The organism is Pseudomonas sp. LABIM340 (genome assembly GCF_040017195.2).
Classification (GTDB): domain Bacteria; phylum Pseudomonadota; class Gammaproteobacteria; order Pseudomonadales; family Pseudomonadaceae; genus Pseudomonas.
Genome location: NZ_CM200227.1, coordinates 109,909 through 331,149 on the forward strand (window position 1 = coordinate 109,909; position 221,241 = coordinate 331,149).

Annotated in this window: 216 protein-coding genes, 1 tRNA gene and 1 pseudogene (2 of these 218 cut by a window edge); 107 read left to right on the plus strand and 111 right to left on the minus strand. The window is 66.3% G+C overall.

What is annotated here, in order from left to right:
• The 3 genes in view from ABKS89_RS00535 to ABKS89_RS00545 are tightly spaced (at most 52 nt apart) and all read right to left on the minus strand, a layout consistent with a single transcriptional unit that may run on beyond the window.
• On the minus strand, positions 1 to 875 hold the 5' portion of the coding sequence (locus tag ABKS89_RS00535; RefSeq protein ID WP_348588716.1) for a COX15/CtaA family protein. The gene continues 199 nt to the left of window position 1, outside the view; 875 of the gene's 1,074 nt are visible here — the first part of the coding sequence; its start codon is at positions 873 to 875; the stop codon falls past the left edge of the window.
• Between the two features lie 52 nt (positions 876 to 927).
• On the minus strand, positions 928 to 1,491 hold the full coding sequence (locus ABKS89_RS00540) for a PA_0111/PP_0108 family redox-active disulfide protein (RefSeq protein ID WP_138213362.1): 564 nt from the start codon (positions 1,489 to 1,491) through the stop codon (positions 928 to 930).
• Positions 1,469 to 2,248: an SURF1 family protein gene (locus tag ABKS89_RS00545; protein ID WP_348588715.1), complete on the minus strand. Its 780-nt coding sequence runs from the start codon at positions 2,246 to 2,248 to the stop codon at positions 1,469 to 1,471. The genes ABKS89_RS00540 and ABKS89_RS00545 overlap by 23 nt, the downstream gene beginning before the upstream one ends.
• Before the next feature lie 44 nt (positions 2,249 to 2,292).
• Here ABKS89_RS00545 and ABKS89_RS00550 point away from each other — a divergent pair, with 44 nt between their 5' ends.
• Positions 2,293 to 2,502 carry a twin transmembrane helix small protein gene (locus ABKS89_RS00550; RefSeq protein WP_015474903.1) on the plus strand — a complete coding sequence of 70 codons (210 nt, stop codon included), beginning with the start codon at positions 2,293 to 2,295 and terminating at the stop codon, positions 2,500 to 2,502.
• A gap of 39 nt (positions 2,503 to 2,541) precedes the next feature.
• Here the strand turns inward: ABKS89_RS00550 and ABKS89_RS00555 are convergent, their stop codons facing one another.
• Genes ABKS89_RS00555 through coxB form a run of 4 tightly spaced genes read right to left on the minus strand, consistent with a single transcriptional unit; the run spans position 2,542 to position 6,792 of the window.
• Positions 2,542 to 3,429 (minus strand): cytochrome c oxidase subunit 3, encoded by an 888-nt coding sequence (locus tag ABKS89_RS00555; protein ID WP_138213360.1) that lies wholly within the window; start codon positions 3,427 to 3,429, stop codon positions 2,542 to 2,544.
• Between the two features lie 22 nt (positions 3,430 to 3,451).
• Complete coding sequence (locus tag ABKS89_RS00560) at positions 3,452 to 4,009, minus strand: cytochrome c oxidase assembly protein (protein WP_081518891.1); 558 nt, start codon at positions 4,007 to 4,009, stop codon at positions 3,452 to 3,454.
• A 52-nt stretch (positions 4,010 to 4,061) separates the two neighbouring features.
• A complete protein-coding gene (gene ctaD / locus ABKS89_RS00565; protein WP_138213358.1) occupies positions 4,062 to 5,657 on the minus strand; it encodes a cytochrome c oxidase subunit I in 1,596 nt (531 codons plus the stop codon).
• 10 nt (positions 5,658 to 5,667) lie between these two features.
• Positions 5,668 to 6,792, minus strand: a complete 1,125-nt coding sequence (coxB, locus tag ABKS89_RS00570) for a cytochrome c oxidase subunit II (RefSeq protein ID WP_348588714.1) — start codon at positions 6,790 to 6,792, stop codon at positions 5,668 to 5,670.
• Positions 6,793 to 7,209: 417 nt separating this feature from the next.
• On the opposite strand from coxB, the gene ABKS89_RS00575 reads away from it, so the two are divergent.
• Positions 7,210 to 7,854 carry a hypothetical protein gene (locus ABKS89_RS00575; RefSeq protein ID WP_138213356.1) on the plus strand — a complete coding sequence of 215 codons (645 nt, stop codon included), beginning with the start codon at positions 7,210 to 7,212 and terminating at the stop codon, positions 7,852 to 7,854.
• 3 nt (positions 7,855 to 7,857) lie between these two features.
• Here ABKS89_RS00575 and ABKS89_RS00580 read toward each other — a convergent pair whose 3' ends face one another.
• From ABKS89_RS00580 to prlC, 6 genes are all read right to left on the minus strand, one after another.
• The gene (locus ABKS89_RS00580) at positions 7,858 to 9,393 is read right to left on the minus strand and encodes a SulP family inorganic anion transporter (protein ID WP_348588713.1); all 1,536 of its coding nucleotides are present in this window, start codon (positions 9,391 to 9,393) and stop codon (positions 7,858 to 7,860) included.
• Positions 9,394 to 9,590: 197 nt separating this feature from the next.
• Complete coding sequence (locus ABKS89_RS00585; protein WP_081518886.1) at positions 9,591 to 10,307, minus strand: carbonic anhydrase; 717 nt, start codon at positions 10,305 to 10,307, stop codon at positions 9,591 to 9,593.
• A 279-nt stretch (positions 10,308 to 10,586) separates the two neighbouring features.
• Entirely contained in the window at positions 10,587 to 11,645 is a 1,059-nt protein-coding gene (locus tag ABKS89_RS00590) for a PA0069 family radical SAM protein (protein WP_138213354.1), read from the minus strand.
• 215 nt (positions 11,646 to 11,860) lie between these two features.
• On the minus strand, positions 11,861 to 13,465 hold the full coding sequence (locus ABKS89_RS00595; RefSeq protein ID WP_518301068.1) for an inorganic phosphate transporter: 1,605 nt from the start codon (positions 13,463 to 13,465) through the stop codon (positions 11,861 to 11,863).
• A 249-nt stretch (positions 13,466 to 13,714) separates the two neighbouring features.
• On the minus strand, positions 13,715 to 13,984 hold the full coding sequence (locus ABKS89_RS00600) for a YheV family putative zinc ribbon protein (protein WP_024763727.1): 270 nt from the start codon (positions 13,982 to 13,984) through the stop codon (positions 13,715 to 13,717).
• Positions 13,984 to 16,029: an oligopeptidase A gene (gene prlC / locus ABKS89_RS00605; protein ID WP_138213353.1), complete on the minus strand. Its 2,046-nt coding sequence runs from the start codon at positions 16,027 to 16,029 to the stop codon at positions 13,984 to 13,986. The genes ABKS89_RS00600 and prlC overlap by 1 nt, the downstream gene beginning before the upstream one ends.
• A 90-nt stretch (positions 16,030 to 16,119) precedes the next feature.
• Here prlC and ABKS89_RS00610 point away from each other — a divergent pair, with 90 nt between their 5' ends.
• From ABKS89_RS00610 to ABKS89_RS00620, 3 genes are all read left to right on the plus strand, one after another.
• Complete coding sequence (locus ABKS89_RS00610; protein WP_348588711.1) at positions 16,120 to 16,662, plus strand: gamma carbonic anhydrase family protein; 543 nt, start codon at positions 16,120 to 16,122, stop codon at positions 16,660 to 16,662.
• A gap of 233 nt (positions 16,663 to 16,895) precedes the next feature.
• A complete protein-coding gene (locus tag ABKS89_RS00615; protein ID WP_348588710.1) occupies positions 16,896 to 18,035 on the plus strand; it encodes a hypothetical protein in 1,140 nt (379 codons plus the stop codon).
• 85 nt (positions 18,036 to 18,120) lie between these two features.
• Positions 18,121 to 18,765, plus strand: a complete 645-nt coding sequence (locus tag ABKS89_RS00620; protein WP_348588709.1) for an HAD family hydrolase — start codon at positions 18,121 to 18,123, stop codon at positions 18,763 to 18,765.
• A 232-nt stretch (positions 18,766 to 18,997) separates the two neighbouring features.
• Here ABKS89_RS00620 and argE read toward each other — a convergent pair whose 3' ends face one another.
• The 5 genes from argE to ABKS89_RS00645 form a co-directional block, all read right to left on the minus strand.
• Positions 18,998 to 20,149 carry an acetylornithine deacetylase gene (argE, locus tag ABKS89_RS00625; RefSeq protein WP_138213674.1) on the minus strand — a complete coding sequence of 384 codons (1,152 nt, stop codon included), beginning with the start codon at positions 20,147 to 20,149 and terminating at the stop codon, positions 18,998 to 19,000.
• A 63-nt stretch (positions 20,150 to 20,212) separates the two neighbouring features.
• Positions 20,213 to 20,887, minus strand: coding sequence for a DUF1028 domain-containing protein (locus tag ABKS89_RS00630; RefSeq protein WP_138213349.1), 675 nt, complete (start codon positions 20,885 to 20,887; stop codon positions 20,213 to 20,215).
• Between the two features lie 99 nt (positions 20,888 to 20,986).
• A complete protein-coding gene (locus ABKS89_RS00635; RefSeq protein ID WP_015474916.1) occupies positions 20,987 to 21,397 on the minus strand; it encodes a RidA family protein in 411 nt (136 codons plus the stop codon).
• Between the two features lie 3 nt (positions 21,398 to 21,400).
• The gene (locus tag ABKS89_RS00640; protein ID WP_348588708.1) at positions 21,401 to 22,729 is read right to left on the minus strand and encodes a flavin-containing monooxygenase; all 1,329 of its coding nucleotides are present in this window, start codon (positions 22,727 to 22,729) and stop codon (positions 21,401 to 21,403) included.
• A gap of 301 nt (positions 22,730 to 23,030) precedes the next feature.
• Positions 23,031 to 23,951, minus strand: coding sequence for a LysR family transcriptional regulator (locus tag ABKS89_RS00645; RefSeq protein WP_081518872.1), 921 nt, complete (start codon positions 23,949 to 23,951; stop codon positions 23,031 to 23,033).
• A gap of 137 nt (positions 23,952 to 24,088) precedes the next feature.
• Here ABKS89_RS00645 and aptA point away from each other — a divergent pair, with 137 nt between their 5' ends.
• The 5 genes from aptA to ABKS89_RS00670 all read left to right on the plus strand — a co-directional run bounded on the left by aptA (position 24,089) and on the right by ABKS89_RS00670 (position 28,133).
• Positions 24,089 to 25,435 carry an omega-aminotransferase AptA gene (gene aptA, locus ABKS89_RS00650; RefSeq protein WP_138213347.1) on the plus strand — a complete coding sequence of 449 codons (1,347 nt, stop codon included), beginning with the start codon at positions 24,089 to 24,091 and terminating at the stop codon, positions 25,433 to 25,435.
• Complete coding sequence (locus ABKS89_RS00655; RefSeq protein WP_054910633.1) at positions 25,436 to 25,747, plus strand: cupin domain-containing protein; 312 nt, start codon at positions 25,436 to 25,438, stop codon at positions 25,745 to 25,747.
• A 173-nt stretch (positions 25,748 to 25,920) separates the two neighbouring features.
• Positions 25,921 to 27,417, plus strand: coding sequence for a CoA-acylating methylmalonate-semialdehyde dehydrogenase (locus tag ABKS89_RS00660; protein ID WP_081518870.1), 1,497 nt, complete (start codon positions 25,921 to 25,923; stop codon positions 27,415 to 27,417).
• A 160-nt stretch (positions 27,418 to 27,577) separates the two neighbouring features.
• Positions 27,578 to 27,850 (plus strand): type II toxin-antitoxin system Phd/YefM family antitoxin, encoded by a 273-nt coding sequence (locus tag ABKS89_RS00665; protein WP_138213346.1) that lies wholly within the window; start codon positions 27,578 to 27,580, stop codon positions 27,848 to 27,850.
• The gene (locus ABKS89_RS00670) at positions 27,825 to 28,133 is read left to right on the plus strand and encodes a Txe/YoeB family addiction module toxin (RefSeq protein ID WP_171039378.1); all 309 of its coding nucleotides are present in this window, start codon (positions 27,825 to 27,827) and stop codon (positions 28,131 to 28,133) included. Before ABKS89_RS00665 ends, ABKS89_RS00670 begins: the two co-directional genes overlap by 26 nt.
• Positions 28,134 to 28,164: 31 nt before the next feature.
• On the opposite strand, the gene ABKS89_RS00675 is transcribed toward ABKS89_RS00670, so the two are convergent.
• The 8 genes from ABKS89_RS00675 to siaA all read right to left on the minus strand — a co-directional run bounded on the left by ABKS89_RS00675 (position 28,165) and on the right by siaA (position 35,084).
• Positions 28,165 to 28,617 (minus strand): BRO-N domain-containing protein, encoded by a 453-nt coding sequence (locus ABKS89_RS00675; RefSeq protein ID WP_348588707.1) that lies wholly within the window; start codon positions 28,615 to 28,617, stop codon positions 28,165 to 28,167.
• Between the two features lie 910 nt (positions 28,618 to 29,527).
• Positions 29,528 to 29,953 (minus strand): GNAT family N-acetyltransferase, encoded by a 426-nt coding sequence (locus ABKS89_RS00680; RefSeq protein WP_348588706.1) that lies wholly within the window; start codon positions 29,951 to 29,953, stop codon positions 29,528 to 29,530.
• A 105-nt stretch (positions 29,954 to 30,058) separates the two neighbouring features.
• Positions 30,059 to 30,373 carry a DUF2845 domain-containing protein gene (locus tag ABKS89_RS00685; protein WP_138213343.1) on the minus strand — a complete coding sequence of 105 codons (315 nt, stop codon included), beginning with the start codon at positions 30,371 to 30,373 and terminating at the stop codon, positions 30,059 to 30,061.
• 73 nt (positions 30,374 to 30,446) lie between these two features.
• Positions 30,447 to 31,253, minus strand: coding sequence for an NYN domain-containing protein (locus ABKS89_RS00690; protein WP_348588705.1), 807 nt, complete (start codon positions 31,251 to 31,253; stop codon positions 30,447 to 30,449).
• Positions 31,254 to 31,342: 89 nt separating this feature from the next.
• Positions 31,343 to 32,131, minus strand: a complete 789-nt coding sequence (siaD, locus tag ABKS89_RS00695; RefSeq protein WP_348588704.1) for a biofilm regulation diguanylate cyclase SiaD — start codon at positions 32,129 to 32,131, stop codon at positions 31,343 to 31,345.
• Between the two features lie 5 nt (positions 32,132 to 32,136).
• Positions 32,137 to 32,517 carry a biofilm regulation phosphoprotein SiaC gene (gene siaC, locus ABKS89_RS00700; protein WP_348588703.1) on the minus strand — a complete coding sequence of 127 codons (381 nt, stop codon included), beginning with the start codon at positions 32,515 to 32,517 and terminating at the stop codon, positions 32,137 to 32,139.
• A gap of 25 nt (positions 32,518 to 32,542) precedes the next feature.
• The gene (gene siaB / locus ABKS89_RS00705) at positions 32,543 to 33,085 is read right to left on the minus strand and encodes a biofilm regulation protein kinase SiaB (RefSeq protein WP_348588702.1); all 543 of its coding nucleotides are present in this window, start codon (positions 33,083 to 33,085) and stop codon (positions 32,543 to 32,545) included.
• A 10-nt stretch (positions 33,086 to 33,095) separates the two neighbouring features.
• Positions 33,096 to 35,084 carry a biofilm regulation protein phosphatase SiaA gene (siaA, locus tag ABKS89_RS00710; RefSeq protein WP_138213339.1) on the minus strand — a complete coding sequence of 663 codons (1,989 nt, stop codon included), beginning with the start codon at positions 35,082 to 35,084 and terminating at the stop codon, positions 33,096 to 33,098.
• Here siaA and ABKS89_RS00715 point away from each other — a divergent pair.
• Entirely contained in the window at positions 35,035 to 35,238 is a 204-nt protein-coding gene (locus ABKS89_RS00715) for a hypothetical protein (protein WP_171039366.1), read from the plus strand. The genes siaA and ABKS89_RS00715 overlap by 50 nt on opposite strands.
• Before the next feature lie 36 nt (positions 35,239 to 35,274).
• Here the strand turns inward: ABKS89_RS00715 and ABKS89_RS00720 are convergent, their stop codons facing one another.
• The 12 genes from ABKS89_RS00720 to ABKS89_RS00775 all read right to left on the minus strand — a co-directional run bounded on the left by ABKS89_RS00720 (position 35,275) and on the right by ABKS89_RS00775 (position 49,387).
• Entirely contained in the window at positions 35,275 to 36,330 is a 1,056-nt protein-coding gene (locus ABKS89_RS00720; protein WP_348588701.1) for a protein-glutamate methylesterase/protein-glutamine glutaminase, read from the minus strand.
• Positions 36,331 to 36,345: 15 nt separating this feature from the next.
• Positions 36,346 to 36,939, minus strand: coding sequence for a chemoreceptor glutamine deamidase CheD (cheD, locus tag ABKS89_RS00725; RefSeq protein ID WP_348588700.1), 594 nt, complete (start codon positions 36,937 to 36,939; stop codon positions 36,346 to 36,348).
• Positions 36,939 to 37,781, minus strand: a complete 843-nt coding sequence (locus ABKS89_RS00730; RefSeq protein ID WP_348588699.1) for a CheR family methyltransferase — start codon at positions 37,779 to 37,781, stop codon at positions 36,939 to 36,941. The genes cheD and ABKS89_RS00730 overlap by 1 nt, the downstream gene beginning before the upstream one ends.
• Before the next feature lie 285 nt (positions 37,782 to 38,066).
• A complete protein-coding gene (locus ABKS89_RS00735; RefSeq protein ID WP_138213335.1) occupies positions 38,067 to 40,094 on the minus strand; it encodes a methyl-accepting chemotaxis protein in 2,028 nt (675 codons plus the stop codon).
• Positions 40,095 to 40,115: 21 nt separating this feature from the next.
• Positions 40,116 to 40,601, minus strand: a complete 486-nt coding sequence (locus ABKS89_RS00740) for a chemotaxis protein CheW (protein WP_138213334.1) — start codon at positions 40,599 to 40,601, stop codon at positions 40,116 to 40,118.
• Complete coding sequence (locus tag ABKS89_RS00745) at positions 40,588 to 42,486, minus strand: chemotaxis protein CheA (protein ID WP_348588698.1); 1,899 nt, start codon at positions 42,484 to 42,486, stop codon at positions 40,588 to 40,590. The genes ABKS89_RS00740 and ABKS89_RS00745 overlap by 14 nt, the downstream gene beginning before the upstream one ends.
• 11 nt (positions 42,487 to 42,497) lie before the next feature.
• Positions 42,498 to 42,863: a response regulator gene (locus ABKS89_RS00750; protein WP_045213473.1), complete on the minus strand. Its 366-nt coding sequence runs from the start codon at positions 42,861 to 42,863 to the stop codon at positions 42,498 to 42,500.
• Between the two features lie 171 nt (positions 42,864 to 43,034).
• On the minus strand, positions 43,035 to 44,507 hold the full coding sequence (locus ABKS89_RS00755; protein WP_518300980.1) for a methyl-accepting chemotaxis protein: 1,473 nt from the start codon (positions 44,505 to 44,507) through the stop codon (positions 43,035 to 43,037).
• A 106-nt stretch (positions 44,508 to 44,613) separates the two neighbouring features.
• Entirely contained in the window at positions 44,614 to 45,972 is a 1,359-nt protein-coding gene (locus tag ABKS89_RS00760) for an 8-oxoguanine deaminase (RefSeq protein ID WP_348588696.1), read from the minus strand.
• 152 nt (positions 45,973 to 46,124) lie between these two features.
• Positions 46,125 to 46,808 (minus strand): SDR family oxidoreductase, encoded by a 684-nt coding sequence (locus tag ABKS89_RS00765; protein WP_348588695.1) that lies wholly within the window; start codon positions 46,806 to 46,808, stop codon positions 46,125 to 46,127.
• Positions 46,809 to 47,005: 197 nt separating this feature from the next.
• On the minus strand, positions 47,006 to 48,313 hold the full coding sequence (locus ABKS89_RS00770; RefSeq protein WP_348588694.1) for an MFS transporter: 1,308 nt from the start codon (positions 48,311 to 48,313) through the stop codon (positions 47,006 to 47,008).
• Between the two features lie 276 nt (positions 48,314 to 48,589).
• On the minus strand, positions 48,590 to 49,387 hold the full coding sequence (locus ABKS89_RS00775) for an AraC family transcriptional regulator (protein ID WP_138213328.1): 798 nt from the start codon (positions 49,385 to 49,387) through the stop codon (positions 48,590 to 48,592).
• Positions 49,388 to 49,959: 572 nt separating this feature from the next.
• Between ABKS89_RS00775 and ABKS89_RS00780 the strand changes: the two genes are divergently transcribed.
• The 4 genes from ABKS89_RS00780 (at position 49,960) to ABKS89_RS00795 (ending at position 52,895) form a co-directional block, all read left to right on the plus strand.
• Positions 49,960 to 50,796 (plus strand): outer membrane protein OmpK, encoded by an 837-nt coding sequence (locus ABKS89_RS00780; RefSeq protein WP_348588693.1) that lies wholly within the window; start codon positions 49,960 to 49,962, stop codon positions 50,794 to 50,796.
• Positions 50,797 to 50,989: 193 nt separating this feature from the next.
• Positions 50,990 to 51,475 carry a hypothetical protein gene (locus tag ABKS89_RS00785; protein ID WP_348588692.1) on the plus strand — a complete coding sequence of 162 codons (486 nt, stop codon included), beginning with the start codon at positions 50,990 to 50,992 and terminating at the stop codon, positions 51,473 to 51,475.
• Between the two features lie 161 nt (positions 51,476 to 51,636).
• Entirely contained in the window at positions 51,637 to 52,308 is a 672-nt protein-coding gene (locus ABKS89_RS00790; RefSeq protein WP_348588691.1) for a TetR/AcrR family transcriptional regulator, read from the plus strand.
• A complete protein-coding gene (locus tag ABKS89_RS00795) occupies positions 52,305 to 52,895 on the plus strand; it encodes an IMPACT family protein (RefSeq protein ID WP_348588690.1) in 591 nt (196 codons plus the stop codon). Before ABKS89_RS00790 ends, ABKS89_RS00795 begins: the two co-directional genes overlap by 4 nt.
• Before the next feature lie 472 nt (positions 52,896 to 53,367).
• On the opposite strand, the gene ABKS89_RS00800 is transcribed toward ABKS89_RS00795, so the two are convergent.
• The 5 genes and pseudogenes from ABKS89_RS00800 to xdhA form a co-directional block, all read right to left on the minus strand.
• Positions 53,368 to 54,105 (minus strand): methyl-accepting chemotaxis protein, encoded by a 738-nt coding sequence (locus ABKS89_RS00800; protein WP_518301069.1) that lies wholly within the window; start codon positions 54,103 to 54,105, stop codon positions 53,368 to 53,370.
• Between the two features lie 177 nt (positions 54,106 to 54,282).
• Positions 54,283 to 55,437 (minus strand): annotated as a pseudogene (locus ABKS89_RS00805) (cache domain-containing protein); the annotation flags it as partial.
• A complete protein-coding gene (xdhC, locus tag ABKS89_RS00810) occupies positions 55,404 to 56,264 on the minus strand; it encodes a xanthine dehydrogenase accessory protein XdhC (protein WP_348588688.1) in 861 nt (286 codons plus the stop codon). The gene xdhC and the pseudogene ABKS89_RS00805, both read right to left, overlap by 34 nt.
• A complete protein-coding gene (xdhB, locus tag ABKS89_RS00815) occupies positions 56,261 to 58,600 on the minus strand; it encodes a xanthine dehydrogenase molybdopterin binding subunit (RefSeq protein ID WP_348588687.1) in 2,340 nt (779 codons plus the stop codon). Before xdhB ends, xdhC begins: the two co-directional genes overlap by 4 nt.
• Positions 58,593 to 60,017, minus strand: a complete 1,425-nt coding sequence (gene xdhA, locus ABKS89_RS00820) for a xanthine dehydrogenase small subunit (RefSeq protein WP_348588686.1) — start codon at positions 60,015 to 60,017, stop codon at positions 58,593 to 58,595. Before xdhA ends, xdhB begins: the two co-directional genes overlap by 8 nt.
• Before the next feature lie 465 nt (positions 60,018 to 60,482).
• On the opposite strand from xdhA, the gene ahpC reads away from it, so the two are divergent.
• Together ahpC and ahpF are read left to right on the plus strand one after the other, a co-directional pair.
• Positions 60,483 to 61,046 carry an alkyl hydroperoxide reductase subunit C gene (ahpC, locus tag ABKS89_RS00825; protein WP_138213319.1) on the plus strand — a complete coding sequence of 188 codons (564 nt, stop codon included), beginning with the start codon at positions 60,483 to 60,485 and terminating at the stop codon, positions 61,044 to 61,046.
• Positions 61,047 to 61,243: 197 nt separating this feature from the next.
• Positions 61,244 to 62,809, plus strand: coding sequence for an alkyl hydroperoxide reductase subunit F (ahpF, locus tag ABKS89_RS00830; RefSeq protein WP_138213318.1), 1,566 nt, complete (start codon positions 61,244 to 61,246; stop codon positions 62,807 to 62,809).
• A 160-nt stretch (positions 62,810 to 62,969) separates the two neighbouring features.
• Here the strand turns inward: ahpF and cls are convergent, their stop codons facing one another.
• From cls to zur, 14 genes are all read right to left on the minus strand, one after another.
• Positions 62,970 to 64,403: a cardiolipin synthase gene (gene cls, locus ABKS89_RS00835; protein ID WP_348588685.1), complete on the minus strand. Its 1,434-nt coding sequence runs from the start codon at positions 64,401 to 64,403 to the stop codon at positions 62,970 to 62,972.
• A gap of 42 nt (positions 64,404 to 64,445) precedes the next feature.
• Positions 64,446 to 65,843, minus strand: coding sequence for an amidase (locus tag ABKS89_RS00840; protein ID WP_348588684.1), 1,398 nt, complete (start codon positions 65,841 to 65,843; stop codon positions 64,446 to 64,448).
• 96 nt (positions 65,844 to 65,939) lie between these two features.
• Positions 65,940 to 66,521, minus strand: coding sequence for an alpha/beta hydrolase (locus ABKS89_RS00845; protein WP_138213315.1), 582 nt, complete (start codon positions 66,519 to 66,521; stop codon positions 65,940 to 65,942).
• 118 nt (positions 66,522 to 66,639) lie between these two features.
• Complete coding sequence (locus ABKS89_RS00850) at positions 66,640 to 67,293, minus strand: gamma-glutamylcyclotransferase (protein ID WP_348588683.1); 654 nt, start codon at positions 67,291 to 67,293, stop codon at positions 66,640 to 66,642.
• Positions 67,294 to 67,669: 376 nt separating this feature from the next.
• The gene (locus ABKS89_RS00855; RefSeq protein ID WP_081518837.1) at positions 67,670 to 68,071 is read right to left on the minus strand and encodes an ExbD/TolR family protein; all 402 of its coding nucleotides are present in this window, start codon (positions 68,069 to 68,071) and stop codon (positions 67,670 to 67,672) included.
• 1 nt (position 68,072) lies between these two features.
• Positions 68,073 to 68,789 carry a MotA/TolQ/ExbB proton channel family protein gene (locus ABKS89_RS00860; RefSeq protein ID WP_081518836.1) on the minus strand — a complete coding sequence of 239 codons (717 nt, stop codon included), beginning with the start codon at positions 68,787 to 68,789 and terminating at the stop codon, positions 68,073 to 68,075.
• A 49-nt stretch (positions 68,790 to 68,838) separates the two neighbouring features.
• Positions 68,839 to 69,648: an energy transducer TonB gene (locus tag ABKS89_RS00865; RefSeq protein WP_138213313.1), complete on the minus strand. Its 810-nt coding sequence runs from the start codon at positions 69,646 to 69,648 to the stop codon at positions 68,839 to 68,841.
• A 326-nt stretch (positions 69,649 to 69,974) separates the two neighbouring features.
• Positions 69,975 to 70,757: a MetQ/NlpA family ABC transporter substrate-binding protein gene (locus ABKS89_RS00870; protein ID WP_024766992.1), complete on the minus strand. Its 783-nt coding sequence runs from the start codon at positions 70,755 to 70,757 to the stop codon at positions 69,975 to 69,977.
• Between the two features lie 41 nt (positions 70,758 to 70,798).
• The gene (locus tag ABKS89_RS00875; RefSeq protein ID WP_024766991.1) at positions 70,799 to 71,464 is read right to left on the minus strand and encodes a methionine ABC transporter permease; all 666 of its coding nucleotides are present in this window, start codon (positions 71,462 to 71,464) and stop codon (positions 70,799 to 70,801) included.
• Positions 71,461 to 72,471, minus strand: coding sequence for a methionine ABC transporter ATP-binding protein (locus ABKS89_RS00880; RefSeq protein ID WP_138213312.1), 1,011 nt, complete (start codon positions 72,469 to 72,471; stop codon positions 71,461 to 71,463). The genes ABKS89_RS00875 and ABKS89_RS00880 overlap by 4 nt, the downstream gene beginning before the upstream one ends.
• 194 nt (positions 72,472 to 72,665) lie before the next feature.
• Entirely contained in the window at positions 72,666 to 73,052 is a 387-nt protein-coding gene (locus tag ABKS89_RS00885; RefSeq protein WP_138213311.1) for a hypothetical protein, read from the minus strand.
• Positions 73,053 to 73,089: 37 nt separating this feature from the next.
• Positions 73,090 to 73,878: a zinc ABC transporter permease subunit ZnuB gene (gene znuB, locus ABKS89_RS00890; RefSeq protein WP_017521234.1), complete on the minus strand. Its 789-nt coding sequence runs from the start codon at positions 73,876 to 73,878 to the stop codon at positions 73,090 to 73,092.
• Complete coding sequence (gene znuC / locus ABKS89_RS00895) at positions 73,871 to 74,671, minus strand: zinc ABC transporter ATP-binding protein ZnuC (protein WP_348588682.1); 801 nt, start codon at positions 74,669 to 74,671, stop codon at positions 73,871 to 73,873. Before znuC ends, znuB begins: the two co-directional genes overlap by 8 nt.
• A complete protein-coding gene (gene zur / locus ABKS89_RS00900; protein ID WP_138213309.1) occupies positions 74,671 to 75,177 on the minus strand; it encodes a zinc uptake transcriptional repressor Zur in 507 nt (168 codons plus the stop codon). Before zur ends, znuC begins: the two co-directional genes overlap by 1 nt.
• A gap of 70 nt (positions 75,178 to 75,247) precedes the next feature.
• Between zur and ABKS89_RS00905 the strand changes: the two genes are divergently transcribed.
• The 4 genes from ABKS89_RS00905 (at position 75,248) to ABKS89_RS00920 (ending at position 79,462) form a co-directional block, all read left to right on the plus strand.
• Entirely contained in the window at positions 75,248 to 76,177 is a 930-nt protein-coding gene (locus tag ABKS89_RS00905; RefSeq protein WP_348588681.1) for a zinc ABC transporter substrate-binding protein, read from the plus strand.
• A gap of 123 nt (positions 76,178 to 76,300) precedes the next feature.
• A complete protein-coding gene (locus tag ABKS89_RS00910) occupies positions 76,301 to 76,462 on the plus strand; it encodes a hypothetical protein (RefSeq protein WP_348588680.1) in 162 nt (53 codons plus the stop codon).
• Positions 76,463 to 76,610: 148 nt separating this feature from the next.
• On the plus strand, positions 76,611 to 78,758 hold the full coding sequence (locus ABKS89_RS00915) for an adenosylcobalamin-dependent ribonucleoside-diphosphate reductase (protein WP_348588678.1): 2,148 nt from the start codon (positions 76,611 to 76,613) through the stop codon (positions 78,756 to 78,758).
• A 17-nt stretch (positions 78,759 to 78,775) separates the two neighbouring features.
• Positions 78,776 to 79,462: a TSCPD domain-containing protein gene (locus tag ABKS89_RS00920; RefSeq protein WP_017521239.1), complete on the plus strand. Its 687-nt coding sequence runs from the start codon at positions 78,776 to 78,778 to the stop codon at positions 79,460 to 79,462.
• A 289-nt stretch (positions 79,463 to 79,751) separates the two neighbouring features.
• Here ABKS89_RS00920 and ABKS89_RS00925 read toward each other — a convergent pair whose 3' ends face one another.
• Complete coding sequence (locus ABKS89_RS00925) at positions 79,752 to 80,702, minus strand: homoserine kinase (RefSeq protein ID WP_348588677.1); 951 nt, start codon at positions 80,700 to 80,702, stop codon at positions 79,752 to 79,754.
• A gap of 34 nt (positions 80,703 to 80,736) precedes the next feature.
• Complete coding sequence (locus ABKS89_RS00930; RefSeq protein WP_138213305.1) at positions 80,737 to 81,024, minus strand: DUF2782 domain-containing protein; 288 nt, start codon at positions 81,022 to 81,024, stop codon at positions 80,737 to 80,739.
• A 74-nt stretch (positions 81,025 to 81,098) separates the two neighbouring features.
• Between ABKS89_RS00930 and polA the strand changes: the two genes are divergently transcribed.
• Positions 81,099 to 83,849 carry a DNA polymerase I gene (gene polA / locus ABKS89_RS00935; RefSeq protein WP_348588675.1) on the plus strand — a complete coding sequence of 917 codons (2,751 nt, stop codon included), beginning with the start codon at positions 81,099 to 81,101 and terminating at the stop codon, positions 83,847 to 83,849.
• 277 nt (positions 83,850 to 84,126) lie between these two features.
• On the opposite strand, the gene yihA is transcribed toward polA, so the two are convergent.
• Entirely contained in the window at positions 84,127 to 84,789 is a 663-nt protein-coding gene (yihA, locus tag ABKS89_RS00940; protein WP_045213409.1) for a ribosome biogenesis GTP-binding protein YihA/YsxC, read from the minus strand.
• Positions 84,790 to 84,969: 180 nt separating this feature from the next.
• Between yihA and ABKS89_RS00945 the strand changes: the two genes are divergently transcribed.
• From ABKS89_RS00945 to ABKS89_RS00995, 11 genes are all read left to right on the plus strand, one after another.
• The gene (locus ABKS89_RS00945; RefSeq protein ID WP_138213303.1) at positions 84,970 to 85,260 is read left to right on the plus strand and encodes a c-type cytochrome; all 291 of its coding nucleotides are present in this window, start codon (positions 84,970 to 84,972) and stop codon (positions 85,258 to 85,260) included.
• Between the two features lie 46 nt (positions 85,261 to 85,306).
• On the plus strand, positions 85,307 to 85,912 hold the full coding sequence (locus tag ABKS89_RS00950; RefSeq protein ID WP_138213302.1) for a c-type cytochrome: 606 nt from the start codon (positions 85,307 to 85,309) through the stop codon (positions 85,910 to 85,912).
• Positions 85,913 to 86,091: 179 nt separating this feature from the next.
• On the plus strand, positions 86,092 to 86,733 hold the full coding sequence (locus tag ABKS89_RS00955; RefSeq protein WP_348588674.1) for a thiol:disulfide interchange protein DsbA/DsbL: 642 nt from the start codon (positions 86,092 to 86,094) through the stop codon (positions 86,731 to 86,733).
• Positions 86,734 to 86,745: 12 nt separating this feature from the next.
• Entirely contained in the window at positions 86,746 to 87,618 is an 873-nt protein-coding gene (locus ABKS89_RS00960) for an endonuclease/exonuclease/phosphatase family protein (protein WP_348588673.1), read from the plus strand.
• Positions 87,615 to 89,633, plus strand: coding sequence for a GGDEF domain-containing protein (locus ABKS89_RS00965; RefSeq protein WP_348588672.1), 2,019 nt, complete (start codon positions 87,615 to 87,617; stop codon positions 89,631 to 89,633). The genes ABKS89_RS00960 and ABKS89_RS00965 overlap by 4 nt, the downstream gene beginning before the upstream one ends.
• Positions 89,634 to 89,789: 156 nt before the next feature.
• A complete protein-coding gene (locus tag ABKS89_RS00970) occupies positions 89,790 to 90,560 on the plus strand; it encodes a DeoR/GlpR family DNA-binding transcription regulator (RefSeq protein ID WP_081518822.1) in 771 nt (256 codons plus the stop codon).
• 15 nt (positions 90,561 to 90,575) lie between these two features.
• The gene (gene glmS, locus ABKS89_RS00975; RefSeq protein ID WP_348588671.1) at positions 90,576 to 92,411 is read left to right on the plus strand and encodes a glutamine--fructose-6-phosphate transaminase (isomerizing); all 1,836 of its coding nucleotides are present in this window, start codon (positions 90,576 to 90,578) and stop codon (positions 92,409 to 92,411) included.
• 338 nt (positions 92,412 to 92,749) lie between these two features.
• On the plus strand, positions 92,750 to 93,751 hold the full coding sequence (locus ABKS89_RS00980; RefSeq protein ID WP_348588669.1) for an NAD-dependent epimerase: 1,002 nt from the start codon (positions 92,750 to 92,752) through the stop codon (positions 93,749 to 93,751).
• A 24-nt stretch (positions 93,752 to 93,775) separates the two neighbouring features.
• The gene (locus ABKS89_RS00985; protein ID WP_348588668.1) at positions 93,776 to 94,516 is read left to right on the plus strand and encodes a glycosyltransferase family 2 protein; all 741 of its coding nucleotides are present in this window, start codon (positions 93,776 to 93,778) and stop codon (positions 94,514 to 94,516) included.
• A 3-nt stretch (positions 94,517 to 94,519) separates the two neighbouring features.
• Entirely contained in the window at positions 94,520 to 96,088 is a 1,569-nt protein-coding gene (locus ABKS89_RS00990; protein WP_348588667.1) for an ArnT family glycosyltransferase, read from the plus strand.
• 21 nt (positions 96,089 to 96,109) lie between these two features.
• On the plus strand, positions 96,110 to 97,078 hold the full coding sequence (locus ABKS89_RS00995; protein ID WP_348588666.1) for an SdiA-regulated domain-containing protein: 969 nt from the start codon (positions 96,110 to 96,112) through the stop codon (positions 97,076 to 97,078).
• Positions 97,079 to 97,085: 7 nt separating this feature from the next.
• On the opposite strand, the gene ABKS89_RS01000 is transcribed toward ABKS89_RS00995, so the two are convergent.
• The gene (locus ABKS89_RS01000; protein ID WP_518300981.1) at positions 97,086 to 97,733 is read right to left on the minus strand and encodes a lipid-A-disaccharide synthase N-terminal domain-containing protein; all 648 of its coding nucleotides are present in this window, start codon (positions 97,731 to 97,733) and stop codon (positions 97,086 to 97,088) included.
• Between the two features lie 524 nt (positions 97,734 to 98,257).
• Here ABKS89_RS01000 and ABKS89_RS01005 point away from each other — a divergent pair.
• Positions 98,258 to 99,562, plus strand: coding sequence for an MFS family transporter (locus ABKS89_RS01005; RefSeq protein ID WP_138213292.1), 1,305 nt, complete (start codon positions 98,258 to 98,260; stop codon positions 99,560 to 99,562).
• A gap of 15 nt (positions 99,563 to 99,577) precedes the next feature.
• On the opposite strand, the gene ABKS89_RS01010 is transcribed toward ABKS89_RS01005, so the two are convergent.
• Entirely contained in the window at positions 99,578 to 100,996 is a 1,419-nt protein-coding gene (locus ABKS89_RS01010) for an MDR family MFS transporter (RefSeq protein WP_348588879.1), read from the minus strand.
• Positions 100,997 to 101,404: 408 nt separating this feature from the next.
• Between ABKS89_RS01010 and cfaB the strand changes: the two genes are divergently transcribed.
• Together cfaB and ABKS89_RS01020 are read left to right on the plus strand one after the other, a co-directional pair.
• Positions 101,405 to 102,589: a C17 cyclopropane fatty acid synthase CfaB gene (gene cfaB, locus ABKS89_RS01015; RefSeq protein WP_138213290.1), complete on the plus strand. Its 1,185-nt coding sequence runs from the start codon at positions 101,405 to 101,407 to the stop codon at positions 102,587 to 102,589.
• A 131-nt stretch (positions 102,590 to 102,720) separates the two neighbouring features.
• A complete protein-coding gene (locus tag ABKS89_RS01020; RefSeq protein WP_138213289.1) occupies positions 102,721 to 103,197 on the plus strand; it encodes a GNAT family N-acetyltransferase in 477 nt (158 codons plus the stop codon).
• Here the strand turns inward: ABKS89_RS01020 and folE2 are convergent.
• A complete protein-coding gene (gene folE2 / locus ABKS89_RS01025) occupies positions 103,194 to 104,081 on the minus strand; it encodes a GTP cyclohydrolase FolE2 (protein WP_138213288.1) in 888 nt (295 codons plus the stop codon). The two genes, ABKS89_RS01020 and folE2, sit on opposite strands and share 4 nt — an antisense overlap.
• Before the next feature lie 69 nt (positions 104,082 to 104,150).
• Complete coding sequence (locus ABKS89_RS01030) at positions 104,151 to 104,552, minus strand: hypothetical protein (protein ID WP_138213287.1); 402 nt, start codon at positions 104,550 to 104,552, stop codon at positions 104,151 to 104,153.
• A 115-nt stretch (positions 104,553 to 104,667) separates the two neighbouring features.
• Here ABKS89_RS01030 and dksA point away from each other — a divergent pair, with 115 nt between their 5' ends.
• Genes dksA through ABKS89_RS01045 form a run of 3 tightly spaced genes read left to right on the plus strand, consistent with a single transcriptional unit; the run spans position 104,668 to position 106,948 of the window.
• Entirely contained in the window at positions 104,668 to 105,072 is a 405-nt protein-coding gene (dksA, locus tag ABKS89_RS01035; protein WP_138213286.1) for an RNA polymerase-binding protein DksA, read from the plus strand.
• Between the two features lie 29 nt (positions 105,073 to 105,101).
• Entirely contained in the window at positions 105,102 to 106,316 is a 1,215-nt protein-coding gene (gene zigA / locus ABKS89_RS01040; RefSeq protein WP_348588878.1) for a zinc metallochaperone GTPase ZigA, read from the plus strand.
• The gene (locus ABKS89_RS01045; RefSeq protein WP_348588665.1) at positions 106,316 to 106,948 is read left to right on the plus strand and encodes a DUF1826 domain-containing protein; all 633 of its coding nucleotides are present in this window, start codon (positions 106,316 to 106,318) and stop codon (positions 106,946 to 106,948) included. Before zigA ends, ABKS89_RS01045 begins: the two co-directional genes overlap by 1 nt.
• A gap of 137 nt (positions 106,949 to 107,085) precedes the next feature.
• Here ABKS89_RS01045 and ABKS89_RS01050 read toward each other — a convergent pair whose 3' ends face one another.
• A complete protein-coding gene (locus tag ABKS89_RS01050) occupies positions 107,086 to 107,442 on the minus strand; it encodes an NADH:ubiquinone oxidoreductase (RefSeq protein WP_192294118.1) in 357 nt (118 codons plus the stop codon).
• A 76-nt stretch (positions 107,443 to 107,518) separates the two neighbouring features.
• On the opposite strand from ABKS89_RS01050, the gene ABKS89_RS01055 reads away from it, so the two are divergent.
• Together ABKS89_RS01055 and ABKS89_RS01060 are read left to right on the plus strand one after the other, a co-directional pair.
• Positions 107,519 to 108,481 (plus strand): CobW family GTP-binding protein, encoded by a 963-nt coding sequence (locus ABKS89_RS01055; RefSeq protein ID WP_348588664.1) that lies wholly within the window; start codon positions 107,519 to 107,521, stop codon positions 108,479 to 108,481.
• 85 nt (positions 108,482 to 108,566) lie between these two features.
• Entirely contained in the window at positions 108,567 to 109,589 is a 1,023-nt protein-coding gene (locus ABKS89_RS01060) for an energy transducer TonB (RefSeq protein ID WP_348588663.1), read from the plus strand.
• Positions 109,590 to 109,684: 95 nt separating this feature from the next.
• Here the strand turns inward: ABKS89_RS01060 and ABKS89_RS01065 are convergent, their stop codons facing one another.
• Together ABKS89_RS01065 and ABKS89_RS01070 are read right to left on the minus strand one after the other, a co-directional pair.
• Positions 109,685 to 110,191, minus strand: a complete 507-nt coding sequence (locus ABKS89_RS01065; protein WP_348588662.1) for a nucleoside 2-deoxyribosyltransferase — start codon at positions 110,189 to 110,191, stop codon at positions 109,685 to 109,687.
• A gap of 2 nt (positions 110,192 to 110,193) precedes the next feature.
• The gene (locus tag ABKS89_RS01070; RefSeq protein WP_138213280.1) at positions 110,194 to 111,276 is read right to left on the minus strand and encodes a calcium:cation antiporter; all 1,083 of its coding nucleotides are present in this window, start codon (positions 111,274 to 111,276) and stop codon (positions 110,194 to 110,196) included.
• 194 nt (positions 111,277 to 111,470) lie between these two features.
• Here ABKS89_RS01070 and ABKS89_RS01075 point away from each other — a divergent pair, with 194 nt between their 5' ends.
• Together ABKS89_RS01075 and ABKS89_RS01080 are read left to right on the plus strand one after the other, a co-directional pair.
• Positions 111,471 to 112,421 carry an adenosine deaminase gene (locus tag ABKS89_RS01075; RefSeq protein ID WP_348588661.1) on the plus strand — a complete coding sequence of 317 codons (951 nt, stop codon included), beginning with the start codon at positions 111,471 to 111,473 and terminating at the stop codon, positions 112,419 to 112,421.
• Positions 112,422 to 112,584: 163 nt separating this feature from the next.
• Entirely contained in the window at positions 112,585 to 113,265 is a 681-nt protein-coding gene (locus ABKS89_RS01080; RefSeq protein WP_348588660.1) for an SDR family NAD(P)-dependent oxidoreductase, read from the plus strand.
• 163 nt (positions 113,266 to 113,428) lie between these two features.
• Here the strand turns inward: ABKS89_RS01080 and ABKS89_RS01085 are convergent, their stop codons facing one another.
• On the minus strand, positions 113,429 to 114,304 hold the full coding sequence (locus ABKS89_RS01085) for a LysR substrate-binding domain-containing protein (protein WP_138213278.1): 876 nt from the start codon (positions 114,302 to 114,304) through the stop codon (positions 113,429 to 113,431).
• Between the two features lie 101 nt (positions 114,305 to 114,405).
• Between ABKS89_RS01085 and ABKS89_RS01090 the strand changes: the two genes are divergently transcribed.
• Positions 114,406 to 115,335: an AEC family transporter gene (locus ABKS89_RS01090; RefSeq protein WP_138213277.1), complete on the plus strand. Its 930-nt coding sequence runs from the start codon at positions 114,406 to 114,408 to the stop codon at positions 115,333 to 115,335.
• 222 nt (positions 115,336 to 115,557) lie between these two features.
• On the opposite strand, the gene ABKS89_RS01095 is transcribed toward ABKS89_RS01090, so the two are convergent.
• The 6 genes from ABKS89_RS01095 to ABKS89_RS01120 form a co-directional block, all read right to left on the minus strand.
• Entirely contained in the window at positions 115,558 to 117,084 is a 1,527-nt protein-coding gene (locus ABKS89_RS01095) for an APC family permease (protein ID WP_348588659.1), read from the minus strand.
• A gap of 107 nt (positions 117,085 to 117,191) precedes the next feature.
• The gene (locus ABKS89_RS01100; RefSeq protein ID WP_138213275.1) at positions 117,192 to 118,208 is read right to left on the minus strand and encodes a heme-dependent oxidative N-demethylase family protein; all 1,017 of its coding nucleotides are present in this window, start codon (positions 118,206 to 118,208) and stop codon (positions 117,192 to 117,194) included.
• Between the two features lie 14 nt (positions 118,209 to 118,222).
• On the minus strand, positions 118,223 to 119,191 hold the full coding sequence (locus tag ABKS89_RS01105; protein WP_138213274.1) for a PDR/VanB family oxidoreductase: 969 nt from the start codon (positions 119,189 to 119,191) through the stop codon (positions 118,223 to 118,225).
• Positions 119,188 to 119,787 (minus strand): dimethylamine monooxygenase subunit DmmA family protein, encoded by a 600-nt coding sequence (locus ABKS89_RS01110; RefSeq protein ID WP_348588658.1) that lies wholly within the window; start codon positions 119,785 to 119,787, stop codon positions 119,188 to 119,190. The genes ABKS89_RS01105 and ABKS89_RS01110 overlap by 4 nt, the downstream gene beginning before the upstream one ends.
• A 486-nt stretch (positions 119,788 to 120,273) precedes the next feature.
• A complete protein-coding gene (locus ABKS89_RS01115; protein WP_348588657.1) occupies positions 120,274 to 121,710 on the minus strand; it encodes a sigma-54 interaction domain-containing protein in 1,437 nt (478 codons plus the stop codon).
• 10 nt (positions 121,711 to 121,720) lie between these two features.
• A complete protein-coding gene (locus ABKS89_RS01120) occupies positions 121,721 to 122,842 on the minus strand; it encodes a PAS domain-containing protein (protein WP_348588656.1) in 1,122 nt (373 codons plus the stop codon).
• A 372-nt stretch (positions 122,843 to 123,214) separates the two neighbouring features.
• On the opposite strand from ABKS89_RS01120, the gene ABKS89_RS01125 reads away from it, so the two are divergent.
• The gene (locus ABKS89_RS01125; RefSeq protein WP_017521274.1) at positions 123,215 to 123,577 is read left to right on the plus strand and encodes a PilZ domain-containing protein; all 363 of its coding nucleotides are present in this window, start codon (positions 123,215 to 123,217) and stop codon (positions 123,575 to 123,577) included.
• Between the two features lie 202 nt (positions 123,578 to 123,779).
• Here the strand turns inward: ABKS89_RS01125 and ABKS89_RS01130 are convergent, their stop codons facing one another.
• From ABKS89_RS01130 to ABKS89_RS01160, 7 genes are read right to left on the minus strand one after another with little or no spacing between them, the layout of a single operon-like run.
• The gene (locus ABKS89_RS01130; RefSeq protein WP_138213270.1) at positions 123,780 to 125,876 is read right to left on the minus strand and encodes a flagellar biosynthesis protein FlhA; all 2,097 of its coding nucleotides are present in this window, start codon (positions 125,874 to 125,876) and stop codon (positions 123,780 to 123,782) included.
• Positions 125,877 to 125,878: 2 nt separating this feature from the next.
• Positions 125,879 to 127,012, minus strand: a complete 1,134-nt coding sequence (gene flhB, locus ABKS89_RS01135; RefSeq protein WP_348588655.1) for a flagellar biosynthesis protein FlhB — start codon at positions 127,010 to 127,012, stop codon at positions 125,879 to 125,881.
• On the minus strand, positions 127,005 to 127,805 hold the full coding sequence (gene fliR / locus ABKS89_RS01140) for a flagellar biosynthetic protein FliR (protein WP_348588653.1): 801 nt from the start codon (positions 127,803 to 127,805) through the stop codon (positions 127,005 to 127,007). Before fliR ends, flhB begins: the two co-directional genes overlap by 8 nt.
• A gap of 4 nt (positions 127,806 to 127,809) precedes the next feature.
• Positions 127,810 to 128,082 carry a flagellar biosynthetic protein FliQ gene (locus ABKS89_RS01145; protein WP_045213351.1) on the minus strand — a complete coding sequence of 91 codons (273 nt, stop codon included), beginning with the start codon at positions 128,080 to 128,082 and terminating at the stop codon, positions 127,810 to 127,812.
• Positions 128,083 to 128,104: 22 nt separating this feature from the next.
• Entirely contained in the window at positions 128,105 to 128,857 is a 753-nt protein-coding gene (gene fliP, locus ABKS89_RS01150; RefSeq protein WP_348588652.1) for a flagellar type III secretion system pore protein FliP, read from the minus strand.
• Positions 128,857 to 129,228, minus strand: coding sequence for a FliM/FliN family flagellar motor switch protein (locus tag ABKS89_RS01155; protein WP_192294086.1), 372 nt, complete (start codon positions 129,226 to 129,228; stop codon positions 128,857 to 128,859). The genes fliP and ABKS89_RS01155 overlap by 1 nt, the downstream gene beginning before the upstream one ends.
• A complete protein-coding gene (locus ABKS89_RS01160; protein WP_138213265.1) occupies positions 129,225 to 130,064 on the minus strand; it encodes a FliM/FliN family flagellar motor switch protein in 840 nt (279 codons plus the stop codon). The genes ABKS89_RS01155 and ABKS89_RS01160 overlap by 4 nt, the downstream gene beginning before the upstream one ends.
• Before the next feature lie 473 nt (positions 130,065 to 130,537).
• On the opposite strand from ABKS89_RS01160, the gene ABKS89_RS01165 reads away from it, so the two are divergent.
• The 17 genes from ABKS89_RS01165 (at position 130,538) to ABKS89_RS01245 (ending at position 145,171) form a co-directional block, all read left to right on the plus strand.
• A complete protein-coding gene (locus ABKS89_RS01165; protein ID WP_518301070.1) occupies positions 130,538 to 131,917 on the plus strand; it encodes a sigma 54-interacting transcriptional regulator in 1,380 nt (459 codons plus the stop codon).
• Between the two features lie 23 nt (positions 131,918 to 131,940).
• The gene (fliE, locus tag ABKS89_RS01170) at positions 131,941 to 132,288 is read left to right on the plus strand and encodes a flagellar hook-basal body complex protein FliE (protein ID WP_138213263.1); all 348 of its coding nucleotides are present in this window, start codon (positions 131,941 to 131,943) and stop codon (positions 132,286 to 132,288) included.
• Positions 132,289 to 132,297: 9 nt separating this feature from the next.
• Positions 132,298 to 133,998: a flagellar basal-body MS-ring/collar protein FliF gene (gene fliF, locus ABKS89_RS01175; RefSeq protein WP_348588650.1), complete on the plus strand. Its 1,701-nt coding sequence runs from the start codon at positions 132,298 to 132,300 to the stop codon at positions 133,996 to 133,998.
• Positions 133,976 to 135,016 carry a FliG C-terminal domain-containing protein gene (locus tag ABKS89_RS01180; RefSeq protein WP_045213334.1) on the plus strand — a complete coding sequence of 347 codons (1,041 nt, stop codon included), beginning with the start codon at positions 133,976 to 133,978 and terminating at the stop codon, positions 135,014 to 135,016. The genes fliF and ABKS89_RS01180 overlap by 23 nt, the downstream gene beginning before the upstream one ends.
• Positions 135,017 to 135,022: 6 nt before the next feature.
• Positions 135,023 to 135,721: a flagellar assembly protein FliH gene (fliH, locus tag ABKS89_RS01185; RefSeq protein ID WP_138213261.1), complete on the plus strand. Its 699-nt coding sequence runs from the start codon at positions 135,023 to 135,025 to the stop codon at positions 135,719 to 135,721.
• A gap of 1 nt (position 135,722) precedes the next feature.
• A complete protein-coding gene (fliI, locus tag ABKS89_RS01190; protein ID WP_348588649.1) occupies positions 135,723 to 137,054 on the plus strand; it encodes a flagellar protein export ATPase FliI in 1,332 nt (443 codons plus the stop codon).
• Entirely contained in the window at positions 137,054 to 137,476 is a 423-nt protein-coding gene (locus ABKS89_RS01195) for a flagellar FliJ family protein (RefSeq protein WP_045213329.1), read from the plus strand. Before fliI ends, ABKS89_RS01195 begins: the two co-directional genes overlap by 1 nt.
• A gap of 179 nt (positions 137,477 to 137,655) precedes the next feature.
• On the plus strand, positions 137,656 to 137,940 hold the full coding sequence (flgM, locus tag ABKS89_RS01200; protein ID WP_348588648.1) for a flagellar biosynthesis anti-sigma factor FlgM: 285 nt from the start codon (positions 137,656 to 137,658) through the stop codon (positions 137,938 to 137,940).
• Positions 137,937 to 138,377 carry a flagellar protein FlgN gene (gene flgN / locus ABKS89_RS01205; RefSeq protein ID WP_138213258.1) on the plus strand — a complete coding sequence of 147 codons (441 nt, stop codon included), beginning with the start codon at positions 137,937 to 137,939 and terminating at the stop codon, positions 138,375 to 138,377. Before flgM ends, flgN begins: the two co-directional genes overlap by 4 nt.
• Positions 138,378 to 138,707: 330 nt before the next feature.
• Entirely contained in the window at positions 138,708 to 140,057 is a 1,350-nt protein-coding gene (gene fliD / locus ABKS89_RS01210) for a flagellar filament capping protein FliD (protein ID WP_348588647.1), read from the plus strand.
• Positions 140,054 to 140,452, plus strand: coding sequence for a flagellar export chaperone FliS (gene fliS, locus ABKS89_RS01215; protein WP_037017149.1), 399 nt, complete (start codon positions 140,054 to 140,056; stop codon positions 140,450 to 140,452). The genes fliD and fliS overlap by 4 nt, the downstream gene beginning before the upstream one ends.
• The gene (locus tag ABKS89_RS01220; RefSeq protein WP_138213256.1) at positions 140,436 to 140,753 is read left to right on the plus strand and encodes a hypothetical protein; all 318 of its coding nucleotides are present in this window, start codon (positions 140,436 to 140,438) and stop codon (positions 140,751 to 140,753) included. Before fliS ends, ABKS89_RS01220 begins: the two co-directional genes overlap by 17 nt.
• Positions 140,754 to 140,756: 3 nt before the next feature.
• A complete protein-coding gene (locus ABKS89_RS01225) occupies positions 140,757 to 141,917 on the plus strand; it encodes a flagellar hook-length control protein FliK (RefSeq protein WP_348588646.1) in 1,161 nt (386 codons plus the stop codon).
• A gap of 44 nt (positions 141,918 to 141,961) precedes the next feature.
• A complete protein-coding gene (locus ABKS89_RS01230) occupies positions 141,962 to 142,450 on the plus strand; it encodes a flagellar basal body-associated FliL family protein (protein WP_348588645.1) in 489 nt (162 codons plus the stop codon).
• A 6-nt stretch (positions 142,451 to 142,456) separates the two neighbouring features.
• Complete coding sequence (locus ABKS89_RS01235; protein ID WP_348588644.1) at positions 142,457 to 143,218, plus strand: FliA/WhiG family RNA polymerase sigma factor; 762 nt, start codon at positions 142,457 to 142,459, stop codon at positions 143,216 to 143,218.
• A 13-nt stretch (positions 143,219 to 143,231) separates the two neighbouring features.
• Complete coding sequence (gene motA / locus ABKS89_RS01240; RefSeq protein ID WP_138213252.1) at positions 143,232 to 144,104, plus strand: flagellar motor stator protein MotA; 873 nt, start codon at positions 143,232 to 143,234, stop codon at positions 144,102 to 144,104.
• On the plus strand, positions 144,101 to 145,171 hold the full coding sequence (locus ABKS89_RS01245) for an OmpA family protein (protein ID WP_348588643.1): 1,071 nt from the start codon (positions 144,101 to 144,103) through the stop codon (positions 145,169 to 145,171). The genes motA and ABKS89_RS01245 overlap by 4 nt, the downstream gene beginning before the upstream one ends.
• A 6-nt stretch (positions 145,172 to 145,177) precedes the next feature.
• On the opposite strand, the gene ABKS89_RS01250 is transcribed toward ABKS89_RS01245, so the two are convergent.
• From ABKS89_RS01250 to lafA, 3 genes are all read right to left on the minus strand, one after another.
• A complete protein-coding gene (locus ABKS89_RS01250) occupies positions 145,178 to 145,666 on the minus strand; it encodes a hypothetical protein (RefSeq protein ID WP_138213250.1) in 489 nt (162 codons plus the stop codon).
• Positions 145,654 to 146,493 (minus strand): winged helix-turn-helix domain-containing protein, encoded by an 840-nt coding sequence (locus ABKS89_RS01255; RefSeq protein WP_242015324.1) that lies wholly within the window; start codon positions 146,491 to 146,493, stop codon positions 145,654 to 145,656. Before ABKS89_RS01255 ends, ABKS89_RS01250 begins: the two co-directional genes overlap by 13 nt.
• A 292-nt stretch (positions 146,494 to 146,785) precedes the next feature.
• The gene (gene lafA / locus ABKS89_RS01260; RefSeq protein ID WP_138213248.1) at positions 146,786 to 147,667 is read right to left on the minus strand and encodes a lateral flagellin LafA; all 882 of its coding nucleotides are present in this window, start codon (positions 147,665 to 147,667) and stop codon (positions 146,786 to 146,788) included.
• Positions 147,668 to 147,973: 306 nt separating this feature from the next.
• Here lafA and ABKS89_RS01265 point away from each other — a divergent pair, with 306 nt between their 5' ends.
• The 7 genes from ABKS89_RS01265 (at position 147,974) to ABKS89_RS01295 (ending at position 155,021) form a co-directional block, all read left to right on the plus strand.
• Positions 147,974 to 148,591: a CDP-alcohol phosphatidyltransferase family protein gene (locus ABKS89_RS01265; RefSeq protein ID WP_348588642.1), complete on the plus strand. Its 618-nt coding sequence runs from the start codon at positions 147,974 to 147,976 to the stop codon at positions 148,589 to 148,591.
• Between the two features lie 63 nt (positions 148,592 to 148,654).
• Entirely contained in the window at positions 148,655 to 150,412 is a 1,758-nt protein-coding gene (locus tag ABKS89_RS01270; protein WP_348588641.1) for a bifunctional alpha/beta hydrolase/class I SAM-dependent methyltransferase, read from the plus strand.
• Positions 150,413 to 150,420: 8 nt separating this feature from the next.
• A complete protein-coding gene (locus ABKS89_RS01275) occupies positions 150,421 to 151,761 on the plus strand; it encodes a phosphatase PAP2/dual specificity phosphatase family protein (protein ID WP_348588877.1) in 1,341 nt (446 codons plus the stop codon).
• Positions 151,751 to 152,197, plus strand: a complete 447-nt coding sequence (locus ABKS89_RS01280) for a hypothetical protein (protein WP_138213245.1) — start codon at positions 151,751 to 151,753, stop codon at positions 152,195 to 152,197. The genes ABKS89_RS01275 and ABKS89_RS01280 overlap by 11 nt, the downstream gene beginning before the upstream one ends.
• A 14-nt stretch (positions 152,198 to 152,211) precedes the next feature.
• Positions 152,212 to 152,841 carry a lysophospholipid acyltransferase family protein gene (locus tag ABKS89_RS01285; RefSeq protein ID WP_138213244.1) on the plus strand — a complete coding sequence of 210 codons (630 nt, stop codon included), beginning with the start codon at positions 152,212 to 152,214 and terminating at the stop codon, positions 152,839 to 152,841.
• 1 nt (position 152,842) lies between these two features.
• Positions 152,843 to 153,772 carry a phosphatidate cytidylyltransferase gene (locus tag ABKS89_RS01290; RefSeq protein ID WP_138213243.1) on the plus strand — a complete coding sequence of 310 codons (930 nt, stop codon included), beginning with the start codon at positions 152,843 to 152,845 and terminating at the stop codon, positions 153,770 to 153,772.
• Between the two features lie 187 nt (positions 153,773 to 153,959).
• Positions 153,960 to 155,021 carry an ATP-grasp domain-containing protein gene (locus ABKS89_RS01295; protein ID WP_348588640.1) on the plus strand — a complete coding sequence of 354 codons (1,062 nt, stop codon included), beginning with the start codon at positions 153,960 to 153,962 and terminating at the stop codon, positions 155,019 to 155,021.
• 62 nt (positions 155,022 to 155,083) lie between these two features.
• Here ABKS89_RS01295 and flgA read toward each other — a convergent pair whose 3' ends face one another.
• Positions 155,084 to 155,881: a flagellar basal body P-ring formation chaperone FlgA gene (gene flgA, locus ABKS89_RS01300; protein WP_348588639.1), complete on the minus strand. Its 798-nt coding sequence runs from the start codon at positions 155,879 to 155,881 to the stop codon at positions 155,084 to 155,086.
• Between the two features lie 86 nt (positions 155,882 to 155,967).
• On the opposite strand from flgA, the gene flgB reads away from it, so the two are divergent.
• The 12 genes from flgB to ABKS89_RS01360 all read left to right on the plus strand — a co-directional run bounded on the left by flgB (position 155,968) and on the right by ABKS89_RS01360 (position 166,524).
• Complete coding sequence (flgB, locus tag ABKS89_RS01305) at positions 155,968 to 156,333, plus strand: flagellar basal body rod protein FlgB (protein WP_138213240.1); 366 nt, start codon at positions 155,968 to 155,970, stop codon at positions 156,331 to 156,333.
• Between the two features lie 4 nt (positions 156,334 to 156,337).
• Positions 156,338 to 156,766 carry a flagellar basal body rod protein FlgC gene (flgC, locus tag ABKS89_RS01310; RefSeq protein ID WP_045213291.1) on the plus strand — a complete coding sequence of 143 codons (429 nt, stop codon included), beginning with the start codon at positions 156,338 to 156,340 and terminating at the stop codon, positions 156,764 to 156,766.
• Positions 156,766 to 157,434: a flagellar hook capping FlgD N-terminal domain-containing protein gene (locus ABKS89_RS01315; protein WP_348588638.1), complete on the plus strand. Its 669-nt coding sequence runs from the start codon at positions 156,766 to 156,768 to the stop codon at positions 157,432 to 157,434. Before flgC ends, ABKS89_RS01315 begins: the two co-directional genes overlap by 1 nt.
• Positions 157,435 to 157,470: 36 nt before the next feature.
• Complete coding sequence (flgE, locus tag ABKS89_RS01320) at positions 157,471 to 158,658, plus strand: flagellar hook protein FlgE (protein WP_138213238.1); 1,188 nt, start codon at positions 157,471 to 157,473, stop codon at positions 158,656 to 158,658.
• A 9-nt stretch (positions 158,659 to 158,667) separates the two neighbouring features.
• Positions 158,668 to 159,396, plus strand: coding sequence for a flagellar basal-body rod protein FlgF (locus tag ABKS89_RS01325; protein WP_348588637.1), 729 nt, complete (start codon positions 158,668 to 158,670; stop codon positions 159,394 to 159,396).
• A gap of 27 nt (positions 159,397 to 159,423) precedes the next feature.
• Positions 159,424 to 160,209, plus strand: coding sequence for a flagellar basal-body rod protein FlgG (gene flgG / locus ABKS89_RS01330; protein ID WP_081518763.1), 786 nt, complete (start codon positions 159,424 to 159,426; stop codon positions 160,207 to 160,209).
• A 2-nt stretch (positions 160,210 to 160,211) separates the two neighbouring features.
• Positions 160,212 to 160,874: a flagellar basal body L-ring protein FlgH gene (flgH, locus tag ABKS89_RS01335; protein WP_138213236.1), complete on the plus strand. Its 663-nt coding sequence runs from the start codon at positions 160,212 to 160,214 to the stop codon at positions 160,872 to 160,874.
• A gap of 15 nt (positions 160,875 to 160,889) precedes the next feature.
• Entirely contained in the window at positions 160,890 to 161,993 is a 1,104-nt protein-coding gene (locus tag ABKS89_RS01340; RefSeq protein ID WP_171039375.1) for a flagellar basal body P-ring protein FlgI, read from the plus strand.
• Positions 161,993 to 163,033 (plus strand): lytic transglycosylase domain-containing protein, encoded by a 1,041-nt coding sequence (locus tag ABKS89_RS01345; protein ID WP_348588636.1) that lies wholly within the window; start codon positions 161,993 to 161,995, stop codon positions 163,031 to 163,033. Before ABKS89_RS01340 ends, ABKS89_RS01345 begins: the two co-directional genes overlap by 1 nt.
• The gene (flgK, locus tag ABKS89_RS01350) at positions 163,030 to 164,397 is read left to right on the plus strand and encodes a flagellar hook-associated protein FlgK (protein ID WP_138213234.1); all 1,368 of its coding nucleotides are present in this window, start codon (positions 163,030 to 163,032) and stop codon (positions 164,395 to 164,397) included. The genes ABKS89_RS01345 and flgK overlap by 4 nt, the downstream gene beginning before the upstream one ends.
• 23 nt (positions 164,398 to 164,420) lie before the next feature.
• Positions 164,421 to 165,335, plus strand: coding sequence for a flagellar hook-associated protein FlgL (gene flgL / locus ABKS89_RS01355; RefSeq protein WP_138213233.1), 915 nt, complete (start codon positions 164,421 to 164,423; stop codon positions 165,333 to 165,335).
• Between the two features lie 142 nt (positions 165,336 to 165,477).
• Positions 165,478 to 166,524 carry a hypothetical protein gene (locus ABKS89_RS01360; RefSeq protein ID WP_138213232.1) on the plus strand — a complete coding sequence of 349 codons (1,047 nt, stop codon included), beginning with the start codon at positions 165,478 to 165,480 and terminating at the stop codon, positions 166,522 to 166,524.
• A gap of 4 nt (positions 166,525 to 166,528) precedes the next feature.
• Here the strand turns inward: ABKS89_RS01360 and ABKS89_RS01365 are convergent, their stop codons facing one another.
• The 3 genes from ABKS89_RS01365 to ABKS89_RS01375 form a co-directional block, all read right to left on the minus strand.
• Positions 166,529 to 167,212, minus strand: a complete 684-nt coding sequence (locus ABKS89_RS01365) for a sulfotransferase family protein (protein WP_348588635.1) — start codon at positions 167,210 to 167,212, stop codon at positions 166,529 to 166,531.
• 299 nt (positions 167,213 to 167,511) lie between these two features.
• Entirely contained in the window at positions 167,512 to 167,841 is a 330-nt protein-coding gene (gene mdtI, locus ABKS89_RS01370) for a multidrug/spermidine efflux SMR transporter subunit MdtI (protein ID WP_024766311.1), read from the minus strand.
• The gene (locus ABKS89_RS01375) at positions 167,835 to 168,206 is read right to left on the minus strand and encodes an SMR family transporter (RefSeq protein WP_138213230.1); all 372 of its coding nucleotides are present in this window, start codon (positions 168,204 to 168,206) and stop codon (positions 167,835 to 167,837) included. Before ABKS89_RS01375 ends, mdtI begins: the two co-directional genes overlap by 7 nt.
• A gap of 473 nt (positions 168,207 to 168,679) precedes the next feature.
• On the opposite strand from ABKS89_RS01375, the gene ABKS89_RS01380 reads away from it, so the two are divergent.
• Positions 168,680 to 170,338: a SulP family inorganic anion transporter gene (locus ABKS89_RS01380; protein WP_348588634.1), complete on the plus strand. Its 1,659-nt coding sequence runs from the start codon at positions 168,680 to 168,682 to the stop codon at positions 170,336 to 170,338.
• Positions 170,339 to 170,520: 182 nt separating this feature from the next.
• On the opposite strand, the gene ABKS89_RS01385 is transcribed toward ABKS89_RS01380, so the two are convergent.
• The 7 genes from ABKS89_RS01385 to ABKS89_RS01415 form a co-directional block, all read right to left on the minus strand.
• The gene (locus ABKS89_RS01385) at positions 170,521 to 171,315 is read right to left on the minus strand and encodes an ABC transporter ATP-binding protein (protein ID WP_348588876.1); all 795 of its coding nucleotides are present in this window, start codon (positions 171,313 to 171,315) and stop codon (positions 170,521 to 170,523) included.
• Between the two features lie 25 nt (positions 171,316 to 171,340).
• Entirely contained in the window at positions 171,341 to 172,102 is a 762-nt protein-coding gene (locus ABKS89_RS01390) for an ABC transporter permease (RefSeq protein ID WP_348588633.1), read from the minus strand.
• Positions 172,099 to 172,857 carry an ABC transporter permease gene (locus ABKS89_RS01395; RefSeq protein ID WP_348588632.1) on the minus strand — a complete coding sequence of 253 codons (759 nt, stop codon included), beginning with the start codon at positions 172,855 to 172,857 and terminating at the stop codon, positions 172,099 to 172,101. The genes ABKS89_RS01390 and ABKS89_RS01395 overlap by 4 nt, the downstream gene beginning before the upstream one ends.
• 3 nt (positions 172,858 to 172,860) lie before the next feature.
• Complete coding sequence (locus tag ABKS89_RS01400) at positions 172,861 to 174,072, minus strand: MFS transporter (RefSeq protein WP_348588631.1); 1,212 nt, start codon at positions 174,070 to 174,072, stop codon at positions 172,861 to 172,863.
• Entirely contained in the window at positions 174,059 to 175,114 is a 1,056-nt protein-coding gene (locus ABKS89_RS01405; protein ID WP_348588630.1) for an ABC transporter substrate-binding protein, read from the minus strand. The genes ABKS89_RS01400 and ABKS89_RS01405 overlap by 14 nt, the downstream gene beginning before the upstream one ends.
• Before the next feature lie 94 nt (positions 175,115 to 175,208).
• Complete coding sequence (locus ABKS89_RS01410; protein ID WP_138213223.1) at positions 175,209 to 176,261, minus strand: ABC transporter substrate-binding protein; 1,053 nt, start codon at positions 176,259 to 176,261, stop codon at positions 175,209 to 175,211.
• A gap of 17 nt (positions 176,262 to 176,278) precedes the next feature.
• Entirely contained in the window at positions 176,279 to 177,433 is a 1,155-nt protein-coding gene (locus tag ABKS89_RS01415) for an LLM class flavin-dependent oxidoreductase (RefSeq protein WP_348588629.1), read from the minus strand.
• Positions 177,434 to 177,772: 339 nt separating this feature from the next.
• Between ABKS89_RS01415 and ABKS89_RS01420 the strand changes: the two genes are divergently transcribed.
• Positions 177,773 to 178,504, plus strand: a complete 732-nt coding sequence (locus ABKS89_RS01420; protein ID WP_348588628.1) for a class II aldolase/adducin family protein — start codon at positions 177,773 to 177,775, stop codon at positions 178,502 to 178,504.
• 86 nt (positions 178,505 to 178,590) lie between these two features.
• Here ABKS89_RS01420 and ABKS89_RS01425 read toward each other — a convergent pair whose 3' ends face one another.
• The 3 genes from ABKS89_RS01425 to ABKS89_RS01435 all read right to left on the minus strand — a co-directional run bounded on the left by ABKS89_RS01425 (position 178,591) and on the right by ABKS89_RS01435 (position 182,410).
• Positions 178,591 to 178,794, minus strand: coding sequence for a hypothetical protein (locus tag ABKS89_RS01425; RefSeq protein ID WP_138213220.1), 204 nt, complete (start codon positions 178,792 to 178,794; stop codon positions 178,591 to 178,593).
• A 308-nt stretch (positions 178,795 to 179,102) separates the two neighbouring features.
• Positions 179,103 to 180,179: an ABC transporter substrate-binding protein gene (locus ABKS89_RS01430; RefSeq protein WP_348588627.1), complete on the minus strand. Its 1,077-nt coding sequence runs from the start codon at positions 180,177 to 180,179 to the stop codon at positions 179,103 to 179,105.
• Between the two features lie 14 nt (positions 180,180 to 180,193).
• A complete protein-coding gene (locus ABKS89_RS01435) occupies positions 180,194 to 182,410 on the minus strand; it encodes a TonB-dependent receptor (RefSeq protein ID WP_348588626.1) in 2,217 nt (738 codons plus the stop codon).
• Between the two features lie 365 nt (positions 182,411 to 182,775).
• Between ABKS89_RS01435 and ABKS89_RS01440 the strand changes: the two genes are divergently transcribed.
• Entirely contained in the window at positions 182,776 to 183,513 is a 738-nt protein-coding gene (locus ABKS89_RS01440) for a metallophosphoesterase (RefSeq protein ID WP_348588625.1), read from the plus strand.
• A gap of 16 nt (positions 183,514 to 183,529) precedes the next feature.
• Here the strand turns inward: ABKS89_RS01440 and ABKS89_RS01445 are convergent, their stop codons facing one another.
• Positions 183,530 to 183,964: a CBS domain-containing protein gene (locus tag ABKS89_RS01445; RefSeq protein ID WP_081518744.1), complete on the minus strand. Its 435-nt coding sequence runs from the start codon at positions 183,962 to 183,964 to the stop codon at positions 183,530 to 183,532.
• Between the two features lie 175 nt (positions 183,965 to 184,139).
• Between ABKS89_RS01445 and ABKS89_RS01450 the strand changes: the two genes are divergently transcribed.
• Entirely contained in the window at positions 184,140 to 184,322 is a 183-nt protein-coding gene (locus tag ABKS89_RS01450) for a hypothetical protein (RefSeq protein ID WP_348588624.1), read from the plus strand.
• A gap of 77 nt (positions 184,323 to 184,399) precedes the next feature.
• Positions 184,400 to 185,125 (plus strand): hypothetical protein, encoded by a 726-nt coding sequence (locus ABKS89_RS01455; RefSeq protein WP_138213215.1) that lies wholly within the window; start codon positions 184,400 to 184,402, stop codon positions 185,123 to 185,125.
• Positions 185,126 to 185,187: 62 nt separating this feature from the next.
• On the opposite strand, the gene ABKS89_RS01460 is transcribed toward ABKS89_RS01455, so the two are convergent.
• The 5 genes from ABKS89_RS01460 to ABKS89_RS01480 all read right to left on the minus strand — a co-directional run bounded on the left by ABKS89_RS01460 (position 185,188) and on the right by ABKS89_RS01480 (position 188,688).
• Complete coding sequence (locus ABKS89_RS01460; protein WP_348588623.1) at positions 185,188 to 185,622, minus strand: MarR family winged helix-turn-helix transcriptional regulator; 435 nt, start codon at positions 185,620 to 185,622, stop codon at positions 185,188 to 185,190.
• A gap of 34 nt (positions 185,623 to 185,656) precedes the next feature.
• Entirely contained in the window at positions 185,657 to 186,241 is a 585-nt protein-coding gene (locus tag ABKS89_RS01465; RefSeq protein ID WP_348588622.1) for a MarC family protein, read from the minus strand.
• A 37-nt stretch (positions 186,242 to 186,278) separates the two neighbouring features.
• Positions 186,279 to 187,517, minus strand: coding sequence for a metal-dependent hydrolase family protein (locus tag ABKS89_RS01470; protein WP_348588621.1), 1,239 nt, complete (start codon positions 187,515 to 187,517; stop codon positions 186,279 to 186,281).
• A 286-nt stretch (positions 187,518 to 187,803) separates the two neighbouring features.
• On the minus strand, positions 187,804 to 188,397 hold the full coding sequence (locus ABKS89_RS01475; protein WP_138213211.1) for a transglycosylase SLT domain-containing protein: 594 nt from the start codon (positions 188,395 to 188,397) through the stop codon (positions 187,804 to 187,806).
• A 214-nt stretch (positions 188,398 to 188,611) separates the two neighbouring features.
• Positions 188,612 to 188,688: transfer RNA gene (locus ABKS89_RS01480), tRNA-Arg, on the minus strand.
• Positions 188,689 to 189,344: 656 nt separating this feature from the next.
• On the opposite strand from ABKS89_RS01480, the gene gabD reads away from it, so the two are divergent.
• From gabD to ABKS89_RS01495, 3 genes are all read left to right on the plus strand, one after another.
• Entirely contained in the window at positions 189,345 to 190,796 is a 1,452-nt protein-coding gene (gabD, locus tag ABKS89_RS01485; protein WP_081518737.1) for an NADP-dependent succinate-semialdehyde dehydrogenase, read from the plus strand.
• Positions 190,797 to 190,997: 201 nt separating this feature from the next.
• The gene (gabT, locus tag ABKS89_RS01490) at positions 190,998 to 192,278 is read left to right on the plus strand and encodes a 4-aminobutyrate--2-oxoglutarate transaminase (RefSeq protein ID WP_045213232.1); all 1,281 of its coding nucleotides are present in this window, start codon (positions 190,998 to 191,000) and stop codon (positions 192,276 to 192,278) included.
• Positions 192,279 to 192,536: 258 nt separating this feature from the next.
• Positions 192,537 to 193,733 carry an HDOD domain-containing protein gene (locus tag ABKS89_RS01495; RefSeq protein ID WP_348588619.1) on the plus strand — a complete coding sequence of 399 codons (1,197 nt, stop codon included), beginning with the start codon at positions 192,537 to 192,539 and terminating at the stop codon, positions 193,731 to 193,733.
• Between the two features lie 4 nt (positions 193,734 to 193,737).
• On the opposite strand, the gene ABKS89_RS01500 is transcribed toward ABKS89_RS01495, so the two are convergent.
• Both ABKS89_RS01500 and argH read right to left on the minus strand, forming a co-directional pair.
• Positions 193,738 to 194,451, minus strand: coding sequence for a hypothetical protein (locus ABKS89_RS01500; RefSeq protein ID WP_348588618.1), 714 nt, complete (start codon positions 194,449 to 194,451; stop codon positions 193,738 to 193,740).
• Positions 194,452 to 194,463: 12 nt separating this feature from the next.
• A complete protein-coding gene (gene argH, locus ABKS89_RS01505; RefSeq protein ID WP_138213208.1) occupies positions 194,464 to 195,858 on the minus strand; it encodes an argininosuccinate lyase in 1,395 nt (464 codons plus the stop codon).
• 232 nt (positions 195,859 to 196,090) lie between these two features.
• Here argH and ABKS89_RS01510 point away from each other — a divergent pair, with 232 nt between their 5' ends.
• The 6 genes from ABKS89_RS01510 to ABKS89_RS01535 all read left to right on the plus strand — a co-directional run bounded on the left by ABKS89_RS01510 (position 196,091) and on the right by ABKS89_RS01535 (position 202,088).
• The gene (locus ABKS89_RS01510; protein WP_138213207.1) at positions 196,091 to 197,161 is read left to right on the plus strand and encodes a sensor histidine kinase; all 1,071 of its coding nucleotides are present in this window, start codon (positions 196,091 to 196,093) and stop codon (positions 197,159 to 197,161) included.
• 4 nt (positions 197,162 to 197,165) lie between these two features.
• Complete coding sequence (gene algR, locus ABKS89_RS01515; protein ID WP_017521347.1) at positions 197,166 to 197,912, plus strand: alginate biosynthesis regulator AlgR; 747 nt, start codon at positions 197,166 to 197,168, stop codon at positions 197,910 to 197,912.
• Between the two features lie 113 nt (positions 197,913 to 198,025).
• Positions 198,026 to 198,964, plus strand: coding sequence for a hydroxymethylbilane synthase (gene hemC, locus ABKS89_RS01520; protein WP_138213206.1), 939 nt, complete (start codon positions 198,026 to 198,028; stop codon positions 198,962 to 198,964).
• Positions 198,961 to 199,719 carry a uroporphyrinogen-III synthase gene (locus ABKS89_RS01525; protein WP_348588617.1) on the plus strand — a complete coding sequence of 253 codons (759 nt, stop codon included), beginning with the start codon at positions 198,961 to 198,963 and terminating at the stop codon, positions 199,717 to 199,719. Before hemC ends, ABKS89_RS01525 begins: the two co-directional genes overlap by 4 nt.
• A 27-nt stretch (positions 199,720 to 199,746) precedes the next feature.
• The gene (locus tag ABKS89_RS01530; protein ID WP_348588615.1) at positions 199,747 to 200,859 is read left to right on the plus strand and encodes a uroporphyrinogen-III C-methyltransferase; all 1,113 of its coding nucleotides are present in this window, start codon (positions 199,747 to 199,749) and stop codon (positions 200,857 to 200,859) included.
• Positions 200,856 to 202,088 (plus strand): heme biosynthesis HemY N-terminal domain-containing protein, encoded by a 1,233-nt coding sequence (locus tag ABKS89_RS01535; RefSeq protein ID WP_348588613.1) that lies wholly within the window; start codon positions 200,856 to 200,858, stop codon positions 202,086 to 202,088. Before ABKS89_RS01530 ends, ABKS89_RS01535 begins: the two co-directional genes overlap by 4 nt.
• 47 nt (positions 202,089 to 202,135) lie before the next feature.
• Here the strand turns inward: ABKS89_RS01535 and ABKS89_RS01540 are convergent, their stop codons facing one another.
• Positions 202,136 to 203,221: a PQQ-dependent sugar dehydrogenase gene (locus tag ABKS89_RS01540; protein ID WP_348588611.1), complete on the minus strand. Its 1,086-nt coding sequence runs from the start codon at positions 203,219 to 203,221 to the stop codon at positions 202,136 to 202,138.
• Positions 203,222 to 203,337: 116 nt separating this feature from the next.
• Here ABKS89_RS01540 and ABKS89_RS01545 point away from each other — a divergent pair, with 116 nt between their 5' ends.
• The 3 genes from ABKS89_RS01545 to ABKS89_RS01555 all read left to right on the plus strand — a co-directional run bounded on the left by ABKS89_RS01545 (position 203,338) and on the right by ABKS89_RS01555 (position 206,420).
• The gene (locus ABKS89_RS01545; RefSeq protein ID WP_138213202.1) at positions 203,338 to 203,823 is read left to right on the plus strand and encodes a disulfide bond formation protein B; all 486 of its coding nucleotides are present in this window, start codon (positions 203,338 to 203,340) and stop codon (positions 203,821 to 203,823) included.
• Positions 203,824 to 204,079: 256 nt separating this feature from the next.
• Positions 204,080 to 204,547 (plus strand): Rsd/AlgQ family anti-sigma factor, encoded by a 468-nt coding sequence (locus ABKS89_RS01550; RefSeq protein ID WP_045213212.1) that lies wholly within the window; start codon positions 204,080 to 204,082, stop codon positions 204,545 to 204,547.
• Between the two features lie 670 nt (positions 204,548 to 205,217).
• Complete coding sequence (locus ABKS89_RS01555; RefSeq protein ID WP_348588609.1) at positions 205,218 to 206,420, plus strand: AlgP family protein; 1,203 nt, start codon at positions 205,218 to 205,220, stop codon at positions 206,418 to 206,420.
• Positions 206,421 to 206,423: 3 nt separating this feature from the next.
• Here the strand turns inward: ABKS89_RS01555 and ABKS89_RS01560 are convergent, their stop codons facing one another.
• A complete protein-coding gene (locus ABKS89_RS01560; protein ID WP_348588608.1) occupies positions 206,424 to 206,888 on the minus strand; it encodes a TIGR02444 family protein in 465 nt (154 codons plus the stop codon).
• A gap of 47 nt (positions 206,889 to 206,935) precedes the next feature.
• On the opposite strand from ABKS89_RS01560, the gene ABKS89_RS01565 reads away from it, so the two are divergent.
• The 6 genes from ABKS89_RS01565 to ABKS89_RS01590 all read left to right on the plus strand — a co-directional run bounded on the left by ABKS89_RS01565 (position 206,936) and on the right by ABKS89_RS01590 (position 213,613).
• Entirely contained in the window at positions 206,936 to 208,846 is a 1,911-nt protein-coding gene (locus ABKS89_RS01565) for an ATP-binding cassette domain-containing protein (protein WP_348588607.1), read from the plus strand.
• Complete coding sequence (locus tag ABKS89_RS01570; protein ID WP_081518722.1) at positions 208,846 to 209,409, plus strand: mechanosensitive ion channel family protein; 564 nt, start codon at positions 208,846 to 208,848, stop codon at positions 209,407 to 209,409. Before ABKS89_RS01565 ends, ABKS89_RS01570 begins: the two co-directional genes overlap by 1 nt.
• A 22-nt stretch (positions 209,410 to 209,431) precedes the next feature.
• Positions 209,432 to 210,190 carry a TerC family protein gene (locus ABKS89_RS01575; protein WP_081519501.1) on the plus strand — a complete coding sequence of 253 codons (759 nt, stop codon included), beginning with the start codon at positions 209,432 to 209,434 and terminating at the stop codon, positions 210,188 to 210,190.
• Between the two features lie 218 nt (positions 210,191 to 210,408).
• Positions 210,409 to 211,038, plus strand: coding sequence for a LysE family transporter (locus ABKS89_RS01580; protein WP_054910211.1), 630 nt, complete (start codon positions 210,409 to 210,411; stop codon positions 211,036 to 211,038).
• A 128-nt stretch (positions 211,039 to 211,166) separates the two neighbouring features.
• Positions 211,167 to 213,068 carry a cytochrome c/FTR1 family iron permease gene (locus ABKS89_RS01585; protein ID WP_138213198.1) on the plus strand — a complete coding sequence of 634 codons (1,902 nt, stop codon included), beginning with the start codon at positions 211,167 to 211,169 and terminating at the stop codon, positions 213,066 to 213,068.
• A 74-nt stretch (positions 213,069 to 213,142) separates the two neighbouring features.
• The gene (locus ABKS89_RS01590) at positions 213,143 to 213,613 is read left to right on the plus strand and encodes a YaiI/YqxD family protein (protein ID WP_081519504.1); all 471 of its coding nucleotides are present in this window, start codon (positions 213,143 to 213,145) and stop codon (positions 213,611 to 213,613) included.
• Between the two features lie 57 nt (positions 213,614 to 213,670).
• On the opposite strand, the gene elbB is transcribed toward ABKS89_RS01590, so the two are convergent.
• Positions 213,671 to 214,324 (minus strand): isoprenoid biosynthesis glyoxalase ElbB, encoded by a 654-nt coding sequence (gene elbB / locus ABKS89_RS01595; protein ID WP_348588606.1) that lies wholly within the window; start codon positions 214,322 to 214,324, stop codon positions 213,671 to 213,673.
• 139 nt (positions 214,325 to 214,463) lie between these two features.
• Between elbB and ABKS89_RS01600 the strand changes: the two genes are divergently transcribed.
• On the plus strand, positions 214,464 to 215,702 hold the full coding sequence (locus ABKS89_RS01600) for a sterol desaturase family protein (protein ID WP_348588605.1): 1,239 nt from the start codon (positions 214,464 to 214,466) through the stop codon (positions 215,700 to 215,702).
• Positions 215,703 to 215,714: 12 nt separating this feature from the next.
• Here the strand turns inward: ABKS89_RS01600 and ABKS89_RS01605 are convergent, their stop codons facing one another.
• On the minus strand, positions 215,715 to 216,275 hold the full coding sequence (locus ABKS89_RS01605; RefSeq protein WP_026079304.1) for a DedA family protein: 561 nt from the start codon (positions 216,273 to 216,275) through the stop codon (positions 215,715 to 215,717).
• Between the two features lie 233 nt (positions 216,276 to 216,508).
• On the opposite strand from ABKS89_RS01605, the gene hemB reads away from it, so the two are divergent.
• Positions 216,509 to 217,528, plus strand: a complete 1,020-nt coding sequence (hemB, locus tag ABKS89_RS01610) for a porphobilinogen synthase (protein ID WP_138213195.1) — start codon at positions 216,509 to 216,511, stop codon at positions 217,526 to 217,528.
• Between the two features lie 20 nt (positions 217,529 to 217,548).
• Positions 217,549 to 219,753, plus strand: a complete 2,205-nt coding sequence (ppk1, locus tag ABKS89_RS01615; RefSeq protein ID WP_348588604.1) for a polyphosphate kinase 1 — start codon at positions 217,549 to 217,551, stop codon at positions 219,751 to 219,753.
• Positions 219,754 to 220,013: 260 nt separating this feature from the next.
• Here the strand turns inward: ppk1 and ppx are convergent, their stop codons facing one another.
• Positions 220,014 to 221,241, minus strand: the 3' portion of a protein-coding gene (gene ppx / locus ABKS89_RS01620; protein WP_348588603.1) for an exopolyphosphatase. Its footprint extends 275 nt past the window's final position; 1,228 of the gene's 1,503 nt are visible here — the last part of the coding sequence; the start codon falls outside the window, past its right edge; its stop codon occupies positions 220,014 to 220,016.

The window sequence follows — 221,241 nt, forward strand, 5'->3', positions numbered from 1 at the left end:
CCCAGGCCGATCTGCAGGGACAGCCCCAGCAGCATCAGTGCGGTAATGCCGATCAGGCCGTGGCGCTGGAGGTTCCAGGCCAGCAGCAGGATCACCGCGGTCACGCACAGCGCGCCCATGCGGTGGGTCATGTGGATGGCCGTGCGGGCGTCGCTGTCGAGCTGGCCGCCGAGGTAGTTCGGGCCAATGTGCTGGGTGAGGTGGAAGCCGTTGGCGAAGTCCATGTTCGGCCACCACTCGCCGTGGCACATCGGCAGGTCGATGCAGGCCACCGCCGCGTAGTTGCTGCTGACCCAGCCGCCGAGGGCGATCTGCCCGATCACCATCAGCAGGGCCAGGGCTGCCAGCGCGCGTAGCTTCGACGGCAACTGCAGCGGGGCGAAGGCGCCGGACAGGCGCAGGCTGAGCAGAAACAGCAGTGACAGCGTGGTGAAGCCGCCCAGCAGGTGCGCGGTGACCACCTGCGGCCAGAGCTTGAGGGTGACCGTCCACATGCCGAAGGCTGCCTGGGCGATCACCACCGCGAGCAGTACCAGCGGCAGGCGCATCGGTTGGCCGTCGCGGCCGCGGCGCAGCAGTGCATGCACCGCCAACCCGAGAATCAGCAGGCCAAGGCTGCCGGCGAAGTAACGGTGGATCATCTCGTTCCAGCCCTTCTGCGCCTCCACCGGCGAGTCGGGGAAGTGCATTTCGGCGTGGGCCAGTTGTGCCTCGTTCAGCGGCACGTGGACGAAGCCGTAGCAGCCGGGCCAGTCCGGGCAGCCGAGGCCGGCGTGGGTCAGGCGGGTGTAGGCACCCAGCAGGATGACCACGAAGGCCAGCGCCGTGGCCAGCACGGCGAGGTAGAAGGCGGGTTTGCGTCTTGCCTGGATCATGCGTCGCTCCCGATCTTGTTGTTGTCGTGGGGCTGGCGATGTCTCGACCGGCTTAACCGATGTTCGAAAGTTTCAGCAGCAGCTGCAGGTCCTTGAGGATCGACTTGCCGTTGGCCTTGGCGTCGTAGCGCAGCACCAGGTTGCCATGGGGGTCGACGATCCACAGTTGCGGTTGAGCGCCGGTGTGCTGGTTGGGTGTCAGGCCCAGACGCTGCAGGCGCGGGTAGTCCTTGTCGAGCAGGCCGGTGAACTCGGCTGGCAGCGGCTTGGCAAAGGCCAGGGCGTGCTCGGCGCGGCTGGCTTCGCGGCCCAGGCCGATGTTGATCTGGCGCGCCAGGTAGACCAGTTGCTGGCAGTCGCTGGCGCAGGTTTCCGGTGCGGTCACCAGCAGTTGCCACTGGTCGCTGGCCTTGTCGTCCTGCACGCCGAGGTCGGCCGGGGTCTGCCCGGTGGCGATCAGGTCGCCGTGGTAGCTGCGGCCGTCCGGCACCCAGAACTGCAGCTTGTACATGGCGGTGGCGAGCAGCATCGGCCCCAGCACCATGCCGAGGATCAGCAGCAGTTGCACACGCCCGCGGCGGCGGGCAGTGGGGTCAGGCAGAGTCATTGCGGTCATGGTCGAAGGTCTCCCGTGCGCGACGGATGCCGAGGTAGAGGTAAAGGGCGGAAAGCGCGATGGCCAGAGCGAACCACTGCACGGCGTAGCCGACGTGGCGCTCCGGCGGCATGGCGACGATCGGCCAGTCGGTGTCGAAAGCGGCGTCGCCCGGCTCCAGGCGGATTTCCAGCGGGCTGCCTTCGCGGCCGAGCTGGTCCCACAGGAACGGGGCGTCCACCTGGGTGATCAGGCGCGGCCAGCCGGCGAGCGGAGCGCTCGGGCCGGCGGGCAATGGGATGTAGGTCCAGGCGTCCAGCAGCAGGTCGTGGCTGGGCGTATCGATCTTCGGCGGCACGCGGCGGTCGGGCCAGGGCACCCAGCCGCGATTGACCAGCAGCCACTGGTGGCCGACGCGGTCGAAGAAGGGCTGCAGCACCTCGACGCCGGCCTGGCCGTTGCGGGTGCGGTTGTCGAGCAGGGCGGTGTGTTCGGCGTCGAGCTGGCCTTGCAGGCGCACCCGAACGTAGCTGCGCGGCGGCTGGCGCTCGAGCTCGGCGATGCTGATCGGGTCCTGCTGGCGCTGCATTTCGGCGGCGGCGAGGAGGGTGCGTTTTTCGGCGGCGCGGGAGAGTTGCCAGAAGCCCAGGCCGATCAGCACCGGCAGCAGTGCGAGGACCACCAGGGTCGGCGCAATGCCCGGCCGGAAGGCGCGTGTGGCGCGGCCTTGCCGCTCTGGATCAGAGCCGTGCTCAGATGCGTGCTGGCTATACTGCAAGACATCCCCCTCAACCCCAGTCCCCTGCGGACAGGAGGCCGGTAGTGCTCAAAGCTGCGATCGTTCTGTTGTTGCTGGCGACCGTCGTCAGTCTGTTCAGTGGCCTGTTCTTTCTGGTCAAGGACGAGGGCCATGGTTCGCGGGTGGTCAACGCGCTGACCGTGCGTGTCACCCTGACTGCCCTGACCGTCGCTCTCATCGCCTGGGGTTTCTTCAGCGGCCAACTCGGCAGCTCCGCCCCCTGGCACTTCTGATCTCAAAAAGGCGCGGGCCAAGGCCCGCGCCACCGCGCTTCACAGCACGTAAACGAAGATGAACAGCCCGATCCACACCACGTCGACGAAGTGCCAGTACCAGCTGGCCGCCTCGAAGCCGAAGTGTTTGTCGGCGTCGAAGTGCCCCCGAATGATGCGGATCAGCATGATGCTCAGCATGATCGCGCCGATGGTCACGTGGGCGCCGTGGAAGCCGGTGAGCATGAAGAAGGTCGCGCCGTAGATGCCCGAGCCCAGAGTCAGCCCCAGCTCGCTATAGGCCTCGTGGTACTCGTAGGCCTGCAGCACGATGAAGCAGGCCCCTAGCGCCACGGTCGCCGCCAGCCACATTTTCAGCGGGCCGCGATGGTTCTTCTTCAGCGCATGGTGGGCGAAGGTCACGGTGAAGCTGGAGGTGACCAGCAGCAGGGTGTTGATCAGCGGCAGCTTCCACGGATCGATCACTTCCTTGGGCGGCGGGAACAGCTTGTTGTCCGGGTTGTTCAGCTGTGGCCAGCCGGTTTCGAACTGCGGCCAGAGCATGTGCGAGATGCCGTGGTGACCTTCGCCGCCCAGCCATGGGTTGACGAAGTGGCGCACGTAGAACAGCGCGCCGAAGAAGGCAGCGAAGAACATTACCTCCGAGAAGATGAACCAGCTCATGCCCCAGCGGAACGAGCGGTCCATCTGCGGGCTGTAGAGCCCGCCGCGGCTTTCCTTGATGACATTGCCGAACCAGCCGAACAGCATGTACGCCAGGATCAGCCCGCCAGCGAAGAAGATCCACGGGCCGTGGGAGTGCTCCTTGCCGGCGCTCATGTCGTTCATCCAGGTGCCGACGCCAAACATCGTCACCAGCATGCCGATGGTGGCGATGATCGGCCACTTGCTCTGCGCGGGGACGTAATAGGGATCGTGGGTTGCCATCTCTCTTGTTCTCCTTTGCCCTTCAGCGCTCGTTACTGGCCACGGGTGGCTTGCGGGCAGTGATGTCGAACAGCGTGTAAGCAAGCGTCAGGTGACGCACATCCTTGGGCAGGTCGCGGTCGACGATGAAGCGCACCGGCATTTCGATGCGCTCGCCCGGCTGCAGTACCTGCTGGGTGAAGCAGAAGCATTCGGTCTTGTGGAAGTAGGTGGCTGCCACCGACGGCGCGATGCTCGGGATCGCCTGGGCGGTCATCGGCTTGTCGGTGGGGTTGTAGGCGACGAACAGCATCTGGTTCACCGCGCCGGGATGCACCACCAGCTGCTCGGCCTCGGGATGGAATTCCCAGACCATGTCGATGTTGTTGTTGGCGACGAACTGGATCTTCACCTCGCGCGACTGATCGACCACCTGGCCGTCGCCCTGGTAGGCGCTGCCGGAGGTCTTGCCGTTGATGCCCAGTGCCTTGCACATCACGTCGTACAGCGGCACCAGGGCGAAGCCGAAGGCGAACATGGCGACCACGGCTATGACCAGCCGGGTCACCAGCTTGCGCGTTTCGATGTTGCCGTCGCTCATGGCTTGCTCCTCCACCGCGGGAGCGGCCGATGCCGCTCCCGCCGCTGTGGGTTCACTTCACTTCCGGAGGCGTGCTGAAGGTGTGGTACGGCGCCGGCGAGGGAATGGTCCACTCCAGGCCTTCCGCGCCATCCCACGGCTTCGCCGGTGCCGGCTTGCCGCCCTTGATGCACTTGATGACGATGAACAGGAACAGCAGCTGCGTGGTGCCGAACATGAAGGCGCCGATGGACGAGACCATGTTGAAGTCGGCGAACTGCAGGTTGTAGTCCGGAATCCGCCGCGGCATGCCGGCAAGCCCGACGAAGTGCATCGGGAAGAACGCCATGTTCATGCCGATGAAGCTCATCCAGAAGTGCAGCTTGCCCAGGGTCTCGTCGTACATGTGGCCGGTCCACTTCGGCAGCCAGTAGTAGGCCGAGGCGAAGATGCCGAAGATCGCGCCGGGCACCAGCACATAGTGGAAGTGCGCCACCACGAAGTAGGTGTCCTGGTACTGGAAGTCCGCCGGGGCGATGGCCAGCATCAGCCCGGAGAAGCCGCCGATGGTGAACAGGATGACGAAGGCCACGGCGAACAGCATCGGCGTCTCGAAGGTCAGCGAGCCCTGCCACATGGTCGACGCCCAGTTGAACACCTTCACCCCGGTGGGCACGGCGATCAGCATGGTCGCGTACATGAAGAACAGCTCGCCCACCAGCGGGATGCCCACCACGAACATGTGGTGCGCCCACACGACGAAGGACAGGAAGGCGATCGAGGCAGTGGCGTAGACCATCGAGGTGTAGCCGAACAGCGGCTTGCGGCTGAAGGCCGGAATGATCGAGCTGACGGCGCCGAACGCCGGCAGGATCATGATGTACACCTCGGGGTGGCCGAAGAACCAGAACACGTGCTGGAACAGTACCGGGTCGCCGCCGCCGGCCGCGCTGAAGAAGCTGGTGCCGAAGTGGATGTCCATCAGCATCATCGTCACGCAACCCGCCAATACCGGCATCACCGCGATCAGCAGGAAGGCGGTGATCAGCCAGGTCCAGACGAACAGCGGCATCTTCATCAGCGTCATGCCCGGGGCGCGCAGGTTGAGGATGGTGGCGATCACGTTGATCGCGCCCATGATCGAACTCATGCCCATCAGGTGGATGGCGAAGATGAAGAAGGTCACGCTGTGTGGCGCGAAGGTCGTCGACAAGGGCGCGTAGAAGGTCCAGCCGAAGTTCGGGCCGCCGCCGGGCATGAACAGGGTGCTCACCAGCAGGCCGAAGGCCGCCGGCAGCAGCCAGAAGCTGAAGTTGTTCATGCGCGGCAGGGCCATGTCCGGCGCGCCGATCATCAGCGGCACCATCCAGTTGGCCAGGCCGACGAAGGCCGGCATCACCGCACCGAAGACCATCACCAGGCCGTGCATGGTGGTCATCTGGTTGAAGAACGCCGGCTCGACGATCTGCAGGCCCGGCTGGAACAGTTCGGCGCGGATCACCATGGCGAAGGAGCCGCCCAGCAGGAAGGCGCAGAAGCTGAACCACAGGTACAGCGTGCCGATGTCCTTGTGGTTGGTGGTCAATACCCAGCGCATCAGGCCCTTGGCGGGGCCGTGGTGGTGGTCGCCGGCGTGAGAATGGTCGGGGTGATCGATCACTGTACTCATCGCGGCCTCCTTATTGTTGTTTCTGCTTGTAAGCGACCACTTCTTGCGGGGTCACCATGTCGCCATCGTTGTTGCCCCAGGCATTGCGCTCGTAAGTGATCACCGCGGCGATGTCGACTTCCGAGAGCTGCTTGCCGAAGGCCGCCATGGCCGTGCCCTGGACGCCGTTGAACACGGTCTCCAGGTGGTGCTCCTTGGGCCCGGTGACGATCTTCGAACCCTTGAGCGCCGGGAACATCGGCGGCATGCCCTGGCCTTCAGGCTGGTGACAGGCGGCGCAGATGGTGTGGTAGACCTTGTCGCCGCGGGCGACCAGCTCTTCCTTCGTCCATTCCTTGCTGGTCAGCTCCTTGAGCTTGACCGCCTCTTCCTTGCGCTCGGCCAGCCACTTGTCGAAGTCAGGCTTGGACTTCACGTCCACCACGATGGGCATGAAGCCGTGGTCCTTGCCGCACAGCTCGGCGCACTGGCCGCGGTAGACACCGGGCTGGTCGACCTTGGTCCAGGCTTCGTTGACGAAGCCGGGAATGGCGTCGCGCTTGACCGCGAAGGCCGGTACCCACCAGGAGTGGATCACGTCGCTGGAGGTGACCAGGAAACGCACCTTGACCCCGGCCGGCAGCACCAGCGGGTTGTCCACCTCGAGCAGGTAGTGCTCGTCCTTGTTGGCCTTGTTGTGGATCTGGTCCTGGGGCGTGGCGAGGTTGGAGAAGAACTCCACGTCCTGGCCCAGGTACTTGTACTGCCACTTCCACTGGTAGCCGGTGACCTGCACGTCCAGCTCGGGCTCCGAGGTGTCGTACATGTGGATCAGCGTCTTGGTGGCCGGAACGGCCATCACCACCAGGATCAGGAAGGGAATGACGGTCCAGAGGATTTCCACCGTGGTGCTCTCGTGGAAATGCGCGGGCTGCTGCCCGGTGGACCGGCGATGGACGATCATCGACCAGAACATCGCGCCGAAGACGACGATGCCAATGACCACGCAGATCCAGAAGATCGTCATGTGAAGATCGAAAACGTTACGGCTGACTTCTGTCGCACCGGGGGTCATGTTGACCGTCCAGGCGGCGTTTGCCTGACTGAAAGCCAAGAGCAAAAGGAAGCCCATCCAGACTCGTGGATGTCGCAGCATTCGGGTTCCCCTTATCGTTGTTTTTATCCCGCCGGCATAGCGCCCTGGCTGCGATCCCCATTCCAGAGGGATCGAGCCTGAACAAGCCAACGGCCAAGGGAGTGACCGCCAAGACAACTTACTTTGACGTCGTACCTCGGCAGCACGCAGGGCAGGCCGGGTCCATCAGGTTTTCGGTGTGTCGAAGCGGAGTATAGCCACGGGTTGCGACATAACAACGCAGAGTAAAAACTGTGTTTGAAAGACCGAAGTGCGATCTCAAAGCCACGGACGGCGCGGCTTTGGAGTACCATGCTGGCCGTCTGATATGCCGCGTCGGCATAAACAGTTCATGAATATGACAATCGCGTCTTAGCTACGGCCGGGGTGCGGCTAAGGTCTTTCTTCACTTTCCAAACCCGTTGTCTTGGAGCTGTCATGAACACCGCTGCACTGCGTGAGCTGATCCGGAATGCCCACCTGCTCGAATCCCGCCATGGCCATCTCGCCCGCCTGATCCAGAGCCAACTGCAAAGCCTGCACAAGAGCATCGCCCTGACGGGAGAGGACCCCAGCGGCACGCTGACGCGCTTCGTCCACGCCTACATCGAACAGGTGCCGGACTTCCTCGATGCCGCCAACTCGGTGGCCCGCGCGGCCGGCATCGAGGACCGCATCAAGCCGGTGCTCAAGCTCGCCGAACAGTTCTTCCTCACCCCGCCCCTGCTGCTCGACGGCCACGACGGTCTCGATGCGCTGCTGGACGAGGCCTACCTCGCCCACCGCCTGGTGGAAGAAGTGAACGACCGCTACATCGCCCACTTCAACCAGCCGCTGATCCCGCTGGACACCACGGTGGCCAACCTGGTGGCGCACCAGCTGATCGGCGAACCCTTCGCCAACCAGCTGGATGAAGCGGTGCACCACGCGGTCAACGGCATGCTCGACGACAGCACCTTCAGCGCCGAATCCGCCGTCAGCTACCGCGCCAGTCTCAATGACCCGCAGGTGGTCATGGCCTGGCAGCAGTGGCCGTGCCTGTCGCGGCAGTTCGGCGTCGAGCTGGAGTTGGGCCGCGACTGAGGCTCAGCCCGCACTCTGCAGCGCACGCACCCGGCCCTCCACGCGGCGACGCAGGCCGTTGCCTTCGATGGACAGCCGGCAACCACTGGCCTCGGCGCTGCGGCCCCAGTCCTCCAGCAATTCCATGCACGCGTGGTCGATGTAGCTCAGGTGCTGCAGCGGCACGCGCAGGTGCGTGCCGGGCTTCACCGACTGCAGGGCCTGGGACAGCGCCGGCACCTTGAGGAAGGTTGCCGCGCCGACAAGGCGCAGTTCGGCGCCGTTGCCCTCGTCGTCGTAGCGCAGGTTGATCTTCAGCCGCGCGGCCTTGAACACCAGCTTCAGTACCGTCAGCGCAAAGCCCAGCAACACACCGGTCAGCAGGTCGGTGGCGACGATGGCCAGGGCGGTCGCTGCATGCACCAGCACCGGCATGCGCCCATAGCGGCCCAGCGAACGCAGCGCCTTCAAGTCCACCAGTTTGATCCCGGTGTAGACCAGCACGCCGGCCAGACTCGCAATGGGGATCTGCCGCAGCAGCCCGCCCAGCAGCACGACGAACCCCAGCAGCCACAGCCCATGGAAGATCGCCGAGGCGCGGCTGCGTGCGCCGGCCTGCACGTTGGCCGAGCTGCGCACTATCACCCCGGTCATCGGCAGCGCGCCGACCAGCCCGCAGAGCATGTTGCCGACGCCCTGGGCGCTCAGCTCGCGGTCCATGTCCGAGCGCGGGCCAGAGTGCATGCGGTCCACGGCGGCGGCCGAGAGCAGTGTCTCGGCGCTGGCGATGAAGGCCACCACCACGGCGGCCAGCAATAGCGTCGGGTCGAGCAGCGCGACGAGGTCGCTCGGGCGGATCCAGTCGATGGCGTCGCCGAGGTTCTCCGGCACGCTCACCCGCAGCACATCCAGTGGCAGCGCGATGCTCACCAGCGTCGCCAGGCTCACACCGATCAGTGCGCCGGGCAGCATGCGCAGCCGGCAGGGTTTGAAGCGGTCCCAGAGCGCCATGCAAGCCATGGTGCCCAGCCCGAGCAGCGCCGCATCGAAGCCACTGGTCTCGGACAGCAGCGCCGCCGGGAAGGCCAGCAGGTTATCCAGCCCGGACGCCTGCGGCTTGAGGTCGAGCATGACGTGGACCTGCGAGAGCACGATAAGGATGCCGATGCCCGCGAGCATGCCGTAGACCACGGCCGGTGAAGTGACGCGGAACCAGCAGCCCAGGCGCAGCCTGCCCGCCAGCAATTGCAGCGCGCCGGCCAGCAGCAGGATCGGCCCGAGCATGGCAATGCCGTGGGTGCGCACCAGTTCGAAGACCAGCACCGCGAGGCCTGCCGCAGGGCCGCTGACCTGCAGCGGTGAGCCGGCGAGGAAACCGACCACCAGGCCGCCGATGATGCCGGTCACCAGGCCCTTGGCCGGTGGCATGCCCGAAGCGATGGCGATGCCCATGCACAGCGGCAGGGCGACGAGGAAGACCACCACCGACGCGAGCAGGTCGCGCGGCAGTACCTGGCGTAGTTGGGAAAATCCGGATGGAACAGAGTGGGAGGCCGACATGGCGCTGTTCTCCTTCAAGCATTTTTCGGGCGCGCGAAAGCCCACGACGCCGGTCTCGACCGCATCGACACGCGCAATTCAGGGGGATGGCGAACGCAGTGGCAGCGCGCGCCTCAGGCAGGGATCAACAGGAAAGGAGGGCGCGGCGATTGTTCTGGCGGGCCGCCGCGCCCCGGGAGCGTACCGGTATCAGCCGCTTACTGGGGGGAATAGCGCGGGCGCGGGGTCGCACTGGGCGTCGGGCCTTCGCCGTCGAGGGGGCGGAAACGACCTTCCTGGGCGTCGTAGGCCTTGATGGCGCTGGTCTCGATGTCATACACCCAGCCATGGATGAACAGCTGGCCGGAAGCCAGGCGCGCGGCCACGGACGGGTGGGTCTTCAGGTGGTCCAACTGGGCTACCACGTTCTCCTCGGTGAGCACGCCCAGGTGCTCCTGGGTGGCGCAACCGCAGGTCTGCGCGACCACGGTACGAGCGACTTCGGCATGGCGCAGCCACACCTTCACCGTCGGCATGCTTTCCAGGCTCTGCGGATTCAGCACCGCTTTCATCGCCCCGCAGTCGGAGTGGCCGCAGACGATGATGTGCTGCACGCCCAGGGCCATCACCGCGAACTCGATCGCGGTGGACACGCCGCCGTTCATCTGGCCGTACGGTGGCACCACGTTGCCGACGTTGCGGGTGACGAACAGGTCGCCCGGCGAGCTCTGGGTGATCAGCTCGGGGACAATGCGCGAGTCGGCACAGGTGATGAACATGGCGCGCGGGTTCTGCGCGTGGGCCAGCTTCTTGAACAGTTCTTCCTGCTGCGGGAAGACCTCATGACGGAACTGGCGAAAGCCCTCGACGATATGGCGAAGCGCCTCGTCAGCCGTTTCGTGGGCGTGATCCTCACCGTGCGTTTTATCGTTCATGTATCAGCCTCGAAGAATGACGAAGAATTTTCCCACGTCAGCCGACGCTCTCCCTGGGGAGAAAAGGCACAGCCGTGGGAAAAAATCTGGCGTGACCGTTGAGTCACTTTGTGCTCAAACCCTAGACGGCGAAGATTAAACCAAAATTAAAAAACCGCTCTGGAATGAGCTTTTGCATGATGTTTCGCCGACATTTCAAGATGATATCGGCAAGCTATCATGGCGGGGCGATATTGCGGTGATGCTATTCCGCTCGTCGAAATTTCCGAGCGGCGTCCGTTAAAACAGGCTCATCTGGCTGCGCGGCGGCGCGAACGCCGTGCAGTCCAGGCCGAAGCTGCCGCGCCGGTTCAGGCCCAGGCGGCGCATGGCGACCTCGAAGCGCTTGGCCAGCAGGTCGGCGAACGGACCTTCACCACGGAAGCGATGGCCGAAGCGGCTGTCGTAGATTTCCCCGCCGCGCAGCTGGCGAATCAGGCTCATCACATGGCTGGCGCGCTGTGGGTAGTGCGCAGCCAGCCATTCCTCGAATAACGGGCCGACCTCGCGCGGCAGGCGCAGCATCATGTAGCTGGCGCTCTGGGCGCCGGCGTCGTGGGCGGCTTCGAGCAGCGCTTCCAGTTCGCGGTCGTTGATCATCGGGATCATTGGCGAACACAGCACGCCCACCGGTATGCCGTGCTCGCGCAGCACGCGGATCGCCCGCAGGCGCGCGGAGGGCGCGGCGGCGCGGGGTTCGAGGATGCGCTTGAGCTCGTCGTCCAGGGTGGTCAGGCTGATCATCACGCCCACCAGTTTGTGCTGCGCCAGTTCGGCCAGCAGATCGAGGTCACGCAGGATCAGCGAACCCTTGGTGACGATGGTCACCGGATGGCGGAAACGCAGCAGCACTTCGAGGATCTGCCGGGTCAGCCGTTGCTGGCGTTCGATGGGCTGGTACGGGTCGGTATTGGCGCCCAGATTGATCGGCGCGCAGACGTAACCCTTGCGACTCAGCTCTTCTTCCAGCACCTCGGCAGCGTTGGTCTTGGCGATCAACTTGGTCTCGAAATCCAGCCCCGGCGACAGGTCCCAGTAGGCGTGGCTCGGCCGGGCATAGCAGTAGATGCAGCCGTGCTCGCAGCCGCGATAGGGGTTGATCGAGCGGTCGAAGGGCAGGTCCGGCGACTGGTTGCGCGAGATCACCGACTTCGCCCGCTCGGTGCGGATTTCCGTCACCTGGGGCTTGGGCACTTCGTCGTACCAATCGTTATCCACAGGCACCGAGGTGGTCGGCGCGAAGCGGTTGTGCGGATTGCTGGCGGTACCCCGGCCGCGGGGCGGAAGGGAAGTGGTCATGTGGGAAAGCTCTGAAGAAATACTGTATATGAATACAGTAATCCACTGAGTTTTCCACAGCCAGCACTAACTGCTCGGCGGTCTGATTTCCAACTGTCGGGTTGTTCCTACATTCCACAGCTGCAGGGTGTGTAGGGCGCATAAGGCGCCAGCGTTATCCGCCGCCAGGCTGCGGGGGATAACCTATTCCAGGTTATGCGCCCTACTGTTACCCGTCAGAGCAGCCGGGTGAACAGCCAGTACAGCCCCGCCGCCAGTCCGATGGCCGCTGGCAGCGTCAGCACCCAGGCCAGCAGCATGTTGCGGATGGTCGGCCACTGCAGCCCGCTGCCGTTGGCTGCCATGGTCCCGGCCACGCCCGAGGAGAGCACCTGAGTCGTCGACACCGGCAGGCCGAAGCCGTCCGCTGCGCCGATGGTGAGCATGGCCACCAGTTGCGCCGAAGCGCCCTGTGCATAAGTCAGCGGCGTTTTGCCGATACCCTCGCCCACCGTGGTGACGATGCGTCGCCAGCCCACCAGTGTGCCCAGGCCCAGCGCCAGGGCCACCGCAACTTTCACCCACACCGGGATGAAGCGGATCGCCTGCTCGCCGCCCTGGCGCAGCGCCTGCAGGCTGCTCCAGGTTTCCAGTTCGAAGTGCTGGTCGCTGCGGTCCAGCAGGCGGATGGTCTCCAGGCTCAGGTAGAGGTCGTTGCGCAGGTCCTGCACCTCTTCGGCCGGCACCTTGTCCAGCTGCCCGTAGCGCTCCAGGCGCGCACCGACATCGCCGATCACGCTGCCCAGCGAGGGCAGCAGTTCCGGTCTGACCACCTCATCTTCCTGATAGCTCAACAGCGCCTGGCGCGGGTCCGCCGCCGGGCTGCCGCCGGCACGGTGCAGCTGTTCCTGGCTGGACTGGGTGAGGGTGAGCAACTGGTGGGTCTGTTCCGGCGAGTGTGCGCGATCCACGGCGAACGCCAGGGGAACGGTAGCGATCAGGATCAGCATGATCAGGCCGATGCCTTTCTGCCCGTCGTTGGAGCCGTGGGCGAAGGACACGCCGGTGCAGGTCAGGATGAGGATTGCGCGAATCCACCGGGGCGGCGGAGTGCGTCCTTCCGGCGCGTGGAACAGCGCGCGGTTGCGGATGGTCGAGCTGGCCACCCGCAGCAGCACGAAGGCGGCGAAGAAGCCCACCACCGGCGAGAGGAACAGCGCATACCCCACCGTCAGCAGCTGCGACCAGGCGTTGCCGGACAGGCCGATATGCCCGGCCATGGCGCCGTGGGCCAGGCCGATGCCGACGATGGAGCCGATCAGCGTGTGCGACGAGGACACCGGCAACCCCAGCCACCAGGTACCGAGGTTCCACAGGATCGAGGCAATCAGCAGGGCGAAGATCATTGCCAGCCCGGCGCTGCTGTCCACCTTGAGCAGCAGGTCCAGCGGCAGCAGCGAGACGATGGCGAAGGCCACCGCACCGCTGGAGAAGAGCACGCCGAGGAAATTCCACAGACCCGACCAGGCCACCGCGAAGCGCGGCGGCAGGGCGTTGGTGTAGATGACCGTGGCCACCGCGTTGGCGGTGTCATGGAAGCCGTTGATGAACTCGAAGCCCAGGGCGATCAGCAGTGCGACCACCAGCACCAGTACCGACCAGCCGGGTTCCAGGTGCGTGCCGCTGGCGTGGATGTCGTGCCCGAGCGCGGCGAAGGTGAACACCAGCGCCGCGGCCAGCAGCAGGAAGAAGGTCAGGCGACCCTTGAATCCGTGGGTCTCGCGCAGCACCGGGCTGATGGGGAACTGCGTCAGGCGCGAGGCGCGCATCACCTCGAGCATGCCAAAGCGGTCAAGCACGGGGGCGCTTCCTTCGGGTCGGTGGCGGCATCTGGCGGATTCCTTGCGGCGATGCCCTACAGACTAGCCGGCCATGGCGATCATGGGCGGGCCGGGCGAGCGGGGCGGAGGGCCATGCTAGGGCAAGGCTGCTTCGACATTCCTTGATGTTGGTGGTGATGTGCGACATTTCGGTGCCACAAAAAGAAATGCCCCGGCAAGCCGGGGCATTCTCTGAGCGTCACGCGGGTGCTATTCCTGCGGCTTTTTCAGCTTCGGATTGGGGAAGAACTGCACCCCCTGCACCTTCGGGTCCTTGGGCTTTTCCAGCGCGCTGGTGTTGACGCGGGTGGACAGCTCTTTCGGCACCGACTGGCCCTGGGCATTGAGCGTGTCGGCATAGCCGCAGGCCACGCATTCGCGATGCGGTACGCCGTCGACGTCCCACATGACGATCTTGTCCTGCTCGCTGCAGGCCGGGCAGACGGCCCCGGCGATGAAGCGCTTCTTCACCTCGCTCATCACGCCGCCTCCTCGGACAGGCCCGAGTGGCGCAGCAGGGCGTCGATGGACGGCTCGCGGCCACGGAAGGCCACGAACAGCGCCATCGGCTCCTGGGAGCCGCCCTTGGCCAGGATCGCCTCGCGGAAGGCTGCGCCGGTCGCCGGGTTGAGCACGCCTTCTTCCTCGAAGCGGGAGAACGCGTCGGCGGACAGCACTTCGGCCCACTTGTAGCTGTAGTAACCGGCCGCGTAACCGCCGGCGAAGATGTGCGCGAAGCTGTTGGCGAAGCGGTTGTACGCCGGCGGGCGCATCACCGCGACTTCATCGCGGATCGCCTCGATCACGTCGAGCACGCTGCGGCCGTCGCCGTGGGTGGCGTGCAGTTCGAAGTCGAACAGCGAGAACTCCAGCTGGCGGACCATCATCAGGCCGGACTGGAAGTTCTTCGCGGCAAGCATCTTCTCCAGCAGGTCCTGGGGCAGCGGCGCGCCGGTTTCATAGTGGCCGGAGATCAGAGCCAGGCCCTCGGGCTCCCAGCACCAGTTCTCCATGAACTGGCTCGGCAGCTCCACTGCGTCCCAGGCCACGCCGTTGATGCCCGAGGCACCGGCGTGTTCGACGCGGGTCAGCAGGTGGTGCAGGCCGTGGCCGAATTCGTGGAACAGGGTGGTGACTTCATCGTGGGTCAGCAGCGCCGGCTTGCCGCCGACCGCGGGGGTGAAGTTGCACACCAGGTAGGCCACCGGCGCCTGCAGCTCGCCTTCGGCGGTGCGGCGACGGTCGCGGGCGCCGTCCATCCAGGCGCCGCCGCGCTTGTTGGCGCGGGCGTAGAGGTCGAAGTAGAAGCGGCCGACGTGCTGGCCGTTTTCCTCGATCTCGAACAGGCGCACGTCCGGGTGCCAGCGCTCGAAGTCGTTCAGCTCGCGGATCTGGATGCCGTAGAGCTTCTGCACGATGGCGAACAGGCCGGAGAGCACCTTGTCCACCGGGAAGTAGGCGCGCAGGGCTTCCTGGGACACGCTGTAGCGCGCTTCGCGCAGCTTCTCGCCGAAGTAGCTGGCGTCCCAGCTGGAGAGGTTCGGGCAACCCTGTTCGGCGGCGTAGGCCTTGAGCTGCTCCAGGTCCTGGGCGGCGAAGGGCTTGCTGCGCACGGCCAGGTCGCGGAGGAAGTGCAGGACCTGCTCGGGGGTCTCGGCCATCTTGGTGGCCAGGGACAGCTCGGCGAAGTTCGCAAAGCCCAGCAGGCGCGACAGCTCCTGGCGCAGGTCGAGGATTTCCTGCATCACCGGGCCGTTGTCGTTCTGCCCGGCATTCGGGCCTTGATCAGAGGCGCGGGTGCAGTACGCGGCGTAGACCTCTTCGCGCAGGGCGCGGTCTTGCGCGTAGGTCATCACCGCGTAGTAGCTGGGGAATTCCAGGCTGATCAGCCAGCCGTCCAGCTCCTTGGCCTGGGCGGCCTGCTGCATCTGCGCCTTGGCCGAGTCGGTCAGGCCGGCCAGTGCGGCTTCGTCGGTGACGTGCTTGGTCCAGGCCTGGGTGGCGTCCAGCAGCTGGTTGGAGAAGCGACTGCCAAGCTCGGACAGGCGCGTCTGGATTTCCGCGTAGCGTTGCTGCTGTTCGGCCGGCAGGTCGATACCCGACAGACGGAAGTCGCGCAGGGCGTGTTCGAGGATGGTCTTCTGGGCGACGTCGAAGGTCTTCGACTCGGCACCGGCGGCCAGCGACTCGTAGGCCTTGAACAGCTCGCGGTTCTGGCCCAGCTCGGTCCAGTAGGCGGACAGCAGCGGCAGGCAGCCTTCGTAGGCCTCGCGCAGTTCGGCGCTGTTGCACACTGCGTTGAGGTGGCTGACCGGGCTCCAGGCCTTGCCCAGGCGGTCATGCAGTTCGTCCATGCTCAGCACCAGGCCGGCCCAGGTCGGGGTGCCGTTCTGCTGGGCGAGGATGCGCGCGATGGCGGCGCGGTTGTCGGCGAGGATCTGCTCGATGGCCGGCTTCACGTGCTCGGGGCGAATGGAGGAGAAGGGCGGCAGGTCGTAGCTCTGCAGAAGGGGATTCGCGCTCACGGTGGCACCTTGGCTGAAGAAACACCCGGCCATCTTAAATACAATCGGGCCTATCCGCAGCCAGAGGCTTACTTTGGGAGAGCATCTATCGTGACGATTCGAACCTATCAGGGCATAACGCCATCCCTCGGCGAGCGCGTCTTCGTCGATGCCAGCGCCGTGGTCATCGGCGACGTGGAGATCGGCGCGGACAGCTCGGTCTGGCCGCTGGTCACCGTTCGCGGCGACATGCACCGCATCCGCATCGGCGCGCGCACCAGCGTGCAGGACGGCAGCGTGCTGCACATCACCCACGCCGGCCCCTTCAATCCGGACGGCTTCCCGCTGACCATCGGCGACGAAGTGACCATCGGCCACAAGGTGCTGCTGCATGGCTGCACCATCGGCAGCCGCATCCTGGTGGGCATGGGCTCCATCGTCATGGACGGTGCGGTGATCGAGGACGAGGTGATCCTCGGCGCCGGCAGCCTGGTGCCGCCGGGCAAGACGCTGGAGAGCGGCTTCCTCTATGTCGGCAGCCCGGTGAAGAAGGCCCGGCCGTTGACCGACAAGGAGCGCGCGTTCTTCGGCTATACGGCCGGGAACTACGTTAAGCTGAAGGATCAGCATATTGCCGAGGGTTACGCAGGCTGACGGCGGAGCCTCCGTAGGGCGCATAAAGCGGAACGCTTTATCCGCCGATGCTCCGATGGCGGATAACGCCCGAGGCTTTATCCGCCCTACATCAAGGCCGTCCCGCCGGACGGCCTGCTGTGCCGAACCTCGCGCCCTATACTGACCCGAGGTGACCGGACGCCAGCGCGTGCCCGGCCGGGTTCAGCAGCGGGCGGCCAGCCATCACGGCGCCGCCGAGCCGGCGAGCGGCCATGAACAGTCTGTGCTCCCCCAGCGCCACCGTTTCGCCCTGGCGGCGCGGCGGTGTCATCGTCCTGCTCTTGTTGGCGCTGAGTGGTTGCGCCCATCACCCAGCCCAACCCGCCGCCCCGATCAGCGAAGCCACCTGGCACCAGGTCGACGCCGACATCGGCGCCGCTTCGCTGGCCGCCACCTCCCAGGCCCGCGCCTACGCCGAAGAGGCCATGCAGCAGTGGATGGACCTGGTCTACCAGCGCACCGACGAGAAATTCATCCCCTGGTTCTCCAGCTACTGGACCCAGGAATGGCTGAGCATGAAGGTCGCCTGGTACAAGATTGGCTCCCACGGCGACCTCGATCCCACCGTCGACAAACTGGCCGTCTACCTGCAGGAGCAGTACCGCAAGCAGGTGCTGATACCGGTGGCCAAACAGGTCGACCCCGACGCGGTGATGGAAAAGGCCACCCGGCATTACATCGAGCTGCTGACGGTGGCGGTGAAGGAAATTCCCCAGCGACGCGGCATCCCGCAGAAGGCCTTCGACGAGCACCTGATGGGCATCCCGGCGATCTCCCTCGGCCCGCCCTCCAGCCGCGATGCTTCGCTGTACGACGTGGTGTACGCCAAGGACATCGGCAAGGTGCCGGCCTTCGCCGCGCTGATGCAGGACATCCGCACGGCGGCGGGCAAGGCCGGGGCCGGCACCAAGGTCAGCGGCGTCTCGCCGGTGGCCCAGCGCACCAGCGCCAAGCTGGTGCACGAGCTGCGCAACCGCAGCATAGCCGGCGTGGTGGCGAGCGCGGCCGGCAAGGTCGCCGGCTCGGTCATCTCGGTGGCTTTCACCTTGTTCAGCATGGCCGGCAACGACCACGACCGGCCCGAGGTGGAGACCCAGTTGCGCAAGGAGATCAACGCCGCCTTCGACGAACAGTGGCTGGCGCTGATGCGTGATCCGGACGGCGGGGTGATGTCCGGCGTCGATCACCTCGGCGCCCGCGTGCAGCAGAGCCTGACCGGCCGGCTGGCGCAGCCGGAGGATGCGCCGGAAGATCAGTCAGCGGCCCAGACCTACGGCGCCGGCGAGGCCGAGCCGGTCAGCGTCAGCGGTGGTTTCCGGGTGCTCAAACAGGGGCAGGGCGCGGCGCCCTGAGATGTCGCTCGGCGATCGGCGCTTCGCGCGGGCGGCCATGCGCAGTATCCTTCCCGCCCGACTTTCGCGGCCGGACGCTGATCCCATGCATTACCAGAACATCCTTTTCGACCTCGACGGCACCCTCACCGACCCGCGCGAGGGTATCACCCGTTCGATCCAGTACGCCCTCGCCCAGCTGGGCATCGACGAGCCCGACCTGCGTCAGCTCGAACACTTCATCGGCCCGCCGCTGCTGCAGTGCTTCATGAGCAGCTACGACTTCGACGAGGCGCGCGCCTGGGAAGCGGTGAACCACTATCGCGTGCGCTTCAAGGACACCGGGCTTTACGAGAACAAGGTGTTCGATGGCGTCGCCGAGCTGCTGCAACTGCTCGGCGGCCAGGGTCGCACGCTGTTCATCTGCACCAGCAAGCCGACCGTGTTTGCCGCCGAAATCGCCCGCCACTTCGGCTTCGCCAGGCACTTCAAGGTGATCTACGGCAGCGAGCTGGACGGCACGCGCACCAACAAGGTCGAGCTGATCGAGCACCTGCTGGGCATCGAGCAACTGGACCTGAAGCAGACGCTGATGATCGGCGACCGCAAGCACGACCTGATCGGCGCGCACCGCAACGGCCTGTCCGCCGCGGGCGTCGGCTACGGCTTCGGCAGCCGCGAAGAGCTGATGGCGGAAAGCCCAGCGCACTACTTCGCGAGCATGGACGAGCTGCGCGCGGCGTTTGCCTGACCGCGCAGCGCTGAACCTGCAGGAGCGGGCCATGCCCGCGACCGGCTGACTGGATCGTAGGGCGGATAACGCGCCAGCGTTATCCGCCGCGAGGGATTCGGCGGATAACCCGTTCCGGGTTATGCGCCCTACAGCCGATTCTTTCGCGATCGATTTCCGGCCGCTCCTGGCAAGCCGCCGCCCATCTCGGACGGAGTCCGCTCCTACGAAGCCGGGTAAACCGCGTGGTGAATCAACCGCGCAACCACTCCGCCAGCCGCCCCATCATTTCATCGCACCTGGCCAACTGTTCCAGGCTGACGAACTCGTCCGGCTTGTGGCCCTGGTCCATGCTGCCCGGACCGCAGACCACGGTGGGGATGCCGGCCTGGTGGAACAGTCCGCCCTCGGTGCCGTAGGCCACGGTGGTGAAATCGTTCGAGCCAGTGAGCTGCGCGATCAGCTCCGCAGCCTGGGCCTGCTGGTCGGTGACCAGCGCCGGGTAGGCGGAAATCTCGCTGAAGCGGATGTCCGTCTCGGCCTTTACCGCACGCATCTTCGGCAACAATTCGGCCTCGGCGAAGGCGCGCAGGTCATCGGCGACCTGTTGCGGATCGTCGCTGGGCAGCGCGCGTACTTCGAAATCGAACTGGCATTCAGCGGGCACGATGTTCAGCGCGCGACCGCCGCTGATCACGCCGGTCTGCACGGTGGAGTAGGGCGGATCGAAGCGCGGGTCATGGCGCTCGGGTGCGGCCAGGCGGGTGCCGATCTCGCCGAGGCGACCGATCAGTTTCGCCGCGTACTCGATGGCGTTCACGCCCTGCGGCGCGTAGGCCGAGTGGCACGGCGCGCCGTGTACCTGGCAGCGCATGGCGAGCTTGCCCTTGTGGCCGAGCACCGGCTTGAGTTCGGTAGGTTCACCGATGATGCACAGCATCGGTTTGTGTTCGCGGTGCTCCAGCGCGGCGAGCAGCGAGCGCACGCCGAGGCAGCCGACTTCCTCGTCGTAGGAGAAGGCCAGGTGCACCGGCAGGCGCAACGGTTGGGCGAGGAACGCCGGCACCGCCGCCAGTACGCAGGCGATGTAGCCCTTCATGTCCGCGGTGCCGCGCCCGTAGAGGCGGCCATCGCGTTCGGTGAGCTCGAACGGCGGGACCGTCCATGGCTGCCCATCGGTGGGCACCACGTCGGTGTGGCCAGACAGGCACACGCCGCCGCGGTCCTGCGGACCCAGCGTGGCGTAGAGATTGGCCTTGCCGCCTTCAGCATCGTGGAACAGCTCGCAGGCGATGCCGAAGCCTGCGAGGTAGTCGCGGATGTAGTGGATCAGCGCCAGGTTGGAATTTCGGCTGACGGTATCGAAGGCGATCAGGTCGGCGAGGATTTCGCGGCTGGAAGGCATGGTCGGGTCCTGCTTCAGAACTTTTGCAGGAGCAGGCATGGCCCGCTCCCGCGAGAAGGTCACTTACTCGTCGCCCGGCACGCCGTAGCTCGGCGCCTTGGTCGGGTCGAGGGCGCGCACCAGATAGTCCTCCAGCTGCGGCTTGTAGGCCACCCAGAGTTTTTCCAGCTCATCGATGGGCGCTTCGTCCGCCCAGTCTACGCGCAGGTCGACAATCGGCCAGACCAGGTCGCCGACGACTTTCAGGGCGGCCGAATGCACCGGGCCAGCCTCTCCACCGGCGGCCATCGCCGCCTGCATCGCGGCCAGCAGGCGCTCGGCCAGGCAGCCGTTGGCGCTTTCGAAGGCCTGGGTCATGGCTTGGATCACCGCGGGGGACGACAGCAGGTTGCCCGCCGCCACGCAGTTTTCCCCGGCCACGGCGTTGTACACGCCCAGCGCTTCGCTGCCGGTGAACAGCGCGACCTTGCCGTGCTGGTCGATCACCGTCACCTGGCGGTACTGGCTGTAGCCATTGCTGGAGAGCGCCTTGTCCAGCGCCGCGCCCGGCTCCAGGCCGGCTTCGAGCTGGTCGAGGATCTGCGGGCCGAGGGCCGGCAGGGTGATGTTCTGCGTGGCCACCGCGCCGACGCCGGCGCGTACCCAGGGGCAGCGCGCGCCCACGGCGATGCTTGAGGAGCTGATGGCGATACCCAGTTGTCCGGTTTCGGCGCAGCGGCCGACGATGGAGAAGGTCATGGTGGCTCCTTTGCTTGTTCTATCAGCGCAAACCTGCACAAACGACGAAGCGGCGAGGCAGGAAATCCCACGTCGCCGCATCGCATTTCAGTTCATCGATCAGTCCGGAATGACCGCGATGACATCGATCTCCATCAGCCACTGCGGCTGGCCGAGGGCCGACACCACCAGGCCGGTGGAGATCGGGAACACGCCCTTCAGCCACTTGCCGACTTCCTGGTACACCGGCTCGCGGTAGCGCGGGTCGATCAGGTAGGTGGTGGTCTTGACGATGTGCGACAGGTCGCTGCCGGCTTCTTCCAGCAGTTGCTTGACGTTCTTCATCGCCTGTTCGGCCTGGGCACGCGGGTCACCGAGGCCCACCAGGTTGCCCTCGAAGTCAGTACCGACCTGGCCGCGTACGTACACGGTGTTGCCGGCACGCACGGCCTGGCAGAGGTCGTTGTCCAGGGTCTGGTTCGGGTAGGTGTCCTTGGTGTTGAACATGCGGATGCGAGTGTGGGTAGGCATCTCTTACTCCCAGGATGCGGCTTTCGGAACGGAGCCTTCGCGCTGCGAGGCATCCTGATATTCGACATAACGGCGTTGGGTGGCGATGTGGCCGGCCACGTGCTTGGCGTCGTGCCATACGCCCCAGATGAACGAGGAGCCACGGCGCGACAGCCACGGCAGGCCGACGAAGTACACGCCCGGCTCGCGGGAAACGCCGCGCTGGTGCTTGGGCTTGCCCTTGTCGTCGAAGGCGTTCACCTGCAGCCAGTTGAAGTCCACGGCGTAGCCGGTGGCCCAGATGATCGAGGTGATGCCGGCTTCGGCCAGGTCCAGCTGCTGGATCGGGTTGCGGATGCACCCGGCGTCCGGGTAGACCTTGCGGGCTTCCGGTTCGAGCGGCAGGTCGAGGCCGTTCTGCTCGATATAGGCGTCGGCGGCGTCCAGCAGGCCGAGGTAGTTGTCGTCGCCGGCTTTCAGGTTGGCCACCAGGTCGTCCTGGAAGGTCACCTTGCCGTCAGCGAAGGACTTGGTCAGGCCGGTCAGGGTGATGCCCTCGTTGGCCAGACGGCGGAAGTCGATGGTCTCGCCGCCACGGGCACCGCTCACGGCGATGGTCACGTGCTCGCGGCCCGGCTGCACTTCCTCGGCGTCCCACAGACCGAGCACACCCAGCCACCAGACGAAGTCGCGGTTGCGGTAGGAGCGCGGCGGACGGTCATGGGCGCCCACGGAGAGGAAGACTTTCTTGCCGGCGCGGTTCAGCTCGTCGGCGATCTGCACGCCGGAGGAGCCGGCACCGATCACCAGTACGGCGCCTTCGGGCAGCTGCTGCGGGTTGAAGTACTTGGCCGAGTGGATCTGCTGGATGCTCTCGTCCTTCGGCGCGATGGCCGGGATCACCGGGCGCTGGAACGGGCCGGTGGCGGAGACGATGCGCAGAGCCTGGAGAGTGCCCTCGGAGGTTTCCACGGTGAAGCCGGGGCGGCCTTCGTTGCGGGTGACCTTCTTCACTTCCACGCCGGTGCGGATCGGCGCGTTGAACTGCTTGGCGTAGGCGACGAAGTACTCGGCGACCTGCTCCTTGGCCGGGAAGTCATCCGGGCCGACCGGGAATTCCATGTTCGGGAAGCGGTCATGCCAGGCCGGGCCGTTGGCGACCAGCGAGTCCCAGCGGCCGGTACGCCAGGCTTCGGCGATGCGGCTCTTTTCCAGCACGATGTGCGGCACGCCCTGTTGGGTCAGGTGCTCGCTCATGGCCACGCCGGCTTGTCCGGCGCCAACGACCAGCGTGTCGATTTCCAGGTTATCAAGCGACTTCTTGCCGAAGGCGCCTGGATTCAGGTCGGTCATGGCTTGCTTCCTCAGACTCTGATCACGTTTGTTCTTGTTGCGGCTGCGGTGAGCTGTTGGCCGCATTCTGTTCAGAGGCTGTGAATAGCGAAATTATGTTTTTTGTAGTCGCAGGCTAGGGAAAAGCTGCACCCACGCAAACCCCGCGGCTCGCGGGCTGCAGGGGAGGGGGTATAGGATTTTTGGTGGCTGGGGCGACAAATTGGATAGGCAGAATGTGGCTTGTTCGGGCTTGATCCCCCGCCAGCGTCACCTGCGTGTCGCCATCCTGCGGAGGCATTCATCCTGAACGTCTGGCGGATCAGCGGCTTTCCGCCACCGCCTCGATGAACCGCTCCAGCACCAGGTTCGGCCGGCGGCCCTTGCGGGTCACCACGGTCAGCGGGATGTCGTAGTGGAAGCGCTCCGGCCGCAGCGGGCGCAGGCGGCCCTGGGCGACCCAGTCGGCGGCGTAGTGGTCGGGCAGGTAGCCGATGTAGCTGCCGGTGAGAATAAGGAAGGCCATGCCCTCTCGGTCGGAGGCGTTGGCGCTGCCGCGCAGTTCCTGGTGGCGCTCCTGGGCTTCGGCGGGGATGCGGTAGCTGGGCTCCACCGCGTCGCAGGCGTGAATCTCCTCCACCGTGATGCTCGCGTCGTCGCGCTCGAACAGCGGATGCTCCTGGCTGCAGAACAGCAGCGAGCGCTCCTCATAAAGGGCGGAATACTCCAGCCCCGACAGCGGGCTGATGAGCGGCACCACCCCCACATGCAACCGTCCGTCGAGAACTCCCAGCTCGATCTCGTTGGGCGTGGTCATCCCGATGTTGATCCGCACGCCCGGCCCGCTGGCCTTCAGCGCGCGCAGGGCGTGGGTGATGCGCATCTGCGGTAGGGTCACCAGGTTATTGATGATGCCGATGTTCAGCTCGCCGCGCAGGTGCTGGTGCAACTCGTTGACCTCGGCGCGGAAACCCTCCAGCGCCGCCAGCAGCGACTGGGTCGCGCGGTACACCTCGCGGCCCTCGTCGGTCAGCGCGAAGCCCGCCCGGCCGCGCTGGCACAGGCGCATGCCCAGGCGCTTTTCGAGGTCGCCCATGTGCAGGCTGATGGCCGAGCGGCTGATGCCCAGCGTGCTTTCCGCGGCCGAGAAGCTGCCGCACTCGACTATGGTTTTGAAGATGCGCAGCAGGCGGATCTCGAAGTCGCTGACCTGGCCCAGGGAAGGCGCCCGTTGTTTCGCCATTTTAGTTTTACCAATCCGAAACTGAACGTAAGAAGAATAAGCTTTAACTCACGTTAAGTCAGGCCCAATCTACGAGCATCGCACCAGGCCCGACGCGGCCTGCGCGCCCAACAAGACTGTCGTCGAGGACATGCTCCATGAACCAGCAAGTGAACGTCACCCCGTCGGTGGCCAGCGAACTGAACCTGAAGGCCCACTGGATGCCCTTCAGCGCCAACCGCAACTTCCATAAGGACCCGCGCATCATCGTCGCTGCCGAAGGCAGCTGGCTGGTGGACGACCAGGGCCGCAAGATCTACGACAGCCTGTCGGGCCTGTGGACCTGCGGTGCCGGTCACTCGCGCAAGGAAATCGCCGACGCGGTCGCCAAGCAGCTGACCACCCTCGACTACTCCCCGGCCTTCCAGTACGGCCACCCGCTGTCCTTCAAGCTGGCTGAAAAAATCACCCAGCTGACCCCGGCCGGCCTCGACCACGTGTTCTTCACCGGCTCGGGCTCCGAGTGCGCCGACACCTCGATCAAGATGGCCCGCGCCTACTGGCGCCTGAAAGGCCAGGCGCAGAAGACCAAGCTGATCGGCCGCGCCCGTGGCTACCACGGCGTGAACGTCGCCGGCACCGCCCTGGGCGGCATCGGTGGCAACCGCAAGATGTTCGGCCAGCTGATGGACGTCGACCACCTGCCGCACACCCTGCAGCCGGGCATGGCCTTCACCAAGGGCATGGCCGAAACCGGCGGCGTCGAGCTGGCCAACGAACTGCTGAAGCTGATCGAACTGCATGACGCCTCGAACATCGCCGCCGTCATCGTCGAGCCGATGTCCGGTTCCGCTGGTGTACTGGTACCGCCGAAGGGCTACCTGCAGCGCCTGCGCGAAATCTGCGACCAGCACAACATCCTGCTGATCTTCGACGAAGTGATCACCGCCTTCGGCCGTATGGGCAAGGCCACCGGCGCCGAGTACTTCGGCGTGAAGCCGGACATCATGAACGTCGCCAAGCAGGTCACCAACGGTGCCATCCCCATGGGCGCGGTGATCGCCAGCAGCGAAATCTACGACACCTTCATGGGCCAGAACCTGCCGGAATACGCCGTCGAGTTCGGCCATGGCTACACCTACTCCGCGCACCCGGTCGCCTGCGCCGCCGGTATCGCCGCGCTGGACCTGCTGGAGAAAGAGAACCTGATCCAGCAGTCGCTGGAACTGGCTCCTTACTTCGAGAAGGCCCTGCACGGCCTGAAGGGCGCGAAGAACGTCATCGACATCCGCAACTGCGGCCTGGCCGGCGCGATCCAGATCGGCGCCCGTGACGGCGACGCCATCGTGCGTCCGTTCGAAGCCAGCATGAAGCTGTGGAAAGAAGGCTTCTACGTGCGCTTCGGCGGCGACACCCTGCAGTTCGGCCCGACCTTCAACGCCAAGCCCGAGGACCTGGACCGCCTGTTCAGCGCCGTGGGCGACGCCCTCAACGGGGTCGCGTAAGTGAGCGAGCGTCCGAAGGCCGTCCCGACGGTACAGATCGACAACGACAAGGTCCTGGTCACCGAGTGGCGCTTCGCCCCCGGTGCCGAGACCGGCTGGCATCGCCACGGCATGGAATACGTCGTGGTCCCGGTGACCAACGGCGAACTGCTGCTGGAAACCCCCGAGGGCGAGCGCCGCGCGCCGCTGGTCCTGGGTGCGAGCTACACCCGTCAGATCGGAACCGAGCACAACGTGATCAATCCTTGCGATCACGAAGTGGCGTTCATCGAGATCGAGCTCAAGAGCGACGACCACCCGCACAGCCACTGAGTGCGCGGGCACGCGAGAAGGCATGCCGTGCCGAGTCACCTTAGAGTGACTGCCGGCATGCCTTGCAGCCCACGCTTCACCCCGAACAATTCCCTCTCCCTTCAGGGAGAGGGCTGGGGAGAGGGGCTCTTGAAGCCCTTCACCCGAACCACTCAAGCGAGAAGAGACTTCCCATGACCACCGTCAAGCACCTGATCGGCGGCGAGATGATCGCCGACACCGGCCGCACCGCCGACGTCTTCAACCCGTCCACCGGCGAAGCCATCCGCAAGGTCCCGCTGGCCAGCCGTGAAACCGTCCAGCAGGCCATCGACGCCGCCAAGGCCGCCTTCCCGGCCTGGCGCAACACCCCGCCGGCCAAGCGCGCCCAGGTGCTGTTCCGCTTCAAGCAACTGCTCGAAGCCAACGAGCAGCGCATCGTCCAGCTGATCAGCGAAGAACACGGCAAGACCATCGAAGACGCCGCCGGTGAACTCAAGCGCGGCATCGAGAACGTCGAGTACGCCAGCGCCGCCCCGGAAATCCTCAAAGGCGAATACAGCCGCAACGTCGGCCCGAACATCGATGCCTGGAGCGACTTCCAGCCGATCGGCGTAGTCGCCGGCATCACTCCGTTCAACTTCCCGGCCATGGTGCCCCTATGGATGTACCCGCTGGCCATCGCCTGCGGCAACACCTTCATCCTCAAGCCGTCCGAGCGTGACCCGAGCTCCACCCTGCTGATCGCCGAACTCTTCGAAGAAGCCGGCCTGCCCAAGGGCGTGCTGAACGTGGTGCACGGCGACAAGACCGCCGTGGACGCGCTGATCGAAGCCCCGGAAGTGAAGGCCCTGAGCTTCGTGGGCTCGACCCCGATCGCCGAGTACATCTATTCCGAAGGCACCAAGCGCGGCAAGCGCGTACAGGCCCTGGGCGGCGCCAAGAACCACGCCGTGCTGATGCCCGACTGCGACCTGGACAACGCCGTCAGCGCCCTGATGGGTGCGGCCTACGGCTCCTGCGGCGAGCGCTGCATGGCCATCTCCGTGGCCGTTTGCGTGGGCGACCAGATCGGCGACGCGCTGGTCGAGAAGATCGTTCCGCAGATCAAGGCCCTGAAAATCGGCGCCGGCACCAACTGCGGCCTGGACATGGGCCCGCTGGTCACTGGCGCTGCCCAGGCCAAGGTCACCGGCTACATCGATACCGGTGTCGAGCAAGGCGCCCAGCTGCTGGTCGACGGCCGCAACTTCAAGGTGGCCGGTCACGAGAACGGCTTCTTCATCGGCGGCACCCTGTTCGACAAGGTGACCCCGGACATGACCATCTACCAGGAAGAAATCTTCGGCCCGGTGCTCTGCATCGTGCGCGTGAACAGCCTGGAAGAAGCCATGCAGCTGATCAACGACCACGAATACGGCAACGGCACCTGCATCTTCACCCGCGACGGTGAAGCGGCCCGCCTGTTCTGCGACGAGATCGAAGTCGGCATGGTCGGCGTCAACGTACCGCTGCCGGTACCGGTGGCCTACCACAGCTTCGGCGGCTGGAAGCGTTCGCTGTTCGGCGACCTCCACGCCTACGGCCCGGATGGCGTGCGCTTCTACACCAAGCGCAAGGCCATCACCCAGCGCTGGCCGCAGCGCAAGTCGCACGAAGCGGCGCAGTTCGCCTTCCCCAGCAATGGCTGATTGTGAATAAGCGGTAAGAAAAAGGCCGGTCTGATGACCGGCCTTTTTTGTTTCCAGCGGCAGAACTTGTGGATCAGTGGCGCTGAAAAGATGGTACGTAGTTAGGTACAATGTTTCCTCGCACGCCACTGTTCGCCATCGGCGGCAAGGATGACCTTTCATGCAAGTACTCACCTTCACCCAGGCCCGCGCCGATCTGAAGCAGACCATGGACGATGTGTGCCGCGATCACGAACCGGCGGTCATCACCCGCCAGCGCGGCGAGCCGGTGGTGATGATTTCCCTGGAGGACTACAACGGCATGCAGGAGACCCTCTACCTGCTGAGTTCCACTGCCAACGCCAAGCGGCTGCGCGAATCCCTCGACGAGGTGCGCGCAGGCAAGGCTCAGGTCAAGGAGCTGACCGTTGAACGTGAAGTCGAAAAGCCGTAACAAGTCGACCGCCCGAGGCTCCATCAGTGTTGCCTTCACCAGCCATGGCTGGGAGGACTATCAGTTCTGGGAGCAGGGTGATGCGGATGTCTTCCGCGTCATCAACGAGCTGATCGAGGAGTGCCGGCGTACGCCGCACAAAGGTACGGGCCGGCCTGAGCCGTTGAAGGGCGATCTGTCCGGGTTCTGGTCGCGCCGCATCACCCGTGAGCACCGCCTGATCTACTTCTTCGAGGGCGAGGTGCTGACGATCCTGCAGTGCCGATACCACTACGACAAATAGGGCCGCTGATGCGGCCCTTCTTCTTTTCCGGCTAGTCACGCCAGGCCAACTGAGGAACTTCTTCCCAGCGTATCCACAGGTCGCCTTGCCAGTTCAGCAGCATCAGGCGGCGGGCGTCCCAGGTGAGAAGGACGCGGCGGGGTGTTTCGGATGCCGCGGTGTGCTGGTCACGCAGGGTGGGGAGGACGTCCTGGGTGAGCCAGCGGTCGAGGGCTTCGAGTTCGGGGTGGCCGAAGCGCAGCAGGGCCTTGTAGAGGGCGGCTTCGCTGAGCATCACGGTTTCTTCGTCGCTGCCGGTGCTGTAGGCGAGGCGGACGGTGCGGATTTCGTGGGGGTAGAAGCGGTGGTGGATGCTGTGGGGGAAGCGGTAGGCGACGAGGCGGGCGATGTCGCGGGCGGCGAACCAGGGTTGGTTGTCGATCAGGACGCCGCGCAGTGGGCGGTTGTAGCGGGTGAAGAAGGTTGGGGTGTAGGTGTTGTGCATAAGTGGAACTCCCATTGATTGAAGTAGCCGCCACCTGTGTCGCCAAACAAAGGGAGGCAGATCACGCGGGGTTGGCGAACCGGTCAACAGGAAACCCGGCAGACACAGAGGTCTCCCCGCGCGATCCGCCATAAGCGTTGCAGAAATTTCTGCAGGGTGCGCGGGGGCCTACAAAAACATTCGCTGTTTTCGTAAGCACCTGTGGGCGCTATCGCGCCTGTTGCACTTGGGTCGCCAAACCCAGGTCACGGATGTGACTGGGCGAGAATAGGAATGCCAGGGATACCCAACAAGCAGCCGTTTCCGGCTTGCCTGTAGGAGCGAGCTTGCTCGCGAACCGCCCTGCGCAGGCATCCCCTTGTAGGAGCGGGCCATGCCCGCGATCGCGCGCATGGCGCGCTCCTACAGGTCAGCTCCGGTGTTTCGGTATACGTCGGAGCGGAGTTTGTCCGCGATGCTTTCAGGTTGGGTGTTACGCGCCGCTTCGGCGTGCGCGCGGAATCCTTGTTTCGCCCCCTCGGGCGACCTTCTTTGGCAAACGCCCCAAAGAAGGCAAAGGTCTTGCCCCGGACATCCGGTTTTTCGCTTGGGGCGAAAAATTCCCTCGTTGAATCGGAGTTTCAGGGGCACGCGCTGACGGGCCATCCCTGGCCCGACAGCGCTCTCGCGACATCCATGTCGCTCAACCCCTGAAACTCCAATTCAACGAGGCCTCCTGAACGGGGCGATTCGGAGTGCGCTGGTGTTTCTCTGGAAGTCTTTCAGAGCCGAAGCCGGTTGTCCGTGGTGGGGGCGGTGCGAGGCTGTCGCGGGGGGGGCCCGTTCTTACAGGAGAATGACGCGGCTCGTGTAGGAGCGGGCCATGCCCGCGATCCGCCGGCAGGGCCGGCGGTGGGAGCAGGCGCGAGGATCAGCCCAGCTGCTTCTTCAGGTAGATCCGCTGATGCCCCGGCGGGCAGTCTTCGAGGACGCCCATGCGCTCGAAGCCCTGCTTCTCGTAGAAGCCGGGGGCCTGGAAGCTGTAGGTGTAGAGGAACAGGCCGACGCAGCCGCGGCGGCGGGCTTCGTCTTCGGCCAGGGCGATGAGCTGGCTGCCCAGGCCGCTGCCGCGCTGGTCGTCCTGCAGCCAGAGGTAGTCGATGTAGAGCCAGCCCATGCCGGACTGGCCGAACATGCCGCCGACCACTTCGCCGTCTTCGCTGCGGGCGTAGAGTTCGAAGTCGTCGTAGGTGTTGCTGCGGCCCATCTGCCCCAGGTTGTAGGCAAGCAGGCCCTTGACCACGACGTCGCGGGCTTGCGGGTCGATGCCGAGGGTGAAATCGAATGGGGTTTGCATGGTGCCCTCCGGATTGGCGAAGGCGACCAGTCTAGGGAGATGCTGCCACGATGGGTAGGCACCTTTGGTAGCGGCGGGCGTGCAGGGACGGATAGTGCTGCACGCTCAGAGCAGTTCCTTGCGCGTGGTGTTGATCAATTGCAGCTGCGTGTCGCGGAAGAAAAGGTAGCGATAGGCACCGTTGTTCGGGCCGTACATCCAGGTTTCCAGCTGCGGCTGTCCGGGGATGAATTTGCCGTCCGGTCCGCGCCTTGGCTTTGTGGGCGGTGTGACGACACGCTTGTCCGGCTGCCCGCACTTGGCGAGCACTTCGTCCATCGGGTCGCCTTCGTTGATCAGGCTGGTGCCGCAGCGCAGGGTGCCGGCGTGGGCGGTACCGGCGGCCAGGGTGAGGAGCAGGGCTATCAGCCAGGGGCGCATGGGGCGACTCCGTTGCAGGTTCAAGGCCCACCCTAACGACCGGAAAGTGACGCTGCATTGAGCTGACGCAGGCTCAACGCACCGGGCCGGCATTGCGCACGTACAAGTCCTTCCCGCCAGTATTGCCGATGCCCCGCGCCTGCAATTCGAAGCGCTTGGGGTGGCCCTTGATCAGGTCGCTCAGCTTCTTGAAGCCGTACAGGCGCGGATCGAAAGCCGGCTGCAGCTTGCTGATGTTCTGTCCCAGGGCTCCCAGTTGCACCCAGTCATCGTCGTCGCCGTCGATGTCGTCGAGCACCTTGGCGATGAAGTCCAGCGGCACCTTCTGCGACTTGGGTTTGCTGGCGGGCCTGGGCGCTTCGGCGGTGCTCGGGGCGGCAGCCTTGTCAGCGGTCGGCGTGGGCTCCGCTGCGGGTTCGGGCGCTGCGCGGAGGATCTCGGTGTAGATGAACTTGTCGCAGGCGGAGACGAAGGGCCTGGGCGTCTTTTCCTCGCCGAAGCCGTAGACGGTCAGGCCCTCTTCGCGCAGGCGTGCGGCCAGCCGGGTGAAGTCGCTGTCGCTGGAAACCAGGCAGAAGCCGTCGAAGCGACGGGTGTAGAGCAGGTCCATGGCGTCGATGATCAGCGCGCTGTCGGTGGCGTTCTTGCCGCTGGTGTAGGCGAACTGCTGCATGGGCTGGATGGAGTGGTCCAGCAGCACCTGCTTCCACTTGCCCAGGTTGGGCTTGGTCCAGTCGCCATAGATGCGCTTCACGCTGGCGACGCCGTACTTGGCGATCTCCTCGAACAGCCCTTCGACGATGGCGGCGGGGGCATTGTCGGCGTCGATCAGGACGGCGAGATGGGTCTGCTGGCGAGGGGAGGGAGACTTGTTGGCCATGCTGCATCCTTTCCATGCGGTCCATGGACCTTAATCGGCTTCATCGCGGGATGCCAGCCGTGGGGATGTCGCGGTGGCCCCGCGACGGCTCAGGCCTGAGCGAACTCGCACTTGTCCCGCCCGCTGCGCTTGGCGTCCAGCAGGGCGGCGTCGGCGCGGCTGAGGGTCTGGGAGTAGCTTTCGCCCGGATGGTGCTCGGCGACGCCGAAGCTGGCGGTGACGGACAGGGCGTTGGTGCCCACGCGCACGGCCAGACAGCGGATGTCGTTGCGCACGCGCTCGATGATGGCGGCGGCGTCAGCCAGGCGGGTGTCAGGGAGGATCAGCAGGAATTCCTCGCCACCCCAGCGGCCGCAGAGGTCGTACTGGCGCAGGGCGGATTCCATGGCGCGGCCGATTTCCACCAGCACGCGGTCGCCCACTTCGTGGCCCCAGGTGTCGTTGACCTGCTTGAAGCGGTCGACGTCGAGCATGGCCAGCACGTAGGACTCGCCGTGGCGCTGGGCGCGTTCGCTTTCCTCGCGCAGGCGCTCCATCAGCAGGCGGCGGTTGGCGATGCCGGTGAGGGTGTCGTGGGTCGAGGCTTCCTTCAGCGCGATGTTCAGGTCGCGCATCATGTCCTGGTAGCGGTCGGAGATGCGCGCGACCTTTTCCAGCTGGCGCAGCTGCTTGTGGTAGCGCTCGGACAGCGTGCTGTTCTGCTGCCGGGCCATGGACTGGAAACCGTCGGAAATCCGCGCGATGCGCTCCAGGCGCGCGAGCTGGTCGAGGGATTGCTGGTGCTTCTGGTACAGGGCCTCGCGCAGGGGGTGCCCTTCGTACTGGGGGGCGGCCAGCAGCTCTTCGATCAGCAGGTCCAGCTCGCGCTCGCTAGTCATGGCTCTTACTCGTCGTAGGCTTGGATGACGAACGGGAAGGTACAGTCCTCGCGGAACTCCTCGGCCAGTTCGGCGACGCGCTCGTTGCGTCGGTCGTAGTGCCACGCCACTCGGGTGGTGCGGCCCTGGCCGTGGGCTTCCTCGAGCAGGTCGAAGATGTCCATCATGGCCTTGATCGAGCTGGTGTTGAGGTACAGCAGGCGCAGGTCGAGCTCCAGCGGGCGCTGTTCCTGGGTGAGGAAGCGTTCGACCCACTCGATGACCTGGCCGAACAGTTCAAAGGAATTCTCCGGGTAGGAGTCGCCCTGCATCGCGAGGATGCCGGCCTGCCAGTCGCCGTGGATCTGCGGGGTGGATTGGGTTCCGGTGACGTTGAGATCGCTCATGTCGGGTCTTCCTGAATTTCGCGGTTCAGATCACGGCGCGCAGGCTGAAGAAGGCGCGGCCGTCGGGTTGTTCGGTGAGGGAGGTCTTGAGCGGCGCGCTGGACTTGCGGGCGATGTCCAGCAGGCCAAGTCCTGCTCCGGTGGGGGCTTCGGCGTCGCGCGGGCGGCGCAGCTGTTCCTTGTAGGCCGCCTTGAGCTGGACCTTGTCGAGCCCGGCGATGCCTTCGATGCTGCGCACCAGGCCCTGGCCGTCGGCCAGTTCCACCAGGTTGCCGGCAGAGACCACGTAGTGGCCTTCGTCATCGCGGGCAATCGCCACGGTGGCCGAGGCTTCCTGCTCGTTGTAGCCGCGCTGGGTGGCGTAGTGGCGGATGTTCTGGGTCATCTCGATGTAGACGGCGAACACGTCCATCGCTTCGCTGGGGTGCGCCTGCTCGGCCTGCAGGTAGTTGCGCAGCGCGTGGCCGATTTCCTCGATCAGGCTGCGCGAGATGGGCCCGTTGAAGCAGAGCAATATGCGTTGCCGGGTGAAGCTCTCGCGCATGGCCAACAGATCTAGCGATTCCATGGATTAACCCCTAGTCGAAGCGGAAAGAGAGAATGGTGATGTCGTCGCGCTGCGGCTGCTCGCCCTGGTAGTGGGCGAGGGTAGCGGCGAACACGTCGGCCTGCTCGGCCAACGGTCGGCGCGCATGGTTGCGCAGCAGGTCGGCGAAGCGGCTGTTGCCGAAGCCGAAGCCGTGCTCGCCGCCGGCCTGGTCGAGGAAGCCGTCGGTGCACAGGTAGTAGGTCCAGCCGGTTTCCATCGGGATTTCCACGTCCTGATAGTCGCCCTGGCGCTTGTCGCCGATGGCGCGGCGCGCGCCCTTGTATTCGCGCACTTCGCTGCCGTCGCTGGCGAACAGGGAAATCTTCGCGCCGGAGAAGTGCAGCAGCTTGCGCTGATGGTCGACGCGCACCAGGCCGGCGTCCATGTTGGTGGCCAGCGAGTGGGTGAACTCTTCCTGGCCGAGCATGCCGCGCATCACGTGGTCGGTCTCGTGCAGGATGGCCGCCGGGTCGTGGCTCTTCACGCTGTCGATGGCGTGGTCGATGGCCGCCAGGGCGAGCATGGTCATCAGTGCGCCGGGCACGCCGTGGCCGGCGCAGTCGACCACGCCGATCAGGCTGTCCTGCGGGCCTTCGCGGTAGATGTAGAAGTCGCCGCCGACCACGTCGCGGGGTTTCCACAGGACGAAATGGTGCTCGCCCAGGGACGCCTGCAGCTGGCGGTCGGGGAGGATGGCGCGCTGGATCAGGCTGGCGTAGTCGATGGAGTCGCCGATCTTCTTCTGCGCGGCGGCCATCTCGCGGTTGGCCGCTTCGAGGGCCTGGGTGCGCTGCTGGACCTTGTCCTCCAGCTCCTCGGTGTGCCGGCGGACCTGGTCGGCCATGCTGGCGAAGGCGCTGGACAGCTCACCGATCTCGTCCGGACGGGTACGCGGCAGCGGGCTGTCATATTGCCCGGCGGCGATCGCCTTGGCCGATTGCTTGAGGCCGCGCAAGGGGCGCAGCACCAGCAGGTCGACGGTGTAGGCGAAGCCGATCAGGAGGATCGCCAGCAGCCCGGCGAGGGTGCCCACCAGCGGCCAGATCCAGCGGCTGTCGAGTACCTGCGCGGCGTGCAGGTCGATGGCGCTGAGCACGTGCCAGCGCAACTGCGGGATGTAGGCGGTGGCGATCAGCTGTTCCTTGCCGTCGATGGTGCCCCACATGGTTTCCACTTCACCGGGGTTGGTCTCCGCCTGGCGCAGGGTCTGGCGCAGCGCGGTGCGTTCCTGGTCATTGGCCAGCAGGTCGTAGACGTGGTGCTTGGCCTGGCCGCTGGAGCCGGAGTTGTAGGCGATCAGGCGGGTGTCCGGGTGCGCCTGGATGGCGCCCTCGGGGTCGACGATCATCGGCGTCACCCCGGCCTCGCGGCGCGAGATGAACTGGTCGAGGAACTCGGTGAGGTCGAGGCCGCCGCCGGCCAGGCCGACTTTCTCGTTGCCGGCGCGCACCACCATGTTGAACCAGACCTTGGTGACCTTGAGCTTCTCGTTGTAGTCGACGTTGATGTTGTACAGCTCGTCGCGCGCGAGGGTGTCGAAGTACCAGGAATCCTTGGGGTCGTCCCGGCTCAGGGTGTAGCGCGGGGAGTTGGACAGCGGTGAGCTGGAGTCGTTGAAGTAGTAGTGGCGCGAGGAGTCCACCACGACGAAGTAGGAGTAGTTGTGCTGGTCCGCGCGGAAGCCCTCGGCTTCGCGGAAGAACAGTGCCCGGCGCGCCGGGTCGTTCTCTGACAGCAGCCAGTCCTGCGTCACCACGGACTCGGCCAGGCGCCGCGAGAGCGCCAGCTCGCGGATCACCGGCGCGATGATCTTCTGCTGGTTGAGCAGCGTGAAGTTTCTCGCGAAGGCGAGGCCGAAATGCGTGCGGATGTCCTCCATGGCTTTCCAGCCCAGCATGACTGCCGGTACCAGCGCCAGGAGACAGGCGATGAGCAATGCCATCACCGATTTGCCGCGCAACCCCCATCTTGCCGCCATGGCTATCTTGTTTCCCCGTGTCGCCCGCCGTGTGCCGGTCTTTTGGCGAAAGCTCAATTGTGCATTTTGTATACGGGCACAATCAAACCAAATTGATATCGAATCGCCATATTATTGGCGCCGGTCAATTGGCCTGAGTCTAGACCCTGTGTGAAAAGCCGCTCGGCGGTGCGGGATGATTCCCGCAGAACTAGACGCGGTTCCCACTTCCGCTCTGGCGCGCCTGCTGTAGGAGCGAGCCTGCTATGCGCTCCAGCGGCAGGACTTCCTTTGCCGCGCCCAGCTCTACTGCCTCGCGCGGCATGCCGTAGACCACGCAGGTGGCCTCGTCCTGGGCGACGGTGTGGCCGCCGGCCTGACGGATCGCCTGCAAGCCGCGGGCCCCATCCTTGCCCATGCCGGTGAGCAGGGCGGCGATGAGGTTGCGCCCGGCGCAGCGGGCGAGGGAGTTGAACATCACGTCCACGGCCGGCCTGTGGCCATTCACCGCAGCCTCGCGGTGCAGGCGCACGACGTAGTTGGCGCCGCTGCGCTGCACCTCCATATGGAAGTCGCCGGGGGCGAGCAGCACGTGGCCGGGGAGGATGCGGTCGCCGTCGCGGGCTTCTCGTACTGACAGGCGCGTCTGACGGTCCAGTCTGTCAGCGTAGGACTTGGTGAAACCCGGCGGCATGTGCAGCGTGACCACGGTGCCGGGGCAGTCCGGCGGCAGGCCCAGCAGGACTTCCTTGATCGCCTCGGTACCGCCGGTGGAGGCGCCGATGGCGAAGATCTTCTCGGTACTCAGCAGCGGCGCGCTGCTCATTGCCGGTGCGTCGGACGATGCGACGGGACGAGCGCGGGGCAGGCGCGCGCGGGCGGCGGCCTTGAGCTTGGCGCAGATTTCCTCGGCGTAGGCCTGCATGCCCTCGGCGATGCCCAGGCGCGGCTTGGCGATGAAGTCGATGGCGCCCAGTTCCAGCGCGCGCAGGGTCGCTTCGGAGCCCTTCTCGGTGAGCGAAGAGATCATCAGCACCGGGGTCGGCCGGCCCTTCATCAGCTTGTCGAGGAAGGTCAGGCCGTCCATGCGCGGCATTTCCACGTCGAGGGTGATGACGTCCGGCGAGTGCTGCTTGATCAGGTCGCGGGCGACGAAGGCGTCGGGCGCCGCGCCCACCAGCTGCAGCTCCGGGTCGTTGTGGATGATGTCCTTGAGCAGGCTGCGAATCAGCGCCGAGTCGTCGACGATCAGGACTTTGACGGCCATCGGGCGTCCCTCCTTTCAGAACAGGTCGATGCTCCCGCCGCGCTCCCGACGGGACAGTTGCTGGCAGTACTGCCGCTCGCGCTGCAGCACCGTGTCGTTGGCCAGGGTGCGCAGCTTGCGCACCAGCACCCGGCCGCTGCCGGGGAAGAAATAGACCTTGCGCGGGTGCACGTCGAGCAGGTCCTGGGCGGCCAGCGGGATGCCCTCGTCCTCCAGGTACTGCAGGACGAACTCGACGTTGCGCTGGCCGACGTCGGCGCTGAGGTTCTTCAGCACGGAGCCGCCGCCGAACACCTTGGCCTCGAAGTACCGGCGCTGGCCCCCGCGGCGCATCAGGCCGTTGATCAGCAGGTCCATGGCGTGTACGCCGTAGCGCCCGGAATTGGACATCAGGCCGTGTACGCCGGTGTCGCCGGGCAGCATGAAGTGGTTCATGCCGCCCAGCCCGCTGCTGCGGTCGCGCAGGCAGACGGAAACGCAGGAGCCGAGCACCGTGACCAGCATCACCGGTTCGGCGGTGACGTAGCACTCGCCGGGCAGCAGCTTCACCGCCTCCATGCCGAAGCGCGGATCGTAGTAGCGATTGGGCTGGTCCAGGGCTGCGCCCATCACTGGCTCCCTACCGCCTGGTAGGTGGTGCGTCCCACCGAGCGCACCAGGTGGCTGGCGTGGACGAAGTTTTCCGAGTGCCCGGCGAAGAACAGCCCGCCGGGCCGCAGCAGGCGCACCATGCGTTCGAGCAGGCGGGTCTGGGTCGGCTTGTCGAAATAGATCATCACGTTGCGGCAGAAGATTGCGTCCAGGCCGCCGGCAATGCCCCAGTCGCGGTCGAGCAGGTTGATCTGCCGGTAGTCGATCATCTGCCGCAGCTCGCGCACCACCCGCGCCTTGCCGGCGTTGCCGCCGGTGCCGCGGAGGAAGAAGCGCTTCTTCTGCGCGGGGCTCAGCGCCTCGAGGCGCTCCAGCGGGTAGATGCCCTGGCGCGCCTGGCCGAGCACGCCGGTGTCGATGTCCGAGGCGATCAGCTCGATGGGCGGGGCGAAGCTGCCCAGTGCGTCCACCAGGGTCATGGCCATGGAATAGGGCTCCTCGCCGGTGCTCGAGGCCGTGGACCAGAAACGCAGCGGCTGGTGCTCCTGCAATTGCTCAGCGGCGAAGCGGCCGAGGTGGTCGAAGTGATGCTTCTCGCGGAAGAAGGCGGTGAGGTTGGTGGTCAGCGCGTTGACGAACTGCTGCCACTCCTCCTCGTGGTTCTCCAGGTAGGCGAAGTACTCGGCGAAGCTGCCCAGCCGCAGGCTGCGCAGGCGCCGCGAAAGGCGGCTGTAGACCAGCTGCTGCTTGTTCTCCGAGAGGCTGATGCCGGCGTGCCGGTAGAGGCGCTCGCGCACCTGCTGGAAGTCCCGGCGGGTGTAGTGGAATTCGTGCTCGGGGGCGGGCAGGTTGATCGACATCGGGTTGTCTCGGTGGTGAGCAGGTTGCGTAGGGCGCATCACCCGGCACGGGTTATCCGCCGCGTTGGCGGATAACGCCTGTGGCGTTATGCGCCCTACATCATTGGGTGGTTCGGGAACCTTCTGCGCGGGGTTTTACCCTCTCCCTAACCCTCTCCCTGAAGGGAGAGGGTTAGGGAGAGGGGCTTTGCATGGCTCAGAGCCCATCCCAGACCATCCCTGGTCCGCGCGCGGCGGCCGACCCTCCCATTGCTCCGGCCGCCGCCATCCCTCAGCCCCGCCCGATCAGAACTCTTCCCAGTCTTCCTCTTTGCCCTTGGCGCGTACCGCTGCCTTGGCCACGCCGCGGGCGGCGCGCGAGGTGTGCGCGGCCGGCTCGGCGCGGGCCGGGCGGGCGGAAGCCAGCGGCACCACGGTGGCGGCGATGGACTCGAGCTTGAACACCCCGACCTGCTGGTTGAGCATGCCGGCCTGCTCCTGCAGGGCCTCGGCCGAGGCGGCGGCTTCTTCCACCAGCGCGGCGTTCTGCTGGGTCATCTCGTCCATCTGCGACACGGCGCCGTTCACTTCCTCGATGCCGCTGCTCTGCTCGGCGGAAGCGGCGGCGATCTCGGCCATGATGTCGGTGACGCGCTTGATCGCCACCACGATGTCACTCATGGTCTGGCCGGCCTGGGCGACCAGGCTGTTGCCGCTCTCGACCTTGTCCACCGAGTCGTTGATCAGCGTCTTGATCTCCTTGGCGGCGGCGGCGGAGCGCTGCGCCAGGGTGCGCACCTCACCGGCCACCACGGCGAAGCCGCGGCCCTGCTCGCCGGCGCGCGCCGCTTCAACCGCGGCGTTGAGTGCGAGGATGTTGGTCTGGAAGGCAATGCCGTCGATCACCCCGATGATGTCGGCGATCTTGCGAGCCGAGTCGTTGATGGCCGACATGGTGCCCACCACCTTCTGCACCACGCTGCCGCCTTCGGTGGCGACTTCGGAGGCGTTCACCGCCAGCGAGTTGGCCTGGCGGGCGTTCTCGGCGTTGAGCTTCACGGTGCTGGTCAGCTCTTCCATGCTCGACGCGGTTTCTTCCAGGCTGGAGGCCTGCTGCTCGGTGCGGGTGGAGAGCTCGGCGTTGCCGCTGGCGATTTCGCTGGCGGCAGTGTGGATGGTGTCGGCCGCTTCGCGAATCTGCCCGAGCATGCGCGACAGGCTCTGTGCGGTCTCGTTGGCGTAGTCCTTGAGCTCGCCGAAGGTGCCCTGGTAGTCGGCGTCGATGCGCTGGGTCAGGTCGCCTTGGGCCAGTGCGCCGAGTACGCGGGTGACGTCGCGCAGGCCCTTGTCGGCGGTGTCCACCAGGTTGTTCAGGCCGGTGGCGATCTTCAGGAAGAAGCCTTCCTTGTTCGAGGCCTCGATGCGTTTGGTGAAGTCGCCGGCGACGGCGGCGTCCACCAGTTGCGAGACTTCCTGCTCGGCGCGGAATTCTTCGGTGCGGTCGGTCCACTGCACGGCCGAGCCCAGGCGCTCGCCGGCATCGTTGAATACCGGCACCACGTCCAGGGCGAAGCGCCGACCTCCGAGGTTCAGTTCGGCCTTATGCCGCGCGGTGAGGTGCGCGAGCATGCCGCGCTGGTGCGCCGGGTTCTTGTGGAACATGTCGATGTTGGCACCCATCAGGCGGCTGGCGTTGAAGTTCGGCAGCTGCTTGCGGATGTCGGCCTCGGCGTTGCCGAGCATCTCGGTCACCGTGCGGTTCATGTAGATGATCTCGAGGTCGTTGTTGGCGATCATCACGTTGGCCGAGACGTTATCCAGCGCGCTCTTGATCCGCGCGTTGTACTCGGCGGCATCGGCGTTGGCCTTGAGGCTGTCGCGCACGCCGTCGATGGCCTCGGTGATGATGGCCTTCTTGCCCGGCAGGCGGTCCATGTCCACCGAGTAGTCGCCCTTGCCGTAGGCGGTGACGGTGGCGACGACGCGCATTTTCACCGCGATGTGCGCGGCGACCAGGTCATTGATGCCCTTGGCGATGCGCGCCGGGCGGCCGGCGAACTTGTCCACCGGGATCACCTCGTCGATCCAGCCCAGCTCGTGCTGGCGGGTCATCTCCACCAGGCCGGCCTCCAGGGCTTCCACCTGGGCCTGCTCGGCGCGCTGTTCGCGCAGGTTGCGCTGGATGCTGCGCAGCCCGTCGTAGAGGCGCTCGTAGCCGGCGGCCGGGGCTTCGCCGATGGCGACGTCGAGGTTGCCGTCCACCAGGCTGTGGAGGAGGGCGGTGATGCGGTCGGCGCGTTGCTGCGCCACGGCGTGTGCGTTGAACAGACCCATGTTGATTATCCTCGGTCGCGATCAGGCGGCGGTTTCGTCGACCAGCGCCATTTCACGGCTGGTCATGAGTTTTTCGATGTCCACCAGGATGAGCATCCGCTCACCGGCGGTGGCCAGGCCCAGCAGGTACTCGGTGTCGAAGCTGGCGGCGAATTCGGGGCGCGGCTTGATCTCCTCGCCGGCCAGGGCGATCACGTCGGAGACCGAATCCACCACCGCACCGACGATGCGTCGGCCGACGTTGAGGATGATCACCACGGTGAACTGGTCGTAGCTGATGTCGGCCAGGTTGAACTTGATGCGCAGGTCGACGATGGGAACGATCGCCCCGCGCAGGTTGATCACGCCCTTGATGAAGGCGGGGGCGTTGGCTATCGCTGTGACCTGGTCGTAACCACGGATTTCCTGCACGCGCAGGATGTCGATGGCGTATTCCTCGCGGCCCAGGGTGAAGGTCAGGTACTCCTGCACCGGGCTGCTCGCCGCGTGGGCTTCAGCTGCGCTCATGGGTGGATTCTCCTTGTGCTGCCAGACGCGGCAGGGCATCGACATCGAGGATCAGGGCGACGCTGCCGTCGCCCATGATGGTGGCGCCGGCGATCCCGTCGATCCGGCGGAAGTTCTGTTCCAGGCTCTTGATCACCACCTGCTGCTGGCCGACCAGCTCGTCCACCTGCAGGGCGAAGCTCTTGCCTTCGGATTCGAGGATCACCACGATCCCCTGCTCCGGCGGCACCGGCGCCGCGCCGATGCGCAGCAGCTGGTTGAGGGAGAACAGCGGCAGGTATTCGCCGCGCACGCGGATCACCGTCGATTCCTCGCCGGCCAGGCCGCGCACGTCGTCGGCGCGGGCCTGCAGGGACTCGACGATGTAGGTCAGCGGCACCACATAGTTGACCTTCTCCACCGCGACGATCAGGCCGTCGAGGATGGCCAGGGTCAGCGGCAGGCGGATGCACATGCGGGTGCCCATGCCCGGCGCGGAATCGATGTCGATCCGCCCGCCCATGGCCTGGATGTTGCGCCGCACCACGTCCATGCCCACGCCCCGGCCGGACAGCTCGGTGACCGCTTCGGCGGTGGAGAAGCCGGGCATGAAGATCAGTTGCCAGACGTCCGCGTCGGTCATCCCGTCGTGTACGGCCAAGCCCTTTTCGCGCGCCTTGGCGAGGATGCGCTCGCGGGACAGGCCACGGCCGTCATCGGAGATTTCCACCACCACGCTGCCGCCCTGGTGGCTGGCGGCGAGCTTCACCGAACCCTGTGCCGGCTTGCCGGCGGCCAGGCGTTCGGCGGGCGTCTCGATGCCGTGGTCGATGCTGTTGCGGACGATGTGGGTGAGCGGGTCGCTGAGCTTCTCGATGACGCTCTTGTCCAGCTCGGTGTGCTCGCCCTGGAGGATCAGTTCGACCTGCTTGCCCAGGCGCGCGGAGGTGTCGTGCACCAGGCGCGGGAAGCGGCTGAAGATGAAGCTGATCGGCAGCATGCGGATCGACATCACCGATTCCTGCAGGTCGCGGGTGTTGTGCTCCAGTTGCGCCAGGGCCTGCTGCAGGCGTTCGAAGTGGGTGGGGTCGAGATCCTCGCTGAGCTGGCTGAGCATGGCCTGGGTGATCACCAGCTCGCCCACCAGGTTGATCAGGCTGTCGATCTTCTCGACGCTGACGCGGATGGAGCTGGACTCGCTGTCGGTGCGGGCAGCTGGCTTGGCAGCAACGGCGGGCGCGGCCTTGGGCTGCTCGCTTGGTGTTGCAACCACTGCGGCGGCCGTGGGGGCGCCGGGTGCCTTGTCGAAGATGCCGTAGGGCTCGACGGGTTTGGCGTCCGGCACGCCGGGTGCGTCGTCGAAGAAACCGAAGTCGTCGTCGCTGCTGGCAGCGGTTTCAGGCGTGCCGGGCGCATCGTCGAAGAAACCGAATGCATCGTCTTCGCTGGCGCCGTCTTCAGCCGCCGCGGGGGCGTTGCCGAACAGGCCGAAGCCGTCATCGGCGGCCGTTGCGACAGACTCCGCCAGCCAGGCGCGCAGGCGTGCCACGGTGGCGGCCACCGGGACGTCCGGGTCGGGCACCTGGCTGCGGTGCGCGTCGAGCAGGCGCTGCAGGACGTCGCGGGCTTCGAGGAACACGCCGATCATGTCCACGTGCAGGGCGGTCTGCCCGCAGCGGATGCGGTCGAGCAGGGTTTCCAGCTCGTGGGTCACGGCAGTCAGGTCGTCGAAACCGAACATGCCGCTGGAGCCCTTGATCGAGTGGGCTGCGCGGAAAATGCCATTGAGCGTCTCGGCGTCCGGCTGATCGAGGTCGAGCCCGATCAGCAGGAGTTCGAGGGTCGCCAGGTGCTCGTCGGTTTCCTCGAAGAACACCTGGAGGAACTGCTCCATTCCAGTGGCCATCGGCGATACCCCTAGGGCAGGACCTTGCGGGTGACTTCGAGCAGTTTCGGCGGGTCGAACGGCTTGACCAGCCAACCGGTGGCGCCCGCGCTCTTGCCCTGCTGCTTCATGGCGTCGCTGGATTCGGTGGTCAGCATCAGGATCGGCGTGCCGCGGTAGCCGGCCATGTCGCGCAGGCTGCGGATCAGCGTCAGGCCGTCCATGTTTGGCATGTTCTGGTCGGTGAAGACCAGGTTGTAGGTTTTGCGCTGGGCCTTGCCCAGGCCGTCCTTGCCGTCCACGGCCTCGTCCACCTCATAGCCGGCGGACTTGAGCGTGAAGCTCAGCATCTGCCGGATGGAGGCCGAGTCATCGACGATCAGAATCTGCTTTCCCATTGCGTTGGTTCTCCTCGGATTGCAATGCGTTTGCTGGTTGCCAGGCGCGCAAGTGCTCGCGCCATCCCGGCGCGCGGAAAATGGTGTGGGGGGCTCAGCCGATCAGGGCGAGGTTGGCCAGGTATTCGAAGACGGACTGCAGCATGTCGGGGCTCCTGCGTTGCCTTCAGGTCAGAACAGTTCCACCTCGCCAGCGCTGAGGCTGGTCTGGGCGACCGGGTTGCTCAGGGGGCGGCCGAGCTCGGCGACTTCGCCGCGCAGGCGTTCGCTCCACTCGCCGGGTTCACGACCATCCAGCGTTCCCAGGCCGACGGCGAGCGCGCCAATGCGGGCGCTGTGCTTGCCGACCTGGCCGAGCAGCTGGCTGCTCATGTCCTGGAACTGCAGGGCAGTGACCGCGGCGTTGACGCCGTCGCCCACTTCCAGGGAGATGCGGTCCAGCTCCTGCACCACCTTCACGGTGTGCTGGTTCATCGCGTCGAGTTCGTCGAGCATGTGCTGGATCTTCTGGCGCGAATCCAGGGCGAAGGTCATGTCCTTGTCGGCCAGCTGGCTGATGGCGCCTTCGGCGTCCTTGATCTCGCGGTAGACCACGTCGACGTGCTCACGAATGGCCTGGGAGAAATGCGTGGAGCGGGTCGACAGCGCGCGCACTTCGTCGGCCACCACGGCGAATCCACGGCCGCTCTCGCCGGCGCGGGCGGCCTCGATGGCGGCATTGAGGGCCAGCAGGTTGGTCTGCTTGGCGATGGCGTCCATGTCCTGGGTGGACTGCAGGATCTCGGCGATCTTGTGCGTCACGCGGTCCATGCGTTCCACCAGTTGCTGCGAGGTACGGCTGGTCTCCAGGGTGGCTTCGACGAACAGCCCGAGGGTTTCCTGGGTGGCGTGGATGAAGCGCTGGAAGTCGATGTCACCGTCCATGTGGCCGCGCCCGTCGTAGCGTTCGATCAGCGAGTGGGACAGGCCGCGCTGGGTGTCGATTCGCTCGGCGAGGGCGTGGAAGCTGTCGGTGAGCTGGCGGATGGCCTGGTGCAGGAGGTTGTCGATCTGGTGGGTGTGGCCGTTGAGCGAGGCGAGGTGGCCTTCCAGGGCTTCCTGCAGCGGGCGCCAGTGCGGCAGCTCGTCGTTCTGCAGGGTGACGGCCTGCGCATCGATGGCGGCCTTGCTGGCGCCGCCCAGCAGGCTGCACAGCACCAGGCTGGAGAGCCAGCCCACCGGCAGCATCCACCAGAACGGCACGCCGACCGCGCAGAGCACGGCCACGACCGCCCACGGCAGGGTCTGGATGATGAGGCGCCGCGGCCAATCCTGGCCGGCTTCTTGAACCGCCTGGGGGTTCAACTGTGAATCGCGCATTGAAGTGCACTCCATTGCCGGGCGCCGGTAACCGGGCCAAACGGCTGCTGACAACGTCTTGAGCAGGAATTCGGCCCAGCGATTTAAAACTAGAGGGCGGCTCGGTGATGTCAAATTGACGGCATTTTCCTGCCAACCAACAGCGAGCCTTGATTTAGACGGGTTTTTGCTGGAATGACTGTTCGTCATGACTGTCTGGCGGGCGACGGGCGGTAGGGCGCAGGCCTTGTGTGACGCGGGTTGTAGCGATTTTTCGATGGCAAAACGTGCCCGCCGGAATGGCATCCGGAGCCAGTCTGCTGGGGGAGAGCGGAAGGTGGAAAGGCAGGAGCGGGTGACGATGTCGAAGGATGCGCTGGAGCGGACTCCGTCCGCTCCAGCGCATCAAGCCTTACAGCGTGCCGAGCAGCTTGCGCGCGGCCTGGGTGTGGTCGGCGATCAGGCGCTTGAGGTCGAGGCCTTCGACTTCGCCGTCGATGACCCGCCAGCTGCCGCCGATCATGATCCGGTCGGCCTTGTCGGCACCGCACAGCAGCAGGGCCGACAGCGGGTCGTGGCTGCCGGAGAAGCGCAGTTCGTCGAGCTTGAACAGCGCCAGGTCTGCCTGCTTGCCCACGGCCAGCTCGCCGATGTCGCTGCGGCCGATGAGCTTCGCCGAACCACGGGTCGCCCAGCCCAGTGCGCGTTCCGGGGTGATCTGCTCGGCGCCGTAGCGCAGGCGCTGGATGTACAGGGCCTGACGGGCTTCGAGGATCATGTTGGAGGCGTCGTTGGAGGCCGAGCCGTCTACGCCAATGCCCACCGGCGCGCCAGCCGCTTCCAGCGCCACGGTCGGGCAGATGCCCGAGGCCAGGCGCATGTTCGAGCTGGGGCAGTGGCAGACGCCGGTGCCGGCTTCGCCCAGGCGGCGGATTTCCTCGTCGTTGAAGTGGATGCCATGGGCCAGCCAGGTGCGCGGGCCGAGCCAGCCGACGCTGTCCAGGTAGTCCACGGTACGCAGGCCGAAGCGCTGCAGGCAGAAGTCTTCTTCGTCGAGGGTTTCGGCGAGGTGGGTGTGCAGGCGCACGTCCTCGCGCTCGGCAAGTTCGGCGCTGGCGCGCATGATTTCCGGGGTGACCGAGAACGGTGAGCAGGGCGCCAGGGCGATCTGCACCTGGGCGCCTTCGCCGCGCTGGTGGTATTCGCGGATCAGGCGCTGGCTGTCTTCGAGGATGTCCTCGGCGCTCTGCACGGTCTGTTGCGGCGGCAGGCCGCCGTCGGCTTCGCCCAGGCTCATGGAGCCACGGGTGAGCATGGCGCGCATGCCCAGTTCCTGGACCACGCCAGCCTGCACGTCGATGGCCTGCTCGAGGCCGTCGGGGAACAGGTAGTGGTGGTCGGCGGCGGTGGTGCAGCCCGACAGCAGCAGTTCGGCCAGCGCCACCTTGGTGGCCACGCCGAGCTGCTCGGGGGTCAGGCGCGCCCACACCGGGTAGAGGGTCTTCAGCCAGGGGAACAGCGGCTGGTTCACTACCGGCGCCCAGGCGCGGGTGAGGGTCTGGTAGAAGTGGTGGTGGGTGTTGATCAGGCCGGGCGTCAGCACGTGCTGGCTGGCGTCGAAGGTCTGTTCACAGGGAATCGAGGGCTGCTGGCCGAGGGCGATGAGTTCGACGATGCGACCGTCCTGGACGACGATGCCGCCACGGGCGTCGAGGTCATTGGCGGTGAAGATGGCCAGCGGGTTGCGCAGCCAGAGACGCGGGGAAGACATGGGTGAGTTCTCCAAACGGACGGAGCCGTTCGTATCGAGCCGGCTCCATGGGGTCATGGGAAGCCAGCTCAGTGTTCACCCTGTCTGCTGATCCAGGTCCGTTGACCCGAGAGTCAGACGTGGGCGCATGGTAACGCCCACGGGGCTGGCCGTCACCAGTCGATCGTCGTTCCCTGGTAGTCCAGGTAGAACTGCCCGCCCCGGCCGGCGTGGCCTTCGACCTGATCGGCGAGGCCCTTCACGCTGGTCTGCACGTCCAGCGGCGCGGACTCGCCGCCCATGTCGGTGCGCACCCAGCCCGGATGCAGGTTGAGCACGGTGATGCCGGTTTCGCCCAGTTCGGCGACGAAGCTGCGGGTCAGTGAGTTGAGTGCCGCCTTGCTCGCGCGGTATAGCGCCATGCCGCCGGATTGGTTGCCGGCGACGCTGCCCAGCTCCGAGGTCATGAAGGCCAGTACGCCGTTGTCGGCATTCAGGCGCGGCAGCAGGCGCTCGGCCAGGCGCAGCGGGGCGATGGCGTTGACCATGAACAATTGGCCGACGTCGGCGAGGCTGGCGTCGATGCTCGACTGGTGCGGCGGCCCGTAGATGCCGGCGTTGATGTAAACGAGGTCGAAGTGCGCGCCGGCCAGGGCCTCGGCGAGGCGGTCCTGGGAGTGGATGTCGTCCAGCAGCAGGGCTTCGACGCGCACCGGCAGATTGGCCAGCTCGCCCGGGTGGACGACGTCGCGCACGGTGGCGGTGACGTCCCAGCCACGCTCCAGCAACTCGCGCACCAGGCCCAGGCCGAGGCCGCGCGAGGCGCCGATGATCAGGGCGGATTTCGGGGTGGTCATGGCAGGCTCCAGCAAGTGAAGGGGATGCTGAAGGATAACCCAGCGGGGTTTCTCCTGTAGGAGCGTGCCATGCCCGCGCTCGCGCGCATGGCGCGCTCCTGCAGTGAGACGCTGAAACGACAAGGCCCGGCATGAGCCGGGCCTTGTGGATAAAAAGCCCCGGAGAGTGTGCGCCGGGGCCTGGGCAAGGAGCCCAATCAGTCGGTGGTGATCTTCGAGTGCTTCTGGGTGTCCTTCATGGTCACGTAGACCAGCAGCGAGCAGGCGATGCACGCGGTGACGTACCAGTAGAAGCCGCTCTCCATGCCGATGCTCTTGAACCACAGCGCCACGTACTCGGCGGTGCCGCCGAAGATGGATACGGTCAGTGCGTACGGCAGGCCCACGCCCAGGGCGCGGATCTCGGTGGGGAACAGCTCGGCCTTCACCACGGCGTTGATCGAGGTGTAGCCGCTGACGATGATCAGCGCCGCCATGATCAGGAAGAACGCGCCCCACCAGGTGTCGATGGTGTGCAGGGTGCTGAGGATCGGGTAGGTGAAGATCGTGCCCAGCACGCCGAAGGCGATCAGGATCGGGCGACGGCCGATCTTGTCCGACAGCGCGCCGACCAGGGGCTGCAGCAGCATGAACAGGAACAGGGTGGCTGCCGAGATCATGGTGGAGTCGTTCTTGCTCATCCCCACCGTGTTCACCAGGTACTTCTGCATGTAGGTGGTGTAGGTGTAGAAGGCCAGGGTACCGCCCATGGTCAGGCCGACCACGGTCAGGACTTCCTTGGGATGGCGCATCAGCGAGCGCATCAGGCTTTCCTTGGGCTCTTCCTTCTTCTTGGTGAAGGACTCGGTCTCTTCCATGTTGCGACGCAGGTACATGGCGACGACCGCGCACAGCGCGCCGATGAGGAACGGCACACGCCAGCCCCAGCTTTCCAGCTGCTCGACGGTCAGGGTCTGCTGCAGCACGATCAGCACCGCCAGGGCGATGAGCTGGCCGGAGATCAGGGTGACGTACTGGAAGCTGGAGAAGAAGCCGCGCTGCTCCTTGTTGGCCATCTCGCTCAAGTAGGTCGCGGAGGTGCCGTATTCGCCGCCGACCGACAGGCCCTGCAGCAGGCGCGCGAGCACCAGCAGGATGGGCGCGCCGACGCCGATGGTTTCATAGCTGGGGGTCAGGGCGATGATCAGCGAGCCGAAGCACATCAGCAGGACCGAGGCCAGCAGCGCCGCCTTGCGGCCCTTGCGGTCGGCATAGATACCCATCAGCCAGCCGCCCACCGGGCGCATCAGGAAGCCCACGGCGAAGATCGCGGCGGTGTTCAGCAACTGGGCGGTCATGTCGCCCTGGGGGAAGAACGCCTTGGCGAAGTACAGCGAGAAGGCGGCGTAGACGTACCAGTCGTACCACTCGACCAGGTTGCCGACCGAGCCACTGAAGATCGACTTGATACGCTGGGAAGTCGTGCGGGGTGCGGCAGAAGCTGAGACGGCGCTTGCGCTATCCATGGGTATTCCTCTTGTCGTTGTTGTCGTCAGGTGCGCGGACTGCGGAACGGCACACCGGCGCGCCGCGAGGGCGGCGCAGTGTCGAGGCGATAGCAGGCAGCGTGCCAAGGCGCGAAAGCCGCGTGGCACAAGGGTTTCGGCTGTTTTTAGGGAGATGCCGGCAGGCGAAGCGGCGCTTATCGGAGCGGGTGCTGAGCGGAAATCCGCCGATCTGAGGAGTCGCAGGATGGCGTGGAGCGAAGCGATACCCATCCTGCGAAAGCGTCGCTGGATGCCCTACCGCTGGCGGAACAGGTCCCCCGGCGTAAACCCGAACAACCCCTTGAACGACGCGATATACGCCGAGGTCGAGTCGTACCCGCAATCCAGCGCCGCCGCCGTCACGCTATCACCGGCCTCGAGCGAGCCGAGGGAGGCGAGCAGTCGCTGGCGCTGGCGCCACAGGCGGAAGGTCATCCCGGTCTCGCGCTGGAACAGCCGCGACAGGGTCTTCTCCGAGGTGCCGATGCGCCGCGCCCAGTCGCCCAGGGTGTGGCTGTCGGTGGGGTGGTCGATCAGCGTCTGGCACAGCTGCAGCAGCCGGCCCTCCTGCGGCATCGGCAGGGAGAAGGCGACTTCCGGCAGGTCGCGCAGCTGGTCCAGCAGCACTTCCACCAGCCGCGATTCGGCGCTGTCGCCCTGTGGATAATCCACCGGCAGCTCGCAGAAGCTCTTGATCAGCTCGCGCGCCAGCGGCGTCACCTCCAGCACCCGGCAGCGGTCCGGCGCCCACCGGCAGGCGTCGTCGCGGATGTACAGGCTGCGCATTTCCGCCTGGGTCGAGGTCACTACTTCATGGTCGAGGAAGGCCGGAATCCAAATCGCCCGCTGCGGTGGCGCAAAGAAGCTGCCTTCGGCCGTGTGCACACCCAGCACCCCGGTGATGGCGTAGGACAGCTGCACCCAGGCGTGATGGTGCTTGCTGGTCCAGGAACCCGCGCGTAGACGCTCAGCGCGCGCATAGACCGGCCGCGGCAGGCGGTCGAGCACCGGGATCAGGCGTTGCAGTTCGGGAGCTTGTCCTTTCATCGGTATAAATTTGGGAAATGTCGCTGGAGAATCGAAGTCTGGCAGGCCGCCCCGTTCACCTCAAGCCGGATCAGAGCCGTTGCCGACCCGAACGGCGGAGTTCGAGCCCTGAAGGAAGCATCCGACGGCTCGACCGCCGGGCGGTCCGAGACACTCTGACAGGTGTGGTGAAGGCCCTTGTCTGGCATTATCCGCGCCCGGAAAAACGCGTGGTGTGGTCCGACGGTTGTTGTGTAGATTTCCCACAGGATAGTTGTATACACAATTTGTGTTGATTCGTTTCAACACAGGTTTGTCATGTATCCAATCTTCTGGTCGGCAATCGCCATGGCAGTGCCTCCTGTTGGGGCCGATGCCCTCCAAACAAGCGAAGTTGTCCTGTGAGTCAGGAAATGGCCCGTCCCGTGCACCTGCGTCTTCCCAGCCAAAGGAGCGGACCTGAAGGGGTTCGTCATAAAAGTGGAAAATCTGGACAGGATTGGCGCCAATCTTGCTTTTCCTCGCCAGGCCTGACCGATCGGACAGGTTCCACCGACAATTAAAAAACGCAACACGACTGCACTGATTAGGAGCAACGCATGACTCGCACTCTCGCATCCCTGCTGCTCGCCGGCGGGCTGCTCGCGGCCGGGCAGGCCATGGCTGGCGGTGAAGACCTGGCCCCGGCGCCGGCTTCCAATGACGGCCCGCTGATCTGGCACAACGAAAGCCTGACCTACCTGTGGGGCAAGAACTTCAAGGTAGATCCGCCGATCCAGCAGACCTTCACCTTCGAGAGCGCGAGCGCCTGGACCTGGGGCGACATCTGGTTCTTCGTCGACCAGATCAACTACAACGGCAAGGAAAGCGCCACCAACGGCAAGAACACCTACTACGGTGAATTCAGCCCGCGCCTGTCGTTCGGCAAGATCACCGGCGCCGACCTGTCCTTCGGCCCGGTCAAGGACGTGCTGCTGGCGACCACCTACGAGTTCGGCGAAGGCGACGTCGAGTCCTACCTGGTTGGTCCGGGCTTCGACCTGGCGCTGCCGGGCTTCGACTACTTCCAGCTGAACTTCTACTACCGCAAGCCCGATGGCAATCGCGTGCCGTCCGGCGCCTGGCAGATCACCCCGGCCTGGGCCATGACCTTCCCGGTGGGCAATTCCGACATCCTGTTCGACGGCTTCATGGACTGGGTCGTGAACAACAAGGACGCCAGCTCCAGCCACCGCAACCAGTCGGACTACCACGCCAACCTGCACTTCAACCCGCAGTTGAAGTATGACCTGGGCAAGTCCCTGGGTTACGAGGCGAAGCACCTGTACGTGGGTATCGAGTACGACTACTGGTCCGACAAGTACGGCATCAAGGATTCGCAGTACTTCACCACCGACCAGAACACCGTCAGCGCACTGGTCAAGTACCACTTCTGATGTTCCTCACCGACCCCGCCGCCTGGCGGGGTCGGTCTTTTCAGGCTTCGTACAGAAGTTTCTTGAGCCTGCAGCAATATCTGCAAATCTTTCGGAAATTGCCGACAGGCCATCCGGCTCATAGCCAATTGGTCGGGCTCCCGCCAACCTCTAGCTTTGCATCTCTTTTGCTTCACCTTAGGAGATGTGAGCCATGAAGAAACTGTTGATCGCGGTGATCGCCGCGAGCCTGGGCACCCCCCTGCTGGCAGCGCCCCTCGGGCACCCCAGCATTCCGCCGACCGAAGTCCATGATGAAACCCACGCGGGTGGCTTCTACCAGGACGTCATCACCCGCTCCAAGCCGGCGCCCGTGAAAGAGGAGCCGAAAGAGGAACAGAAGGCCGTGGTCGCCGCCAACGATTGCGCGCCACTGTGGGGCGGCGCCACGGAGAACGAGAAGGATCAGGCGCAAACCGCCCATGCAGCCGACAAGGACGACAAGGACCGCGCCGGCGCGATCGTTCCGCTGCCGTCGGCCTGCTCCGGCATGGGTCTGGCCACTCCCCTGTACGGCCAGCTGACCGTCGGTGAAGCCGTCGGCATCGGCGCCGCGGTCGTTGCGATTGGCGCTGCCATCGGCAACCACGGCGGTGGCGGTGGCCACCACAGCTCCGGTACCACCGGCACCACCAAGTGATGCCATGCCCCCGGCCCACTCCCGGGGGCTGTCGCGGCTGGGGCGGGAGCCGGATCGTCCGGAGACTCCGGATCCTGCCCTTTTTCACGTCTCGCGCTTGAATCCCGCCACCCGCCTGGGTTATCCATGCAGCGCCCCCGCTCAATGCACGGACATCCCGCATGACCCTCCAGGTACCCGCCCATACCGCGCCCAACGGCGAAAAGCCCGCCGGCCGCATTCGCCAGAAGAACGAGGAAGCCATCCTCGCCGCCGCCGAGGAGGAGTTCGCCCGCCACGGCTTCAAGGGCACCAGCATGAACACCATCGCCCAGCGCGTCGGCCTGCCCAAGGCCAACCTGCATTACTACTTCAGTAACAAGCTGGGGCTGTACGTGGCGGTGCTGAGCAACATCCTCGAACTGTGGGACAGCACCTTCAACCACCTGACCGTGGACGATGACCCAGCCATTGCGCTGGCCACCTACATCCGCGCCAAGATGGAATTCTCCCGCCGTTACCCGCAGGCCTCGCGGGTATTCGCCATGGAGATCATCAGCGGTGGTGAGTGCCTCTCCGAGCACTTCAGCCAGGACTACCGCACCTGGTTCGCCGGCCGCGCCGCCGTGTTTCAGGCCTGGATCGACGCCGGCAGGATGGACGCCGTGGACCCGGTGAACCTGATCTTCCTGATCTGGAGCAGCACCCAGCACTACGCCGACTTCGCCACCCAGATCGGCTTCGTCACCGGCCGCAAGCGCCTGTCCAGGCAGGACTTCGGTGATGCCAGCGACAACCTCATCCGCATCATCCTCAAGGGTTGCGGGCTGACGCCGCCGCCGGCCTCGGCATGAGTTTCACCCTCACCGGCCCCGCGGTTTACCAGGAAGACATCCGCAAGAGCCGCTTCCACTGCGTCGCCGCCCCCATCGCCAGCGAAGCCGAGGCCCAGGCCTTCCTCGCCGCCCACCGCGACCCCAGCGCCGGGCACAACTGCTGGGCCTGGAAGCTGGGCAACCAGTACCGCTTCAGCGACGACGGCGAGCCCGGCGGCACTGCCGGCCGGCCCATGCTGGTCGCCATCGAGGGGCAAGACATGGACCGCGTGGTGGTCGTGGTCAGCCGCTGGTTTGGTGGCATCAAGCTCGGCACCGGCGGCCTGGCCCGCGCCTATGGCGGCTGCGCGGCGAAATGCCTGCAGGACGCCGAACGCATCGAGCTGGTGCCCAGCAGCCGGCTGGCATTCGACTGCAGCTTCGCCGAGCACGCGCTGTTCAAGGCGCGGGTGCTGGCGCTCGGCGCCAGCGTCGAAGACGAAGCCTTTGGCGCGCAAGGCGTGCGCATGACGCTGAACCTGCCGACCACCCAGGTCGAGCCGCTGCAGAAGTTGCTGGGCGACCTCAGCCGTGGTCGCGTGCAGGCGCAGTTGCTGGACGCCTGATTCTTCTCCCCAAACACCGTGGAACCGCCTGTGGATAACCTGTGGCAGGACCTCTCCTGCCCCCGTACCCCGCGGTCTTCAGCGCTTCGATCTTTTTTTGATCAATTGCTCTCGGGCCTGTTGAGCAAAATATGAACAAGCTGTGGAAAAGGTGTGGGTGAAACTCCCCCGGAACCTCGTCGGACGCCACTTCTGACCATTCGGTGAATTATTCACTGGATTGATGCAGGGCTTGCAGGGCCTGGGCTCGGGCTTTTCGACGGATGCGCGGGCGGCGTCCGGAGGGCTGGGGGCAAGTCTCTGGACAATCTGTGGGCAACTTGTGGGCAAGGTGTCTCGCTGGCGAGACACTTCGTGCGCTGATCGGTCGTCATCACCCGCCGGCCATAGCGAAAAGCCTGCCGCTTCGCTTGGAAAATCTGTGGATAACGCTGGGGAAAAGGCGCCGGCGCGAGGCCGGCGCCAGGACCTCTCAAAGGCGGAATTGCGCCATCTGCCGCGCCAGGTCATCGGCCAGGTTGCGTAGCTCGCGGCACTGCTCGCGACCGTGCTGCACTTCGCGGGTAGTGGCGTGGGCGAGGTCGGCGATGCCCTGCACGTTGCGGTTGATCTCCTCGGTCACCGCCGACTGTTCCTCGGTGGCGGTGGCGACCTGGTGGTTGATGTCGCTGATGCGCTCCACCTGATCGGCGATGGCGCCCAGCGAGGCGCCGGCCTGTTCGCTGGCCGCCAGGCTCTGCCCGGTGGTCTGCTGGCTGGACTGCATCGAGCGAACCGCGGCCTCCGCACCGCCCTTCAGGCGCTGGATGATCGTGAGAATCTCGTCGGTCGAGCCCTGGGTGCGGCTGGCCAGCGTGCGTACCTCATCGGCCACCACGGCGAAACCACGGCCCAGTTCGCCTGCGCGTGCCGCCTCGATGGCGGCGTTGAGGGCGAGCAGGTTGGTCTGCTCGGACACGCCACGGATCACCGCCAGCACCTGGTCGATGCTCGCTACCTGGCCGGCCAGTTCGCCCACGGCACCGGCCGCTTCGCCGATCTCCTCGGACATGCGCTGACCGACCTGCAGTGAGCCGCCGACTACGCGCCGTGCTTCGCCGGCTTCCTCTCGCGCCTGCTGCGAGGCACTGGCGGCCTGCTCGGCGTTGCGGGCGATTTCCTGCACCGTGCTGCCCATTTCGTTCACCGCCGTGGCGACCATGTCGGTCATCTCCTGCTGGCGGCCGGCGCGGTCGGCGGTGTTGTCCACCACCTGCGCCACTTCGCCAACGGTGCGCAGCAGTTGCTGGCTGGTACCGAGCACGGCGCCTATCAGCGCGCGCTGGCCTTCGAGGAAGCGGTTGAAGCCGCGCGCCAGGTCGCCCAGTTCGTCCGCGCGGCTGTCGTCCAGTCGGCGCGTGAGGTCGCCGCCGCCACCGCCGATTTCCAGCAGCGCGCTGGTCACCTGGCGGATCGGTCGGGCCAGGCTGCGCGCCATCAGCACCACCAACGCCAGGCAGAGCAGGGCGACCAGGGCCCCGGCAAGGCCGGAGAAGGCCAGCGCCTCGCGGGCATCGGCGTAGATTTCCGCTTCCGGCACTTCACTCACCAGGGTCCAGCCCAGGTCATGCAGCGGCAGGCTGGCGGCCAGGTAGTCCTCGCCGTCGCGCTCGAAGCGGGCGCTGTGGAAGCCCTGCTGGCCGAGCAGCGCGCTTGCGGCGCTGGCGCCGATCAGGTCGGCGAGGCTGCGGCCCTTGGGCAGCGAGGCGTCGGGGTGGATCTGCACCTGGCCGTCGTTCTTCACCAGGTACACACGGCCGGACTGGCCGAAGCGGAAGTCGCGGATCAGCGTCGACAGCTCGCGCATCTCCAGGCCCAGCCCGGCGATGCCCAGCAGCTTGCCGTCGCGTTCCACGCGCTGGTCGATGAACAGCGCCAGTTCGCCGGTGCTGCCATCGGTGTCGATGTTCCACATGCGCGGCTTGCCGCTGTCGATGAACTGGAAGTACCAGCTGTCCTTCGGCTCGCTGCGGCTCAGCGTGCGTTCCTTGCCCTTGTCGCTGTAGTAGGCGCCGCTGGCGTTGGAGGTGATCAGCGCCGAGAAGGCCTTCTGGGAGGCGCGGATGCCGCCCAGGTAGCGGGTGAACTCGGCCAGCTTCTCCGGGCTTTCGCCGGCGGCCAGCCAGTCCTGCACCAGGGTGTTGTCGGCAATGCCGGCCGCCGCAGTGATGGGGCCGGTGAGGCGCTTCTCGAAGTCGTTGGCAATCGCCTGGATGCTCGCCGGCAGCGCTTGTTCGAGCAGGTAGCGCTCGCTCAGGCGATTGACCAGCACGGCATACAGGCCGAGGACGATGAGCAGGCTGATCAGCAGGGCAGCGCCCATGCTGAGGATGAGTTGGGTCTGGATACTTCGCAGGCGCATGTTCTTGTTTTCCTCCGAACGCACAACGAAACGCCCGCCAGTGGCGGGCGAAGAGACGGGGTCGTTGAGTGTATCGGCGGCAGCGGGGAAAACTGTTGTCCCATTGGTCAGGTTTTCGCGTCCGCTGGCGCGTCGCCGCATGCGCCTTCACTACAAAGCGCGGCCCACTCCACACCTTCGCGGGTCTGCCGGGCGGGGGCGTCCTGGTGATAGCGGGCGATGACCTGGGCGGCCACCGAGATGGCCACTTCCAGTGGGCGCTTGCCGGGGACTTCGGGGAGACCGATGGGGCAATGCATCTGCGCAATCACCTCCTGTGGATAACCATGCTGTTCCAGCCTCATCTGGAAGCGCCGGGCCTTGGTGCGCGAGCCGATCATGCCGAGGAAGCCGGCATCGCCGCGCTTGAGTACGGCCTCGGCGATGGCGTAGTCCAGCGGGTGGTTGTGGGTCATGACCAGGAAGTAGCTGCCCGGCGGTGCCTCGTGCACGGCGTCTTCCGGCTCCTCCAGCAGGCGCATGTGCGCGCCCTCGGGAACCGACTGGGGAAACTCCGCCGCGCGACTGTCCACCCATTCCAGGCGCAGCGGCAGCCCCGCCAGCAGCGGCGCGAGGGCGCGGCCCACGTGGCCGGCACCGAACAGCACGACCTGCGGCCCGCGCGCGGCGAAGCATTCGAACAGCAGGCTGGCGCGCCCGCCGCAGCATTGGCCCAGCCGCGCGCCGAGGGGGAAGTGTTCCAGCGCCTGGCTGTCCTTGCCGGCCAGCAGCAGCTGGCGCGCGTGCTCGATGGCGGCGAATTCCAGATGGCCGCCGCCGATGGTGTCGAAGGCTTCCCCGGCAGTGACCAGCATCTTGCTGCCCGATTCGCGGGGCGTGGAGCCCTGCACGCCGATCACGGTGATCAGCACGTAGGGCTCGGCGCTGTCGCGCAGGCGGGCGATGGCGTCCATCCAGTGGCGGGTCATGCTGGGGTCTCCTGGCGCATCGCCTCACAGGCCCAGAGTACCCGCTCCGGCGTCGCTGGCGTATCCAGGTCGGGGCTCAGGCGGTAATCGGCGAGGCTGGCGATGGCGTCGCGCAGGGCCGACCACACCGAGATCGCCAGCATGAACGGCGGCTCGCCCACGGCCTTGGACAGGTACACGCTGTCTTCCTCGTTGGGACGCTCGAACAGTGCCACGCGGAAGTCTTCCGGTACGTCGCTCACCGCCGGGATCTTGTAGGTCGCCGGCCCCACGGTGAGCAGTTTGCCGGTGTCGTCCCAGCGCAGCTCCTCGGTGGTCAGCCAGCCCATGCCCTGGACGAAGCCGCCCTCGATCTGGCCGATGTCGATGGCCGGGTTCACGCTGCGGCCGACGTCGTGGAGGATGTCCACGCGCAGCACGCGGTATTCTCCGGTCAGCGTGTCCACTTCCACCTCGGATACCGCCGCGCCATTGGCGAAGTAGAAGAACGGATGACCTTCGCCCTTCTCGCGGTCGTAGAAGATTTTCGGCGTGCGGTAGAAGCCGGTGGCGGAGAGCTGGATGCGCGCGAAGTAGGCGGCCTGGATGACCTCGGTGAGGCCCAGGTGCTGCGCCCCGACGGTCACGCCGCCGCGCTCGAAACGTATCTCCTGCGGCTTCACGCCATCGCGTTCGGCGAGGAAGTCGATCAGGCGCTTCTTCAGCGTGCGCGCGGCGTCGCGGGCGGCCATGCCGTTCAGGTCGGTGCCGCTGGAGGCGGCTGTGGGCGAGGTATTGGGCACCTTGTCGGTGCGCGTGGCGGTGATCACCACGCGCTCCAGCGGCACCTGGAACTCTTCGGCGACGATCTGCGCGACCTTGGTGTTCAGGCCCTGGCCCATCTCGGTGCCGCCATGGTTCAGCTGGATGCTGCCGTCGGTGTAGAGGTGGATCAGCGCGCCGGCCTGGTTGAGGTGCTGCGCGGTGAAGGAGATGCCGAACTTCACGGGCGTCAGCGCCAGGCCCTTTTTCAGTACCGGGCTGCGCGCATTGAACTCGTGGATCGCCGAGCGGCGCGCGGCGTAGTCGCTGCTCTGTTCCAGCCGCGCGATCAGCTCGCCCAGCAGGTTGTGCTCGACCTTCTGGTGGTAGGGCGTCAGCTCCCGGCCCATTCCGCCGTAAAGGTTGAGCTTGCGCACCTCCAGCGGGTCCTTGCCCACCGCGCGGGCGATGTCGTCCATGGCGCGCTCGATGATCATCATCCCCTGCGGTCCGCCGAAGCCGCGGAAGGCGGTGTGCGAGACGATGTTGGTGAAACTGCGGTAGCCGGAGATGGCGACGTCGGGGATGAAGTAGGCGTTGTCGGCATGGAACATCGCGCGGTCGACGATGGCGTCGGAGAGGTCCGGCGAATGCCCGCAGTCGCCCACCAGGTCGAGTTGCGCGGCGAGCAGCCGGCCGCCGTCGTCGAAGCCGATGCGGTAGCGGTTGTGGAACGGGTGGCGCTTGCCGGTCAGGCGCATGTCCTCGGCACGCGGCAGGCGCAGCTTGACCGCGCGGCCGGTCTTGTTCGCCAGCAGCGCGGCGAGGCAGGCGAAGGGCGCGGCCTGGGTTTCCTTGCCGCCGAAGCCACCGCCCATGCGCCGCACTTCCACCGTGACCTTGGCCAGCGGGATGGCCAGCACTTCGGCCACCAGCTTCTGCACTTCGCTCGGGTGCTGGCTGGAGGTGTGCACCAGCATGCCGCCGTCGTCGCCGGGCAGGGCGAGCGAGGCCTGGCCCTCGAGGTAGAAATGCTCCTGGCCGCCGATGAACTGGCGGGCTTCCAGCACCTGCGGAGTGTTCTCCAGCGCTGCCTGCGCATCGCCCCGGCGCATGTGGTGCGGCGGGCGCACGAAGCGTTCCTCGGCCTTGGCTCGCAGCGGGTCGATCAGCGGATCCTCCTTCGCGTATTCGACTTTCGCCAGACGCACTGCCCGACGCGCCTGGATCAGGCTTTGCGCGGCAACCGCGAACAGCGCCTGGCCGTGGTACTTCACTCGCTCGCCAGCCAACAGCGGGTCGCCGGGGAACACCGGGCCGATGTCGGTGTGGCCGGGTACGTCGTCCAGGGTCAGTACGGCCACCACGCCGGGCGCGTTGCGCACGGCGTCGAGGTCAAGGGAGAGCACGGCACCGCAGGCGATTTCACTCAGGCCGACGGCGGCGTGCAGCAGGTCGCGCGGCTCCTTCAGGTCGTCCACATAGCGCGCGGCACCGCTCACGTGCAGCGTGGCGCTGTCGTGCTCGCGGGGCTTGCCCGCGCTGTGGATGGCGACCGCGACGCCGTTGCTGGCCAGCAGTGGCAGGCTACGCATGGCGCACCTCCGCAGGGCTTTGGGTCCATTCCAGTAGTGCGCGCTGCAACAGGTTCTGCGCCACCTTCAGGCGATAGGCGGCGCTGGCGCGCAGGTCGTCGATGGGCTGGAAATCCTGTGGGATCGCCGCTTGTGCGGCGGCCACGGCGGCAGCGTCGAAGGGCCTGCCGCGCAGGGCTGCTTCGGTCTTTGCGCCGCGCAAGGGGGTAGCCGCCATGCCGCCGCAGGCGAGGCGCACGTCAGTGACGGTGCCGGTGTTATCGAGGTCCAGGCGCAGGGCCTGGCAGACGGCTGAAATATCGTCGTCGCGGCGTTTGGAAATCTTGTCGACGCGGAACCGCTGGTTACCGCGCAGGCGCGGAATCAGCAGCGCTTCGATGTACTCGCCGGGTTGCAGGAGAGTCTGCCGGTAGCCGGTGAAGAAGCCGTCGATGGCAACCTCGCGTACGGCTCCCGCCTTTCGCAGGCGCAGGCGGGCATCCAGCGCGAGCAACACGGGCGGCATATCGCCGATGGGCGAGGCGTTGGCGATGTTGCCGCCCAGGCTGCCGCGCTGGCGAATCTGCAGCGAGCCCAGGCGTTCCAGCAGGGCAGTGACGCCGGGGAATTCCTGTAGTGCTTCGAGGCAGTCGGCGTAGGTCCGCGCCGCGCCGATCAGCAGGTGCTCGGGGTGGACTTCCAGGCGCTGCAGTTCGCTTACCCGGTCGAGGTGGATCAGCGCCGGGAAGGCTTTCAGGTTCTGCGTGGCTTCCAGCGCCAGGTCGGTGCCGCCGGCGATCAGGCGCGCCTGCGGGTGACGCTGCAGCAGCGCATCCAGATCATCCAGCGAGGCGGGCAACCAGGCCCGCGCCTCGCCGTCGTGCAGCGCGCCGGCTGTGGATATCTCCCGAAGACGGGCGACGGTGAGGGCGGTGTTCTGGGCGAAGCGGTCGTGGCAGGGTTGCCCGGCGATCTGCGTGGCGGCGTCGAGGATCGGCCGGTAGCCGGTGCAGCGGCAGAGGTTGCCGGAGAGCGCGGTCAGCGCCGTCTCGCGGTCGTGCGGCGGTGGCGAGTGGTGCCAGGCGAACAGCGACATGACGATGCCCGGCGTGCAGAAGCCGCACTGTGAGCCGTGGCAGTCCACCATCGCCTGCTGCACCGGGTGCAGCGCGCCGGGTTCGCCAAGGTGCTCCACGGTCAGTACCTGGCGCCCGTGGACCGCACCCAGCAGCGTGATGCAGGCGTTCACCGCACGGTAGCGCAGCGCTTCGCCCTCGGGCTCGGCGAGCACCACGGTGCAGGCGCCGCAGTCACCCGAGGCGCAGCCCTCCTTGGTGCCGGTGCGAGCGCGGTGGATGCGCAGGTAGTCGAGCAGGCTGGTCTCGGGCGCGAAGCCATCGGCCTGGACCGTTTCGTCGCCGAGCAGGAACTGGATCATCGGGAGTCCTCGTCGTCATGCGTGCGGCCGCGCCGCTTCGCGAAGGCTGTCCGTAAGCATCGGGAGCCGCGTACGAAGGGCTCTCAGGCACAAGCATAGGCTCGTGGGCAGGCATGACCAGTGGGGCAGGAAAACCGCTTCGCTCGAAAAGCTTCGAAGCGCCATACGTCGCGACTGGCGTTGTCCTCGCGGCGCTTTCGGGCGAAGGTGGGTAGATCGGTGCGTCGGAGGAAGGCTGAAAGTCCTCGGGCCAGACACCTCGCGTCACGAATCCGGGCGTAGGAGGTTGCGATTCGTCTGATAGGAAACTTCTTCCTTATATAGTTCTCTCCATAGAGAGACTCAATTTTCGTGATGCCCTAAATCAATGGGCATTCATTGTCATCAGGCGATAATCTTGCCCCTGTCGAATTTCAACCGATCGACCACTCGATTAAACGACAACTCTCTACGAGGAATTGCCTAATGAATCTGATCAACACCGCCGTTCAACCGTTCAAGGTCAACGCTTTCCACAATGGCAAGTTCATCGAAGTCACCGAGCAGTCCCTGAAGGGCAAGTGGTCGGTACTGATCTTCATGCCGGCAGCCTTCACCTTCAACTGCCCGACCGAGATCGAAGACGCCGCCAACAACTACGCTGCGTTCCGTGACGCTGGTACCGAGGTTTACATCGTGACCACCGACACCCACTTCTCCCACAAGGTGTGGCACGAAACCTCCCCGGCTGTTGGCAAGGCTCAGTTCCCGCTGATCGGCGACCCGACCCACCAGCTGACCAACGCCTTCGGCGTGCACATCCCGGAAGAAGGCCTGGCCCTGCGCGGCACCTTCGTGATCAACCCGGAAGGCATCATCAAGACCGTCGAAATCCACTCCAACGAGATCGCTCGTGACGTCGGCGAAACCCTGCGCAAGCTGAAAGCTGCCCAGTACACCGCCGCTCACCCGGGTGAAGTCTGCCCGGCCAAGTGGAAAGAAGGCGAGAAGACCCTGGCTCCGTCCCTGGACCTGGTCGGCAAGATCTAAGAACGATCGGGAAGCGGTTGCGCGGCGGCTCCCGCCGCGCAACCACCGGGCGTCCGCCCACGAAAGCTTCCCGAGCCGTTTGGCAACACCCCGAGGATGCCTACCGGCATCCTCCCTACCCAAGCCAAAAGCGTGCGTAGGGTGGGCTGAAAAGCCTGCCGGGGAACCCCTTTGCTCAGATTCCGAGGATTTGAATCATGTTGGACGCCACGCTTAAAACCCAGTTGAAGGCCTACCTGGAAAAGGTCCAGCAGCCGTTCGAGATCGTCGCGTCCCTCGATGACAGCGACAAATCCCGCGAAATGAGCGAGCTGCTGCACGAAATCGTCGGCCTGACCGACAAGATCACCCTGCGTGAAGATGGTCGCGACGAACGCGTGCCGTCCTTCTCGCTGAACCGCCCGGGGGCGAACATCGGCCTGGCTTTCGCCGGCATCCCCATGGGCCACGAATTCACCTCCCTGGTGCTGGCGCTGCTGCAGGTCGGCGGCCACCCGTCCAAGCTCGAAGCCGAAGTGATCGAGCAGATCAAGGGCATCCAGGGTTCGTTCGTATTCGAAACCTACTTCTCGCTGTCCTGCCAGAACTGCCCGGACGTGGTCCAGGCGCTGAACCTGATGGCCGTGCTCAACCCGAACATCCGCCACGTCGCCATCGACGGCGCGCTGTTCCAGGAAGAAGTCGAGCGCCGCCAGGTGATGGCTGTCCCGAGCATCTACCTCAACGGTGAAGTGTTCGGCCAGGGCCGCATGGGCGTGGAAGAAATCCTCGCCAAGATCGACACCGGCGCCGCTGCCCGCGAAGCCGAGAAGCTGTCGGCCAAGGAAGCGTTCGACGTCCTGGTCGTCGGCGGTGGCCCGGCTGGCGCTGCGGCGGCCATCTACGCCGCTCGTAAAGGCATCCGTACCGGCGTCGCGGCTGAGCGCTTCGGCGGCCAGGTGCTGGACACCATGGCGATCGAGAACTTCATCTCGGTGACCGAGACCGAAGGCCCGAAACTGGCTCGCCAGCTGGAAGAGCACGTCAAGCACTACGACGTCGACATCATGAACCTGCAGCGCGCCAGCGCCCTGATCCCGGCGAAGACCGTCGGCGGCCTGCACGAAGTGCAGTTCGAGGGCGGCGGCAGCCTGAAGGCCAAGTCGCTGATCCTGGCCACCGGCGCCCGCTGGCGCGAAATGGGCGTGCCGGGCGAGAAGGAATACAAGGCCAAGGGTGTTTGCTTCTGCCCGCACTGCGACGGCCCGCTGTTCAAGGGCAAGCGCGTGGCGGTGATCGGCGGCGGTAACTCGGGCGTCGAGGCGGCCATCGACCTGGCCGGCATCGTGTCCCACGTGACCCTGCTGGAGTTCGACAGCAAGCTGCGCGCCGACGCCGTGCTGCAACGCAAGCTGTTCAGCCTGCCGAACGTGGACGTGATCACCAGCGCGCTGACCAGCGAAGTGAAGGGCGATGGCCAGAAGGTCACCGGCCTGGTCTACAAGGACCGCAACTCGGAAGAGTTCAAGTCCGTCGACCTGGAAGGCATCTTCGTGCAGATCGGCCTGCTGCCCAACAGCGAATGGCTCAAGGGCACCATCGAGCTGACCCCGCGTGGTGAGATCATCGTCGACGCTCGCGGTGAAACCTCGCTGCCGGGCATCTTCGCCGCCGGTGACGTGACCACCGTACCGTACAAGCAGATCGTGATCGCGGTCGGCGAAGGCGCCAAGGCGTCGCTCTCCGCCTTCGACCACCTGATCCGCTCCTCCGCGCCAGCCTGATGACCTCGCGCTAGAGAAAGAAACGCCCGGTTCACACGAGTGAACCGGGCGTTTTCTTTTTGCCGGTCGCAATCACGGCGGTAGTTTTCCCTGTAGGAGCGGGCCATGCCCGCGATCGCGCACATGGCGCGCTCCTACAGGTTGAGTCCGGTATTGCGGGTCAGAGAATCGGCGACACCAGCCGCGCCACGCGCATGCCCAGCTGCTGCAGGCGATGCACGCGCTTGCGGTCGTCCAGGGTCATCTCCACCGACTGCGCAAAGTCCTCTTCCAGCATGCTCTCCACGTCGCGGGCAAAGCCTTCGTCGACGGTGATCACCATGATCTCGAAGTTCAGGCGGAAGGAGCGGTTGTCCAGGTTGGCGCTGCCGACAGCGGCGCTGTCGTGGTCGATCAGCACCACTTTCTGGTGCAGGAACCCCGGCTGGTAGCGGAACACCCGCACGCCGGCGCGCACGGCGTCCAGCGCGTAGAGGCTGGAGGCGGCGTAGACCGTCTTGTGGTCCGGCCGGGCGGGCAGCAGGATGCGCACGTCCACGCCGCGTAGCACCGCCAGGCGCAGCGCGGCGGCGACGGCTTCGTCCGGGACGAAATACGGCGTGGTGATCCACACCCGCTCCACCGCCGCGTTGATCGATTCGACGAAGAACAGCGAGCAGGTTTCCTGGGTGTCGGCCGGGCCGCTGGGCACCACCTGGCAGAGCATCCCGGCGTCGTCGTAGCCGTCGGGCAGGATCAGTGTCGGCAGAGTATGGGTGGCCCAGAACCAGTCCTCGGCGAAGCACTCCTGCAGACAGGCCACCGCCGGGCCGTGCAGTTCGATGTGGGTGTCGCGCCAGGGCGCCAGCGGCGGCTTCTCGCCCAGGTATTCGACGCCAACGTTGTGCCCGCCGACGAAGCCGCGCACGCCGTCGACCACCACGATCTTGCGGTGGTTGCGGAAGTTCACCTGGAAGCGGTTGATCATCCCGCTGCCGGTGCTGAACGCGTGCACCTGCACGCCGCCCTGGCGCAGGCGCTCGATGTAGCGACGCGACAGCGCATGGCTGCCGATGCCGTCATACAGCAGGAACACGTCCACACCGTTGGCCGCGCGCTCCAGCAGCAGTTGCGCGAGGCGCTGGCCGAGGGCGTCGTCGCGGATGATGAAGAACTGCACCAGGATGACTTTCTGCGCGCTGGAAATGGCCTCGAACATCGCGTCGAAAGAGGCCTTGCCGTTCACCAGCAGGCGCACCTTGTTGTTCGCCAGCGTCGGCATGCGCGCCAGCCCGACCATCGCCTTGAGCGACTTGTAGGCGTGGTACTGGCGGGCGGCGAGGGCTTCTTCCACCCAGGGCCGCCAGTCCAGTTCGGCGGCGGCGACGTGCATTTCCTCGTTGGCCTGCCGGCGTGCGCCGATGTAGGCGTCGAAGCGGCTGCGGCCGAAGACGAGGTAGGGCAACAGGGTCAGTAGCGGCATGAACACCAGCGACGTCGCCCAGGCGATGGCGCCCTGCGCGGTGCGCACGCTGAGCACGGCGTGGACCGCGGCGATGATCCCCAGCAGCTGGATGACGACCAGGAAGTGGGCGATGTAGGTGGTGTACTGCATGGGCGCGCGATCGGTTCCTTGTGGTCGGCGGTATGGCTGAGCCTAGTTGACTCCCGGCGGCTGCGGCCAGCGGCTGACGGGGCCGCGCCAGTGTTCGTAGGTCTTGCCCAGGCGCAGCACAGCTATATCGGCGAAGCGCGGGCCGACGATCTGCAGGCCGATGGGCATGCCGGCGCTGGTGAAGCCGCAGTTGATTGAGAGTGCCGGTTGCTCGGACATGTTCCACGGCACGGTGAAGCCGATGTGCTCGAAGGGCAGCGCCGGGTCGTTGGTGGGTGACGCCCACTCGGCCGGGAAGGCTGAGACCTGGTTGGTCGGCGAGAGCAGGAAGTCTACTTCGTGGAATTGCTCGGCGGCCCGTCGACGCATGTCGAAAGTGCGGTTGTAGCCGCGCACCGCGTCGGCCCCGCTGACCGAGGCGCCGCCCTCGGCCCACTGGTAGATGTAGGGCAGCACCTTGGCCTGGCGTTCGCGCGGCAGGTTTTCCAGCTCGGCCCACAGGCGCGCGCGCCAGAACTTGTCGAGGCCATCGAGCAGCTCGCGGTCGAGGATCGGCTGCACTTCGACGATCTCCGCGCCAGCGTTGGCGAAGCGCTGCGCGACCGCCTCGACGGCAGCGCGGACTTCCGCGTCCGGCTGCAGGCCGCAGCCGGGGTCGAGTTGCAGGCCGATGCGCAGGCCCTGCACGTCCAGCGGCTCGATGTGCCAGTCCAGGTCCGCCGGCGGAAGCGACGTGGCGTCGCGCCAGTCCGGGCGGGTGAGGTGCTTCATCATCAGCGCCGCATCGTCCAGCGTGCGGGTCATCGGCCCGGCGCAGCGCCCGGTGTAGTACGGGTCGATGGGAATGCGCCCGAAGCTCGGCTTGAAGCCGACCAGGCCGCACCAGCCCGCCGGCAGGCGCACCGAACCGCCGATATCGGTGCCGATGTGCAGCGGCCCGTAGCCGGCGGCGGCGGCCGAGGCGGCGCCGGCGCTGGAGCCGCCGGGGTTCATGCGCAGGTCCCAGGGGTTGCGCGCCAGTTCGTGGAAGCTGGAGAGCCCGGAGGAGAGCATGCCGAAGTCCGGCACCGTGGTCTTGCCCAGCAGGATCGCACCGGCTTCGAACATCCGCGCGGCGGGCGGTGCGTCACCGGTGGAGGGTTGCAGCAGGGTGGCGGCGCTGCCCTGGGGAATCGGGTCGCCACGGGTGGCGATCAGCTCCTTGATGGTCACCGGCACGCCATCCAGTTCGCCGCAGGGCGCGCAGCGGATCCAGCGCGCTTCGGAGCGCCGCGCCTGTTCCATCGCCCGCTGCGGATCGAAGGCGAAGAGCGCGCAGAGCTGCGGCTCCCAGCGGTCGATATGAGCGATCAGATGCTCCAGGTACTCGACGGGGGATAGCTGGTGCGAGCGGTACAGGGCCAGCAGTTCGACGGCGGACAGGTCGTGCAACGGTGGCATGGCGGTCTCCGGCGTGGGGCTATGCCTCACCCTAGCCGAATCCGCGCCGTGATGGGATAGGCGCGGTCGTCACACCGCGCTCGAAGACTTCGAGAGTCAGGCGCGCTGGCGCGATTGCTGGTCGATCAGGTACTGCAGGCGATACAGATGACGGTAGCCCGATTCCCAGGCGCCGTGGCCGGATTTCACGTTGATGTGCCCGGCGGAGGGCAGGATCACCGTCTCGCTACCCCAGGCGCGGCCGAGGATCAGTGCGCGTTGCGGGCTACAGGCAGCGTCGTTGTCCGAACCCACCAGCACGGCAGGGAAGGGCAGGCTCTGCGCGGCGATGGGGGCGAAGTTGCGCAGGGCCTCGTGGCAGGTTTCCCGCTCCACGTCGGCCGGGGCGACCAGCAGTGCGCCGGCGACCTGGGCGAGGGCGCGGCGGTCGGCGCGAGCCGCCCAGGAGGCAACGGTGATGCAGCCCAGGCTGTGGGCGATCAGCACCACGCGGCCGGGTTCGCGGCGGATTTCGCGGTCCAGTTCGGCGACCCAGTCGTTGTGCTGCGGGGTGATCCAGTCCTGTTGCTGCACCCGCGCGGCATTCGGCAGGGCGCGCTGCCAGTGGCTCTGCCAGTGGGCGTCGTCGGAACCGTGCCAGCCCGGCACGATCAGGTAGCGGATGCGTTCATTGCGCATGGGGCGGCCCTCTCGAATCGTCATGAGAAGGCATTCTAGGGAGGGTTTTAATATTCGTTAAGGAATAAGAAATTCTTTGCTTATGCAGTATTTCTATCTAACGAATGGCGATAAGGCCTCAGTCCTGCGCCCGGTGCAGCGGGCAGCAGCGTGCCAGGATGCCTTCCAGGTTGAGGTCGGGCATGGCGTATTCGCGCAGCGCCCTGGCGGTCTGCTCGACATAGTCGCGGGTGGTGCCGAAGTGGCCCTGGGCGCTGTCGAGCACGTGCTGGACGATGTTGTCGGGCAAAGAGCCGGCGTAGCTGGGCAGGTGGCGTTCGAGGACGAAGCCCAGGGCGCGCACGCGGCTGCCGTCGTCGAGGCGGCAGTTCAGCCATTCCGGGCGGTAGGAAGCGTAGGGCATCTCCCGTTCCCAGAGCGCGTAGAGGTTGGCGTCGAGGTTGTCGTCGGGCAGGCGGAAGGCGAAGCCGGCGCAGGAGCCGCCCCGGTCCAGGCCGAGCACCAGGCCCGGTGCTTCCGGGGTGCCACGGTGGGTGAGGGACCACAGGTAGAGTCCGCGATGGTAGCCGTGCACCCGCGCGCGGCGCGCCTCGGCCACCGGGAATTCCGGGCGCCAGATCAGCGAGCCGTAGGCGAACAGCCACACGGGACCGGCGCCGTGTTCGCTCATGGTGATGTCGAGCGAGGCGCGCAGCTGCGCGGGTGTGAAGCGTTCCGGCACCCCCAGTGTCGGCGGATAGAACGGGCCTTCCGAGGCGGGAGACGATGTCATGCGGTACCCCTCAGGTCTCCTAACTGTCATCAACTTAGTGGAAGTCCGGCAGTCGCGGAAGGGCCTGAAAGGCATAGGTTTATTGCCGGGGCGGGGATGACGACGAACGGCGGGTGGTTTGGCAGGCGCAGCAGCCGCTGGCGCTCTGGTAGGGCGGATAGCGCGCCAGCGTTATCCGCCCTACGGTTTCGCCGGTTCAGGTCGGGCCTGCTTTTCATGGCAGCAAGCTTGCCCGCGAACCTGCCATCCGCTGGACGCGGAGAATAAAAAAAGGCCGCTCACCCCTGCCTGAGTATTGGGAGAGCGGCCTTGAAGCTCGGTACGTTGTGGAGGTCCCTTTCTACACCCGCTCTGTTTCAGGTGTCTTACAGGTACCTCAGCGCGCAGTGATCACCGCCAGTTTGGTAATGCCCGCCTTCTCGATGGAGGCCATGGCCTTGGCCACCTGGCCGTAGTTCACGGTCTCGTCGGCCTGCAGCTGCACACGGACTTCGGCGTCCTTGGCCTTGGCCGCCGCCAGGTTGCTCTGCAGCAGCTCCGGCTGGATTTCATCCTTGTTGATGAACCACTTGCCGGCGCCGTCGATGCTCACCACCAGTGGGTCCTTCTGCTCCGGCGGGGCGACCGCCTCGGTTTTGGGCAGGTTGATCGGAATGGCGTTGGTCAGCAGCGGCGCGGTGACGATGAACACCACCAGCAGCACCAGCATCACGTCCACCAGCGGGGTCACGTTGATCTCGGAGAGAACCTCGTCGCTGTCCTGGGTCGAGAAGGCCATGTCAGCTCGCCTCCTTCACGCTGGCGCCGGCAGCCGGTTTGCGTGCGGCGGTGGGCAGAGTGACGACGCGGAAGGCGCTCTTCTGCGCGAGGCTGTAGAAATCGTGGGCGAAGTCGTCGAGGTCGGCGGCGGTGAGCTTCAGGCGACGGAGGAAGTAGTTGTAGACCAGCACCGCCGGCACGGCGACGGCGATCCCCACGCCGGTAGCGATCAGCGCGCTGCCGATGGGGCCGGCGACGGTTTCCAGGCTCGCCGAGCCGGCCGCGCTGATGCCCTTGAGCGCTTCCATGATGCCCCACACGGTGCCGAACAGGCCGATGAAGGGCGAGGTGGAACCGATCGAGGCGAGCACTGCCAGGCCCGATTCCAGGGAGCGGCGCTCGCGCTGGATCTGCTGGCGGAGGGCGCGTTCGAGGCGGTCCTGGTGGTTGATCGACTGGGCGAGGTCAGGCTGGCCGTTGTCCTGGACCTGGATGGCGGCGAAGCCGGCCTGGGCCACTCGGGCGCCGGCGCCGGGCTTGCCGGCGGCCTGGTCACCGGCCGATTCGAGGCTGGTGGCGCTCCAGAACTGCTTCTGGAAGCGTTTGTCCTGGGACTTCTGGCGGGTGAACTGGACGCCTTTCACCAGGGCCAGCGCCCAGGTGACGACGGAGAAGCCGACCAGCAGCCAGATGACTGCGCCTTCGACGGATTCCAGGGGGTTCAGGGGCAGACTCATGGGTTTTCTCCTTCCGCGATTCTCGTGCGGCTGATCTGGGCAAGTTGAATCAATGCAATTTGAAGTCGATGGGTACGCTGACCCAGCCGTCCTGGGCCACGTCGCCGCGCTTGGCGGGGACGAAGCTCCAGCGTTTCACCGCGCGCACCGCGGCATCGTCCAGGGCGTCGCGGCCGCTGCTCTTCTGCACCTGGATCTCGCTCGGGCTGCCGCTGGCGAGCACATGCACGCGCAGCAGCACGGTGCCTTCCCAGCCTCGGCGCTGGGCCAGGGGCGGGTACTCCGGCGCCGGGTTCTTCAGGTAACCGGCGTTGGCCGAGGGCGGCGTCAGCGGGGCTGGCGCCGGTGCTGCCGGGGCGGGCGGAGCCGGTTGTGGCGGCGGGGTTTCGGCCTTTGGCGGCGCGGGTTGCTCCACCGGCTTGGGCACGGGCTTGGGAACTGGCTTCGGCTTGGGCTTGGGAATCGGCTTGGGCGGCGGTGGTTTCACCGCGTTCTCGTCCACCACCGGGGGCGGCGGCTCCTGTACCACCGGCTCGGGAATCGGCTCGGGCGGCGGCGGCTCGACCACCGGCGGCGTCGGTGCTGTGAATTCGATGGTCATCGGCGGCACCTGCGGCGGCACCTCCGGCAGCTGCGGGGTGGGCTGCTGGCTCAGCCAGTAGACCACCGCGCCATGCAGTGTCAGGGCGAACAGACCGAGCAGAACGGCTTCGCGGCGGCTCAGCGCGCGGGCTTTCGCCGGCACGTGGCGGCCCAGCTCCAGCGCGTGGCGCAGCGGGCGGCCGAGATCGACCAGGTCGCCGCCGGGCACGTGGCGCAGGAACGCATCCGGCGCGAGGGCATGCTGGGGTTGAGCCATGAACGATCTCCTTGCAGGTCTGCGCGGCTCTAAGTCGCGCTTGGAACGGACCTGCATGATTGGCGGAGCGTCTTAGCTCTTGAAGTGATTGTTTCTCTTATTTAAATAACTTTCGGTGCTATAGGTTTTCGGCGGATCGCTGCAGGCCGCACCATTCGTGGGTTTCAGCGGATCGGCAAAAATCCGATGCCTTTGCGGCATGGAAAATATGCAGGAAAGGTTGGTGTTTTTTTGAGCAAAGGCCCTGGCGCGCGGCTTTGCGGGGTGCTGAAACGAAAAAGCCCGGTCATTCGACCGGGCTTTTTTGAGCGTCAGCTACGCGGCGATCAGAACGCCGGCACCACGGCGCCCTTGTACTTCTCGAGGATGAACTGCTTCACCTCGGGGCTGTGCAGGGCGGCGGCCAGCTTCTGCATGGCGGCGCTGTCCTTGTTGTCCGGGCGGGCAACCAGGATGTTCACGTAGGGCGAGTCGGCGCCTTCGATGGCCAGCGCGTCCTTGGTGGGGTTCAGCTTGGCTTCCAGGGCGTAGTTGGTGTTGATCAGGGCGAGGTCGACCTGGGTCAGCACGCGCGGCAGGGTGGCCGCTTCCAGCTCACGCACCTTGATGTTCTTCGGGTTCTCGACGATGTCCTTCGGGGTGGCGGTGATGGACTTGTTGTCCTTGAGCTTGATCACGCCGGCCTTGTCCAGCAGCAGCAGCGCGCGGCCGCCGTTGGTGGCGTCGTTGGGGATCACCACGGTGGCGCCCGAGGGCAGCTCTTCGAGCTTCTTGAACTTGGTGGAATAGGCGCCCAGCGGCTCGATGTGCACACCGGTGACGGCGATCAGGCTGGTGCCCTTGGTCTTGTTGAACTCATCCAGGTACGGCTGGTGCTGGAAGAAGTTGGCGTCCAGGCGCTTCTCGGCGACCTGGGTGTTGGGCTGCACGTAGTCGGTGAATTCCTTCACCTTCAGCTCAACCCCTTCCTTGGCCAGGATGGGTTTGACGAAGTTGAGGATCTCGGCGTGCGGCACCGGGGTGGCGGCGACGGTCAGGCTGTCGGCGGCCTGGGCCAGCGGGGCGGCGATGACTGCGGCGGCAGCGAACGCGGCGAACAGTTTCTTCATGGTTGGCTCCTTGGTCGGCCCGCATCCGGCGGGCCTTGTGGTTATTTGCGCGAGTAGTGGACCACCAGCTTGTCGCCGACGGTCTGCAGGATCTGGACGAGGACCACCAGCATCACCACGGTGAGCAGCATCACGTCGTCCTGGAAGCGTTGGTAGCCGTAGCGGATCGCCAGGTCGCCGAGGCCGCCGGCGCCGACCACGCCGGCCATCGCGGTGTAGGACACCAGAGTGATGGCGGTGACGGTGATGGCGGCGATGATGCCCGGACGGGCTTCGGGCAGCAGGGCGTTCCAGATGATCTGGCGGGTGCTGGCGCCCATGGCCTGGGTGGCTTCGATGATGCCCTTGTCCACCTCGCGCAGCGCGGTTTCCACCAGGCGCGCGAAGAACGGCGTGGCCCCCACCACCAGCGGCGGGATGGCACCGGCGACGCCCAGCGAGGTGCCAACCAGGATCACCGTGAGCGGGATCAGCACGATCAGCAGGATGATGAACGGCAGCGAGCGCAGCACGTTGACGATGAACGCCAGCACGCCGTAGATGCCGCGGTTGGCGAACATCTGCTTGGGCCCGGTAAGAAACAACAGCACGCCCAGCGGCAGGCCGAGGATGACGGTGAACAGCAGCGAGCCGCCGAGCATCCAGAAGGTGTCGAGGCTGGCCTGGAGGATCTCGGACCAATCAATGTTTACGAAAAAGTCGCTCATGCGCGCAGCACCTCCACATGGACTTCGGCAGCGTTGAGCTGCGCCAGGGCGGCCTCGATGTCACCGCCCACCAGGGACAGGGTGAGCTGGCCGTAGGGCTGGTCCTTGATGCGGTCGATGCGCCCGGCAAGGATGCTGTAGTCGACGCCGGTCTGGCGCGCGACGGTGCCCAGCAGCGGCGCGTAGGTCGCCTCGCCGCGGAAGGTCAGGCGCAGGATGCGCCCCGGCACGTGGGCGAAGTCATCGTGCTGCTCGTCCTCGTCGACGCGCTCGGCCTCGAAGACGAAGCGGCGGGTGGTTTCGTGCTGCGGGTGGAGGAACACGTCGGCGACCTCGCCCTGTTCGACGATGCGCCCGGCATCCATCACCGCCACCTGGTCGCAGACGCGACGGATCACGTCCATCTCGTGGGTGATCAGGACGATGGTCAGCTTCAGCTCGCGGTTGATCTCCGCCAGCAGCTGCAGGACCTGGCCGGTGGTCTGCGGGTCGAGGGCGCTGGTGGCTTCGTCGCAGAGCAGGATGGTCGGCCGGCAGGCCAGAGCGCGGGCGATGCCGACACGCTGCTTCTGGCCGCCGGAGAGCTGCGCCGGGTACTTGCGCGCGTGCTCCTTGAGGCCGACGCGGTCGAGCAGCTCGTCCACCCGTGCGGTGATTTCGGCGGCGCTGAAGGTGCCGGCGAGTTTCATCGGCATGGCGATGTTGTCGGCGACGGTCTTGGAGGCCAGCAGGTTGAAGTGCTGGAAGATCATCCCGACGCGCTGGCGGAAGCGGCGCAGGCCGTCGGCGTCCAGGGCGGTGATGTCCTCGCCGTCGATAACGATGCGCCCGCCGCTGGGTTCTTCCAGGCGGTTGATCAGGCGCAGCAGGGTGCTTTTACCGGCGCCGGAATGGCCGATCAGGCCAAAGACCTGGCCGCCCTCGATGGACAGGCGGGTCGGCTGCAGGGCCGGGATATCGCGTCCGGCGACGCGATAGGTCTTGTGGACGTCGTGGAATTCGATCACTTAGCGAACCTTGTGGGTACGGGAAGGCGCCGCTCGCTGCCGGGGCCGTCGGATCAACAGGCGTAGGCAACGAGCGTAGGCGGTCAGCCAAAACCGCGCATTTTAACCTGCTTTTTTATGGCTGATTAATCTTTGTTCAGCTAAGCACGGAACAAAAGGAAATAACGGGCGCCGCGGACGGGCGCCCGTGGGGTTCAGGGTGTGCAGTTCGGCTGGGCGGCCGGGGCGACCGGAGCGGCGGGCTTCTGCAGGCCGCTGACGTCGGCGGCGACGCCAGGGGCGCGGGGCATCAGCGAGCGGGCGCGGGTCAGGGCGGTGGTGGCGCCATTGACGTCGCCCTTGGCCAGCGCTTCGCGGCTGCGCTCAAGGTACGCGTCGGCCAGGCGCTTGCGGCGCTCGGCGAGCTGGGTGGCGTCTTCCTGTTCGGAACCCAGCGCGAGCTGCGCGGATTCCAGACGGCCGGCGGCCAGTTCGGTCTCGAAGCCACTGCTGCTGGGCGGATTGCTCGCGGTGCTCTGGCAGGCCGCGAGGGCCAGCGCCATGGCCATCAGCGCGAACAGGCGGATGACGAACGACTTCATGCGTCAGGGTCTCTTTTGATCAAAAAATCGCCAAATTCTACACCGTCCGGCGCGGCAGGACAAAACTCAGCAGGAACAGGGCCGCCGCGCTGACCACGATGGAGGGGCCGGCGGGGGTGTCCTTGAACCAGGACAGCGAAAGCCCGGCACACACCGCCACCAGGCCGATCAGACTCGCGCCGAAGGCCATCTGTTCCGGGCTGCGCGCATGTCGCTGGGCGGCTGCCGCGGGGATGATCAGCAGGGAGGTGATCAGCAGCACGCCGACGATCTTCATGGCCACGGCGATGACGATGGCGATCAGCAGCATCAGCGCCAGGCGGATGGCGGTGACCGGCAGGCCTTCGACCCGCGCCAGTTCCTCGTGCACGGTGATCGCCAGCAGCGGTCGCCACAGCCAGCAGATCAGCCCCAGCACCAGAGCGCTGCCGGCGACTATCCACAGGAGGTCGGTCTGGCTGACGGCGAGCAGGTCGCCGAACAGGTAGGCCATCAGGTCGACGCGCACTTCCTTCATGAAGCTCAGGGTCACCAGGCCCAGCGACAGCGTGCTGTGGGCGAGGATGCCGAGCAGGGTGTCGGCGGCCAGCGGCTGGCGCTGCTGCAGGGTGACCAGCAGGACGGCGAGCAATACGCAGCCGACGGTCACCGCCAGCGTCGGGCTGACGTCCAGCAGGAAGCCCAAGGCCACACCGAGCAGGGCGGCGTGGGACAGGGTGTCGCCGAAATAGGCCATGCGTCGCCAGACGACGAACGAACCCAGGGGCCCGGCGACCACCGCCAGGGCGAGCCCGGCGAGGAGGGCGTTGAGCAGGAAATCAGCCATGGTTGCAGTCGGGGCCGTGCTGGTGGACCGGAGTGAAGCGGGTGCCGGCCGGGAAGGCGGGTTTCACCACCTCGCCGTGCAGGTCGTGGGAATGGTCGTGGTGGTGGTGGTAGACCGCCAGGCTGCGGGCGTCCTGGCCGAACAGCTCGACGAAGGCCGGGTCGCCGCTGACCTGTTCCGGGTGCCCGGAGCAGCAGACGTGGCGGTTCAGGCACACCACCTTGTCGGTGGCGCTCATCACCAGGTGCAGGTCGTGGGAGACCATCAGCACGCCACAACCGAGGCGGTCGCGCAGGCGGCCGATCAAGCGGTAAAGCTCGGCCTGGCCGGCGACGTCGACGCCCTGCACGGGCTCGTCGAGCACCAGCAGTTCCGGCTTGCGCAGCAGGGCGCGGGCCAGCAGCACGCGCTGCAGCTCGCCGCCGGAAACGCTCTGCAGCGGCTTGTCGATGACGTGGGCGGCGCCGACTTCCTTCAGCGCATCGAGGGCGTGGTAGCGCTGCACACCAGGGACCAGGCGCAGGAAGCGGAAAACCGTCAGCGGCAGGGTCGGATCGACGTGGAGCTTCTGCGGCATGTAGCCGATGGACAGCTTCGGCTGGCGCCAGACGCTGCCGGTATCGGGCTTGAGCAGGCCGAGCACGCTGCGCACCAGGGTCGTCTTGCCGGCGCCGTTGGGGCCGATCAGGGTGACGATCTCGCCGGGAGCGATGGTCAGGTCGACGTTCTGCAGCACCGCCTGGCCGCCATAACTGACGCCAACGCCTTGCAGGCGGATCAGGGCGTCGCTCATCACGCCTCCTGCTGGCCGGGGGCGCAGGCGCCGCAGAGGCCGACGATCTCGACGGTCTGGCTTTCCACAGCGAAGCCGACACCCTTGGCGCCGGCGACGATGGCCTCGCTGATGGCCGGCTGTTCCAGCTCGATGGCGGTGTGGCAGGCGCGGCAGATCAGGAACTGGCCTTCATGGGCGTGTTCCGGGTGGGCGCAGCCGATGAAGGCGTTGAGCGAGGCGATGCGGTGCACCAGGCCGTTTTCCAGGAGGAAGTCGAGGGCGCGGTAGACCGTCGGCGGCGCCGCCTTACGGCCGTCCTCTTCGCTCAGCACGGCGAGGATGTCGTAGGCGCCCAGCGGCTTGTGGCTCGCCCAGACCAGCTCCAGCACGCGCCGGCGCAGCTCGGTCAGGCGCACGCCCTGACGCGCGCACAGCGCATCGGCGTCGGCCAGGGCGCTGGCCACGCAGTTGGCATGGTCGTGCGGGCGGCAGGCGAGGGGGGTCTTGGGGGCAATCTTGTACATGCGCGGCGACGCTCGGGTTCAGAGACGTTATTATATTACTCTTTCATGTCTCCCCTGTGTGAGTGCCGCCGTGTCCTTCCGTCCCGTCGCCCTGCTGACCGCCGCCTGCGCGCTGCTGCTCAGCCTCCCCGTACGTGCCGAGGTCAGCGTGCTGACCAGCATCAAGCCGCTGCAACTGATCGCCGCCGCCATCCAGGACGGCGAAGGCACGCCGGACGTGCTGCTGCCGCCGGGCGCCTCGCCGCACAGCTACTCGCTGCGCCCGTCCGACATCCGCCGCGTGCGCGACGCGCAGCTGTTCTACTGGGTCGGCCAGGACCTGGAGAACTTCCTGCCCAAGGTGCTGGAAAGCCGCAAGGGCCCGAGCGTGGCCGTGCAGGATCAGGCCGGCATGCACCTGCGCAAGTTCGCCGATTTCAGCGAGTCGAATCACCCGGACCATGACGACGACACGGGCCACGACCATGATCACCGGCCTGGCATGATCGACGCGCATTTGTGGCTGTTGCCGGCCAATGCCCAGGTGATCGCCGCACGCATGGCCGAGGACCTGGCCATCGCCGACCCGGCCAACGCCAGCCGCTACCAGGCCAACCTGAAGGCCTTCGACGAGCGCATGGAGACCCTCGACGCCCGCCTGAAACAGCGCATCGACCCGCTCAAGGGCAAGCCCTTCTTCGTCTTCCACGAGGCCTTCGACTACTTCGAGGAGGCCTATGGCCTGCGCCATGCTGGCGTCTTCGCGGTGTCCGCCGACGTGCAACCGGGCGCCCGCCATGTCGCCATGATGCGTGCGCAGCTGCAGAAGGCCGGCCCGTCCTGCATCTTCAGCGAACCGCCGATCCGCCCGCGCCTGGCCGACACCCTGAGCCAGGGCCTGCCGGTGCGCCTGGCCGAGCTGGATGACCTGGGCGTGGGCGTCAAAGTGGATGCCCAGGGCTACGAAAACCTGCTGGGCAACCTGGCGGACGAGTTCGCGGGGTGCCTGGAGAAGCTCTGACTCGGCCTGCTGCCCAAGCTTCCTCGCTCGTAGGGCCTCGGATGGCGGATAAAGCGTTCCGCTTTATGCGCCCTACGTTGCTGACTAATCCTCGGCTCCGGATTTCCCCTGTAGGAGCGGGCCATGCCCGCGATCGCACGCATGGCGCGCTCCTACAATTCATCCCCGGAATCGGCCGAGGCGCAACGCCATATCCGCGCCCGTTCGTCGCGCCACCCCTGCCTGAAATTTCCCGCAATTTCCTCCCCTGATTCCCCGCCAATCGTCGGCTTTCGGCATCTTTGACGGCGTTCGTCGTTCAATTGTCTATGGTGTCTAGTTGGGGTTGCCTGACACAAGATGTTGATGGTGATCAGGAATCTATGCCTACATATGGGGTCTACTCGCGCTCCATTTGCGCCTGCCACCCAACCGACAGGAGGTTATTTCCCGGATGGCCAAGACCGATGCGCGCCAACGCGGCGCCAACCCAGGAGTTCTCGCCCTGCAGCCTGCCTCGCAGGACATCTGGGACAGCAAGTACCGCCTCAAGCACAAGAGCGGTGACCCCATCGACGGCAGCGTCGACGAAACCTGGCAGCGCGTCGCCCGCGCCCTGGCCGACGTCGAGGCCAACAAGGCCCTGCGCGAGCACTGGTACGAGCGCTTCCTCTGGGCCCTGCGCAACGGCGCCATCCCGGCCGGGCGGATCATTTCCAACGCCGGCGCCCAGGGGCACAAGCCGGCCACCTCGACCATCAACTGCACCGTCTCGGGGATCATCCGCGACTCCATGGACGATATCCTGGAGAAGGTCCACGAGGCCGGGCTGACGCTCAAGGCCGGCTGCGGCATCGGCTACGAATTCAGCACCCTGCGCCCGCGTGGCGCCTACGTCTCCGGCGCCGGCGCGCACACCAGCGGGCCGCTGTCGTTCATGGATATCTACGACAAGATGTGCTTCACCGTCAGCTCCGCCGGGGGGCGGCGTGGCGCGCAGATGGGCACCTTCGACGTCAGCCATCCGGACGTGCGCGAGTTCATCCGCGCCAAGCGCGAAGACGGCCGCCTGCGCCAGTTCAACCTCAGCCTGCTGATCACCGACGGCTTCATGAACGCCGTGGAGGACGACGAGGACTGGCCGCTGGTGTTCCCGATCCACCAGAAGGAACGCGACGAAGTCGATCTGAAGAGCGCCGACGAGGTGGTCTGGCGCGACTGGCCTCTGCATGACGACTACCTGGTAGGCGATGACGGCCGCGTCGCCTGCAAGGTCTACGGGCGGGTCAAGGCGCGGCACCTGTGGGACATGATCATGGTGTCCACCTACGACTACGCCGAGCCTGGATTCATCCTCATCGACCGTGTCAACGAGATGAACAACAACTGGTGGTGCGAGGCGATCCGCGCCACCAACCCCTGCGGCGAGCAACCGCTGCCGCCCTACGGCTCGTGCCTGCTGGGCTCGGTGAACCTGACCACTTTTGTGGTCGACGCCTTCGGCGACAACGCGCGCTTCGACTGGGAGCGCTACCGCGAAGTGGTCCGCGTGTTCACCCGCATGCTCGACAACGTGGTGGAGATCAACGGCCTGCCGCTGGAACAGCAGCGCGCGGAAATTCTCGGCAAGCGTCGCCACGGCATGGGTTTCCTCGGCCTGGGCTCGGCGCTGACCCTGCTCAAGCTGCGCTATGGCAGCCCGGAAGCCTGCGTCTTCACCGAGGAAGTGGCGCGCGAGATGGCCCTGGTCGGCTGGGAAGTGGCCCTGGAACTGTCCCGCGAGAAAGGTCCGGCGCCGGCCCTGGTGAAGGAATACGACGTCACCGCCGAGATGCTGCGCAAGCGTCCGGAAATGAAGGCCGATGGCCTCAAGGTCGGTGACAAGATCGCCGGCCGCGTTCTGCACGCCAAGTATTCGCGCTACATGCAGCGCGTTGCCGAGCATGCGCCGCAGCTGATCGAGGAGCTGGCCGAGCACGGCGCGCGCTTCACCCATCACAGCTCCATCGCGCCCACCGGCACCATCAGCCTGAGCCTGGCCAACAACGCCTCCAACGGCATCGAGCCGAGCTTCGCCCACCACTATTCACGCAACCTGATCCGCGCCGGGCGCAAGACCAAGGAGAAGATCTCGGTCTTCAGCTACGAACTGCTGGCCTACCGCGACCAGGTGGACAACCACGCCGTGCCGGGCGCCGAGGAAGAGAAGCACCGCCTGCCGGACTACTTCATCACCGCCGACGACATCACGCCGCAGCAGCATGTGGACATCCAGGCCGCCGCGCAGAAGTGGATCGACTCGTCGATCTCCAAGACCGCCAACGTCCCCACCGACTACCCGTTCGAGGACTTCAAGGACATCTACCTCTACGCATGGCGCCAGGGCCTGAAGGGCTGCACCACCTTCCGTTTCAACCCGGCGGCCTTCCAGGGCGTGCTGGTGAAGGAGTCGGACCTGGAGAAGACCCTGTACCGCTTCGAACTGGAAGATGGCAGCGTGGTGGAACTCAAGGGCAACGAGGAAGTGGAGTACGACGGCGAGATCCATAGTGCCGCTAACCTCTTCGACGCCCTGAAAGAAGGCTATTACGGCAAGTACTGATACCCCTGGAGAATGCTATGAGCGTCAAGATCAACCAGAAGATCAAAGGCTTCCAGGTGGTGGACGTGGCCGAGGAAAAGGCCCGCGTGGAAGCCGCCGCGGCGGCCGCCGTGGTGAAGATGGATGAAACCCTGCAGCGACCGGAGCTGCTGGTCGGCGCGACCTACAAGATCAAGTCGCCGCTGTTCGAGCATGCGCTGTACGTGACCATCAACGACGTGGTGCTCAACCCGGACACCCCGTACGAGCAGCGCCGGCCCTTCGAGATTTTCATCAACTCGAAGAACATGGACCACTTCCAGTGGATCGTCGCGCTCACCCGGATCATGTCCGCAGTATTCCGCAAGGGCGGTGACTGCACCTTCCTGGTGGAAGAAATGAAGGCGGTGTTCGACCCGCGCGGCGGGTACCTGAAGCGCGGCGGCATCTATATGCCGTCGATCGTCGCCGAGATCGGCGCGGTGGTGGAGCGCCACCTGGTCGCCATCGGCCTGATGGAAGGCCCGCAGCTGGACGAGGAGCAGCGTCTGTATCTCGCTGAAAAGCGCGCCGCCTACGAAGCCGCCCAGGGCACCAACAAGGCCGAGCCCGGCGAAGGCTTCCCCGCCGGCGCCCAGCTTTGCGGCAAGTGCAACACGATGGCGGTGGTGCAGATGGATGGCTGCGCGACATGCCTGAACTGTGGGCATTCCAAGTGCGGGTGAGCCCGCTCAAAACGCATGCGTTTTGAAGGGCGAACGACCGGCCATGGATGGCCGGGCCGGGGTTCATCTTGAGCAGAGGAGTTGCGGCAGGGATGCCAGCTCCGATTTGGATCTTCACTCCTCCGCTTCATGCCGGAGCTCTGTGTAGGAGCGGGCCATGCCCGCGATCGCGCGCATGGCGCGCTCCTACAAGGGGTTCATCAGCCACCTGCAGCTCCTTCAGACGTGCATCCGTCTGCTTTCGTAGGAGCGGATTTATCCGCGATCCGGCCGGAAAGCCTGCGCTGAATTACAACGCAAACGGCAAATGAATCCCCACCGTCTGCCGCTGCGCCAGCCGACGCTCAAACTCGCTCGGGTCGTGGATCAGCACGTCCTGCCCGGCGAATGCCTCGGCGGCGATCAGCCGCGACAGCCAGAAGCGCACGCAAGCCACCCGCAGCATCTCCGGCCACAGCTCGGCTTCGAGCGCGGTGAACGGCCGCTTGGCCGCATAGGCCGCCAGCAGGGCGCGGGTGCGGGGGCCGTCGAGGGCGCCGTCGTCTGTCGAGCACCAGTCGTTCACGGTGATCGCCAGGTCGTAGAGCATCCAGCCGGAGCTGGCGTTGTAGAAGTCGATCACCCCCGCCAGGTGCGGGCCGTCGAACAGCACGTTGTCGCGGAACAGGTCGGCGTGCAGGTTGGCGCGCGGCAGCGCCGGCTGTTCGGCGAGCAGGCGGGCGATCTCCTCAAGGGCATCGCCCAGCAGGGTCGCGGCGTGGCCGGACAGGTGCGACTGCATCGTCTCGCCTTCATGCAGCATCCAGCTCAAGCCGCGGTCGCTGGGGCGCTCGATGATCCGCTCGCGGGTCGCCAGGTGCAGGCGTGCCAGCAGGTCGCCGACTTCCTTGCAGTGATGGTTGTTTGGCGAGCGTTCGTGACGGCCGGCCAGGCGCGGTTGCAGCAGCGCCGGCTTGCCTTCGAGCTGACGCAGCGCCTCGCCATCCTTCGTGCGCAGGGCGTAGGGCACCGGCAGGTCGGCTTCGTGCAGGACGTCGAGCAGTTCGATGAAGAACGGCATCTCCTGCACCGGGCCGCGCTCCACCAGGGTCAGGACGAATTCGCCGCGTTCCAGGCTGACGAAGAAATTGCTGTTCTCCGAGCCTTCCGCGATACCGCGGAAGTCCCGCAGGCGGCCGAGGCCGTAGGGGGCGAGGAAGTCTTCCAGGACCGGACGTTCCAGAGGCGTGAATACCGACATGCTCAATCCTCTGGAGCGTCGTGGTGGGGAGGGTTTACCAGCTGAAGATCTGCCACTGCGGAATCAGCTTGTCGGGCTGGTCCGAGCGGATGAAGTTGCCGTCGCTGCCGTCCTGGCGCACCAGGAAGTAGGGCTTGCCGTGCTTGGGCACGACCTTGATGGCGTAGAGGAATCCGTTCACGCGGTATTCCTGGATGGTCTTGTCGCCCTCCTGGCGGATGGTCACATCCGGTTCCGGCGTCGGGGCATCGTCCGCCGCCAGCACGGAGGTTGCGCCAAGACCCAGCAGAGCGGCGAGCAACAGGCGGTTCAACGTACGCATGATAACCTTGTCCCTTTGTCGAATTGGCTACGGACATTTTAGCCCGAGCCCTTCTGAAAAGGTTGATTCCCCTCATGAGCCAAGCACCCCTCGTCCTCGTGGACGGCTCGTCCTACCTGTATCGCGCCTTCCATGCCCTGCCGCCGCTGATGACCTCCAGCGGCATGCCCACGGGAGCGGTGAAGGGCGTGCTGAACATGCTCAAGAGCCTGCGCAAGCAGTATCCGGACAGCCCCTTCGCGGTGGTCTTCGATGCCAAGGGCGGGACCTTCCGCGACGAGATGTTTGCCGAGTACAAGGCCAATCGCCCCTCGATGCCGGACGACCTGCGCGTGCAGGTGGAGCCGCTGCACGCCACCGTGCGCGCCCTCGGCCTGCCCCTGCTGTGCGTGGAAGGCGTGGAAGCGGACGACGTGATCGGCACCCTGGCCCGGCAGAGCGCGGCCGGTGGCCGGGCGGTGGTGATCTCCACCGGCGACAAGGACATGGCGCAGCTGGTCGACGGGCACATTACGCTGGTCAACACGATGACCGGTAGCGTGCTCGATGTGGATGGCGTTAAGGAGAAATTCGGTGTCGGTCCTGAGCTGATCATCGATTACCTGGCGCTGATGGGCGACAAGGTCGACAACATTCCCGGCGTGCCCGGTGTCGGCGAAAAGACCGCCCTCGGCCTGCTCACCGGCGTCGGTGGCGGCCTGGATGTGCTCTACGCCAGCCTGAACAAGGTGCCCGAACTGCCCATCCGCGGCGCCAAGGGCCTGCCGGCCAAGCTCGAAGAGCACAAGGACATGGCCTACCTGTCCTACCAGCTCGCCACCATCAAGTGCGATGTCGAACTGAACGTCGAGATCGACGCCCTGCACCCCGGCGAGCCGGACCGCGAGGCCCTGACCGAGCTGTATCGCACCCTGGAATTCAAGACCGGCCTGGATGATCTGCAACGCCAGGCGGCCAAGACCGCCAGCCCGCAGCTGGCGCTGGAAGAGGCCCCGGCTGCCGCAGCGGAGAAGCTCTACGAGATCGTCCTGGAACAAGCGCAGTTCGACGCCTGGCTGAAGAAGCTGGAAGCCGCCGACCTGATCGCCTTCGACACCGAGACCACCAGCCTCGATCCGCAGCAGGCGCAGGTGGTGGGTGTGTCCTTCGCGGTGAAGGAAGGCGAAGCCGCCTACGTGCCGCTGGCCCACAGTTATATGGGCGTGCCGGCGCAGCTGGATCGTGACGCCGTGCTCAAGGCCCTCAAGCCGCTGCTGGAAGACCCGAAGAAGCGCAAGATCGGCCAGCACGCCAAGTACGACATGAACGTCCTGGCCAACGCCTCGACGCCCATCGCCGTGCAGGGTATCGCCTACGACACCATGCTCGAATCCTACGTGCTGGACTCCACCGCGACCCGCCACGACATGGACAGCCTGGCGCTCAAGTACCTGGGCCACAGCACCATCCGCTTCGAGGATATCGCCGGCAAGGGCGCCAAGCAGCTGACCTTCGACCAGATCGCCCTGGAACAGGCCGGCCCCTATGCAGCCGAAGACGCCGACGTGACCCTGCGCCTGCACCAGACCCTGTGGCAGAAGCTGGAAGCCATCCCGTCCCTGGCCAAGGTGCTCACCGAAATCGAGATGCCGCTGGTGCCGGTACTGGCGCGCATCGAGCGCAACGGCGCGCTGGTCGACGCCAACCTGCTGGGCAAGCAGAGCGTCGAGCTGGGCGAGAAGATGGTCGAGCTGCAGCGCCAGGCCTATGACCTGGCGGGCGAGGAGTTCAACCTCGGCTCGCCCAAGCAGCTGGGCGCCATCCTTTATGAAAAGCTGGGCCTGCCGGTGTTGTCCAAGACCGCCACCGGCCAGCCGTCCACCGCCGAGGCCGTCCTCGCCGAGCTGGCCGAGCAGGATTACGAGCTGCCCAAGGTGATCATGCAGTACCGCTCCCTGAGCAAGCTCAAGAGCACCTACACCGACAAGTTGCCGGAGCAGATCAACCCGCGCACCGGGCGCATCCACACCAGCTACCACCAGGCGGTGGCGGCGACCGGCCGGCTGTCCTCCAGCGACCCGAACTTGCAAAATATCCCGATCCGCACCGCCGAGGGCCGGCGCATCCGCCAGGCCTTCGTCGCGCCCAAGGGCTACCAGCTGCTGGCGGCGGACTACTCTCAGATCGAACTGCGCATCATGGCCCACCTGGCCAAGGACGAAGGCCTGCTGGACGCCTTCCGTCATGATCGCGACGTGCACCGCGCCACTGCCGCCGAAGTCTTCGGCGTGCCGCTGGATGACGTGACGTCCGACCAGCGCCGCAGCGCCAAGGCGATCAACTTCGGCCTGATCTATGGCATGAGCGCCTTCGGCCTGGCCAAGCAAATCGGCGTCGAGCGCAAGGAGGCCCAGGCCTACATCGACCGCTATTTCGCCCGCTATCCGGGCGTGCTGGCCTACATGGAGCGCACCCGCGCCCAGGCCGCCGAGCAGGGCTTCGTCGAAACCCTGTTTGGCCGTCGCCTGTACCTGCCGGAAATCGCCTCGAAGAACGGCGCCATGCGCAAGGCCGCCGAGCGCACCGCGATCAACGCACCGATGCAGGGCACGGCTGCGGACATCATGAAGCGCGCCATGGTGGCTGTGGATAACTGGCTGCAGGAAAGCGGCATCGATGCCCGCGTCATCCTCCAGGTACACGACGAACTGGTCCTGGAAGTGCGCGAGGACCTGGTGGATCAGGTCCGTGATGGCATTCGGCCGCTGATGAGCGGCGCGGCGGAGCTGGACGTACCGCTGGTCGTCGAAGCCGGTGTCGGGGCGAACTGGGACGAGGCGCACTGACGACTGGACGAACGGTCACAAGGCCCGCCAGCCGGGCCTTGCGGCGCGATTGTTCAGGCGCTTTCTGGCCGGCCTGAAAAAATCTTTTGTGACCCGCTGAACTTTCCCGCGCGGAGCCGAGTCAGAACTCGTGAATGGCTGGTGAAGCCCTTCGATGCTCCTTTGCAGTGTTTAGTGTTGGCAGATTACTGGACCCCGCCCTAGCGGTCCGGACTTAAACCCCGAACTTCCCCCTCCCCATACGAAGCTCGGGGTTTTTTTTGCCTGCGATTTGGCCTCAGGCCTCCTCGCCGGCCTCCTCTTCTTCCTCGTCCAGCAGCCCCAGCCAGCCGGCCAGGACCAGCTGCGCCTCTTCCACGCCCTGGCGCTTGGGCGCCGAGAACAGCTGCAGGGTGGCGACATCGCCCCAGCCGTCGAGGATTTCCTTGCGGGTCTTGAGCAGCGCGTTCTTCGCCGCGCCGTAGGCCAGCTTGTCGGCCTTGGTCAGCAGCACGTGGATCGGCAACTGGCTGGCCTGTGCCCAGTCGAGCATCAGGCGGTCGAAATCGGTCAGCGGGTGACGGATATCCATCATCAGCACCACCCCGGCTAGCGCATTGCGGCTGGAGAGATAAGCTTCCAGGTGCTGCTGCCAGTGCAGCTTCAGCGGGATCGGCACCTTGGCGTAGCCGTAGCCGGGCAGGTCGACCAGGCGGCGTTCGTCATCCAGGCGGAAGAAGTTCAGCAACTGGGTGCGGCCAGGGGTCTTGGAGGTCCGCGCCAGGTTCGCGTGAGTCAGCGCGTTCAGCGCGCTGGACTTGCCCGCGTTGGAGCGGCCGGCGAAGGCGACTTCCAGGCCGGAATCCTCCGGGCACTGGTTCACCTTGGCGGCGGAAATGAGGAAAGTGGCCTGTTGGCAGAGGCCGAGAATCGGGTTTTTCGTAGCGTTATTCGAGGACATGGGTAACTTCGCGGCGGGTGCGACGCGGTGTCGCGGGGGGCGGTTTCGTTTCCGTTTGGGCATCTGAAGTATATAATGCCGCGGATTTTGTGTGCGCTTTATCCCCCAGGGTCGAGCCACACGGGAACGTTGAAGTCCGCGCAATCAAGAACGCGGATGTTCCCTGCGATGAGGATAATCATGAAGAAACTGCTGTTCGCAGCCATCGTTGCCGCGCTGGCATCCAGCGCCCTGGCGGCCCAGGATCCGGAAGCCGTTTTCAACAGAGCCTGTGGCGCCTGCCACAATGGTCAGTTGCCAATGGCGCCGAAAAAGGGCGACGCCGCCGCTTGGAAGCCACGCCTGGACAAGGGCATGGACACGCTGGTGCAACATGTGACCACCGGTTTCAACGCGATGCCGCCTCGCGGCCTGTGCACCGACTGCAGCGCCGAGGATTACCAGACAATTATCCAGTGGATGTCGAAGTAACTCCCAGGCCTTACTCTTTCACCCTTAGCCGTTATTGGATTAGCTGATGAACAAATTGATCGTGAGTCTGCTGTTGACCCTGGGTCTTGTCGGTGTGGCGAACGCCGCTGGCGATGCCAAGGCCGGTCAGGCGAAAGCTGCTGTCTGTGGTGCCTGCCACGGCGCCGATGGCAACAGCATGGCGCCCAACTTCCCGAAACTGGCCGGGCAGGGTGAGCGTTACCTGCTCAAGCAGATGCACGACATCAAGGACGGCAAGCGCACCGTGCTGGAAATGACCGGCCTGCTGACCAACCTCAGCGATGAGGACCTGGCAGACATCGCCGCCTACTTCTCCAGCCAGAACCCCAGTGTCGGCGCTGCCGATCCCAAGCTGGTCGCCCAGGGTGAAGCCCTGTTCCGCGGCGGCAAGCTCACTGAAGGCATGCCGGCCTGCACCGGTTGCCACAACCCGGCTGGCCAGGGCAACGCCGAAGCCGGCTTCCCGCACCTGGGTGGCCAGCACGCGGCCTACACCGCCAAGCAGCTGACCGCCTTCCGCGAAGGCGAGCGCACCAACGACGGCGACGCCATGATCATGCGCAGCATCGCCGCCAAGCTGTCCAACAAGGACATCGCTGCGATCTCCAGCTACATCGAAGGCCTGCACTAAGCAGCCTTTGTGGCGGAAACGCCAGATCGAAAAACTGCTTCGAAAAAAAGGGTGGCTTAGGCCGCCCTTTTTTGCATCCGCCCCCACTACAATGCTGGAACCGTGTCTGGCCCCTCCGGTCAAACCGCTTCATCCCGCCGCGCGCAGCGTGGCGGTTCCGCTCAGCCAAGGAGTGAACCATGCGTAACCTGATTTTCACCGCCGCTCTTGCCTTCGCCGGCCTGTTCGCCGTCAACGCGAACGCCGCCGACTTCGAAGCTGGCAAGAACTACACCGAGCTGAACCAGGCCGTCCCGGTCTCCCAGCCCGGCAAGATCGAGGTGGTGGAGCTGTTCTGGTACGGCTGCCCGCACTGCTACGCGTTCGAACCGACCATCAACCCGTGGGTCGAGAAGCTGCCGGCCGACGTTCACTTCGTGCGCATTCCGGCCATGTTCGGCGGCCTGTGGAACATCCACGGCCAGCTGTTCCTGACCCTGGAATCCATGGGCGTGGAGAAGAAGGTGCACCACTCGGTCTTCGAGAAGCTGCACAACAACCCGAAAGCCCTGACCACCCCGGAAGAAATGGCTGACTTCGTCGCCGAACAGGGCGTGGACAAGGACAAGTTTCTGAGCACCTACAACTCCTTCGCCATCAAGGGCCAGATCGAGAAGGCCAAGAAACTGGCGATGGCCTACCAGATCAGCGGCGTGCCGACCCTGGTGGTCAACGGCAAGTACCGCTTCGACATCGGCTCGGCCGGTGGCCCGGACGAGGCGCTGCAGCTGGCTGACCAGCTGATCGCCAAGGAACGCGCCAGCGCCAAGGCCGCTCAGTAAGGTCCGACGACGATGCTGCGCCGGCGGACTCGTGATCGTGTCGCGGGGGCCTGCATCCCGCGGGTGAATGACGCCCATGGGACTTCCGCCGGCCTGCCCGATGACGGCCGGCTCCGCCTGCTCAGCTTCAACATCCAGGTGGGTATCAGTACCGAAAGGTACCGCCACTACCTGACCCGCGGCTGGCAGCACCTGCTGCCGGCCGCCGGGCGCGCCAGCAACCTGCAGCGTATCGGCGAACTGCTCCACGACTACGACGTGGTCGCCCTGCAGGAAGCCGACGGCGGCAGTATCCGCTCCGGCAACATCAACCAGGTCGAACACCTGGCCCAGCTCGGTGCCTTCCCCTACTGGTACCAGCAGCTCAACCGCAATCTCGGGCGTATCGCCCAGCACAGCAACGGCCTGCTCAGCCGCCTGCAGCCCACCGCACTGGAAGACCACCCGCTGCCCGGCCCGCCCGGACGCGGTGCGATCCTCATGCGCTTCGGCGAAGGCCGTGACGCGCTGGCCGTGGTGATGATGCACCTGGCCCTCGGCGCGCGGACCCGCACCCGCCAGCTCGCCTACATCCGCGAACTGTTGCAGGACTACCGCCACCACGTGCTGATGGGCGACATGAACACCCATGCCACCGACCTGCTGGAAAGCTCGCCGCTGCGCGACCTCCAGCTCATCGCCCCGCAGGTCGAGGCCACTTTCCCCAGCTGGCGCCCACAGCGCTGCCTGGACCACATCCTGCTCAGTTCCGAGCTGGCGCTGGAACGCGTCAGTGTCCTCCCGCACCCGATTTCCGACCACCTGCCCGTGGCCGTGGAAATCCGCTTGCCGGATGCCCTGCGTTCGTCCTCGTCGCTCGTCTTGCGCGGCGAGGCCCCTGAATGAGTCGCGACGACGACCAACGCTGGAAACAGAAATACCTGGACAACCTCGAGCAGCAGGAGAAGCTCGAGCGCCGCTGGGATGCCCGCCTCGACCTGCTGCGTCGCGGCCTGGTGCGCAGCAGCCTCGCCGCCGAAGGCAGCGACAAGGCGGTGGATGCGTGCATGAAGGAGCTGCGCGAGGTGCTGCGCCGTGATGAGATGGACGCCGGCCTGTCGCGCCTGATTCCGCAGCTCGAAAAAGCCGTGCTCGACTCCGAGCAGCGACGCCAGCAGCGCGTCGAGCAGAACATCGCCGCCCTGGGCCAGCTGTCGCAGCAATTGCTGTCCCTGGACATGCCGGGGGACTTGCGCAAGCCGCTCAAGCGCCTGGCCAAGGACATTCCCAGCCGTGGCAGCTCCTCCCGTGAACTGCCGGGCCTGCTGGCCGAACTGAGCCGCCTGCAACGCCAGGTGCTGGACCATTTCGGCAATGGCGGCGGCGAGCAGCGCCCCGGCTTCCTGCAGCGGCTGTTCGGCAGCCGGGACAACGACGAGGCAGATTCGCCGGAATCGATGCCCACTGCGCTCGCCGCAACGGCACAGGCAACACCCATCGACGAAGCAGCGATAGATGAGCCGCTTCCCGCTGCAGCACAACCTGCTGCACCTGCACCTGCACCTGCACCTGCACCTGCACCTGCACCTGCCGCGACGGTGGTCGCTGAAGCGGTTGCCGAGTCTGTCATGGAGCGGGCCGACGCCGTTGCCCCGCCCCCGGCGCCAGAACCCGTCGCCGCACCGTCCCCGGCCGCGCTGCCCGAACCTGTCACCGTGGCCGAAGTGCCGGTCCCTGCGGCCGTGTTGGAGCCTGTTGCCCACGACGATTCCAAGCTGCTCGACAGCCTGCCGGTGCCGCCCGGCCTGTTCGGCACGCCGGAAGACGCACGTCAGGCCAGCGATCCTTACGCCCTGCCGCCGCGCCCGGAGCCCGGCTACAGCGCCGTGGCGCCGCACATCGAGGCGAGCCTGCTGCGCCTGCTGGACGAGATGCACCTGCCGGCTGCCCAGCAGATCCAGGCCGAGGAGCTGCGCTCGCGCATCCATGGCAGCCTCAACTGGTACGAACTGGTGCCGGTGCTGGACGACCTGGGCGTCCTCGTGCTGTCGCTCAACGACAGCGGCCAGCGCGAGTTCGAAGGCTACCTGCACCAGCTCAACGAACGCCTGGGCACCTTCCTCGACGGCCTGCAGGCGGTCCAGGAGAATCACAGCGGCTCCAGCTCCAGCGCCCGCGACCTTGACGATACCCTGCGTGAACAGGTCAGTGGCCTGAAGGAAAGTGTGCTGGAGGCCACCGACCTGGAAGGCCTCAAGCGCAATGTCGAGTCGCGCCTGCAGGGCCTGGTCGGCACCATGGACCGCTTCCGCGAGGAGCGCGAAGTCCGTGAGCGCGAGGTGGGTGAGCGCATCCAGTCGCTGGTGACCCGCGTCACCAGCATGGAAGAGGAAGCCCGCACCTTCCAGGCGAACATCGAGGACCAGCGTCAGAAGGCCATGACCGATGCCCTGACCGGCCTGCCCAACCGCGCCGCGCTGAGCGAGCGGCTGGAGCTGGAGGTCTCGCGCTGGGAGCGCTACGGCGGCGACCTGCTGCTGGCGGTGCTCGACGTCGACCACTTCAAGCGCATCAACGACGACTTCGGCCATCTTGCCGGCGACAAGGTGCTGAAGATCATCGCCAACGAACTGGCCAAGCGCGTGCGCAAGACCGACTTCATCGCCCGCTACGGCGGCGAGGAGTTCGTCGTGCTGCTGCCCGCCACGCCGCTGGACGGCGGACAGCAACTGCTCGACGTGCTGCGCGGCGCCATCGAAGCCTGCCCGTTCCACTTCAAGGGCGAACGCCTGAGCATCACCTGCTCGGCGGGCCTGACGGCGTTCCGCAAGGGCGAGCGCGCCGAGGCCGTGTTCGAGCGCGCCGACCAGGCGCTCTACCGTGCCAAGCGCGGCGGGCGCAATCGCCTCGAAGTCGACTGACGACCGGTCCTGACTGTAGGAGCGCGCTTCGCGCGAATCGCGGGCATGGCCCGCTCCTACAGGGAAACATTTCATTTCGGCCGAAAATTCTTGACGAATGAAAGCTGCTAGGTTTTGATTCGCACCATTATCTTTCGAATCGAAACTTAATAGTTCATGTCGAAACGCAACACACCTCAACGCCGCCACGACATCCTGGCGCTGCTCGCCGAACAGGGCGAGGTCAGCGTGGACGATCTCGCGCGCCGCTTCGCCACCTCCGAGGTGACCATCCGCAAGGACCTGGCCGCCCTGGAAGGCAACGGACTGCTGCTGCGCCGCTACGGCGGCGCGGTGCCGATGCCCCACGAATTGATCGCCGAGCCGAGCCAGCCGCTGTCGCGCTACAAGCAGGCCATCGGTCGCGCCGCGGCTGCCTGTATTCGCGAGCACGCGCGGATCATCATCGACAGCGGCAGCACCACCGCCGCGCTGATCCCGGAGCTGGGCCGCAAGCCCGGCCTGGTGGTGATGACCAATTCCCTGAGCGTGGCCAATGCCCTGCGCGAGCTGGAGCGCGAACCGGTGCTGCTGATGACCGGCGGCACCTGGGACCCGCACTCGGAGTCATTCCAGGGGCAAGTGGCCGAACAGGTGCTGCGCTCCTACGATTTCGATCAGCTGTTCATCGGCGCCACCGGGCTCGATCTCGAGCGCGGCACGACGACCTTCAACGAACTGCTGGGGCTGAGCCGGGTCATGGCCGAGGTCGCCCGCGAGGTGATCGTCATGGCCGAGGCCGACAAGCTGGGCCGGCGCATACCCAACCTGGAGTTGCCGTGGAGCAGCGTCCAGACCCTGATTACCGACGAACGCCTGAGTGATGAAGCGTTCGAACTGATCCAGGCGCGCGGCGTGAAAGTGATCCGCGCGCGCTGCGAAGACTGACAGGAGACCCAAGCCATGTGTGGAATCGTAGGCGCCATCGCCGAGCGCAATATCACCCCGATCCTCGTCGAAGGCCTCAAGCGCCTGGAATACCGTGGCTACGACAGCGCCGGTGTGGCGGTGATCGACAATAGCGGTGCGCTGGATCGCCGCCGCCGCGCCGGCAAGGTTTCCAGCCTCGAGCAAGCCATCGCCGAGCAGCCGCTGCTCGGTCGCCTGGGCATCGCCCACACCCGCTGGGCCACCCACGGCGCGCCCACCGAGGCCAACGCCCACCCGCACTTCTCCCGTGGCGAAGTGGCGGTGGTGCACAACGGCATCATCGAGAACTTCGAGCCCCTGCGTGAAATGCTCAAGGCGCGCGGCTACGAGTTCACCTCGCAGACCGACACCGAGGTCATCGCCCACCTGCTGCACCTGCGCCTGAGTGAGCTGGGCGACCTGACCGTCGCACTCAAGGCCGTGGTCAAGGAACTGCACGGCGCCTATGGCCTGGCGGTGATCAGCAGCAAGCAGCCCGACCGCATCCTCGCCGCCCGCAGCGGCAGCCCGCTGGTGGTGGGCCTGGGGCATGGCGAGAACTTCCTCGCCTCCGACCAGTTGGCGCTGCGCCAGGTCACCGACCGCTTCATCTACCTGGAAGAAGGCGACATCGCCGAAATCCGCCGCGACGGCCTGCAGCTGTGGGACGTGAAGGGCAACCCGGTGCAGCGCGAGGAAGTGCGCTACCACGAGGGCGCCGAGGCCGCCGACAAGGGTGGCTACCGCCACTTCATGCTCAAGGAGATTCACGAGCAGCCCGCCGTGGTGCAGCGCACCCTGGAAGGCCGCCTGGGCGCCGAGCAGGTGCTGGTGGACAACTTCGGCCCGCAGGCCCGCGAGCTGCTGGCCAAGGTGCGCACCGTGCAGATCGTCGCCTGCGGCACCAGCTACCACGCCGGCATGGTTGCCCGTTACTGGCTGGAGAGCCTGACCGGCATTCCCTGCCAGGTCGAAGTCGCCAGCGAGTTCCGCTACCGCAAGGTCGCGGTGCACCCGGACTCCCTGTTCGTCACCATCTCCCAGTCCGGCGAAACCGCCGACACCCTGGCCGCGTTGCGCTACGCCAAGGAGCTGGGCTTCCTGTCCAGCCTGGCGATCTGCAACGTCGCCAAAAGTTCGCTGGTGCGCGAGTCGGACATGACCCTGCTGACCAACGCTGGCCCTGAAATCGGCGTGGCCTCCACCAAGGCCTTCACCACCCAGCTGGTCGCCCTGCTGCTGCTGACCCTGGGCATCGGTCAGGTGCAGAAGCGCCTGGGCGATGGCGTCGAGGCCGAGCTGGTGAGCGAGCTGCGCCGCCTGCCGACCCACCTGGAAGAAGCCCTGTCCATGGACAAGGTGGTGGAGAAGATCAGCGAACTGTTCGCCGAGAAGCACCACACGCTGTTCCTCGGCCGTGGCGCCCAGTACCCGGTAGCGATGGAAGGCGCGCTGAAGCTCAAGGAAATCTCCTATATCCACGCCGAGGCCTACCCGGCGGGTGAGCTCAAGCACGGCCCGTTGGCGCTGGTCGACGCCGACATGCCGGTTGTCACCGTGGCGCCGAACAACGAACTGCTGGAGAAGCTCAAGTCCAACCTGCAGGAAGTCCGCGCCCGCGGTGGCGAGCTGGTGGTCTTCGCCGAAGGCGGCAGCGGCATCAGCGATGGCGAAGGCACCCACGTGGTGGGCATGCCGGCGATCCACGATTGCCTGGCGCCGATCCTCTACACCGTGCCGCTGCAACTGCTGTCCTACTACGTCGCTGTGCTCAAGGGCACCGACGTCGACCAGCCGCGCAACCTGGCCAAGTCGGTAACCGTCGAGTAAGCCGGTCTGCTTAGCTCCACCCCAGGGGGCCCGCGCATCGCGCCGGCCCCCTGTTCGTTTCTGCCCGTCGCCGCCCGCGCAACAAATCCGTCGCACGACTCCCGCCAAAGCTTCACGAAACCGTCCCCAGCCTGCCAACTCGGTACGCCACCCTCAGCGCTGCAACCTGAACGGGTGCGCGCATCGCCGTAGCTGCTGCGCGCTCTCGAGTCCCCGCAACAGCGGGAACCGGCGTGGCGCCGGTCACTACAACAACGCAACGGGTGCTGGCGACTGATGACGATCGAAGGATTCGTGCTGATTGGCCGCGTCTCGGGCCTCGCTCCGGAGCTTGCGCGGTGAAGCTGCTGGTCACCGGCGCCGCCGGGTTCATCGGCTTCCACACCGCCCAGCGCCTGTGCCGTGAAGGGCACGAGGTGGTCGGCATCGACAACCTCAACGACTACTACAGCGTCGAGCTCAAGCTGGCTCGCCTGGAGCTCCTGCGGGGGCAGCGACAATTCCGCTTCGAGCGCCTGGATATCGCCGACGCGCCGGCCCTGGCGGCACTGATGCGTCGCGAAGGTTTCGAGCGGGTGATCCACCTGGCCGCCCAGGCCGGCGTGCGCTATTCGCTGGAGAATCCGCAGGCCTACGCCGACGCCAACCTAAGCGGCTTCGTCAACCTGCTCGAAGGCTGCCGGCACACCGGCGTCGGCCATGTGGTGTACGCCTCCAGCAGCTCGGTCTACGGCATGAACAGCACGATGCCCTTCAGCACCGACGCAGCGGTGGACCAACCGGTGTCGCTCTATGCCGCGACCAAGCGCGCCAACGAGCTGATGGCGCACACCTACGCGCACCTCTACCGCCTGCCGCTCACCGGACTGCGCTTCTTCACCGTGTATGGCCCCTGGGGCCGTCCGGACATGGCGCTGTTCAAGTTCACCCGCTCGATCCTCGAAGGGCAGCCCATCGACATCTACAACCACGGCGAGATGTCCCGCGACTTCACCTACATCGACGACGTGGTGGAAGGCCTGCTGCGCATCCAGGATTGCCCTCCCGTTGCCGGCGAGCTCGGCGCGGCGCCTGCGGCGCTCTACAACATCGGCTGCGGCGCCCCGGTGCGTCTGCTCGACATGGTCGCCTGCGTCGAGCGCGCGCTGGGTCGTCGCGCCATCCGCAACTACTTGCCGCTGCAGCCGGGCGATGTGCTGCGCACCTGGGCCGATGTCGAGGCACTGGCGCAACGCACCGGCTTCCGTCCGGGCACCTCGCTGCAGAGCGGCGTCGAACGATTCGTCCACTGGTACCGCGAGTTCTACGCGGTCGCACATCCCTGCGCCCCGGCGGCGTAACGGGCACGGAGCAAGCGTCTGAGCATGTCCAGCAGTCCTTTCGTGTCGGTGCTGATTCCGGCGAAGAACGAGGCCGAAAACCTTCCCGTCCTGCTCGAGGAAGTCCGCGTCGCTCTGGCCGGTGAAACCTTCGAAGTCATAGTGGTGGACGACGGCAGCAACGATGCCACGCGCAGCGTGCTGCAGGGCTTGCAACAGGGCGGCTACAGCCAGCTGCGGGTGCTCGCCCACGAGCGCTCGCTGGGCCAGAGCACCTCGATCTATCACGCCGCCGAGGCCGCGCGCGGCCACTGGCTGGCGACCCTGGACGGCGACGGGCAGAACGACCCGGCGGACATTCCCGGCATGCTCGCGCTGGTGCGCGCGCCAGATTGCCCGGCTGACCTCAAGCTGATCGCCGGCCACCGCGTGAAGCGCCAGGACAGTGCGAGCAAGCGTTGGGCCTCGCGCTTTGCCAACCGCCTGCGCGGGCGCCTGCTGCGCGACCAGACCCCGGACACCGGTTGCGGCCTCAAGCTGATCGAGCGTGAGGCCTTCCTGCGCCTGCCGTACTTCGACCACATGCACCGCTTCATCCCCGCGCTGATCCAGCGTCACCAGGGCAGCATGCGCGTGTACCCGGTCAACCACCGGGCGCGCAACGCCGGAGTATCCAAGTACGGCAACCTCGATCGGGCGCTGGTGGGCATCCTCGACCTGTTCGGCGTCTGGTGGCTGATCCGCCGCACGCGCCTGGACGCCCTGCCGCACGAGCTGGGCCGCTGAACCATGAGCGTCCCAAGCTCCTCCCTGAGTCTGCTTAACCGCGCACAGTTCACCGGGTGGCGCCGCTGCGCCGAGCGTCCCTGGCTGCTGCTGGTGCTGGCGGCGTTACTGCTGGGCGCCGGGCTGGGCCTGCGCCAGCCAAGCAACGTGGATGAAGAGCGCTTCCTCGGCGTTGCGCTGGAAATGCTGCAGAGCGGCGACTGGCTGATTCCCCACCGCGCCGCGGAAATCTACCCGGACAAACCGCCACTGTTCATGTGGCTGCTGGCGACCCTGGTGCGCCTGGGCATCGCGCCGAATCTGGCGCTGTTCCTGCCGGCGTTCCTCTCCGGCATGGTCGCCACCGCCTGCCTCTACGACCTCGGCCGGCGCTTGTGGAACCCGCGCATCGGCTTCGCTGCTGGGCTGCTGTTCCTGGCGACCTACCAGACCTGGTCGGTGCTGCGCGACGGCAGCATCGACGGCTTCCTTTGCCTGTGGACAAGCCTGGGCGTCTATGGCCTGTGCCGGCACCTGCTGCTGGGGCCGGCGTGGCGCTGGTTCTATGTCGCCTGCGCGGCGATGGGGCTGGGGGTCATCAGCAAGGGCGTGGGCTTCCTGCCGGCGCTGATGCTCATTCCCTATGCCTACGCGGTGCGCCGGCGGTGGCACGGCGTGGTGGCCATGCCCAGCCAGGCGCGGCGCTGGTGGCTGGGCCTGCTGGTGGCCCTGGCTGCGATCCTGCTGTGGCTGCTGCCGGTGGTGCTGCATGTGCTGAGCAGCGGCAGCGCCGACGGCCGCGCCTACCTCGACGACATCCTCCTGCACCAGACCGCCAGGCGCTACGCCAGCGCCTGGCAGCACCAGGAACCGTTCTGGTACTTCTTCGCCAAGGTCATCCCGCAGTATTGGTTGCCGCTGGTACTGGCGCTGCCCTGGATGGTGCCGGCCTGGCGCCGCCAACTGGCGCGCCGGGATGGCCGCGTGCTGGTGCTGCTGGGCTGGGTCGCGCTGGTGCTGCTGTTCTTCAGCCTCAGCAGCGGCAAGCGCAAGCTCTACATCTTCCCCGCGCTGCCCGGCCTGGTGCTGGTCATGGCGACGCTGCTGCCCTGGCTGCTGCGCCGCTGGTTCGCCGAGCGGCCGTGGGCGCGCAGAGTCTTTGTCGGCCTGGCGCTGGCCTGGTTCGCCGCCTGGTTCGCCCGTGGCTTCATCGAACCGCTGAAGGACCCCGGCGATGACCGCCGACCGCTGATGGCCGAGGTACAGCGCCTCAGCGAAGGCCGCGAACTGGTGCTGACCCACTGGCGCGAGGGCCATTGGCTCTACGCCCGCCAGCCGCTGGTGCACTTCGGCATCGACACCCCGAACCAGACCGGGAAGGCCCTGACCTGGCTGCGTGCTCATCCGCAGGCGCTGGCGATGGTCCGCGCCGAGGACCTGGAGCGCTGCTTCCGACCTGAAGTCGCCCGCGAGGTGAAGGGCGATTACGAGGAGCGCTGGTTCCTGGTCGACGCCGAGGCCGACAACGGCCTGTGCGCCGAGGATGCCAGCGCTCCGGCCTACCGCTTTGCCTGGCAGCGCCCGCTGTCCTGAACCCCCGCGAGGAGTCCGCACGTGAGCCAGATCGTCGAGAGCATCGAAGCCCTACCGCGGAGCCCGTCGTGGCGCCGGTTCGACCGCCGCACCTGGTTGCGCCTGGCCCTCGGGCTGGCGCTGCTGGTGCCGGCGGTGACGCTGGTGCTGACCGAGCACTGGCAGCAGCGCGCCTGGTTCTACCTGCGCAGCCAGCTGCATGCCGCGGACTGGGCGGGGCGCAGCGTCTGGCTGCCCGACTACAAGGTGACCCTCGACGCGCTGCCGGTGAAAGGCATCGAGTCGGATCTGTCGGCCATCAGCTACGACTTCGACCAGGATCGCCTGCTCGCCGTGACCAATGCCGGCAACATGAAGCTGGCGGTGCTGAACAAGGCCGGCGAGATGCTCGCGGAGTACCCCATGAGCGGCTTCGAGGACGTCGAGGCCATAGCCTACCTGGGCGGCGGGCTGGTGGCGGTGGCCGACGAGAACCTCCAGCAGATCGACTTCTTCAGCCTGCCCGAGCACCCCGGCCAGACCATCCAGGCGAGCGAGGTGCAGTCCTTCGCCCTGGCGATCAACCCGAGCATCCACAACAAGGGCTTCGAAGGGCTCACCTACGATCCCGACCATGACCGCCTGTTCATCGGCAAGGAACGCGGCCCGCGGCAGATCTATGAGGTCACCGGGGTGCGCGCGAGCCTGGCCGGGAAGATGCAGCTGAAGATCATCGACCGCACCACCTGGGTGAAGCGCAGCGTGTTCGGCACCGACATCTCCGACCTGCATTACGACCGCCGCAGCGGCCACCTGCTGGTGCTCAGCGAAGAGTCGCGGCTGATCATGGAGCTGGACGATCAGGGCGGCCTGGTGAGCTTCCGCTCCCTCGGCGGCTTCGGCGACCTCAAGCACCGCGCGCCACAGGCGGAAGGGCTGACCATGGACGCCAGCGGCAATCTCTTCGTGGTCAGCGAGCCGAACCTGTTCTACCGCTTCGAGAAGCGCTGAGCGCTCCTCAGTGGCTCTGCGCGCCGGCGCCTGTGTCCTGGCGCCGCAGCAGCGCGAGGTTGCGCAGGTAGACCAGGATGCCGAAGGACTGGCCGAGGATGATGATCGGGTCCCGCTGCGCCACCGCGTAGCTGAACAGCAGCACGCTGCCGGCCATCGACAGGTACCAGAAGTGGATCGGATTGACCGGCCGCCCGGCGCGCTCGGAGAACCACAGCTGCAGCACGAAGCGCCCGGTGAAGAGCACCTGTCCCACCAGCCCGACGACGGTCCACCAGGGATCGGCGGCTCCGAGCGCCTGGATGATCGGTTCAGGCTTGGACAACCAGCCGGGAATCACCGCCACCGCCGCCCAGGCCAGCCAGGGCCAGGCGAAGAACAGCGGCCGGCCGCCGCCGTGCCGACGCTCCAGCTCCAGGTTGCGCAGGTAGATCGCCAGGCCGGCGAGTTGCCCCAGGCAGATCACCAGGTCGCGCTGGTGCGTCGCGTAGGCCAGCAGCGGCACGGCTCCGGCGCAGCTGAAATACCAGAAGTGCACCGGCATCAGGCTGCGACGGGCGCGCTCGGAGAGCACCCACTGGACCAGGAAGCGAGCGGAGAAGGCAGCCTGCGCGAGCAGCCCGATGGCGAACCACAGTGGATTGACGGCGTTCAAGCCTGGCCCCTTGCCGGATGGACGAAAGCCGCGCACGACGCGACCTGCAGCACTTTTCGGCAGTCTACGGAGGGGATATTTCGCTTTGGTGGCGCAGTGCGGGGGAATCAACATTCCCCCGGTGCCTGCACGTCCGGGGGTGTGGACGGGGCACCGAGGCCAGGCGGCAGAGGCCGCTACACGAGGGGAATGGAAATCGACCTTGTCTTGTGGACAAGGTCGGGCTCCGGCCCTGCGAGGGGTACCTGACAAGTCTCCCGCAGGGCGGGGAGCGGGCCAACGATAGAAGCTGGCTAGTGGCCGGTCAATCGGAAACGACAAACGCGCGTTCGCAAGTGTCCGATATTCGAACCAAAAGGGCCGGTCGGGACCGCGGATTTCGTTAGCCGGCTATCGGAGATGTCTATACTGTTTCTGATTGTGTCCGAGGAAACTCCGCTCCTGAAGCGACGCTCGGGCACGGACGGCAGAAGGATTTCCGTCCATCAAGACGGGACGCTGTTCCACCTGACAAGAGAATCCCCATGAACACACCTGCCGTACCGCAATACTCCGCCCACGAGCGCCGCTCGCGCATCCTCGCCATTGTCGGCGCCTCGTCGGGCAACCTGGTGGAGTGGTTCGACTTCTACGTCTACGCCTTCACCGCGCTGTACTTCGCCCATGCCTTCTTCCCCTCGGACGATCCGACGGTCCAGCTGCTCAACACCGCCGGGGTATTCGCCGCGGGCTTCCTGATGCGCCCGATCGGCGGCTGGCTGTTCGGCCGCATCGCCGACAAGAAGGGTCGCAAGACCGCGATGATGATCTCGGTGCTGATGATGTGCGGCGGCTCGCTGGCGATCGCGGTGATGCCGACCTACGCCACCATCGGCGTCGCGGCGCCGGCGCTGCTGCTGCTGGCGCGGCTGTTCCAGGGCCTCTCCGTGGGCGGCGAGTACGGCACCAGTGCGACCTACATGAGTGAAGTGGCGCTCAAGGGCCAGCGCGGCTTCTTCGCCTCATTCCAGTACGTGACCCTGATCGGCGGCCAGCTGCTGGCCGTGCTGGTGGTGGTGGTCCTGCAGCAACTGCTGACCACCGACGAGCTGAAGGAGTGGGGCTGGCGGATTCCCTTCGTGGTCGGCGCCATCACCGCGGTGATCGCCTTCTACCTGCGTCGTTCGCTGCACGAGACGGCCAAGGAGTCGAACCTCAACCGCAAGGAGTCGGGCACCCTCTCCGAACTGTTCACCCACCACAAGCGCGCCTTCTTCACCGTGCTCGGCTTCACCGCCGGTGGCTCGCTGATCTTCTACACCTTCACCACCTACATGCAGAAATACCTGGTGAACACCGCCGGCATGGACCCGAAGGTGGCCAGCGGCGTGATGACCTTCGCGCTGTTCTGCTACATGTGCATGCAGCCGCTGTTCGGCGCGCTGTCCGACCGCATCGGCCGCAAGACCTCGATGCTCTGGTTCGGCGCCCTGGGGCTGATCTTCACCTGGCCGATCCTCTCCGCGCTGAAGGCGGTGAGCAGCCCGTACCTGGCCTTCGTGCTGATCATCGCGGCCATGGCCATCGTCAGCCTGTACACCTCGATCAGCGGCCTGATCAAGGCGGAGATGTTCCCGCCGCAGATTCGCGCCCTGGGTGTTGGCCTGTCCTACGCGGTGGGCAACGCGATCTTCGGCGGCTCCGCCGAATACGCCGCGCTGGGCCTGAAGACCATGGGCATGGAAGAGGTGTTCTACATCTACGTTTCGGTCATGTGCGGCGTGGCGCTGGTGGTCTGCCTGCTGCTGCCGGACCTGCGCAAGGTCAGCTACCTCAACGACGAGGACTGACCTTCGCCGGCAGCGCTAGTCGTTGCCCCGGCCGCGCAGGGCGTGGTCGGGCAGCGACAGGGCGATCAGCAGGGCCAGGGCGCCGAAGCCTGCGTTGATCAGGAACAGGTGCCCGAATACCCCGTCCAGCGTGAGCCGCTGCGCCTCGTGACCAGCTCCGCTGAGGCTGGCCAGCAGCGCGCTGGCCGACAGCCCGTGACCCGCCTCGCCCGCCAGCGGCTGCAGCATCGCCAGCAGTAGCGCCGACATCAGCGCGATCCCCACCGCCCCGCCCAGTGAGCGGAACAGGGTGATGTTGCTGGTCGCCACGCCCAGGTGTTTCGTCTCCACCGCGCTCTGCGCCGCCACCAGGCTGGTGGGGAACTGCGTGCCGGCGGCAATGCCGGTGAGCAGCATGCAGACGCCCGAGAGGAAGTACGCACTCGGCGGCGTCAGCGCCAGGCCGGCAATCGCCAGCGGCATCAGCAGTGCGCCACCGACGATCTGCGGCTTGTAGCGGCCGATGATCGCGGTGAGACGACCACAGCAGTACGCGCCGATCGGCACGCCCATGGCCAGCGGCAGCAGGTGCAGTGCGGCGCTGTCCGCGCCCGCGCCGGTCACCGACTGGAAGCGCAGCGGCACCAGCACCGACAGCGAGATCACCTGGAAGCTGGCGAAGAAGCTGATCAGCCAGCTCAGGGTGGCTGCGCGAATACCGAACAGGTGCATCGGCACCAGTGGTTCCGGCGCGCGGCGCTCCTGCAGCACGAACAGCGCGATCAGCACCACGGCGGCGAGGAACAGCGCGAGCATCTGCGGATCATTCCAGCGCGCGCCCTGGCCGACCTCGGTGATCGCCAGCAGCAGGCTGCCGAGGCCGGCGATCATCAGTATCGTGCCGAGGTAGTCGATCACCGGCTTGCGCCCCGGCACCGGCAGGCCGCGCAGGGTCTGGCGCGACACCGCGAGGGCGACCAGGCCCACCGGCAGGTTGATCAGGAACACCCAGCGCCACGACAGGTACTCGGTGAGCACACCGCCCAGAACCGGGCCGGCGATACTCGCCACCGCGTACATGCTGCTGAAGTAGCCCTGGTAGCGGCCACGTTCGCGCGGCGGAACGATGTCGCCGATGATCGCCTGACTCACCGACATCATGCCGCCGGCGCCGATGCCCTGCAGGACGCGGGCGAGCACCAGCTGCTCCATGCTCTGGGCGGCGCCGCAGAGCAGCGAGGCGACGGTGAACAGGCCGATGGCGAAGATCATCAGCACGCGGCGACCGTAGAGGTCGCCGAGCTTGCCGTAGATCGGCATGGAGATGGTCATCGCCACCATGTAGCCGGAGATGACCCACGCCAGCAGGTCGAAATCGCCGAAGCCGGCGGAGATCGCCGGCAGGGACACGGCGACGATGGTCTGGTCGAGCGCACCGAGGAAGATCGCCAGCATCAGCCCCACCAGCACGGTGCGGACCGCCGGACGCGGCTCGGACAAGGTATTCAAGGAAGGCCCCCTTCACTGCAGAGGTGCTCCGGCCGGGATGGGCGCGGGCGCGCCCAGTGTAGTGCAAGGCAGCGGCGAACTGTCACGCCTGCGCGATAGTTACCGGGCAGGAAAGGCTCTATCTCAGGGCTGACAAAGATGGTGAACGAAGCGCCTGCTAACCTTTACAGGCGAGCTATCTTGCCGAGCTGTCCTTTTTTGGAACGCAACCCGCCGGGGCGTACTCCACTGCAGAGGAATCGTCAGGTTCATTGCAGGGATCGGCGCCCGATAGTTTTTCGCGGGCCAGGCCATAGGCGAAGACTATGGAAGTGCTGGTCTATAGTTCTTCAGCCCTGTGACCAGGAGGTTTGCATGAAAGCCAATCTGCCCTCTGAGTTGCTGTCCCTGCAGTTGCCGCTGCGTATCCGCATCGGCGAGGCCCAGGCCTTCGACCTCGGCCCCGACCCGCAGGTAACTCTGGTTGTCCGCGATCCCACGCTGCTGACCGAGATCACCCATCCCAGCCTCGATATCCTCGGTCGCGCCTACGTGGAGGGCCGCATGGACATCGAGGGGCCGATGCAGGAAGTGATCGCCACGGCCGACGCCCTGAGCGCCGCGCTGGGCGATGACGACGACGATGCCGACTACGTGCGCAAAAGCCACGACAAGGCCACCGACGCCGAAGCCATCCATTACCACTACGACCTGTCCAACGAGTTCTACCAGCTCTGGCTCGATCCGGAGATGGTGTACTCCTGCGCCTACTACGAGACCGGCAACGAAAACCTGGCCAGCGCCCAGTTGGCCAAGCTGCGCCACCTGTGCCGCAAGCTGCGCCTGAAGCCGGGCGAGCAGCTGCTCGACGTCGGCTGCGGCTGGGGCGGGCTGGCGCGTCTGGCGGCGCGGGAGTTCGGCGTACAGGTGCACGGCATCACCCTCAGCGAGGAGCAGCTCAAGCTCGGCCGCGAGCGGGTCAAGGCGGACGGGCTGGAAGGCAAGGTGACCCTGGAGTTGCGCGACTACCGCGACCTGCCGCGTGACGGCCGCTACGACAAGGTGGTCAGCGTCGGCATGTTCGAACACGTCGGCCACGCCAACCTGGGCCTCTACTTCCAGCACCTGTACGACGCGGTGCGGCCGGGCGGGCTGGTGATGAACCATGGGATCACCTCCAGCAATACCGACGGCCGCCCGGTCGGGCGCGGCGCGGGTGACTTCATCGACCGCTACGTGTTCCCCCACGGCGAGCTGCCACACCTGTCCCTGGCTGTTTCGCGGATGAGCGAGGCGGGACTGGAAGTGGTCGACGTCGAAGGGCTGCGCATGCACTACGCGCGCACCCTGGACTTCTGGAGCGCCAACCTCGAGGCCAGACTGGCCGATGCAGCGAAACTGGTGCCCGACCAGGCCTTGCGCATCTGGCGCCTGTACCTCGCCGGCTGCGCCTATGGCTTCAAGAAAGGCTGGATCAACCTGCATCAGATTCTCGCCAGCAAGCCGCATACCGACGGCGGCCACGAAGTGCCCTGGAGCCGCCGCGACCTCTACGCCTGAGCCTGTTCAGGGATTGCCATCGGGCCCGGCTTGCCGGGCCCGATGCCGTTCCGGCGCTGAGCAAAAGGCTTGCATCGAGCGGCACGGGAGGCTAAACCCCCTTTCCCCACTGACTCTTTGGTAGATGAATCATGGTGAATTTTTTCCCGGACCTGTCCCTCGTCGAACTCTCGCCCGCGCAGGCGCCCTGGCCGCTGTTGCTCAAGGCCGACCCCAGCCGCGAACAGATCGAGAGCTACCTGCCCGATTCCCGCCTGCTGGCGCTGAACGAGGCGGATTGCGTGCGCGGCGTGCTGACGCTGACTCCCCGCGAGCCCGGCGTCGCCGAGATCACCAGCCTTGCGGTCGAGGACGAATGGCAGGAGCGCGGCCTGGGCCGACGCCTGCTGCTGGCGGCCATCGAGCAGGCGCGCGAGGCCGGCCTGCAGCGCCTGACCATCGCCACCGGCAACTCCAGCCTGGCCCAGCTCGGCCTGTACCAGCGCCTGGGCTTCCGCATCGTCGGCATCGAGACGGACCACTTCGTGCGGCATTACCCCGAGCCGATCTACGAGAACGGCATCCAGTGCCGCGACCAGATTCGTCTGGCGCTCGACCTCGGCGTCTAACCGCGCACCCAGCGACTCACCGCCACCGCATCGTGGGCGTGCAGGCTTTCCGCATGCACCACGCGCACCTCGAAGCCTGACACCTCTTCGCGCTGCACCAGCGCCCGGTGCAGCCGGCGTGCGGCGTCTTCGCAGAACATCAGGTTCTGCCCATTGGCCAGGGCGAAGGCCTGTTCGTCGGCGCGCTTCACTGCCGTCTGCACGGCAGTGCCGAGGGCGTCTTCGGCGTGGTCGATCAGCGCGCTGAAAGCGAATGCCTGCGCGGCCGGGTCGAGCCGCAGGTTCAGCTGTGCCTCGCTGCGCTGGCTGTGCGGCGTGGCGACTATGCCCTGCGGGCTGCCGAGCCAGGCGCGAACCTCGCTGGCCTTCAGCGGGCGGCCGGCGAAGTCGGCGTCGAAGCGCTCCTGGATCAGCTGGCGCGCCAGTGCCGCCGAGCACGGGCAGGTCGAGGAGTAGGGCAGGCTCAGGTGCAACTCCAGGTGCAGCGTATCGTCCTCCAGTTGCGCGTGGATCTCGCAGGCATAGCGCTTCCAGCCGCTCAGCGGGCTGACCAGCGCCGGGCGCCGCAGCAGCAGTTCGAAACGCAGCGCAAGGCTGGCGCGTCGGGACAGCTGCGCGTGGCTCCTGAGGAACTGCCTGAGCAGGTCATGCAGCAGCGCCGGTGAAAGCTCCGCATCCGCCAGCGCTTCCAGCGCCAGGTACAGCCGCGACATGTGGATGCCGCGCGCTTCGGCTTCGTCGAGGCTGACGCCGGCGTCGGCATAGGCGGCAACGCGCTCGCCAGCGATACGCAGCGGCACGGCGATGCCTTGCATGCCGACCCAGTCGAGCGGGATGGGCAGGCGGGTGGATTGGCAGGCGATATCGGGGAGCAGGGCGGTCATGGGCGGGTCACGGCTGGCAATTGTTATAATATAACGTATTTGCTTCCCGCCGATCCCGCAATGGCCGCGTCAGCGATCATGCTGCTTGCAACCGCTGACCCGGCCGCAGGTCAGTCGCCCACTGTCACCCGTGGAGCTGCTGAAGCGGCTGATGTTGGTCCAGCCAATACCGCGGCTGGTGCCGACCCACACCTGGCCATCGCTGGTCACTCCGCTGAAGAAGGTCAGGCTGCCATAGCGCGTGCCGGTCTGCGCCCAACGTCGTCCGCTGCTTGCCTCGAAACCGCGCAGGTAGGTGTCGTGGCCCTGGGTGGCGACGCTGTAGAGATTCCCCGAATCGTCCATGCAGGCGAGCACCGAAGCCGACCAGGCGCAGCGCGCCGGTTCCTCGCCGGGGAAGGGCAATGGCGCGGAACCGCTGGCGTGGGCGAAGGGGGCGAACAGGCAGAGCAGCAGGGCGCGGCGCAGCATTGGGGGTCTCGGGTGGCGGGTAAAGCAGGGCATCGGTATCGCACGTCGGGTGGGTATTGTCGAGCGTGAAAGGTTATAATATAACATAAAAGATCACTCCCACCCGGAGACGGTCATGACTGAACAGGAATTGCTCGCCCAGCCCGGCGAGGCCTACATGAGCGAGGCGCAACAGGGCTATTTCCGCGCACTGTTGCTGGACCAGCGCGACGAGCTGCAGGGGCGCATCGAGGAGGAGTTCCAGGCGCTGCAGGACACCGAGCGGGCCAGCGACGAGGCCGATGTCGCCAGCCGCGAGGAAGCGCGCCAATGGCAGCTGCGCCTGCTGGAGCGCGAGAAGAAGCTGCTCGACAAGATTGACCAGGCGCTGGAACGCCTGGCCCGGGGCGGCTACGGCTGGTGCGAGGAAACCGGCGAACCGATCGGTCTGCGCCGCCTGCTGCTGCGCCCCACCGCCTCGTTGTGCATCGAGGCCAAGGAGCGCCAGGAACGGCGCGAACTGCACGTCCGCGTAGCCTGATTTTCTGGAGCCCACCCGTGAACAGCCCCCTGAATGCATCCACCAGAGCGCCACTCCCCGTCACCGTCCTGTCCGGCTTCCTTGGCGCCGGCAAGAGCACGCTGCTCAACCATGTGCTGAAGAACCGCGAGGACCTCAAGGTCGCGGTCATCGTCAACGACATGAGCGAAATCAACATCGACGGCCGCGAAGTGCAGCGCGATGTCAGCCTCAACCGCGGCCAGGAACGCCTGGTGGAGATGAGCAACGGCTGCATCTGCTGCACCCTGCGCGAGGACCTGCTGGAGGAGGTCAGCCGACTCGCCAGCGAAGGCCGCTTCGACTACCTGCTGATCGAGTCCACCGGCATCTCCGAACCGCTGCCGGTGGCCGAGACCTTCACCTTCCGCGACGAACAGGGCCGCAGCCTGTCCGACCTGGCGCGGCTGGACACGCTGGTCACGGTGGTCGACGGGCTGAACTTCCTCGCTGACTACCAGGGCGCCGACAGCCTCGCCGAGCGTGGCGAAACCCTCGGCGAGGACGACGAGCGCTCGCTCTGCGACCTGCTGGTGGAGCAGGTGGAGTTCGCCGACGTGATCCTGGTGAGCAAGATCGACCTGATCGGCAGCGCCGAGCGTGACGAACTGCTGGCGATCCTGCGCCGGCTCAACCCCGACGCCGACATCCAGCCCATGGTCATGGGCCAGGTGCCGCTGGCGCGCATCCTTGATACCGGTCGCTTCGACTTCCAGCGCGCCGAGCGGGCGCCGGGCTGGCTCAAGGAACTGCGCGGCGAGCACCTGCCGGAGACCGAGGCCTATGGCATCTCCTCGGATGTCTACCGGGCGCGCCGGCCCTTCCACCCGCAGCGCTTCTACGACTTCCTCGGCCAGCCCTGGAGCAACGGCCGGCTGCTGCGCTCCAAGGGCTTCTTCTGGCTCGCCAGTCGCTACCGCGAGGCCGGCAGCTGGTCCCAGGCCGGCGGCCTGATGCGTCACGGCCTGGCCGGGCGCTGGTGGCGCTTCGTCCCGCGTGAACACTGGCCGCAGGACACCACCGAGCTGCAGGGCGTGCTACGTCACTGGCGCGAAGACAGCGGCGACTGCCGTCAGGAGCTGGTGTTCATCGGCCAGAACCTCGACTTCCCGCAGCTGTTCGCCGAGTTGGACCACTGCCTGCTGGACGACGACGAGATGGCCGCTGGCACCACCGCCTGGAAGCGCCTGCCCGATCCCTTCGAGCCCTGGGAGGCCGACGCCTGATGCTCGCCCTGGAAACTCCTACCTGGCCGCGCCAGGTGCTTGGCGACGATCCACAGGTGCTCGCCGAAGTGCTCAAGGAAGACGTCAACCTGGCCGTCTGGCAACGCACGCTGTACCCCGAAATCAGCAGCTTCGCCGGCTGGCTGGGGACCCAGGCGCTGGACCTGACGCAGAGCCTCGAGGTGGTCGATGAACGCGTCGAGCTGGGCGACCTGCTGCGCCAGTACGCCATGCTCGATGGCTGCACGCTGTTTCGCAGCGACCTGCAGTGGCTGGCCGAAGCCTTCGCCTGCCTGACCGGCGCCCAGCGCATCGGCCTGCGCCTGCGCAGCCTGGACAAGGCCATGTGTCCGCGCTTCCACGTCGATCACGTGCCGTTGCGCCTGGTCACTACCTACTCGGGCCCCGCCAGCCAGTGGCTGGAGGAGTGGGCCATTGCCCGGGCGCGGCTGGGCGATGCGGCGGCCGAACCGGTCAGCCGGGCGGAGATCCGCGAAATGGCCGCCGGCGACGTGGGGCTGTTCAAGGGTGAGAAATGGTCCGGCAATCTCGGTGCCGGCATCGTCCACCGCTCGCCGCTACCGGCGCCGGGTGAGCGACGCCTGTTGCTCACGCTCGACTGGCTCGGCTGAGGTTTCGCGCGGGCAAAAAAATGGGCCACCCGGGGAGAGCGGCCCAATTCACCAAGATCATGTCCGGCGTGGGGTGCCGGGAGGGTGTGAGGTACCCGACGCCAGTAAGCCCGAGCCGTGTGACAGGGCGATGACCGCTATTGCGGTTTGCGCCAGTGGCCGTTGCTCTGCTGTTCGCAGAAGGGCTGGAGGATGCGCGCGTCGCTGGCCACGCCGTAGTAGTGGATGTCCTGGCGGTAGGGCACGCCCTGGGTCTGGGCGTTCTCGCAGACACCGAAGGCGCCGCTGGGGCAGTTCTCGGCGTAGGTCACCTCGACCTTCTGGTCCTTGAGCTGCGGCTGGCAGAAGCCCTCGCGGAAGAGTTTTTCCGGGATGGTGCGGTTCTGCTGGCAGACCTTCACGTCAACGTCCTTGCCCTGGGTGTGCACCACGCAGGCCTCGCCGTGGGCGAGCAGGGGCAGGCAGGCGAGGGCGAGAGGCAGCAGCAGGCGCATGATCGATCCGGGTTGGCGAGAGAAAGCCGCGACTCTAGCGCTTTTCCCGGCGAGCGTCAGGCGGCACCATGGACGAATGTTGAAGCAGATCCCGACTCATCTCATCGCCGGCCCCCTCGGGGCGGGCAAGACCAGCCTGCTGCAGGACTTGCTGGCGCAACGCCTGGCGGGTGAGCGCTGGGCCGTGCTGGTCAACGAATTCGGCCAGGTCGGCCTGGACGCCGCGCTGCTGTCCCGCGACGAGGACGGCATCGCCCTGGGCGAAGTCGCCGGCGGCTGCCTGTGCTGCGTGAACGGCGCGCCGTTCCAGGTCGGCCTCGGCCGGCTGCTGCGCAAGGCCAGGCCGCAGCGAGTGTTCATCGAGCCCTCCGGCCTCGGCCATCCCGCGCAACTGCTGGCGCAACTGCGCGCCGAGCCCTGGCAGGGCGTGCTGGCGGTGCAGCCGCTGGTGATGGTGCTCGATGCCGCCGCACTGGCCGCCGGGCAGCCCTTGCCCGAGGCGCAGCAGCTGGCGCTGGGCGAGGCGGCGCTGCTGTTGATGAACAAGTCCGAAGCGCTGGATGACGCAGCGCGTAAGGCCCTGGCGGCATGCTTGCCGGAGCTGCCATTGCGCTGGACGACCCATGGCCGGCTGCCGCTGGGCGAGCTGCCGAGCGCGCCGATTGCAGCGGCGGGCGCTGATTTGCCGCAGGGCGCTTCGCCCATCGAACCGGCGATGCTGTTGCGTCGTGAAGCGCCGCTGCGCCAAGTGCGCGTCGAAGAGGGCCGACAGGCGGTCGGCTGGCGCTTCCACCGTGACTGGCGCTTCCGCACGGCCGAGCTGGACGCCTGGCTGGCCGGGCTTCCCGGCCTGTTGCGGGCCAAGGCGGTGGTGCACGGCGAGGCTGCCTGGGTGGCCTGCAACCGTACCGTTGGTCCGGCGCCGTGGACGCCCAGCGCCTGGCGCAAGGACAGCCGGATAGAGCTGATTCTCGCCGCCGAACTTGATCCACAGGCCTTGCAGGACGAACTTTTGCGCTGCGCCATCGCACCGATCTGACAGAGAAGGTTGCCCTCGCGTAACGAGTGAATGATAATAATTATCAGCAGATACTGCTTCGTGAACTCTTCCCGCAGGCTTTCTCATGTCGTTACCCCAACCGCGCAAAGCGGCGGACGCAAGTCCAGCCGTGGACGCTGAGGAACAGCTGTTCACTTCCGCCACGGCGGATGACGGCGCCCATTTGCCCAGCGTGAACGCCCAGCGCGTCAATGAGGCCACCCTGCGACTCGTCAGTTGTGCCGGTCCCCGCCGCGACGAGGAAGTGGTTCCCGAAGAGGTCCTGATTCCCTACGCCGCGCCGGTCGAAGGCGTGGAAGACGGCGAGCCGCCGCCGCCCCCCGGTGGCTGGTGGAAGTCCTCGGGCCTGGCGATCGCCATGCACCTGGCCATCGTCGCCGCGCTGGTCTGGGTGATGCCCACCCCGGCCGAACTGAATCTGGGTGCCGGCGAGATGCCCAAGGCCATGCAGGTGAGCGTCGTCACCCTGCCGCCCAAGCCCGAAGTGCAGCAGCCGCCCGCCGCCGCGCCGACTCCGCCGCCGCCGGAGCCCGAGCCACCGAAACCGATCGAGCCGCCCAAGCCGGTGGAAAAGCCCAAGCCCAAACCCAAGCCGCCCGAGAAGGCCGTGCCCAAGGTGTCGCCCAAGCCCAAGCCGAAACCCAAGCCCGAGCCGGACCCGGAGCCCGCCGAGGAAGCCGTCGCGCCGCCGACCCCGGCCGCACCGCCGCCGCCCGCCGCGCCCACCGTCGGTCAGTTCACCCAGGGCGCCCAGGCTGCGCCGACCGGTTCGCAAGGCCCCGCCGGCCTGCCCACCGGCAGCCTCAACGACAGTGATATCAAGCCGCTGCGCATGGACCCGCCGGTCTACCCGCGCATGGCGCTGAACCGGGGCATCGAAGGCCGGGTGAAGGTGCTGTTCACCATCACCAGCGATGGCCGCATCGCCGACATCCAGGTGCTGGAGTCCTCGCCGCCGCGCATGTTCGACAACGCCGTGCGCGATGCCATGGACAAGTGGCGCTTCGAACCACGCGTCAGCGGTGGCCGGATCGTCGCCCGCCAGGCGACCAAGGTGTTCTTCTTCAAGCTCGAGGGGCGTCGCTGACGGCCTGCCGAGCCAAACAAAAAACGCGCCCGAGGGCGCGTTTTTTGTTGCCGGGTGATCGGCCGGCAGGTGTAGATCGCGGGCATGGCCCGCTCCTACAGGGGCATCAGCGCCTTGCGCAGCAGCTCCAGCGCCTCCCGTGCGCCGCCTACGGCAATCTTCGCCGGCACGCCGAGCATCAGGTTGAGCGGCAGGCCGAAGCCCTCGATCTGGTTGCCGTCGCGGTCGCGGCCCGGCTCTTCGCCGTGCCACTCGCAGGGCAGGCGTTCCGCGCAGCTGCCGCCTTCGTCGATGTAGCCGAACAGCGGCTTGCCCAGCGCGGCGGCGTAGCCCAGTTCGAAGGCCGTGCCGCTGTCCGGCTCGGCGCCGCGGAAGGGGTTGAGATTGGCCAGCACCGCGTCGGCCTGGCGGATCAGGTCGAGGTTCGCCTGGTAGATCCAGCGCGCCTGCGCCACCGGCTCGACGATGCCCTCCGGCACCGAATGATCCAGCGGGTACAGTCCCTGCACGCCGAATTCGGCGCACAGGGCCTTGAGCCGCTCGCCCTGCTCGAAGGCATCGGGGAGGAACACGTCGGGGCCGGCGAGGTACAGCTTGAGCATGGTCAGAGTCCCATGAACGACAGCATCAGGAAGGTGGCGAACAGCACGAAGTGGGTCATGCCTTCGATGGCGTTGGTCTTGCCGTCATGCAGGTTGTAGCCGGCGACCATCAGGGTGATGAACATCATGCCGGTCTGCAGCGGGGTCATCGCCATCTGGATTGGCTGGCCCTTGAACAGCGCCAGCGCCTCGATCACCGGCACGGTGAGGATCACGGTGGACAGCGAGGCGCCCAGGGCGATGTTGACCACCGGCTGCATGCGGTTGGCCATGGCCGCGCGCAGGGCGGTGAGGATTTCCGGGCTGGCGGAGATCGCCGCCACCAGCAGCGCCGGCACGATCGGTGGCACGCCGCTGCCTTCCAGTCCGACGTCCAGGGCCTTGGACATCACCTCCGCCAGCGCGCCGATCAGCACCACGCCGAACACCAGCAGGGCCATGGACTGCTTGCTGTTGCCCGGTGCCTCGTGGCCTTCGGCGTGCTCGCCGTGGGTCGCGTAGTTGTAGCTGAAGAAGTAGCTGTGCTGGCCGGTCTGCATGCGCAGGAACAGCGCATAGAGCATGACCATGCAGCCGATGGTGAAGAACGAGTAGAGCTTCCACTGCTCGGCCGGGATCAGCTCCGGCACCACCATGGAAATGCCCACGGCGGTGAGGATCATGGTCACGTAGGTCTTGCCCGAGTCGTCGTTGTACGACTGCTCGCCGTGCTTGAGGCCGCCCAGCAGCGCGGCCAGGCCGAGGATGCCGTTCATGTCGAGCATCACCGCCGCGTAGATGGTGTCGCGGGCCAGGGTTGGCGAGTGGTTGTGGTTCATCATGATCGCCAGGATCACCACCTCCACCAGCACCGCCGCCAGGGTCAGGATCATGGTGCCGTAAGGCTCGCCGACCTTCTCCGCGAGGATCTCGGCGTGGTGCGCCACGCGCAGCGAGACGCCGATGATCACCGCCAGCAGCGCGGTGGCGGCGATCCCCGCGAGCATCTTGCCACCGCCCAGCAGGCTGTGCTCAAGCGGGTACACCGCAATCGCCACCAGCAGGGCGAGGAGGAGGAATTTTTCGTCTTTGAGCGCGCGCAGCATCGAGGGGATGTCCATTCCGTAAGAGGCGAGTGCGCCATCTTAGGCAATGCCCGAGGGCCGCACCAGCCGACGCCGGGCGACAGCGGGACGCGCCTCGCAGCTTTCGACGACCTGCCCGTCATCGGCAACTTCGCCTGCACCCTTGCCGGGCCGTGCGATAATTGGCCCGATTGCCTGAATAACGAGATCTCACCATGTACGACTGGCTCAATGCCCTGCCCAAGGCCGAACTGCACCTGCACCTGGAAGGTTCGCTGGAGCCCGAGCTGCTCTTCGCCCTGGCCGAGCGCAACAAGATCGCCCTGCCCTGGGGCGACGTCGAGAGCCTGCGCAAGGCCTATGCCTTCAACAACCTGCAGGAATTCCTCGACCTCTACTACGCCGGCGCCGATGTGCTGCGCACCGAGCAGGACTTCTACGACCTGACCTGGGCGTACCTCGAGAAGTGCAAGGCGCAGAACGTCATTCACGTCGAGCCGTTCTTCGACCCGCAGACCCACACCGACCGTGGCGTGCCCTTCGAGGTGGTGCTGCGTGGCATCCAGGGCGCGCTCAAGGATGGCGAGAAGCAGCTTGGCATCAGCCATGGCCTGATCCTCAGCTTCCTGCGCCACCTGTCCGAGGAAGAGGCGTTCAAGACCCTCGACCAGGCCATGCCGTTCCGCGACGCCTTCATCGCCGTCGGCCTGGACAGCTCCGAAGTCGGCCACCCGCCCAGCAAGTTCCAGCGCGTGTTCGACCGCGCCCGCAGCGAAGGCTTCCTCACCGTCGCCCACGCTGGCGAGGAAGGCCCGCCGGAGTACATCTGGGAAGCCCTGGACCTGCTCAAGATCGAACGCATCGACCACGGCGTGCGCGCCATCGAGGACGAGCGGCTGATGCAGCGCATCATCGACGAGCAGATCCCGCTGACCGTCTGCCCGCTGTCCAACACCAAGCTCTGCGTGTTCGACCACATGCGCGAGCACAACATCCTCGACATGCTCGAACGCGGCGTGAAGGTGACGGTGAACTCGGACGACCCGGCGTATTTCGGCGGCTATGTCACCGAGAACTTCCAGGCCCTGCATGAGCACCTGGGGATGACCCGGGAGCAGGCGCAGCGGCTGGCGCAGAACAGCCTGGACGCGCGGTTGGTGAAGTAAGGGTTCAAGGGGCGGCTCCGCTGCGGGCCTGCCCCTCACCCAGCATCGAATCTCCCCCAGAACACCCCGTCCCGATCTGTCCCCTCATCTGGCGCCCGCGACCTTTCGCACAACCCCTGCTACCCCTATAAGAACGCCTCTCCCACCGTCACGAGGTAGCAGCATGAACAGGATCGTCGCCATCACCGGCGGCTTCGGCCATCTGGGTAGCGTGGTCGGCCAGGCGTTCGCCGACGCCGGCTGGCAGGTCGCGTTGCTCGACCGCGCCGTCGGCCCGCGATATCCACAGGCCGGCGCGTTGTCCATCGGCGGCATCGACCTCACCGACCCTGGCGCCGCCCGCACCGCGCTGGAGCAGGTCAACGAGCATTTCGGCGGCCTGGACGCGCTGATCAACGTGGCGGGCGGCTTCCACTGGGAAACCCTGGGCGATGGCGACATCGACACCTGGGACCTGATGTACCGCATCAACCTGCGCACCGCTGTGGTTTCCAGCCAGGCTGCGCTGGCGCACCTGAAGGCGCGCGGGCACGGGCGCATCCTCAACATCGCCGCCGCAGCCGCCACCCGCGCGGCGCTGGGCATGGGCGCCTATGCGGCGTCCAAGGCCGGCGTGATGCGCCTGACCGAAGCGCTGGCGGAGGAGCTGAAGGACGCGCGGATCACCGTCAATGCGCTGATGCCGAGCATCATCGACACCCCGCAGAACCGCGCCGACATGCCCACTGCGGAATTCGACCGCTGGGTGAAGCCGGAGCAGCTGGCGGCGACGCTGCTGTTCCTCGCCTCGGATTCGGCGGCGGCCATTACCGGTGCGTGCATCCCGGTGACCGGCCGCGTCTGATTGCGCGGCTTCTGTAGGGCGCATAACCCGGCACGGGTTATCCGCCGGGCTGGCGGATAACGCTTCAGGCGTTATGCGCCCTACGTGTTCATCGGCGCCGGCGTAAACCTGTAGGAGCGGGCCATGCGCGCGATCGCGGGCATGGCCCGCTCCTACAGGGTGTCTAGGCTGCTCCGACGCTGCGCAGGAAAGCCGCCAGGCACGGGTTATCGTTGTGCGGGCTCCAGGCCGCGCCGTACTCCACCTGCGGCGACCGGCCGATGGCGCGGAAGGCCACGCCGGGCAGTTGCATGCGCCGCATCGAGTCCGGCACCAGCGACACGCCCAGCCCCTCGGCCACCAGGTTGACGATGGTTTGCTGCAGGTGCGTCTCCATACGTACCGCCGGGGCGAAGCCGTGCTGGCGGCAGCACTCCATCACCGATTCGTGCAGCGCCGGCGCGGTGGCCGGCGGGAAGGTGATGAAGGGCTCGCCGGCCAGCTTGGCCACGTCCAACTCGGGTTCCTGCGCCAAACCGTGCTCGGCCGGCAGCACCGCGCACAGTGGCTCGCGCTGCAGCGTGCGATAGAGCCGCTGGCCCGGTTCGCGTTCGGGGAAGGTCAGGGCGACGTCCACCTCGCCGCTGTCCAGTGCCGGGCCCAGGTCGCGCGGGAGCATCTCGTTGAGCACCAGCTTCACCTCCGGGTGGCCGTCGGCGAAGGTTTTCAGCAGGCGCGGCAGCAGCGTCCAGGCAGCCAGCATGGTGAAGCCGATGCGCAGCTCGCCGCGCTCGCCGCGTGCCGTAGCGCGTGCCGAGCGCACGGCGAGGTCGAGGCCGGCGAGCAGCGCCCGGGCCTGCTGCTGGAAGTCGCGGCCTGCGGCGGTCAGCTCCACCGAGCGTGAATGCCGGGCGAACAGCGGCGTGCCCAGTTCCTCCTCCAGCGCGGCGATCTGCCGGCTCAGCGGCGGCTGGGTGATGTGCAGTGCCTCGGCGGCCCGGCCGAAGTGCAGGTGCTCGGCGAGGGCGAGGAAATAGCGCAGCTGGCGGAAGTCGATCATCGATACGGTTTGGGTATGGATTGGCGCTTTAGTAAGCATTGGACGGTATCGATTGGCAACCCTATGCTCGCCTGCCGCTCCCGCTCTCCAGGTTCCCTGCCATGCACACCGTGTTCGCCGTCGTCCTGCCGATCTTCGCGCTGATCCTGGTCGGCTGGCTGTGCCGGCGCACCAACCGTCTCGGCCCGCAGGCGGCTTCGGAGATCAACAAGCTGGTGGTCTGGCTGTGCCTGCCGGCGCTGCTGTTCAAGGTCACCGCCACCGCGACCTGGGCGGAAATCTGGCAGCCGGGCTTCCTCGCCGCCTTCACCGGCGGCTGCCTGCTGGTGTTCTTCGCCACCCTCGTCTGGCGCCTGATGCAGGGCCGCGCGCTGCCGGCGGCGAGCATCGACGGCCTCAGCGCGTCCTACGCCAATACCGGGTACATGGGCATTCCGCTGTGCCTGCTGGTGTTCGGCCAGGACGGCCTGGAGCCGGCGCTGATCGCCTCGCTGCTGGTGGTCTGCGTGCTGTTCGCCATCGCCGTGGTGTGCATCGAGGTCGGCCTGCAGGAGGAGAAGCACATCGGCCGCGCCGTCTGGGTGGTGAGCAAGGCGCTGGGCAAGAACCCGCTGGTGGTCTCGCCGATCATCGGTGGCCTCTGGGCCGTAACCGGCATCGGCCTGCCGGCGCCGCTGCTGCACTTCCTCGATATGCTCGCCGCCGCCACCACGCCCTGCGCGCTGGTCTCGCTGGGCCTGTTCCTGGCGCAGAAGCAGGAGGGCGAGCAGGTCGGCGCCTGGCCGCTGGTGGCGATCAAGCTGGTCGGCCAGCCGTTGCTTACCGGCTTCCTCGCCTACAAGGTCTTCGACCTGCCACCGCTGTGGGCGGATTCGGCGCTGCTGCTCAGTGCGCTGCCCACCGGCACCGGGCCGTTCATGCTCGCCGAGTACTACCAGCGCGAGGCGGCGGTGGTGTCGCGGAGCATCCTGGTGTCGACGCTGGGGTCGCTGGTCACGCTCTCGCTTTGTCTGCTGTGGATCGCCCGATAGCGGACTTAGTATCCATCGGCATCGGCGTAACCCTTTAGGAGCGGGCCATGCCCGCGATCGCGCGCATGGCGCGCTCCTACAGGTGCCAGGCATAAAAAAACGGACCGGCCATCGCGGGGACGGCGGGTCCGTTGCGCAAACGCAGGGAAGCGTCACCGGGGAAAGGTGACGCTCCAGACGCAGCCCCTCAGGCGTATGGCCCGAATTGCGTCAACGTTGCGATCAAGCCGGTTCGGTCAGCGCGCCCGCAGCGCGCGCGGGTAGTTGGCGGCCGGAGATCCGGTGGGCGTCGCCCGCCGGTGCCGTGCCCTTGTCGTAGGGTTTGGCCAGCATGTAGACCAGGCCCGCGCCGATCACCACGACGGTGGTGAGGATCATCGAGTAGTTCATGTACCACGGAGCATCCGGGGTGCGCGGCCAGACCATGTTGGTGATCGCCGCCACGCCGTAGATCAGCGCGGCGACGTTCACCGGCACACCCCACTTGCCCAGGCTGAAGTGGCCGCCGGGCACCCAGCCCCTGGCGCGGGCGATCAGCGAGGCGATGACGATCAGCTGGAAGGACACGTAGATGCCGATCGCGGCGAAGCCGACGATGGTGGCCACGGCGTCGCCCATGAACAGGCCCAGGCAGACGATGGCCGCCGGCATCACGCCCGCCACCACCAGCGCAACGGCCGGCACGTGATTGGTGTTGAGCTTGGACAGGGCCTTGCTGCCGACGATCATCTCGTCGCGGGCATAGGCGAACAGAAGGCGGCTGGCGGCAGCCTGCAGGCTCAGCACGCAGGACACGAACGACACCATCACCACCGCCATCACCAGCTTGGAACCCACCGGACCGAAGGCGTTGGCGAGGATGGTGGTCACCGGGTCGGTGTCTTCGCCGTTGATCACGCGCTGGATGTCCGGCACCGAGAGGATCAGCGCCAGGCACGCGAACATTGCGGCGGCGCCGCCGATGTAGATGGTCATGCGCATGGTCTTGGGGATCATCTTGCCGGGGTTCGGGGTTTCCTCGGCGACGTCACCGCAGGCCTCGAAGCCGTAGTACTGGAACAGCCCCGCCAGGGATGCGGCGAGGAAGGCCGGCCAGTAGCTGCCGTCGATCCTGATGTCGAAGGTGTTGAACAGCACGCTGAACGGCTGGTGGCGCTCGAAGATCAGCAGGTAGCCGCCCACCAGCAGCGCCCCGCCCAGCTCGCAGATGAAGCCGAACATGGCAACGCGGGCCAGCAGCTTGGTGCCGGACAGGTTGAGCACGGTGGACAGCGCGATCAGCGCCAGGGCGATGCCGATGGCGGCGTTGCCGTGCATCTCGAAGCCGAGCATGGCGGCCATGTACGGGCTGGCGCCGACGGCGATGCCGGCGATGGAAGTGCACAGCGCCCAGGCATACACCCAGCCGACCATCCACGCCCAGCGTTTGCCCACCAGGCGACGCGCCCAGGGGTAGACGCCGCCGGAGATCGGGAATTGCGAGACCACTTCGCAGAACACCAGGCACACCAGCATCTGGCCCAGGCCGATCAGCAGGTAGGTCCAGAACATCGGCGGACCACCGGCGGCCAGGCACAGGCCGAACAGGGTGTAGACGCCGACCACCGGCGACAGATAGGTGAAGCCCAGGGAGAAGTTCTCCCACAGGCTCATGCTGCGTTCGAAGTTGGAGCTGTAGCCGAGGGCAGCGAGCTGCTCGGCATCGGAATCGGTTACGCCAGCGGCACGCTTGGCAGGGGACCCACTCATCGTTGTTTCCTCTCGGGGGTTGATGGGCAGAAGGCAATCGTCCGGCGGGCCTCACGACGCCCGCCGGTTCCCTTTTCGGGTTTTTAGTTGTGTGTACTGCTGTGGAATTACTGGCCGTCGTCGAACTGCGAGAGCCACTGCACCGCCTGCTGGTGGTAGCGGGTGAAGCCCTTGTAGTCGACGAGTTGCTGGTCGAGGCTCTTGAGCACGCGGTGCATGCGCTTGGCCCACGCCGGGTTGGTGGCGATGTCTTCCAGGCTCAGCAGGTAGGTGCGGATCGGGAACACGATGGCGTTGCTGCGCGGCAGACGGTGCAGCGGCTGCAGCTCGATGCGCAAGTAGACCTTCTGACCGGCATTCTCGGCGGTCACCGTGGTGCGGTCCGGCGCCCACTCGGGCAGGGACTCGGCGGACACGTCCAGGCGCGGGTTGACGGTCAGCGACCAGTTCAGGCGACGCACCGGGTGGCCGTTGCGCAGGCGCAGGAGGAACTTCAGCGCGCGGTCGAGCATGCCGGTTTCCTTCACCAGCGGCACCGGGCCGTGGAACTCGTGCCAGGCCATGCCCAGGTTGAAGCGCAGCGAGTAGTCGGCGCGCTGGGTGGCGATACCCGCGCCCCAGTACAGGGTGCCGTCGCGCTCTTCCTGCAGGACCCAGTCGCCCTGGGCCTGGCGGGTGACGTACTCCATCGGCTCATAGGGCAGGGTCGACGGATCACCGAAGGTGAAGGTGTCGTCGATGTTCAGCAGCTTGTTGGTCCAGTGCCAGCGGGTGCCGTCCTTCTCCAGGGAGAAGTACTCCGGGTAATCCTTGGCGTAGGACTCCATGATCAGTTCGAGCAGGTCCCACTGCGCCTCCATCATGTGCGGCGCGGAGACGTAGTGCATGCCTGGGTCCTTCTCCAGGGTGATCGCACGGTCGCGGCACTCGCTGATGTAGTGCTCGTCGATGTCGAACACCGCGCGGAAGGCGTCGGTGCCTACCGAGACGTGCGGCTCCAGGTTCATCGAGTACATGTACTCGTCGTCCGGGAAGGGCCAGGGCGCGCGGTCGATGCAGGCCTGGCTGTTCGCGTAGGTGTAATCGTCGCGGTAGGTTTCGTCGGGGCGGAATTGGATGGTCATGGTCGTTCTCCGGCTCAGCAGTCGATGACCAGCCGCGAGCACTTGGCACGCGACACGCAGGGCATGATCTTGGTGTTGGCGGCCTTGTCCTCGTCGGACAGCCAGTCGTCGGTGTGGAGGATTTCTCCGTCCAGTTCGAGGACGTTGGTCTCGCACATGCCGCAGGCGCCGCCGCGGCACAGGTACGGGATCTCGTGGCCGGCGGCCTCGGCGGCTTCCAGCAGGCTCTGGTCGGGCGACACGTCGATGGTCGCGCCGCTGCGCGCCAGGGTGACCTGGAACGCCTCGCCGACGCTGCCCTGTTCGAGGAAGCGCTCGTAGTGGATGTGGCTGTCGGTCCAGCCGTGGGCGTGGGCGGCGTCGATGGTCGCCTGGATCATGCCCTCGGGGCCGCAGACGTAGACGTCGCTGCCCAGCGGCCGGTCGGCCAGCACGGCGGAAATGTTCAGGCGCTCGCCGCGGTCGTCGCGGTACAGCCGCACGGCATCGCCGTATTCCTGCAGCAGCTCTTCACCCAGGCGCGCGTGGGCGTCGCCGCGTACCGCCAGATGCACTTCGAAGGGCGTGCCGCGCAGGCGCAGTTCCGCCAGCTGCGAACACACCGGGGTGATGCCCACGCCGCCGGCGATGAACAGGTGCAGGCGCGCGTGCTTGCTCAGCGGGAACAGGTTCACCGGGCGGAGGATATCCAGCTCGTCGCCTTCCTTCACCACGTCATGCATGTGCTTCGAACCGCCACGGCCTTCTTCCACGCGGCGCACGGCGATCTGGTAGGCGCTGGCGTCGTAGGGCGAACTCATCAGCGAGTAGGCGTTGCGGTAGGTACCGCTGGCGTGGGGCATCAGCACCACGACGTTGCTGCCGCCGGAGAACGGCGTCAGGTGCGCGCCGTCGGTGGAGGCCAGGGTGAAGCGCTTGATCTCCGGGGTCACCTGCTCGATGCGGGTGACGCGGACGTTCAGGGTTCCGTTGGACTGGCTCATGTGTCGAGCTCCTCGGCATCTGGCAGTTCGCCGGGGACTTCGGCGTCGGCCTTCACCGCCTGGAAGGCGGCGAGGCGGCGGGAGTAGTGGTCGCGGACCACCAGGGTGCGGGCGCAGTGCGGGCAGTCGAAGACGCGCTGGGTGACGTTCTCGGTGTAGCCGTCGCAGTGCACGCACCAGACGCGGCGGACAAAGGAGCCGGCGTGCTCGCGCAGCACTTCGTCCTTGTTCAGGTTGATCGCGTCGGCGGCCTGCATGGCGGTGCCGATGAAGCTCTCGGAACCGGCCAGGTACAGGCGGGTGCCCATGCGCGACTGGCCCAGCAGCGCGTGCAGGTCATCGACCAGTGCGCGGTTGCTCGGGTAGATCGACAGCTCGACGTCGGTGATGTCGCGCAGCGCGGCGAGGTGATCCTGGCCGGAGAAGGACTCGGTGGCGTACAGCACGCGGATGGGCGCGCTGCGCGGCATCTCGGCGAGCAGGCGGAGCATGGCGGCGCCGCCGCTGCCCTGGCCGGCGATGATGTGGTGGTGACCACCTGCGAGCGGGCGCAACTGGTCGTAGACCGGCCGGCTCTTGATACCTGTGATGAGCATTATTCTTGTGCCTCCAGAACTGCCGGCACTCCAGGTCAGGGGCGTCGGCGCGATTCGAGGACCCGTGCACGGCCACGGGTCGGAGATACACAGAGCACAGGCTGTGCCAAATAGCTAAGTAATTGAAATTAAAAGGAAAAGTAAAAATATGGAAACGCAGGTGTAAGCAGAAATGACAACGCCTGTAGGCAGGCTTGCAGCGGTGGATTGTCGCAGGGGGCGTTTTCGAAGCGGCGGGAAGGCGGCGTGATCGGGTGCTGAGGAAATGCTGTCTGTAGGAGCGAGCTTGCTCGCGAACCTTGCCGTAACTCGGGGCCTGCGGCCGCCCTCACCCCAGCCCTCTCCCAGAGGGAGAGGGCTGGGGTGAGGGGCTTTTCGGAAAACAGCGCGGTAGGGCGCATAACCCGGAACGGGTTATCCGCCACCACGGCGGATAACGCCGTGGGGCGTTATGCGCCCTACGTCAGGTGATTTTTGCGGAAGCGCTCAATCGTCCCGCTGCAACTTGCGGATCAGCGTGCCGACATCGATGCCCAGGTGGATCGCCGCCTTGCGCTTGCTGCCGCACAGGCGCACCGCGCGCAGGATCACCTGGCGTTCGTAGCGCTGCACCTGGGCCTTGAGTGGCTGGTCGTCGATGGCCGCCGCCGGTTCGTCGAGGGCGACGGGGCTACCGGCCGGCGGCGCGCCGAGCAGTTCCGGCGGCAGGTGCAGCTCTTCCGCCACGTCGTCGGCCAGCACCGCGAGGCGCTCGAAGATGTTCACCAGCTCGCGGATGTTGCCGGGGTAGTCGTAGCCCAGCAGGCGTTCGCGGCAACTCGAGGCCAGCCGAAGCGGCGGCTGGCGGTCGCGGTTGATGCGCGCCAGGAGGATGTCGATCAGTACCGGCAGATCGTCGCGGTGGGCGCGCAGCGGCGGGATTTCCACCGGCAGCACGGCCAGACGGTAGTAGAGGTCGGCGCGAAATTCGCCGGCCGCCACCTGGGCGCGCAAATCCTTGTTGGTGGCGGCGATCACCTGCACCTGGACCTGTTTCGACAGCGGCGAACCCACCGGCTGGATGGTGCCGTCCTCGAGGAACTTGAGCAGCTTGGCCTGCACCTGCAGCGGTATCTCTCCGATCTCGTCGAGGAACAGCGTGCCGCCCGACGCACTCTCGATATAGCCGCGCTTGCCCGACTGCAACGCGCCGGTGAAGGCGCCGCGCTCGTAGCCGAACATCTCCGACTCGAACAGGGTTTCCGGGATGCTCGCGCAGTTCACGTCGATGAAGGGCCGGTCGCCCCAGCCGGCGGCGCGGTGGATATGCCGGGCGATGGCGGTCTTGCCCACGCCGGGCTCGCCGAGCAGCAGCAGGCGCGCGCGGCGGCGGAAGGCGCGCACGCCCATGTCGGCGATGGAGGAGAGCAGCGGCGACATGTGCAGCGCGTTGTCCTGCGGGTCGCCCAGCCCCTGCAGGTCGGTGGTCGAGGCGCGCCCGGAAGGGCTGCGCAGGCTGCCCGCCGTGCCCGGCTCGTACTCGCGCTGGATCAGCAGGCTGTAGGGCTTCTCGTAGGCCGTGGTGGGCACCGCCTGGGCGCGGGTGAGGAACACCCGGCCATCGCGCGAGCGGGTCAGTGCGCTCTTGCCGCCACGGCGCAGGGCCTGCTGGAAATCGTCGAACTGCAGCGCTGAACGCTGGAAGAAGTCCACATCCGGCAGGCCCAGCACGTCCACGCGGGTCACGCGGTTGACCCGCTCCGCCGCGAGGTTGATGAAGCGCACTCGCGAGTCGCCGTCGCAGACGATCAGCGCCTCGCTGAAGCTGTCCAGCAGGGCGTGCAGCGCCGGGGTTTCCAGCAGGGCGGAGAGCATCTCCGCCGACGCGCTGACCGACGAGCGCATGCCCATGCGCAGCGGCGCGAAGAAGCCTTCTTCGCTCATGCTTCTTTGCTCATGGATGGAGCTCCGTCGCCTTGTTCGCCAAGCGCAGCACGAAGACGCGCCAGGCCACACCCTCGCGGATGAGGATGCGCGAGCAGTGGCTGTTGAAGGACTGGTAGTTGCCGAACTGGTCCGGCAGGTCGAGTACCTGCCAGGTGCGTTCGGGCAGCGGCATGCGGTTCAGCGTCGAGGCCAGCCCGGCGGCGCGGGTGATGCCGAAGGTCTGCTCGAAGGCCGCGTTGCGCCATTGCGGCTGGGCCTGCTCGTCGATCACCAGGACGGCGTCGGGCACCGCGTCGAACACCCGGCGCAGCGCTTCGATGCGTTGCTCGGCATCGTGCTGCATGCGCAGCTCCTGACTGACGTCGCGCAGGCTGCCCCACATGCGCAGCATGCGGCCGTTGTGGATGCTGGCGCGCACGTCGTTCTCCACGTAGGCCGGCGAGCCGTCATGGCGGCGATCCACCGACAGCGCGCCGTCGACATGGAATTCCGCCTCGATCAGGCGCCGGACGAACTCTTCGTTGGCCGGGCTGCGTGGCCAGTACAGGCGCACCGGCTGCTCGCTGAAATCGACGTCGGCGGGCATCTCGTAGATGTTGGCCATGGCGCGGTTGCACATGCGCCAGTAGGAGCGATTTTCGAACACCTGGCGGACGATCTCATCGGGCGTCTCGCGCACGTCCACCGACTCGGCGAACTCGATGCACCAGTAGGCGACCCGCGCGCTGAAGAGCATCTGGCTCATCACCTCGTTGGCGCTCTGCAGCTCGCCCAGGCGGCGGCTGATCGGCCCCAGTGGCATCTTCACCAGGTGCAGGCGCGCCGGCTCGCCGTCGCGCCATTGCAGCACGCCGCTGGCGAGCACCGGCAGCAAGCCGCCATTGTGGCGGATCAGCGTCAGCTCCAGGTCCTGCACGCGTTCATCGGCCGGCGGGCTGGCGAACAACTGCATCAACGCGTTCAGCGAGTCCGCGGTGTAGATCAGCTCGGCGCCCTGGCCATCCAGCGAGCCGGGTGCATAGCCGAGCTGATCGGTCTGCTCGGCGGAGACTTCGATGAAGCGTCCCTGGGACGTCAGGCTGTCGGACAGCAGCAGGCCCCTGTCCAGCAGCAGTTTCAGTGGGTCCATTTCTCCCTCCAAGGCAGATCTCCAAGGCAAATTCCCAACACGGCGATGCGGCCGCACGGCCGCAAACGAGCGGCACCCGAGGAGACCAAGGCATGTTGCATGCCAGCCTGAAATACCCGTGCGCCGTGGGGTAGCGCGCACGGGTGTATGCAAAAACGCAGCACTGCGGGCAACCCTGCAGCGCAGATTGCAGAGTATCCGCTGCAGGGTTGCAGCGCCGCGCCGGGCGATGGAAGGCGCGGTGATTTCGCGGCAAATACTGGCCAGTTGATAGCTTTTGAGTTCGTTTGAGGTGCTGGCGCTGCTAGGATGCGCGCGCGTTTCGCTCCCTGAAGCGCCCGTCCCAGAGCCCGTTCCCTACAAGAGGCCGCCATGCGCAAGCACCGCCGTTTGACCTTCCGCCACATCGGCCAGATCAACGTGACCAACCGCCTGAGTGGCGACCCCATGGGGGTGGTCCTGGATGTCTCGATGGGTGGCCTGCGGCTGGTGACGGAGGAGCCGCTGGCGCCGGGCAGCTGCTACGACATGCGCCTGGAGATTCCGGTGCGCGAGGATCACACCCGCTCGGTGGACATCACCGCGATCTGCCAGTGGTCGAAGAAGGACGCGAAGAATGCGCGCTTCGAGCAGGGCTTCAAGCTGGACCGGCCGAGCGCGGCGTTCACCGAGCTGGTGACGTCGATGTCGGTGAGTTTCAACCGCAGTCTGTTGGGGAGGGCGCGGTTGTCGTGATGGGGTTGGCTTGGGTGCAGTCTGATGCACCCTCTCCCCAGCCCTCTCCCTGAAGGGAGAGGGAGTCGTTCGGTGTGCGCTGCAACCACAGTGTTAGCCGGCGAGCGCTGAACCTCCAGCCCACTCGGGACAGTCCCCTCTCCCTTCAGGGAGAGGGTTAGGGAGAGGGCACGCCCAGCGCCGGACTCTCCCAAAATACTCCCTACCCCAACGTCCCCATAATCTGCACCCCCACCCGCTCCGGAATCTCGTTCTGCGACAGCACGTGCAGCCCCGGGCTGAACACCCGCGCGTAACGCGCCAGCAGCGGTCGCAGCTGCGGCATCACGGTGAGGATCGGCGGGTGGCCTTCCTTGCGCAGCTTTTCCTTCACCACTGGCATGCTGTGCTGCAGCTGGTTGAGCAGGCTGGGCTCCACCGGGATGTTGTCCAGGCTCACCGGGCCGGCCTGCTGGGCGATGCTCAGGGCGCCGAGCAAGGTGTTCTCCAGGGCGTTCTCCAGCACGAACACGCTCAGCTCTGGGCGGTCACCGGCAATCGAGGAAACGATGCTGCGGCGCAGCGCATAGCGCACGTCGGAGGCCAGCAGCACCGGGTCCTTGGTGGTCTCGCTGCCTTCGAGCAGGGCGCTGGCGATGGTGACGATATCCTTGAGCGCCACTTCTTCCTGCAGCAACTGGCGGAACACCCGATGCTGCTGCGAGTAGGTCAGCTGCGCCTTCAGCGATTCGGCCAGCTTGGGCGCCTGCAGGGTCAGGCGCTGCATCAGGTGCTCGACGTCGTCGTGCTTGAAGATGTCCGGCAGGTGCTCGCGCACCACCTTGTTCAGGTGCGTGGCGACCACGCTGGCGCAGTCGATCACCTGGTAGCCCAGGTTCAGCGCGCGGGACTTGTCCGCCGGGAGAATCCACACCACCTGCATGCGGTACGCCGGATCGATGCCGAGGATGCCGTCGATCTCGCCGTAGAGTTCCGGCGAGGGAATCGCCATCAGCCGGTCGGCGTGGATTTCCGCGCCGTCGATGCGCTCGCCGTTGATGTGAATGGCGTACTGTGAGGCCTTCAGGCGCAGGCTGTCGCGGATCTGCACTTCCGGCAGGAGGAAGCCCAGGCTTTCCGAGAGCGTCTGGCGCACCCCGCGAATCCGTTGCGGCAGCGGCGCACCGCTGGCTTCGTTGACCAGGCTGACCAGCTTGTAGCCCAGGGAGATCGACAGGCGCTCCACCAGCGGGATGTCTTCCCAGCCCAGTTGCTGCGCGCGCTCCTGGTCCATCGCTTGCGTCAGCGCCTGGGTCTGCTCCAGCGTATTCGCCTCGATGGGCGGGCCGGCCAGCGACAGGCGCCAGGCGATGAAGGCCACCAGTGCGGCGAAGGCAAAGAACGCCACGTGCGGCATGCCGGGCACCAGGCCGAGCACCACGAGGATGCCGGTGACGGTGTAGAGCAGCGACGGCGAGGCCAGCATCTGCTTGCGCACCAGACTGGTGATTTCCGCCGACTCGTTGACCCGCGTGACGATGATTGCCGCCGCGGTGGACAGCAGCAGCGCCGGGATCTGCGCCACCAGGCCGTCGCCGATGGTCAGCAAGGCGTAGCGCTGGAAGGCCGCACCGGCCGGCAGGTCGTAGACGAACACGCCGATGGCCAGGCCGCCGAACAGGTTGATCAGCAGGATCAGGATGCCGGCGATGGCGTCGCCGCGGACGAACTTCGAGGCGCCGTCCATCGCGCCGTAGAAGTCGGCTTCCTTGGCCACTTCCGAGCGACGGCGCTTGGCTTCGTTCTGGTCGATAAGGCCGGCGTTGAGGTCGGCGTCGATGGCCATCTGCTTGCCGGGCAGGGCGTCCAGGGTGAAGCGCGCGGTCACCTCGGAGATGCGCTCGCCGCCCTTGGTGATGACCATGAAGTTGATGATCATCAGGATCACGAAGACGATCAGGCCGACGATGAAGTTGCCGCCGATCACCACGTGGCCGAAGGCTTCGATCACCTTGCCCGCCGCGCCCGTGCCGGTGTGGCCGTCGAGCAGCACCACGCGGGTGGAAGCGACGTTCAGGGTCAGGCGCAGCAGCGTGGTGACCAGGATCACCGTGGGCAGCAGGGAAAAGTCCAGCGGACTCTTCGACGACACGCTGACCAGCAGCACCAGGATCGCCACCACGATGTTGAAGGTGAACAGGGCGTCCAGCACCAGCGGCGGCAGCGGCAGGATGATCATCGAGAGGATCGACAGGATGATCAGCGGGATGCCGATGCGGCCGCTCTGGAAGGTCGGCAATAGTGACTGCAGTAGGCGCATGGTCAGACTCTGTTCAGCAGTTCTTCGGGAATGGGGACGTTCTTGATCAGCTCCGGCCGCTCACGGCGCCCGGAGCGCCAGGCCTTGAGCTGGAGGATGTAGGTGAGGACGTGGGCCACGGCCTTGTACAGCTGCGCGGGGATCTGCTGGTTCACCTGGGTGGTGGCGTAGATGGCGCGGGCCAGCGGCGGTAGCTCGATCACTTCCAGGTCATGGGCCTTGGCCATCTTGCGGATGTACAGCGCGGTCTCGTCCAGGCCCTTGGCGACCACGTAGGGCGCCTGGGCCTTCTTCGGGTCGTAGCGCAGCGCCACGGCAAAATGCACCGGGTTCACGATCACCACGTCGGCGGTCCTGATCGTCTTGCTGATCTGCCGGTGCACCAGCTGGCGCTGCATCTGGCGAATGCGCGCCTTCACTTCCGGGCGGCCTTCCTGGTTCTTGTGCTCTTCCTTGCGCTCCTGCTTGGTCATGCGCAGCTTCTTCTTGAAGAAGAAGTACTGGATCGGGATGTCGATGACCGAGAACAGGATGAACACCACCAGCAGCGACAGGGTGATGTCGTAGAAGGTGCCGAAGGCGGCGGCGATGGCGCTGTGCACGTTGCTGCGCTGCAGCGCCAGCAGGCCGGGCAGGGCGCCGTGCAACTGGTAGAGGGCGACGAGGATCAGCACGACGATCTTCAGCATCGACTTGGCCAGCTCCGTCCAGTTCTGCATCGAGAAGATGCGCCCAAGCCCGGTGATGGGGTTGAGCTTGGACAGCTTGGGCATGAAGTTCTTGCTGGAGAAGATCCAGCCGCCGGGGATCATCGAGAACAGCACCACCAGCAGCGGCGTGACCAGCAGCGGTAGCAGCGTGGTGATGAACAGCACCAGGTGGTGGCCGAGCACCAGCGGCAGGTCGTCCAGGCCGATCTCGCTGTGCCGCAGATCGATGAAGGACAGCGCAAAGCCTTGCCTGATGCCGTCGTAGAAGTGCTCCACGCAGAACTTCAGCGCCACCAGCGTGGCCAGTAGCGAGAGGGTGGTGGAGAGGTCCTTGGAGCGGCTGACCTGGCCATCCTCGCGGCTCTTTTTCAGCTTCTGCTGGGAGGCCTCTTCCGTTTTCTCCTGGGCGCTGTGCTGGTCAGCCATGGCGCCCCTCGCGGAAGATCACACCGATGGCATCGAGCAGCTGGCGGGTGAGCTTGAGGTAGTTCTCGGGGATGTCCGGCAGGGTCAGCCAGATACACGCCAGGCCCGCGATGATCGCCATGGGAAACCCTAAGGAGAACAGGTTGAGTGCCGGCGAGATGCGGTTGAGCAGGCCGAAGCAGAACTGCACCAGGGTCATGCAGAACACCACCGGCAGGGTGATCAGCACGGCGGCGGAGAACACCCAGGCGAGGCTGCCGGCCACTGACTCCAGCCCCAGGTAATGCAGGCCGCTGCCCACCGGCCAGTAGACGAAGCTCTGGTAGAGGATGCTCACCACCAGCAGGTGGCCGTCGATGGAGAGGAACAGGAACACCAGCAGGATGAAATACAGTTGGTAGAAGATCGAGGACGACGACACGCCGTTCATGGGGTCGTTGTACACCGCCATGCTCAGGCCCAGCTGGGTTGAAATCACGTCGCCCACCAGGGTGAACACGGTGAACACCAGCATCAGCGAAAGGCCCAGCATCAGGCCGAAGACGATCTGCTCCAGCGCCACCAGCAGGCCCTGTGCGGACAGCGGATCGATGGCCGGCGGGCGCGGCAGCGCGGCGCCCAGGGCGACGGTCAGGGCCAGGCCGAGGAGAATGCGCAGGCGCATGGGGATCGCCTTGTGGCTGAAGATCGGCGCCAGGGCGAACACCGCCATGATCCGGCAGAAGGGCCACCACCAGGCCTGCAGCGTTTGCAGGTAGTCGAAGGCCTGCAGGATGGATGCGCCTTGCTGCATGGCATCAGCCGACCAAGCGGCCCGCCTGGTGGAACGACTCGATGAACAGCTCCGAGAGCGTGCGCAGGATCCAGTGGCCGGCGAACACCAGCATCCCCAGGGTGATCAGCAGACGTGGGAGGAAGCTGAGCATCTGCTCGTTGATCTGCGTGGCCGCCTGGAAAATGCTCACCAGCAGGCCGCCGATCAGGCTCGGCACGATCAGCACGCAGACGATCAGCGCGGTGATGTGCACGGCGTTGGAGACGATATCGACGGCGCTTTCCGGAGTGAGCATCTTTGGTTTTCCGTCAGGGTCGCTAAAACGGCTGCACGCTGCTGGTCAGCGTGCCCATCATCAGGGCCCAGCCGTCCACCAGCACGAAGATCATCAGCTTGAACGGCAGCGAGATCATCATCGGCGAAAGCATCATCATGCCCATCGCCATCAGCACGCTGGCCACTACCAGGTCGATCACCAGGAACGGGATGAAGATCATGAAGCCCAGCTGGAACGCGGTCTTCAGCTCGCTGAGCACGAACGACGGCAGCAGCAGGGAGAAGTCCAGGTCATTCAGGTTCTCCGGCACCGTCTCACCGGCCAGGCTGACCATGGTTTCCAGCGAGGTGCGGTTGGTCTGCGCGAGCATGAAACGGCTCAGGGTCTGCTTGGCGCGGCCCAGGCCGTCTTCCAGGCTGATCTGGTCGGCCTCGAAGGGCTGGTAGGCGTTGCTGTACACGTCCTGCCAGACCGGGCGCATGACCAGCAGGGTCATCACCAGGGCGATGCCCACCAGCACGTTGTTCGGCGGGCTCTGCTGCAGGCCGATGGCCTGGCGCAGGATCGCCAGCACGATGACGAAGCGGGTGAAGCAGGTCATCAGCATGAGCATCGCCGGGAGGAAGCCCAGCAGGGTCATGACGATGAGGATCTGCAGCTTGACGCTGAAGGCCTGGCCGTCCGCCGTGTCGTGCAGGTTGAACAGCGTGATCTCGCCGCCGGCCGCCTGCGCGTAGAGCGGACAGAGCGCGGCGATGAGCAGGCCAAGTGTGGCCAGGCAGCGGGACAGCATCACGCCGTCAGGGCGTCGAGGCTGGCGCCGCACAGTTCGAGCACGCGCAGGCCGTAGTTGCCGTTCATCACGACCACCTCGGCCTTGGCGAACAGCGCGCCGTTGACCTTCACGTCCAGCGGCTCGCCGGCGAGTTTGTCGAGGATGATCACGCTGTTCGCGTCCACGTCCATCAGCTCCTTCAGCGAGATTTCCACCGAGGCGACTTCCAGGGTGACGTTCACCGGGATCTTGCCGAAGAAGGCCAGGTCCTGCTGCGGCAGCGGCGCGCGCACGGGGTCGGCGGGGATGTCGGTGACGTCCTGGGTGAGGCCCAGGTCGCCGTCGTTGATCAGCGACTCGAACTCGGAGTCGGAGAGAGAACCGGTCATGGGTTTTTCACGCTTTCCAGGGAGGAGAGGAAGAGGGTGCCGTCGTCTTCGAAGATGGCGCCGCGGAACAGCTTCTGCTGGTTGACCCGCACGTCGACGCGCTCCAGCGGGCGGATCGTCAGTACATCGCCCGGCTCCAGGGCCAGCACCTGAGACAGCGGCAGGCGCGCGGCGGCGACCACGCAGTCCAGGCGCAGCGGCAGGTGCTTGATGTGCTCCACCGGGTTGCCGGTCATGCGTGGCGGTGGCGGGCCGGCGAGGCGGCGGGTCAGTTCGTCCGCCAGCGGGTTGTCCAGGTAGAGGTAGAGCGAGGAGCGCTCGCCGGTCAGGTGGCTGACGTAGCTGAACTCGGCGACGTACTCCCACTGCACTTCTTCATAGGTAGGGTCGATCTGCTGCAGGCGGCCGACCGATTCGCCCATCAGCAGGGCGCGGCCGAACAGGTCCACCACGTCCAGGCCGAGGCGGTCGAGCATGCGCTGCTCGGAGCTGCTGATCGGCGGCGTGTCGCGGCTGGCGACCACGGTGCCACCGTAATAGCACTCGATGACTTCGGTGAGCAGGGCACGGTCCATGGCGAAACCGAACTTGCCCAGGGGCGAATCGAATAAACACTCCAGTTCACGGGGAAGTTCCTCGTGAAGGGTCAGGTTATCCAGTTCGAGATTGATTCGATAATGCCGCAGGAAGTAGTCGCTGATAATCCGCGGATATTTTCCGGAGATCTCTTTGATGTACTGCGGGATCTTGTGATAATGCCGGCCGAGTTTCTGCGGTTTCAGTCGAATCAGACTATCGGCGGGCACGCCATGGTGGACTTTTGATTTACCAGTCATGCTCAGCGTCGTACTTCCAGGTTCGATCTGCCATCTGCCCAAGGACACGGGAGGTGTCATGACCGCCGGGATCGGCTGATCGTTGCTCGCGGCATGCTCTGTCTTTCAGGAAGCCCGTGACTGCTGCGTCACAGGCTGCTGACGTGGCGCAATGATAGCGATCTGAGGTCGTTCGATTAAATCAATAGATATCAAATGCTGTTTTTGACGGAACTTTTTGTCTATTGATTTAAATTAATCGGCGGGAAGCTATGGCGTAGTGCTGGCACTTGTTAGTGTGGGTGAGTTAGTTACAGGTTGCAGCGACTTCTGTTGTGACGAAGTTGTTGCAATGCCACCCGTGAGATAACCGATCCATGAAGAAGTTCCGCCGTCGCCGATAACATTTTTCGGCCGATGCTGGCGTTGAACGAAGGAGGGTTGTCGAACGCACTAGCGAATGGAAAGTTGCGGTGAACAGTTTAAGCCAGTCGATCGACCAATTATGTGAAACGCTGCTCGAAGAGCGGCCGGCGCAGAAAAAAGTTGCGATCATCGGGCCGTCCTCGGACGCCGCTCACGCCCTCCTTTTGCAGACGCTGCTGGCCGAAGGCTGCCGCGTCGAGCGCTTCTCCGGCTTCGCCGAACTGGCCCGTGCGCGCAGCGCTGCCTCCCTGCTGTTCATCCTCGCCGGCGCCTTCCCCGCCCCTGACCTTTATGCACAGGTCGGCGCGCTGCTCAGCGATGGCCGCGAACGCGACGTGGTGCCCATCGTCGGCTATGAAGAGCAGGACAAGGCCGCCACCCTGCTCGACCTGGGGTGCGTCGATTACCTGTTGTCGCCGTTCGGCGCCGGCCAGCTGGCCGCGCTGCTGCGCCGCCAGGAAGCCTCCAGCGCCGCCCAGGAACTGTTCGTCTCGCGCTCCCAGGCCGGCCGCCGCCTGCTGGCCATGGCGCAACGGGTCGCGCAGACCCGCGCACCGATCCTGATCACCGGCGAAACCGGCACCGGAAAGGAACTGCTGGCCCGCTACATCCACGGTATCGCCAGCCCGGACGCGCCCTTTATCGCGGTGAACTGCGCGGCGATCCCCGAGGCGATGCTCGAATCCATCCTCTTCGGCCACGAACGCGGCGCCTTCACCGGCGCGGTGACTGCCCAGCCGGGCAAGTTCGAACTGGCCAACGGCGGCACCCTGCTGCTGGACGAAATCGGTGAACTGCCGCTGGCCTTGCAGGCCAAGTTGCTGCGAGTGCTGCAGGAGCAGCGCGTGGAGCGCCTGGGCGGGCGCCGCGAGATCGAGCTGGACGTGCGCATCATCGCCGCCACCAACCGCGACCTGCAGGCCGAAGTCAGCGAGGGGCGCTTCCGCGCCGACCTGATGTTCCGCCTCGACGTGCTGCCGTTGCACATCTCGCCCCTGCGCGAGCGCAAGGAAGACGTGTTGCCCCTGGCGCGCCGCTTCATTCGCCAGTACGCCCCGCAGGATGCCGAGCACGACCTGCTCACCGAAGCCGCTGGCCGCGCGCTGTTGCAACACGACTGGCCGGGCAACGTGCGCGAGCTGGAGAACACCCTGCAACGCGCCCTGGTGCTGCGCAACGGCCTGTTCATCCAGCCCCGCGACCTCGGCCTGGCCGCGCCGGATGCACCTGTCGGTACCGTCGCCGCGGTGATCCCGCTGGCGGCCGAAGGCGGTCGCGCCGCGCTGCGCGCCAGCGGCAAGCTCGCCGAGTACCAGCACGTCATCGACACCATCCGCCGCTTCGGCGGGCACAAGACCAAGGCCGCCGAGAGCCTGGGTATGACTACCCGTGCGCTGCGCTACCGGCTCAACGCGATGCGTGAGCAGGGCGTGCAGGTGCAGTTCTGATTTCGTTTCCGGGGGAAACTTCCATGAGTTCGATCATGCAGGTGCAGCAGGACATGCTGGACCGGATGAACCGTTACGCCGACCTCGCGAGCGGCCCGGCCGTGCGGCCCGCCGCGCAGCTCGCCACGCAGTTCGACGAGCGTGCGCAGGCTCCAGGCATCGGCGCCAGCTTCGAGCAGGCGCTGCGCTCGGTGGACGCCGAACAGCACAAGTCCAGCGCCGCCATGGCTGCGGTGGACAGCGGCCAGAGCGAAGACCTGGTCGGCGCCATGATCCAGAGCCAGAAGGCCAGCGTGTCGTTCTCCGCGCTGCTGCAGGTGCGCAACAAGCTCACCGGCGCCTTCGACGAAATCATCCGCATGCCGCTGTAAGGACTGACAGTGCTGCAGAATCTCAAAGGGCGCCTGCCGCTCGACAAACTCAAGCTCGACCCGCGCCTGGGGCTGCTCGGCATCGCCCTGGGTGCCGCCCTGCTGGCCGCTGCCGTGGTCTTCTACCTGTGGCGCGACCAGGGTGCCTACCGCCCGCTGTATGGCGCCGGCGAAGCCTACCCGGCCGCCGACGTGATGCAGGTGCTGGACGCCGAGGCCTTCGACTATCGCCTGCACCCGCAGAGCGGCCAGGTGCTGGTGCGCGAGGAAGACCTGGCGCGCGCCCGCATGTTGCTCGCAGCCAAGGGCGTGAAGGTGTCCATGCCGGCCGGCTACGAGCTGTTCGACAAGGACGAGCCGCTGGGCACCAGTCACTTCCTCCAGGACGTGCGCCTGAAGCGCAGCCTGGAAGGCGAGCTGGCCCGCACCATCATGGGCCTGAAAGGCATCGAGCAGGCGCGCGTGCACGTCGCCCGCGAGGACAGCAATTCCTTCGTGGTCGGCCGGCGTGACCCGGCCAAGGCCTCGGTGCTGCTGCAACTGGCGCCCGGCCAGCGGCTGAGCCCGGAGCAGGTCGGCGCTATCGTCAACCTGGTGGCCGGCAGCGTGCCGCAGCTGAAGCCCGAAGACGTCAGTGTGGTGGACCAGAACGGCGTGCTGCTGTCGCGCGGCATCAGTGGCGTCGGCGGTCCCTCGCAGAACTGGCAGGCGGTGGACGAGTACCAGCGCAAGGCTGTGGGCAATGTCGAGGAAGTGCTGGCGCCGGTGCTCGGCCTGGGCAACTACCGCATCAGCGTGTCCGCCGACATCGACTTCAGCCAGAAGGAAGAAACCCTGCAGGCCTACGGCGAAGCGCCGCGCCTGCGCAGCGAAGTGCTGCGCAACGAGAGCACACTGGACCAGCTCGCCCTCGGCGTGCCGGGCTCGCTGAGCAACCGTCCGCCGGAGCCGCCGCCGCAACAGCAGCAGGGGCAGAACAACGCCCAGGGCAATAACCAGGCTGCTTCGGGCAACGGCAAGGTCGCCAATACCGACAACAAGGCCGCGACCTCGACCCGCGAGGAAGCCACCCGGCAGAACGACTTCGACCAGAGTGTCACCCACATCAAGTACCCGGCCTTCGCCCTGCGCCAGCAGAGCGTCGCGGTGGTGATCAACGCCTCCACCGCGCCCGAGGGCGGCTGGACCGACAAGGCCCGCGCCGACCTCGAAACCATGGTGAAGAGCGCCGTGGGCTTCAATGCCCAGCGCGGCGACCTGATCACCGTCAGCGTGTTCCCCTTCGCCGCCACGGCGGTGGAAGAGTCCTCCGCCAGCTGGTGGGAGAGCAGCGCCCTGCAATCACTGGTGCGCTACACCGTGCTCGGCCTGATTGCGCTGCTGTTCCTGCTGTTCGGCGTGCGCCCGGCGGTACGCAGCCTGACCCAGCGTGCGCAGCCGTCGGCCACCGCCGAGTTGCCCGAAGGCAGCGCGGAGTACCCGCTGGCGCTCGACGCCGAGCGGCGCCTGTCGCTGGGCAGTGAAAGCGTCGGCGGGCTCAACGTGCTCGGCGAGCTGAACCCGCTCTCGGAAATCCGCCTGCCGGCGCCGGGCTCGGGCCTGGAGCACCAGATCGAGCATCTGCAGATGCTGGCGAAGAACGACCCGGAACGGGTCTCGGAAGTGATCAAGCACTGGATTGGCCGCAATGACCGACACGAGCCTGCCTGAAGAAACGAAAAAGCGCGGCCCGCAGATGCGCGCCGTGAGCTCCCTGGAACAGGCGGCGATCCTCATGCTGAGCATGGGTGACGAAGCCTCTTCCGGCATCCTGCGCAATTTCAGCCGCGAGGAGATCGTCAGCATCAGCCAGGCGATGGCGCGGCTGTCCAACGTCAAGCAGAACACCGTCTCCGACGTGATCGGCCGGTTCTTCGACGACTACAAGCTGCAGTCCAGCATCAAGGGCGCGTCGCGCTCCTACCTTGCTGGCATGCTCGGCAAGGCGCTGGGCAGTGACATTACGCGCAACCTGCTGGACAGCATCTACGGCGAGGAAATCCGCGCCAAGATGGCGCGCATGGAGTGGATCGATCCCAAGCAGTTCGCCGCGCTGATCGCCAAGGAGCACGCGCAGATGCAGGCGGTGTTCCTCGCCTTCCTGCCGCCGGGCATGGCCACCGACGTACTCGAAGCCATGCCGCCGGAGCGCCAGGACGAGCTGCTGTTCCGTATCGCCAACCTCAGCGAAGTGAACAGCGACGTGATCGCCGAGCTGGAACAACTGATCGACCGCAGCCTGCGCGTGCTCTCCACCCAGGGCTCGCAGGTGCGCGGGGTCAAGCAGGCGGCGGACATCATGAACCGCTTCAAGGGCGACCGTAACCAGATGTTCGAGCTGCTGCGCGCCCACAACGACGACCTGGTCGGCAAGATCGAAGACGAGATGTACGACTTCTTCATCCTCTCCCGGCAGAACCAGGAAGTGCTGCAGACCCTGCTGGAAGTTATCCCGCTGGACGAGTGGGTGGTTGCCCTCAAGGGCGCCGAGCCCGAGCTGGTGCGCGCCATCCAGGGCGCCATGCCCAAGCGCCAGGCGCAGCAGATGGAGTCTATCAACCGCCGCCAGGGCCCGGTGCCGCTGAGCCGCGTGGAGCAGGTGCGCAAGGACATCATGGGCGTGGTGCGCGAGCTGGCCGCCGAGGGCGACCTGCAGGTGCAGCTGTTCCGCGAGCAGACGGTGGAGTAATCGCGCATGGCGATCAAAGTCATCAAGGCCGACAGCCGCGCCTGGCGCCCGTACCGCTTCCCGCCGCGCTGCGCCACCGCCAGCGCCGACAACCATGGCTGGGACAGCGACCCGGCGGCGCGCCAGCGCGCCATTTCCGAAGGCTTCCAGGAAGGCCTCGAGCGCGGCTACCAGGACGGCGTCGGCGAAGGCCGTGAAGCCGGCCTGCGCGAAGGTTTCGAGGCCGGTCGCCAGGACGGCCTGCGCAAGGGCCGCGAGGAAGGCCGCGCCACCGGCCGCCAGGTGTTCGACGAGGCCAGCGCACCGCTGCAGGCCGCCGTCGAGGCCTTCGGCGAGTATCACCAGGCCTTCCAGCGCAGCCGCCAGAAGGAGCTGCTGGAGCTGGTGCAGAAGGTCGCGAAACAGGTCATTCGCGTCGAGCTCACGCTCAACCCGACGCAGTTGCTGACCCTCGCCGAAGAAGCCCTGGCTGCCATGCCGGGCGAGCAGGGCGACGTGCAGATCCTGCTCAACCCGGAAGAATGCGCGCGCATCCGCGAGCTGAACCCCGAGCGCGCTGCCAAGTGGCGGCTGGTGCCGGACGAGCGCCTGGCGCTGGGCGAATGCCGCGTGGTCACCGCCCAGGCGGAAGCCGACATCGGCTGCCAGCAGCGCCTGGACAGTTGCATGGAAGCCCTGAGCGCGCACCTGCAGGACGAAGACTGAGATGGCCCTGGGCGACGGCTTCAAGCTCGAAGAAGCGCTGCGCTCGCTGGACTCGGTCCAGCTGGCGCGGGTCAGCGGTCGCCTGGTGCGCGTCTCCGGCCTGCTGCTGGAAAGCCTCGGCTGCCGGCGCATGACCGGCCAGCGCTGCTACGTGGAAGTCGCCGACGGCGAGCGCCTGGAGGCGCAGGTCGTTGGCTTCAACCGTGACATCACCTACCTCATGCCCTTCAAGAAGCCCGTCGGCCTGACCTCCGGCTCGCGGGTCTTCCCGGCGCCGGACGAAGCCGTGCTGCACATCGATCATTCCTGGCTGGGGCGCGTGGTCAACGGCCTCGGCGAACCCCTGGACGGCCTCGGCAAGCTCGCCGGCCGCCACCCGCTGCCCACTGAATTGCCGAACGTAAACCCGCTGCGCCGGCGCCCGGTGTCCGAGCCGCTGGATGTCGGCGTGCGCGCCATCAACGGCCTGCTGACCCTGGGCAAGGGCCAGCGCGTAGGCCTGTTCGCCGGCAGCGGCGTGGGCAAGAGCGTGCTGCTGGGGATGATCACCCGGCAGACCAAGGCCGATGTGGTGGTGGTCGGGCTGATCGGCGAGCGCGGCCGCGAAGTGCAGGAGTTCATCCTGCATTCCCTCGGCCCGGAAGGGCTGCAGAAGGCAGTCGTGGTGGTAGCGCCAGCCAATGAGTCGCCGCTGATGCGCCTGAAGGCCACCGAGCTGTGTCACAGCATCGCCGCCTACTTCCGCGATCAGGGCAAGGACGTGCTGCTGCTGGTGGACTCCCTGACCCGCTACGCCATGGCCCAGCGCGAGATCGCCCTGGCCCTGGGCGAGCCGCCGGCCACCAAGGGCTACCCGCCGTCGGTGTTCGGCATGCTCCCGGAACTGGTGGAAAGCGCCGGCAACGGCGAGGGCGAGACCGGCAGCCTGAGCGCCATCTACACGGTGCTGGCCGAGGGCGACGATCACCAGGACCCGATCGTCGACTGCGCCCGCGCCATCCTCGACGGGCACATCGTGCTGTCGCGCCGGCTGGCGGACGTCGGGCACTACCCGGCCATCGACATCGGTGCCTCGGTCAGCCGTTGCATGAGCCAGGTGGCGGACCCGCTGCACCTCTCCGCGGCGCGGCAGTTCAAGGAATTCAGCGGCACCTATGAGCGCATCAGGGAGCTGATCCCGCTGGGCGGCTATACGCCGGGTATGGACGTGAAGACCGACCGCGCTGTGCAGCTGGCGCCCATGCTGGAGCGCTACCTGCGCCAGGAGACCGCCGACGGCGCCGAACTGGGCAACAGCGTCGCGACCCTGCAAAGCATCGTCGGGGGGCGCTGATGAAGACGCAGATCGACATGCTCGGGCGCCTGGCCGATGTGCGTGGCGGCAAGGTCCGCGAGCTGTTGGGGCGGGTGAATTACCAGCAGAACCTCTGCCAGCGCTACCGCAACAACATCACCGGGCTGGACCGCTTGTGCGGCTTCAGCGTGGCCACCAGCACCCCGCTGCAGCGACACAACCAACAGCAGTACAAGGCGACCCTGCACAAGATGCTGCAGTTGCAGCGCCGCGAGCTGGAAGTCGCCGAACAGACCCTGGCGCGCATCCAGGGCGAGCTGATGGCGGCCATGCGCAGCGAGAAGGTGCTGACCCAGGTGATCGAGGCCAAGGTCGGCCAGTGGCAGCTGCAGCTTGCGCAGCAGGAACAGAAAATCCAGGATGGCCTCGCCGCGCAGTCCTGGTGGCGGGCGCGGGCGTGAAGGCAATGGCGGATAACTCGTTCCGAGTTATGCGCCCTACGATGGGTTTGCCCCGTAGGGCGAATAACCGCTAGCGGTTATCCGCCGGCTCTTGAGTCTCTGTGAAACACGGCATTTAAGTTTTGCTTCGAGGCGGTCGCCCTCTGAGGGAAAGGCCCAAAAATATTCGGATACCGACCATGGAAATCACCCGGCAACTGACCAGCGTCGCGCTGGCCACCAGCGAGTCCGCCAAGAGCGCGCGCAGCGAGCGCGTCGCCCCGGTGGCGGAGACCAGTGCGAGCGCGCCGGTCAACGATTCGCTGCGCCTGGACGAAATGCAGGAGACCCTGCGCGCCATGCCCGACGTGGACCAGAGCCGCGTCGCGGAAATCCGCCGCGCACTGATGAATGGCGAGCTGCAGAACGACACCAGCGTGCTCGCCACCAGCATCCTCTCCTACCATCGCGGCAGCGACGCATGACCCAGCGCGCGCGGCTGCTGCAGGTCATCGAGCAGGACATCCAGCAGGATGGCCGCGATTGCCTGGCGCTGCGCGAGCGCCTGCAGGAGCTGTACCGCCACCTGCTGGCGCGGGACAGCGCGCAGATCGAAGCGCTGAACCCGGACATCCAGGCACTGCTCGAAGGCGTCGCCGGCCGCGCCCAGCGCCGCAGTCGCGTGCTGCGTGCCTTCCACCTGCCGATGGACGCCGAGGGCATGCGCACGCTGCTGTCCAACTACCAGCCGCCGCGCCGCGAGGAGCTGCAGCAGGAGTGGCTGCAGCTGGGCCAGCTCACCGCCCAGTGCAAGCGCCTCAACGAGCGCAACGGCAAGCTGCTGGCGATGCACCACGACATCCTCAGCCAGCTCATGGGCGATCCGCGCGAACAGCCGGTGTATTCGCGCCAGCTGTACTGATCTGTCCCAGGGCGAGCTGCGATCAGGCTCAGTACTGGACTCCCCCTGTAGGAGCGGGCCATGCCCGCGACCGCGCGCATGGCGCGCTCCTACAAAAAAGCGCGGCTGCCAAACACCCCGCCGAAATCTCTTAACGAATCCCTCCCCACGGTCGCCTTTTCCCTGCATCAGGGTGCGTGGTCGGCAGGCGGAAATGCCGCTTCCCGCTGCGCGCCAAAGCACGCCGGGCGGAAGTGAAACTTCTCCCCGGTTATCCCGAAAAGCCCCGTATGGCGGGCCTTCCGGCATTGGCACCGTAATTGCTCTTCCGACCCAAAGAGGTGGATTCACATGGCGACCATAGATTCCGATTACGTCAAAAGCATGGCCCAGCAGTTGGCCACGTACGAGGTGCAGAACGGCCTGAACAAGGCTGACCGCAACAAGTCCTCGTACCAGTCGCAACTGACTGCCGTGACCTCCCTGGAGTCGGCGCTCAAGACCTTCTCCTCGGCGGTAAAGAGCCTGCAGGGCGTGACCGGCAGCAACACCAGCATGCTGGTGAACAGCGCCACCACCAGCAAGGACGGCTACCTGACCGCCAAGGTCGACAAGAACGCCGTGCCCGGCAGCTACGACTTCTTCGTCGAGCAACTCGCCACCAGCCACCAGCTGTCCTTCTCCGGCCTGCAGTCCGGTGATGTCGACACCCAGGGCACCCTGACCCTGACCCAGAACGGCAAGTCCTTCGACATCGATCTGAGCAAGATCGACACCGACGGCGACGGCAGCAACTCGCTGGACGAGCTGGCCGCAGCGATCAACAAGGCCACCGACAACACTGGCGTGAAGGCCACCCTGGTGCGCAGCAACGGCCAGGTATCGCTGGTGCTGGGGGCCGAGAAGTCCGGCGCGGACAACGCCATCAGCCTGTCGCTGAGCGGCACCGACAGCGCGAACAGCGCTTTCGAGAACGCCATCGGCAACCCGCAGGAACTGTCCAAGGCGCAGGACGCCCGCGTTCGCCTGGGTGGCGAGAGCGGCATGCTGCTGACCAACTCCAGCAACACCTTCGACAACATCATCGACGGCGTCAGCGCCAGCTTCACCCAGGCGCAGAAGTCCGGTGAACAGGCCATTCGCCTGACCGTCGCGCAGGACCAGAGCGAAACCAAGAAGAAGGTGCAGACCTTCATCGACGCCTTCAACGCGCTGGCCAGCACCATCGACAGCCTGACGGCGGCCGGCGACCAGAACGGCAACGCCCGTGGCGCCCTGGCTGGCGACTCCAGCGTGCGCTCCATCGAGAACGCGCTGAACCAGATGGTTCGCACCAGCTTCGGCGGCGCCAACCTGATCACCCTGGGCATCAGCGCCGACCGCAACGGCAAGCTGACCCTCGACGCCACCCGCTTCGAGAAAGCCATCGCCAGCGACCCCGAGGCCCTGGACAAGCTGTTCATGGGCAAGGGCAACCTGCTCGACAGCCTGGACAAGGGCGTCGCCGTCTACACCAACAGCGTCAACGGCGTCATGAAGAACCGCAAGGACGCCCTGAACAACAGCCTGCGCCGCGTCGACGATGACTACGACAACCTGCAGAAGCAGTACGACACCTACTACGCGCGCTACCTCAAGCAATACACCTCGATGATGCAGACCATGCAGTCGATGGACCAGACCAGCGGGATGTTCGGATGACCGCCTACGGCATGAACGAAAGCTACGACAGTTACCGGATGATCGACCTGGAATCCAAGGCCGCCTCGTCCTCGCCCTATGAACTGGTGCTGGTGCTGTTCGACGGCCTGCTCGACGAACTGGCCCGCGCCCGCGGGCACATCGAGCACAAGCGCTACCAGCAGAAGGGCCGCTCCCTGGAGAAGTGCCTGAACATCCTCAACGGCCTCAATGGTGCGCTCGACTACGAGAACGGCGGCGAGACCGTACAGGGCCTGGCGCGCCTCTACGACTACTGCATCTATCGGCTCTCCGATGTCAGCGTGTCGCTGGAGGTCGCCGGCATCGACGAAGTGGTGCGCCTGCTGGGCATCCTGCGCGAAGGCTGGGAGGGCGTGAGTGCCGCACGTGGATGACCGCCAGCGCCTGCTGCAGCTGTACGAACGGCTGGGTGCGGCGCTGCAGCGCAAGGACTGGAAAGCCATGGGGCAGGTCGACCTGGCGATCCGCGCGCAATTGGTGGCGATGTCGTCGCAGACCGGTCTGGCAGCCGATGTGCTGCTGGCAAAGAAGCACCTGAAGCGCCTGCATGAACAAGCGTCGCAGGCCTGCGCCGAGGAGTGCGAGCGCCTGCGCCGCCTCCTGCTCTCGCACCTGGAATACGCCGAGGGACGCTCGGCGTACATGCAGGTGGATACGTACCAGGAGGGTCGATAGACCGTGATCCAGCTACCGACCCAGTCCCTGCCGACCACCGACCGCGATAGCGCGCCGGTGGCCGAAGCGCGCCCGCTGGATTCGCGCGGTGATGACGCCGGCGTCGCCAGCGTCGCCGGTTTCCGCGCGCAACAACCGGCGCAGCTGAATGCCGGCGAACGGACCATCACCGTGCAGTCCTTCCTCGCGCAGTTCGACACGACGCAGGTCGAGGAGTCGCTGCAACAGCCCAGCGCTGCAGTGCCGGCCACGCCTGAAGCGCTGCCCGCTGAAACCGGCGACAGCGATGCGCCGGGCCCGCAGGCCGAAGAGGCTTCACCTTCCGGTGCCGAGAGCTGGCTCGCCGGCATGCTCAGTCAGGCCGGCCTGGTGGTGCAGGCGCGAGACAATCCGCCCGAGCAGACCCGCGCCCAGGTAGCCGGTTTCGCTACCCAGGCGGTGGACACCTCCGCGCAGCCGGCGCCCGCCGCCGTGAAGCCGGAGGACATGCTGCTGCCGCCCGCCGAGCTTTCGGAAGAGCCCGCCAAAGCGACAGCGCCAGCGCCCCGTGAGGCCACCCAGAGTCAGGCGCAGACCCTGCTCCAGCAACACCTGGCCGCCACTGCGCAGGCGCCGGATTCCAGCGTGCCGACGCTGCCGACCGTTGCGCTCGATGCGCGCCTGCCGGCCACCGACGGCATCGCCCAGCCCTCCGCCTCGACGCCGGCCGCGCCGTTGTTCGACAAGCCGCTGCACCTCAAGGGCAACAACGAGGCGCACTGGGGCGAGCAGATGCTCGGCGCGCTGCGCGACAACGTCGAGCTGCAACTCGGCCAGCGCGTGCAGAACGCCACGATCCGCCTCGATCCGCCGGAGCTGGGCGCCCTGGAGATCCTCGTGCGCCACGAGGCCGGCCAGCTCAACGTGCAGATCTCCGCGTCCAACGGCGACGTGGTGCGCCTGCTGCAGAACACCAGCGAGCGCCTGCGCCAGGAGCTGGTCGGGCAGAACTTCCTGCAGGTCAACGTGCAGGTCTCGTCCGATTCGCAGTCCGGCCAGCAGGGCCAGCAGAACCGCCAGCGCTTTGCCGAGGAACAGCTTGCGGTTGCCGCCAACCCGCGCGATGCGCAGGCGGGCGAACGCTCCTCGCCGCGTGGCGACAGCGACGTACTGATTACCGTGTAGGCCGCCAGCGGCCCGTACTCCCACAGGATTTTTCGAGAAACCCCATGTCCACGCCGCGTCTCGTTCTACTGATGCTCATCGTGAATATCGCCGTCGTGCTGGGTGGCGTGTTCGTCAACTACAAGATGATCAAGTCCGCCAGCCTCGCCCCGGCCGCCGTTGCCTCCGACAAGGAGGGCGGCAAGGAAGACGCCAGGGAGGAGGAAGAGCAGGAGAGCGCCGAATACCTCTTCGTGCCGGTGGAGAAGATCATCGTCAGCTCCCGTGGCGAGGATCGCGAGCACTACTTCGTGATCGATCTGGTGCTGCAGGCCAAGGCCGAGCAGGAGCGCAAGAAGCTCGAGGGCGTCGCGCCGATGGTGCGCAGCTCGGTGGTCGCCAACCTGACCCCTGAGAAGTTCGAAGTGCTGCGCGCGATGCCCATCGGCGACGTGCAGACGCGCCTGGAAAAGGCGGTGATCGACGACTTCGCCGCGCGCAAGGTGGTGGTGCCCTTCGAGCACGTGATGCTCAGCAAGATGATCGTCCAGTAAGCCGTCATGCACGCCCTTCGCGACCCCGCACTCAGCTATGCCAGTGGAGCCGGTGGCTACGACAGCCCCGAAGGCGGCCACGCGCGCCTGTCGCCGGCGGCCGAGCAGCGCTGGATGATGCAGTACCTGCCACTGGTGCGGCGCATCGTCAGCCAGCTGTCGCTGCAGGCCAACCAGGTGCTGGATCGCGAGGACATGGAACAGATCGGCCTGATGGGCCTGCTCGAAGGGCTGCGCCGCTACGGCGAGCCGGATGAGCAGTTCGGCCGCTTCGCCGCGCTGCGCATTCGCGGTGCCATCCTCGACGAATTGCGCCGCCAGGACTGGCGTCCGCGCCAGGTGCGGCAGCAGGCGCACAAGGTGCGCGATGCGATCCGTTCCCTGGCACGCCAACTTGGCCGCGTGCCCAGCGACGAGGAAGTACTCGCCGCCACTGGCCTCGACGAGGCGGGCTACCAGGACTACCTGCGCGCCGAATCCTCCGAGGCCATCGAGAGCTTCGATGCGCTGCTGCAGAACGGCCACGACGGCGTGCAGGGCAGCGGCGATGCGCTGGAGGAGCGCGTGCTCAAGGAGCGCCTGCTGGCCCAGGCGCTGGAGCGCCTCAACGATCGCGAGCGGTTGATCCTCAACCTGTATTACCAGCACGAGCTGAACCTCAAGGAAATCGCCCTGGTGCTGGAGCTGACCGATGCGCGCATCTGCCAGCTGATGAAGCAGGCGATCGGCAAGTGCAGCCGATTCCTCAACGATCCCGACCCTCTCTGAAGAACCCATAACCATGCAGAAAATCATCGGCGCCCTGATCATCATCGCCGCCGTACTCGGCGGCTACGCCATGGCCCATGGCGACATGCGCGCACTCTGGCAACCGGCGGAGATGCTCATCATCCTTGGCGCCGGCCTGGGCACCCTGGTCGTCGCCAACCCGCGCGAAGTGCTGCTGGAGATGTGCTCGCAGATCAAGGGCGTGTTCGTCTTCAAGCGCCGTGGCGAAGAGTTCCAGCGGCAGTTGCTGATGCTGCTTTACGAGCTGCTGGAAATGGTCGACGTCGGCGGCCTGAAGGTGCTCGACGCGCACATCGAGGAGCCGGAGCAGAGCGACCTGTTCGCCCGCTACCCGCTGATCCTCCAGGAAAAGAACCTGATGGCGTTCATCGCCGACAACTTCCGCCTGATGGCCATGGGCAAGATCAGCGCCCACGAACTGGAAGGCTTCCTCGAACAGGAACTGGACGCCATGGAGCACGCCCTGCTGCAGCCGTCCAAGTCGCTGCACAAGGTCGGCGAGGCGATGCCCGGCTTCGGCATTCTCGCGGCGATCCTCGGCATCATCATCACCATGGGCAACATCGGTGGCTCGGTGGCCGAAATCGGCGCCCACGTGGCCGCCGCGCTGGTGGGTACCTTCTTCGGCATCTTCGTCTGCTATTGCCTGATGGACCCGCTGTCCAACGCCATGTCGCAGCGCGTGAAGACCGAGCTGTCGGCGCTGGAATGCGTGCGTACCACGCTGGTCGCCCACGTTGCCGGCAAACCTACGCTGCTGGCGGTGGACGCCGGGCGCAAGCTGATCGAGCAGGACGTGAAGCCGGCCTTCAAGCAGCTGGAGACCTGGGTCACCCGCTATGAGGAAGAGCGGGACGCAGCATGAAGAAACGTGCCGACAAGCACAGCGAAGTCATCATCAAGCGCCGCAGCAAGAAGGGTCACGATGATGAACACGGCGGTGCCTGGAAAGTAGCCTTTGCCGACTTCACCCTGGCGATGATGGCGCTGTTCATGGTGCTGTGGATCGTCCACCCGCAGACCGAACCGCAGCCGGTGGCGGTGGGCGACCAGGATGCCAATCCTGTGGTCGATGGCGGCGCCGGCGTATTCGATGGCGCGAGCCGTACGCCCATCGAGCTGGATGGCATGCCGCAGCCGATCAAGACGCCGGAGAAGCCCGCGCCGCAGCTCGCGCTGGACGCCGGCAAGCAGGGCAGGGCCGGCGAGCAGGCGAAGGATTCCAGCGTGCAGCAGGACGGAGATGGCCGCCAGTACGACAGCAACGAAGACCTGCGCGAACTGGCCGAGTTGATCCGTGAGGTGTCCGGCAAGGTCGACGCGCTGGCCAACATCGAGGTGACCGTGGTGCCGCAGGGGCTGCGCATCCTGATCAAGGACGACCAGCAGCGCTTCATGTTCGCCCGCGGCCAGGCCACCCTCGACCCGCATTTCCAGACCCTGCTCGGCGCGCTGTCCGGGGTGCTGGCCAAGGTGCAGAACAAGCTGATCCTCAGTGGCCACACCGACGCCGTGCAGTACCGCCGGCCGGATGGCTACAACAACTGGAACCTCTCCGGCGACCGCGCCCTGCGCGCGCGCAACGTGATGGTCGACAGTGGCCTGCCGGCCGCGCATGTGTTGCAGGTGGCGGCCCAGGCCGACGTCATGCCGCTGCGCCCGGAGGACCCGGAGAACGGCGCCAACCGGCGCATCGAGATCCTCCTGCTGACCCAGCGCGCGGAGAGCCTGTACCGGGAAATCTTCGGCGAGAGCTATGCCCAGGTGCACTACTCGGAGTCGGGCGCGAAGCTCATCGAGCCACAGCCACAGCCACAGCCACAGCCACAGCCACTGCCGCAGCCGCCTGAGACGGAGGTGAAGGTGCCGGCTTCAGCGGCGCTCGAAGCAACGGCTCCCGCCAACGCGACGGAGCCGACGTTGAAGCTCTGAGAAGGCTCAGCGATTGCGCAGATGGCGCGGGCAGAACACCTGGCGCGTCTCCACGCCGTAGAGGCAGCCGCCCAGGGGTTCGAGGGTGATGCGGGCGCCGCGCTGGCGGCCGTAGAGCAGGTTGAAGATCAGCTCGCTGTCCAGGCCGCTGTCGGCCTGCAGGTTGCTGATGCTGTTTTCCTCCACCTGCAGCTGGAAGCGCCCGCCCAGGTCGTTGCCGACCAGGCCGGAGACTTCGAGGATGTTGGCGTCCTGCTGGATCATCGAGTAGAAGCGCCCCTCGTGGAACATGGTGGTCTGGGCGATCTCCAGCACCTTGCCGTTGCCCAGCACCACTTGCCCGGAAGAGGCGTAGCGGCCGTCGATGGCCGAGGTGTTGTGGGCGTGCTTCCACAGCATGCCCAGCGCCAGGGTCAGGCAGATCACGCCGAACAGCGAAATCACCAGGCAGCGGCGGGCCGCGCCGACCTGGCGGCGTAGGTTCAGTTCAGGCACTTGCGCAGCTGCTCCTGGGGAATCCGGGCGACCTGGCTTTCATGGATCAGCAGCCAGTTGGAGTTGCCTTCGGGTTGCACGCAGACCAGTTCGTAGAAGCCCGAGGTCATGTGCAGCATGAGGCCGATGGGGCGGCTGGCCAGGTCGGCCAGTTGATGGGCCAGGGGGCGGGTATTGCTGATCAGCCGTTGCAGGTCCTGTTCGTTGTCTTCGACGTAGGTGATCTGCAGGGAGCCGAGGTTCTGTTCGGCAGTGAGGACCGGGCTGCGAACCTGGGTGTAGTAGAAGGCGCCGGAGAGGACCAGCAGGCCGAGGATGCAGAGGCTGGCGGCGGCGAGTTTCAGGCGTCTTAGATTCGGCGGCCGCAGCGCGGGGACAGGAACGATTTCCTCCAGCGGGATGACTTCCGGGGTGGCGTCGGTGACTTCCGCGTCCGGCTCGCTGGCCTGGCCGATCAGGTACTGCGGGTTGAACATGTAGCCGCGGCGCGGCAGCGTCTGGATGATCTGCCGCTGCTTCTCGTCCGCCAGCACCTGGCGCAGGGTGTAGATCTGCTGGTTCAGGCTGCCCTGGCCGACCACCCGGTCAGACCACGCGTGGGTCAGCAGCTCATCGCGTGCCACCACGTCGCCCGGGCTCTGCAGCAGGCGTTCGAGCACGCGGCTGCCGGAAAAGCCCAGGTCGATACGCTCCACCTGGCCGTCACGGTCGAGGTCGAGTTGATAGAGCGCGGGATAGAACTGCGCGACGCAATCGGAACGCCCGGTGCGGAGGGTCAGGCAGGCGATCGGCCGACTGTCCGCTGGCGTGGAAGTGAGTGTGTTCATCTTGCCCTTGCGAGCCGCTCCCTTGACGGTCGCGGGGAAACTCCATTTGTCCATGGAGGCAGAGGCATTATTTTGACGTCAGAAAAATGTGGGTGCAAGTTCTGAATTTTGCACACTCGTGCTTGCAATTTTCACGCAAGCCTTGAAACCACTGACGCAGAGGGGCTGCGCCGCGACCGGAAGTCGCAACACCGTTTGTCAGCGTACCCGCAGACAGCACAACGCCCCGCCGGGGCGGGGCGATGGCGGATCAGGGCGCGCGAGGCGGGGGGCGCCTCGCGCTGGCCGGGGCTTAGCCCAGCAGGCCCATGATCATGCTGGGCATCTGGCCAGCTTGCTTGAGCATGGAGATGCCGGACTGCATCAGCATGGAGTTCTTGCTCATGTTGGCGCTTTCGACGGCGAAGTCGGCGTCCATGATGCGGCCTTTGGACAGGTCGGTGTTGTCCTTCATGTTGGCCAGGTTGTTGGAGGTGTGCTGCAGGCGGTTGATGTTCGCACCGAACTGGGCACGCAGGGCGCCGATGGCGTCCAGGGCATCGTTGGCCTTGTCGATGGAGCCGTTGGCGTTGGTGATGGTTTCCAGCTCGGTGCCGTCGGCGCTGGTGGCCTGGAACTGGGTGGTCAGGGCGCCGAAGGCGTCGGTCACGGCTTTCAGTTCAGTGGTGACGTCGACGTTCAGGGTCTCGGCCTTGTCCGAACCGATCTGGAAGGTCACACCGCCGGTGGCGCCGAACTTGCCGCTGGCGCCATCGACGCCGAACAGTGCATCGCCGCCGAACTTGGTGTTGGCGATGATGTTCTTCAGTTCCTTGCCCAGTTCGTTGAACTCGGCGGACAGGGCCTTGCCGTCGTCGGTGGTGTTGGTGCCGTTGGCGGCCTGGGTAGCCAGGTCCTTCATGCGCTGGGTGATGTCGGTCAGCTCGCTGAAGGAGCCGTCAGCGGTCTGCATCAGGGAGATGGCGTCGCTGGTGTTGCGCATGGCCACGTCCATGCCGCGGGACTGGGCGTTCAGGCGGGTGGCGATCTGCAGGCCGGCGGCGTCGTCGGAAGCGGAGTTGATACGCAGACCGGTGCCCAGGCGCTGCTGGTTGGTGGCCAGCAGGTTGTTGGTCTTGCCCAGGTTGGTCTGGGTGATCAGGGAGGAGTAGTTGGTTTGAATCGACAAGGCCATGGTGGACTTCCTGTATGAGCTGAATGAAGCCGGCGTTGTGCCTGCTGAAGGGGTAAGGCGACAGCTCGCGGGGAAGGATTAAGGGGGGATGAAAAAAATTTGGCGCGGGGATTCCGGCGATACCGGTCGGCGCCGCGCGGGCATCGCCGGCCTACGGCATGTGTCCTTTTACTCAGGATCGGTCATCTATCTTGTTGAGACATATCTGACAGCCCTGACGCCGGGGTGCGGCTAAGCTCCTCGGGTCCACAAGGCTGTGGATCGTTCGACCGAATCCCTCGTCCCGAACTGTGAGAAAGGAACCTCATGATCTCCGTCTACCAGCTCAAGTCCCGTTTCCAGAACCTGCTCCGCCCTCTGGTCACCCGCCTGCACGAGCGCGGCGTCACCGCCAACCAGGTGACGCTGGCCGCCTGCGGCCTTTCGCTGCTGGTGGCGCTCACGGTCGCGCTGCTGGCCGGCCACGCCTGGATATTCCTGCTGATCCCCCTGTGGATGTTCCTGCGCATGGCGCTCAACGCCATGGACGGCATGCTCGCCCGCGAGTTCGGTCAGCAGTCGAAGCTGGGCGCCTATCTCAACGAACTCACCGACGTGATCGCCGACAGCGCGCTGTACCTGCCATTCGCCCTGCTGCCGGGCGTGAGTCCGGCGTTGGTGGTGCTGGTGGTCCTGCTGGCGGTGATCAGCGAATACGCCGGCGTGCTCGGGGTGATGGTGGGTGCTTCGCGGCGCTACGACGGGCCCATGGGCAAGAGCGACCGCGCGCTGTGCTTCGGCGTTTTCGGCGCGGCCGTGGCGGCCGGGCAACTGCCGCTGGTCTGGCTGAACCCGCTGCTGGTGCTGCTGGCACTGCTGCTGGTGCTGACTATCGTCAACCGGGTGCGCCAGGGGCTGGCCGAGCAGAAGGAACAACAGGCCTGAGCCACGGCCGCCATCTCAGGACGGGGACCGGACAGTCCCGCAAGCCATCGAACAGAGGAAGTTATGCGCGAGTCTTCGAATCACCATTTCGTTACCCATGACGGCGTCGAACTGTTCTACCGCCACTGGCCGACCGCTGCCGGCAGCGACGAGCCCCGCCGTGCGGTATTGCTGTTCCATCGCGGCCATGAGCATTCCGGGCGCATCGGCCACCTGGCCGACGAACTCGACCTGCCCGGCTTTGATGTTTTTGCCTGGGATGCCCGTGGCCACGGCCAGTCGCCCGGCGCACGTGGCGATAGTCCGAGTTTCGGCACCAGCGTGCGCGACGTGCAGACCTTCGTCGAACACATCGCCTCGACCTACGGCATCGCCATCAGCGACATGGCCGTGGTGGCGCAGAGTGTCGGCGCGGTGGTCGCCTCCACCTGGGTGCATGACTACGCGCCGCCGATCCGCAGCCTGGTGCTCGCCTCGCCGGCGTTCAAGGTCAAGCTCTACGTGCCCTTCGCCCGGCCGGGCCTGAAGCTGGCGCGCTGGTGGCGCGGCAACTTCTTCGTCAACAGCTACGTGAAGGCGAAATTCCTCACCCACGACCCCGAGCGCATCGCCTCCTATGACAGCGACCCGCTGATCGCCAAGGCCATCTCGGTGAACGTGCTGCTGGGCCTGTACGAAGCGGCTGACCGCGTGGTGGCCGACGCCCAGGCGATCCAGGTGCCGACGCAACTGCTGATCTCCGGATCCGACTTCGTGGTGCACCGCAAACCGCAGCAGCGCTTCTTCGACAACCTCGGCACGGCGCGCAAGGAGCTGCACGTCCTGCCCGGCTTCTTCCACGACACCCTCGGCGAGCTGAACCGCGAGCAGGCGACCACGCGCGCACGGCGCTTCATCCTCGAATGCTTCGCCCGCCAGCCCGAGCTCGCCGACCTGCGCGGCGCCGACCGCTTCGGCTACACCTGCGCCGAGGCGGAAGCACTGGCGACGCCGCTGCCCGCCTGGTCGGTCCGCGATCTCTACTGGCGTGCGACCCGCGCCAACATGCGCCTCGGCCGGCTGCTGTCCGACGGCATCAACCTCGGCTTCCAGACCGGCTTCGACTCCGGCAGCACGCTGGACTACGTCTACCGCAACCAGCCCGCCGGCGCGGGGCCGGTGGGCCGGATGATCGACCGCGCCTACCTGGAATCCGCCGGCTGGCGCGGCATCCGCCAGCGCAAGGTGAACATCGAGGAGCTGCTGCGCCTGGCCATGGCCAGCCTGCGCGAGCAGGGCCGCGAGGTGCGCATCCTCGACATTGCCGCCGGCCACGGGCGTTACATCCTCGAAGCGCTGCAAGGTCTCGAGACGCTGCCCGAGAGCGTGCTGCTGCGCGACTACAGCGAGCTGAACGTGCGCGAGGGCTCGGCGCTGATCGAGCGCCTGGGCCTGAAGGAGCGCGCGCGCTTCGTGCAGGGCGACGCCTTCGATGGCGCCGACCTCGCCGCCGTCGAGCCGAAGCCGACACTGGCGGTGGTCTCCGGTCTCTATGAGCTGTTCGCCGACAACGCCATGGTCGGTGGCTCGCTGGCTGGCCTGGGCGAGGCGGTGGAAGAGGGCGGCTACCTGATCTACACCGGCCAGCCCTGGCACCCGCAGCTGGAGCTGATCGCCCGTGCGCTTACCAGCCACCGCGCCGGGCAGGCCTGGGTCATGCGTCGCCGCACGCAAGGGGAGATGGACCAGCTGGTGGCCGCCGCCGGCTTCCGCAAGCTGGCCCAGCGCATCGACGAGGACGGCATCTTCACCGTCTCCCTGGCCCGCCGGGAGCACAGCTGATGGCGTCGATGCCGGCGCGCGATCCCGGCGTCCTGCGGCGCGCGGTGATCTGGCTGCTGTTCCTCGGGCCGTTCTTCTTCCTCAGCTACGGCTTCGCCAACTGGGTGGCGGGGCAGCGTGATTCGGTCGGCGTGCTGGTGTTCGACTGGGAGCGAGGCACGCCGCTGTGGCCCTGGACGATCATCCCGTACTGGTCCATCGACCTGCTGTACGGGCTGTCCTTCCTGCTGCCGCGTACCCGGCGCGGGCTGGACTGCCACGCCCTGCGCCTGCTCACCGCGCAGGTTGTCGCGGTGACCTGTTTCCTGCTGTTCCCGCTGCGCTTCAGCTTCGAACGACCGATGCTGGAGGGCGTCTTCGGCGTGCTGTTCGACCTGCTGATGGGCTTCGACAAGCCCTTCAACCAGGCGCCCTCGCTGCATATCGCCCTGCTGGTGATCCTCTGGGTCGCCTACGGTCGTTACGCCAGCGGCGCATGGCGCTGGCTGCTGCACGGCTGGTTCGCGCTGATCGGCCTGTCGGTGCTGACCACCTGGCAACATCATTTCATCGACGTGCCGACCGGTGCGCTGCTGGGCTTCTTCTGCGTCTGGCTGTGGCCGCGGGAGGTCCGCTCGCCGCTGCAGGCGTGGAGCCTCAGCAGCGACCCGCAGCGGCGTCGACTGGCGGCGCTCTACGCCGGCGGGGCGCTGCTCTGCCTGGTGCTGGCGCTGGCCGGCGGCGGCCTGTGGCTCTGGTTGTGCTGGCCGGCGGTATCCCTGGCGCTGGTCGCGCTCTGCTACCTGGGGATCGGCACCGTGGGCTTCCAGAAGCGCCTGGACGGTCGCCATTCGGTGGCGGTCTCCTGGCTGCTGGCGCCCTACTGGCTGGGCGCGTGGCTCAACGCGCGCTGGTGGACGCGCCGCCATCCGCAGCCGGACGAAGTGCTGCCGGGCCTCTGGCTCGGCCGCCTGCCGGACTGGTACCAGCCCCACCATCTGCCAAGCCTGGCGATCCTCGACCTGTGCGCCGAGTTGCCCTGCACCGCGCTGACCCGTCGCTACGAGTGCCTGCCGCTGCTCGACCTGGTAGCGCCCAGCGTCGAGCAGTGCCGGCAAGGCGCGGAGCTGATCCAGCGAATGCACGCCGAAGGTCCGGTGCTGGTCTGCTGTGCACTGGGCTACTCGCGCAGCGCCACGCTGGTGGCAGCGTGGCTGCTGATATCCGGCCGTGCGGCCACACTCGAGGATGCGCTCGCGCAGGTTCGCCACGTGCGTCCGCAGGTGGTGCTCAAGGCCGAACAACTGGCAGTGCTGGCGCAGATCGCCGGCCAGCCGAACCTGTCACAGGAGGTGAGTCATGTCGGTTGATCCGGCCCTGATCCTGGTGGCCAGCCTGCTGCGCCGCGGCAGCAGTCTCAATGGCCTGTCCTCGGCACTCACCGTGCTGGCGCTGGCGCTCGGCTTCTACGGCGTGCTGATGGCCAGCGCCACCCTGGCGTTCAGCCTGAGCATGGCCTTGCTGGTGCTGCTCGGGCTGGTGCAGAAGTTCTATGCCATGCGCGTGGCGCTGGACGCCGACCTGTTCGAAGCCATGGCCAACGCCGGCGAAGCGCTGCCGGAGAAAACCCGGCAACTGGACGACGCCCTGGCCACCTACGCCGGCGTGCCGGCGGACAAGGCCGGCCGCCCCTGGAGCGAGCGCAGCCGTGGCGCGCTTGCCCTGTTGCGCCGGCAGGTGCAGCTCTGTGCCGCGCAGTGGCTCATTGCGCTGCTGTGCCTGATCACCCTGACTTTCCAATCCTGAGGAACGTACCCGCTATGCTGGAACGACTCTGCGCCTTCGCCATCATCGCCGGCGCCCGTGCGGTGACCGGCCTGCGCAGCCTGTGGATCGGCACCACGCCGATCCCGGCGCAGCGCATCTACTACGCCAACCACAGCAGCCATGGCGATTTCGTCCTGCTCTGGGCCTCGTTGCCGCCGGATCTGCGCTCACGCACGCGGCCGGTGGCGGGCATGGACTACTGGGGCAAGGGCGGCCTGCGTGGCTTCATCATCAACCGCGTGTTCCATGGCGTGCTGATCGACCGCACGCGCGGCGCCGAGGGCGGCAACCCGCTGGAGCCGGTGGAGCGCGCCCTGGCCGACGGCGACTCGCTGATCCTCTTCCCCGAAGGCACCCGCAACCTCGACGAGGAAGTACGCCTGCTGCCCTTCAAGAGTGGCATCTACCACCTGTCCAGGGCCCATCCGCAGGTGGAGCTGGTGCCGGTGTGGCTGGACAACCTCAACCGCGTGATGCCCAAGGGCCGCGCGCTGCCGTTGCCGCTGCTATGCACCCTGAGCTTCGGCGCACCGCTGGCGGTGGAGGAGGGCGAGGCCAAGGAAGCCTTCCTCGAACGCGCCCGCGAGGCGCTGCTCAAGCTCGCCGCGCCGGAGGGTCGCTGAGATGAACCAGACCTGGCTGCTCTTCGGTGGCATCGGCGCCATCCTCGTCCTCGCCTCGCTGGTCGGCGCGGTGCTGCGCTGGAAAGCGCCGCCCGGACCGCACGCGGTGATCGACAACCTCAACGCGCGGATCAACGCCTGGTGGGTGATGGTCGCGGTGATCGGCTGCGCCTTCGCCCTCGGCCACTGGGCGGTGATCCTGCTGTTCTACGGGGTGTCGTTCTACGCCCTGCGCGAATTCCTCACCCTGATGCCGACCCGGCGCAGCGACTATCCGGCGCTGGTGGCGGCGTTCTACTTCGTGTTGCCGATGCAGTACCTGCTGATCGGCATCGGCTGGTACGGGCTGTTCTCCATCTTCATCCCGGTCTACGTGTTCCTGCTGCTGCCGATCCTTGCCTCGCTGGGCGGCGACTCCAAGCACTTCCTCGAGCGCGCCTCGAAGGTGCAGTGGGCGCTGATGCTGGCGGTGTTCTGCATCTCCTACGTGCCGGCGCTGCTGACCCTGGAGATCGCCGGCTACGAAGGGCGCAACCTGCTGCTGATCGCCTTCCTGGTGATCGTCGTGCAGCTGTCCGATGTGTTGCAGTACGTCTGCGGCAAGCTCATGGGCAAGCGCAAGATCGCGCCGAACCTGTCGCCGTCCAAGACCCTGGAAGGCTTCGTCGGCGGCGTGACGCTGGCCACGCTGATCGGCGGCGCACTGTGGTGGATCACGCCCTTCAGCTTCTGGCAGGCGCTGCTGATCGCCCTGATGATCAACATCCTCGGCTTCTTCGGCGGGCTGGTGATGTCGGCGATCAAGCGTGACCGCGGAGTGAAGGATTGGGGCCACATGATCGAAGGCCACGGCGGCATGCTCGACCGCCTGGATTCGGTGTGTTTCGCCGCACCGGTGTTCTTCCATTTCGTCCGCTACTGGTGGACCTGACCCCCGTCGGAAATCCCCCAGGCGCTCCGGGGCAGCCCCGCCGGAGCGCCGGTTCGCGGCTACGCTTGCTCTATCCCCTCGGAAATGTCGTACGGCAACGGAGTGTTTGGGTGTAAGCAGTCGAATCTTCACGGGGCCATGAAGCAATGAACGTGCTCTTTCCGCAAGTCACCGGCGGGGCTGCGTCTTGAACGGCTCGGCGGGTGGTTTCCCGCTTACCTGCCTGGTCACCGCCATCGGCTCGTACTCGGCCGAATCGGTGATCTCATCGTTGCGCGAGCACTGGGGCGCGCGGGTGGTGGGGACCAATACCCAGCCCCGCGACTGGTGCACCACCTCGGCCTTGCTGGATACCTTCCATCGGGTTCCGGCGGCGAGAAATGTAACCGAGTATGTGGAGCGCATCCTCAGGATCTGCGAAGCCGAGCAGGTGACCCACGTGGTGCCGCTGATCGACCCGGAGGTCGATGCCTTTGCGCTGCACCACGATGCGTTCGCCGAACGCGGCATCACGCTGTGCATGCAGCCGCTGGAGACCATCCGCGTCGCCCGCGACAAGTGGCTGGTACACCAGGCCTTCCGCAACGATCCGCTGATCCGCCCCATTCCCACCTGGCGCCTGGAAGACCTGCCCGTACCGGGGCTGGACCTGCCGCTGATCGCCAAGCCGCGCGACGGGCGCAATTGCGAAGGGCTGATGCAGGTGCGCGATGCGGACTTCCTGCACTACGTGCGCAAGCGCTTCTCGGACCGCGACTACATCGTGCAGCCGCTGCTGCCGGGTGAGGTCTGCGTGGTGGACGTGGTGCGCCAGCGGAGCAGCGGCGACTGGGCGGCCATGGCGCGCCAGGAGCTGGTGCGCACGCCCACTGGCGCGGGCCTGACCGTGCGCATGCTGGCCGATCCGCAGCTGCTCGAGATGGCCGGGCAGGTCGCCCGCGTGCTGGACGTGAACGGCTGCATCAACATGGAGTTCCTCGTGCAGGACGGCGAGGCGCTGCTGATGGACGTCAACCCGCGCTTCTCCGGCGGGATCGCCTTCAGCCACCTGTCGGGCTACGACATGGTCGCCAACCACCTGCGCTGCTTCCGCGAGGCGCCGCTGGATGCGCCGGTGCTGCCGGCGCCGAGCATTCACGCGCGCCGGCTGGTGGAGGTGACCACGTTCGCCGCGCCGGCCGCTACGCCCGAATCCATCGTTGCGCTGCCGGGCTCGCTGGGCAGCGGTGACCGCAGCGCATCACTGTAGGAGCGGGCCATGCCCGCGATCGCGCTCCTGCAGGGGAGTTCGGTAGTGAGCGGGGGGCAGCATCAGAAGATGCTGCTCACCTCGCCTGATGCCGTCACCTTCGCCTCGATGATCTTCTGGCTGCGCAGATTCTTCACGCGGATCACTTCGTCCTGCTTGCCGTTGGCCAGCGCCTCGCCGACGGCGCTGGCCTGGATGCCGTCCTGGCTGGCGACGATCTTCACTTGCTGGCCGCGACGCACCAGCATTGCTCCATCGAGCAGTGCCGGCGTCAGCGGCTGGTCGGCGCGGATGCGGCGGCGCGCCGTCTTGCCGGCCACCTCGGCGATCTCGGTGAAGTAGCCCCGCGAACTCTTGCCCAGTTCCACCGGCGCGAGCTTGAGCTGCGCCGCGTCCAGTGTCTGGCCGCGCTCGATCTCGCCGCTGGCGACCACGGTCGGCAGGTACACCGTGGGTTGGCTGATGAAGGTCACCGGCCAGCCGGATTGCCCCGCGCAGGAGGCTTCGTAACGCCGTCGCGCGGTGACCGCAGCTGGCGCTTCGAGTGCGCGCAGTTGCGGGCCGCCGGGGCAGGCGGCGAGCTTGCTCAGGCTGTTGGGCAGGTTGTTGTTCACCGTGAAAGTCATGCCTTTCCAGCCAGCCTTGCGCGCGGCTTCCTTCAGCTCGGTGGCGACCTGCTGCTGCGCGGCGGCGTCGAGTTGCGCGCGCGCATCCTGGGCTTGTGCCAGGGCGGGAAGCAGCAGGAGGAAACAGGCGGAAAGGGCCTTTCCGCATCCCGTCGCGCGGCGCGTCGAAAGCGGAAAAGCCGCGTTGCACGCGCTGTTATGTATCGCGCGTAAAGCCTTGTAAATCAACGACATGAAGCGATATTCCGGGATGGGCATGCTTTGTGCTCTGTCGCTGCGCACACCGAAAGATGGCCGAACGACGAGGGCGGGTTGCGCGAATGAGTATACGGTTTGACGAGACCCTGGGTATCCACGAGAGAGCCCTCTCGCTGCACATGCAGCGCAGCGAAATCCTGGCCTCCAACCTGGCCAACGAAGACACCCCCGGCTTCAAGGCGCGGGACATCGACTTCGCCGCCGAGATGCAGCGCCAGGACAGCCCCAGCGTCCTGCTGGCGAGCACCAGCGCCGCGCGCCCGGACCTGAAGTACCGCATCCCCAACCAGCCTTCCCAGGACGGCAACAGCGTGGAGCTGTCCACCGAGCAGGCGGAGTTCTCGCGCAACGCGATGGATTTCCAGACCAGCCTGACCTTCCTGACCATGAAATTCCGAGGCCTCAAGCAGGCCATCGAAGGACGCTGACGCCATGGCATTCGATTCCATCTACCGCATCGCCGGCTCGTCGATGAACGCGCAGACCGTGCGCCTGAACACCGTGGCGAGCAACCTGGCCAACGCCGACTCCGCCGCCAACAGCCCGGACACCGTGTACCAGGCGCGCAAGCCGATGTTCGCCGCCGTCTACGAGAACGACCAGCTGACCCGTGGCGCCGGCATGGGCGGCGCCCACGTGCAGGTGCTCGATGTGGTGACTTCCGGCCGCTCGCCGCAGCGCCGCTACGAGCCCGGCAGCCCGTTGGCCGATGCCACCGGCTACGTCTACTACCCCGACGTCAACGAGATCGAAGAGATGACCGACATGATGTCCGCCACCCGCAGCTTCGAGACCGGCGTGGAAGTGCTCAACCGCGTGAAGAGCATGCAGTCCAGCCTGCTGAAACTGGGAGACGCCTGATGAGCACGGTCAACAACGACACCAGCACCGCTACCAGCGGCACCTCGTCGGACACCCCCAAGCAGGCGGTCAACCTTGGCGAGATGGCCGACATGGAGAACAGCTTCATCACCCTGCTGGTCGCTCAGGTGCAGTACCAGGACCCGACCAAGCCGGTGGACAGCACCGAGTTCATCAACCAGTACTCGGCCATGGCGCAGGTCAAGAGCATGCAGAACATGACCACCCTGCAGCAGAACAACCTGGTGCTGATGGACAACCTGCAGACCCTCACCGCCGCCGGCCTGGTCGGCCAGGAAGTGAAGGTCAGCGCCGACAGCCTGCAGCTGGACGGCGACAAGGTCAGCGGGCAGATCACCCTGGAGCACGCCTCGGCCACCACCGTGCTGCAGCTCACCGACGCCAACGGCGTGCGTACCGACATCACCCTCGGCCCGCAGGAAGCCGGTGCCGTGCCCTTCACCGTGGACCCGCAGGCGCTTGGCCTGAAGCCCGGCAAGTACAGCCTGGCGGTCAAGACCGAGAGCGGCGAGACGCCGGGCATCGAGGTGTCCGGCCTGGTGCACAACGTCCGCGTCAGCGCCGATGGCCCGGTGCTGGAAGTCGAAGGCGCAGGCTCGGTGCCCTTCTACAAGATCGTCGAATTCAGTCAGGGCCAGGCCGCCTGAGCGCCTGCTTCCCCCCTCTTAGGATGAGATAACGCCATGAGCTTCAACATCGCCCTGACCGGCCTGAACGCCGTCACCCAGCAGCTGGACACCATCAGCAACAACATCGCCAACTCCGGCACCGTGGGCTTCAAGTCCTCGCGCACCGAGTTCGGCAGCGTCTACGCCGACGGCAAGGGCATGGGCGTGGAAGTCGCCGGTACCACCCAGAGCATCAGCCAGGGCGGTTCGCTGGTGTCGACCAACCGCGCACTGGACCTCGCCATCTCCGGCGGCGGCTTCTTCGTGGTCAAGAGCGGCAACGGCGACACCCAGTACACCCGCGCCGGCGTGTTCAGCCAGGACAACGCCAACTACCTGATCAACGCCACCGGCCAGCGCCTGCAGGGCTACCCGACCGACGCCGCCGGCAACCTGCTGGTGGGCACCGTCTCCGACCTGCAGGTGAAGACCGCCAACCTGCCGGCCAAGGCCACCGACAAGCTGGAGTTCGTCGCCAACCTCGACTCCAACGAGACGGTGCCGACCGTCTCGCCGTTCGACCCGCAGAAGGTGGAGACCTACAACTCCACCTACACCAGCAAGATCTACGACTCCCAGGGCAAGGAACACACCCTGACCCAGTACTTCGTGCTGACCGGCACCAACACCTGGGACGCGCACTACGCGGTGGACGGCAACGCCGTCGGCGCCACCCAGTCGCTGACCTTTGCCCCGGACGGCTCGCTGTCCTCGCCGATCGCTTCGGTGCCGGTGGGCTTCACCCTGCCGGGCGTCGACCCGATGAACATCTCGCTGGACTACACCGGCACCAGCCAGTACGGCTCGGACTTCGTCGTCACCACCAACCGCACCACCGGCTACGCCGCCGGCGAGCAGACCGGCATCGCGGTGGAGAACGACGGCAAGGTCTACGTCAACTACAGCAATGGCCAGCGCATGCTGCAGGGCCAGGTCGCCCTGGCCAACTTCATCAACAGCGGCGGCCTGCAGAACCAGAGCGGCACTGCCTGGACCGAGACCTCCGCCTCCGGCGCCCCGCTGATCGGCGTGCCCGGCATCGGCCAGTTCGGCTCGCTGTCGGCCGGCAACCTGGAAGGCTCCAACGTCGACATCACCCAGCAACTGGTGGGCCTCATGGAAGGCCAGCGCAACTACCAGGCGAACACCAAGGTGATGACCACCGACAAGGAACTCACCCAGGTCCTGTTCTCGGCCATCTAAGGACTCGTCATGGATCGCCTCGGCTACACCGCAATGACCGCCGCCAGCCGCAGCATGGCGGCGCTGGACGTGCGCGCGAACAACCTCGCCAACGTCAACACCCCCGGCTTTCGCGCTGACCTGGAACACGCCACCGCCGTCGACGTGAGCGGCGCCGGCTATGACAGCCGCCACCTCGCACGCATCGAGAGCAGCGGCGTGGACATGAGCGCCGGCACCCTGATGGCCACTGGGCGCGACCTCGACGTCGCGATCCAGGGCGCCGGGCTGCTCGCCGTGCAGAGCGGCAACGGCGAGGCGTACACGCGCCAGGGCAACCTCGAGATCGACGCCGACCGCCAGCTCATGATCAACGGCCGCGCCGTGCTCGGCGAGGGCGGTCCGATCACCTTGCCCGAGTACGACGCCATCGCCATCGGCAGCGACGGCACCATTTCGGTGATGCCGCGCGGCGATTTCATGATGACCGACGTCGACCGCCTGAAGCTGGTGGACGCGCCGGCTGCCTCCCTGGTGAAGAACGCCCAGGGCCTGCTGGTGAGCAAGGACAGCCAGAACGTCGCCGCCAGCGAGGACGTGCGCCTGGTCTCCGGGCACCTGGAGCAGAGCAACGTCTCGGCCATCGACCAGCTGGTGGGGACCATGAGCCTGAACCGCCGGTTCGAGACCCAGGTGAAGATGATGAAGGCCGCCTCGGATCTTGCCGAGGCCGGCGACCGCATGATCCGTGGCGGCTAACGCGCGGCGCGCAGACAGGAGCACAACATGAGTTCGGCACTTTGGGTCAGCAAGACCGGCCTGGCAGCCCAGGACACCGCGATGTCCACCGTGGCCAACAACCTGGCCAACGTCAACACCGTCGGCTTCAAGAGCGACCGCGCGGTCTTCGAGGACCTGTTCTACCAGGTGCAGCTGCAACCCGGCGCCCAGGCTGACCAGGTCAACACCGTGCCCTCGGGCATCCAGCTGGGCAGCGGCGTGCGCGTCGTCGGCACGCAGAAGGTGTTCACCGAAGGCAGCATGCAGACCACCGGCCAGCCCATGGACCTGGCCATCGTCGGCAGCGGCTTCTTCCAGGTCGAGGCGCCCAACGGCGACACCTACTACACCGAGAACGGCCAGCTGCAGCTGAACAACGAAGGCATCGTGGTCAACGCCCAGGGCCTGCCGCTGACGCCGAACATCGAGGTGCCGGCCGGCGCCAGCCGCTTCACCGTAGGCAGCGACGGCATCGTCACCGCTGTGCTGCCGGGCGAGACCCTGCCCACCGAGCTGGGCCAGATCACCCTGGTCAGCTTCACCAATCCGGCGGGCCTGGAAGCCCTCGGCGGCAACCTCTACAAGGAAACCGCCGCCAGCGGCGAGCCGCAGGAAGGCACGCCGGGCGAAGAAGGTCTGGGCAATCTCAAGCAGGGCGTGCTGGAAGGCTCCAACGTGCAGGTGGTGGAAGCGATGGTGAACATGATCGCCATCCAGCGCGCCTACGAGGCCAACGCCAAGGTGCTCGACGCTGCGTCGGGCATGCAGCAGTTCCTCAACCAGACGGTCTGACCATGACGCGCCTTGCCCTGCTGCTCGCCCTGGCACTGCTCGCCGGATGCCAGAGCTTCGACGAGATGCTGCCGGACGAGGATTCCTCGACCTACCAGCCCCCGGAGCTGGACTACAGCCAGCCGCCGACCACCAGCGGCGGCCTGTTCCGTTCCGGCTACGGTGGCTCGCTGCTGCGCGACAAGCGCGCCATCGGCGTCGGCGACATCGTCACCGTGGTGCTCAGCGAGTCCACCCAGTCGAGCAAGAGCGCGGGCACCAGCTTCGGCAAGCAGTCCAGCCTGGACGTGCCGGTGCCGACCATCCTGACCAAGGACTACGGCGGCCTCGAAACGTCCGCCACGGCCAACCGCGACTTCACCGGCTCGGCGAAAAGCTCGCAGCAGAACACCCTCTCCGGTTCCATCGCGGTGACCGTGCACAAGGTGCTGCCCGGCGGCGTGTTGCTGGTGAAGGGTGAGAAATCCCTGCGCCTGAACCAGGGCGACGAGTTCATCCGCCTCACCGGGCTGGTGCGCATCGACGACATCAACCGCTCCAACCAGGTGTCCTCGCAGAACGTCGCCAACGCCAAGATTTCCTACGCCGGGCGCGGCGTGCTCAACGACAGCAACTCGGCCGGCTGGCTGACGCGCTTCTTCACCCATCCGCTGTTCCCGATGTAAGCAGGCGAGCACTCCATGCGTAGACATCTTTCCCGCCTGCTGGCGCTGCTGTGTCTGTCCTGGCAGGCCGAGGCGCTGGCCATTCCGCTGCTCGACCTGGTGGACATCGAAGGCGTGCGCGAGAACCAGCTGATCGGCTACGGCCTCGTCGTCGGCCTCGACGGCACCGGCGACAAGAACCAGGTGAAGTTCACCAACCAGTCGGTGGCCAACATGCTCAAGCAGTTCGGCGTGAACCTGCCGCCGAACGTCGACCCGAAACTGAAGAACGTCGCCGCGGTGAGCGTCACTGCCAGCGTGCCGCCGTCCTACAGCGCCGGGCAGACCATCGACGTCACCGTGTCCTCGCTGGGCGACGCCAAGAGCCTGCGCGGCGGCCTGCTGCTGATGACGCCGCTGCAGGGCGTGGACGGCGAAGTCTATGCGCTGGCCCAGGGCAACCTGGTGGTCGGCGGCCTGCACGCGCAGGGGCAGAGCGGCTCCAGCGTGTCGATCAACAGCGCCAACAGCGGCCTGATCGCAAACGGCGCGACCATCGAACGGATGATTCCCAGCGACTTCGCCCAGCGCCCGGACGTGATGCTCAACGTGCGCAAGCCGAGCTTCCAGACCGCCAACCAGGTGATGAACGCGGTCAACGAACGCTTCGGCTCCGGCACCGCCACCGCGCTGGACGGCACCAAGGTGTCCGTCCGCGCGCCGGTCAGCCTGGCCCAGCGCACCAGCTTCATGGCCATGCTCGAAGGCATGGAAGTGCAGGAAGGCCGCACCCGGCCCAAGGTGGTGTTCAACAGCCGCACCGGCACCGTGGTGGTCGGCCAGGGCGTGCGTGTGAAAGCCGCCGCGGTCGCCCACGGCTCGCTCACCGTGACCATCAGCGAGAACCCCCAGGTCAGCCAGCCGGGGCCCTTCTCCAACGGCACCACGGCGGTCACCCCGCAGTCGGACGTTTCGGTCAGCCAGGACAAGAAGCCGATGTTCAAATGGCCCGAGGGCACCAGCCTGGAAAGCATCATCAACACGGTGAACAGCCTGGGCGCCACGCCGGATGACGTGATGAGCATTCTCCAGGCGCTGGAACAGGCCGGCGCGCTGAACGCCGAGCTGGTGGTGATCTGATGAGCATCACCTCGCTCAATCGACCCATCGTGCCCGCTGGCCAGCCCGGCGAGTCGCCCGAGCAGGTCCGCCGCGAGCAGTTGCAGGCGGCCTCCGAACAGTTCGAGGCGATGTTCCTGCAGCAGATCCTCAAGCAGATGCGCAAGGCCGGCGACGTGCTTTCCGCCGGCAGCCCGCTGCGCAGCCGCGACCTCGACACCATGCGCGACTTCTACGATGAAGCGCTGGCCGAGCACCTGGCCTCGCGCAAGCAGACCGGCATTGCCGACCTGCTGGTGCGCCAGCTCTCCGCCGAGCCTGCCGCCACCGCCGAACCTGTGGCGCTGGCCGACGGCGGCGAGGCGCTGCGCCGGCCGTCGGTGTCCAGCCGCAACCCGCTGGTAGACACCTGGCAGCGTGGCGTGGACCGTCTCGCCCACGCCTGGCAGCAGGGCACGGCGGGCTTCCGCACCCTGGTGGACAGCGTGATCGGCCAGGAGTCCGGCGGCAACGCCGCCGCCGTCTCGCCCAAGGGCGCGCGCGGCCTGATGCAACTGATGCCCGACACCGCCCGCGAAGTCGCCGGCGAACTCGGCCTGCCCTACGACGAGCAGCGCCTGACCAGCGACCCGGCCTACAACAAGGCTCTGGGCAGCGCCTACCTGGGCAAGATGCTCGATCGCTACGACGGCCAGCACGTGCTCGCCCTGGCCGCGTACAACGCCGGCCCCGGCAAGGTGGATGAGTGGCTGAAGAGCAACGGCGACCCGCGCAGCGGACAGATCGGCATGGCCGACTGGGTGCGCAGCATCCCCTTTGATGAAACCCGCGATTACACGCTCGGCGTGCTCCGTCGCGTGCGCGAGGCCCAGGCGCCGGCGCAGCTTCCCGGCAGCGGCCTGTCGCCGGAGAGCGGACTGAAGCACGCGCCGCAGGAAGGATTTAAGCGCCACGCGGATTCCGTCGCCTATCAGGGACAACAGCCCGAATTTGTTTCCCGACCGGCCTCGGCGGCGTTTGCCCAGCCGATCCGCCTCGAGTCGAAGGAGAATGCCTCTTGAGTATGTTGAGCCAGATCGGCTACAGCGGCCTGCGCGCGGCGCAGATCGCCCTGGCCACCTCCGGCCAGAACGTCGCCAACGCCAACACCCCCGGTTTCAGCCGGCTGAGCCCGGTGCTCGCCTCGCTGGCCGGCGAGGGTGGCCTGAACGTCGGCGGCGGCGTGACGGTGACCAGCATCCGGCGCATGGCCAACGACTTCCAGAACCAGCAGCTGTGGCGCGCCACCACCGAGCAGAGCTACTACGACAGCGGCCAGCAGTACCTGTCCGCGCTGGAAGGCCTGATGGGCGGCGAAGGCTCGAGCATCAGCGTCGGCCTGGACAACTTCTTCGCCGCGCTCAGCGAAGCCACCGCCACTCCCGGCTCGGTCGCCCTGCGCCAGCAGATCGTCAACGAGACCAAGAACCTCGCCCAGCGCTTCAATGGCCTGTCCGGCAACATCGACAGCCAGCTGCGCGCCCTGCAGGAGCAGCGTGGCTCCATGGTCGGCGAGATCAACGGCCTGACCGCCAACCTCGCCGCGCTGAACAAGCAGATCGTCGAAGTCGGCTCTTCCGGCGGCGACACCACCGCGCTGCGCGACCACCGCGAGAGCCTGGTGCAGGACCTCTCCAAATACGCCTCGATCCGCGTCAACGAAGTGGCCGACGGCTCGCTCACCGTCTCCCTCGCCAACGGTCAGCCACTGGTGGCCGGCAACTCCGCCGGCCAGCTGGCGATCAGCCGTACCTCCACGGGCGAGCAGGAAATCGCCCTGACCTTCGCCGGCACCAGCTTCCCGCTGGCCCAGGACGGCATGGGTGGCTCCCTCGGTGCGCTGTACGACACCGAGTACGACACCCTGCGGCCGAACCAGATCGCCCTGCACGAGATGGCCGGGCAATTCGCGCAGATGGTCAACGACACCCTGGCCAATGGCTTCGACCTCAACGGCAACGCCGGCCAGGCGCTGCTCACCTACAACGCCGGCAGCACCACGGCGATGCTCAGCGTGAACGACCTCAAGCCTGAGGAGCTGGCGCTGTCGGATACCGCGGGCGAGTCCGGCAACAACGTGAACCTGCTGGCGCTGCTCGATCTCAAGGGCCAGTCGATCACCATCGACGGCAGCCAGGTGACCCTCAACGACGCCTTCGCCGGCCTGCTCGGCAAGGTCGCCAGCGCCAGCCGGCAGAACCAGGCCGACCAGAAGACCGCCACCACCGTGGCCACCCAGGCGCAGGCCCAGCGCGACAGCGTCAGCGCGGTGAGCCTGGATGAAGAGGCGGTCAACCTGATCACCTACCAGCAGGCCTACCAGGCCAACATGAAAGTCATCAGCACCGCCAAGGAGCTGTTCGACTCGATGCTCGCGGCCTTCTAAGGGCCATTGCGAAGGAAAGCACCATGCGCATTACCAACGCACAGATCACCGCGCTGATGGGCGGCTCGATGAACAGCAACTCGGCGGCCCTGGGCAAGCTGATGCAGCAGATGTCCAGCGGGCAGCGCATCCTCCAGCCCTCCGACGACCCCATAGCCAGCGTGCGCATGTTGCGCATCCAGCGCGAGGAAGCCAGCCTGGCGCAGTACCGCACCAACATCGGCAACGTCTCGGGCAACCTGTCGACCCAGGAAACCAATCTTCAGGCGACCTCCGACGCGATGCTCAACGTGCGCGACCTGCTGCTCTGGGCGGCCAACGGCTCCAACACCGGCGGCGACCTCAATGCCATGGCCGGGGAGCTGGAGAACATCGAGAAGACCATCGTCAGCTTCGTCAACGTGCGCGACGAGGAAGGCCGCTACCTGTTCTCCGGGACCCTGAGCGACACCGCCGCGGCGACCTACGAACCGCTGACCGATACCTACGTCGCCACCGGCAACGACAAGTCACGCCAGGCCGCCGTGGCCAACGGTGTGCAGGTGGAAGAGAACGTCACTGCGCTGGGCGTGTTCGGCAGCAACATGGACTTCCTCAACCAGCTGCATGCCACGGTGAAGCTGCTCAAGGACCCGGCGCTGGATGTCGCCGATCCTGCGGTGCACGCGCAGATTGCAGCAACAATCGACAGCCTCGACAGCGCCCACGACGGCGTGCTCGGTGCCATCACCGAACTGGGCGGCCGGCAGAACACCCTGACCATGCTCAACTCGAGCAACGAGGAGGTGTCGCTGGTGAACCAGAAGATCAACGGCGAGCTGTCGCAGCTGGACTACGCCGGCGCGAGCATCGACCTGAACACCTACCAGCTGGCGCTGCAGGCGACGCAGAAGACCTACCTGAAGCTCAACGACCTGTCGCTGTTCAGTCGCCTGTAAGTTTCTTCGTAGGGGAGCCGGGCCGTGCCGCAAGGAGGTCTGGACGCCAATCGGCGGCGCAGCGCCCGGTTCCCCTACTTTTTATCCCGCCTCCGCCCGGCCCCCAGTGCCGGGCGGAAGCACATCCGGTGCAGAGGTCACCATGAAGGTCATCAAGCAACTGCCGGCCGCCGCCGTCTTTGATCCCAGCGCCCGCCGCGACGTCATCCTGCCCTCCACCGGCGAGCGGCAGAACGCCCTGCGCAAGAACGAAGAGAAAGGTGAGAATGCCGCGCAGATGGCGCGGGGCGCGCAGAAGAGCGGCAGCTTCAACCTGCAGCTCAACCAGCAGTTGTCCTCCATGCAGTCGGCCGACAGCTACCTGGGCGACCTGCAGGACAGTCTCGGCGGCCTCAAGCTCAACCTCAGCCGCGAGCTCAGTGCGCCGCAGTCCCAGGACCGCGAAGGCGTGCGTCAGGCTACCCGGCAGGTCAACGAACTGCTGGAGCAGCGCGCCCAGCGCTCGGACGGCAGCCTCGACGCCAACTTCCGCCTGCGCCTCAACGAACCGGTGCGCAGCCGCTTCAGCCTCGAGGGCCTGGAGTCGGTGCAGGATATCCAGCGCTCGGGCAAGGAAACCCTGCTGTTCAGCGCCGGGCGCCAGCTCGGCGAGCCGGCGGCGGTGGTGCTGGACGACGGCATGAGCACCGAGCAGGTGCTGCGCCGCTTCAACGCCACGCTCGGGCAGGCCGGCATCCGCGCCGAACTCGATAGCGATGGCGCGCTGAAGTTCTCCGCCCCGGAGGCCGACTGGCAGCAGCTCAAGGGCCAGCTGGCGGTGCAGGGCGAGGGCAAGCTGTTCGCCAAGGGCAAGAACACCCGGCTGAAAAGCCAGGAAGAAGGGCTGCTGGCGTTCCCTACCGAGATCAGGACCGACGCTTTCCGCGAACAGCGCCAGTTGCTCGATTCGGTGGTGTCGGCGCTGGATCGCATTGGCGGGCTGCGCGACCAGCTGCGCCATCGCCAGGATGACATCCGCGACTTCCTCGATCGCCACGCCAGCGAGGATGAGCGCGAGTGGGCGCACACCTTCGCCGCTTCCATGCTTGACCGCATGGGGCGCAGCGCCACGCATTACAGTGCGGCGGCGCAGACGGTGGTGGCCCAGGCCAATCTGAGTCGCTTCGCGGTGGTGAGCCTGCTGGCCTGATGCCTCAGTTCCCCGGGTAGCCGAATAGCTGCAGGTCGCGCGCGTAGCGCTGGCAGACCAGTTCCAGGGTGCGGTCCGAGTAGAGACGGCGGAAATCGGCCTGGCCTGCCGTCTTGTTGCGGTGGCCGACCGGGCCCAGGCAGGGGAACTGCTCGCGCAGGCGATTCCAGTCATCCGCGAAGGTCTCTATGCGCCCGATGATATCGGGGATCAGTCCCTGATCATCGGTGAGGAACCATGCCTGGGAGCGCAGGTGCCGATCGATGTGACGATCATCCAGCTCGCTGACGCGTTGCACGAAGGCTTCGAAAGACATGCCGTAGCCCATGCCGTGGCAACGGAAGATGTTGCGGCCGCCGATGCGCTCGGCATCCACGATCTTGTTGACATAGGCTGAGTAAAGCCGCACCAGTGGATCACGCACGAAGGCGAATACCTTGAGTCCGTCGACGCGGCGTCGCAGCTCCTTGTGAGCGGTGTGGCTGCTGAAGCGCTGCTCGAAGGCGGCGAAGCTTTCGTCGGCGCTCCTGATGTTCTCCATTTCCACCAGGGCGGCGCGAATAGAGCGAGTCGCCACCTTGGGGATCTGAATGTAGCTGAACCCCTGCTCGCGAAAGGTCCAGAGTTGCGGCTTCTCGCGGGTGATCTTGTAGCGCTTGCGGGCATCTTCCAGGTAACGCCTGATCATCGGGAGACGCCCCGGCCGGAAGGAAGACCATGGGCGGATGCGCCGCACAGGATGGGACGGAAGACTGCCATGCAAGCACCTCGTTCATATCGCACGGGCGGGCGGCGCCGCCGAAGCCGGCTACGAGCAAAGTCGTTACGCCGGAGAAGGCGGCGATGGTAGCCATGAGCTTTCGGCGCGGAGCCGGCCAACTGGCCCTGTGGCGAGCGCCCGGCGGCTTTCGTGAGGTGGGTCATGTTCCGCCGGCTGCCCGTCGGTCAACCGTCCGCCCGATGGCGCTCAGGCGCTGACGCCGGGGCTCAAGCCAGCTTCAGCAGGCCCATGCCCAGCACCAGCATCGCCAGGCCGACCCAGCCGCGCCAGACCAGGCGCTGGCCGAACAGGGCCCAGCCCATGGCGACGGTGGCGAGGATGCCGAAGCCGCCCCAGATGGCGTAGGCCACCGACAGTTCGATGCCGCGTACCGCCTGCGCCAGCGCGGTGAACGCGCCCAGTACGCAGAGGATCGAGGCCGCGCCGATCAGGCGCTTGCGGAAACCGTCGGAGTACTTCAGCAGCAGGTTGGCGATCACTTCCAGGACGATGGCCAGGCCCAGCCAGGCCATCGGAATCAGGTCATGGTTCAGCATGTCACGGCCTCCCCATTCAGTTCACGGTGCTCTTCACGCTGGCCGGTACGGGTGCCGGATTTCACCAGCAGGATGCCGGCAATCATCACGGCCAGGCCCAGGGCCTTGTCCAGGCTCAGGTGCTCGCCGAGGAAGAAGGCGCTGACCAGGGTGATCAGCACGATGCCGATGCCTTCCCACAGGGCGTAGGCCACGCCGACCGGCACGCGCTTGATGGCCAGCGACAGGAAGTAGTACGACAGGCCGATCATCACGTACATCAGCAGCAGCCCGGCAATCGGGAACAGCGTGTGGGTGAATTTCATCGAGGTGGTGCCAACGACTTCGAAGCCGATGGCAGCTAGCAGATAGATCCAGGAACGCATGGTAAAGCCCTCCCACGGGCAGCCGCGCGCAGTCTCGCTAAGAGCATCCTTGCGGCGGTTTTCGGTTCGGGTTCGGCGGCGCCGACTCGGGCGGCAATCACAGTGGAGTGTTCGCCGCGCTTGGCGCCACCAGAAGGTGGTTGCCGAAGGGAGGAGCTAGAGGTCGCCGGTCCAGTGACGCTCGCGCGAAACCAGGCGGGAAGTGGGGAGAGGTAGAGCCTTGATGTTCAACATAATGAACACATTGTGCCAATTTTCCGCTTCGCTGGCAAATCGACTCCGTTGATTTGCGTCATGAATGCCCATGAACAGGCGCATGCGTACGCTGCCGGACCCTGCGCGCCATCAGGGTTGTGCAATATTCTGTTCACTGTGTTCAGCCTGCGACAGCGCGCCACAGGCATGACCTGCGCCGGGTTGCCGAACGGCCGCTCCTGCTAGCATCCTTGCTCGAAATCCTGTCGGAGACTGCGATGATCGCCCTGCGAGAAGCCTGGAAGGCCGGACTCTTCGGCCGTGAGCACTGGACGCGCAACCTGGTGGCCGGGGTCATAGTCGGGGTGGTCGCGCTGCCGCTGGCCATGGCCTTCGCCATCGCCAGCGGGGTGAAGCCGGAGCAGGGCATCTACACGGCGATCTTCGCCGGCGTGCTGGTCTCGCTGCTGGGCGGCAGCCGTGTGCAGATCGCCGGCCCAACCGGCGCCTTCATCGTCATCCTCGCTGGCGTCACCGCCAAGTACGGCGTCGACGGCCTGCAGATCGCCACGCTGATGGCCGGCGCGATCCTCGTCCTGCTGGGCGTCAGCCGGTTGGGCAGCATCATCCGCTTCATTCCCGCGCCGGTGATCGTAGGCTTCACCGCCGGGATCGGGGTGATCATCTGGGTCGGCCAGTGGAAGGACTTCTTCGGCCTGCCGGCGGTGGCCGGCGAGCACTTCCACCAGAAGCTCTGGCAGCTGATCCAGGCGCTGCCGCAACTGCACCTGGCGACAACTGTGCTGGCGTTGCTGAGCCTGGCGCTGGTGCTCTTCACTCCGCGCATCGCCGCGCTGCGCCGGGTGCCCGGTCCGCTGGTGGCGATGGTGGTGGTGACGGCCATCCAGTCGCTGTTCCACTTCAACGGCGTCGCCACTATCGGCAGCGCCTTCGGTGGTATTCCCCAGGGCCTGCCCAGCTTCAGCCTGCCGGAGGTGACCCTGCCGCGCGTGCTCGAACTGATCGGCCCGGCCTTCGCCATCGCCATGCTCGGCGCCATCGAATCGCTGCTCTCGGCGGTGGTTGCCGACGGCATGGCCGGCACTCGCCACGACTCCAACCAGGAGCTGATCGGCCAGGGCATCGCCAACCTGGTCACCCCGCTGTTCGGCGGCATCGCCGCCACCGGCGCCATCGCGCGCACCGCGACCAACATCCGCAACGGCGGCAACAGCCCGTTGGCCGGCGTCACCCACGCGGCGACTCTGGTGCTGATCCTGCTGTTCCTCGCGCCGCTGGCCTCGAACATTCCGCTCTGCGCGCTGGCGGCGATTCTCTTCGTGGTGGCCTGGAACATGAGCGAGGCGCGGCACTTCCTGTTCATGCTCAAGCGCGCGCCGCGCGCCGACGTGGCCATCCTGCTGGTGACCTTCCTGCTCACCGTGTTCAGCGACCTGGTGATCGCGGTGAATATCGGCGTGATCCTCGCCATGCTGCACTTCCTGCGGCGCATGGCGTCCTCGGTGGAAGTGCATGCCGATGACGGCCCGGAACTGGACGTGGAACTGCGTGGCCGCGGCCTCGGCGAGCTGCCGCCCGGCGTGCTGGTCTACAGCATCGAGGGGCCGCTGTTCTTCGGTGCGGCGGAAACCTTCGAGCGCGCCCTGGCCAAGACCCACACCGACCCGAAGGTGCTGATCATCCGCCTGCGCCATGTGCCGTTCATGGACATCACCGGCCTGCAGACGCTGCAGGAAGTGATCGAGCAGTTGCAGCGGCGCGGCATCGAAGTGCGCCTGTGCGAGGCCAACGCGCGGGTGCTCGGCAAGCTGCGCAAGGCGGGGGTGCTGGAGGAGATTGGGGCGGGGTATCACCCGGACTTCCCGGCGGCGCTTTCCGCTGCCACTCCAGAGGTTGCCGGCGAAACACGGACGTAGGATGGGTGGAGCTTGCGATACCCATGCTGTTGCTGCGCAGGAGTGATGGGTGTCGCTGCGCTCCACGCCATCCTACGCTGACGCTCCCCTGGCGCCTGGTGGCTGTGTAGGGCGCATAACGCCCCTGGCGTTATCCGCCGATGGCGGATAACCCGTTCCGGGTTATGCGCCCTACATGAGGATCAACCCTGCATCAGCTCTGCCAGCAGTTCATCCTTGAGCCGAGCGAGCAGTGCATGCCCACGCTCACGCGGATGCGGCAGATCGACTCGCACCTCATGGCGAATCCGCCCCGGCCGCGCGTCCATGACGATCACCCGGTCGCCCAGGTACAGCGCTTCTTCCACGTCGTGGGTGACCATGATCATGGTGCTGCGCTGCTGCACCCAGATGCGCTGCAACTCGTGCTGCAGGCGCACGCGGGTGAGGGCGTCGAGGGCGCCGAAGGGTTCGTCGAGCAGCAGCACCTTGGGCCGGGTGATCAGCGCGCGGGCGATGGCCGCGCGCTGCGCCATGCCGCCGGAAAGCTGGTGCGGGTAGGCCTGTTCGAAGCCGGTCAGGCCGACCAGCTCCAGGTGCTCGGCAACCCGCTCGCGTTTCTCGGCGCGGCTGAGCTTCTGCTGCTTCAGCGCCAGGGCGACGTTCTGCTCCACGGTCTTCCAGGGGAACAGCCGGTGGTCCTGGAACACGATGCCGCGCTCCAGGCCGGTGCCGGTCACGGCCTGGCCGTCGAGCAGGATGCGCCCGCTGTAGTCGTTCTCCAGGCCGACGATCAGCCGCAGCAGCGAGGATTTGCCGCAGCCGCTGGCGCCGACGATGCTGACGAACTCGCCGGGGCGCACCGCCAGGTTGATGTTCTCCAGCACCGGCAGGCTGCGGCCGTCGATGGAGTAGGCCTTGCTCAGGCCCTGGATGGCCAGCGCGCCGTGTTGCGCCTGCTGGGCCGGAAGGAGGGCGGGGTCGAGGATCGCGTTCATGATCGAAGCACTCATGGCAGAGGGTTCAGCGCAGGTTGCGCCAGCGCAGCAGGTGGCGCGCGGCGCGGGCGAACAGCTGGTTCATGGCGTAGCCGAGCAGGCCGATGCTGAGCACGCCGATCACCACGATCTCCATGCGCGAGCCAGTCTCGGCGTTCATCATCAGGTTGCCCAGGCCCATGCCGGTGGAGAGGAACAGCTCGCAGCCCACCGAGCTGACCCAGGCGAAGGCCAGCGCGTGCAGCACGCCGTTGCTCAGGCTGGGCAGCGCGCCGGGCAGCAGCACTTCGCGGAACTGCTGCCAGGGGCCGAAGGCATACAGGCGGCCGACTTCGCGGTAGCGCTTCTCTACGTCGCGGAAGCCTTCGAAGGCGTTCAGCGTCATCGGGTAGAAGGCGGCAAGGCTGACGATCAGCACCTTGGACGGCTCGCCGCTGCCGAACCACAGGGCGATCAGCGGGATCAGGCCGAGGATCGGCACCTGGCGAATGGTGTGGTAGAGCGGCGCGAACAGCCGCTCGATCGGCGGCGACAGCGCCATGCCGGCGCCCAGCACGAAGCCGCCGACCACGCCCAGCAGCAGACCGAGGCAGGTGCGTTGCAGGCTGGCGGAAACGCTCAGCCACAGCTCGCCGGTCTTGATCAGCTCGACGAAGCCGGCGCCGATGCGCTCCAGCGGCACGAAGGCGTAGGCCGCGCTGGCGCCCTGCTGCGACTGCCAGTGCCAGGCGGCGATCAGCAGCGTCGGCAGGACCAGCCCGCGAAGACTCTTGAGAATACGGATCATGGCGTCGGTCTCCAGCGCAGCAGGCGCTTCTCCAGCAGGCGGAAGGCGAAGTCGAGGACGAAGCCGATGGCCCCGGTGACGATCACGCCGACCATCACGATGTCGATGCGCAGCATCTGCCGGCTCAGCTCGATCATCTGCCCCAGGCCGCTGTCGGCGGCGAGTAGCTCGGCGGCCACCAGCACCATCCAGGCGCGGCTCAGGCTGATGCGCAGGCCGGTGACGATGGGCGGCGCGGCGGCAGGGAAGGCGACGTCGCGCAGCAGGCTCCAGAGCGGCAGGCGGTACACGCTGGCGACCTCGAAGTAGCCGCGCGGAATACCCTTCACGCCTTCGCTGGCGGCCAGCGCCACGGGGAAGAAGGCGGCCTTGGTGACGATCAGCACCTTGAAGGTCTCTTCGACGCCGAAGAACAGGATGAACATCGGGATCAGCGCGATCGACGGCACCTGGCGCAGGGTGTGGAACAGCGGCGCGCAGTAGGCTTCCACGGTCTTCGACAGGGCCATGGCGGTGCCCAGCAGCAGCCCGCCGACGGCGCCGATGGAGAAACCGATGGCCAGCCGCGACAGGCTGTTGACCACGTGCTCGCGCAGCTCGCCGCTGGCGAGCAGGTCCTGAAAACTGGCCCAGACTTCCACCGGCGGCACCAGCAGTTGCGGCGGGAACCAGCCGGCGCGGGCAGCGACGAACCAGGCCAGCAGCAGGAGCAGCGGCGAGGCGAACCAGCTCAGGCGATCGAATGTTCGGCGCATGTTTCAGCCCTCCTGCCCGAGCAATGGCCCGGCGCTCTGGCGGCGCTGCTTGCGTTGCCAGCAGAACAGCGCGGCCAGCAGCACCAGGGGAATCCAGCAGAGGAACAGGTTGCCCAGCCCGACGAAGTGGCTGATCGCCCCGCCCAGCAGCGCGCCGGAAAAGCTGCCGGACATGGAAGCGAGGTTGAACAGCCCGGAAATCTTGCTCTTGTCCATGGCGTGCTCGCCCAGCTGGGCCATGTTCACCAGGTGGATGAGCGCCGCCGCCGCGCTGAGCAGCACGCCGCCCAGCGCGAGCAGCCAGTAATCGCGGGCGACGCCGAGCAGCAACAGCGCGGCCAGTGCCGCGCTGAGGCTGCCGACGTAGGCCAGGCGCCGGCCGCTGCGTTCGATCAGGTAGCCGAAGCCGAACAGCCCGAGCACCGAGGCCAGGCCCTGGATCATCACCAGGCTCACCGCCTGGCCTTGGGAGAGGCCGGCGACTTCCATCGCCAGCAGCAGGATGAAGGTGCCGAACAGCGCGCTGGTGGCGGCGCTGAGCAGCTCAATCAGGCAGCTCTCGGCGATCTCGACATTGGCCAGCATGGCGCTGACCTGTTGCAGCAGCCCGCCGGTGGCGGCGGCCACGGGCACCTCCTCGGCGGGTGCCTCGCCTTCCCAGAAACCGAGGCTGTAGAAAGCCATCAGGCCGAAGCACAGGCCGATGGCGGCAAAGCCCCAGGTGAAGTTCGCCGCGCCGCTCAGCCAGTTGCCCAGCAGCGGGCCGAGCAGGCCCATCCCCAAGGTCAGCGAACCGCGGTACCAGCCGGCCTTGTCGTTGCCGATGCGCTTGAGCTGACGGAGGAAGGCGCTGTTCATGGCGACGATGCGGAAGGGGATGCACAGGCCGATCAGCAGCCGCGCGAAGGCCAGCCACAGCCAGCCGCCCAGCAGCGGAATGGCCAGGTTCAGCAGCATCGGCCCGAGGCTGGCGAGGAAGTACACGCGGCGCGCGCCGAAGCGGGCGATGACGAAGCCGGCGGGCAGGGTGAGGATCACCATGCCCAGGGCTTCCATGGCCGAGATGATGCCGATCTGCATGGCGTTGGCGCCGATGCTGATGGCGTACAGCGTGGTGACGATCTTCGCCATGCCGATGGTGGCGCCGCTGAACGCCGCCAGCAGCATGAAGTTGAGCAGGAAGGCGGCGGGCCGCGCCGGGCTAGATGGCGACATCGATCTTCCCCAGCAGGGCTTCCAGCGGACGTGGGTCGATCCAGTCGTCGACGCTGAAATCGGCGCCGATGAACTCCCAGCGCTGCAGGAAGGCGGCGAGGTCGCGCAGGGCGTTGAGCGAGCGCTCCGCCAGGTTGGTCTGCAAGCGCAGGTGGGCGTCCTCGCCATAGGCGCTGGCAACCCAGAACTCGCTGGTGTTCAGCTCGCGGGCGAGGAAACGACGGGTTTCTTCGGGGTGTGCCCAGGCCCACTGCTCGGCGCGCAGCACGGTGTCGAGCACCAGCACGGCGGCATCGAAGTGTTCGTCCAGCAGCTGCTGGTCGACGGTCAGGGTGCGCGGCGTGCCGATGTTCGAGCGCACCAGTGGCTCGGGGTGCGAGCCGACGTCCATGACCACGTGCAGGCCGAACTCGTGGGCCAGCTGCAGGCCGTGTGCGCCCTTGACGAAGATGGCGTCGATATCGCCGCGCAGCAGGCCGATCAGCTCGTTGTTGCGCTGCACCACGCGGTTGCCCTTGAGCGCGACCTGGGCGCCGAACACGTGGCGTACCGGGTCGTCGCTGAAGGTGCCGCCGTAGGGGTAGTCCACCAGTTCGACGTCGCGCACTTCCAGGCCTTCCAGCCGCAGGGCGTTTTCCAGGCCGCGCAGGGACTGGGCGCGAGTGAAGTCGATCTGCACGTTGGCCCACTTCGGCAGGCCGAAGCGCCGGTGGCGCAGGTCGCGGATGCTGCGCACGTCGCTGTCCGGGGCGCTGACGATGAGCTGCACCTCGTCGCTCCACGACAGCCCGACCACCCGCGTGCGCGCGCCGCTGGCGCGGGCCCAGATGGCCGGGATGTTGCCGCCGTGGCGCACGGAGTAGGGCAGGTGATGGTCGAAGTGCGCCTCGCGCACCTCGCGTTCGGACGACTCGCGCAACGACTGGATGCGCGTGCCGAACGGGCGGAAGGCCTGGGCCAGGCGCCCGGATTCGACGGCGATGCCGAGGCCCGTGGGAACGGGGCTGTGGGTGTACCAGAGGGTTTCCAGCGGTGTGCTCATGGGGACTCGGAATTCGATAGCTCCCCTCTCCCCCCCTTGTTGATATAGAGGGCGGAGAGGGGCTGGGGGAGAGGGCTCGCCCTCGCGACGTTGTTCAGCTCGCTTTCTGGGTCAAGCTGCGCAGGGCTTCCAGCGGGCGCGGGTCGATCCACTCGCGCACGTCGAAGCGCGCCGGGATGAAGTTCCAGCGCTGCAGGAAGTCGGTGAAGTCCTGCAGGGCGAGGATCGAGCCTTCGTCGAGGTTGGTGCGCAGGCGCAGGTGGGCGTCCTCGCCATAGGCGGTGGCGACCCAGAACTCGCTGCTGTTGGTTTCCCGCGCCAGGTAGCGGCGGGTGTCGTCCGGGTGCTGGTGCGCCCAGTCCTCCGCGCGCAGCACCGAGGCGAGGATCGCAGTGGCGGCGTCGGGGTGCTGTTCCAGCAGGTTGAGGTCGACACTCAGGGTGCGCGGCGTGCCGTTGTTGGCGCGGATCAGCGGTTCCGGGTGGGCGCCGGTGTCGATCACCGTGTGCAGGCCGAACTGCTGCGCCAGCTGTACGGCGTGGGCGCCCTTGAGGAAGATCGCGTCCACTTCGCCACGCAGCAGGCCCACCAGTTCCGGGTTCTGGCTGCGCCGACGGCTACCGCCGTGGCCGGTGATGCCGACGATGTTGCCCGGCGCCTCGTCGCTGAAGGTGCCCTTCAGGCCGAAGTCCACCAGCTCAAGGTCGCGCACTTCCAGGCCTTCCAGGCGCAGGGCGTTCTCCAGGCCTCGAATCGCCTGGGCACGGGTGAAGTCGATCTGCGCGCCGCTCCAGTCCGGCAGGCCGAAGCGCCGGCCTTTCAGGTCGCGCACGCTGCGGATGCCGCTTTCGGCGGTGGTCAGGATCAGCTGCGCCTCGTCGGCCCAGGACAGGCCGATCACGCGGGTTTCGCGGCCGCTGGCGCGGGCCCAGATGGCCGGGATATTGCCGCCGTGGCGCACCGAGTTCTGCAGCGTGTGGTCGAAGTGCGACTCGCGCACCGCCTGGTCGGCGGACTCGCGCAGCGACTTGATCTGCGTGCCCTGCTCGGCGAGGGATTCTTCCAGCCAGCCTTTCTGCACGGCGATGCCGAGGCCGGTGGGCACCGGGCAGCGGGTGTACCAGAGGGTATCGAGGGGACGGGACATGTTCAGCTCCTTGTGGCTCAGGCACGGGCCTTGAGTTCGTGGACGTCGGCGCGTTTGCCCTGCACCAGCGGCAGGACTTCCTGGCCGATGCGCAGGGCTTCTTCCAGGTGCGGGTTGCCGGCGAGGATGAAGGTGGAGAAGCCGGCGTCGCGGTATTCGGCGAGGCGTTCGGCGACGTTCTCGTGGCTGCCCACCAGGCCGATGGTCGGTCCCGGCTTGGCCTTGCCGAAGCCGGCCCAGAGGTTGGGGCCGAGGATCAGGTCGTCGAAGCGCTCGACGTTCTGGTGGTAGGCGGTCTGCCGCGCGGCACCGACGGAATCCGAGCCGGTGGCGAAGTTCTTGATGAAGGCGCTGGTGCGCGCGTCGATGCGCTCGTACTGGCGGCGCAGTTCGCTCCAGGCGGCCTCTTCGGTCTCGCGGGCGAACAGGTCGATGCGGATACCGAAGCGGATCTCGCGGCCCTGCTTGTCGGCCAGCTCGCGCACCCGCTCCAGATGCGGCTTGAGCTTGTCGATGGGTTCGGCCCAGTTGAGGTAGACGTCGGCGTGCTTCGCCGCGACGTCCAGCGCCGGATCGGAGAAGCCGGAGAAATACACGCCGGGCTTGCGCACGTTGCGTAGCGCGATCGGCAGCGAGCCGTTCTCCAGCTGGTAGATGTCGCCCTGGTAGGAGAACTGCTCGTTCTTCCACAGGCCGTCGATGATGTCGAGGAACTCGCCGGTGCGCTGGTAGCGCTTGTCGTGGTCGAGGAAGTCGCCGTTGGCGCGCTGGCTGGCGGGGTTGCCACCGGTGATGATGTTCCACTCCAGGCGGTCGCGGGACAGGTGCTGGAGGATCGCCGCCTGCTGCGCGGCGTAGGCGGGCAATGTCCAGGCGGCCTGGAAGGCGATCAGGAACTTGATCCGGCGGGTCTCGCGGGCCAGCGCGGCGGCGGCGATCCACGGCTCCGGCCCGGTGGGCAGCAGCGCGCCCTCGAAACCGGCGATCTCGGCGGCCTTGGCCACCTGGGCGATGTAGTCGATGTAGGTGAAACCGTCCGGCTCGCCGTTGGTCAGGCGGCCCGGGGCGATGTTGCCGGGGCGCTCGATATGGCTGCCACGGTTGTTCTTGTCCGAGGCGAGATAGGGACCGTCGCTGCCCAGCGGCAGTCGCCAGAAGAATTCGGTGCTCATGGCCATGCTCCTTTGCTTTGCGGGGGCAGCGTCGTGCTGCTCGTGCAGGGTCTTGAGCAAGGGCTGTGCCCAAAGCCTGCAGGCCAGGCGGGGCGGGGCTTTCAGGCGGGCGTGCTGCTGTGGCAGCAGGGCGTTTGTCTGTACAGCAGCAGTAGGTCAGCAGGGGATGCTGGGCGGGCAGCAATTTCGCCCGCTTCGCCAGGGCTGGTGCCCGTTTGTTGGTTTTTTGTTCATCTAACTAATTGATCTGTATTGATATTTTTTAGTGGCACAAGTCCTGCTCAGTCACTGGAACACCGCCACGCGGTTCATCCATCCCCGACTGCCAGGAGGCATTCCATGTCCACCCTCAACCCGCAACTCGCCAGCCAGCTCGAACAGGTCCGCCGCGACTTCGCCAAGGCCTTCCGCGTGCTCAAGGAGAGTCGCACCCTCACCGCCACCAACACCTACCAGGCCTACGTGCGGGTGCCGGACAGCGACCAGGTGATCGCCGTCCACGCCCCGAACCCCTGGGCCGACGACCAGGAAATCCGCGCGGTCATCGCCACCCATGAAGGCGACGTGATCCTCGACGAAAGCATCCCCGGCGCGACCCCGCTCAGCGGCCGTGGCGCAGGCGGCAACGGCAAGCGCTACGCGGCGATCTTCCAGGCGCGCCCGGAGGTGAACGTGGTGATCCACGTGCATACCGCCTATCTCGGTGGCTGGGCCAGCGCCCACCGCGTGCTGCCGATCCGCTACGCCGCCTCCCAGCGCGTGACCCTGGCCCGCGAGCTGCCGATCTACATCGACCGCCGCCAGCCCGAGCCGCTGTTCATCCTCGACAAGCTCGCGGAGAACCCGCACACCCCGGCCATCCTCGAAGCCAACGGCGGCGCGACCTTCTGGGGCGAAGACCTGATCAAGGCGTCCAAGCTGATCCTGCTGCTGGAGGAAGGCGCCTACTTCCAGGGCCTCGCCGAAAGCCTCGGCGGCTCCCAGGAGTTCGGCCCCGGCGTGCTGGAGCAGCAATGGAAGATGACCGGCCTCTGGGAGCAGGGCCAGAAGCTGCTGGGCGCGGCGGCCTGAGTTTCTCCCCGGCATGAAAAAGCCCTCTTGCGAGGGCTTTTTTGGGGGCGCGGACCTTGTCCGCGTATCGCGGGCGTGGCCCGCTCCTACGGGATTGGTAACCCTCTGCAGGCTTCGAAGTCGCTCAGATAATCATCGATTGCGGACTGGAAAGCGGGCATCAGTTCCTCAAGGCGTTTTGCCTCGAAACTGACAATCTGCTGTAGCCCGAGAATGCGTCCAACGAAGAGATCATCTCGCTCATCGACTGCGATGCGCGCAGTGAAGCCCTTGTAGGTCATGCCTTCCATGTTCTGACTCCGGTGTGCTCGGGTGCGGTGGACAGGATGGATTGTGGGCGGTGTCTTGTAACGTCTGGGGGGGGGGGCATTGTGAGATTTCTTATCGCAATGTCGGACCTCGACACAGTTGTGGGAGTAACTGTCTTCCTCTGGACATCCGTGCCTTGGCTCCCCTCTCCCTTCAGGGATAGGGCGGGGGAGAGGGTATGCTCCGGCGGGATATTTCAGGTGGGAGCGGACTCCGTCCGCGATGTGCAACAGGCCGGCTCCGAGTAGCCGGCAATCTATCGCGGACAGAGACCGCTCCTACGCTCAGATCAAGGCTTGGCGGCGACAGAAGGCCCGGCGCTGCGCTGCCAGAAGCTTTCCAGCTGCAGGTTCTTCAAGCCCTGCTCGACGAATTTCGGCTCCAGCAGATCGTCCACTCTCACCGCGTTGCGGATCAGCTTCGCCTTCAGGCTGTAGGCGATGCCGTCGCTGTAGTGCTGGCGCAGGGCGTCGTCGTAGAGCGGGGAGAAGTGCGCGGGCCAGGGCTCGCCGGAGACCTCGCGCTGCAGCACGCTCAGCGGTACGCCGGAGCGGGTCTGGGCCTGCTGGTACTGCGCCTGGTTGGCGTCCTGGGAGACCCACCACGCGGCTTTCAGGTAGGCGTCCACCACCAGCTGGGTGAGGTCGGGATGGTCCTTGACGAAGTCCTTCGCGCCCCAGACTTCGGCACGCATCTTCCAGTCCGCCGGGGCCTCCTTGCTCGACCAGATGATGCGGCCGACCTGCTTGTCCTCCAGCAGGAAGGCATCGCTCAGGGTGAAGAAGGCATCCACTCGCCCGGCGCTCAATGCAGCGGCGCCGGCCTGGGGGTTGAGGTTGAAGATGCGGAAGTCCTCGAAGCCCAGGTGGTTGGCTTCCAGCAGCTTGGCGAACGACAACTCCCACGGCCGACCGCGGTGCAGGGCGATGCGCTTGCCCTTGAGGTCGGCGATGGATTTCGCCGTGGAGCCCGGCGGCACCACCAGGTAGACGTTGTTGCCGATGCCGCCGGGGACGATCAGCTGGGTCTGCACGCCCGAGGCGTTGGCGATGATCGACGGCAGGTCGCCATAGAAGGCGAAGTCGATGCGCTTGTTGGCGAATTCCTCGTTGACGAAGGTGCCCACCGAACCGGTGGCGGCGGGCACCCACTCCAGCTTGATGCCGCGCTGGGCCAGTTGCTGCTCCAGCCATTTGTCGCGGTCGATCACGTAGGACGGGCCGTTGAAGGTGATTTGCCCGGCGTTGGCGTAGGCCACCGTGGCGATGCGCAGGGTGGTCGGCTGCTCGGCGGCCAGGGCGTGGCCTGCGAGCAGCACGGCGGCGGCCGGCAGCAGCCGGCGCAGCGCGCGATGCAGAAGGTTCATGGGGATTACCTCGCTCAGAAGTCGGTGGTGACCGAGACGCCGAAGGTGCGCGGGTCGCCGTACATGACGGCGGCGGTCTGGTAGCCGGTGGGCAGGGTGTGGTTGCGGTATTCCTTGTCGGTGAGGTTGTTCACGTAGGCGGTGATGCGCGTGGTCTCGCCCGGCAGCTCGTAGGTCACCCGCGCGTTGCCCAGGGTGTAGCCGCCGGTGCGCATGTTGGCGCTCTGGTCGTTGGTGAAGAAGTACTGGCGGCTGCGGGTGTTCCAGTCGGTGCCCAGCACCACCGCGCCGTCGACGTTCAGCGGGATGCGGTAATCGGCGCCGATCACCGCCGAGACGCTGGGCGCGCGGACGAAGTGGTTGCCGGAGTAGTCGTCGTTGCCCGAGGTGTAGTCGGTGAACTCGGTGTGCAGCAGGCCCAGGCCGAGGTTCAGGTGCAGGTTCTGCACGGGGATGGCTTCGAGTTCGAACTCGGCGCCGTAGGCTTCGCCCTGGGCGCCGTTGGCCAGGCGCGAGACGGTCTGGTTGTTCACCGCGGTGACGATGTTGAGCTGGATGTCCTCGTAGTCGTAGTAGAAGACGCTGGCGTTGGCGTTCAGGCGGCCGTCGAACCATTCCGACTTCAGGCCCAGTTCGTAGGAGGTGAGGTATTCCGGATCGACCTTGGCCACCGTGGCCTGGCTGGTAACGCCGGCGTTGTAGCCGCCGGAGCGGAAGCCGCGGGCGTAGCGGAAGTAGGCGCGGGCGTTATCGGAAATCCGGTACTCGGGCGTCAGGTCCCAGCTGTAGTCGCTCCAGGTGTTGCTCTCGTCCTGGGTGGCGTTGACGATCAGCGGCGAGTCGACATTGCCCGGCTGCCACCAGTGGCCGTCGCCGAAGCTGGCGGCGCCTCGGTTGACCAGGCGCTCGAGGTCGATGTCCTTGGTCTCGCGGGTCCAGCGCAGGCCGGCGGTGACGCTGAAGTCGTCGGTGAAGTTGTAGGTAGTGCTGCCGAAGATGGCGTAGCTCTCGGTCTTCTGGTCGTAGCTGACGTTGTTGTAGTAGCTGGGGATATAGACGTTGGGCAGCGCCGCGTTGGCGTTCTTCGATTCCAGGTCTTCGTTGAAGTAGTGGAAGCCCAGGACCCAGTTCAGCCGGTCGCTGCGCGGCGAGGCCAGGCGCAGTTCCTGCGACCACTGCTGGCTGTCGGCGTAGCTGTAGCTGCGCTGCAGTTCCAGCGGGGTGTTGTCGCTGTCGGTCCAGCCGTCGCGGGTGAAGTGCTCGAAGGCGGTGATGGAGGTCAGCTCCAGGTCACCCAGCTGCCAGACCAGGTTGAGGTTGCTGCCGGCCTGGTCGATCTCGGCCTGGTACTTGGCGTTGAAGTTGGCCTTGCCCAGCTTCGGGTCGACGGAATAGCCGAACTGGTTGGTGCCGTCCGGGCGGGTGCCGTAGCTCACGGTGTTGTAGCTGGCAGTGTCGTGATAGTGACGGGCGTGGACGTTGAGGTTGGCGTCGAGGTTGTCGTTCACCCGCGCGGCCAGTTGCAGGCGCACGGCGTCGTCTTCCAGCGCGCCCTGGTCGTTGCCGTCGTTCTCGTTCTCGGTGTAGCCGTCGCGGCCCTGGTGGTGGAAGGACAGACGCCCGGCCAGCTTGTCGTCCACCAGCGCGTCGCTCACCGCGCCTTCGACGATGCGGTTGGCATAGTTACCCAGGTCGACCTTGAAGTAGCCCTCGGGGCTGAAGGTCGGCTTGCGCGAGATGAAGTTGATCGCGCCGCCCGTGGTGTTCTTGCCCCACAGGGTGCCCTGCGGGCCGCGCAGCACTTCCACGCGCTCCTGGTCGAACAGCGGGAAGCCGGTGGCACTGATGTTGGCGATGTACACGTCGTCGACGTAGATGCCGATCGGGCTGACCGTGTTGGCGCCCTGGTCGCCGGTGCCCAGACCGCGAATCCACCAGCGCGGGCGACCGTGCCCGTCGGTGGTGCCGGCGGAGGCGTTGGGGGTGTAGCGGGTGACTTCGCTGGCCGATTGCAGGGAGGCGTCGCGGATCTTCTCGCCGCTCAGCACGGTGATCGGTGCCGGCACTTCCTGTACCGATTCCTCGCGCTTCTGCGCGGTGACCACCACCTTGCCGAGGGTCGGTGCGGCGCTGGCTTCTTCGGTTTTCGGCGACTCGCCGTCGGCCGCGTGGACGAAGACGCTGGCCAGGCTTGCCAGGATGGCAAGGGAAAGGGTGCTGCGTTTGAACATGGTGTCCCCAGGGGGCGGCGGAAGGACGGCTGGCTCTGTGGTGCTCGGTCGTCGCCGCAAGGCATGAAGCTGTTATTGCGTTGCTCTTGTGCTGGCTCACGCGTGATGAAGGCCGGAAGGCTTGCCGGGGATATCGCAACATCCGTACCGCTTTCTGGATTTGTTTTAACTTTCTGATAAATAAGGGTTTTTGTTTGTTGTTGTGGATGCTGTGCTGCTGGGGAAGCAGCCCGTGCTGGGACGTCGCTGCCTGGGCAGCAGTGGGTCAGCAGCCAGTCGGCTGAGCGGCGCGGCTTTCGTCGCAGTGCCGCTGGAACGCAATGTGCAGCTGATAAGCTTGTCGCTTGAAAGCCCTGGAGTTGGTAATGAATACGCTCTTGCCGGAGCAACCCCTGCAACGCTTCCCGCGCAACCTGCGTGGCCGCGATTTCGTGGTGGGGGATGTCCACGGCCATTTCGAATTGCTGCAGCGCCTGCTCGACCAGGTCGGATTCGATCCGGCCGCCGACCGCCTGTTCGCTGCCGGTGACCTGGTGGATCGCGGGCCCTATTCGCCGCAGGTGCTCGACTGGCTGGCCAAGCCCTGGTTCGCCTCGGTGCGCGGCAATCACGAACAACTGGTGATCGATGTGGTACTGGCCGGCGATGACCGCGACCTGCACTTCCGCAATGGCGGCACCTGGCTCTACAAGCTCACCCCGGTGACCCGCGAGCGTATCGCCCGGCGCCTGCAGCAGTTGCCGCTGGTGATCGAAGTCGAACTGGGGGAAGGTCGTCGCGTCGGCATCGTGCATGCCGAGGCACCGGTCTCACCGGCTTTCCCCGATTGGGACAGCGGCGTCGCCGCACTGGCCGGCGAGCTGGGCGAAACCGCCCGGCGCAATGCCGTCGGCCTGGCCATGTGGGCGCGCACGCGAATCGAGAAGGAAGACGCCACGGTCATTGCCGGGCTGGAGCGCCTGTACGTCGGCCATACCGCGCAGAACGCCGTGCGCCCGCTGGGCAATACCCACTATATCGACACGGGCAGCGGCTACGCCGACGGTTGCCTGAGCCTCGTCGACATGCACTGCGGCAAGGTGGAAACGGCGGCCGCGCGCTAAGCGACCGCCGGGGCGATCACTCGCCGCGGATGTACTGTTCCAGTTGCTGGATCAGCTCGGCCTGTTCGGCGATGGCGGCCTTCACCAGGTCGCCGATGGACAGCAGCCCGAGCAGCTCGCCGTTCTCCACCACCGGCAGGTGGCGCAGGTGGCGTTCGGTCATGATGCCCATGCACTTGTCGACGTTCAGGTGAGTGTCTACGGTGATCACCGGTGCGGTCATCACCGCGCTGATCGGCGTGTCTTCCGAGTTGCGCCCCTTGAGCGCCAGGCGCCGGGCGTAGTCGCGCTCACTGAAGAAGCCGACCAGCTGATTGGCCTCCACCACCGGCAGGCCGCCGAGGTTCTTCTCCGCCATCAGGCGCAGTGCATCGATCACCAGCGCATCCGGGGCGATGGTGTAAACCTGCTGGTCCGCCTTGGCGTTCAACAGCTGAGCCACAGTCTTCATTCCTACCCCCTGTTCGTCGTTCACGGCGCGATGCCCGTGGTTCATAGAGAATCGTGGACGAATTGCGATCCGGCAAGGCCGGAAAGCGCCGTCCGCCGTCACGGGAGCGTCATCCTCCCGCGGCGCGACTTATACTGTGAATCCCTTCCCCGTTTCCCCCCACGAAAGACCGGCCATGACTGACGAAGACCTCGACCTCCACGAGCCCGAACACGAACACCTGCTGGACCTCGATGACGACCTCGACGGCCTGCTGGAGGAGGATGCGGCGTTCTTCGAGGACCCGCCGGGCGATCACGAGGAGGACGACGAGGACGCGGAGGAGTACCAGCCTGGCCTGGACGACGAGGATTGGTAGAGGACTGACCTTCGGACGATATCCGGGCGTCATGATTGGCTGGCAGAATGCTGGCCAGACAATAAAGAGAAAGCACCATGCGCAACGTCACGCTCGCCCTGGCCGTTTCCCTGCTCTGTGGATGTTCCTCGGACGTCCGCCGGGATGACCGCACCGCGCCCATTTCCCTCTACCGCGACACCCGCCACGTGATGGTGGTGAACTTCCAGCCCGACGCCACGGTGGCGGCCAACCCGCGCTGGGGCGCGCTGAAGGCCAGCTGGCGCGAGGCGCTACGCGACGAGGCGGGTTCGGCCGACTACCAGCTCACCGAGCAGGACGGCGAACCACGCGCCACCGACACCCTGTCCACCCTGGTGGTGATCGAGGTCGGCGCCGGCCACAACGCCAACAACCGTCCCGGCAGTGGCGACGAGGAGTGGGTCACCTCCACCGTGCGCTACCACGACGGCCTGACCGGCCAACTGCTCGCCTCGCGCCGCTACGAAAGCGAAGCCGACGGCGACCTGTTCACCTCGATGGGGTCCTCGGAGGTCAGTGCGGTGTCCGAGCAGATAGTCGACGAGATCACCAGCGCCTTGCTGGTTGCGCGCCCGTCCCGCAGCCTGCCGGCGCCTCTGCCCGCCACCACGCCGGCGCAGCCGCCTGAAGCGGTCCCGCAGCCGGTCTCGCCTACCGCGGCGGAAACCGTCGCCCACGTCTCCCGCCCGCTGAGTCAGGAACAGCAGCTGATGGAGCTGCAGCGACGCAACCTGCCGTACGAGGAATACCGCGACGAGTACCGGCGGATCATGGGGCGCTGAGGGTCGCCTGGAACGCAGAAGCCCGCACAGCGGCGGGCTTTCCGGGTCGGAGTCTCCAGGCTTCAGAGATCGAGCAGGTTGCTGTTCATCCGGTAGAGGATCGACATGAAACTCAGCAGCTCCTGCTCGGGAATGTTGCGGCACACCTGCTGCCAGGCGAGGTTGATGTCTGCGTTGATCTTGTCGTTGATCAGCTTGCCCTGCCGCGTCAGTGACAGGTAGATCTGCCGCAGGTCCGGGCCGGTCCTCTTCTGGATGGCTATGAGGCCGCTCTGCTCCAGGCGCGCCAGTGATCGCGTCAGGTTCTGGTGGGGCATGCCCAGCTGGTTCGCCAGGTCGTTCTTGGTGGCAAACCCATCTTCGCGCAGGTTATCGAGGATGATGCGATCGACGAAGGTGATGCCGACACTGTTGATGATCGGCTCAAGATACTTCTGCCAGAGTGCATGGTTGGTTCTCAGTAACTCGGTGAGTTGAGTGAGCTCTCTTTCCTTCATGCAGGCTCTCTTGATGCAGACTCTCTTGGCGCCGCTATTTGCCGATCATGGTTTCCACGCCGGTGATGAAGAGCGTTGCGCCGATGCAGGCCAGGACCAGGTAGGAAATCTGCTTGATTGCGCTCATGGCCTGCTCGCCCAGCCACTTCGATACCGGGACGCTGAAGTGGAACAAGCTACCCAGCACCGCTGTGACGGTCAAGGCAGCCAGGCTGACCGAGACCGGGCTGGCGGTCTCGCTGGTCAACCGGATGACCACCGAGATGGCGGCTGGCCCGGCGATGACGGGAATGCACAGCGGCACGACGGCGATATTGCTGCTTGGGCGCCGTGCGCTGTCCGACGGATCGTTGAGCCCCTGCAGGCAGGAGATCAACAGCGATAACCCGCCGGCGACCTGCAGCGAGGCGAGGGTGATCCCGAGCAGACGAAACAGCTCCATACCGAACCAGATGCAGATCAGCAGGGTAATGGCGACTGCCAGCGTGGTTTGCTTTCCGGTACGGCTTATATCGTCAGCGGGCATGCCCTGCGTGTAGGACGTGAAGATGGAAAACATCGTCAACGGATTGATGATGATGGCAATGCCACTCAGGCTCACCAGGTAGTTACGAAACATGGCGGGGGCTCGCTATCGAGGCGGATTGAGCTGCCGGTCAGTGCAACTGGTTCTTCAGGATTTCGCCGTTCTTGATGACCATCTGCACGTGCGTGCCTGCGGCATCGAAGAGGGAGAGATCCTGCAGCGGGTCCTGGTCCAGCACGATCAGGTCCGCCAGTGCGCCCGGTGCGACCACGCCGAGCTGGTCCTGCATGTTGAGCAGTTCGGCATTCACCCGCGTCGCCGATTGCAGGACGTCGTAGGGCGTATCGACCTGCGCCCGGAGTTTGAATTCATCGGTCTGGCAGCTATGGAACTCGCCCAGCAGGTCGGTGCCCAGGCCGATCTTCACCCCATGGCGACGGGCGATCCGCACCGCCTCCAGCGCCTGGCTTTGCACGTCTTTCAGCTTGATTAGCACCGAGTCGGGGATGCCCGCAGCCGGATTGCCAGCGTTCAGGATGAACGCGTTGTAGATCGATAGCGTCGGCACCAGAAATGCGTCGTGCTCGTGCATGATCTGGGCAGCCTCGGCATTGAGCAGGTTGCCGTGTTCGATGGAGCGGACCCCGCAGCGCACGCAGCGGATGATGGCGGCCGGCGAGTAGGCGTGGGCCATGACGTAGCTGTTGTAGCGCTCGGCCTCGTCGACGATCACCGACAGTTCGGCTTCGGAATACTGCAGGTTCTCGATCCGATCATTTGGCGAGGCGATGCCGCCGCCGGCCATGACCTTGATCTGCGAGGCGCCCATGCGGAACTGCTCGCGCACGGCCTTGCGCACGGCACTGAGGCCGTCGGCGATGACCGAGATAGTGGAACCGGTATGCAGGCTGCAGGCGCAGGTAAGCATCGGGCTGGACGGGTGACGGAAGTCGCCGTGCCCGCCGGTCTGGCTCAGGGCACGGCCACTCATGAACAGCCGCGGCCCGCGAATCACCTGGTTTTCGATAGCGCGCTTGATACCCGCATCGGCGCCCCCGGCATCGCGCACGGAGGTGAAGCCGCGAGCGAGCATGCTGTCGAGAAAGCTGAAGCTGCGCGCGTAGACGTAGCCGGGCAACTCGGTCTCCTGGTTCAGGTCCACCTGGCTGGCGGTGATATGGACATGGGCGTCGATCAGCCCAGGCATCAGGTACTTGCCGTTCAGGTCGATGCTGAGAGTGTCCTGAGGGGCGGGTTGGTGGGTTTCATGGAGGGAAAGGATTTTCGCCCCGCAGACGAGAACATCGCCTTTGTGCAGGCTGGGGTGCTTGCCGTCGAATATCTGGGCGTTCTTCAGAAGAATGTTCATGACTACCTCTTCGTGAGTTCTCCAGTACAACGGCTCAAAAACCTACGCCCGAGGAAAATTGAAAGCAATGCGTTCTAAATGGCCATGAGAATGATCTCAAGGTGCCGCGCTGGCTGGCTAAATCGTTGATTCGAGGGAAGGGATGGAGGCTGCTGAAGGCTGCCGGAACCGGGAGGCGCCGTGGTTTGTGTGAAGTCGCGCAACTTTTGCGGCAGACATGAAAAAGCCCGCCTGAGCGGGCCGTCATCGCCGACGTCGCGATGGGGATGCCGGGGGTTCCGAGTGGCTAGAACCAGCCGCCGCTCGACAGCTCCTGTTCGCAACTCTTGTACTGCGCGCCGTACACCGAGGCGCGCGTCTGGACCTTCTGCGACACGGTCTTCAGCCACGGCTTGGCGTCGTAGCTGCGCTGGCGGTAGCCGCCCCAGCCCTCGTGGTAGTTCAGGTACTGGCCATAGGCGTCCCACTTGGAGACGCGGTTCACGCTGTAGGTCTTGTTCATGTACCAGCCCATGAAGTCCAGCGCGTCGGCGAAGTCGTCGCGGTCGGCGCCCCAGCCGCCGGCTTCCTTCTTGTAGTCCGCCCATGTCTCGTCCTTGGCCTGGGCGTAGCCGTAGGCGGAACTGACCCGGCCCCAGGGAATGAAGCCGAGGAAGTAGTAACGCGGCGGCAGGGCGTCGTGCTTGAAGGAGGACTCCTGGTACATCATCGCCATGGGCACCTGGATCGTCCCGCCCCAGCGCTTTTGCACCTGCAGCGCCGCTTCATGCCATTTCGGCTTTTCGCGGAATATCTCGCAGAGGTTCTCGGGGTGCGCCGGAGGCTTGGTGGCGCAGCCGGCAAGGGTCAGCAGCAGGGCTGGCAGCAGGAGCCGGAGCATGGGCGGTTTGTCCTTTTCGCGCGCGATGGCGCAAGGCTTATACAGCCTCTGGTGGCGAAGAGGAATCGTCAGGTGTCGAGGGTCTTCCTGGAGGTGAACGCCGTCGGAAGGCCTGGCCTGCGTGGTGCTTGCCGGTAGAAACAGGAAAGCCCGCTCAGGGCGGGCTTTTCAGGTGGTTTCGCAGGCTGCCTGAAGCAACTCGAAACAAGGTAGATGGCGCACCAGGCGGGATTCGAACCCACGACCCCTGCCTTCGGAGGGCAGTACTCTATCCAGCTGAGCTACTGGTGCGTATGCCGCGGCTGGCGCGGCAGGCGGCAATCATACGCATCTCCCGTGCAGGCGTCCAATGCGGGTACGCTCGTTCATGATATCGAACGAAAACAGCCGCTTGTCGGTAGAAAACCTCCGAAAATCCGCTGCAAGCGGATACCTTCGTTGGTTTTGTCGAACGAGCTATTGCCCTTTGCAGTCGAGGGCCCTAGGATTCGTTTGAGATTTCAAACGCCTCCCCATCACAACAACAGGAGACCGGAGCATTGGCATCACACCAGCCGGCCATCAGCCTGCGGGATGACAGTCTTCCGTTGCACCCACCGCATGTCCCTTGTGACAGGTCTCCGTGCGGCTTCCGTCGATCAGCGTACCGGAAGGTTGTAGGGCAGTCGTACTCCTGGGCCGAGCCCGGGAATCTGTGCGTGAACGAGTTCAACCAGACCGGGCAATGACCCCGGCCTGCGTTTTTTCGTGTCCGCATGCCGAGCGAACTAAGAGCCGTTCGCCGGGCGTCGCCCCTTTTGCAGGGCGACATTCGCCTCCAGCGTCGATACTGATCGGCCGGAGCGAATGAACGGCAGAGACCGCGGTCTCTCCCATCCAGACAACAAGGCAGGCGGGGCTCGTGTCAGACCCGCCGTCCACAGGCTTTCCTCGAAAGGAGACAGGTCATGCAACTCAATGATGCCAAGCTGTTCCGCCAACAGGCTTACATTGACGGTTCCTGGGTCGACGCCGACAACGGCAAGACCATCAACGTGAACAACCCGGCCACCAACGAGATCATCGGCACCGTGCCGAAGATGGGCGCTGACGAAACCCGTCGTGCCATCGAAGCGGCCGACAAGGCCCTGCCGGCCTGGCGTGCGCTGACCGCGAAAGAGCGCGCCAACAAGCTGCGCAAGTGGTTCGACCTGATGATCGCGAACCAGGACGACCTGGCCCGCCTGATGACCATCGAGCAGGGCAAGCCGCTGGCCGAAGCCAAGGGCGAGATCGCCTACGCCGCCTCCTTCCTCGAGTGGTTCGGCGAAGAAGCCAAGCGCATCTACGGCGACACCATTCCGGGCCACCAGCCCGACAAGCGCATCATCGTGATCAAGCAGCCGATCGGCGTGACCGCGGCTATCACTCCGTGGAACTTCCCGTCCGCGATGATCACCCGCAAAGCCGGCCCGGCCCTGGCCGCCGGTTGCACCATGGTGCTCAAGCCCGCTTCGCAGACCCCGTACTCCGCCCTGGCCCTGGCCGAGTTGGCCGAGCGCGCCGGTATTCCGAAGGGCGTGTTCAGCGTCGTCACCGGCAGTGCCGGCGAGGTCGGCGGTGAGCTGACCAGCAACCCGATCGTGCGCAAGCTGACCTTCACCGGCTCCACCGAGATCGGTCGCCAGCTGATGGCCGAATGCGCCAAGGACATCAAGAAAGTGTCCCTGGAACTGGGCGGCAACGCTCCGTTCATCGTGTTCGACGATGCCGACCTGGACGCCGCCGTCGAAGGCGCGCTGATCTCCAAGTACCGCAACAACGGCCAGACCTGCGTCTGCGCCAACCGCCTGTACGTACAGGACGGTGTGTACGATGCCTTCGTCGAGAAGTTGAAGGTCGCCGTGGCCAAGCTGAACATCGGCAACGGCCTGGAGCAGGGCATCACCACCGGCCCGCTGATCGATTCCAAGGCAGTCGCCAAGGTCGAAGAGCACATCGCCGACGCCGTTTCCAAGGGCGCCAAGGTCCTCACCGGCGGCAAGCCGCACGCCCTGGGTGGCACCTTCTTCGAGCCGACCATCCTGGTCGACGTGCCGAAGTCCGCCCTGGTGTCCAAGGACGAAACCTTCGGCCCGCTGGCGCCGGTGTTCCGCTTCAAGGACGAGGCCGAAGTCATCGCCATGTCCAACGACACCGAGTTCGGCCTGGCTTCCTACTTCTACGCCCGCGACCTGGCCCGCGTGTTCCGCGTCGCCGAGCAGCTGGAATACGGCATGGTGGGTATCAACACCGGCCTGATCTCCAACGAAGTAGCGCCGTTCGGCGGCATCAAGGCCTCGGGCCTGGGCCGCGAAGGTTCGAAGTACGGCATCGAGGACTACCTCGAAGTCAAATACCTCTGCCTCGGCGGTATCTGATCCGTTTTTTCCGTGGGCGCGAGGTGGCAGGCAAGAGCTGACAGCCACCTTCGCGTCGGCGTTTTCCGGTGGTAGCACCGGACAACCCGTCCGGCGGGCCGCAAGTGCCACGACAGTCGATCATCGTATGCTGTCGTGTGTGGCTTCTCCCCGCTTTCATCCTTTGATCCGGTCGCCCGATGAGCGGCCACTGAGGAAGCTATGAGCAAAACCAACGAATCCCTGCTGCAACGTCGTCAGGCCGCCGTACCGCGCGGTGTAGGCCAGATCCACCCGGTCGTCGCCGAGCGCGCCGAGAACTCCACCGTGTGGGACGTCGAAGGTCGTGAGTACATCGACTTCGCCGGCGGCATTGCCGTTCTGAACACCGGTCACCTGCACCCGAAAGTGGTTGCCGCCGTTCAGGAACAGCTGACCAAGCTGACCCACACCTGCTTCCAGGTGCTGGCGTACGAGCCCTACATCGAGCTGGCCGAAGAGATCGCCAAGCGCGTTCCGGGCAACTTCCCGAAGAAGACCCTGCTGGTCACCTCCGGCTCCGAAGCCGTTGAAAACGCCGTCAAGATCGCCCGTGCCGCCACCGGCCGCGCTGGCGTGATCGCCTTCACCGGCGCCTACCACGGCCGTACCATGATGACCCTGGGCCTGACCGGCAAGGTCGTTCCGTACTCCGCTGGCATGGGCCTGATGCCGGGCGGCATCTTCCGCGCCCTGGCGCCGTGCGAACTGCACGGCGTGAGCGAAGACGAGTCGATCGCCAGCATCGAGCGCATCTTCAAGAACGACGCTCAGCCGCGCGACATCGCTGCCATCATCATCGAGCCGGTTCAGGGCGAAGGTGGCTTCTACGTCAACTCCAAGGCCTTCATGCAGCGCCTGCGCGCCCTGTGCGACGAGCACGGCATCCTGCTGATCGCTGACGAAGTACAGACTGGCGCTGGCCGTACCGGCACCTTCTTCGCCACCGAGCAACTGGGCATCGTTCCGGACCTGACCACCTTCGCCAAGTCCGTTGGCGGTGGTTTCCCGATCTCCGGTGTTTCCGGCAAAGCCGAAATCATGGACGCCATTGCTCCCGGCGGCCTGGGCGGCACCTACGCTGGTAGCCCGATCGCCTGCGCCGCGGCTCTGGCCGTGCTGAAAGTGTTCGACGAAGAGAAGCTGCTGGAGCGTTCGCAAGCCGTTGGCGAGAGCCTGAAAGCCGGTCTGCGCGACATCCAGGCCAAGCACAAGGTCATCGGCGACGTTCGTGGCCTGGGTTCGATGATCGCCATCGAGCTGTTCGAAGGCGGCGATCACAACAAGCCGGCCGCTGAACTGGTCAGCAAGATCGTGGTTCGTGCCCGTGAGAAAGGTCTGATCCTGCTCTCCTGCGGTACCTACTACAACGTGATCCGCTTCCTGATGCCCGTCACCATCCCCGACGCGCAGCTGGAAAAAGGCCTGGCCATCCTGGCCGAGTGCTTCGACGAACTGGCCTGAGCCTTACCGCTCTAACGGTTCAGAAGAAGGCCCGCGCAAGCGGGCCTTTTTTATGTGCGTTCTTTTCGTGTTTGTTTGTGTGAATTGTCCGCCGAAGTTGATGGCGCGCATGGGAAAGCTCGTGGGCTTTGGACTACGCTGCGCAGTATCCGAAGGCCGTTGGCCGGCGGCATCCGAAGGACCGGGCACGCGGCAGGGAAGGCTCAGGATCGGTTGTTTCCGCCCGCGACGGCATCTGTCCCGAACGAGGTGCGATCCATGAGCGTTTCTCCCGGCGTGCTGGTCGCTGCCAGCGACCCCTGGAGCCGCGAGCTGCTTGGCCAGCTGGTGCTGAGCGTGCGTTGCGACGCGAACGTCGAATTCTGCGAAGACGGTGACACGGCCATCGCGGCCTGCCGCCGGCATCCCTTCGCCCTGATCCTGGCCGAACGCGAACTGCCAGGCAGCGACGGCCTGGAATTGCTGCGCCATGTGCGTATGCGCCGCCGCGGGCCCGTTGCCCAGCCCTTCATCCTGATCAGCTCGAAGGCCGATGCCGCCAGCGTGCGCGCTGCCTTGCCGCTCGCGCCCACGGCCTACCTGGTCAAACCGTTCAACGCCGAGAACCTGCGCGAACGCCTGCGCTCGCTGCTGCTAGCGCCGGGGGAAAACGTCGTCTGCGAGCTGCCGACCCTGGAGCAGAGCCTGTCGCTGGAGCGCTTCCTGCAGACCGAGCGCGACGCCACCGAGGGTGCGCCACTGATGGGCGAGGTCGGTGCGGCGGTGAACCGCTGCATGGAGGCCAGCGACATCAACCTGGAGATGCTCGAACAGGAGTTCGGCCACGATCCGCAGATCACCGCCTGCCTGATCTCCGCCGCCAACAGCGCAGCGCGGCACGTCGGCATGCCCTGCCAGACGCTGATGCAGGCGCTGTCGCGCCTGGGCGTGGCGCAGGCGCTGAACCTGATGCTGGCAGTCGCGCTGCAGCGCGCCGCGACGCTCAATGACCTGCTGCTCAAGGAGCGTGCCGAGCGCTTCTGGGAGCTTTCCCGGCATACCGCCGACGCCGCCTTCGCGCTGGCCGAGTCCCTCGGTGCCGATGGCGACCGCTGCTTCACCGCCGGCCTGCTGCATTGCCTGGGCGATCTTGCGCTGCTGCGCAGCTTGCAGGACTGGCACAGCGCCGGGGGCGAGCTGAGCGAGGCGGATGTGGATAAGGCCCTGAAGGAGCACGGCGCGAGCTTCGGCTCTGCCTTGCGCACCCGCTGGCGCCTGCCGCTGGAGCTGCGCAACCTGATCGCCGCCGCCTACGCCATCGACAACGGCGTGTTCAGTCGCGAGGCATTGATCGTCAATCTTGCCGCCAGTGCGGCGCGCCTGCCGGAAGACGAACTGCCCAGGCTCAAGGACCACAAGGCCGCGCGCATGCTGCAACTGACGCCTGCGCAGTTGGGCTATCTGGGGCGGACCTGAGCGCTCAGGACTGCGTGTAGTAGTACTTCTTCGCCCAGGCGTAAGGGCGCTGCCGCTCGGCGCACCAGGTGGCGAAGTCGCCTTCGGGCTGTGCCGAGTAGGCCTGCCAGTCATCCAGCATCGCCGACAGCTGCACGGCTTCCGTGGTGGGGCGGGAGAACGGACTGGCGTCCGGTGCCTCGGCGATGAGTTGCGCCACCCGCTCCAGCGCTTCGCGCGCACGGGCCGGCTCCCCGATGAAGAAGCCCTCGTCCAGATGGTGCATCGCGTAGTCCGCGGCGCCCAGGGCGAAATCGATCAATCGGTAGCGAACAGCGACATCGTCCGGGCCGACCGCCAGCGCGCGGCGCAGGAGATCGCCATCATTCTGCAGCAGCCCCAGCCAGCGCAGCGGTGCGTGCGCCGTCGGTTCGCCGTCGATCCAGGCTTGCAGTGTCGGGAACAGGAAGCGCGTGAGCAGCGGCTGGGCAAGGAACTGGTGGGCTTCGCGGGTCTGGCTGTGCAGCGTGAGTATCTGCAGGCTCAGTTCGCGGGCTGGCAGGGAGTCGGGGGCAGGAGCATTGCGCAGGAATCCTTCGAGGGCGGCGAACGCCTCGCGACGCACGCCTCGACTCCGGGCGCGGGCGTAATCCGCCAGCGCCTGGAGGCCGGGCTGGCTCGCCAGTTCATCGGCGAGCCGCTCCAGTCCTTCGAAGTTTTCCTGGTTCCAGTAGTGCATGAACCGCTGTGCTTAGCGCGTGGCCAGCAGTTCCTTGCCGCGAGCGACGGCGGCGCGGACCTGGTTCGGCGCGGTGCCGCCGATGTGGTCGCGGGCGTTCACCGAGCCTTCCAGGGTCAGCACGGCGAACACGTCGTCGTCGATCTGGTCGCTGAACTGGCGCAGTTCGTCCAGGCTCATTTCGGCCAGGTCCTTGCCGCTGTCCACGCCGTACTTCACGGCGTGGCCGACGATTTCGTGGCAGTCGCGGAACGGCAGGCCACGGCGCACCAGGTAGTCGGCGAGGTCAGTGGCGGTGGAGAAGCCGCGGCGGGCCGCTTCGCGCATGATCTCGCGCTTGGGCTTGATCGCCGGAACCATGTCGGCGAAGGCGCGCAGGCTGTCGCGCAGGGTGTCGGCGGCGTCGAACAGCGGTTCCTTGTCTTCCTGGTTGTCCTTGTTGTACGCCAGCGGCTGGCCCTTCATCAGGGTCAGCAGGCCGGCGAGGTGGCCGAACACGCGGCCGGACTTGCCACGCACCAGCTCCGGAACGTCCGGGTTCTTCTTCTGCGGCATGATCGAGGAGCCGGTGCAGAAGCGGTCGGGCAGGTCGATGAACTGGAACTGGGCGCTGGTCCAGAGCACCAGCTCTTCGGAGTAGCGCGACAGGTGCATCATCGCGATCGAGGCGGCAGCGCAGAATTCGATGGCGAAGTCACGGTCGGATACGCCGTCCAGCGAGTTGCCGGAGATCGCTTCGAATCCCAGCAGTTCGCAGGTGATGGTCCGGTCGATCGGGTAGGTGGTGCCCGCCAGCGCGGCGCTGCCCAGAGGCATGCGGTTGGCGCGCTTGCGGCAGTCCACCAGGCGCTCGTAGTCGCGGCTGAGCATTTCGAACCAGGCCAGCAGGTGATGGCCGAAGGTCACCGGCTGCGCGGTCTGCAGGTGGGTGAAGCCGGGCATGATGGTGTCGGCTTCGGCTTCCGCCAGGCCCAGCAGGCCCTGCTGCAGGCGGGTGATTTCGGCGAGGATCAGGTCGATCTCGTCGCGCAGCCACAGGCGGATGTCGGTGGCCACCTGGTCGTTGCGCGAACGGCCGGTGTGCAGCTTCTTGCCGGTGACGCCGATGCGGTCGGTCAGACGCGCCTCGATGTTCATGTGCACGTCTTCCAGGTCGACGCGCCAGTCGAAGGTGCCGGCCTCGATCTCGCTCTGGATCTGCTTGAGGCCGTCGATGATGGTGTCGCGCTCGGCGTCGCTCAGCACGCCGACCTTGGCCAGCATGGTGGCGTGGGCCATGGAGCCCATGATGTCGTGGCGATAGAGGCGCTTGTCGAAGTCGACGGAAGCGGTGAAGCGGGCGACAAAGGCATCGACGGGCTCGCTGAAACGGCCGCCCCAGGACTGGTTGGTCTTCTCTACGCTCATGGATCTCTCTCGCTGAAACGGGCAGGCGCGGCGCGCGGCCTGCATGAAGGGCAAAGTGCGACGATAATAGCAGGCTGAAGGACAAAACCGGCGGCGCTTTGGCGGGTTGCGGCGGGGGAGTGGCGGTGAATCGTCGCAGGTCCCGTGCCGATCTTTGCGCTGCCCGACAATTCCTGGCTTTTGGTCGCACGCGGCGCTTGCCGCCGTGCAGGCGCTTACGGAAACTGCGTCGATGCCCAGACTGACGAAGACCGGCGACAAGCCGGCGCCCAACGAAGACTACTTCATCCCCGAACTCTGCCAGCCCGAAGCGCTGTTCAGCCTGGTGCTGCTCGCCGAGTTGCTGGTGCTCGTGCTGGTGCTCGCCGAGCCGATGACCCCCAGCTTCAACTGGGTGCGCCTGGCCCTGTCCTCGCTGTTCGTGCAGTGGATCGTGCTGCTCTCGGCCGGCCTGTTGTGCCAGTTGCGGCCGTTCATGGCGCGCTGGCCGGCCTGGTTCTCCGGCCTGCTCAGCTGTGTGCTGGTGGTCCTGCTGACGCTGGCCTGCACCTGGGTGGCGGATTATTTCTCCCTTGGCGGGCCCATGAGCCGCACCGGCGAGGTCAACCTCTACCTGCGGCATGCGTTGATTGCGCTCATCATGTCCACGCTGTTGCTACGCTATTTTTATCTGGTGAGCCAATGGCGACGGCAGGAGCAGGCTGAACTGCGGGCGCGGATCGAATCGCTGCAGGCGCGCATCCGTCCGCACTTCCTGTTCAACAGCCTCAACAGCATCGCCAGCCTGATCGAGATCGATCCGGGCAAGGCCGAGCTGGCGGTGCTGAATCTTTCGGACCTTTTCCGCGCCAGCCTGGCCAAACCTGGAACATTAATTTCCTGGGGAGAGGAACTTGAGCTGGCCAGACGCTATCTTTCCATTGAGCAGTTCCGTCTTGGCGACCGGTTGCAGATGGACTGGCAGGTGAGCGGCGTGCCCGACGGCGTGCCGATTCCCCAGCTGACGCTGCAGCCGTTGCTTGAGAACTCATTGATTTATGGCATCCAGCCGCGCATCGAAGGCGGTCTGGTGAAAGTTGAGGCGGACTACCGTGACGGTGTGTTCCAGCTCTGCGTGAGCAACCCGTACGACGAATCGACCGAGACGCTGCCCACGAAGGGGACCAAGCAGGCCCTGCAGAATATTGCAGCGCGACTTGCGGCACTTTTCGGGCCAAAAGCTAGTCTCACCGTCGAGCGCCGTGACGGACGGCACTTCACCTGTCTACGCTATCCATGTGCGCGTCTCATGCAGGAAGCCTGAGCTTATGAATGTCCTGATCGTCGATGACGAACCCCTGGCGCGAGAGCGCCTGGCCCGGCTGGTGGGGCAACTGGACGGCTATCGCGTCCTCGAGCCATCCGCCAGCAACGGCGAAGAAGCGCTGACGCTGATCGACAGCCTGAAGCCGGATATCGTCCTGCTGGATATCCGCATGCCCGGCCTGGACGGGCTTCAGGTGGCCGCCAAGCTGTGCGAGCGTGAAGCCCCGCCGGCGGTGATCTTCTGTACCGCCCATGATGAATTCGCCCTGGAGGCGTTCCAGGTCAGTGCGGTCGGCTACCTGGTCAAACCGGTCCGCAGCGAGGACCTGGCCGACGCCCTGAAGAAAGCCTCGCGGCCCAATCGCGTGCAGCTGGCGGCGCTGACCAAGCCCCCGGCCGCCGGCGGTCCCGGCCCGCGCAGCCACATCAGCGCGCGGACCCGCAAAGGGATCGAGCTGATTCCGCTGGAAGACGTGATCTTCTTCATCGCCGACCACAAGTACGTGACCCTGCGCCACGCGGGCGGCGAAGTGCTGCTGGACGAACCGCTGAAGGCGCTGGAGGACGAGTTCGGTGACCGCTTCGTGCGCATCCACCGCAACGCGCTGGTCTCCCGCGAGCGCATCGAGCGCCTGCAGCGCACTCCGTTGGGGCACTTCCAGCTGTACCTGAAAGGACTCAATGGCGACGCGCTGACCGTCAGCCGCCGCCATGTCGCCGGTGTCCGGCGACTCATGCATAACCTGTAGCGACACAGTGCCGCAGCGCCTGAAGCCCGGGGGGCGGCCCCCGGGCTTTTCGTTTGCGTGAGCTGTTATCATGCGGGCACTTTCTTGCACGCTTCCTTTGCCTGGAAATGCCCATGTCTCGCGAAATCCGTATCGCCACGCGCCAGAGCGCCCTGGCACTCTGGCAGGCCGAATACGTCAAGGCCCGCCTGGAACAGGCCCACCCCGGCCTGACCGTGACCCTCCTGCCGATGACCAGTCGCGGCGACAAGCTGCTGGACGCGCCGCTGGCGAAAATCGGCGGCAAGGGCCTGTTCGTCAAGGAACTGGAAACCGCCCTGCTGGACAACGAAGCGGACATCGCCGTGCACTCCATGAAGGACGTGCCGATGGACTTCCCCGAAGGCCTGGGCCTGTACTGCATCTGCGAACGCGAAGACCCGCGCGACGCCTTCGTTTCCAACACCTACGCGAGCCTTGACGACCTCCCGGCCGGCAGCGTGGTCGGCACTTCCAGCCTGCGCCGCCAGGCCCAACTGCTGGCCAGCCGACCGGACCTGCAGATCCGCTTCCTGCGCGGCAACGTCAACACCCGCCTGGCCAAGCTCGATGCCGGCGAGTACGACGCGATCATCCTCGCCGCCGCCGGCCTGATCCGTCTCGGCTTCGAAGACCGCATCCGCTCCTCCATCAGCGTCGAAGCCAGCCTGCCGGCCGGCGGCCAGGGCGCGGTGGGCATCGAGTGCCGCACCGCCGACGCGGAGATCCACGCCCTGCTGCAACCGCTGCATCACCGCGAGACTGCCCTGCGCGTCACTGCCGAGCGCGCGCTGAACAAGCGCCTCAATGGCGGCTGCCAGGTGCCCATCGCCTGCTACGCCATCCTCGAAGGCGACCAGCTGTGGCTGCGCGGCCTGGTCGGTCAGCCCGACGGCACCGAACTGTTGCGTGCCGAAGCCCGCGCGCCCTTCTCCGAAGCTGAAACCCTCGGCGTGAAGGTCGCGGAAGACCTGCTGGGCCAGGGCGCCCAGGAAATCCTCGACGCGGTCTACGGCGAGGCCGGTCACCCGTGAGCCGCTGGCGGCTGCTGCTGACCCGTCCGGAAGAGGATTGCGCGGCGCTCGCCGCCAGCCTCGCCGAACACGGCATCCACGGCGACTGCCTGCCCCTGCTGGCGATCACGCCACGCGAAGAGACACCGGTGGAGCGCAGCCTGATCCTTGACCTGGACCGCTACTGCGCGGTTATCGTGGTCAGCAAGCCCGCGGCGCGCCTGGGCCTGGAGCGGCTCGACCGCTACTGGCCGCAACCGCCGCTGACCCAGCGCTGGTTCACCGTCGGCGCCGCCACGGCGGCTATCCTCGAGGACTACGGTCTGGATGTGGTCTGCCCGCAGGATGGCGACGACAGCGAAGCCCTGCTGGCTCTGCCGGAGTTCGAGCAGGCCCTGCAGGTGCATGATCCGAAGGTGTTGATCATGCGCGGCGAGAGTGGCCGAGAATTCCTTGCCGAGCGCCTGCGCGGCCAAGGCGTGGTGGTCGACTATCTGGAACTCTACCGGCGCGAAATGCCGGCTTACCCCCCGGGCGAATTGCTGCGACGAATCCAGGGGGAGCGTTTGAACGCCATCGCGGTCAGTAGTGGGCAGGGGCTGGAGCACCTGCGCCAGCTGGCGGCGGAGGATTGGCCGCAAGTCAGCGCCATGCCGTTGTTCGTGCCCAGCCCGCGGGTGGCTGAGCAGGCGCGGGAGATGGGGGCGCTGCAAGTAATCGATTGCCGGGGCGCAAGCCCGGCGGCATTAATGGAAGCGTTGAGAAGCGCCGACTAGAACAATTTCCGAGCGAAGGATGGATCTGTGAGCGAAGCCGTCACTCCCCAAGAGACTTCACCAACATCGTCCAGTCCGGCCGCCGCGCCGGCCCCGCGCAAGGGCGGCACAGGCATCGCCCTGCTGGCCCTGCTGGTCGGCGCCGCCGGCCTCGCCGCAGGTGGCTGGGGCGTCTGGCAGGTCCAGCAGCTCAGGGGCGCCGAGCAACAACGCGCCGCGCAACTGGAAGATGCCCGCGCCCAGGCGCAGGGCGTGCAGAACGCCAACGCCGAGCTGAACAAGCGCCTGGATACCCTGCCCAACGCCGACGAGCTAGAAGCCCGCCGCCGCCTCGTGGTGGAGCTGCAGGGCGACCAGCAGCAGCTGGCCAAGCAGGTCAAGCAGGTGCTGGGGCAGAGCCGCCAGCAGTGGCGCCTGGCCGAGTCCGAGCATCTGCTGCGTCTGGCCGCACTGCGTCTCTCCGCGCTGCAGGACATCGACAGCGCCACCGAGCTGGTCCAGGGCGCGGATGACATCCTTCGTGTGAACAACGATCCGGGCGCCTTCGCCGCGCGCGCGCAACTGGCCAAGAGCCTCGAAGCGCTGCGCGCGCTGCCGCGTCCGGACCGCACCGGGTTGTTCCTGCAACTGGGCGCGCTGCGCGACCAGGCTGCGCAGCTGCAACCGCTGAACCCAGCGTTCAAGCCCTCCGAGGGCGGTACCGGCCCGAGCACTGCCTGGGGCGATGGCAGCAGTACCTGGGACCAGTGGTGGGAACGCATTTCGCGTTACGTGCGCATCGATTTCAACGCCGGGCAGGACATCCGCCCATTGCTTTCCGGCCAGCAACTGGACCGTGTCCGCCTCGCCCTGAGCCTTGCCCTGGAGCAGGCGCAGTGGGCCGCGCTGAACGGCAAGCAGGACGTCTACGAGCAGGCGCTGAAGCAGGCCAAGCAGATCGTCGCCGACTTCTTCAACGCCGACCTCGCCGACAGCCGCGCGCTCGTCACGCGCCTGGATGAGCTGAGCGGCCAGGCCGTCACCGTGCAGACGCCGGACCTCGGCCCGGCCCTGAGTTCGCTGCAGGCTTACCTGTCGCGCCGCGAGAATGCGGTGCAGCAGCAGGAGGCGGTGGCGCCCGACGCGGGGACTCAGCCATGAGCCGCTTCTACGTCCTGATCCTTGCCGTGGTCCTGGCGGCCACCCTGGTCGGGTTGGCTGTCGCCGAGCAGTCCGGCTATGTGCTGATCGCCTACAAGAGCTTCCGCTACGAATCCAGCCTGTGGACCTTCCTCGCGCTGCTGGTGGTGCTCTGGGTGCTCTACCTCGCCGTGCGCCTGGTGCTGCGCCTGCTCGGCGTCTCCGGCCGCGTGGTGAATCCCTGGTCGCGCTTCAACCGTCGCCGTCGCTCGCAACTGGCCGAGGAACACGGCCAGCGTGATCTCGCCGAAGGCCACTGGGCGCAGGCGCTGCGTCACCTGCGGCGGGCTGCCGAGCTGAGCGACCGCCCGCTCCCGCATTACCTGGGCGCCGCCCGCGCGGCCAACGAGCTGGGCAAGACCGAGGAGTGTGACGAGCTGCTGGACCGCGCGCAGGAGCGCGAGCCCGGCTCCGAACTTGCGGTCGGCCTGACCCGTTCCCAACTGCTGATCAACCGGGGTGACTTCACCCGCGCCCGCGTGGTGCTGGACAAGCTGCACCAGGATCACTCACGTCATCCGACCGTGCTGCGCCTGCTCCAGCAGCTCTACGTCAGCCTCCACGACTGGCAGGCGCTGTGCGTGCTGTTGCCCGAGCTGCGCAAGGAGCGCGTGCTGCAGAACGCCGAGCTGGCGGACCTTGAGCGCCGCACCTGGATGGCCGCGCTGGGCGAGGCGGGCGAGCAGGGCATCGGCCAGGGCGAAAGCAGCTTGCAGCCGCTGACCCAGCGCTGGCAGAACGTGCCCTCCAACCTTCGCGCGCAGCCGCCGCTGGTGGCTGCCTACGCCGAGCAGCTGCTGCGCCTGGGCGCGCCGGAAGAGGCCGAGGACGTGCTGCGCAAGGCGCTCAAGGAAGGCTACGACAGCCGTCTGGTACACCTCTATGGCCGCGCCCGTGGCCGCGATGGCGCACATCAGCTGAAGACCGCCGAAGGTTGGCTGAAGCAGCATGGCGACGATCCCGAGCTGCTGCTGACGCTCGGCCGCCTGTGCCTGCAGAACAAGCTGTGGGGCAAAGCGCGCGAGTACCTGGAAGCCAGCCTGGCTCGCCAGCGCAGCGCGGAAACCTGCGCCGAACTGGCGCGCCTGCTGGCGCAGCTGGGTGAAGTGGAGCGCAGCAACCAGCTGTTCCAGGAAGGTCTCGGCCTGCTGGCTCCGCCTGTTTCACTGCCGGTAGCCGTGCGCGCCTGATCCTGTCGGGGGCAATGAAAACGGCGCCTTGGGCGCCGTTCTCGTTTTCAGGGTTTGCCGTAGCGGATGCGGTAGATCGCGCCGTTCTGGTCATCGCTGACCAGCAGCGAGCCGTCCGGCGCCACCAGCACGTCCGCCGGCCTTCCACTGACCCCGCCATCCTTGTCGAGCCAGCCTTCGGCGAACACGCTCTGGCGCTTCAGCGTGCCGTCCTCATTGAGCTCGATCCGCGCCACGCGGTAGCCGGTCTTCTGTGTGCGGTTCCACGAGCCGTGCTCGGCGATGAACAGGTTGTTGCGGTACTCGGCGGGGAACTGCTCGCCGGTGTAGAAGCGCAGCCCCAGCGCGGCGACGTGCGGGCCGAGCTTGGCCACGGGAGGCGTGAATGCGGAGCAGGGTTTCCTGCCCTCCTCGGGATCGGCGATGTCGCCCTGGTGGCAGTCGGGATAGCCGAAGTCCTCGCCCACCTTGCTGACCTTGTTCAGCTCGTCATCGGGCTTGTCGTCGCCGAGCATGTCGCGTCCGTTGTCGGTGAACCACAGCTGCCTGGTCTGTGGATGCCAGGTGAAGCCGACGGTGTTGCGGATGCCGTAGGCGACCACTTCCCGCGCGCTGCCATCGGCGTTCATGCGCTGCAGGTTGGCGTATTGCTCGCGGTCCGGGCGGCAGATATTGCACGGCGCGCCGACGGGTACGTAGAGCTTGTCGTCCGGGCCGAAAGCGATGAATTTCCAGCCGTGCGCTGTCTCCTTCGGAAACTGTGCCGGCAGTTCTTCGGCCTTGGGAGGTGCGTCGAGGTGCGCTTCGATGTCGCGCAGCACGACGATGTGGTTGATCGACGACACATACAGGTCGCCCTTGTGGAAGGTCACGCCCACAGGCATCTGCAGGCCATCGACGAGCGCTTTCACCTGGCCGTCGGGCTTCACCGCGTAGACCTTGTTGGCAGAGCGACTGCCCACGAACAGCGTGCCTTTTTCGCCCCAGGCCATGGCGCGGGCGCCCGGCACCTGGTCGGTGAGCAGGCTGATGTGGAAGCCTTCAGGGAGTCGGATCTGACTGAGGTCGGTGGCGGCTATGGCCGGCGCTGCTGTCAGGGAAAGCACCGAGCAAAGTAGGAAATGACGACGCATGGCAGGAATTCCCGGATGAGTGCCACGGCCAGTCTAGACACTCGCCTTGAACTGATCGCCGTGTTTCCACTACCGTAGCGGCCTTTCGTGCAACAGCGCTTTTCAGCGGAGCCGCCATGAACCTGGCCAGCCCTCGTTCCCTGTTCTTCCTTGCTTTCCTCGCCTGCGTCGCCTTGCTCGGTACAGGCTTCTACCTGCAGTACGTGGTCGGGCTGGAGCCCTGCCCGCTGTGCATCCTGCAGCGCATCTTCTTCGCCGGTTGCGGGCTGTTCTCGCTGATCGCCGCGCTGCACGGCCGTGCGCCGCGTGTTTACTCGGTGCTGATCCTGCTCAGCGCCCTGGGTGGTGCCGGCACCGCAGGCCGTCAACTCTGGCTGCAGACCCTGCCGCCGGACCAGCTGCCGTCCTGCCTGCCGCCGCTGGATTTCATGCTCGAGAGCATGCCCTACACGCAGATCCTCTACACCATGTTCCACGGTTCGGCCGACTGCGCCGAGGTCACCTGGACGCTGCTCGGCATGAGCATCGCGGAGTGGAGCCTGCTGGCCTTCATCGGCTTCGCCCTGTTCGCCATCGTGCAGTTCTTCCGCCGCCGCGGCTGAGCGTCGCATCTCAATTTGCCATGGCCTGCGCCTCTTCGGCGCAGGCCAGAGGCGTCGCGGTCTGTCGATTAAACGCTCGTATGAATTTTCCCGTTGCCGGTGTCTTGAAGGCGATAACGGGCGGGCATACTCTGGTTTTCCACTCCGTCGGAAAGCCGCCGCCGAACAAGCTTCATACATCGCGGACGTCGAGAATCGACAGAATATTGTCCCGGGGCGGACCTAGCCGGGACGGCGAAAGGGAAGTGAGGACAACATGCTCGAGAGCTGCCGTAATGCCCAGGAACGTTGGGGAGGCGTACACCAGCTGATCGACCGCTGGTTGCGGGATCGACATGAGTTGGTCCGGGCATTCGATTCCCTGGACGGTGTCCAGGCGCCGAAGACCAACGCCGAAAACCTCCAGAGCTTCTGCCAGCTCCTGCTCGACTACGTGTCGGCGGGACACTTCGAAGTCTACGAACAGCTGATGAACGAGGCGCAGGCCTTCGGAGATACGCGCGGCCTGGAACTGGCCAAGCAGATCTACCCGCGCCTGGAAACCATCACCGCCAACGCGCTGAACTTCAACGACCGCTGCGACAACGGCGATTGCCGCGAAGGCACCTGCCTGACCAGCGAACTGAAGAGCCTGCGCCAGCAACTGCACGAACGCTTCGAGCTGGAAGACTGCCTGATCGAGGTACTGCACAACTCCCACGAGCAGAAAGCCGTCACGGCCTGATCGTCGAGTTGCCCGACAACGGCGCGAGCGCTTCAGGCGATCGCGCCGTTTTCGTTTCCGCATGGAGTTCGTGTCGTCCATGCCGATCGCGGACGGAGTCCGCTCTTGCTCAAGGTTCAACCCTGTGTGGAAGCGGGACTCTGTCCGCGATGTTTCGAGCCTCGAACCTTGATCGCGCAACACCGAAAAACTCGCGCCGTTCGGCAGCTTGCAGTTGTGATCGCGCAGTCTTTTTTGCGCGATGAATCGCTGCTGAAAACGGGCCGCAATGATGACTGCGAAGGCGTGCTCGCGAGAGCACTTCCACGGTGTCGTGATCGCGATTCTCGTGTCGTGTTGGCGCGCCGCGAATGACTGCCGGTCCGCCTTCGTCGGTACTGCTGCGTGTTGCGCGAAAGGCTCTGCGACGGGCGTTTGCGGCCAGCTCTGAAAATTTATTTTTCACCCTCAAACGCCCGCGCCACGGGCGTTTGCGCTGCCTGGCCGATTGCGCCAACGGAACCAAGTGCGTAGGCCAGCGTCATTGAGGGAGTGAAAAAACGCGCCTTCGCGCACTGCTGAAAACCCCTGAAGCCAATGCCTGCTGCGGCCTGCAGCACCATAGGGACATTGGCGAGAGGCCATCAGCGGGGCTAGTATGGGCGCAACCACGTCCGCCAGGAGGCACGTCATGTCGGCCAACAAGAAACCCGTCACTACCCCTCTGCACCTGCTGCACCAGTTGTCCAACAGTCTGATCGAACACCTCGAAGGTGCCTGCAAGCAGGCGCTCGTCGACTCCGAAAAGCTGCTCGCCAAGCTCGAGAAACAACGCGGCAAGGCTCAGGAGAAGCTGCACAACGCACGCACCAAGCTGCAGGACGCGACCAAGGCCGGCAAGGCGAAGGCGCAGGCCAAGGCCAAGTCGAGCATCGCTGAGCTCGACGGCGTGCTGGATGTTCTGAAGAACCGCCAGACTGAAACCCGTGCCTACATCGCCAACCTCAAGCGCGATGTGCAGGAGAGCCTCAAGCTCGCCCAGGGCGTGACCAAGGTGAAGGAAGCCGCAGGCAAATCCCTCGCTACCCGCAAGCCGGCTGCCGCCGCTGCCAAACCGGTTGCCAAGGCTGCCGCCAAACCGGCCGCTAAACCCGCTGCCAAACCGGCTGCCAAGCCCGCCGTGAAAGCTGCCGCCAAGCCTGCTGCGAAGCCGGCCGCCAAGGTTGCCGCTGCCAAGCCTGCTGCCGCGAAAGCTGCTGCCAAGCCCGCCGCCAAACCGGCTGCCAAGGTTGCCGCTAAACCGGCCGCCAAGCCTGCCGCGAAGCCCGCTGCCGCTGCCAAACCGGCTGCCAAGCCGGCAGCCAAACCCGCTGCCAAGCCTGCTGCCGCTGCTGCCAAACCGGCCGCCAAGCCTGCCGCTAAACCGGCTGCGAAGCCTGCTGCGAAAGCCGCCGCCAAGCCGGCAGCCAAACCCGCTGCCGCTGCTGCCAAACCGGCCGCCAAGCCCGCCGCTAAACCGGCTGCCAAGCCTGCTGCGAAAGCCGCTGCCAAACCTGCAGCGAAGCCGGCCGCCAAGCCTGCTGCCGCCAAGCCCGCCGCTGCCGCCAAACCGGCAGCCAAGCCTGCCGCCAAGCCCGCTGCCGCTGCCAAACCGGCTGCCAAGCCCGCCGCTAAACCGGCTGCCAAGCCGGCCGTGAAAGCCGCTGCCAAGCCGGCCGCAAAACCAGCCGCCAAGCCTGCTGCGGCCAAGCCTGCCGTCGCTGCAAAACCGGCCGCTCCGGCTGCCCCGAGCGCACCGGCTGCCCAGCCGACCGCTCCGGCCGCTACTCCGGCTGCCAGCTCCACTCCGGCACCGGCTGCTCCGGCCAGCAGCACCTCCTCCAGCGCTTCCTAAGGCTCAGGAGAGGCTCGCCGCGATGCGCAGGGTTTCCCGCGCATCGCGGCGCAAGCCGCCCGCTTCACCTGCCGCGGCTTCCAGCCAGCGCGCCAGGTCCTCCGCTTCACCCCGTGGCCAATCCTGCGCCACTGTCTCCAGTCTCCCCAGCAGCACCTTTTCCGCTTCCAGCTCGAGCTGTTTGACCAGCTCGCGCAATGGCGCCAGCTGCGCATCCTGCAGCGCCGATTCCCGCCAGCGCTGACGCAGCGAACGCAAAGGCACAACCACCTCTTCGCGCCACCCCTGCGCGGTGTTTTCCAGCTCGCTCATTCGCGCCGCCGCGAAGGCCACGCCAGTGCCGCCCAGCCACGCCGCAGCGAGCACCAGGCAGACATCCGCGCCGCCTTCCTGCAGGGTCAGGCAAGCCGCCTCAACCCCAGGGCGGGCGTAGAGTTTCAGTGCATACGACCAGACATCATCAGACATAGAGCACCCACAGCGATTGCCAGGCGAAGCTGATAAACTCCGCCGCCATGATTCGACTACAAAATCTTACGCTACAGCGTGGCCCCCAGCGCTTGCTGGAAGGTGCCGAACTCACCCTGCACGCCGGACAGAAAGTCGGCCTGATCGGCGCCAACGGCGCCGGCAAGTCGAGCCTGTTCGCCCTGCTGCGCGGCCAGCTCGGCCAGGACGCCGGCGACGGCTACCTGCCCGCCGACTGGCGTATCGCGCACATGCGCCAGGAGGTCGATACCCTCGACCGCCTCGCGGTCGACTACGTGCTCGACGGCGACGTGCACCTGCGCAAGATCCAGGCGGACCTCGCCGCGGCGGAAGACGCCCACGACGGCACCGCCCTGGCGCGCCTGCACAGCGAGCTGGACAGTGCCGACGGATACACCGCCGATGCCCGCGCGCGCAAGCTGCTGGCCGGCCTGGGCTTCACCTCCGAGCAGATGGACCGCCGCGTCGGTGACTTCTCCGGTGGCTGGCGGATGCGCCTGAACCTGGCTCAGGCGCTGATGTGCCCGTCCGAACTACTGTTGCTCGACGAACCCACCAACCACCTCGACCTCGACGCGATTCTCTGGCTGGAAGAGTGGCTCAAGGGTTACCCGGGCACGCTGCTGCTGATTTCCCACGACCGCGACTTCCTTGACGCCGTGGTGGACAACATCGCCCACCTCGAACAGCGCAAGCTGACCCTGTACCGCGGTGGCTACTCGGCCTTCGAGCGCACCCGCGCCGAACGCCTTGCCCAGCAGCAACAGGCGTACGAGAAGCAGCAGACCCAGCGCGCGCACATGGAGAAGTACATCGCCCGCTTCCGCGCCCAGGCCACCAAGGCCCGCCAGGCGCAGAGCCGGATCAAGGCGCTGGAACGCCTGGAAGAACTGGCGCCGGCCCACGTCGACTCGCCCTTCGACTTCGTCTTCCGCGAGTCCGACAAGATCTCCAGCCCGCTGCTCAATCTCTCCGAGGCCCGTCTGGGCTACGGTGAGAGGACCGTGCTGGAGAAGGTCAAGCTGCAGCTGGTGCCCGGTGCGCGCATCGGCCTGCTCGGCCCCAATGGCGCGGGCAAATCGACCCTGATCAAGACCCTCTCCGGCGACCTGTCGCTGCTGTCCGGCGAGCTTGCCCGTGGCGAGAACCTCGCCATCGGCTACTTCGCCCAGCACCAACTCGACTCGCTGGACCCCAAGGCCAGCCCGCTGCTGCACCTGGCGCGCATCGCCCCGGCCGAGCGCGAGCAGACGCTGCGCGACTTCCTCGGCGGCTTCGACTTCCGCGGCGAGCGCTGCGACGAGCCGGTGCTGAACTTCTCCGGTGGCGAAAAGGCGCGCCTGGCCCTGGCACTGATCGCCTGGCAGAAGCCCAACCTGCTGCTGCTCGACGAACCGACCAACCACCTCGACCTGGAAATGCGCCTGGCGCTGACCCTGGCGCTGCAGGAGTTCTCCGGCGCCGTGGTGGTGGTGTCGCACGATCGTCACCTGCTCAAGAGCACCACCGACGAGTTCCTGCTGGTGGCCGACGGGCGCATCCAGGAGTTCGACGGCGACCTCGAGGACTACGCCCGCTGGCTGGTGGACTTCCGTGCGCGGCAGACGCCGTCCGCGCCTGCTGCCCCCGCTGGCGACAAGACCGACAAGCGCGCCCAGCGCCAGGCCGCCGCCGCTCTGCGTCAGCAGCTGGCGCCGCACAAGCGCGAAGCGGACAAGCTGGAGAAGGAACTGGGCAAGGTCCACGAGCAGTTGGCCGAGCTGGAGCAGCGCCTGGGCGACAGCGCGCTCTACGAGTCCTCGCGCAAGGATGAGCTGCGTGATCTGCTGGCCCGCCAGGCGACCCTCAAGGGCCGCGAAAGCGAGCTGGAAGAGTCCTGGCTGATGGCCCTGGAAACCCTCGAAGAGTTGCAGCGCCAGCTCGAGGCCAGCGAGTGATGGATGACGTGAACCTGCTGGTGGCGTGGAGCGAACCGCTGCTGCGCGGCGGGCAGATCATCCTCGTCCTGCTGCTGGCGTGGCTGGTGCAGCGCGTGGTGACGCGCGCCGTGAGCCGGCTCGGCGAGCGCTACCCGATGCCGCCGGAGCTGCTGCTGCCGCTGCGCGGCGGCCTGCGCTGGCTGATCATGGGCTCGGCGGTGATGCTGGTGCTGGAGCGCCTGGGCGTCTCCGCCGATGTGCTCTGGGCTGCGCTGACCGGCTTCGCCGCTGTCGCGGCAGTGGCCTTCTTCGCCATCTGGAGCGTGCTCTCCAACCTGTTCTGCGCGCTGATGATCTTCACCATGGGCCCGTTCCGCCTGGGGGACCGCGTGGAAGTCATCGAGTCCGCCGACAAGCCCGGCGTGAAGGGCCGGGTGATCGCGATCAACCTGCTCTATACCACCCTGGAAGAAGTGGCTGAGGACGGCACCCCCGGCGCGCTGCTGCAGGTGCCGAACAACCTGTTCTTCCAGAAGGCCATCCGCCGCTGGCGCGGCCCGAATTTCCCCACCACCCCCTGACCCCCAACGGACATCCCCCACTATGGAATGGCTCACTAGCCCTGAGATCTGGGTTGCCTTTCTGACCCTGACTGCCCTGGAAATCGTACTGGGCATCGACAACATCATCTTCATCTCGATCCTGGTCGGCCGCCTGCCGCCCGCCCAGCAACCCAAGGCGCGTTTCTTCGGCCTGGCGCTGGCGATGGGCACGCGCATCCTGCTGCTGCTGTCGATCACCTGGGTGATGCGCCTGACCGCCGATCTGTTCACCGTGTTCGACCACGGCATCTCCGGGCGCGACCTGATCCTGTTCTTCGGCGGCCTGTTCCTGCTGTTCAAGAGCACCATGGAAATCTTCCACAGCCTCGAAGGCGCGGAAGAGGGTGGCCAGCAGGGCGGCAAGTCCCGCGGCTTCATGGGCATCATCATCCAGATCGCGATCATCGACATCGTCTTCTCGCTGGACTCGGTGATCACCGCCGTGGGCCTGGTGCAGCACGTACCGGTGATGGTCGCGGCCATCGTCATCTCCGTCGGCGTGATGATGCTGTCGGCCGGCACCATCAGCGCCTTCATCGAGAAGCACCCGTCGCTGAAGATGCTCGCGCTGTCGTTCCTCATCGTGGTTGGCACCGTGCTGATCGCCGAGGCCTTCGAGATCCACGTGCCCAAGGGCTATGTGTACTTCGCCATGGCCTTCTCGCTGGCGGTGGAGGCGATCAACATCCGCCTGCGCGGCGCCCTGGCACGCAAGCGCGGCGAGGAACCGGTGAAGCTGCGCAAGGACATCCCGAGCTGATCGGTCTGTCCTGAAGCGAAAAAAGCCCGGCCTAGCGCCGGGCTTTTTGTTGGGCACCCAGAATGTAGGAGCGGGCCATGCCCGCGATCGTGCGCGTGGCGCGTTTCTACAAGGATCATCCGACCTTCGTCGGCAACGCTGGGCGAGTCGGCGCGACTGAGGCACACTGGCTTCCCGTAACAAATTATTGCGCCTGCCTGGGCGCCGTGAGGTTCGCAATGCTCGCCAGTACCTGGTTCGCCTTCTTCATCGCCTGCTGGGTGATCAGCCTGTCGCCTGGCGCCGGGGCCATCGCCTCGATGTCCTGCGGGCTGCAATACGGTTTCTGGCGCGGCTACTGGAATGCCCTGGGCCTGCAGATCGGCCTGGCGCTGCAGATCGCGATCGTCGCTGCAGGCGTCGGTGCGCTGCTCTCGGCTTCGGCGGTGGCGTTCAGTGCGATCAAGTGGTTCGGCGTGGTGTACCTGGTCTACCTCGCGTACCGCCAGTGGACCGCTGCCCCGCAGGTGATGGCGGCGAGCGGCGAGCGCCCCATCGGCCGGCCGCTGACCCTGGTGCTGCGCGGCTTTCTGGTCAACGCCAGCAACCCCAAGGCGGTGATCTTCATGCTCGCGGTGCTGCCGCAGTTCGTCGACCCGCACCGTCCGATGGCGATCCAGTACGTGATCATGGGCGCCACCATGATCACCGTGGACCTGATCGTCATGGCCGGCTACACCGGCCTGGCCGCGCGCGTACTGCGCGCCCTGCGCTCGCAACGCCAGCAGCGGGTGATGAATCGGACTTTCGCGACCCTCTTCGTAGGCGCCGCCGCACTGCTCGCCACCGTCCGCCGCGCGCCGGCCTGAGGGTGATTTACTGGCTCCGGAGCGTCCTTGCGGGTGCTTCGGGCGCAACTCTGCAAGACATTTGTCCTTGCATAGACGGAAACCTGAGGTGACAATTTAACCTCTTTCATTCTCATTTACCTTCCCGTATGCGCCCCTCCAAACTTTTCGTCTGGCTGTTGCCGCTGGTCGGTCTCCTCAGCCTTGGAGTTAAAGCCGACACGGCTGTCGACCCCTCCCAAGCCCTTCACCTGCTCAGCTATCTCGCTGCCGACTACCCGGCCACCGTCACTGACGGCAAGGTCGTGGACGAAAGCGAATACAAGGAGCAGCTGGAGTTCGTCGGTAATCTGCAGGCGCTGATCGTCACCCTGCCGGCCGCCCCCGAGCGCGCCGACCTGGAAAAGGACGCCGCCAGCCTCAAGCAGGCCATCGAGCAGCGCCTTCCGGGCAAGCAGGTCGCCCAGCAGGCCCGTCACCTGGAGGCGCGCGTCGCCGATATCTACCAGGTGGTGCAGACCCCCTCGATCACCCCGGACCCGACCCGCGCCGCCGAGATCTACACCCAGCAGTGCTCGATCTGCCACGGTGATGCCGGCAAGGGCGACGGCCCGGCAGGCATCGGCCTGGAGCCGCCGCCGGCCAACCTGACCGACCGCGCGCGCCTCGACCAGCTGAGCCTGTACGACCTGCGCAACGTCATCGGTCTGGGCGTTTCCGGCACCGACATGCCGGCCTTCGCCGACCAGCTCGACGAGCGTCAGCGCTGGGACCTGGCGTCCTATATCGCCGGCCTCAGCGCCGGTCAGGCCAAGGTCGATCCGGCCCACGCCTACCCGCTGGCAACCCTCTCGACCCAGACCCCGGCCGATGTCGCCGAGCGCGATGGCGAGGCGGCGGCCGAGAGCTTCCGTGCCCTGCGTGCCCACCCGCCGCTGGAACACCGTGGCCCGGCGCAGCAGATCGACTACACCTCCGCGACCCTGGACAAGAGCTTCGCCGTGTACCGCTCCGGCGACCACGACCAGGCCTACGACCTGTCCGTGGCGGCCTACCTGGAAGGCTTCGAGCTGGTGGAAAGCTCGCTGGACAACGTCGACGCCGACCTGCGCAAGGCCACCGAGAAGCAGCTGATGGCCTACCGTCAGGCGCTGCGTGACGGCCTGCCGGAAGCCGAAGTGGCGCAACAGCTGGCACTGGCCAAGGCCAAGCTGGCGGACGCCGCCAAGGCCCTGAGCGGCGACTCGCTGAGCACCTCCATCAGCTTCGTCTCGGCCCTGCTGATCCTCCTGCGCGAAGGCGTGGAGGCGATCCTGGTGCTGGCCGCGATACTCGCCTTCCTGCGCAACACCGGGCAGGAGAAGGCCGTGCGCGGCGTCCATATCGGCTGGGGCCTGGCTTTCGTTGCCGGCTTCGCCACCTGGGCAGTCGCGGCCTACGTCATCGACATCGGCGGCGCCCAGCGCGAGCTGATGGAAGGCTTCACCTCGCTGTTCGCCTGCGTGATGGTGCTCTGGCTCGGCGTGTGGATGCACGACCGCCGCCACGCCGCCGCCTGGCAGGACTACATCCGCAGCAGTCTGGTGGGCGGCGGTGGCCGCTTTGGCTTCGCGGTGCTGGCGTTCTTCTCGGTCTACCGCGAGCTGTTCGAGGTCATCCTGTTCTACGAGACCCTCTGGCTGCAGGCCGGCCCGGCCGGTCACAACGCGGTGATCGCTGGTGCGGGCACCGCCGTGGTGATCCTGATCGCCATCGCCTTCGTGATCCTGCGTGGCTCGGCGAAGCTGCCGCTGAAGCTGTTCTTCACCGTCAACGCCGCGCTGCTCTGCGCCCTGTCGGTGGTCTTCGCCGGCCATGGCGTGGTCGCCCTGCAGGAAGCCGGCGTGATCGGTACCCGTCCGGTGCCGTTCTTCGACTTCGACTGGCTCGGCATCAAGGCCGACGCCTACTCGCTGTCGGCCCAGGCCGTGGCGCTGGTGGCGGTGGCCGTGCTCTACGGACGCAGCTACTTCTCCGAGCGCCGCAAGGCCGCCGAGATCGCCTCGTCCTGAGGCGATAGCTGAGCGATACACGACGGCCAGTGCGATACTGGCCGTCGTGCTTTCTGGAGATTGGTTTTCCGATTATGCGTATCTGGATCGATGCCGACGCCTGCCCGCGGGCGGCCAAGGAGCTGGTGGCCAAGTTCGCCCTCAAGCGCAAGCTGGAGGTGGTGATGGTCGCCGGCCAGCCTGTGGCCAAGCCGCCGTTCGCCTGCGTCAGCCTGATAGTGGTGCCCAGCGGGATGGATGCCGCCGACGATTACCTGGTGGAGCAGGCGGAGCCCGGCGACCTGGTGATCTGCAGCGACGTACCGCTGGCTGATCGGCTGGTGAAAAAGGGTGTCGATGCGCTGGACCCGCGAGGCCGCGAGTTTGACGAGAAGAACATGGGCGAGCGCCTGGCCGTGCGCAACCTGTTCACCGACCTGCGCGAACAGGGCCAGGTGGGGGGAGGGCAGGCGCCCTACGGCGACAAGGATCGCCAGGCCTTCGCCAACGGCCTGGACCGGCTGCTGACGCGCCTGCTGCGCGAAGCGGAGAGCCGCAAGGGCTGACCCGGCCTGAAACGAAAACGCCCGGCAATGCCAGGCGTTTTGCGTTCAGCGTGTTGCTCAGGCCAGTTCCAGCACCCGGTCGATCGCCTTGTTGATGCCGCTGGCGGCTTCGGCGATGGACTGCGCGAGCATGTAGGCCGGCGTGGTGATCAGCTTGTGGTCCTTGTCCTCGACGATGTCTTCCACGGCGCAGTCGATGTGCTTGGCGCCCATGCTGGTCAGTGCCTGGGCGGTGCCCTCGTCGGTGCCGATGGTGCATTCCACGCCGGCGCCATAGATGCGCGCGGCCAGGGCCGGGGCGATGCAGAGCAGGCCAACCGGCTTTTTCGCCGCAGCGAAGGCCTTGGCCAGGGCCAGTACATCCGGCTGCACTTCACACTGGTCGCCCTTGAAGGCGAAGTCGCTGAGGTTCTTTGCTGCGCCGAAGCCGCCGGGCACGATCAGGGCATCGAAGTCCTCGGCCTTGGCTTCGCGCACGTCCTTCACCTCACCACGGGCGATGCGCGCGGATTCCACCAGTACGTTGCGGCTCTCGGCCATTTCCTCGCCGGTGAGGTGGTTCAGCACGTGGTGCTGGGCGATGTTCGGGGCAAAACACTGCACTTTGGCGCCGCGCTGGGAAAGACGCAGCAGGGTGATCACGCTTTCGTGGATCTCGGCGCCGTCATAGACGCCGCAGCCGGAGAGGATGACGGCAACTTTCTTCTGCATGGACTGCTCCTGTTCGAGGGTGCCGGGCATGTCGCGATATGCCGCCCGGCTTGGCGCCGGCGGTCGGGGCCGGCGCGGAGGTAGAGGCTAGGATCAACGAATCTGGGCCTTCCCATAAGCATAACGACTCGGCCACGCCATGAACTACATCCTCTTCGCCGTACCCTTCTTTTTCCTCCTGATCGCCATCGAGCTGCTCGCCGACCGTTGGCGTGGCATGCGCACCTACCGCCTGAGCGATGCGCTGAACAGCCTTAGTGCCGGTGTGCTGTCCACCACCAGCGGCCTGCTGACCAAGGGCCTGGCGGTGCTCACCTACGCCATCGCCTGGCAGCACCTGGCGCTCTTCGAGATGTCCACGCAGAACCTCTGGGTCTGGGTGTTCGCCTTCGTCTTCTACGACTTCTGCTACTACTGGAACCACCGCCTGGGCCACGAGCGCAATGTGCTCTGGGCCGCCCACTCGGTGCACCACCAGAGCGAGGACTACAACCTCTCCACCGCGCTGCGGCAGACCAGCACCGGCTTCATCTTCGGCTGGATCTTCTACCTGCCCATGGCTATCGCCGGGGTGCCGCCGCTGGTGTTCCTCACGGTCGGTGCGCTGAACCTGCTCTACCAGTTCTGGGTGCACACCCGGCACATCCCCAAGCTGGGCTGGTTTGAGTGGATCTTCATCACCCCGTCCAACCACCGCGTGCACCACGCGCAGAACCCGGTCTACATGGATCGCAACTACGGCGGCGTGTTCATCGTCTGGGACCGCCTGTTCGGCACCTTCCAGGAGGAGCTGGACGAGGAGCCGGTGGTATTCGGCGTGACCGTGCCGCTGGCCAGCTGGAACCCGCTGTGGGCCAACCTGCAGGTCTACGCGCACCTGTGGAGCGATGCACGCCGTGCTGGCAGCCTGTGGGACAAGTTGCGCATCTGGTTCATGCGCACCGGTTGGCGTCCCGAGGATGTTGCCCAGCGCTACCCGATGGCCAAGCCGGACCTGGCGTCCTTCCGCAAGTTCGAGGTGCCGCTGACGCGCGGCCGGCAGTGGTACGCCGGGCTGCAGTTCGCCACCTACGTGGTGGTCGGCACCTGGTTGCTGGGGGTCGGGGAGCACTGGCAGGTGCTGCCGCTGGTGATCGGCTGGAGCTGGATGGCTTTCGGGCTCTATGCCATCGGCTGCTGGCTGGAGAACCGCCATTGGGCGCTGCGCGTGGAACTGCTGCGATTGGCGCTGAACGTGCCGGCAGTGGCGGCCATGGCGCTGTGGGGAGGGATCGAGCTGCCGCAGTGGGCGCCCTGGGCGCTGGCGGTCTACTCGCTGGTCAGCCTGATCGGTCTGCTGGGCCTGCGGCGCGCCGAGCGCCTGCCGCAGGCGGCCTGATCGGCCGGGGGCTCAGTCGGTCTTGCTGGCCTTGAAGCGGCGACGCAGCCAGAACAGCAGGCCGATCACCACGAGGCCACCGAGGACCATGAGCTCGTACTTCTTGATGTTGCCCAGTACGCCTTCCAGCACGCTGCCGAAGTAGAAGGCAGCGCTGCCCAGCACCGTGGCCCAGACGATGGCGCCGATGCCGTTGAGCAGCAGGTAGCGCGCCGGCGGATAGCCGGACAGGCCGATGGCCACCGGCATCACGGTGCGCAGGCCGTAGACGAAGCGGAAGCTCAGCACCCACAGGTCGGGATGCTTGCGCACGTGCTCCAGGGCCTTGTCGCCCATCTTCTGCCAGCGCGGCTTGCGCGCAAGCAGCTTGCGACCGTGGCGACGGCCGAGGAAATACCAGAGCTGGTCACCGGCGTAACTGCCGAAGAAAGCCACCGCGATGACGTACTCCAGCTGCATGTAGCCGCGGAATGCCAGGAAGCCGGCCAGGACCAGAATGGTCTCACCCTCGAAGAACGTGCCGAGAAACAGCGCGAAGTAGCCGAAATCCTGCAGGAATTGTTGGAGCATTATCGAGGCAACGCAGCGAAATGAACGCGAAGCCTAACTCGGTTGTCGTCCGCAGGGAAGGCACCCCACTCCGCACAACTGACCTGGAACAAGCCTGTGCCGGTGCAGAGCGGCGGCTTGCCGCTGCGGCAGGATGCCGCGACCAAGGGTCACTGTTACCGGTTGTTACCAATCGGTCATAATTCAGGGCTATAACTGTCAGACTGTGCCTGCTGTATCAGGCCCTGGAGTACGCCGTGAGCTTCATTCCCGCCGATCGTGCCTTCCCCTTCACTCGTCTGCGTCGCAACCGTCGTGACGAATTTTCCCGCCGACTGGTGCGCGAAAACGTCCTGACCACCAACGACCTGATCCTTCCGGTGTTCGTCCTCGACGGAAAGAACCAGCGTGAAGCTGTGCCCTCGATGCCGGGTGTGGAGCGCATGTCCATCGACCTGCTGCTCAAGGAAGCCGAAGAGCTGGTGGAGCTGGGCATCCCGGCGCTGGCGCTGTTCCCGGTGACCCCGCTGGAGAAGAAATCCCTCGATGGCGCCGAAGCCTTCAACCCCGACGGCATCGCCCAGCGCGCCACCCGTGCCCTGCGCGAGCGCTTCCCGGAGCTGGGCATCATCACCGACGTGGCCCTGGACCCGTTCACCAGCCACGGCCAGGACGGCATCCTCGACGAGGACGGCTACGTTCTGAACGACATTTCTGTTGATGTGCTGGTCAAGCAGGCGCTTTCCCACGCCGAAGCCGGAGCTCAGGTCGTGGCTCCCTCGGACATGATGGACGGCCGCATCGGCGCGATCCGCGAAGCCCTGGAATCCACCGGCCACATCAACACCCGCATCATGGCTTACTCGGCCAAGTACGCCAGCGCCTACTACGGCCCGTTCCGCGATGCCGTCGGCTCCGCCGCCAACCTGGGCAAGGGCAACAAGGCCACCTACCAGATGGACCCGGCCAACAGCGACGAAGCGCTGCACGAGATCTACGCTGACCTCGCCGAAGGCGCTGACATGATCATGGTCAAGCCGGGCATGCCGTATCTCGACATCGTTCGCCGCGCCAAGGACGAATTCCGCGCGCCGACCTTTGTCTACCAGGTCAGCGGCGAGTACGCGATGCACATGGCTGCGATCAACAACGGTTGGCTCAGCGAGGCGGTGATCCTCGAATCGCTGCTGGCCTTCAAACGCGCGGGCGCAGATGGCATCCTGACCTACTTCGCCAAACGCGCAGCACAACAATTGAAAATGAAAAGCGGGGGCTGACCCCGTCGATGAGACGAGCGATGAATACCGAAGGCATTAGCGAAACCGAAGTTATCGAAGCTGACACCACCGCTGAAGTCACCGAAGTCGTCGTGGCGGAGGTCGCCGAGGCGACGCCGCCACCCGTCGAGCCGGCGGTGCCGGCGATCAACGTGGACGACAGTGCCCTCTATATTCATCGCGAGCTCTCGCAGCTGCAGTTCAACATCCGCGTGCTGGAACAGGCGCTGGACGAGTCCTACCCGCTGCTGGAACGCCTGAAGTTCCTGCTGATCTTCTCCAGCAACCTCGACGAATTCTTCGAGATCCGTGTTGCCGGCCTGAAGAAGCAGATCACTTTCGCCCGCGAACAGGCCGGCGCCGACGGCCTGCTGCCGCACCAGGCGCTGGCGCGCATCAGCGAGCAGGTGCACGAGCAGGTCGGTCGCCAGTACAGCATCCTCAACGACATCCTGTTGCCGGAGCTGGCCAAGCACGACATCCGCTTCATCCGTCGCCGCTACTGGACGCCGAAGATCAAGGCCTGGGTCCGTCGCTTCTTCCGCGACGAGATCGCGCCCATCGTCACCCCGATCGGCCTCGACCCGACTCACCCGTTCCCGCTGCTGGTGAACAAGAGCCTGAACTTCATGGTCGAGCTCGAAGGCCTGGATGCCTTCGGCCGTGACTCCGGCCTTGCGATCATCCCGGCGCCGCGCTCGCTGCCGCGGATCATCCGTCTGCCGGAAGAGGTCGCCGGCCCCGGCGACAACTACGTGTTCCTGTCGTCGATGATCCACGCCCACGCCGATGATCTGTTCAACGGCATGAAGGTGAAGGGCTGCTACCAGTTCCGCCTGACCCGTAACGCCGACCTTTCGGTGGATGCCGAGGACGTCGAGGACCTGGCCCGTGCGCTGCGTGGCGAGCTGTTCTCGCGCCGCTACGGCGACGCCGTGCGCCTGGAGGTGGTGGACACCTGCCCGCCGAACCTGTCCAACTACCTGCTCAAGCAGTTCGGCCTGTCCGAAACCGAGCTGTACCGCGTCAGCGGGCCGGTCAACCTGACGCGCCTGTTCAGCGTCACCGGCCTGGCCAGCCATCCGGAACTGCAGTCGCCGCCGTTCACCCCGGCGATCCCCAAGCTGCTGCAGAAGAAGGAGAACCTGTTCAACGTGCTGGGCAAGCTCGACGTGCTGCTGATGCACCCGTTCGAGTCCTTCACGCCGGTGGTCGACCTGCTGCGCCAGGCCGCCAAGGACCCCAGCGTGCTGGCGATCAAGCAGACGCTGTACCGCTCCGGGGCCAACTCCGAGATCGTCGACGCGCTGGTGGAAGCCGCGCGTAACGGCAAGGAAGTCACCGTGGTGATCGAGCTGCGGGCGCGCTTCGACGAAGAATCCAACCTGCAGCTGGCCAGCCGCCTGCAGCAGGCCGGTGCGGTGGTGATCTACGGCGTGGTCGGCTTCAAGACCCACGCCAAGATGATGCTGATCCTGCGTCGCGAAGACGGCGAGTTGCGCCGCTACGCGCACCTGGGCACCGGCAACTACCACGCCGGCAACGCCCGCCTGTACACCGACTACAGCCTGCTGACCGCCGACGTGGCGCTCTGCGAGGACCTGCACAAGCTGTTCAACCAGCTGATCGGCATGGGCAAGACCCTGCGCATGAAGAAGCTCCTGCACGCGCCCTTCACCCTGAAGAAGAACCTGCTGGAGATGATCAACCGCGAGGCCGCCCAGGCTGCCGAGGGCAAGCCGGCGCACATCATGGCCAAGGTCAACTCGCTGACCGACGCCAAGGTCATCCGCGCGCTGTACAAGGCCAGCCAGGCCGGCGTGAAGATCGATCTGGTGGTGCGCGGCATGTGCTGCCTGCGTCCAGGCGTGCCGGGCGTGTCGCACAACATCCAGGTGCGCTCGATCATCGGCCGCTTCCTGGAGCACAGCCGGATCTACTACTTCCTCAATGGCGGCGAGGAGAAGCTCTATCTCTCCAGTGCCGACTGGATGGAGCGCAACCTCGACATGCGCGTGGAGACCTGCTTCCCGGTGGAAGGCAAGAAGCTCGTGCTGCGCGTGAAGAAGGAGCTGGAGTCCTACCTGAGCGACAACACCCAGGCCTGGGTGCTGCAGTCCGACGGCAGCTACGTGCGCCAGAGCCCCAGCGGCAACCAGAACGCCCGCAACGCCCAGGCGACCCTGCTGGAGCGCCTGTGCACGCCGGTCATCAGCGTTCGCTGATCAGCCGCCAACGCCATGAAAAAGCCCTGCCTCGGCAGGGCTTTTTCATGGCCACGTTCTTGTAGGAGCGGGCCGCGGCCGCGAACCACCGGCAGGGCCGGCGTTGGTGCCGCGCTCGATCGTCAACGGGGAGAGCGGATTTCGCCGCACGGGATTGCGCGGGCATGGCCCGCTCCCACAGGTCATGCCGGGCCTGGTGCTGAAATGAAAAGGCCCCGGCGTTTGCACGCCGGGGCCTTCGTCTGTCGCGGGGAGTGCGATCAGCTCACGCTGAGCGAATAGCCCACGCGCTTGAGCCATTCGGCTTCCTGCTCGAAGTCCGCCTGGGTCAGTGGGTTGGCGGTCAGCCAGCCGTCCGGGAAGCGCACGTCCAGCGACTTGCCGGAGGCCTTCAGGGCCACGGCCGGCATTTCCTGGGTGCCACGGATGTGGTGGAAGAGGATGGCGAAGCGCAGCACGATGCACAGGCGGATCAGCTTGTCGCCCTCGTCGCCCAGCTCGTTGAACTTGTCCACCGGGATGTTGCGGCGGTGGCCGCGCACCAGCAGCGCCAGGGTCAGCTGGTCCAGGCGCGAGAATCCGGCCAGGTCCGAGTGCTCCAGCAGGTAGGCGCCGTGCTTGTGGTAGTGGTAGTGGGCGATGTCCAGGCCCAGCTCGTGGACGCGTGCGGCCCACATCAGCAGCTCGCGGTGGCCCTCGTCATTCAGGTCCCAGGCCTTGGAGACCTGGTCCAGGGATTCCAGCGCCTTGGCCTCGACGCGCGCGGCCTGTTCCGGATCGACGTGGTAGCGCTCCATGAGGGCGCCGATGGTGCGCTCGCGGACGTCCTCGTGGTGGTGACGGCCCAGCAGGTCGTAGAGCACGCCTTCGCGCAGGGCGCCTTCGGAATGGGTCATGCGGGTCAGCTCGAGGGCATCGAACAGCGCCTCGAGGATCGCCATGCCGGCCGGGAAGATCGGCCGGCGGTCCGGCTTGATGCCGTCGATGTCGAGTTTCTCGACCTCGCCCAGCTTGAACATCTTGCGCTTGAGCCAGGCCAGGCCTTCGGGGTTGATCTCGCCGTTGCCGTGGCCGCCGGCCTGGATCGCCAGGCAGATCGCACGAATGGTGCCGGAGGCGCCCACGGCCTCGTCCCAGCCCAGGCGGCGCAGGCTGTTCTCGATGCTCATCAGTTCCAGCCGGGCCGAGGTGTAGGCCTGGGCGTAGCGCGCCGGAGTGATCTTGCCGTCCTTGAAGTAGCGCTGGGTGAAGCTCACGCAGCCCATCTGCAGACTCTCGCGCAGCTGCGATTCGAACTGCTGACCGATGATGAACTCGGTGCTGCCACCGCCGATGTCGACCACCAGGCGCTTGCCGGGGTTGTCCGGCAGGGTGTGGGACACGCCCAGATAGATCAGGCGCGCTTCTTCACGGCCGGAGATGACTTCCACCGGGTGGCCGAGGATCTGGTCGGCTTCGCGGATGAATTCGGCGCGGTTGCGCGCCTCG

Coding starts and splice junctions, on each gene's coding strand:
- ABKS89_RS00540 (WP_138213362.1), bottom strand. CDS start 1,491: ATGACCGCAATGACTCTGCCTGACCCCACTGCCCGCCGCCGCGGGCGT.
- ABKS89_RS00555 (WP_138213360.1), bottom strand. CDS start 3,429: ATGGCAACCCACGATCCCTATTACGTCCCCGCGCAGAGCAAGTGGCCG.
- ABKS89_RS00560 (WP_081518891.1), bottom strand. CDS start 4,009: ATGAGCGACGGCAACATCGAAACGCGCAAGCTGGTGACCCGGCTGGTC.
- ctaD (WP_138213358.1), bottom strand. CDS start 5,657: ATGAGTACAGTGATCGATCACCCCGACCATTCTCACGCCGGCGACCAC.
- coxB (WP_348588714.1), bottom strand. CDS start 6,792: ATGCTGCGACATCCACGAGTCTGGATGGGCTTCCTTTTGCTCTTGGCT.
- ABKS89_RS00575 (WP_138213356.1), top strand. CDS start 7,210: ATGAACACCGCTGCACTGCGTGAGCTGATCCGGAATGCCCACCTGCTC.
- ABKS89_RS00580 (WP_348588713.1), bottom strand. CDS start 9,393: ATGTCGGCCTCCCACTCTGTTCCATCCGGATTTTCCCAACTACGCCAG.
- ABKS89_RS00585 (WP_081518886.1), bottom strand. CDS start 10,307: ATGAACGATAAAACGCACGGTGAGGATCACGCCCACGAAACGGCTGAC.
- ABKS89_RS00590 (WP_138213354.1), bottom strand. CDS start 11,645: ATGACCACTTCCCTTCCGCCCCGCGGCCGGGGTACCGCCAGCAATCCG.
- ABKS89_RS00595 (WP_518301068.1), bottom strand. CDS start 13,465: ATGCTCGAGGTGATGCGCGCCTCGCGCCTGACGCAGTTCCCCATCAGC.
- ABKS89_RS00600 (WP_024763727.1), bottom strand. CDS start 13,984: ATGAGCGAGGTGAAGAAGCGCTTCATCGCCGGGGCCGTCTGCCCGGCC.
- ABKS89_RS00615 (WP_348588710.1), top strand. CDS start 16,896: ATGAACAGTCTGTGCTCCCCCAGCGCCACCGTTTCGCCCTGGCGGCGC.
- ABKS89_RS00620 (WP_348588709.1), top strand. CDS start 18,121: ATGCATTACCAGAACATCCTTTTCGACCTCGACGGCACCCTCACCGAC.
- argE (WP_138213674.1), bottom strand. CDS start 20,149: ATGCCTTCCAGCCGCGAAATCCTCGCCGACCTGATCGCCTTCGATACC.
- ABKS89_RS00630 (WP_138213349.1), bottom strand. CDS start 20,887: ATGACCTTCTCCATCGTCGGCCGCTGCGCCGAAACCGGACAACTGGGT.
- ABKS89_RS00635 (WP_015474916.1), bottom strand. CDS start 21,397: ATGCCTACCCACACTCGCATCCGCATGTTCAACACCAAGGACACCTAC.
- ABKS89_RS00640 (WP_348588708.1), bottom strand. CDS start 22,729: ATGACCGACCTGAATCCAGGCGCCTTCGGCAAGAAGTCGCTTGATAAC.
- ABKS89_RS00645 (WP_081518872.1), bottom strand. CDS start 23,951: ATGGCGAAACAACGGGCGCCTTCCCTGGGCCAGGTCAGCGACTTCGAG.
- aptA (WP_138213347.1), top strand. CDS start 24,089: ATGAACCAGCAAGTGAACGTCACCCCGTCGGTGGCCAGCGAACTGAAC.
- ABKS89_RS00660 (WP_081518870.1), top strand. CDS start 25,921: ATGACCACCGTCAAGCACCTGATCGGCGGCGAGATGATCGCCGACACC.
- ABKS89_RS00665 (WP_138213346.1), top strand. CDS start 27,578: ATGCAAGTACTCACCTTCACCCAGGCCCGCGCCGATCTGAAGCAGACC.
- ABKS89_RS00675 (WP_348588707.1), bottom strand. CDS start 28,617: ATGCACAACACCTACACCCCAACCTTCTTCACCCGCTACAACCGCCCA.
- ABKS89_RS00680 (WP_348588706.1), bottom strand. CDS start 29,953: ATGCAAACCCCATTCGATTTCACCCTCGGCATCGACCCGCAAGCCCGC.
- ABKS89_RS00685 (WP_138213343.1), bottom strand. CDS start 30,373: ATGCGCCCCTGGCTGATAGCCCTGCTCCTCACCCTGGCCGCCGGTACC.
- ABKS89_RS00690 (WP_348588705.1), bottom strand. CDS start 31,253: ATGGCCAACAAGTCTCCCTCCCCTCGCCAGCAGACCCATCTCGCCGTC.
- siaD (WP_348588704.1), bottom strand. CDS start 32,131: ATGACTAGCGAGCGCGAGCTGGACCTGCTGATCGAAGAGCTGCTGGCC.
- siaC (WP_348588703.1), bottom strand. CDS start 32,517: ATGAGCGATCTCAACGTCACCGGAACCCAATCCACCCCGCAGATCCAC.
- siaB (WP_348588702.1), bottom strand. CDS start 33,085: ATGGAATCGCTAGATCTGTTGGCCATGCGCGAGAGCTTCACCCGGCAA.
- ABKS89_RS00715 (WP_171039366.1), top strand. CDS start 35,035: ATGAGCAATGCCATCACCGATTTGCCGCGCAACCCCCATCTTGCCGCC.
- siaA (WP_138213339.1), bottom strand. CDS start 35,084: ATGGCGGCAAGATGGGGGTTGCGCGGCAAATCGGTGATGGCATTGCTC.
- ABKS89_RS00720 (WP_348588701.1), bottom strand. CDS start 36,330: ATGGCCGTCAAAGTCCTGATCGTCGACGACTCGGCGCTGATTCGCAGC.
- cheD (WP_348588700.1), bottom strand. CDS start 36,939: ATGGGCGCAGCCCTGGACCAGCCCAATCGCTACTACGATCCGCGCTTC.
- ABKS89_RS00730 (WP_348588699.1), bottom strand. CDS start 37,781: ATGTCGATCAACCTGCCCGCCCCCGAGCACGAATTCCACTACACCCGC.
- ABKS89_RS00735 (WP_138213335.1), bottom strand. CDS start 40,094: ATGGGTCTGTTCAACGCACACGCCGTGGCGCAGCAACGCGCCGACCGC.
- ABKS89_RS00740 (WP_138213334.1), bottom strand. CDS start 40,601: ATGAGCGCAGCTGAAGCCCACGCGGCGAGCAGCCCGGTGCAGGAGTAC.
- ABKS89_RS00745 (WP_348588698.1), bottom strand. CDS start 42,486: ATGGCCACTGGAATGGAGCAGTTCCTCCAGGTGTTCTTCGAGGAAACC.
- ABKS89_RS00750 (WP_045213473.1), bottom strand. CDS start 42,863: ATGGGAAAGCAGATTCTGATCGTCGATGACTCGGCCTCCATCCGGCAG.
- ABKS89_RS00755 (WP_518300980.1), bottom strand. CDS start 44,507: ATGCCATTCCGGCGGGCACGTTTTGCCATCGAAAAATCGCTACAACCC.
- ABKS89_RS00760 (WP_348588696.1), bottom strand. CDS start 45,972: ATGTCTTCCCCGCGTCTCTGGCTGCGCAACCCGCTGGCCATCTTCACC.
- ABKS89_RS00765 (WP_348588695.1), bottom strand. CDS start 46,808: ATGACCACCCCGAAATCCGCCCTGATCATCGGCGCCTCGCGCGGCCTC.
- ABKS89_RS00770 (WP_348588694.1), bottom strand. CDS start 48,313: ATGGATAGCGCAAGCGCCGTCTCAGCTTCTGCCGCACCCCGCACGACT.
- ABKS89_RS00780 (WP_348588693.1), top strand. CDS start 49,960: ATGACTCGCACTCTCGCATCCCTGCTGCTCGCCGGCGGGCTGCTCGCG.
- ABKS89_RS00785 (WP_348588692.1), top strand. CDS start 50,990: ATGAAGAAACTGTTGATCGCGGTGATCGCCGCGAGCCTGGGCACCCCC.
- ABKS89_RS00790 (WP_348588691.1), top strand. CDS start 51,637: ATGACCCTCCAGGTACCCGCCCATACCGCGCCCAACGGCGAAAAGCCC.
- ABKS89_RS00795 (WP_348588690.1), top strand. CDS start 52,305: ATGAGTTTCACCCTCACCGGCCCCGCGGTTTACCAGGAAGACATCCGC.
- ABKS89_RS00800 (WP_518301069.1), bottom strand. CDS start 54,105: ATGACCGACATGGTCGCCACGGCGGTGAACGAAATGGGCAGCACGGTG.
- xdhC (WP_348588688.1), bottom strand. CDS start 56,264: ATGACCCGCCACTGGATGGACGCCATCGCCCGCCTGCGCGACAGCGCC.
- xdhB (WP_348588687.1), bottom strand. CDS start 58,600: ATGCGTAGCCTGCCACTGCTGGCCAGCAACGGCGTCGCGGTCGCCATC.
- xdhA (WP_348588686.1), bottom strand. CDS start 60,017: ATGATCCAGTTCCTGCTCGGCGACGAAACGGTCCAGGCCGATGGCTTC.
- ahpC (WP_138213319.1), top strand. CDS start 60,483: ATGAATCTGATCAACACCGCCGTTCAACCGTTCAAGGTCAACGCTTTC.
- ahpF (WP_138213318.1), top strand. CDS start 61,244: ATGTTGGACGCCACGCTTAAAACCCAGTTGAAGGCCTACCTGGAAAAG.
- cls (WP_348588685.1), bottom strand. CDS start 64,403: ATGCAGTACACCACCTACATCGCCCACTTCCTGGTCGTCATCCAGCTG.
- ABKS89_RS00840 (WP_348588684.1), bottom strand. CDS start 65,843: ATGCCACCGTTGCACGACCTGTCCGCCGTCGAACTGCTGGCCCTGTAC.
- ABKS89_RS00845 (WP_138213315.1), bottom strand. CDS start 66,521: ATGCGCAATGAACGCATCCGCTACCTGATCGTGCCGGGCTGGCACGGT.
- ABKS89_RS00850 (WP_348588683.1), bottom strand. CDS start 67,293: ATGACATCGTCTCCCGCCTCGGAAGGCCCGTTCTATCCGCCGACACTG.
- ABKS89_RS00855 (WP_081518837.1), bottom strand. CDS start 68,071: ATGGCCTTCTCGACCCAGGACAGCGACGAGGTTCTCTCCGAGATCAAC.
- ABKS89_RS00860 (WP_081518836.1), bottom strand. CDS start 68,789: ATGAGTCTGCCCCTGAACCCCCTGGAATCCGTCGAAGGCGCAGTCATC.
- ABKS89_RS00865 (WP_138213313.1), bottom strand. CDS start 69,648: ATGGCTCAACCCCAGCATGCCCTCGCGCCGGATGCGTTCCTGCGCCAC.
- ABKS89_RS00870 (WP_024766992.1), bottom strand. CDS start 70,757: ATGAAGAAACTGTTCGCCGCGTTCGCTGCCGCCGCAGTCATCGCCGCC.
- ABKS89_RS00875 (WP_024766991.1), bottom strand. CDS start 71,464: ATGAGCGACTTTTTCGTAAACATTGATTGGTCCGAGATCCTCCAGGCC.
- ABKS89_RS00885 (WP_138213311.1), bottom strand. CDS start 73,052: ATGAAGTCGTTCGTCATCCGCCTGTTCGCGCTGATGGCCATGGCGCTG.
- znuB (WP_017521234.1), bottom strand. CDS start 73,878: ATGGCTGATTTCCTGCTCAACGCCCTCCTCGCCGGGCTCGCCCTGGCG.
- znuC (WP_348588682.1), bottom strand. CDS start 74,671: ATGAGCGACGCCCTGATCCGCCTGCAAGGCGTTGGCGTCAGTTATGGC.
- zur (WP_138213309.1), bottom strand. CDS start 75,177: ATGTACAAGATTGCCCCCAAGACCCCCCTCGCCTGCCGCCCGCACGAC.
- ABKS89_RS00910 (WP_348588680.1), top strand. CDS start 76,301: ATGCCCGCGATCGCACGCATGGCGCGCTCCTACAATTCATCCCCGGAA.
- ABKS89_RS00915 (WP_348588678.1), top strand. CDS start 76,611: ATGGCCAAGACCGATGCGCGCCAACGCGGCGCCAACCCAGGAGTTCTC.
- ABKS89_RS00920 (WP_017521239.1), top strand. CDS start 78,776: ATGAGCGTCAAGATCAACCAGAAGATCAAAGGCTTCCAGGTGGTGGAC.
- ABKS89_RS00925 (WP_348588677.1), bottom strand. CDS start 80,702: ATGTCGGTATTCACGCCTCTGGAACGTCCGGTCCTGGAAGACTTCCTC.
- ABKS89_RS00930 (WP_138213305.1), bottom strand. CDS start 81,024: ATGCGTACGTTGAACCGCCTGTTGCTCGCCGCTCTGCTGGGTCTTGGC.
- polA (WP_348588675.1), top strand. CDS start 81,099: ATGAGCCAAGCACCCCTCGTCCTCGTGGACGGCTCGTCCTACCTGTAT.
- yihA (WP_045213409.1), bottom strand. CDS start 84,789: ATGTCCTCGAATAACGCTACGAAAAACCCGATTCTCGGCCTCTGCCAA.
- ABKS89_RS00945 (WP_138213303.1), top strand. CDS start 84,970: ATGAAGAAACTGCTGTTCGCAGCCATCGTTGCCGCGCTGGCATCCAGC.
- ABKS89_RS00950 (WP_138213302.1), top strand. CDS start 85,307: ATGAACAAATTGATCGTGAGTCTGCTGTTGACCCTGGGTCTTGTCGGT.
- ABKS89_RS00955 (WP_348588674.1), top strand. CDS start 86,092: ATGCGTAACCTGATTTTCACCGCCGCTCTTGCCTTCGCCGGCCTGTTC.
- ABKS89_RS00960 (WP_348588673.1), top strand. CDS start 86,746: ATGCTGCGCCGGCGGACTCGTGATCGTGTCGCGGGGGCCTGCATCCCG.
- ABKS89_RS00965 (WP_348588672.1), top strand. CDS start 87,615: ATGAGTCGCGACGACGACCAACGCTGGAAACAGAAATACCTGGACAAC.
- ABKS89_RS00970 (WP_081518822.1), top strand. CDS start 89,790: ATGTCGAAACGCAACACACCTCAACGCCGCCACGACATCCTGGCGCTG.
- glmS (WP_348588671.1), top strand. CDS start 90,576: ATGTGTGGAATCGTAGGCGCCATCGCCGAGCGCAATATCACCCCGATC.
- ABKS89_RS00985 (WP_348588668.1), top strand. CDS start 93,776: ATGTCCAGCAGTCCTTTCGTGTCGGTGCTGATTCCGGCGAAGAACGAG.
- ABKS89_RS00990 (WP_348588667.1), top strand. CDS start 94,520: ATGAGCGTCCCAAGCTCCTCCCTGAGTCTGCTTAACCGCGCACAGTTC.
- ABKS89_RS01005 (WP_138213292.1), top strand. CDS start 98,258: ATGAACACACCTGCCGTACCGCAATACTCCGCCCACGAGCGCCGCTCG.
- ABKS89_RS01010 (WP_348588879.1), bottom strand. CDS start 100,996: ATGCTGGCGATCTTCCTCGGTGCGCTCGACCAGACCATCGTCGCCGTG.
- cfaB (WP_138213290.1), top strand. CDS start 101,405: ATGAAAGCCAATCTGCCCTCTGAGTTGCTGTCCCTGCAGTTGCCGCTG.
- ABKS89_RS01020 (WP_138213289.1), top strand. CDS start 102,721: ATGGTGAATTTTTTCCCGGACCTGTCCCTCGTCGAACTCTCGCCCGCG.
- folE2 (WP_138213288.1), bottom strand. CDS start 104,081: ATGACCGCCCTGCTCCCCGATATCGCCTGCCAATCCACCCGCCTGCCC.
- ABKS89_RS01030 (WP_138213287.1), bottom strand. CDS start 104,552: ATGCTGCGCCGCGCCCTGCTGCTCTGCCTGTTCGCCCCCTTCGCCCAC.
- dksA (WP_138213286.1), top strand. CDS start 104,668: ATGACTGAACAGGAATTGCTCGCCCAGCCCGGCGAGGCCTACATGAGC.
- ABKS89_RS01045 (WP_348588665.1), top strand. CDS start 106,316: ATGCTCGCCCTGGAAACTCCTACCTGGCCGCGCCAGGTGCTTGGCGAC.
- ABKS89_RS01050 (WP_192294118.1), bottom strand. CDS start 107,442: ATGCGCCTGCTGCTGCCTCTCGCCCTCGCCTGCCTGCCCCTGCTCGCC.
- ABKS89_RS01055 (WP_348588664.1), top strand. CDS start 107,519: ATGTTGAAGCAGATCCCGACTCATCTCATCGCCGGCCCCCTCGGGGCG.
- ABKS89_RS01060 (WP_348588663.1), top strand. CDS start 108,567: ATGTCGTTACCCCAACCGCGCAAAGCGGCGGACGCAAGTCCAGCCGTG.
- ABKS89_RS01065 (WP_348588662.1), bottom strand. CDS start 110,191: ATGCTCAAGCTGTACCTCGCCGGCCCCGACGTGTTCCTCCCCGATGCC.
- ABKS89_RS01070 (WP_138213280.1), bottom strand. CDS start 111,276: ATGCTGCGCGCGCTCAAAGACGAAAAATTCCTCCTCCTCGCCCTGCTG.
- ABKS89_RS01075 (WP_348588661.1), top strand. CDS start 111,471: ATGTACGACTGGCTCAATGCCCTGCCCAAGGCCGAACTGCACCTGCAC.
- ABKS89_RS01080 (WP_348588660.1), top strand. CDS start 112,585: ATGAACAGGATCGTCGCCATCACCGGCGGCTTCGGCCATCTGGGTAGC.
- ABKS89_RS01085 (WP_138213278.1), bottom strand. CDS start 114,304: ATGATCGACTTCCGCCAGCTGCGCTATTTCCTCGCCCTCGCCGAGCAC.
- ABKS89_RS01090 (WP_138213277.1), top strand. CDS start 114,406: ATGCACACCGTGTTCGCCGTCGTCCTGCCGATCTTCGCGCTGATCCTG.
- ABKS89_RS01095 (WP_348588659.1), bottom strand. CDS start 117,084: ATGAGTGGGTCCCCTGCCAAGCGTGCCGCTGGCGTAACCGATTCCGAT.
- ABKS89_RS01100 (WP_138213275.1), bottom strand. CDS start 118,208: ATGACCATCCAATTCCGCCCCGACGAAACCTACCGCGACGATTACACC.
- ABKS89_RS01105 (WP_138213274.1), bottom strand. CDS start 119,191: ATGAGCCAGTCCAACGGAACCCTGAACGTCCGCGTCACCCGCATCGAG.
- ABKS89_RS01110 (WP_348588658.1), bottom strand. CDS start 119,787: ATGCTCATCACAGGTATCAAGAGCCGGCCGGTCTACGACCAGTTGCGC.
- ABKS89_RS01115 (WP_348588657.1), bottom strand. CDS start 121,710: ATGAGCGAAGAAGGCTTCTTCGCGCCGCTGCGCATGGGCATGCGCTCG.
- ABKS89_RS01120 (WP_348588656.1), bottom strand. CDS start 122,842: ATGGACCCACTGAAACTGCTGCTGGACAGGGGCCTGCTGCTGTCCGAC.
- ABKS89_RS01125 (WP_017521274.1), top strand. CDS start 123,215: ATGCGCAAGCACCGCCGTTTGACCTTCCGCCACATCGGCCAGATCAAC.
- ABKS89_RS01130 (WP_138213270.1), bottom strand. CDS start 125,876: ATGCGCCTACTGCAGTCACTATTGCCGACCTTCCAGAGCGGCCGCATC.
- flhB (WP_348588655.1), bottom strand. CDS start 127,012: ATGGCTGACCAGCACAGCGCCCAGGAGAAAACGGAAGAGGCCTCCCAG.
- fliR (WP_348588653.1), bottom strand. CDS start 127,805: ATGCAGCAAGGCGCATCCATCCTGCAGGCCTTCGACTACCTGCAAACG.
- ABKS89_RS01145 (WP_045213351.1), bottom strand. CDS start 128,082: ATGCTCACTCCGGAAAGCGCCGTCGATATCGTCTCCAACGCCGTGCAC.
- fliP (WP_348588652.1), bottom strand. CDS start 128,857: ATGCTGTCCCGCTGCCTGGCCACACTTGGCCTGCTCATCGCCGCGCTC.
- ABKS89_RS01155 (WP_192294086.1), bottom strand. CDS start 129,228: ATGACCGGTTCTCTCTCCGACTCCGAGTTCGAGTCGCTGATCAACGAC.
- ABKS89_RS01160 (WP_138213265.1), bottom strand. CDS start 130,064: ATGACTGGTAAATCAAAAGTCCACCATGGCGTGCCCGCCGATAGTCTG.
- fliE (WP_138213263.1), top strand. CDS start 131,941: ATGAGTTCGATCATGCAGGTGCAGCAGGACATGCTGGACCGGATGAAC.
- ABKS89_RS01180 (WP_045213334.1), top strand. CDS start 133,976: ATGACCGACACGAGCCTGCCTGAAGAAACGAAAAAGCGCGGCCCGCAG.
- fliH (WP_138213261.1), top strand. CDS start 135,023: ATGGCGATCAAAGTCATCAAGGCCGACAGCCGCGCCTGGCGCCCGTAC.
- fliI (WP_348588649.1), top strand. CDS start 135,723: ATGGCCCTGGGCGACGGCTTCAAGCTCGAAGAAGCGCTGCGCTCGCTG.
- ABKS89_RS01195 (WP_045213329.1), top strand. CDS start 137,054: ATGAAGACGCAGATCGACATGCTCGGGCGCCTGGCCGATGTGCGTGGC.
- flgM (WP_348588648.1), top strand. CDS start 137,656: ATGGAAATCACCCGGCAACTGACCAGCGTCGCGCTGGCCACCAGCGAG.
- flgN (WP_138213258.1), top strand. CDS start 137,937: ATGACCCAGCGCGCGCGGCTGCTGCAGGTCATCGAGCAGGACATCCAG.
- fliD (WP_348588647.1), top strand. CDS start 138,708: ATGGCGACCATAGATTCCGATTACGTCAAAAGCATGGCCCAGCAGTTG.
- fliS (WP_037017149.1), top strand. CDS start 140,054: ATGACCGCCTACGGCATGAACGAAAGCTACGACAGTTACCGGATGATC.
- ABKS89_RS01230 (WP_348588645.1), top strand. CDS start 141,962: ATGTCCACGCCGCGTCTCGTTCTACTGATGCTCATCGTGAATATCGCC.
- ABKS89_RS01235 (WP_348588644.1), top strand. CDS start 142,457: ATGCACGCCCTTCGCGACCCCGCACTCAGCTATGCCAGTGGAGCCGGT.
- motA (WP_138213252.1), top strand. CDS start 143,232: ATGCAGAAAATCATCGGCGCCCTGATCATCATCGCCGCCGTACTCGGC.
- ABKS89_RS01245 (WP_348588643.1), top strand. CDS start 144,101: ATGAAGAAACGTGCCGACAAGCACAGCGAAGTCATCATCAAGCGCCGC.
- ABKS89_RS01255 (WP_242015324.1), bottom strand. CDS start 146,493: ATGAACACACTCACTTCCACGCCAGCGGACAGTCGGCCGATCGCCTGC.
- lafA (WP_138213248.1), bottom strand. CDS start 147,667: ATGGCCTTGTCGATTCAAACCAACTACTCCTCCCTGATCACCCAGACC.
- ABKS89_RS01265 (WP_348588642.1), top strand. CDS start 147,974: ATGATCTCCGTCTACCAGCTCAAGTCCCGTTTCCAGAACCTGCTCCGC.
- ABKS89_RS01270 (WP_348588641.1), top strand. CDS start 148,655: ATGCGCGAGTCTTCGAATCACCATTTCGTTACCCATGACGGCGTCGAA.
- ABKS89_RS01275 (WP_348588877.1), top strand. CDS start 150,421: ATGCCGGCGCGCGATCCCGGCGTCCTGCGGCGCGCGGTGATCTGGCTG.
- ABKS89_RS01280 (WP_138213245.1), top strand. CDS start 151,751: ATGTCGGTTGATCCGGCCCTGATCCTGGTGGCCAGCCTGCTGCGCCGC.
- ABKS89_RS01285 (WP_138213244.1), top strand. CDS start 152,212: ATGCTGGAACGACTCTGCGCCTTCGCCATCATCGCCGGCGCCCGTGCG.
- ABKS89_RS01290 (WP_138213243.1), top strand. CDS start 152,843: ATGAACCAGACCTGGCTGCTCTTCGGTGGCATCGGCGCCATCCTCGTC.
- flgA (WP_348588639.1), bottom strand. CDS start 155,881: ATGTCGTTGATTTACAAGGCTTTACGCGCGATACATAACAGCGCGTGC.
- flgB (WP_138213240.1), top strand. CDS start 155,968: ATGAGTATACGGTTTGACGAGACCCTGGGTATCCACGAGAGAGCCCTC.
- flgC (WP_045213291.1), top strand. CDS start 156,338: ATGGCATTCGATTCCATCTACCGCATCGCCGGCTCGTCGATGAACGCG.
- ABKS89_RS01315 (WP_348588638.1), top strand. CDS start 156,766: ATGAGCACGGTCAACAACGACACCAGCACCGCTACCAGCGGCACCTCG.
- flgE (WP_138213238.1), top strand. CDS start 157,471: ATGAGCTTCAACATCGCCCTGACCGGCCTGAACGCCGTCACCCAGCAG.
- ABKS89_RS01325 (WP_348588637.1), top strand. CDS start 158,668: ATGGATCGCCTCGGCTACACCGCAATGACCGCCGCCAGCCGCAGCATG.
- flgG (WP_081518763.1), top strand. CDS start 159,424: ATGAGTTCGGCACTTTGGGTCAGCAAGACCGGCCTGGCAGCCCAGGAC.
- flgH (WP_138213236.1), top strand. CDS start 160,212: ATGACGCGCCTTGCCCTGCTGCTCGCCCTGGCACTGCTCGCCGGATGC.
- ABKS89_RS01340 (WP_171039375.1), top strand. CDS start 160,890: ATGCGTAGACATCTTTCCCGCCTGCTGGCGCTGCTGTGTCTGTCCTGG.
- ABKS89_RS01345 (WP_348588636.1), top strand. CDS start 161,993: ATGAGCATCACCTCGCTCAATCGACCCATCGTGCCCGCTGGCCAGCCC.
- flgL (WP_138213233.1), top strand. CDS start 164,421: ATGCGCATTACCAACGCACAGATCACCGCGCTGATGGGCGGCTCGATG.
- ABKS89_RS01360 (WP_138213232.1), top strand. CDS start 165,478: ATGAAGGTCATCAAGCAACTGCCGGCCGCCGCCGTCTTTGATCCCAGC.
- ABKS89_RS01365 (WP_348588635.1), bottom strand. CDS start 167,212: ATGATCAGGCGTTACCTGGAAGATGCCCGCAAGCGCTACAAGATCACC.
- mdtI (WP_024766311.1), bottom strand. CDS start 167,841: ATGCTGAACCATGACCTGATTCCGATGGCCTGGCTGGGCCTGGCCATC.
- ABKS89_RS01375 (WP_138213230.1), bottom strand. CDS start 168,206: ATGCGTTCCTGGATCTATCTGCTAGCTGCCATCGGCTTCGAAGTCGTT.
- ABKS89_RS01380 (WP_348588634.1), top strand. CDS start 168,680: ATGATCGCCCTGCGAGAAGCCTGGAAGGCCGGACTCTTCGGCCGTGAG.
- ABKS89_RS01385 (WP_348588876.1), bottom strand. CDS start 171,315: ATGAACGCGATCCTCGACCCCGCCCTCCTTCCGGCCCAGCAGGCGCAA.
- ABKS89_RS01390 (WP_348588633.1), bottom strand. CDS start 172,102: ATGATCCGTATTCTCAAGAGTCTTCGCGGGCTGGTCCTGCCGACGCTG.
- ABKS89_RS01395 (WP_348588632.1), bottom strand. CDS start 172,857: ATGCGCCGAACATTCGATCGCCTGAGCTGGTTCGCCTCGCCGCTGCTC.
- ABKS89_RS01400 (WP_348588631.1), bottom strand. CDS start 174,072: ATGTCGCCATCTAGCCCGGCGCGGCCCGCCGCCTTCCTGCTCAACTTC.
- ABKS89_RS01405 (WP_348588630.1), bottom strand. CDS start 175,114: ATGAGCACACCGCTGGAAACCCTCTGGTACACCCACAGCCCCGTTCCC.
- ABKS89_RS01410 (WP_138213223.1), bottom strand. CDS start 176,261: ATGTCCCGTCCCCTCGATACCCTCTGGTACACCCGCTGCCCGGTGCCC.
- ABKS89_RS01415 (WP_348588629.1), bottom strand. CDS start 177,433: ATGAGCACCGAATTCTTCTGGCGACTGCCGCTGGGCAGCGACGGTCCC.
- ABKS89_RS01420 (WP_348588628.1), top strand. CDS start 177,773: ATGTCCACCCTCAACCCGCAACTCGCCAGCCAGCTCGAACAGGTCCGC.
- ABKS89_RS01425 (WP_138213220.1), bottom strand. CDS start 178,794: ATGGAAGGCATGACCTACAAGGGCTTCACTGCGCGCATCGCAGTCGAT.
- ABKS89_RS01430 (WP_348588627.1), bottom strand. CDS start 180,179: ATGAACCTTCTGCATCGCGCGCTGCGCCGGCTGCTGCCGGCCGCCGCC.
- ABKS89_RS01435 (WP_348588626.1), bottom strand. CDS start 182,410: ATGTTCAAACGCAGCACCCTTTCCCTTGCCATCCTGGCAAGCCTGGCC.
- ABKS89_RS01440 (WP_348588625.1), top strand. CDS start 182,776: ATGAATACGCTCTTGCCGGAGCAACCCCTGCAACGCTTCCCGCGCAAC.
- ABKS89_RS01445 (WP_081518744.1), bottom strand. CDS start 183,964: ATGAAGACTGTGGCTCAGCTGTTGAACGCCAAGGCGGACCAGCAGGTT.
- ABKS89_RS01450 (WP_348588624.1), top strand. CDS start 184,140: ATGACTGACGAAGACCTCGACCTCCACGAGCCCGAACACGAACACCTG.
- ABKS89_RS01455 (WP_138213215.1), top strand. CDS start 184,400: ATGCGCAACGTCACGCTCGCCCTGGCCGTTTCCCTGCTCTGTGGATGT.
- ABKS89_RS01460 (WP_348588623.1), bottom strand. CDS start 185,622: ATGAAGGAAAGAGAGCTCACTCAACTCACCGAGTTACTGAGAACCAAC.
- ABKS89_RS01465 (WP_348588622.1), bottom strand. CDS start 186,241: ATGTTTCGTAACTACCTGGTGAGCCTGAGTGGCATTGCCATCATCATC.
- ABKS89_RS01470 (WP_348588621.1), bottom strand. CDS start 187,517: ATGAACATTCTTCTGAAGAACGCCCAGATATTCGACGGCAAGCACCCC.
- ABKS89_RS01475 (WP_138213211.1), bottom strand. CDS start 188,397: ATGCTCCGGCTCCTGCTGCCAGCCCTGCTGCTGACCCTTGCCGGCTGC.
- gabD (WP_081518737.1), top strand. CDS start 189,345: ATGCAACTCAATGATGCCAAGCTGTTCCGCCAACAGGCTTACATTGAC.
- gabT (WP_045213232.1), top strand. CDS start 190,998: ATGAGCAAAACCAACGAATCCCTGCTGCAACGTCGTCAGGCCGCCGTA.
- ABKS89_RS01495 (WP_348588619.1), top strand. CDS start 192,537: ATGAGCGTTTCTCCCGGCGTGCTGGTCGCTGCCAGCGACCCCTGGAGC.
- ABKS89_RS01500 (WP_348588618.1), bottom strand. CDS start 194,451: ATGCACTACTGGAACCAGGAAAACTTCGAAGGACTGGAGCGGCTCGCC.
- argH (WP_138213208.1), bottom strand. CDS start 195,858: ATGAGCGTAGAGAAGACCAACCAGTCCTGGGGCGGCCGTTTCAGCGAG.
- ABKS89_RS01510 (WP_138213207.1), top strand. CDS start 196,091: ATGCCCAGACTGACGAAGACCGGCGACAAGCCGGCGCCCAACGAAGAC.
- algR (WP_017521347.1), top strand. CDS start 197,166: ATGAATGTCCTGATCGTCGATGACGAACCCCTGGCGCGAGAGCGCCTG.
- hemC (WP_138213206.1), top strand. CDS start 198,026: ATGTCTCGCGAAATCCGTATCGCCACGCGCCAGAGCGCCCTGGCACTC.
- ABKS89_RS01535 (WP_348588613.1), top strand. CDS start 200,856: ATGAGCCGCTTCTACGTCCTGATCCTTGCCGTGGTCCTGGCGGCCACC.
- ABKS89_RS01540 (WP_348588611.1), bottom strand. CDS start 203,221: ATGCGTCGTCATTTCCTACTTTGCTCGGTGCTTTCCCTGACAGCAGCG.
- ABKS89_RS01545 (WP_138213202.1), top strand. CDS start 203,338: ATGAACCTGGCCAGCCCTCGTTCCCTGTTCTTCCTTGCTTTCCTCGCC.
- ABKS89_RS01550 (WP_045213212.1), top strand. CDS start 204,080: ATGCTCGAGAGCTGCCGTAATGCCCAGGAACGTTGGGGAGGCGTACAC.
- ABKS89_RS01555 (WP_348588609.1), top strand. CDS start 205,218: ATGTCGGCCAACAAGAAACCCGTCACTACCCCTCTGCACCTGCTGCAC.
- ABKS89_RS01560 (WP_348588608.1), bottom strand. CDS start 206,888: ATGTCTGATGATGTCTGGTCGTATGCACTGAAACTCTACGCCCGCCCT.
- ABKS89_RS01565 (WP_348588607.1), top strand. CDS start 206,936: ATGATTCGACTACAAAATCTTACGCTACAGCGTGGCCCCCAGCGCTTG.
- ABKS89_RS01570 (WP_081518722.1), top strand. CDS start 208,846: ATGGATGACGTGAACCTGCTGGTGGCGTGGAGCGAACCGCTGCTGCGC.
- ABKS89_RS01575 (WP_081519501.1), top strand. CDS start 209,432: ATGGAATGGCTCACTAGCCCTGAGATCTGGGTTGCCTTTCTGACCCTG.
- ABKS89_RS01580 (WP_054910211.1), top strand. CDS start 210,409: ATGCTCGCCAGTACCTGGTTCGCCTTCTTCATCGCCTGCTGGGTGATC.
- ABKS89_RS01585 (WP_138213198.1), top strand. CDS start 211,167: ATGCGCCCCTCCAAACTTTTCGTCTGGCTGTTGCCGCTGGTCGGTCTC.
- ABKS89_RS01590 (WP_081519504.1), top strand. CDS start 213,143: ATGCGTATCTGGATCGATGCCGACGCCTGCCCGCGGGCGGCCAAGGAG.
- elbB (WP_348588606.1), bottom strand. CDS start 214,324: ATGCAGAAGAAAGTTGCCGTCATCCTCTCCGGCTGCGGCGTCTATGAC.
- ABKS89_RS01600 (WP_348588605.1), top strand. CDS start 214,464: ATGAACTACATCCTCTTCGCCGTACCCTTCTTTTTCCTCCTGATCGCC.
- ppk1 (WP_348588604.1), top strand. CDS start 217,549: ATGAATACCGAAGGCATTAGCGAAACCGAAGTTATCGAAGCTGACACC.